General features: G+C 45.7%; 204 protein-coding genes, 4 pseudogenes and 1 CRISPR repeat array (1 of these 209 cut by a window edge). Of the genes and pseudogenes, 158 read left to right on the top strand and 50 right to left on the bottom strand.

What is annotated here, in order from left to right:
- On the bottom strand, positions 1-696 hold the 5' portion of the coding sequence (locus CIL02_RS05115; RefSeq protein ID WP_094399594.1) for a hypothetical protein. The gene continues 519 nt to the left of window position 1, outside the view; only the first 696 of its 1,215 coding nucleotides appear in the window; it begins with the start codon at positions 694-696; its stop codon lies beyond the left edge, outside the window.
- Positions 697-922: 226 nt separating this feature from the next.
- Between CIL02_RS05115 and CIL02_RS05110 the strand changes: the two genes are divergently transcribed.
- Entirely contained in the window at positions 923-2,152 is a 1,230-nt protein-coding gene (locus CIL02_RS05110; RefSeq protein WP_094399592.1) for an ISAzo13 family transposase, read from the top strand.
- 72 nt (positions 2,153-2,224) lie between these two features.
- Here the strand turns inward: CIL02_RS05110 and rhaD are convergent, their stop codons facing one another.
- Positions 2,225-3,034: a rhamnulose-1-phosphate aldolase gene (gene rhaD, locus CIL02_RS05105; protein ID WP_094399590.1), complete on the bottom strand. Its 810-nt coding sequence runs from the start codon at positions 3,032-3,034 to the stop codon at positions 2,225-2,227.
- Between the two features lie 189 nt (positions 3,035-3,223).
- On the opposite strand from rhaD, the gene CIL02_RS05100 reads away from it, so the two are divergent.
- From CIL02_RS05100 to CIL02_RS04680, 88 genes are all read left to right on the top strand, one after another.
- Positions 3,224-3,838 carry a DUF6621 family protein gene (locus CIL02_RS05100; protein ID WP_094399588.1) on the top strand — a complete coding sequence of 205 codons (615 nt, stop codon included), beginning with the start codon at positions 3,224-3,226 and terminating at the stop codon, positions 3,836-3,838.
- Between the two features lie 33 nt (positions 3,839-3,871).
- Positions 3,872-5,110 carry a saccharopine dehydrogenase family protein gene (locus CIL02_RS05095; protein ID WP_094399586.1) on the top strand — a complete coding sequence of 413 codons (1,239 nt, stop codon included), beginning with the start codon at positions 3,872-3,874 and terminating at the stop codon, positions 5,108-5,110.
- 27 nt (positions 5,111-5,137) lie between these two features.
- A complete protein-coding gene (gene recA / locus CIL02_RS05090; protein ID WP_094399584.1) occupies positions 5,138-6,166 on the top strand; it encodes a recombinase RecA in 1,029 nt (342 codons plus the stop codon).
- 291 nt (positions 6,167-6,457) lie between these two features.
- Positions 6,458-8,380, top strand: a complete 1,923-nt coding sequence (gene dnaK, locus CIL02_RS05085) for a molecular chaperone DnaK (RefSeq protein WP_094399639.1) — start codon at positions 6,458-6,460, stop codon at positions 8,378-8,380.
- A gap of 214 nt (positions 8,381-8,594) precedes the next feature.
- On the top strand, positions 8,595-9,161 hold the full coding sequence (locus CIL02_RS05080) for a helix-turn-helix domain-containing protein (protein ID WP_094399582.1): 567 nt from the start codon (positions 8,595-8,597) through the stop codon (positions 9,159-9,161).
- Positions 9,158-10,405, top strand: coding sequence for a site-specific integrase (locus CIL02_RS05075; RefSeq protein ID WP_094399580.1), 1,248 nt, complete (start codon positions 9,158-9,160; stop codon positions 10,403-10,405). The genes CIL02_RS05080 and CIL02_RS05075 overlap by 4 nt, the downstream gene beginning before the upstream one ends.
- A 239-nt stretch (positions 10,406-10,644) precedes the next feature.
- Positions 10,645-11,373, top strand: coding sequence for a hypothetical protein (locus tag CIL02_RS05070; protein ID WP_094399578.1), 729 nt, complete (start codon positions 10,645-10,647; stop codon positions 11,371-11,373).
- 135 nt (positions 11,374-11,508) lie between these two features.
- Entirely contained in the window at positions 11,509-11,877 is a 369-nt protein-coding gene (locus CIL02_RS05065; RefSeq protein WP_094399577.1) for a helix-turn-helix domain-containing protein, read from the top strand.
- Between the two features lie 46 nt (positions 11,878-11,923).
- Positions 11,924-12,265, top strand: a complete 342-nt coding sequence (locus CIL02_RS05060) for an AlpA family transcriptional regulator (protein ID WP_094399575.1) — start codon at positions 11,924-11,926, stop codon at positions 12,263-12,265.
- A 2-nt stretch (positions 12,266-12,267) separates the two neighbouring features.
- Positions 12,268-13,374, top strand: a complete 1,107-nt coding sequence (locus CIL02_RS05055) for an AAA family ATPase (RefSeq protein WP_170935018.1) — start codon at positions 12,268-12,270, stop codon at positions 13,372-13,374.
- Positions 13,375-13,573: 199 nt separating this feature from the next.
- Positions 13,574-14,506 carry a toprim domain-containing protein gene (locus tag CIL02_RS05050; protein ID WP_094399571.1) on the top strand — a complete coding sequence of 311 codons (933 nt, stop codon included), beginning with the start codon at positions 13,574-13,576 and terminating at the stop codon, positions 14,504-14,506.
- A 120-nt stretch (positions 14,507-14,626) separates the two neighbouring features.
- Positions 14,627-14,950, top strand: coding sequence for a hypothetical protein (locus tag CIL02_RS05045; RefSeq protein ID WP_094399569.1), 324 nt, complete (start codon positions 14,627-14,629; stop codon positions 14,948-14,950).
- Entirely contained in the window at positions 14,934-16,031 is a 1,098-nt protein-coding gene (locus tag CIL02_RS05040; RefSeq protein WP_158215501.1) for an ImmA/IrrE family metallo-endopeptidase, read from the top strand. The genes CIL02_RS05045 and CIL02_RS05040 overlap by 17 nt, the downstream gene beginning before the upstream one ends.
- A 297-nt stretch (positions 16,032-16,328) precedes the next feature.
- Positions 16,329-17,333 carry a hypothetical protein gene (locus CIL02_RS05035; protein ID WP_094399565.1) on the top strand — a complete coding sequence of 335 codons (1,005 nt, stop codon included), beginning with the start codon at positions 16,329-16,331 and terminating at the stop codon, positions 17,331-17,333.
- A 228-nt stretch (positions 17,334-17,561) separates the two neighbouring features.
- Complete coding sequence (locus tag CIL02_RS05030; protein ID WP_094399563.1) at positions 17,562-18,014, top strand: hypothetical protein; 453 nt, start codon at positions 17,562-17,564, stop codon at positions 18,012-18,014.
- Positions 18,011-18,343 carry a DUF4134 domain-containing protein gene (locus CIL02_RS05025; RefSeq protein WP_005812854.1) on the top strand — a complete coding sequence of 111 codons (333 nt, stop codon included), beginning with the start codon at positions 18,011-18,013 and terminating at the stop codon, positions 18,341-18,343. Before CIL02_RS05030 ends, CIL02_RS05025 begins: the two co-directional genes overlap by 4 nt.
- A 58-nt stretch (positions 18,344-18,401) precedes the next feature.
- Positions 18,402-18,767, top strand: a complete 366-nt coding sequence (locus CIL02_RS05020; RefSeq protein ID WP_007837354.1) for a DUF4134 domain-containing protein — start codon at positions 18,402-18,404, stop codon at positions 18,765-18,767.
- Between the two features lie 48 nt (positions 18,768-18,815).
- Positions 18,816-19,115, top strand: coding sequence for a DUF4133 domain-containing protein (locus tag CIL02_RS05015; protein ID WP_094399561.1), 300 nt, complete (start codon positions 18,816-18,818; stop codon positions 19,113-19,115).
- Between the two features lie 167 nt (positions 19,116-19,282).
- Positions 19,283-21,988 carry a TraG family conjugative transposon ATPase gene (locus tag CIL02_RS05010; protein WP_094399559.1) on the top strand — a complete coding sequence of 902 codons (2,706 nt, stop codon included), beginning with the start codon at positions 19,283-19,285 and terminating at the stop codon, positions 21,986-21,988.
- A gap of 20 nt (positions 21,989-22,008) precedes the next feature.
- Positions 22,009-22,164, top strand: a complete 156-nt coding sequence (locus CIL02_RS16270) for a hypothetical protein (RefSeq protein WP_158215499.1) — start codon at positions 22,009-22,011, stop codon at positions 22,162-22,164.
- 95 nt (positions 22,165-22,259) lie between these two features.
- Positions 22,260-24,797, top strand: coding sequence for a hypothetical protein (locus CIL02_RS05005; protein ID WP_170935017.1), 2,538 nt, complete (start codon positions 22,260-22,262; stop codon positions 24,795-24,797).
- A 14-nt stretch (positions 24,798-24,811) separates the two neighbouring features.
- A complete protein-coding gene (locus CIL02_RS05000; RefSeq protein ID WP_094399555.1) occupies positions 24,812-25,537 on the top strand; it encodes a hypothetical protein in 726 nt (241 codons plus the stop codon).
- Positions 25,538-25,564: 27 nt separating this feature from the next.
- Positions 25,565-26,329, top strand: coding sequence for a DUF5045 domain-containing protein (locus CIL02_RS04995; protein ID WP_094399553.1), 765 nt, complete (start codon positions 25,565-25,567; stop codon positions 26,327-26,329).
- 15 nt (positions 26,330-26,344) lie between these two features.
- Entirely contained in the window at positions 26,345-27,475 is a 1,131-nt protein-coding gene (locus CIL02_RS04990) for a hypothetical protein (protein ID WP_094399551.1), read from the top strand.
- Between the two features lie 21 nt (positions 27,476-27,496).
- A complete protein-coding gene (gene traK, locus CIL02_RS04985; RefSeq protein WP_025830775.1) occupies positions 27,497-28,111 on the top strand; it encodes a conjugative transposon protein TraK in 615 nt (204 codons plus the stop codon).
- A 12-nt stretch (positions 28,112-28,123) separates the two neighbouring features.
- A complete protein-coding gene (locus CIL02_RS04980) occupies positions 28,124-28,543 on the top strand; it encodes a hypothetical protein (RefSeq protein WP_094399549.1) in 420 nt (139 codons plus the stop codon).
- The gene (gene traM, locus CIL02_RS04975; protein ID WP_094399547.1) at positions 28,527-29,669 is read left to right on the top strand and encodes a conjugative transposon protein TraM; all 1,143 of its coding nucleotides are present in this window, start codon (positions 28,527-28,529) and stop codon (positions 29,667-29,669) included. The genes CIL02_RS04980 and traM overlap by 17 nt, the downstream gene beginning before the upstream one ends.
- A gap of 69 nt (positions 29,670-29,738) precedes the next feature.
- Entirely contained in the window at positions 29,739-30,584 is an 846-nt protein-coding gene (gene traN / locus CIL02_RS04970) for a conjugative transposon protein TraN (RefSeq protein WP_094399545.1), read from the top strand.
- A gap of 104 nt (positions 30,585-30,688) precedes the next feature.
- The gene (locus tag CIL02_RS04965; protein ID WP_240513529.1) at positions 30,689-31,162 is read left to right on the top strand and encodes a hypothetical protein; all 474 of its coding nucleotides are present in this window, start codon (positions 30,689-30,691) and stop codon (positions 31,160-31,162) included.
- Positions 31,163-31,170: 8 nt separating this feature from the next.
- Positions 31,171-31,824 carry a DUF1566 domain-containing protein gene (locus tag CIL02_RS04960; protein WP_170935016.1) on the top strand — a complete coding sequence of 218 codons (654 nt, stop codon included), beginning with the start codon at positions 31,171-31,173 and terminating at the stop codon, positions 31,822-31,824.
- A gap of 66 nt (positions 31,825-31,890) precedes the next feature.
- Positions 31,891-32,799, top strand: a complete 909-nt coding sequence (locus CIL02_RS04955; protein ID WP_094399541.1) for a fimbrillin family protein — start codon at positions 31,891-31,893, stop codon at positions 32,797-32,799.
- Between the two features lie 82 nt (positions 32,800-32,881).
- The gene (locus CIL02_RS04950) at positions 32,882-35,071 is read left to right on the top strand and encodes a type IV secretory system conjugative DNA transfer family protein (RefSeq protein ID WP_094399539.1); all 2,190 of its coding nucleotides are present in this window, start codon (positions 32,882-32,884) and stop codon (positions 35,069-35,071) included.
- A 96-nt stretch (positions 35,072-35,167) separates the two neighbouring features.
- A complete protein-coding gene (locus CIL02_RS04945) occupies positions 35,168-35,584 on the top strand; it encodes a glycoside hydrolase family protein (protein ID WP_094399635.1) in 417 nt (138 codons plus the stop codon).
- A 141-nt stretch (positions 35,585-35,725) separates the two neighbouring features.
- Positions 35,726-35,980, top strand: a complete 255-nt coding sequence (locus tag CIL02_RS04940; RefSeq protein ID WP_094399633.1) for a helix-turn-helix transcriptional regulator — start codon at positions 35,726-35,728, stop codon at positions 35,978-35,980.
- A gap of 25 nt (positions 35,981-36,005) precedes the next feature.
- A complete protein-coding gene (locus CIL02_RS04935) occupies positions 36,006-38,309 on the top strand; it encodes an N-6 DNA methylase (protein WP_094399537.1) in 2,304 nt (767 codons plus the stop codon).
- A gap of 169 nt (positions 38,310-38,478) precedes the next feature.
- Positions 38,479-39,477 (top strand): virulence RhuM family protein, encoded by a 999-nt coding sequence (locus CIL02_RS04930; RefSeq protein ID WP_094399535.1) that lies wholly within the window; start codon positions 38,479-38,481, stop codon positions 39,475-39,477.
- Between the two features lie 28 nt (positions 39,478-39,505).
- The gene (locus CIL02_RS04925; RefSeq protein ID WP_094399533.1) at positions 39,506-43,348 is read left to right on the top strand and encodes a type I restriction endonuclease subunit R; all 3,843 of its coding nucleotides are present in this window, start codon (positions 39,506-39,508) and stop codon (positions 43,346-43,348) included.
- A 3-nt stretch (positions 43,349-43,351) separates the two neighbouring features.
- A complete protein-coding gene (locus CIL02_RS04920) occupies positions 43,352-46,108 on the top strand; it encodes an AAA domain-containing protein (RefSeq protein ID WP_094399531.1) in 2,757 nt (918 codons plus the stop codon).
- Positions 46,109-46,122: 14 nt separating this feature from the next.
- Complete coding sequence (locus CIL02_RS04915) at positions 46,123-47,115, top strand: DUF445 domain-containing protein (RefSeq protein WP_158215498.1); 993 nt, start codon at positions 46,123-46,125, stop codon at positions 47,113-47,115.
- Between the two features lie 713 nt (positions 47,116-47,828).
- Positions 47,829-48,545, top strand: coding sequence for a UpxY family transcription antiterminator (locus CIL02_RS04910; RefSeq protein WP_094399527.1), 717 nt, complete (start codon positions 47,829-47,831; stop codon positions 48,543-48,545).
- Between the two features lie 56 nt (positions 48,546-48,601).
- On the top strand, positions 48,602-49,429 hold the full coding sequence (locus CIL02_RS04905; RefSeq protein ID WP_094399525.1) for a M48 family metallopeptidase: 828 nt from the start codon (positions 48,602-48,604) through the stop codon (positions 49,427-49,429).
- 3 nt (positions 49,430-49,432) lie between these two features.
- Entirely contained in the window at positions 49,433-50,347 is a 915-nt protein-coding gene (locus tag CIL02_RS04900) for a M48 family metallopeptidase (protein WP_094399523.1), read from the top strand.
- A gap of 13 nt (positions 50,348-50,360) precedes the next feature.
- Positions 50,361-50,537, top strand: coding sequence for a hypothetical protein (locus tag CIL02_RS16265; RefSeq protein ID WP_170935015.1), 177 nt, complete (start codon positions 50,361-50,363; stop codon positions 50,535-50,537).
- Positions 50,538-50,543: 6 nt separating this feature from the next.
- Positions 50,544-52,286: a GNAT family N-acetyltransferase gene (locus tag CIL02_RS04895; protein ID WP_094399521.1), complete on the top strand. Its 1,743-nt coding sequence runs from the start codon at positions 50,544-50,546 to the stop codon at positions 52,284-52,286.
- Positions 52,287-52,387: 101 nt separating this feature from the next.
- Positions 52,388-53,938 (top strand): ribosomal protein L7/L12, encoded by a 1,551-nt coding sequence (locus CIL02_RS04890; protein ID WP_094399519.1) that lies wholly within the window; start codon positions 52,388-52,390, stop codon positions 53,936-53,938.
- Between the two features lie 31 nt (positions 53,939-53,969).
- On the top strand, positions 53,970-56,594 hold the full coding sequence (locus CIL02_RS04885; RefSeq protein WP_094399517.1) for a hypothetical protein: 2,625 nt from the start codon (positions 53,970-53,972) through the stop codon (positions 56,592-56,594).
- A 6-nt stretch (positions 56,595-56,600) separates the two neighbouring features.
- Complete coding sequence (locus CIL02_RS04880; RefSeq protein WP_094399515.1) at positions 56,601-59,645, top strand: DUF4407 domain-containing protein; 3,045 nt, start codon at positions 56,601-56,603, stop codon at positions 59,643-59,645.
- Positions 59,642-60,196, top strand: coding sequence for a hypothetical protein (locus tag CIL02_RS04875; RefSeq protein WP_094399513.1), 555 nt, complete (start codon positions 59,642-59,644; stop codon positions 60,194-60,196). Before CIL02_RS04880 ends, CIL02_RS04875 begins: the two co-directional genes overlap by 4 nt.
- A 5-nt stretch (positions 60,197-60,201) precedes the next feature.
- The gene (locus CIL02_RS04870) at positions 60,202-60,870 is read left to right on the top strand and encodes a hypothetical protein (protein ID WP_094399511.1); all 669 of its coding nucleotides are present in this window, start codon (positions 60,202-60,204) and stop codon (positions 60,868-60,870) included.
- Positions 60,867-62,711, top strand: coding sequence for an AAA family ATPase (locus tag CIL02_RS04865; protein ID WP_094399509.1), 1,845 nt, complete (start codon positions 60,867-60,869; stop codon positions 62,709-62,711). Before CIL02_RS04870 ends, CIL02_RS04865 begins: the two co-directional genes overlap by 4 nt.
- Entirely contained in the window at positions 62,708-63,394 is a 687-nt protein-coding gene (locus CIL02_RS04860) for a hypothetical protein (protein ID WP_094399507.1), read from the top strand. Before CIL02_RS04865 ends, CIL02_RS04860 begins: the two co-directional genes overlap by 4 nt.
- A gap of 2 nt (positions 63,395-63,396) precedes the next feature.
- Positions 63,397-64,350: a hypothetical protein gene (locus CIL02_RS04855; protein ID WP_094399505.1), complete on the top strand. Its 954-nt coding sequence runs from the start codon at positions 63,397-63,399 to the stop codon at positions 64,348-64,350.
- A gap of 5 nt (positions 64,351-64,355) precedes the next feature.
- A complete protein-coding gene (locus CIL02_RS04850; protein WP_094399503.1) occupies positions 64,356-65,903 on the top strand; it encodes an Hsp70 family protein in 1,548 nt (515 codons plus the stop codon).
- Positions 65,904-65,909: 6 nt separating this feature from the next.
- Entirely contained in the window at positions 65,910-66,677 is a 768-nt protein-coding gene (locus CIL02_RS04845) for a YtxH domain-containing protein (protein WP_094399501.1), read from the top strand.
- 1 nt (position 66,678) lies between these two features.
- Complete coding sequence (locus CIL02_RS04840) at positions 66,679-67,317, top strand: hypothetical protein (RefSeq protein WP_094399499.1); 639 nt, start codon at positions 66,679-66,681, stop codon at positions 67,315-67,317.
- Between the two features lie 232 nt (positions 67,318-67,549).
- On the top strand, positions 67,550-68,818 hold the full coding sequence (locus tag CIL02_RS04835; protein WP_094399497.1) for a M48 family metallopeptidase: 1,269 nt from the start codon (positions 67,550-67,552) through the stop codon (positions 68,816-68,818).
- 6 nt (positions 68,819-68,824) lie between these two features.
- On the top strand, positions 68,825-69,364 hold the full coding sequence (locus CIL02_RS04830; protein ID WP_094399495.1) for a GNAT family N-acetyltransferase: 540 nt from the start codon (positions 68,825-68,827) through the stop codon (positions 69,362-69,364).
- On the top strand, positions 69,354-73,379 hold the full coding sequence (locus CIL02_RS04825) for a formylglycine-generating enzyme family protein (RefSeq protein ID WP_094399493.1): 4,026 nt from the start codon (positions 69,354-69,356) through the stop codon (positions 73,377-73,379). Before CIL02_RS04830 ends, CIL02_RS04825 begins: the two co-directional genes overlap by 11 nt.
- Complete coding sequence (locus CIL02_RS04820) at positions 73,376-73,699, top strand: multidrug efflux SMR transporter (protein ID WP_042517689.1); 324 nt, start codon at positions 73,376-73,378, stop codon at positions 73,697-73,699. Before CIL02_RS04825 ends, CIL02_RS04820 begins: the two co-directional genes overlap by 4 nt.
- A 3-nt stretch (positions 73,700-73,702) precedes the next feature.
- On the top strand, positions 73,703-75,076 hold the full coding sequence (locus CIL02_RS04815) for a hypothetical protein (protein WP_094399491.1): 1,374 nt from the start codon (positions 73,703-73,705) through the stop codon (positions 75,074-75,076).
- A 65-nt stretch (positions 75,077-75,141) separates the two neighbouring features.
- Positions 75,142-77,922, top strand: a complete 2,781-nt coding sequence (locus CIL02_RS04810) for a calcium-translocating P-type ATPase, PMCA-type (RefSeq protein ID WP_094399489.1) — start codon at positions 75,142-75,144, stop codon at positions 77,920-77,922.
- 5 nt (positions 77,923-77,927) lie between these two features.
- On the top strand, positions 77,928-79,385 hold the full coding sequence (locus CIL02_RS04805; protein ID WP_094447055.1) for a hypothetical protein: 1,458 nt from the start codon (positions 77,928-77,930) through the stop codon (positions 79,383-79,385).
- Between the two features lie 174 nt (positions 79,386-79,559).
- Complete coding sequence (locus CIL02_RS04800; RefSeq protein ID WP_094399485.1) at positions 79,560-79,979, top strand: hypothetical protein; 420 nt, start codon at positions 79,560-79,562, stop codon at positions 79,977-79,979.
- A gap of 4 nt (positions 79,980-79,983) precedes the next feature.
- Positions 79,984-80,109 carry a hypothetical protein gene (locus CIL02_RS16860; protein ID WP_256387361.1) on the top strand — a complete coding sequence of 42 codons (126 nt, stop codon included), beginning with the start codon at positions 79,984-79,986 and terminating at the stop codon, positions 80,107-80,109.
- 294 nt (positions 80,110-80,403) lie between these two features.
- Positions 80,404-80,787, top strand: a complete 384-nt coding sequence (locus CIL02_RS04790; RefSeq protein ID WP_094447054.1) for a hypothetical protein — start codon at positions 80,404-80,406, stop codon at positions 80,785-80,787.
- A gap of 152 nt (positions 80,788-80,939) precedes the next feature.
- Positions 80,940-81,098, top strand: coding sequence for a hypothetical protein (locus tag CIL02_RS16650; protein ID WP_240513522.1), 159 nt, complete (start codon positions 80,940-80,942; stop codon positions 81,096-81,098).
- Between the two features lie 12 nt (positions 81,099-81,110).
- Positions 81,111-82,151, top strand: a complete 1,041-nt coding sequence (locus CIL02_RS04780) for an AAA family ATPase (RefSeq protein WP_158215497.1) — start codon at positions 81,111-81,113, stop codon at positions 82,149-82,151.
- An 11-nt stretch (positions 82,152-82,162) separates the two neighbouring features.
- A complete protein-coding gene (locus CIL02_RS04775) occupies positions 82,163-82,687 on the top strand; it encodes a YkvA family protein (RefSeq protein WP_094399475.1) in 525 nt (174 codons plus the stop codon).
- Positions 82,688-82,719: 32 nt separating this feature from the next.
- Positions 82,720-83,760 carry a hypothetical protein gene (locus CIL02_RS04770; protein WP_094399473.1) on the top strand — a complete coding sequence of 347 codons (1,041 nt, stop codon included), beginning with the start codon at positions 82,720-82,722 and terminating at the stop codon, positions 83,758-83,760.
- Between the two features lie 119 nt (positions 83,761-83,879).
- The gene (locus tag CIL02_RS04765) at positions 83,880-85,655 is read left to right on the top strand and encodes a hypothetical protein (protein ID WP_141210132.1); all 1,776 of its coding nucleotides are present in this window, start codon (positions 83,880-83,882) and stop codon (positions 85,653-85,655) included.
- 4 nt (positions 85,656-85,659) lie between these two features.
- Positions 85,660-86,679 (top strand): hypothetical protein, encoded by a 1,020-nt coding sequence (locus tag CIL02_RS04760; RefSeq protein ID WP_094399469.1) that lies wholly within the window; start codon positions 85,660-85,662, stop codon positions 86,677-86,679.
- Between the two features lie 24 nt (positions 86,680-86,703).
- Positions 86,704-87,375, top strand: a complete 672-nt coding sequence (locus CIL02_RS04755; RefSeq protein ID WP_094399467.1) for a hypothetical protein — start codon at positions 86,704-86,706, stop codon at positions 87,373-87,375.
- Positions 87,376-87,387: 12 nt separating this feature from the next.
- On the top strand, positions 87,388-89,058 hold the full coding sequence (locus CIL02_RS04750) for a hypothetical protein (protein WP_094399466.1): 1,671 nt from the start codon (positions 87,388-87,390) through the stop codon (positions 89,056-89,058).
- Positions 89,059-89,067: 9 nt separating this feature from the next.
- Positions 89,068-89,841, top strand: a complete 774-nt coding sequence (locus CIL02_RS04745) for a hypothetical protein (protein WP_094399464.1) — start codon at positions 89,068-89,070, stop codon at positions 89,839-89,841.
- Positions 89,828-91,120, top strand: coding sequence for a hypothetical protein (locus CIL02_RS04740; protein ID WP_141210131.1), 1,293 nt, complete (start codon positions 89,828-89,830; stop codon positions 91,118-91,120). Before CIL02_RS04745 ends, CIL02_RS04740 begins: the two co-directional genes overlap by 14 nt.
- Before the next feature lie 175 nt (positions 91,121-91,295).
- Positions 91,296-92,522: a hypothetical protein gene (locus CIL02_RS04735; RefSeq protein WP_141210130.1), complete on the top strand. Its 1,227-nt coding sequence runs from the start codon at positions 91,296-91,298 to the stop codon at positions 92,520-92,522.
- Between the two features lie 76 nt (positions 92,523-92,598).
- Positions 92,599-93,054: a hypothetical protein gene (locus CIL02_RS04730; protein ID WP_094399458.1), complete on the top strand. Its 456-nt coding sequence runs from the start codon at positions 92,599-92,601 to the stop codon at positions 93,052-93,054.
- Between the two features lie 74 nt (positions 93,055-93,128).
- Entirely contained in the window at positions 93,129-93,533 is a 405-nt protein-coding gene (locus tag CIL02_RS04725; protein ID WP_094399456.1) for a hypothetical protein, read from the top strand.
- Positions 93,534-93,545: 12 nt separating this feature from the next.
- The gene (locus CIL02_RS04720; RefSeq protein WP_094399454.1) at positions 93,546-93,947 is read left to right on the top strand and encodes a hypothetical protein; all 402 of its coding nucleotides are present in this window, start codon (positions 93,546-93,548) and stop codon (positions 93,945-93,947) included.
- 11 nt (positions 93,948-93,958) lie between these two features.
- The gene (locus CIL02_RS16260; RefSeq protein ID WP_158215496.1) at positions 93,959-94,375 is read left to right on the top strand and encodes a hypothetical protein; all 417 of its coding nucleotides are present in this window, start codon (positions 93,959-93,961) and stop codon (positions 94,373-94,375) included.
- A 16-nt stretch (positions 94,376-94,391) separates the two neighbouring features.
- Entirely contained in the window at positions 94,392-96,521 is a 2,130-nt protein-coding gene (locus CIL02_RS04715; protein WP_158215495.1) for a dynamin family protein, read from the top strand.
- Positions 96,522-96,530: 9 nt separating this feature from the next.
- Positions 96,531-97,055, top strand: coding sequence for a hypothetical protein (locus CIL02_RS04710; RefSeq protein WP_094399450.1), 525 nt, complete (start codon positions 96,531-96,533; stop codon positions 97,053-97,055).
- 78 nt (positions 97,056-97,133) lie between these two features.
- Positions 97,134-97,703, top strand: a complete 570-nt coding sequence (locus CIL02_RS04705) for a hypothetical protein (protein WP_094399448.1) — start codon at positions 97,134-97,136, stop codon at positions 97,701-97,703.
- A gap of 4 nt (positions 97,704-97,707) precedes the next feature.
- Entirely contained in the window at positions 97,708-99,582 is a 1,875-nt protein-coding gene (locus tag CIL02_RS04700; RefSeq protein ID WP_094399446.1) for a bifunctional (p)ppGpp synthetase/guanosine-3',5'-bis(diphosphate) 3'-pyrophosphohydrolase, read from the top strand.
- 20 nt (positions 99,583-99,602) lie between these two features.
- Positions 99,603-99,980: a hypothetical protein gene (locus tag CIL02_RS04695; protein ID WP_094399444.1), complete on the top strand. Its 378-nt coding sequence runs from the start codon at positions 99,603-99,605 to the stop codon at positions 99,978-99,980.
- Between the two features lie 42 nt (positions 99,981-100,022).
- Complete coding sequence (locus CIL02_RS04690; protein ID WP_094399442.1) at positions 100,023-100,709, top strand: PP2C family serine/threonine-protein phosphatase; 687 nt, start codon at positions 100,023-100,025, stop codon at positions 100,707-100,709.
- A 15-nt stretch (positions 100,710-100,724) separates the two neighbouring features.
- Positions 100,725-101,906: a hypothetical protein gene (locus tag CIL02_RS04685; protein WP_094399440.1), complete on the top strand. Its 1,182-nt coding sequence runs from the start codon at positions 100,725-100,727 to the stop codon at positions 101,904-101,906.
- 15 nt (positions 101,907-101,921) lie between these two features.
- The gene (locus CIL02_RS04680) at positions 101,922-103,172 is read left to right on the top strand and encodes a hypothetical protein (protein WP_141210129.1); all 1,251 of its coding nucleotides are present in this window, start codon (positions 101,922-101,924) and stop codon (positions 103,170-103,172) included.
- Between the two features lie 301 nt (positions 103,173-103,473).
- On the opposite strand, the gene CIL02_RS15990 is transcribed toward CIL02_RS04680, so the two are convergent.
- A complete protein-coding gene (locus CIL02_RS15990; protein ID WP_141210128.1) occupies positions 103,474-103,764 on the bottom strand; it encodes a hypothetical protein in 291 nt (96 codons plus the stop codon).
- Between the two features lie 34 nt (positions 103,765-103,798).
- Here CIL02_RS15990 and CIL02_RS15985 point away from each other — a divergent pair, with 34 nt between their 5' ends.
- The 16 genes and pseudogenes from CIL02_RS15985 (at position 103,799) to CIL02_RS04600 (ending at position 115,987) form a co-directional block, all read left to right on the top strand.
- Positions 103,799-104,674, top strand: coding sequence for a hypothetical protein (locus CIL02_RS15985; RefSeq protein ID WP_141210127.1), 876 nt, complete (start codon positions 103,799-103,801; stop codon positions 104,672-104,674).
- Between the two features lie 19 nt (positions 104,675-104,693).
- On the top strand, positions 104,694-105,086 hold the full coding sequence (locus CIL02_RS04670) for a hypothetical protein (protein ID WP_094399434.1): 393 nt from the start codon (positions 104,694-104,696) through the stop codon (positions 105,084-105,086).
- Positions 105,087-105,230: 144 nt separating this feature from the next.
- Positions 105,231-105,944 carry an NUDIX domain-containing protein gene (locus CIL02_RS04665; protein ID WP_170935014.1) on the top strand — a complete coding sequence of 238 codons (714 nt, stop codon included), beginning with the start codon at positions 105,231-105,233 and terminating at the stop codon, positions 105,942-105,944.
- Between the two features lie 16 nt (positions 105,945-105,960).
- Positions 105,961-106,332, top strand: a pseudogene (locus CIL02_RS04660) (hypothetical protein); the annotation flags it as partial.
- Positions 106,324-106,770, top strand: coding sequence for a DUF1810 domain-containing protein (locus CIL02_RS04655; protein ID WP_094399629.1), 447 nt, complete (start codon positions 106,324-106,326; stop codon positions 106,768-106,770). The pseudogene CIL02_RS04660 and the gene CIL02_RS04655, both read left to right, overlap by 9 nt.
- 57 nt (positions 106,771-106,827) lie before the next feature.
- Positions 106,828-107,964 (top strand): YqiA/YcfP family alpha/beta fold hydrolase, encoded by a 1,137-nt coding sequence (locus CIL02_RS04650; RefSeq protein ID WP_094399432.1) that lies wholly within the window; start codon positions 106,828-106,830, stop codon positions 107,962-107,964.
- A complete protein-coding gene (locus CIL02_RS04645; protein ID WP_158215493.1) occupies positions 107,961-108,590 on the top strand; it encodes a matrixin family metalloprotease in 630 nt (209 codons plus the stop codon). The genes CIL02_RS04650 and CIL02_RS04645 overlap by 4 nt, the downstream gene beginning before the upstream one ends.
- A 34-nt stretch (positions 108,591-108,624) precedes the next feature.
- Positions 108,625-109,173: a hypothetical protein gene (locus CIL02_RS04640; protein ID WP_094399428.1), complete on the top strand. Its 549-nt coding sequence runs from the start codon at positions 108,625-108,627 to the stop codon at positions 109,171-109,173.
- Complete coding sequence (locus CIL02_RS04635) at positions 109,170-110,099, top strand: hypothetical protein (RefSeq protein WP_094399426.1); 930 nt, start codon at positions 109,170-109,172, stop codon at positions 110,097-110,099. Before CIL02_RS04640 ends, CIL02_RS04635 begins: the two co-directional genes overlap by 4 nt.
- A gap of 2 nt (positions 110,100-110,101) precedes the next feature.
- Complete coding sequence (locus CIL02_RS04630) at positions 110,102-110,578, top strand: hypothetical protein (protein ID WP_094399627.1); 477 nt, start codon at positions 110,102-110,104, stop codon at positions 110,576-110,578.
- 167 nt (positions 110,579-110,745) lie between these two features.
- Entirely contained in the window at positions 110,746-111,723 is a 978-nt protein-coding gene (locus CIL02_RS04625) for a 26S protease regulatory subunit (protein ID WP_094399424.1), read from the top strand.
- A gap of 101 nt (positions 111,724-111,824) precedes the next feature.
- On the top strand, positions 111,825-112,298 hold the full coding sequence (locus CIL02_RS04620; protein WP_094399422.1) for a hypothetical protein: 474 nt from the start codon (positions 111,825-111,827) through the stop codon (positions 112,296-112,298).
- 16 nt (positions 112,299-112,314) lie between these two features.
- On the top strand, positions 112,315-112,707 hold the full coding sequence (locus tag CIL02_RS04615; protein ID WP_141210126.1) for a hypothetical protein: 393 nt from the start codon (positions 112,315-112,317) through the stop codon (positions 112,705-112,707).
- 140 nt (positions 112,708-112,847) lie between these two features.
- Positions 112,848-114,020 carry a DUF4153 domain-containing protein gene (locus tag CIL02_RS04610; RefSeq protein WP_158215492.1) on the top strand — a complete coding sequence of 391 codons (1,173 nt, stop codon included), beginning with the start codon at positions 112,848-112,850 and terminating at the stop codon, positions 114,018-114,020.
- Positions 114,021-114,059: 39 nt separating this feature from the next.
- Positions 114,060-114,785, top strand: a complete 726-nt coding sequence (locus CIL02_RS04605) for a hypothetical protein (protein WP_094399416.1) — start codon at positions 114,060-114,062, stop codon at positions 114,783-114,785.
- On the top strand, positions 114,782-115,987 hold the full coding sequence (locus tag CIL02_RS04600; protein WP_240513520.1) for a WG repeat-containing protein: 1,206 nt from the start codon (positions 114,782-114,784) through the stop codon (positions 115,985-115,987). Before CIL02_RS04605 ends, CIL02_RS04600 begins: the two co-directional genes overlap by 4 nt.
- On the opposite strand, the gene CIL02_RS04595 is transcribed toward CIL02_RS04600, so the two are convergent.
- Positions 115,984-116,649 (bottom strand): M23 family metallopeptidase, encoded by a 666-nt coding sequence (locus CIL02_RS04595; protein ID WP_094399414.1) that lies wholly within the window; start codon positions 116,647-116,649, stop codon positions 115,984-115,986. The genes CIL02_RS04600 and CIL02_RS04595 overlap by 4 nt on opposite strands.
- A 220-nt stretch (positions 116,650-116,869) precedes the next feature.
- On the opposite strand from CIL02_RS04595, the gene CIL02_RS04590 reads away from it, so the two are divergent.
- The 16 genes from CIL02_RS04590 to CIL02_RS04515 all read left to right on the top strand — a co-directional run bounded on the left by CIL02_RS04590 (position 116,870) and on the right by CIL02_RS04515 (position 133,264).
- The gene (locus tag CIL02_RS04590; protein WP_094399412.1) at positions 116,870-117,631 is read left to right on the top strand and encodes a DUF4099 domain-containing protein; all 762 of its coding nucleotides are present in this window, start codon (positions 116,870-116,872) and stop codon (positions 117,629-117,631) included.
- Between the two features lie 23 nt (positions 117,632-117,654).
- Positions 117,655-117,879 carry a hypothetical protein gene (locus tag CIL02_RS04585; protein ID WP_094399410.1) on the top strand — a complete coding sequence of 75 codons (225 nt, stop codon included), beginning with the start codon at positions 117,655-117,657 and terminating at the stop codon, positions 117,877-117,879.
- A gap of 23 nt (positions 117,880-117,902) precedes the next feature.
- Positions 117,903-119,495: a hypothetical protein gene (locus CIL02_RS04580; protein WP_094399408.1), complete on the top strand. Its 1,593-nt coding sequence runs from the start codon at positions 117,903-117,905 to the stop codon at positions 119,493-119,495.
- Between the two features lie 153 nt (positions 119,496-119,648).
- Positions 119,649-120,806, top strand: a complete 1,158-nt coding sequence (locus CIL02_RS04575) for a toprim domain-containing protein (protein WP_094399406.1) — start codon at positions 119,649-119,651, stop codon at positions 120,804-120,806.
- The gene (locus CIL02_RS04570; RefSeq protein ID WP_005816244.1) at positions 120,803-121,288 is read left to right on the top strand and encodes a PH domain-containing protein; all 486 of its coding nucleotides are present in this window, start codon (positions 120,803-120,805) and stop codon (positions 121,286-121,288) included. The genes CIL02_RS04575 and CIL02_RS04570 overlap by 4 nt, the downstream gene beginning before the upstream one ends.
- The gene (locus tag CIL02_RS04565; protein WP_005816246.1) at positions 121,269-121,970 is read left to right on the top strand and encodes a hypothetical protein; all 702 of its coding nucleotides are present in this window, start codon (positions 121,269-121,271) and stop codon (positions 121,968-121,970) included. The genes CIL02_RS04570 and CIL02_RS04565 overlap by 20 nt, the downstream gene beginning before the upstream one ends.
- Positions 121,971-121,987: 17 nt before the next feature.
- Complete coding sequence (locus tag CIL02_RS04560; protein ID WP_005816248.1) at positions 121,988-122,671, top strand: hypothetical protein; 684 nt, start codon at positions 121,988-121,990, stop codon at positions 122,669-122,671.
- Positions 122,672-122,764: 93 nt separating this feature from the next.
- Positions 122,765-123,427, top strand: a complete 663-nt coding sequence (locus CIL02_RS04555; protein WP_005816251.1) for a hypothetical protein — start codon at positions 122,765-122,767, stop codon at positions 123,425-123,427.
- 15 nt (positions 123,428-123,442) lie between these two features.
- Positions 123,443-124,264, top strand: a complete 822-nt coding sequence (locus CIL02_RS04550; RefSeq protein ID WP_005816253.1) for a M23 family metallopeptidase — start codon at positions 123,443-123,445, stop codon at positions 124,262-124,264.
- A gap of 32 nt (positions 124,265-124,296) precedes the next feature.
- Positions 124,297-124,569, top strand: coding sequence for a hypothetical protein (locus CIL02_RS04545; protein ID WP_007897422.1), 273 nt, complete (start codon positions 124,297-124,299; stop codon positions 124,567-124,569).
- Positions 124,570-124,578: 9 nt separating this feature from the next.
- Positions 124,579-126,378: a hypothetical protein gene (locus tag CIL02_RS04540; protein ID WP_005816255.1), complete on the top strand. Its 1,800-nt coding sequence runs from the start codon at positions 124,579-124,581 to the stop codon at positions 126,376-126,378.
- An 82-nt stretch (positions 126,379-126,460) separates the two neighbouring features.
- Positions 126,461-128,917 (top strand): zincin-like metallopeptidase domain-containing protein, encoded by a 2,457-nt coding sequence (locus CIL02_RS04535; protein ID WP_005816257.1) that lies wholly within the window; start codon positions 126,461-126,463, stop codon positions 128,915-128,917.
- Between the two features lie 4 nt (positions 128,918-128,921).
- Positions 128,922-130,478: a glucosaminidase domain-containing protein gene (locus tag CIL02_RS04530; protein ID WP_005816260.1), complete on the top strand. Its 1,557-nt coding sequence runs from the start codon at positions 128,922-128,924 to the stop codon at positions 130,476-130,478.
- A complete protein-coding gene (locus CIL02_RS04525) occupies positions 130,475-130,657 on the top strand; it encodes a hypothetical protein (protein WP_005816263.1) in 183 nt (60 codons plus the stop codon). The genes CIL02_RS04530 and CIL02_RS04525 overlap by 4 nt, the downstream gene beginning before the upstream one ends.
- 72 nt (positions 130,658-130,729) lie before the next feature.
- Positions 130,730-131,335, top strand: coding sequence for a hypothetical protein (locus CIL02_RS04520; protein ID WP_005816265.1), 606 nt, complete (start codon positions 130,730-130,732; stop codon positions 131,333-131,335).
- Positions 131,336-131,341: 6 nt separating this feature from the next.
- Entirely contained in the window at positions 131,342-133,264 is a 1,923-nt protein-coding gene (locus CIL02_RS04515; protein WP_005816267.1) for a zincin-like metallopeptidase domain-containing protein, read from the top strand.
- 106 nt (positions 133,265-133,370) lie between these two features.
- Here CIL02_RS04515 and CIL02_RS04510 read toward each other — a convergent pair whose 3' ends face one another.
- On the bottom strand, positions 133,371-133,736 hold the full coding sequence (locus CIL02_RS04510; protein WP_005816269.1) for a DUF2958 domain-containing protein: 366 nt from the start codon (positions 133,734-133,736) through the stop codon (positions 133,371-133,373).
- Positions 133,737-133,738: 2 nt separating this feature from the next.
- Positions 133,739-134,032, bottom strand: a complete 294-nt coding sequence (locus CIL02_RS04505) for a hypothetical protein (RefSeq protein WP_005816271.1) — start codon at positions 134,030-134,032, stop codon at positions 133,739-133,741.
- 394 nt (positions 134,033-134,426) lie between these two features.
- Here CIL02_RS04505 and CIL02_RS04500 point away from each other — a divergent pair, with 394 nt between their 5' ends.
- Positions 134,427-135,689: an ATP-binding protein gene (locus CIL02_RS04500; protein ID WP_005816273.1), complete on the top strand. Its 1,263-nt coding sequence runs from the start codon at positions 134,427-134,429 to the stop codon at positions 135,687-135,689.
- 140 nt (positions 135,690-135,829) lie between these two features.
- Here CIL02_RS04500 and CIL02_RS04495 read toward each other — a convergent pair whose 3' ends face one another.
- The 7 genes from CIL02_RS04495 to CIL02_RS04465 all read right to left on the bottom strand — a co-directional run bounded on the left by CIL02_RS04495 (position 135,830) and on the right by CIL02_RS04465 (position 142,474).
- A complete protein-coding gene (locus CIL02_RS04495; RefSeq protein WP_094399404.1) occupies positions 135,830-137,236 on the bottom strand; it encodes an OmpA family protein in 1,407 nt (468 codons plus the stop codon).
- Positions 137,237-137,290: 54 nt separating this feature from the next.
- Positions 137,291-138,742 (bottom strand): MobV family relaxase, encoded by a 1,452-nt coding sequence (gene mobV / locus CIL02_RS04490; RefSeq protein WP_005816278.1) that lies wholly within the window; start codon positions 138,740-138,742, stop codon positions 137,291-137,293.
- Between the two features lie 208 nt (positions 138,743-138,950).
- Entirely contained in the window at positions 138,951-139,835 is an 885-nt protein-coding gene (locus tag CIL02_RS04485) for a hypothetical protein (RefSeq protein ID WP_005816280.1), read from the bottom strand.
- Positions 139,836-139,914: 79 nt separating this feature from the next.
- Positions 139,915-140,409: a hypothetical protein gene (locus CIL02_RS04480; protein WP_005816282.1), complete on the bottom strand. Its 495-nt coding sequence runs from the start codon at positions 140,407-140,409 to the stop codon at positions 139,915-139,917.
- Positions 140,399-140,836, bottom strand: a complete 438-nt coding sequence (locus CIL02_RS04475) for a hypothetical protein (RefSeq protein WP_224204808.1) — start codon at positions 140,834-140,836, stop codon at positions 140,399-140,401. Before CIL02_RS04475 ends, CIL02_RS04480 begins: the two co-directional genes overlap by 11 nt.
- Positions 140,837-140,890: 54 nt before the next feature.
- The gene (locus tag CIL02_RS04470; RefSeq protein ID WP_004319947.1) at positions 140,891-141,337 is read right to left on the bottom strand and encodes a hypothetical protein; all 447 of its coding nucleotides are present in this window, start codon (positions 141,335-141,337) and stop codon (positions 140,891-140,893) included.
- A 24-nt stretch (positions 141,338-141,361) separates the two neighbouring features.
- Positions 141,362-142,474 carry a hypothetical protein gene (locus CIL02_RS04465; RefSeq protein ID WP_005816286.1) on the bottom strand — a complete coding sequence of 371 codons (1,113 nt, stop codon included), beginning with the start codon at positions 142,472-142,474 and terminating at the stop codon, positions 141,362-141,364.
- 254 nt (positions 142,475-142,728) lie between these two features.
- On the opposite strand from CIL02_RS04465, the gene CIL02_RS04460 reads away from it, so the two are divergent.
- The 10 genes from CIL02_RS04460 (at position 142,729) to CIL02_RS04415 (ending at position 147,206) form a co-directional block, all read left to right on the top strand.
- A complete protein-coding gene (locus CIL02_RS04460) occupies positions 142,729-143,352 on the top strand; it encodes a recombinase family protein (protein ID WP_005816288.1) in 624 nt (207 codons plus the stop codon).
- Between the two features lie 16 nt (positions 143,353-143,368).
- Positions 143,369-144,052 carry a DUF3800 domain-containing protein gene (locus CIL02_RS04455; protein WP_005816290.1) on the top strand — a complete coding sequence of 228 codons (684 nt, stop codon included), beginning with the start codon at positions 143,369-143,371 and terminating at the stop codon, positions 144,050-144,052.
- 3 nt (positions 144,053-144,055) lie between these two features.
- On the top strand, positions 144,056-144,592 hold the full coding sequence (locus CIL02_RS04450) for a hypothetical protein (RefSeq protein ID WP_005816292.1): 537 nt from the start codon (positions 144,056-144,058) through the stop codon (positions 144,590-144,592).
- Positions 144,593-144,786: 194 nt separating this feature from the next.
- A complete protein-coding gene (gene trxA / locus CIL02_RS04445; protein ID WP_005816294.1) occupies positions 144,787-145,086 on the top strand; it encodes a thioredoxin in 300 nt (99 codons plus the stop codon).
- 10 nt (positions 145,087-145,096) lie between these two features.
- Positions 145,097-145,672: a DUF6155 family protein gene (locus CIL02_RS04440; RefSeq protein WP_007837469.1), complete on the top strand. Its 576-nt coding sequence runs from the start codon at positions 145,097-145,099 to the stop codon at positions 145,670-145,672.
- 14 nt (positions 145,673-145,686) lie between these two features.
- Positions 145,687-145,932, top strand: a complete 246-nt coding sequence (locus tag CIL02_RS04435) for a hypothetical protein (protein WP_005816298.1) — start codon at positions 145,687-145,689, stop codon at positions 145,930-145,932.
- A 183-nt stretch (positions 145,933-146,115) separates the two neighbouring features.
- Entirely contained in the window at positions 146,116-146,553 is a 438-nt protein-coding gene (locus CIL02_RS04430; protein ID WP_005816300.1) for a DUF4186 domain-containing protein, read from the top strand.
- Positions 146,550-146,756, top strand: a complete 207-nt coding sequence (locus CIL02_RS04425) for a hypothetical protein (protein ID WP_005816302.1) — start codon at positions 146,550-146,552, stop codon at positions 146,754-146,756. The genes CIL02_RS04430 and CIL02_RS04425 overlap by 4 nt, the downstream gene beginning before the upstream one ends.
- Before the next feature lie 9 nt (positions 146,757-146,765).
- A complete protein-coding gene (locus tag CIL02_RS04420; protein ID WP_005816304.1) occupies positions 146,766-147,002 on the top strand; it encodes a hypothetical protein in 237 nt (78 codons plus the stop codon).
- A gap of 24 nt (positions 147,003-147,026) precedes the next feature.
- Positions 147,027-147,206, top strand: coding sequence for a transcriptional regulator (locus tag CIL02_RS04415; RefSeq protein WP_005816310.1), 180 nt, complete (start codon positions 147,027-147,029; stop codon positions 147,204-147,206).
- A 300-nt stretch (positions 147,207-147,506) separates the two neighbouring features.
- Here CIL02_RS04415 and CIL02_RS04410 read toward each other — a convergent pair whose 3' ends face one another.
- Together CIL02_RS04410 and CIL02_RS04405 are read right to left on the bottom strand one after the other, a co-directional pair.
- Entirely contained in the window at positions 147,507-147,998 is a 492-nt protein-coding gene (locus CIL02_RS04410; protein WP_005816313.1) for an SLOG family protein, read from the bottom strand.
- A gap of 3 nt (positions 147,999-148,001) precedes the next feature.
- Entirely contained in the window at positions 148,002-148,568 is a 567-nt protein-coding gene (locus tag CIL02_RS04405; RefSeq protein ID WP_005816315.1) for a hypothetical protein, read from the bottom strand.
- On the opposite strand from CIL02_RS04405, the gene CIL02_RS04400 reads away from it, so the two are divergent.
- Positions 148,562-148,813 carry a hypothetical protein gene (locus CIL02_RS04400; protein ID WP_225494525.1) on the top strand — a complete coding sequence of 84 codons (252 nt, stop codon included), beginning with the start codon at positions 148,562-148,564 and terminating at the stop codon, positions 148,811-148,813. The genes CIL02_RS04405 and CIL02_RS04400 overlap by 7 nt on opposite strands.
- Positions 148,814-149,119: 306 nt before the next feature.
- Here CIL02_RS04400 and CIL02_RS04395 read toward each other — a convergent pair whose 3' ends face one another.
- The 6 genes from CIL02_RS04395 to CIL02_RS04370 form a co-directional block, all read right to left on the bottom strand.
- On the bottom strand, positions 149,120-149,398 hold the full coding sequence (locus CIL02_RS04395) for a plasmid partition protein ParG (RefSeq protein WP_005816317.1): 279 nt from the start codon (positions 149,396-149,398) through the stop codon (positions 149,120-149,122).
- Between the two features lie 7 nt (positions 149,399-149,405).
- The gene (locus CIL02_RS04390; RefSeq protein ID WP_005816319.1) at positions 149,406-150,161 is read right to left on the bottom strand and encodes a ParA family protein; all 756 of its coding nucleotides are present in this window, start codon (positions 150,159-150,161) and stop codon (positions 149,406-149,408) included.
- A gap of 119 nt (positions 150,162-150,280) precedes the next feature.
- On the bottom strand, positions 150,281-150,706 hold the full coding sequence (locus CIL02_RS04385) for a single-stranded DNA-binding protein (RefSeq protein ID WP_005816321.1): 426 nt from the start codon (positions 150,704-150,706) through the stop codon (positions 150,281-150,283).
- A 53-nt stretch (positions 150,707-150,759) separates the two neighbouring features.
- Entirely contained in the window at positions 150,760-151,116 is a 357-nt protein-coding gene (locus CIL02_RS04380) for a helix-turn-helix domain-containing protein (RefSeq protein ID WP_007837478.1), read from the bottom strand.
- Between the two features lie 47 nt (positions 151,117-151,163).
- Complete coding sequence (locus CIL02_RS04375) at positions 151,164-151,415, bottom strand: hypothetical protein (RefSeq protein WP_007837480.1); 252 nt, start codon at positions 151,413-151,415, stop codon at positions 151,164-151,166.
- Positions 151,403-151,957, bottom strand: coding sequence for a hypothetical protein (locus CIL02_RS04370; protein WP_005816324.1), 555 nt, complete (start codon positions 151,955-151,957; stop codon positions 151,403-151,405). The genes CIL02_RS04375 and CIL02_RS04370 overlap by 13 nt, the downstream gene beginning before the upstream one ends.
- Positions 151,958-152,866: 909 nt before the next feature.
- On the opposite strand from CIL02_RS04370, the gene CIL02_RS04365 reads away from it, so the two are divergent.
- The gene (locus CIL02_RS04365; protein WP_227224266.1) at positions 152,867-153,154 is read left to right on the top strand and encodes a hypothetical protein; all 288 of its coding nucleotides are present in this window, start codon (positions 152,867-152,869) and stop codon (positions 153,152-153,154) included.
- Between the two features lie 355 nt (positions 153,155-153,509).
- On the opposite strand, the gene CIL02_RS04360 is transcribed toward CIL02_RS04365, so the two are convergent.
- Complete coding sequence (locus CIL02_RS04360; protein ID WP_004319910.1) at positions 153,510-153,896, bottom strand: single-stranded DNA-binding protein; 387 nt, start codon at positions 153,894-153,896, stop codon at positions 153,510-153,512.
- Between the two features lie 418 nt (positions 153,897-154,314).
- Here CIL02_RS04360 and CIL02_RS16255 point away from each other — a divergent pair, with 418 nt between their 5' ends.
- Complete coding sequence (locus CIL02_RS16255; RefSeq protein WP_007837486.1) at positions 154,315-154,461, top strand: hypothetical protein; 147 nt, start codon at positions 154,315-154,317, stop codon at positions 154,459-154,461.
- 263 nt (positions 154,462-154,724) lie between these two features.
- On the opposite strand, the gene CIL02_RS04345 is transcribed toward CIL02_RS16255, so the two are convergent.
- A complete protein-coding gene (locus CIL02_RS04345; RefSeq protein ID WP_004319908.1) occupies positions 154,725-154,907 on the bottom strand; it encodes a hypothetical protein in 183 nt (60 codons plus the stop codon).
- A 15-nt stretch (positions 154,908-154,922) separates the two neighbouring features.
- The gene (locus tag CIL02_RS04340) at positions 154,923-155,507 is read right to left on the bottom strand and encodes a hypothetical protein (RefSeq protein ID WP_005816332.1); all 585 of its coding nucleotides are present in this window, start codon (positions 155,505-155,507) and stop codon (positions 154,923-154,925) included.
- A gap of 65 nt (positions 155,508-155,572) precedes the next feature.
- Here CIL02_RS04340 and CIL02_RS04335 point away from each other — a divergent pair, with 65 nt between their 5' ends.
- Positions 155,573-155,785 carry a hypothetical protein gene (locus tag CIL02_RS04335; protein ID WP_007837487.1) on the top strand — a complete coding sequence of 71 codons (213 nt, stop codon included), beginning with the start codon at positions 155,573-155,575 and terminating at the stop codon, positions 155,783-155,785.
- 1,193 nt (positions 155,786-156,978) lie between these two features.
- On the opposite strand, the gene CIL02_RS16935 is transcribed toward CIL02_RS04335, so the two are convergent.
- From CIL02_RS16935 to CIL02_RS04305, 5 genes are all read right to left on the bottom strand, one after another.
- A complete protein-coding gene (locus CIL02_RS16935) occupies positions 156,979-157,203 on the bottom strand; it encodes a Fic family protein (protein WP_371588938.1) in 225 nt (74 codons plus the stop codon).
- Between the two features lie 3 nt (positions 157,204-157,206).
- A complete protein-coding gene (locus tag CIL02_RS04325; protein WP_240513519.1) occupies positions 157,207-158,115 on the bottom strand; it encodes a Fic family protein in 909 nt (302 codons plus the stop codon).
- Between the two features lie 104 nt (positions 158,116-158,219).
- Entirely contained in the window at positions 158,220-159,314 is a 1,095-nt protein-coding gene (locus tag CIL02_RS04320) for a PD-(D/E)XK nuclease family protein (RefSeq protein ID WP_256387550.1), read from the bottom strand.
- A 190-nt stretch (positions 159,315-159,504) separates the two neighbouring features.
- On the bottom strand, positions 159,505-164,229 hold the full coding sequence (locus tag CIL02_RS04310) for a RecQ family ATP-dependent DNA helicase (protein ID WP_094399396.1): 4,725 nt from the start codon (positions 164,227-164,229) through the stop codon (positions 159,505-159,507).
- 684 nt (positions 164,230-164,913) lie between these two features.
- Entirely contained in the window at positions 164,914-165,129 is a 216-nt protein-coding gene (locus CIL02_RS04305; protein WP_094399623.1) for a helix-turn-helix transcriptional regulator, read from the bottom strand.
- Between the two features lie 724 nt (positions 165,130-165,853).
- Here CIL02_RS04305 and CIL02_RS04295 point away from each other — a divergent pair.
- Positions 165,854-166,084 (top strand): annotated as a pseudogene (locus tag CIL02_RS04295) (hypothetical protein); the annotation flags it as partial.
- A gap of 225 nt (positions 166,085-166,309) precedes the next feature.
- Here CIL02_RS04295 and CIL02_RS04290 read toward each other — a convergent pair.
- From CIL02_RS04290 to CIL02_RS04250, 8 genes are all read right to left on the bottom strand, one after another.
- A complete protein-coding gene (locus tag CIL02_RS04290; RefSeq protein WP_094399392.1) occupies positions 166,310-168,472 on the bottom strand; it encodes an outer membrane beta-barrel family protein in 2,163 nt (720 codons plus the stop codon).
- A gap of 74 nt (positions 168,473-168,546) precedes the next feature.
- Positions 168,547-169,368, bottom strand: coding sequence for a helix-turn-helix domain-containing protein (locus CIL02_RS04285; RefSeq protein WP_141210125.1), 822 nt, complete (start codon positions 169,366-169,368; stop codon positions 168,547-168,549).
- Between the two features lie 98 nt (positions 169,369-169,466).
- Positions 169,467-169,940, bottom strand: coding sequence for a nucleoside-diphosphate kinase (ndk, locus tag CIL02_RS04280; protein ID WP_094399388.1), 474 nt, complete (start codon positions 169,938-169,940; stop codon positions 169,467-169,469).
- An 809-nt stretch (positions 169,941-170,749) separates the two neighbouring features.
- Entirely contained in the window at positions 170,750-171,883 is a 1,134-nt protein-coding gene (locus CIL02_RS04275) for an AraC family transcriptional regulator (protein WP_094399386.1), read from the bottom strand.
- Positions 171,884-172,167: 284 nt separating this feature from the next.
- A complete protein-coding gene (locus CIL02_RS04270; protein WP_094399384.1) occupies positions 172,168-172,908 on the bottom strand; it encodes a hypothetical protein in 741 nt (246 codons plus the stop codon).
- 166 nt (positions 172,909-173,074) lie between these two features.
- Positions 173,075-182,833: a LamG-like jellyroll fold domain-containing protein gene (locus tag CIL02_RS04265; protein ID WP_141210124.1), complete on the bottom strand. Its 9,759-nt coding sequence runs from the start codon at positions 182,831-182,833 to the stop codon at positions 173,075-173,077.
- A 214-nt stretch (positions 182,834-183,047) separates the two neighbouring features.
- Positions 183,048-184,193, bottom strand: coding sequence for an AraC family transcriptional regulator (locus CIL02_RS04260; RefSeq protein ID WP_094399380.1), 1,146 nt, complete (start codon positions 184,191-184,193; stop codon positions 183,048-183,050).
- 439 nt (positions 184,194-184,632) lie between these two features.
- On the bottom strand, positions 184,633-194,448 hold the full coding sequence (locus tag CIL02_RS04250; protein WP_094399376.1) for a LamG-like jellyroll fold domain-containing protein: 9,816 nt from the start codon (positions 194,446-194,448) through the stop codon (positions 184,633-184,635).
- A gap of 799 nt (positions 194,449-195,247) precedes the next feature.
- Here CIL02_RS04250 and CIL02_RS04245 point away from each other — a divergent pair.
- The 12 genes from CIL02_RS04245 (at position 195,248) to CIL02_RS04190 (ending at position 206,392) form a co-directional block, all read left to right on the top strand.
- Positions 195,248-196,177, top strand: a complete 930-nt coding sequence (locus CIL02_RS04245) for a nucleoside recognition domain-containing protein (protein ID WP_170935013.1) — start codon at positions 195,248-195,250, stop codon at positions 196,175-196,177.
- The gene (locus CIL02_RS04240; protein WP_141210123.1) at positions 196,153-196,827 is read left to right on the top strand and encodes a cytochrome c biogenesis protein ResB; all 675 of its coding nucleotides are present in this window, start codon (positions 196,153-196,155) and stop codon (positions 196,825-196,827) included. The genes CIL02_RS04245 and CIL02_RS04240 overlap by 25 nt, the downstream gene beginning before the upstream one ends.
- The gene (gene ccsA / locus CIL02_RS04235; protein WP_094399370.1) at positions 196,824-197,606 is read left to right on the top strand and encodes a cytochrome c biogenesis protein CcsA; all 783 of its coding nucleotides are present in this window, start codon (positions 196,824-196,826) and stop codon (positions 197,604-197,606) included. Before CIL02_RS04240 ends, ccsA begins: the two co-directional genes overlap by 4 nt.
- A 284-nt stretch (positions 197,607-197,890) precedes the next feature.
- Entirely contained in the window at positions 197,891-198,379 is a 489-nt protein-coding gene (locus CIL02_RS04230; RefSeq protein ID WP_094399368.1) for a DUF3836 domain-containing protein, read from the top strand.
- A 43-nt stretch (positions 198,380-198,422) separates the two neighbouring features.
- Positions 198,423-199,247 (top strand): ATP-binding cassette domain-containing protein, encoded by an 825-nt coding sequence (locus CIL02_RS04225; RefSeq protein ID WP_094399366.1) that lies wholly within the window; start codon positions 198,423-198,425, stop codon positions 199,245-199,247.
- 34 nt (positions 199,248-199,281) lie between these two features.
- Positions 199,282-200,118 carry a hypothetical protein gene (locus CIL02_RS04220; protein WP_094399364.1) on the top strand — a complete coding sequence of 279 codons (837 nt, stop codon included), beginning with the start codon at positions 199,282-199,284 and terminating at the stop codon, positions 200,116-200,118.
- Positions 200,115-200,474 (top strand): GntR family transcriptional regulator, encoded by a 360-nt coding sequence (locus tag CIL02_RS04215; protein WP_094399362.1) that lies wholly within the window; start codon positions 200,115-200,117, stop codon positions 200,472-200,474. Before CIL02_RS04220 ends, CIL02_RS04215 begins: the two co-directional genes overlap by 4 nt.
- Before the next feature lie 129 nt (positions 200,475-200,603).
- A complete protein-coding gene (locus CIL02_RS04210) occupies positions 200,604-201,308 on the top strand; it encodes an ABC transporter ATP-binding protein (protein ID WP_094399360.1) in 705 nt (234 codons plus the stop codon).
- Between the two features lie 36 nt (positions 201,309-201,344).
- Positions 201,345-202,604 carry an ABC transporter permease gene (locus CIL02_RS04205; protein ID WP_094399358.1) on the top strand — a complete coding sequence of 420 codons (1,260 nt, stop codon included), beginning with the start codon at positions 201,345-201,347 and terminating at the stop codon, positions 202,602-202,604.
- A gap of 60 nt (positions 202,605-202,664) precedes the next feature.
- Positions 202,665-203,912, top strand: coding sequence for an ABC transporter permease (locus CIL02_RS04200; RefSeq protein WP_094399356.1), 1,248 nt, complete (start codon positions 202,665-202,667; stop codon positions 203,910-203,912).
- Positions 203,913-203,933: 21 nt separating this feature from the next.
- Positions 203,934-205,046, top strand: a complete 1,113-nt coding sequence (locus tag CIL02_RS04195; protein ID WP_094399354.1) for an efflux RND transporter periplasmic adaptor subunit — start codon at positions 203,934-203,936, stop codon at positions 205,044-205,046.
- 8 nt (positions 205,047-205,054) lie between these two features.
- Positions 205,055-206,392 carry a TolC family protein gene (locus CIL02_RS04190; RefSeq protein WP_094399352.1) on the top strand — a complete coding sequence of 446 codons (1,338 nt, stop codon included), beginning with the start codon at positions 205,055-205,057 and terminating at the stop codon, positions 206,390-206,392.
- A 34-nt stretch (positions 206,393-206,426) separates the two neighbouring features.
- Here the strand turns inward: CIL02_RS04190 and CIL02_RS04185 are convergent, their stop codons facing one another.
- The 6 genes from CIL02_RS04185 to CIL02_RS04160 all read right to left on the bottom strand — a co-directional run bounded on the left by CIL02_RS04185 (position 206,427) and on the right by CIL02_RS04160 (position 212,980).
- Positions 206,427-206,966, bottom strand: a complete 540-nt coding sequence (locus CIL02_RS04185) for a sugar O-acetyltransferase (protein ID WP_141210135.1) — start codon at positions 206,964-206,966, stop codon at positions 206,427-206,429.
- Positions 206,967-207,267: 301 nt separating this feature from the next.
- Positions 207,268-207,777 carry a DUF4251 domain-containing protein gene (locus CIL02_RS04180; RefSeq protein WP_094399350.1) on the bottom strand — a complete coding sequence of 170 codons (510 nt, stop codon included), beginning with the start codon at positions 207,775-207,777 and terminating at the stop codon, positions 207,268-207,270.
- 21 nt (positions 207,778-207,798) lie between these two features.
- Entirely contained in the window at positions 207,799-208,974 is a 1,176-nt protein-coding gene (locus CIL02_RS04175) for a mechanosensitive ion channel domain-containing protein (RefSeq protein ID WP_094399348.1), read from the bottom strand.
- 179 nt (positions 208,975-209,153) lie between these two features.
- Positions 209,154-210,803: a phosphoethanolamine transferase gene (locus tag CIL02_RS04170; RefSeq protein WP_170935012.1), complete on the bottom strand. Its 1,650-nt coding sequence runs from the start codon at positions 210,801-210,803 to the stop codon at positions 209,154-209,156.
- 53 nt (positions 210,804-210,856) lie between these two features.
- Positions 210,857-211,999: a BamA/TamA family outer membrane protein gene (locus tag CIL02_RS04165; RefSeq protein ID WP_094399344.1), complete on the bottom strand. Its 1,143-nt coding sequence runs from the start codon at positions 211,997-211,999 to the stop codon at positions 210,857-210,859.
- 21 nt (positions 212,000-212,020) lie between these two features.
- Positions 212,021-212,980 carry a PCMD domain-containing protein gene (locus CIL02_RS04160; protein WP_094399342.1) on the bottom strand — a complete coding sequence of 320 codons (960 nt, stop codon included), beginning with the start codon at positions 212,978-212,980 and terminating at the stop codon, positions 212,021-212,023.
- A gap of 341 nt (positions 212,981-213,321) precedes the next feature.
- Here CIL02_RS04160 and CIL02_RS04155 point away from each other — a divergent pair, with 341 nt between their 5' ends.
- The 3 genes from CIL02_RS04155 (at position 213,322) to CIL02_RS04145 (ending at position 215,631) form a co-directional block, all read left to right on the top strand.
- Positions 213,322-213,561 carry a DUF4932 domain-containing protein gene (locus CIL02_RS04155; protein ID WP_094399340.1) on the top strand — a complete coding sequence of 80 codons (240 nt, stop codon included), beginning with the start codon at positions 213,322-213,324 and terminating at the stop codon, positions 213,559-213,561.
- Between the two features lie 470 nt (positions 213,562-214,031).
- Positions 214,032-214,748 (top strand): 16S rRNA (cytidine(1402)-2'-O)-methyltransferase, encoded by a 717-nt coding sequence (gene rsmI, locus CIL02_RS04150; RefSeq protein WP_094399337.1) that lies wholly within the window; start codon positions 214,032-214,034, stop codon positions 214,746-214,748.
- Between the two features lie 31 nt (positions 214,749-214,779).
- Positions 214,780-215,631, top strand: a complete 852-nt coding sequence (locus CIL02_RS04145) for a hypothetical protein (protein WP_094399336.1) — start codon at positions 214,780-214,782, stop codon at positions 215,629-215,631.
- 188 nt (positions 215,632-215,819) lie between these two features.
- On the opposite strand, the gene CIL02_RS04140 is transcribed toward CIL02_RS04145, so the two are convergent.
- Entirely contained in the window at positions 215,820-217,238 is a 1,419-nt protein-coding gene (locus CIL02_RS04140) for an ATP-binding protein (protein WP_094399335.1), read from the bottom strand.
- Between the two features lie 472 nt (positions 217,239-217,710).
- Here CIL02_RS04140 and CIL02_RS16855 point away from each other — a divergent pair, with 472 nt between their 5' ends.
- Both CIL02_RS16855 and CIL02_RS04135 read left to right on the top strand, forming a co-directional pair.
- Complete coding sequence (locus CIL02_RS16855; RefSeq protein WP_256387549.1) at positions 217,711-217,836, top strand: hypothetical protein; 126 nt, start codon at positions 217,711-217,713, stop codon at positions 217,834-217,836.
- A gap of 349 nt (positions 217,837-218,185) precedes the next feature.
- Positions 218,186-218,612, top strand: a pseudogene (locus CIL02_RS04135) (phage integrase SAM-like domain-containing protein); the annotation flags it as partial.
- A 73-nt stretch (positions 218,613-218,685) separates the two neighbouring features.
- Here the strand turns inward: CIL02_RS04135 and CIL02_RS04130 are convergent.
- The 4 genes from CIL02_RS04130 to CIL02_RS04115 form a co-directional block, all read right to left on the bottom strand.
- Positions 218,686-218,937 (bottom strand): glycoside hydrolase family protein, encoded by a 252-nt coding sequence (locus CIL02_RS04130; protein WP_094399333.1) that lies wholly within the window; start codon positions 218,935-218,937, stop codon positions 218,686-218,688.
- Positions 218,938-218,950: 13 nt separating this feature from the next.
- Complete coding sequence (locus tag CIL02_RS04125; RefSeq protein WP_094399331.1) at positions 218,951-220,003, bottom strand: DUF4238 domain-containing protein; 1,053 nt, start codon at positions 220,001-220,003, stop codon at positions 218,951-218,953.
- Positions 220,004-220,076: 73 nt separating this feature from the next.
- Complete coding sequence (locus CIL02_RS04120; RefSeq protein ID WP_094399329.1) at positions 220,077-221,762, bottom strand: GIY-YIG nuclease family protein; 1,686 nt, start codon at positions 221,760-221,762, stop codon at positions 220,077-220,079.
- A 254-nt stretch (positions 221,763-222,016) separates the two neighbouring features.
- A complete protein-coding gene (locus CIL02_RS04115; RefSeq protein WP_094399327.1) occupies positions 222,017-223,126 on the bottom strand; it encodes a leucine-rich repeat domain-containing protein in 1,110 nt (369 codons plus the stop codon).
- 689 nt (positions 223,127-223,815) lie between these two features.
- Between CIL02_RS04115 and CIL02_RS04105 the strand changes: the two are divergent.
- Positions 223,816-224,198: pseudogene (locus CIL02_RS04105) on the top strand (phage integrase SAM-like domain-containing protein); the annotation flags it as partial.
- Between the two features lie 30 nt (positions 224,199-224,228).
- Here the strand turns inward: CIL02_RS04105 and CIL02_RS04100 are convergent.
- Positions 224,229-225,161: an AbiH family protein gene (locus CIL02_RS04100; protein ID WP_094399323.1), complete on the bottom strand. Its 933-nt coding sequence runs from the start codon at positions 225,159-225,161 to the stop codon at positions 224,229-224,231.
- A 237-nt stretch (positions 225,162-225,398) separates the two neighbouring features.
- On the opposite strand from CIL02_RS04100, the gene cas9 (CIL02_RS04095) reads away from it, so the two are divergent.
- Together cas9 (CIL02_RS04095) and cas9 (CIL02_RS04090) are read left to right on the top strand one after the other, a co-directional pair.
- Positions 225,399-226,532: a type II CRISPR RNA-guided endonuclease Cas9 gene (cas9, locus tag CIL02_RS04095; protein ID WP_094399321.1), complete on the top strand. Its 1,134-nt coding sequence runs from the start codon at positions 225,399-225,401 to the stop codon at positions 226,530-226,532.
- A gap of 69 nt (positions 226,533-226,601) precedes the next feature.
- Positions 226,602-228,995, top strand: coding sequence for a type II CRISPR RNA-guided endonuclease Cas9 (cas9, locus tag CIL02_RS04090; RefSeq protein WP_094399319.1), 2,394 nt, complete (start codon positions 226,602-226,604; stop codon positions 228,993-228,995).
- A 50-nt stretch (positions 228,996-229,045) separates the two neighbouring features.
- Positions 229,046-229,345: a CRISPR direct-repeat array (repeat unit 36 nt; unit sequence GTTGTAAATGATGCTAATTTGTTTGCTAATCACAAC).
- 390 nt (positions 229,346-229,735) lie between these two features.
- On the opposite strand, the gene greA is transcribed toward cas9 (CIL02_RS04090), so the two are convergent.
- Complete coding sequence (gene greA, locus CIL02_RS04085) at positions 229,736-230,197, bottom strand: transcription elongation factor GreA (protein ID WP_094399080.1); 462 nt, start codon at positions 230,195-230,197, stop codon at positions 229,736-229,738.
- Between the two features lie 134 nt (positions 230,198-230,331).
- Here greA and CIL02_RS04080 point away from each other — a divergent pair, with 134 nt between their 5' ends.
- Positions 230,332-230,550, top strand: a complete 219-nt coding sequence (locus CIL02_RS04080; RefSeq protein ID WP_094399317.1) for a hypothetical protein — start codon at positions 230,332-230,334, stop codon at positions 230,548-230,550.
- Positions 230,551-230,686 lie beyond the last annotated feature (136 nt).

Raw genomic sequence — 230,686 nt, 5'->3', positions numbered from 1 at the left:
AATGGCAGAAACGCCTATGGTGTTGGCGAGAATCGACTCTTGCAGCGGTCGGAGTTGTTTGTCGGGCGCCAAATCCTCGGTGCGCATAGAGGAACCGAGGCCTATGGGCATATCTATAGTGAGATTGGTGCGCACTTGGTCGAAATAGCCGGCGCGCTGAAGCACGCAGCGATAGTTGCCGTCGCCGTTATGGGTGAGCGACTGCATGCGCAGTGCCGGACCATCTACGGTATTTGGGCGTGATTTAAGAAATTCGTCGAAATTATCTTGAGTGAGAGCTGTGTAGTGTTCGCCGAGGTCGAAACGGCTGTCGATGCGTCCGCCCGCTATTTGGGTGGTTGTGTCGGGGTGCTTAATGTAGTCGATTATCTCCTTATAGGGCAGTCGGAGTTCGGAAACCGATTTGCCTATCTTCACGCGCACTGTTGCCACATCGTGCGAGTAGTAATCCTTTTCGAGAGCCGATGAATAGTCGATAAACTGGCTGTCGCCGAGGGGTTTTGACACATTGTGGCGAAGAATATGTTTTGCAAACGACAGTGGATAGAAAAAACTGTGGCGAGTGTATTCGTTAAGATACTTGCCGTTGCGGCGCCAGATGTGGTGCGCATATCGCTTTGCCACAAACAAGCCGCCAAAAATGGCAAACAGACTTGCCACTGCTCCTATTATCTCTATTATGCTTCTGTAATCCATAATGTAGCTAAGTAATTGTTCAAAAATAAACTGCTTCATTTTGGAGGCTCACCTATGCGGCCATTTGCGAGTGTAACATACCGTTGAGAACGGTTGAAAAACCACCTTGAAAAAGGCCTCCGAAAAAGCGATGAAAATTTGATTTAATATGTTGATTGTTAATGATATAGTATAGGAAATCTGGAGAATCTTTCGTAACTTTATACAACGACCAAGAAGTATAAAGATGCTTACGAAAGCCCCTCCTGAAATCCTCTCGCCAGAAGATTTGGCGTATATGTCCACGCTGAACGAAAGAGACAGAAGATGGTTCCTGGCCACCAAGGCCACCAAGGCCTCCGACCTCAAGGCTCAAGGGCTCAGCTACCGCAAAGTTAGTAAAATTATGGGAACAAGCACACATACTCTTCAAAATGGAAGACAGGAACTTCTCTCCGGAGAGGGGCCTGGTGACGGCCGTATTCGCAGAGCGGGTGCTGGCCGTAAGAGCGTGCTTCCCCAGCATCCCGAGTGGACACAAGCCGTCGTGCAAATCATCGAACCGCATACAGCAGGGCTTCCCCAGGATGAGAATGTGGTGTGGATATCCTTGAGAGTTACTCAAATCATGAGCGAACTCTCTGCTATCGGGTACGATATCTCCCGCCACTTCGTCCGTCAAATCCTTGACTCCCTTGGTCTTAGGGAACGTTCCTTCTATAAGGACCTTCCCATGAAGGAGGTCAAGAGCCGAGATGAACAGTTCCAGCGTATCTCTTCCATCCGCGAAGAAGCCAAGGCGGTTGGACTTCCCATCATCAGCATTGACACCAAGAAGAAGGAGATGCTCGGGAACTTCAAACGGGAGGGAAAGGCACTGTGCAACGGACCACTCAAGTCCCTTGACCATGACTTCTCCACGTTCTCTGACGGCCAGATTGTTCCGCACGGCATCTACGATGTGACCAGAAATGTGGGTTATATGACGCTGGGCATTAGCCATGACACGTCCAAGTTCGTCTGTGACAACATCGCGAGAGTCTGGAGAGAACATCTCAAGGAGCAATACCCAAATGCTTGTACCCTCGTTATCCTGTGTGATGGCGTAGGATCCAACTCCTCCTCGCACAGAATCGTCAAGCAAGATCTTATGGACCTTGCCAACAAACTGGGTATCAGACTTCTTATGGTTCATTATCCTCCGTATTGTTCCAAGTTCAATCCCATCGAGCACCGGATTTTCTCGCAAATCACCCGCAGTTGGAACGGCGCGCCACTGCTGAACTTGCAGAATGCTGCCAACCGGGCCGCGATGACCACCACGAAGAAGGGATTGAAGGTGCATGTTCACATTAACTCGAAAAACTATGACATCAAGCGACCGATTGATGAATCGTACCAGAAGAGGCTTGCCAGGCAGGTTGTCTTCGCTCCGGAACTCGGTAAGTGGAACTACCTCGTCAAACCGGACAACTGATGCAACTTATTTTTTACACATTACTTAACCTTATCACTGGTGTAGCCGTATTTGTGGACTATGACAGATGTTTTATCTTGGCAAGTTGAATGCCACTGTCATCTCGTGCATCTGCTCCTGTGTCATGCCGTCGGGCTCGAAGCCCATGCATTTGGCATTGATGTATATCTTCGCACTCTTGGAGAGCACGTCAATCTGGTCGAAGGCATCCATGGCGTCGAGTCCCTTAGCGAACACTCCGTGCTTCTCCCACATCACCACATCGTAGTTCTCCAATTCTGCCATCGTGGCATCGGCAAGCTTCACGCTGCCTGGCAGCTCGTAGGGTACGATGCCCAGTCCTAATGGACAGAAAGCCTTGGTCTCGGGTATCATGCTCCACAGGATGTTGGTCAGCACATCCTTGCCCATAAACTTCTTGGTGTGGCTCATGGCAATAAGCTCTATAGGGTGGGTGTGTACCGTGGCGCGGTAGTTAGAGCCTTTCTCTATCATGCGGTTGTGGACAGACAGGTGGCTTGGCAGCTCGCTTGTGGGGTTTACAACATTGTCTGCGATGATGACATAGCTGGCGCAGTCGTCAAGGATGCGGATGACGGAACCGTTCTCCATAGGCTTGCGTGCAAGGTCGCGCATGCGCTTGCCGGTACCCTTGCAGTAGAAGTAGCATCCTTTCAGGTAGGGTAGGGTGACTCCAATCTGCTTGACCTCGCTGATGGCGGGCATGGCTTTCACTTCGTCATCGACAAGGTCGGTGATGTTTACCGTGATGTTGCCGCCGTTACGCTCTGCCCATCCGTTCTGCCATAGATAACCTGCCACTTCGGCTGTCTTCTCCACCTCGGCTCTCAGGGCCGGGCGGCCTTCCAAAATACTTTTCATATTGTTTCTTTGTTTTGTAAGTTTAGTAGTTGTAAGCTTGTGCAAAGATAATGATTTGTTTGCATATGGCAACTATAATATTTGATATTGTTTCCAACTTTTTTGCAATATTTCAATTTTAATGTTATCTTTGCACCTGTTATGTTGAATGTTTAATGTTCAATGTGAAAGATTAATGTTGATAGTTTAATGTTGGAAGAAAATATTAATACATCTGAGGTGAAGTGGAGTGAGAATGTCATCATAGCCGATGCTGACTATGTGGGCAATGTCGCTTTCGACCTTATCGTAAACTTTGAGAGGATGATAGGCAGGCGCATTCCCCCGGCAGACCTCAGCCAATGGGCTGTGTGCATGGCTCTTGACGGAGGGCTAAGGCCTGGCGACAACGAGACGCAGCTGATATTGGCTCACGACAAGAACAGCAGTGAGATGGCGAATTTCAAGCCTTGCCATTATGACAGGGAACTGTCCTCTACGGCGTTCAAGGACGAGCAGCTGGGAGAGTTTGTCATTACTCCTCTGCCTGTTGAGGAACCGCTGGTGAGCAAGGGCGACTTCATACTCGACCTTGTGAGGGCCGTACTGGCACAGGAGCCTGTCAAAAGAGTCATGGTGGTTCCGAATGCTGACAGTCCGGAACTGTATGACGCCTTGCGCAATGAGCTGAGGAAGGTTGATGATGAAAAGAAACGGGTCACTCTCTTCGCCATGCAGCCAATGCAAGGAGGAAACTTCAGACAGGAAATTCTCGGCTACTCACTAATGAGCGCGCTCGGAATAAGGGCCGACGAGATAAAGTGAAGAAAACAATAAGAATAAATAATTTTGAAACAAATGAGCAAAGTATTAATGATTGGTGCCGGTGGCGTGGCCACAGTAGCGGCATTCAAGATTGTCCAGAATGCGGACGTCTTCACAGAGTTCATGATTGCCAGCCGCAGGAAGCAGAAATGTGATGAGCTGGTAGAGGCCATCAAGGCAAAGGGATATAAGGCTGACATCAAGACGGCACAGGTTGATGCTGACGATGTTGAGCAGCTCAAGGCTCTGTTCAACGACTACAAGCCCGAACTGGTCATAAACCTCGCATTGCCTTATCAGGACCTTACCATCATGGATGCCTGCCTGGCTTGCGGATGCAACTATCTTGATACGGCCAACTACGAGCCCAAGGATGAGGCTCACTTCGAGTACTCGTGGCAGTGGGCATACAAGGACAGATTTGAGCAGGCTGGACTGACTGCCATCCTGGGCTGCGGCTTCGACCCGGGAGTAAGCGGAGTATATACGGCATGGGCTGCCAAGCACCACTTCGACGAGATTGAGTATCTCGACATCGTCGACTGCAACGCCGGCAACCACCACAAGGCTTTCGCAACCAACTTCAATCCGGAGATAAACATACGTGAGATTACACAGAAGGGACTCTACTACAAGGACGGAGAGTGGATAGAGACTGAGCCGCTCGAAATACACAAGGCTCTGACTTATCCTAACATCGGCCCGCGCGAGAGCTATCTCATGCACCATGAGGAGCTGGAGAGTCTGGTAAAGAACTATCCCACCATTAGGCAGGCACGCTTCTGGATGACCTTCGGACAACAGTATCTCACCTATCTCGATGTGATACAGAACCTCGGCATGAGCCGCATTGATGAAATAGAGTATGAGGCACCGCTGGCCGATGGCTCGGGCAAGACTGCCAAGGTAAGGATTGTGCCGTTGCAGTTCCTCAAGGCTGTGTTGCCTAACCCGCAGGACCTCGGTGAGAATTATGAGGGCGAGACATCTATCGGATGCCGCATCAGAGGAAAGAAAGACGGCAAGGAACGCACATATTATATATATAACAACTGCTCACACCAGGAGGCATACAAGGAGACGGGCATGCAGGGAGTAAGCTATACGACGGGTGTCCCGGCAATGATTGGTGCCATGATGTTCCTCAAGGGATTATGGAGGAAGCCTGGCGTATGGAATGTAGAGGACTTCGACCCAGACCCATTCATGGAGCAGCTCAACAAGCAGGGACTGCCATGGCACGAGGTGTTCGACGGTGACCTGGAACTGTAATTTCCAACCTTATAAGACTACACAACAATGGCTAAAGAAACTGACGACACACAGAAAGCAATACAGGAGGGTAAGCTGAAGGCCCTGCAGGCAGCAATGTCTAAAATAGAGAAAGACTTCGGCAAGGGTTCCATCATGCGCATGGGAGACGAGCAGGTAGAGGATGTTGAGGTGATACCTACTGGCAGCCTCGGACTGGATGTGGCGCTCGGAGTGGGCGGATATCCCAAAGGCAGGATTATAGAAATCTACGGCCCAGAGTCTTCCGGTAAGACTACCCTAGCCATTCATGCCATCGCTGAGGCTCAGAAGGCTGGAGGCATAGCGGCATTCATAGATGCCGAGCACGCCTTCGACCGCTTCTATGCAGCCAAGCTTGGAGTGGATGTCGAGAACCTGTGGATATCGCAGCCTGACAATGGCGAGCAGGCTCTTGAGATTGCCGACCAGCTGATACGGTCGAGCGCAATCGACATAATAGTTATCGACTCGGTGGCTGCCCTAACACCAAAGAAGGAGATTGAGGGAGATATGGGCGACTCGGCTGTGGGACTGCAGGCCAGGCTCATGAGTCAGGCTCTGCGAAAGCTTACCTCGACAATATCAAAGACCAATACCACGTGCATCTTCATAAACCAGCTGCGTGAGAAAATTGGCGTGATGTTCGGCAATCCGGAGACAACAACCGGCGGCAATGCACTGAAGTTCTATGCCAGCGTCCGACTTGACATCCGCAAGGTTACGGCCATCAAGGATGGAGACCAGGTTATAGGCAATCAAGTGCGTGTGAAGGTCATAAAGAACAAGGTGGCCCCTCCTTTCCGCAAGGCTGAGTTCGAGATAATGTTCGGCGAGGGTATTTCCAAGATTGGAGAGATACTCGACCTTGGCGTGGAGTATGGCATCATACAGAAGTCTGGCTCATGGTTCAGCTACAACGGAACAAAGCTGGCGCAAGGAAGAGACGGCACAAAGCAGATGCTTAGGGATAACCCGGAACTGTGCGAGGAACTGGAAGCTCTTATCAAGGAGGCCATTGCCAAAAAGGCTGAGTGAGGAGAAATGAGTGAAGAGTGAAGAGGGAAGTGTGAAGAGTCCATTGGCAAAGTTGCAGCAAACGCAAACTATAAAACTATAGGATTCTTCACTCTTCCCTCTTCTTTTTTTTGTCTGTTTGTCATATAGATATATGGCTCAAAACTGACAGTCGTGACATTTTGTCACCATGAGCATGCCTTTGACGCTTCCCTTCGCCCTTTGGCACATCCTTTGTACAATAATCGGCGTGCATGTGTAGTGCGTGCAGTATATTTAATAATGTATATAACAAATAAAAAGAATATAACTATGGGAAAGATTATTGGAATTGACTTAGGTACTACAAACAGCTGTGTTGCCGTTTTCGAGGGCAACGAGCCAGTGGTAATCGCCAACAGCGAAGGCAAGCGTACAACTCCTTCGGTTGTGGGCTTCGTAAAAGACGGAGAAAGGAAAATTGGTGACCCCGCAAAGCGTCAGGCCATCACAAACCCGAAAAATACAGTTTACTCTATCAAGCGTTTCATGGGCGAGACCTATGCGCAGAGCCAGAAAGAGGCTGAGCGCGTGCCGTTCAGCGTCATCAACGACAACGGCTATCCGAAGGTTCAGATTGACGGCTCTGCTCATCCTTACACTCCTCAGGAAATTTCTGCAATGATTCTCCAGAAGATGAAGAAGACCGCCGAGGACTACCTTGGACAGGAGGTTACCGATGCTGTTATCACGGTACCTGCATACTTCTCTGACTCTCAGCGTCAGGCTACCAAGGAGGCTGGACAGATTGCAGGTCTGAATGTACAGCGTATCGTAAACGAGCCTACAGCCGCAGCTCTTGCCTATGGTGTGGACAAGGCTCATAAGGACATGAAGATTGCCGTGTTCGACCTTGGTGGAGGTACCTTCGATATCTCTATCCTTGAGTTCGGCGGTGGTGTGTTCGAGGTTCTTGCAACAAATGGTGATACCCACCTTGGTGGTGACGATTTCGACCAGGTGATAATAGACTGGCTCGTAAACGGCTTCAAGGCCGATGAGGGTATAGACCTCACAAAGGACCCAATGGCCATGCAGCGTCTGAAGGAGGCTGCCGAGAAGGCAAAGATCGAACTTTCTTCTTCTACCTCTACTGAAATCAATCTCCCTTACATCAGCGCAGAGGGTGGTATGCCAAAGCACTTGGTAAAGACTCTTACACGCTCGCAGTTCGAGCAGCTTGCCCACGGACTTATCCAGGCATGTCTCGTTCCTTGCCAGAACGCTATGCGCGATGCCAAGTTGCAGACATCCGAGATTGATGAGGTTATCCTCGTTGGTGGATCAAGCCGTATACCAGCCGTGCAGACTCTCGTGAAGAACTACTTCGGCAAGGAGCCTTCAAAGGGAGTAAATCCTGACGAGGTGGTTGCTGTAGGTGCCTGCATCCAGGGTGCCATCCTCAACAAGGAGGGTGGAGTAGGCGACATCGTGCTCCTTGACGTAACCCCTCTTACACTCGGTATCGAGACCATGGGCGGTGTAATGACAAAGCTCATCGAGGCTAACACCACAATCCCATGCAAGAAGAGCGAGACGTTCTCTACTGCTGTCGATAATCAGACTGCCGTTACTATCCACGTGCTTCAGGGCGAGCGTCCTATGGCTGCACAGAACAAGAGCATCGGACAGTTCAACCTTGAGGGTATAGCACCAGCACGCCGTGGCGTTCCACAGATTGAGGTGACATTCGATATCGATGCCAACGGTATCCTCAACGTGAGCGCAAAGGACAAGGCTACAGGCAAGGAGCAGAAGATACGCATCGAGGCATCAAGTGGTCTGAGCCAGGAGGAGATTGACCGCATGAAGGCTGAGGCTGAGGCTAATGCCGCTGCCGACAAGGCTGAGCGCGAGCGTGTTGACAAGATGAACCAGGCTGACAGCATGATATTCACTACAGAGAATTTCCTGAAGGACAATGGTGACAAGATTCCAGCAGACCAGAAGCCAGCCATAGAGTCAGCACTCCAGCAGCTCAAGGATGCCCACAAGGCTGCCGACATCACCGCCATCGACAATGCCATCAACAACCTCAACCAGGTTATGCAGGCAGCAAGCGCACAGATGTACGGACAGGCTGGCGGAGCACAGCCAGGTGCCGGCGCAGGCTTCAACGACGGACAGCAGGCTGGTGGTCAGCAGACCAACAACTCTGACAATATCCAGGACGCAGACTTCGAGGAGGTGAAATAAGCACATAGAGAAATAAGAATACAATATCAAATGGAAAGCGTGTAGCTCAATGAGTTACACGCTTTTCTTGTTTTTGGCCGTACACAATAATATTGCTATCTTTGCGTTATTATTATAAACATCTGTACCTCATTTGTATCTCGAAACTATAGTAGATAATGTGCGAAACTATGGGGCTCAAGATAATTAGTAACAATAACATAGAGATATTAGTATGCCTGGATCAAAGTATAAGATAGTGCGGAAGTGTCCTATATGCGGAGAAGAATTCTTCGCACGGACTTTGGAGTCTTGGTATTGCTCGCCAAAATGTTCCAAAGTAGCTTGGAAACGCAAGCATGATGAGGAACAGCGTCAGTTGGAATTAGACAGCATAGCCAAGAGTATTCCCAATTATAGGGATTATATCACAATAACAGAAGCGTATGCTTTGTTTGGTATAAGCCGAGATTCCATTTATCGGCTAATAAAACTGAACCGAATCTCATCTATTAAGCGTAAAGGAGCCAAAATCAAGGTCAGCAAAACGGAATTGATGAAGTTATACCCACTTCGCCAATCTCCGCTTGACACCAACCCAAGGAAACCTGTCATCATGTACCGCATGGAACCAGAGGATTGTTATACAATAGGTGAGATATCCAAGAAATTTCATCTGGATGATAGCACCGTGTACGCACATATACGCAAATACTCAATACCGACCCGGCAAATCGGTAATTACGTGTATGCTCATAAGGAATCAATAGACAAACTTTATAAAGATATAAAACCATTATGAAAAGATTAGATTATACAAAAGTCTCCGTCAAATTAAAGAAAAGTGAGTGGAGAGATGAGTGGTTCATCTATCTTGAAGCTTATCCTGTTTATGAGACGGGAAGTGACAAACCCAAACGAGTGCGTGAATATCTCAGGAGGTCTATTACTACTCCGATATGGGATAAAAGACGTAGCGAGCGAGCTGTTGCTGGTAGAATAAAGTATAAGCCCAAGCGAGATGACAACGGTGTTATTCAGTGTAAATCCAAGCAGGATATGGAAACTTGCCTTTATGCGGATGGCGTTCGAGTCCTGCGTCAAAAAGAGTACGACAACATGGCTCTCTTTACTGACCAGCAATTGGAAATGGCGGAACAAAGCGAACGCTCAAAATGCAATGTCTTGGAGTATATTGAGAAGCTAATCAAAGAAAGAGAGGAAACAGCGTCAGAATCGATAGTTATCAACTGGCGCAGACTGCACACACTGTTGTCGATGTTTGCCAAGAGCGACTACATACAGTTCTCGCAGATTGACATGAAGTATATCGAGGCATTCCGCTCCTTCTTGATAAAGGCTCCACAGGGTGGTTCTAAGAAAGGGACTATTTCAAGGAATACGGCATCGACGTACTTCTCCATTTTCAAGGCAGCACTCAAACAAGCCTTTGTGGATGGCTATCTGAATTGTGATATTGCCGCCAAGGCTAAGAATATCATGTTTCAGAGTGCTCGGAGAGAGTATCTGTCACTGGAAGAACTTAATATTTTGGCAAAGACTCCGTGTGATGATATACTAAAACGGGCAGCCTTGTTCTCTGCACTGACGGGAATGCGACATAGCGATATACAAAAGCTTAAATGGTCTGAGGTGGAAGAATACAATGGTGGGTACCGTCTTAATTTCACTCAGCAGAAGACCAAGGGCGTTGAGTACATGCCTATATCGGCACAGGCATACAAGCTTTGTGGAGAGCGCAAGAAAGACGGAGAACTGTTGGTGTTTGCTGGGCTTCCAGATCCCTCATGGATTTCGAAGCCTTTGGAGCGATGGGTAAAAGCATCAGGGATTACCAAGCACATCACCTTTCATTGCTTCCGCCACACCTATGCAACGTTACAACTGGCTAATGGCACGGACATATATACCGTAAGCAAAATGTTGGGACATACCAATGTAAAGACTACGCAAATCTACGCAAAAGTAATAGATAAGAAGAAAGACGAAGCTACTGAAGCATTTAAGTTGGACATAGATGAATAGTGATTATCATTTGTAAACACTTAGTATAGAAGACCACTTGTATCAATAAGTTCTTTATTGTACAGGTGGTTTTTAGTGCCTTTCATTTTCGTCATTCGATACAATGACGCTATTGTTTTGGCACTTTAACCTTTTGTGGAAACCAAACATTTATAGCAATAAACAAGTAGTAAAAATGAAAATGGACAGCCTTTATTGGCTTCTCTCTTTTTGAAGAGAGCAAGCGTGTCCACAGACATGTGGAGTGTGTTGATGACTTCTACAGGGAACTGTATGAGTTGTTTGTAATCGCAAGAAGCTGGTATCTTCAAGCCGAAAAGAATCATTTGAAGACAGAGTGCTTCATGGAACTATTTGAGCGTGGTCACAATTATGTAGACTGTGATTTTGCTCGTTGTAAGAACTCGCGACAGATGATGCTTGGCATTATTGGCACATTATTTAGGGACAAGAAATGTGTGGCGATAATCAAGGAAAAGGATGATTTCACCCAGCAAGAAATCATCGAACTATATCTGCGCCATGCGGGTGCTGGTATGTGGGTTGTTCCAGACAAGAAGTCTTCCACCCTCACGTTAGGATGCCAATTGTCAGACAGTCAGATGGATTTGCTGGTAGAGCTTGTGCAGAGTCACGATATCTTCGATCTTGCAGACGAGAGTGACGTGCGTAGCGTGTTATGTAGTCTCCTTAAATGCAACGTAGGTGTATCTGTCCGCGTCAAAAACGTACGCAATGTCGCCATACTGTTTGATGCCATGGCTCAATATCACATGATAAACAATAATTGGCAATATGTCATGGGAGGAGGTCGCTTCTTGAACAGGATTCAAAAGGATGGAACAGAGAAGTACATTACATCAAGCTGTCTTTCCTCTTCTCTTTCAAGGGTAAGAAGGAACAGCACTATGACAGCAAGTCAATATGCCATCTGCAGATCAGTCGAACAGATGTTGAGAGCGGAATAAACCGTCATAATCCGGCTATATGAAAGTAAAAACGTGATAGTTTGGTTGATACTGCCTTACTATCACGTTACTTTTTCTATTTAGTGACAGTCTCCACATAACTTTGCATCAAAAAAATCATAAAAAACAAACAGCATGGAAGAAAAAAGTATAAGATTTGAGGATATTCCCAATGCTATAACGGGGGTACTGAAAAAGCTGTCATCATTAGAAGACAAGATTGATGGTATATATGAACTTGTTCAATCAGAGAAAGAAGAAACATGGTTTACAGTTGCTGAATTATGTGCTTATCTCCCAACACACCCAGTAGAGCATACCATATATTGCTGGACAAGCAGTCGGGAAATTCCGTTTCACAAGAGAGGCAAACGTATTATGTTTCTCAAATCTGAGATAGACGAATGGCTTCAAGGAGTAAAAGGCAAATCGAAGAATGAGATTCAAAGAGAAGCAGAGGAATACGTTTCATCTGTACAAAGAAAGAATAGACGGCTATTATAACCATCTCCTATCCGTAAACTATTATATAAATTAAGGTATGTGTCTTATGAACGAAAAGTACTATAGACTCTATGAGCGAATAGTCGCCATAGAAGATAGTTTGGAGGCTTTGGGACCTGTTGACAAACTAATAGAGCGAATTGAGGAATTGGAGAAGATGGTCAAGCAGACCAAAACCGTGTTGGGGTTTGACGAAGCATGTAAGTATATTGGTGTTTCTGAAAGCCTGCTATACAAACTTACAGCAGCAAAAGAAGTCCCCCACTATAAGCCAAGGGGAAAAATGCTGTATTTTAATAGAGAAGAAATCGACAAGTGGCTGCTCCAAAACAAACAAGAGGTCATTGGAATGGTAACGAAAATAGAAATGGATAATCCGAAAGAATGAAAATGGAAGAAAATAATAAACATGCACAGCCTAACTCAAAAGAGGAAGGAGTGCAGCGTCTCAATCGTATATTGAGCGAATCGTTGATAAAGGCAACAGATACTTATAAAACGCCTCCTCAGATTATATGGGTGGATAATTCCAGCATAGCCACATTGGGCAACTTCAGTGCATCCACTGGCAAGGCAAAGGCGAAAAAGACCTTCAACGTGTCTGCCTTGGTGGCTGCATCACTCGCCAACGGCAAGGTACTGAACTATCGCGCCAGTCTGCCAGAGGGAAAGCGCAAGATACTGTATGTAGATACCGAGCAGAGCCGTTATCACTGTCACAACGTGCTGGAGCGCATCCTAAAACTCGCCGGCCTGCCTACAAGCATCGACAATGAGAACCTTGACTTTATCTGTCTGAGGGAGTACACGCCCTCCGTCAGGATAGAGGTCATAGACTATGCCCTTGCCCAAGACCAAAGCTATGGCCTGGTCATCATCGACGGAATAAGGGATTTGCTTCTTGACATCAACAATGCGGGAGAATCGGTCGAGGTCATCAACAAGATGATGGAATGGTCATCAAAGTATGACCTGCATATCCATTGCGTATTGCATCAGAACAAGGGTGACAACAACGTGCGCGGGCATATCGGTACAGAGATGAACAACAAGGCAGAGACGGTGCTTGTCATCACCAAGAGCACCACTAATCCCGATATCAGTGAGGTGAAGGCTATGCACATCCGTGAGAAGGAGTTCAAGCCCTTTGCCTTTACCGTCAATGAGGAAGGGTTGCCAGAGATTGTCGAGCACACGCCTGAGAAGGAAAACGTTGACAAGCAACCGTCAAGGTTTACTTACCAAGACTTGACATCTGAACAGCATAACGAGGCGCTGACGGCTGCATTCAAGGAGAAACCTATCAAAGGATTCGATCGCATGGTGGAGGAATTAACGCAAGCCTATGCAGACATCGGCTTTAAGCGTGGCAGAAGCGTCATCATCAAAATGCTGAAATACCTGATGAACGAGAAAAAACTCATCGTGAAGCGGGATAATTACTACTATTTCGGATATACTCCTGCGGAGATTGACCTTTTCCATGAAGAGGAATAAAAACAGTTCAGAAAGCAGTTTAGTTTACGTCCGTGCCTATATATAAGAAATAAGGCCAAAGTAAACCGAAACCGGAGGTTGAATTGCAAAGCGGAAAAGTAGTTTAGCAAAAGGTTTAGTTTACGGGTGTGCCTATATAGAAGAAAGGGTAAAGTAAACTGTTTCCATGGACAAAGTGAAACCGAACAAATGAAATACAATGAATATTGAACAATCGAAGAAACTGAGCATTATAGACTTCCTGGACAAGGAGAATGTAACGCTGAAAAAGAAGAAGGGTAATGCCTACTGGTATCTGTCACCCTTCAGGAACGAGAAGACAGCCTCGTTCAAGGTTAGCAAGAAGGAGAACCTGTGGTACGACTATGCCATACAGGAAGGAGGTGACCTCGTGGAGCTGGTAAAGCGCATGTATAACAAACACTCCGTTTCCGATGCCCTCGCATTCCTTGCGTCCAAGGATATTGCCACAGTGGATAAGGCGATAGAGACCGCCATCGCAGCAAAGGAATTCACCACAACCAAGATGAATGACGTACAGCTGCTTCCGCTGCAAAATCATTCATTGCTGTCATATTTCAGTAGCCGAAAGATTGATATCACCATCGGTAAGATGTATTGCAGGGAAATTCACTACAAGGTCGAACAGAAACATTATTATGGTATCGCCTTTGGCAACCTGAGTGAAGGATACGAGGTGCGCAATCCTTATTTCAAGGGCTGCATCGGGCATAAAAACATCACCCTGCTTGCCCATATTTTCAAAGAGTGGCAGAATGGGTGTCTGGTCTTTGAGGGATTCATGGATTTCCTTGCGTATATGACCCTCGTCAAACAGCAAGATAGATGGTTTATCATTGAAAACCCATGTGACTATATGATACTGAACTCAGTGGCCAACCTCAAACGAGCGTTGCAATACCTTGACCGTTACACCCACATCCACTGCTTCCTCGACAACGACCAGGCAGGACGCAAGACAGCTGAGAGCATCACCAATATGTTCGAGTACCGGGTGACGGACGAGTCCTTCAGATATGCCGACTACAAGGATGTCAACGACTACTTGATGAGGAAGAAACGAATAATCAATGAAGAAAAAAAGTTGGATTATGACTCAAATAAGTCATGAAAACCATTTTAATGCGTTAATTTATCAAAAATATATGCGCATTTGAAGAGAAATATCAAGAAAGTTCCCGTTTAATGGGAATTATTTATTAACTTTGCACCAAAAATAGATGCAGAATGCATGATTAAAGTTGAAATATTGGACGATGACCTGCGTGAACTCATATTGTATGGAGTGAATACAGGAAAATATAAAAGAATCGCTCGTGACAAGAAATTTGTGAAGAAGCTGACTGATATATACAACCTGATGAAATCAGTGGAGCATGTCTCCAAATTGAGGGATTACAGTTTTCTTCACTACGAGCAACTGAGACATATATCCTTAAGCTCTGTCAGGATATTCAACAATAGAGTTGAGCGGCTGCTGTTCCGAGAAACAGAGACAGGATTGGAAATAACGTTAATAGAATTAAATGATGACCACTATGGCAACAAGAAATGAAAGCAAGACCCCTTGGACGGCAACCCATCCGGGTACCATTCTGAGGTATGAATTGGAAGACAGAGAAATCTCCCAAAAGGACTTTGCAGTCATGATTGGTATGCAAAAGTCACATCTGAATGAGCTGATAAAAGGCAAGAGGCCTATTACAAAGCCCATAGCAGACAAGATAGAAGGCGTTCTCGGCATCTCAGCCGTATCGTTGGTAAACATGCAAACCCAATATGAATATGACATAAAGGTGATAGAGCAGAGAGGCGTTGAAGAGTTTGAAGCGCAAAATGCCCTCAGTCTGTATAACGAAATCTTTGATGTCAAGACCTTGTTCAAGCGCATCGGAAAAGAACTGACTACAGCGGTCCAACAGATGCAGTATATCGCCGAGACCCTTTGTCTGCCCCAGCCTGCCGAGTTGAGACTGGAGACATCCGGCATGTTCAGGAAGTCGGCAAAGACTGGTCAAGACCCTCGTATGCTGATGACATGGAAACTCTTGGCTGAATTGAAAGCCAAAGAACAAAAGGTTGAGCAACCATTCAGTCCGGAAAGAAGAAATGAAGTGACAGGTGCATTGGCAAGAGCCTTGCATGACAATCGCTCCACGGTGCATACTGTAAAAGAGCTATTGGCTGCTGAGGGAATAGCCTTCTGTATCGAAGAAAAGGTGGACAAGGCTTCCGTTGATGGATATTCCTTCATAGAAGACGGTACACCGCATATCATATTGACGAGGAGATACGACCGCATAGACAATTTCGCTTTCGCACTGATGCACGAGGTCGGACATATCTATCTGCATTATCTTGATGGCAGCCGAAGCGACTGTAAGCTCAGCATCCCGGATTATGACTACGAGAGTGCAGAGGAAAAAGAAGCCAATGCCTTTGCTGCCAATGCCCTCATTCCAAACGAAGAATGGAAGAACGCCCCGAGGGTAAGGGTAAATCCTGCGATGATACAGCGCAAATATACCCAATGGGCTATAGAGAAAGGCCTGAACAAGTGGATTGTATTAGGCAGGATTTCATACGAGACAGGAATGTACAAGTTCCGCTCTGACGAAAGCAGAAGAATCGGTTAGCATAACGAACATAGGAATATAGGCATCAGCCTAACCAATAGCATAAGCTCTTCCTTATTGGAAGGGCTTTTTTGTGCCCTTAGAGTTTGGTTTATGAGAATTGGCTATCTGATGAGGAAGAAACAAACAGCAGTGGAATGGCAAGAAACAGATGAAAACACCATCATTTGGTGCAAAAACGGCTCAAATGCATTGATATTACATATCAAATATGCACTTTTTCGCTAAAACATGACTGATTCTCAATTATTATCCTTATTTTTGCATCGTTTTAATGTATTGTTAAAATGTAGCAGAATGGAATTGAAAAAAGAAATAAGGATATTGGGCAGACGCTTTGAGGTGGAACCTCGTGCCAAGGAAAGCCTGAAAGGCATCACGGTTGGCGAGAAACTCTCATACCGTTTCTATGACGGCACATACCAAGGCACGCCCCTGCTGTTCGTTGAGCCCAAGAAAGGCAATCCCTCTCCACGGACTTGCGCCATCACGGGCAAGCGGTTGACCGAAGCCCTGGGAATGCCTGCGGTGTTCATCCTTGCGCCCGGCCCCACCTATGAGCGACACAGACTGGCGGACAAGGGGGTATTCTTTGTCATGTCCGAGGAATATGCCCACTTGCCAGGCATCATAGCATTGGAGAAGACAAGCAACAGGAAGATTGCCGAGGTATTGACCCCTGTGGCGCAATACCTCCTGCTCTATCACCTGCAGGTCGGCAGTCTCGAAGGAATGTCGCCAAGAGACATTGCGCCTTTGCTTCCATACTCCTACGAAAGCGTCACGTTGGGTGTCACCTGTCTTGAAGATGTAGGACTGTGTCAAAAGATTCAGAACGGACAGCGCAGCAAGGTAGTACACTTCGAGCTGAAGGGCAAGGAACTGTGGGACAAGGCTCAGAACGTCTTGCTGTCACCTGTGGAGAACCGCATCTTTTGCGATGACATACGCTTGGATGCGGAATACCCCGTATGCGGCATCAATGCCCTGGCACATTATTCCATGCTCAATCCCGACCGGGAACAGATGATGATGATGACGAGCAAGGAATACCGTGCCGTCAAGTCGGCTGATATCATGGAGAATCCCAACATCTATGACGGCAACTATATCATAGAGGTATGGAAATACCCTGTTGTCAGCAAAATGGGCGACAAAAGCCAATGGGTTGACCGCCTTTCCCTTGTCCTTTCGTTGAGAGAGGATGATGATCCGAGAGTGGAAAAAGAAGTAGAACGAATAATCAGTGAACAAAAATGGATGGGAATGAGCATCAAGGCTTCTCGCATGGGAAGCATCTGACCATATAGCCATCCACATTTTCTCATCCACCCTCTTTACAAGCTCTTCTTTATCGGAAGGGCTTTTTTTGTGCCCTTCGAGTTTGATTTTTGAGTATGATTGCAATTGTAATCAAAATTAGAGTTAAGATTTGGCTCTACAGAAAGACATTTCGGTTTAATATTGAAGAAAAGGTAGTTCCTTTGCACTGGCAATAAGCCAAATCATAGTAAAATCAAACTTGAAGATATGAAGTCATTTGTAATATTCGCCATTGTAGTGACCGTAATCTATGTCATCTACTATACGGTCATCATCGTGCAGGATCTGTATGGAAAGCCCAAGGACGAGAAGTCACAGGGCGAGTCGTTTGATGTCAGTGACATGACCGAGGAGGAAGAGTCGATAGCGGTCTGCGAGAGCGACGGCGGCTTCAGCGTAGGCGACAACCAGTATGAGACAGCCTACGAGGAGAAGCAGTTGGCAGAGCCTACAGAGGAGGCAGCCGCCACTGCGGAAGAAAGCAAGCCTCATGTGCTTGAAAAGATACAAAGCGCAATCGAAAAGAAGATGGAGGAAGTGAATACCACCTATTCCGACCCCATGTATTCGGAAGAATTGAACAACACCATCATCGCCCGCGGACTTCGACACAACGGACGTGACATGGTCAAGGTGGAATCACTCAATAATGAGATATGATGTCAAAAACAAGAAGTGCATTTCTATCATTATATGCCGCTTTAACCCCAGCTCTGGCCAGTGCTAAGTGTGGCAACGTGGACTACAGCTGGGGAGCGGACGCACTTGCGAGTGCCCATGACTATGCCGTGACGATGATGCTCTATATCGTTTATCTGTGCTATGCAGTGGCGGGCATCGTGGTCATAGTCAGCGCCTTGCAGATATATATAAAGATGAATACGGGCGAAGAAGGAGTGAAGAAGAACATCATGATGCTGGTGGGAGCCTGCCTGTTCCTCATAGGAGCGACCATCGTCTTCCCCGCTTTCTTCGGTTATCAGATTTGAGATACAGGTGATACGAGATAAGATAACTCAAAGTGTAACAAATTAAAAGGTAAAAAGAATGTTTGAAAGGATTAACAAGAAGGTGAAGGGATTCTTCTCTTCACAGCGCATGAAAACGCTCGCCCTGATGCTGCTTGTCGGCACCACCGCAGCAATGGCACAGAACGCAGCCGGCGACTACTCGGCAGGAACGACCGCGCTTACCACAGTGACGGAGGAAATTGCCAAGTATGTGCCTATCGTAGTGAAGCTCTGCTATGCCATTGCAGGTGTGGTTGCCATCGTCGGTGCGATCTCAGTTTACATCGCCATGAACAACGAGGAACAGGATGTCAAGAAGAAGATCATGATGGTCGTCGGCGCATGTATTTTCCTCATTGCAGCAGCCCAGGCACTGCCTCTGTTCTTCGGTATTGGAGGTTAAGCGCAGCGTGAGATTGCGAGTATGTAGAACGTTAAAACACTGACAGTTATGGCTGATACAAAGCAAGAACGGTTTCCGGACTATCCCATTTTCAAGGGACTGCAACGTCCATTGGAGTTCTTCGGGTTGCAGGGACGCTACATCTACTGGGCGGCTGCCACAGCGGGAGGATCCGTTGCGGGCTTCATCCTCGGCTACTGTATCTTCGGTTTCGTGGCAGGACTCGTGTTGCTTGTCCTCGCCGTGGCTGTCGGTGGCGTTCTCATCGTCATGAAGCAGCGCAAGGGCTTGCACAGCAAGAAGAGTGACAACGGCATATTCATCTATGCCTATTCCAAGAAAGTTTAAGGAAGAAGCCTATTGGGGCTGATTCCGAAAGAAAAGACTGTAAAACAAAAAAGAATCCATTATGTCCAAGTGGAATGTAATCTGTAATTTCAATTGAATGAAGGTGGGGGCATCACGTATGAGGGTGCGCCCGCCTTTTTGCGATTATTATTCAAAGTAAAAGAACAATGACCCTATACATCATACTCATATTCTCAGCCATCTGCGTGGGCATGGCCATCAGTGTCAAGGCATTCGGCACGGGAGGCAAACGCAAGCGCATCTTCCAGGACATCTACTTCTCCATTGAGGAAGTGGATGGCATCGGTGTGCTCTATACCAAGACGGGCGAATACTCTGCTGTGCTGAAGATGGAGAACCCCGTGCAGAAATACTCTGCCAATATCGAGGCCTACTATGAGTTCACCCACCTCTTCGCCGCCCTTGCCCAGACCTTGGGCGAAGGTTATGCGTTGCATAAGCAGGACGTGTTTGTGAGGAAGGCGTTCAAGGAAGAGAATGGAGGGAACCATGAGTTTCTGAGCCAGAGCTACTTCCGCTATTTCAACGGCAGACCGTTTACCGACAGCGTCTGCTACCTGACCATCACACAGGAGAACAAGAAGAGCCGCCTGATGTCGTTCGACAACAAGAAATGGCGTGATTTCTTGGTGAAGATACGTAAGGTGCAAGACCAGTTGAGGGATGCTGGCGTGAAGTCCCGCTTCCTCGGCAAGGCGGAAGCCAGCGAGTATGTTGACCGATTCTTCTCCATGAACTTCCGTGACAAGGTGGTGTCGATGACCAACTTCAATGTGGATGACGAGACCATCGGCATGGGTGACCGCCGCTGCAAGGTGTATAGCCTGGTGGATGTGGATTGCGCCAACCTGCCGTCGGTCATCCGTCCCTACGCCAATATAGAGGTGAACAACACCAGTATGCCTGTTGACCTCGTGAGCATCGTCGATAGCGTGCCCGGTGCCGACTGTGTGGTGTTCAACCAGATGGTGTTCGTGCCCAACCAGAAACGTGAGCTTGCCCTGCTCGACAAGAAGAAAAACCGCCATGCCTCCATGCCCAACCCCAGCAACCTGATGGCTGTGGAGGACATCAAGCGAGTGCAGGAGGTGATAGCCCGTGAGAGCAAGCAGCTCGTATATACCCACTACAACCTTGTGGTGGCAGTTAGCGGTGACACCGACATACAGAAATGCACCAACCATCTGGAAAACTCCTTCTCGCGCATGGGCATCCACATCAGCAAGCGAGCCTACAACCAGTTGGAGCTCTTTGTCAACTCCTTCCCCGGCAACTGCTATGGCATGAATGCCGACTACGACCGATTCCTCACCCTCGGCGATGCCGCCACCTGCCTGATGTACAAGGAGCGCATCGTGCATAATGAGGACACCCCACTGAAAATCTACTATACCGACCGCCAGGGCGTGCCCGTAGCCATCGACATCACAGGAAAGGAGGGAAAGGAGAAACTGACCGACAACTCCAACTTCTTCTGCCTTGGTCCATCGGGCAGCGGCAAGTCGTTCCACATGAACAGCGTGGTGCGCCAGTTGTGGGAGCAGAACACCGACATCGTCATGGTAGATACGGGTAACTCGTATGAGGGACTCTGCGAGTATGTGGGCGGCAAGTACATCGCCTATACGGAGGACAAGCCCATTACCATGAACCCCTTCAACATCAGCAAGAGAGAGCTGAACATCGAGAAGATAGACTTCCTGAAGAACCTGATACTGCTGATATGGAAAGGTTCGGAGGTGCAGATACCCGAACTGGAGTTCCGTGTGGTGGAGCAGTTGGTGACGGAGTACTATGACTTCTATTTCAACGGTGTGCAACCCTATCCATCCTCGCAGAAGGAGACACTGAGAAAGAACCTCTCGACGATGGAGAAGCGACGCGGCACAGAACTGACACAGATACACGACAAGGTAGAGAAACTCATCAAGGGACTGGAGGAGCGGCGCATGGCATTGGCAGTGAAGACCCTGTCGTTTGACTCGTTCTATGAGTTTGCCTGTGAGCGTCTCGACCATATATGCATCGAGAACAACATCACCACCATCGACTGCGACAACTTCGCCTATATGCTGCAGAACTTCTACCGTGGTGGCAAGTACGACAAGATTCTCAACGAGAACGTGGATAGCACCCTGTTCGACGAGACCTTCATCGTCTTCGAGGTGGATGCCATCAAGGAGAACAAGCAGCTGTTCCCCATCGTGACGCTCATCATCATGGACGTGTTCCTGCAGAAGATGCGACTGAAGAAGAACCGCAAGTGCTTAGTCATCGAGGAGGCATGGAAAGCCATCGCCTCGCCGCTGATGGCAGAGTACATCAAGTACCTCTACAAGACAGCGAGAAAGTTCTGGGCGAGCGTGGGCGTGGTGACACAGGAGATACAGGACATCATCGGCAGTCCCATCGTGAAGGAGGCCATCATCAACAACTCCGATGTGGTGATGCTGCTCGACCAGAGCAAGTTCCGTGAGCGATTCGACGAGATCAAGGCGATATTAGGCTTGACGGATGTGGATTGCAAGAAGATATTCACGGTCAACCGCTTGGAGAACAAGGAAGGAAGAAGTTTCTTTCGTGAGGTGTTTATCCGACGGGGATCCACGAGCGGAGTGTATGGTGTGGAGGAACCGCATGAGTGCTACATGACCTATACCACTGAGCGAGCCGAGAAGGAGGCGTTAAAACTCTATAAGCGAGAACTGAAATGCAGCCATCAGGAGGCTATTGAGCGGTATTGCAGGGACTGGGATGCCAGTGGTATCGGGAAGTCGCTGGCATTTGCGCAGAAGGTGAATGAGGCGGGACATGTGCTAAATCTGACGGACGATGGAGCCACTATCCGTTGACGCGCCGAGCACGGGGGCTGATGGACGGAAACGGAAAGCCCGGAATAGACGGAAAGCCCAAATGCCCGAAAGCAAAACTTTCGGGAACGGACGGAGCAGTGAACGGAGAGACCAAGACTTGCTTGGGCTATCCCGAGTCGCGTCGGACGGAGGCAAAGCCAACGGTGGCTGAGTAGTAGATGCTATCTGTAGTGAATACTACCAATAGTAAATACTACAAGTAGTAAAGTAGTGGAATAGTAAAGTAGTAGAAACGTAAAGTAGTGAAGCAATGAGACGTTTACACCTTATTATAATATATATGTGTCTTACGCTTGTCGTGGGAAAGGTTCATGCGCAGTATTACAGCGTGAACTATGACAAGCAGACCGTTGCCGCCATGGCTGCCGCATTCGGTGCTGGAGCTATGGCAGAGAGCTATTATAACGAGCAGGTGGGCGAAATCTTGAAGCACTACAATGCCGCTGAGGTTGCCACTGCCGGTATATTCGCCGCCAAGTTCTTGGAGCGCAAGGCCTTCACAGACCTTGGCATCTGGAGCAGCAGCACAGAGAATTACTATTACCGCCGTATCCACAATATGGTGGCGAACAAGATTATGCCCAAGATATGGACGGTGGCAGGCATGATGCTGAAAAGTCCGCAGACCGCCCTCTACTGGGGCAGTTATCTGATGAAGATTTGTGCCGACACCAAGTCGCTGTGCATGCAGTTTGAGAGTGTGGTGACCAACAGCAGCCTGACCTTTGCCGACATCCAGTTCTTGGAAATCAACCAGGAGATAGCCGCCATCCTCAAACTCTCGGAGATTGGCAACGTGGATTGGCAGCAGCTGTTGGACGACATTGCCAGTGTGCCTGGCAACTTCACCGTAGAGAATCTAGCCGCCGACATCGAGACACTTTACAACATGGGGGCATCGTTGGCTACGGCAGGCATCAACTCCGCGGATTCCCTCTTGCAGAAAAGTGCCTTCAACGACCTTTTCAATGGCAAGGTGAGCAAAATCATCGACATCTATGACAACTACCATGACCTCTATGAACAGGCAGAGAACGGCATTGGCAGTACCCTTATCAGTCTGGTGGGAGGCCATGACAGCATCGCCAACCTCTTTGCCCTCTCCAACTACAACATCACTTCGTGGATGACTGACTATCTGAGCGAGACGCAGGGCAACTACTATACGCAGCGTTGGTACATCGCCCGACGAGACCAGGGCAGTGTGAGCCTCTGTGACTACTATCCGCCGACCGATGACAACAACATACTGAACGGTGACCATTGGTATCGTATCAATACCACCGACCCCAACTTCTACCCCAGCAGCACACAGCGAGAGCAGATATTGGTCAACTCGGAAAACCATGCAGGATGGAGTCGCAGCCGTGTGCAGCAACTCAACGCCCAGAACGAGGGCTTCACCTATACGATGAACTATTGGATGTCGTCGTACATCATCAGCCGTGGCGGCAAGCAGACCAAGAAAGCATACGCATACGAGATACACGTTACCAAGAGTTGGAACAACGTAGAAGAGGTGTATGAGGATGTCTTCGACTCCTACAGCATGGATCTGAATACCTTCAAGCGTCAGTTGCAGGCACGCCTCTCGGAATATAACGACAACAAAGAAGGCTATGTCTATTACATCGGCAGTGACGCACGCCGTTACTACCAAGCCACCGATGCCGCCAAGCTGAAGGGCGTGGAGAGCGTTACCATCAGCGTCACCTGTTCGGACGGTGTCACCCTCGGACAGGGCAGCACGCAGTACAAGTGCCGTGAGTGCGGCGGTTCGCTCAATGCCCACAGCAAGGAATGCGCCATGAGGACAACCGTATCAGAAAATAATCTCGACCTATCGGAACTGGACGAGAAGGAACGTGAAGCAAGCAGCAAGATAGCCCTGTTGGAGGCGCAGATAAACCAGTTGGAGACAGAGAACAAAAACCTGCTCACGCAGATTGCCAATGCCTCCGTGGAGGAAGCCCCAGCCTTGCGGCAGCAGTACAATGCCAACAAGACCAAGATAGACAACCTGAAGAAGGAGTTGGCTTCATGGCAGCAGCAGTTGGCAGACATACAGGATGCCAAGAGTGAGGCGGCTAATGACAATGCCACCGCCACCGATGACTACTACCGCATCCCTGCCATCATGCAGGATGTGAAGTCTGCCTACAACCTCACGTGGCAAGGAGCCGGTTCGTGGAACGGCTATACCTACGTGCGTACTGCTACCATGCCCAACATCAACGGCATTATCACCTTCAAGGCGACACTCTCCATTGCAAGGAAGCCCAAGTACTTCCTTGGCATCAAAATACACCGTGCGATACTGCAAATATCATGGGAGCTGACCTCGGAATACACCGACACGCAGGTGGTGGATGTGCTCACCCTCGACCCGAATGCCTCTGACGAGGAGAAGACGAGGCAGGTGAATAACCGTATCTCGGAGATAGCCCGGGAGTTCCCATCGTGCAGCATCACCACGGAGTATGCCAAGAGCGAGGCGACACAGACCGCAGACAATGACGATGTGATACATCTGCTCTGGTCGAGTGACCGCCTGGAGATAGCCCGTGAGGTGGACAGCCGTATCACCAAGATATATGCCGACTTGGTATCATTGGAGAAGATGATGCACTACAAGCGCAGCATCATTGATGTGCTGATGGACATTCTTCCTTCAATCGACGCAGAGCAAGGTCGCAGAAGGACACTCATTGAAGAGTGCTACGAGCGATGGCGTGAGAATGCAGACCCTAACAGAGGGGATAGTGAAGATAACGAGAACGAAAACTGAGGGAGGAACAAAGAATGAGACATACCATCATTATATCTCTCTTGCTGATTACCCTCTTCCCCAAGACAGCCTTGGCGCAGTGGGGATTCGATGCGGTATCGGTGGAAGCATACATCAACGACCACAAGAAGCAGCGAAGCCTCTTGCTGGCACGCAGCACACTGGAGTACAGCAACCAACTGCTGCATGAATACAGCAGTGAAGAGGTGGGAAAGTACAAGGAACTGAATGTGGATTTGGACAAATACACCCGTGCCTTTGACATCATCGACGTGATGTACCAGTCGTTGCGCACAGTGCTGAATGTGAAGAGCACCTACCAGACGGTGAGCGACCGCATCAGTGACTACAAGAATCTGTTGGAGGACTTCACTGATAAGGTCATAAAGCGGAAACACATCGAACTGGCGGACACGATGCTCATCAGCATCAACAAGAAAGCCATCGACAACATATACAACGAGGGAAACCAACTCTATCATAGCGTCAACGACCTCGTGTTGTATGCTACAGGAGCGGCAGCCTGTTCCACCTCCGACCTGCTGATGGTGTTGGACAACATCAACAACTCGTTGGACCTGATAGAAAAACACCTGAACCAAGCCTACTTCCAGACATGGAGGTATGTGCAGTTGCGCATGGGCTACTGGAAGGAGAAGGTGTATCGCACCCGGACGAAGGAAGAGATACTCGAAGATGCCTTCAGCCGATGGAAGGTGGCAGGAAAACTTGACTATTGACGGATTGCAAACAAAAGAAGAATAGATATGAAGAAGACAATGATACTCATTATGGCGGCAGTAGCCACCACCTCAGCCACAGCCCAAAGCGTAACCTATAACCACGACTCATCGAAGCAGAACCAGATAACGGTGATGGAGACAGGTGGCGGTTCTCTCACCCCTGAGTTCTATTATTGGCTGTTGCACAACAGCTACAAGAAGACGGCGGCAGAGAAGAACAAGTTGGGCTTCCGTACCCTTGCCGGCATCAACCTATACAACCAAGTGGATGATGCGGAGAAGATAGACTCGGCCCTGACCAAGCGTGCAGAGGTGGAAGCCCTAAACGTAGCCGACCGACAGATAGACCTCGCCTGGCTTGCCGAGAGCAGCAAGATTAACGGTCAGTTGGACAAGATGAAGGCGAACATTGACCATATCATCCCCACAGGAGGCACCATCAATGACAAGCGTCGGTGGGAGGAACTATACAATATGTACCAGTGTGCAGTGAAATCCACCAAGGATGCCTATATGCCCAATGCGCAGAGGAAACGACAATATCTGAGCATCTATGCCGACCTGACGGCACAGAACGAGACACTACTGAAATACCTCGTTCAGCTCAACACCCAAAACCAGACCACCGCTCTCCTGGCAGCCACCAACGACCGTGTGGTGCATAAAGGCAGCATCATCAGCGATGCGAAGAGCCGTTGGCAGGAGAACATAAAGGGTGTGAGGAGCTCGACAGAGTCTGACAGCGATGATGCCAACGATGGTGACGGTGAAGAAAGCGTAAACAGATAAAAAACAATAATTATTATGGCAGACAACATACTCAGCGATTTCGGCATCAACATCCTCGAAGAGGAGATTGATGATGTGATATTCCAGACCAACGAGTTCCTGACCGATGCCACCTTCACAGGCTCACAGGGGCCATTCTGGTGGATTCTCCAAATGTGTATGGCATTGGCGGCACTGTTCTCTATCATCGTGGCGGCAAGCATGGCTTACAAGATGATGGTGAAGAACGAGCCTTTGGACGTGATGAAACTGTTCAAGCCCTTGGTGGTGAGCATCATCCTTTGTTGGTGGTACCCACCTGCTGACACAGGCATGACCAACAGCGGCAGCAGCTGGTGCGTATTGGACTTCCTATCCTATATCCCCAACTGCATCGGCAGTTACACCCACGACCTCTACGAGGCAGAGGCAACACAAATCTCCGACAAGTTTGAGGAGGTGCAGCAGTTGGTTTATGTCAGAGACTCGATGTACACCGACCTTCAGGCACAAGCCGACGTGGCGCACAAAGGCACCTCAGACCCCAACCTGATAGAGGCGACGATGGAGCAGACGGGCGTGGATGAAGTGACCAATATGGAGAAGGATGCCAGCAAGCTATGGTTCACCTCACTGACGGCAGGGGCTGTGGTGGGCATCGACAAGATTGTTATGCTGATAGCCCTGATTGTGTTCCGCATCGGTTGGTGGGCGACGATATACTGCCAGCAGATATTGCTCGGCATGCTCACGATATTCGGTCCGATACAATGGGCGTTCTCCCTCTTGCCAAAATGGGAGTCATCATGGGCAAAGTGGCTAACCCGTTATCTGACAGTACATTTCTACGGAGCCATGCTCTACTTCGTCGGTTTTTACGTCCTGTTGCTCTTTGACATCGTGCTCTGCATACAGGTAGAGAACCTAACTGCGATAACTGCCAGTGAGCAGACGATGGCAGCCTATCTGCAAAACTCGTTCTTCTCGGCAGGCTATCTGATGGCGGCAAGCATCGTGGCGTTGAAGTGTCTGAACCTCGTGCCCGACCTTGCGGCATGGATGATACCAGAGGGCGACACCGCCTTCTCAACCCGAAACTTCGGCGAGGGTGTGGCGCAACAGGCAAAGATGACGGCTACGGGAGCCATGGCGACAGTGATGAGATAACAACAAATAAATATATGTATTATGGTAATCAAGAACTTAGAAAACAAAATCAAACTGGTTGGCATCATCTGCTCTGCCTTTCTCGTGGGCTGCATCATCATCTCGGTGTCGAGCATCTGGACGGCACGCTGCATGGTGACGGATGCGCAGCAGAAGGTGTATGTGCTAGACGGCAATGTGCCCATACTGGTGAACCGCACCACGATGGAGGAAACGCTGGATGTGGAGGCAAAGAGCCATATCGAGATGTTCCACCACTACTTCTTTACGCTTGCTCCCGATGACAAGTACATCCGTTATTCGATGGAGAAGGCGATGTATCTGGTGGACGAGACGGGCTTGGCACAGTACAACACGCTGAAAGAAAAGGGATTCTACAACAACATCATGGGTACGAGTGCCGTGTTCAGCATCTTCTGCGACAGCATCAAGTTCAACAAGGAGAAGATGGAGTTCACCTACTACGGTAGGCAACGCATCGAGCGAAGGAGCAATATCCTGATGCGTGAACTGGTGACGGCGGGACAGGTGAAGCGAGTGCCAAGGACGGAGAACAATCCTCACGGATTGCTTATCACCAACTGGAGAACCTTGCTCAACAAGGACATTGAGCAGAAGTCGAAGTCAAACTTCTAATATCGCAGCGGTATGAGTGTAAAAGGAATCAGACGGATGCTTGTGGGCGAGGATATGCCCGACAAGAACGACCCCAAGTACAGGGAGCGGTATGAGAAGGAGGTGGCGGCAGGGCGCAAGTTTGCCAAGACCACGAGGATAGACCGTGCGGCGGCTAAGGTGCAAGGCTTCGCCAACGCCCACAAGACGCTGTTTCTCGTCATCGTGTTCGGCTTTGTCGCCACGTGTTTCGGCATCAACATCTACAGGATGGCGAGGTACTACGGTCATCGGACGGAGGCGGCAAGTGCCATCGAGCGGCAGGAAGGGCGCATGAAACAATTGATGGATGCCGCCCACTGCACGGTTCCTCCCGTGACGCATCGGGAGGACAAGGAGGAGCAAGACAAGTCAGTAACATCAAAATCAGACAGCGATGAGAATAACAGATAAGATAAACTTCCGTCAGCCGAAGTACATGCTGCCAGCCATCGTGTACATCCCGTTGCTTGCCACAGGCTATTTTGTCTTTGACATGTTCAATACGGAGGTGGCGGAAACGCAGGACAAGAACCTGCAGACCACCGAGTTTCTGAACCCAAACCTGCCCGGAGCGCAGATCAAGAACGGTGACGGCATCGGCGGAAAATATGAGAACATGGCGAAGTCGTATGGTCGCATAGATGACTATTCGGCGGTGGATAACATTGAGCGTGACAACGAAGAAGAGAAAGAAACGTATGAATCCAAGTACACAGAAGAAGACCTTGCGGAACTCGTCCGTCAGGCAGAAGAGAAGGACGATGCAGCCGAAGTGGCCGATGCCAAGGCGCGAGAAGCGGAAGCACTCGAAGCACTCAACAAGGCACTCGCCGAAGCGAGGCTGAGAGGTCAGTCAACAGTTGCTCCCGTTGCCCAGGACACCACACAGGCTGAACAGCCCAAGGAGCAGATTGAGGTGAAAGGTCAGATTGCCGAGGACAGCAAGGCAGTGAAGGCATTGGACGAGGAGGACAAGGCACAGGAGGTGGTGAAGAAGGTGAAGGTGACTTCCGACTATTTCAACACCCTGACTCAGAACGAGCATGAGCCGAAGCTCATCAAGGCCATCATTGACGAGGACGTGAAAGCCACGGACGGGTCGAGGGTGCGGTTAAGACTGCTTGATGACATCGAGATTGGTGAGACCGTGGTGAAGAAAGGGTCGTACCTCTATGCCACCATGAGCGGTTTCGGTTCGCAGCGAGTGAAGGGCAGTATCAACTCCATCTTGGTGGATGATGAGCTGATAAAGGTTTCGCTCTCGCTCTATGACACAGACGGACTAGAGGGATTGTATGTCCCCGGCAGCCAGTTCAGAGAGACAACTAAGGACGTGGCGAGCGGTGCGATGCAGAACAACATGAACATCGACCAGACGGGAGCGAACAACAGTTTCTCGCAATGGGGCATGCAAGCCGTAACCAATGCCTACCAGAAGACGAGCAACGCCATCAGTAAGGCTATCAAGAAGAATAAGGTGAAGCTGAAGTATGGGACGTTTGTGTATCTGGTTAATGGGAAAGAGAAAAGGAAATAGACACTGCCCGAAAGCAAAACTTTCGGGAACGGTGGCTCATAGAGTATAAACATCAAAAAATCAAGGATTATGAATATTATTCAGAAAATCAACATCTGTGCGTTGCTGTGGCTGAGCGTGTTGTCAGCCAAGGCGCAGACCACCTATGAAGAGATGGAGCAGCTGACGGTCAACGACCAAGTGACCACCGTCATCACCGCCTCCGAACCCATCCGCTTTGTCGATATATCCACCGACAAGGTGGTGGGCGACCAACCCATCAACAACACCATCCGCCTGAAGCCCAAGGACAACGTGTATGCCGACGGCGAGGTATTAGCGATAGTGACCATCGTGACGGAACGCTACCGCACACAGTATGCCTTGCTATACACCACGAGGATGCAGGAGGCGGTGACCGACAAGGAGATAGAATGTTCGGAGCGCAATGCCTACAACAACCCGGCTGTGAGCCTGTCCACTGCCGATATGACCAAGTATGCGCGTCAGATATGGTCATCAGCTGCCAAGTTTCGCAATGTGGCGACGAAGAAGCACCGCATGGTGATGCGCCTGAACAACATCTACAGCGTGGGCGAATATTTCTTCATCGACTTCTCCGTGGAGAACAAGACCAACATCCGCTTCGACATCGACGAGATGAGAGTGAAGCTGTCGGACAAAAAGCAGAGCAAGGCTACCAATGCGCAGATAGTTGAACTGACCCCAGCCCTTGTGTTGGACGATGCAAAGGCCTTCAAGTATGGCTACCGCAACGTGATTGTGGTGAAGAAGATGACTTTCCCCAACGACAAGGTGCTGACCATCGAGCTGTCGGAGAAGCAGATAAGCGGACGCACCATCTCGCTCAGCATCGACTATGAGGATGTGCTGTCTGCCGATTCGTTTAACCATATACTGTTGGAGGAAGAATGATGAAAATGAAGAGTGAAGAAACAACGTTCGGCGGCCAAAGGGAAAGCCAATGTAGAATGAAAAAAAGGCTTGCGCATACCTTGTTGCTGATAGTTATCTGTTTTATGGCAAGCATGACTCCAGCAATAGCGCAGCAGAATAGCGACCGCATATCCTTGGGCTTCGGATGCCTGTATGAGCGAGGACTGGAAGTGACGCTATCCTATGAGCATGAGACCAAGTATCACAATGCGTGGGAGTATTTTGCCAACGGATATATCAAGTGGGACGAGTGCGCCTCGTGCGGTCATGTGTGTCCTGAGAGTTTCTGGAGCAACTACCGCAGTTATGGCTTCGGCTTCGCCTACAAGCCCTGTGTGGCGAGGGGACGCAACCACCATGGCAACATGCGCATCGGAGCATCTGCAGGCAGTGATACCGACAGGTTCTTGGGCGGCATCCACCTCGGCTATGAACATAACTACACCTTGCGCCACGGCTGGAAACTGTTTTGGCAGGTGAAGACCGACGTGATGATTAAGGGCGAAGACCTGTTTAGAACGGGTATTGTCTTGGGTGTGAAACTTCCTGTAAAATGACTATGCGTATGAAGAAGCTATTATCAATTCTTGCAGTTGCGGCAACGGTGTTGCTGACTGCCTGTGACGAGCATCAGGACTTTCCCGACACCGCTATGAAGGTCACTCATATATTGACCACTGACGGCAAGGTAATGCCCTACGAAACCTACGAGCAATCGGGCAAGCAAGCCATTGCCGTGGTGTTCAACATCAACCAGAGGGAAGAGATGGAGGGGAACGGATATGCCGTCTATCTGTGGGACATCGCTCCCGAATCCTTTGCCGACAGCATCGGTGTAGAGCAGGACACCTCCTGTGACCTCACCGCCTATGACGGCAACGCCAACACCTTTGCCCTCTATGGTACGACCGATGTGAAGTCGCCTTTGGCTGAGCGTGTCTTCGACCTGTGGCGTTATGGTCAGAGTGCCTATATCCCCAGTGTGGCGCAGATGCGTCTGCTCTATCATGCCAAGGACATCATCAACCCCTACATCCTGAAATGCGGCGGCACGCCCATCCCCGATGAGGATGATGACTGTTGGTATTGGACTTCAACGGAAGTAGAAGGACAAGCGACCGCCAAGGCATGGCTCTACTCCCTTGGCAGCGGTGCTATACAGGAGACTCCCAAATGGCAGCCGCATAAGTCGAGAGCCATCATCACGATAATGGATTAGCCCATATACAGACATCAAGTATCACCCGTATCATCATCAAAGTACAACAATTAAAAAAGAAAAAGCATGAAAAAGAATTTGTTTCTAATGTTGGGACTTGGAGCCGTGCTCCTCACGTCCTGTGACCAAGACATCGTCAATGAGATTTACCTGCCCGGTGGCAGCGGTTCGGTGGTAGTGACCGACAGCACATCGACCAAGCAGCTGCAGGTGTTCACAAATCTGGAGATGCTGCAACCTGCCGTCTCCACACGAGCCGTGGACAATCAGTGGGAACTCAATGACATGATTGGCATCTCTTCCACAGGGATGATCAACAACATGAAGTTCACCCGAAACGGCAGCACGAATCAATTTGTGTCAGCCAGCAAGGTATTTTTCACGGACACTGACACTCACACATTCAATGCCTACTATCCTTACATGGCAAGTCCTACTAACGATATCATAGAGTTCCAAGTGCCGGAAGCAGCAGTACAGAGTGAGCAGAAGGTCAATGATTTCCTGTTTGCCAATGGAACGGCATCATACGCCAGTCCGAGCCTTACATTGAACTTCACCCATCAGATGGTGCGTGTCATCATCAAGGTCTATACCTCACCCGAATACGGTTTCACCACCAACGATTTTGCAGGAAGCCTACTCACGTTCATCGGTTATTTTGACAGCGGTACTTTCAATATCAAGACCGGAAAGGTGGAATGCAGTGACGAGTCTGTGACGACCTATTATTTCGGCGACCCTCAAAGTGACCACATGGAATATACGCTTTATGTTCCTGCACAGGTTATGCCGGACATGACATTGCAACTGAGTAATGGGGAGAACTTTGTATTCCTCACAAACGACACGTGGAAAGCAGGTCATTCCTACAGCTATTCATTGAAGCCTGTGCGTAACACCCTGGAGGTTATATCAGCAACTATCTCTCCGTGGACAGTAGAGTCTGAGAAGACCATCAACGGCTACGAATAAAACTTAAAAGAGGATTGGAGGGTGTCCACCGTGGCATCCTTCATCCTTTTGTACTCAATCATAAAGCATCATCGAAAAGTAAATGGAAGAAAGCAAAGAGTTACAGGGTTTTTACAAGATATTCAGGGCGGTGATATATGTCTCCATACTGATGGAGTTCTTCGCCTACGCATTAGAGCCCCAGCAGTTGGACTTCCTGGGCGGCGTGGTGACGGACATCCATGGGCGCATCAAGCGGTGGATGATATACCATGACGGCAACCTCGTGTATAGCAAGGTGGCCACGTTCCTGCTGATATGTATCACCTGTGTGGGGACGAGAAACAAAAAACATCTGGAGTTTGACGCTCGTAGGCAGGTGCTTTACCCGTTGGTGTCGGGCGTACTGCTGATTGTGTTGTCGGTATGGCTGTTCGGCTATTCCATCATGCCCCGTCTCTATACCCTTAGATTAAACACTTGGCTCTACATGCTCACTTCCATCATCGGTGTGGTGCTGGTGCATATCGCCCTCGACAATATCTCCAAGTTCCTGAAGGAAGGACTGCTGAAAGACCGCTTCAACTTCGAGAATGAGAGCTTCGAGCAATGCAGGGAGTTGCAGGAGAACAAGTACAGCGTGAACATCCCCATGAGGTACTACTACAAGGGCAAGTTCCGCAAGGGCTGGGTGAACATCGTCAATCCGTTCCGTGGCACATGGGTTGTGGGTACTCCTGGTTCGGGTAAGACCTTCTCCATTATTGAGCCGTTCATCAGGCAACATAGCGAGAAGGGCTTTGCGATGGTGGTGTATGACTACAAGTTTCCCACCCTCGCCACCAAACTCTACTATCACTATCTGAAGAACAAGAACGCCAAGGACAGCAAGATGCCCAACGGCATGAAGTTCAACATCATCAACTTTGTGGATGTGGAGTATTCGCGAAGGGTGAACCCTATCCAGTTGAAGTATATCAACAACCTTGCCGCTGCGAGCGAGACCGCCGAGACCCTGTTGGAATCCCTGCAAAAGGGAAAGAAGGAAGGTGGCGGTGGCAGCGACCAGTTCTTCCAGACCTCTGCCGTCAACTTCCTTGCCGCCTGCATCTATTTCTTCTGCAACTATGGCAAAGAGCCCTACGACAAGGACGGAAAGATGCTGATAGCCGAGCGGCGTGAAGACCCGAAGACGAAGCGGCTAATAGCCACAGGACGTGTGTTCGACCATTCGGGCATGGAGGTGCAGCCCGCCTATTGGTTGGGCAAGTACAGCGACATGCCTCATATTCTGTCGTTCCTCAATGAGAGTTATCAGACCATCTTCGAGGTGTTGCAGACCGACAATGAGGTCGCCCCCTTGCTGGGTCCGTTCCAGACCGCCTTTGCCAACAAGGCGATGGAGCAGTTGGAGGGAATGATAGGCACCTTACGTGTCTATACCTCCCGTCTTGCTACTAAGGAGAGTTATTGGATATTCCACAAGGATGGTGATGACTTCGACCTGAAGGTCAGTGACCCGAAGAATCCGAGCTATCTGCTGATTGCCAACGACCCAGAGATGGAAAGCATCATCGGTGCGCTCAATGCATTGATTCTCAACCGCCTCGTGACGAGAGTGAATACAGGTCAAGGCAAGAATGTGCCTGTCAGCATCATCGTCGATGAGTTGCCGACCCTATACTTCCATAAAATCGACCGACTGATTGGCACTGCCCGAAGCAACAAGGTGAGCGTGGCTTTGGGCTTCCAGGAGCTACCGCAGTTGGAAGCCGACTACGGCAAGGTGGGTATGCAGAAAATCATCACCACCGTGGGTAATGTTGTGAGCGGTTCGGCTCGTGCCAAGGAAACCCTCGAATGGCTGTCGAGTGACATCTTCGGTAAAGTAGTGCAACTCAAAAAGGGTGTGACCATCGACCGTGACAAGACCTCCATCAACCTCAATGAGAACATGGACAGCCTTGTGCCTGCAAGCAAAATCTCCGACATGCCCACAGGTTGGATATGTGGACAGACCGCCCGTGACTTCGTAGTCACCAAGACCGGCATGAACGGAAGCATGAATATTCAGGAGAGCGAGGAGTTCAAGACCTCCAAGTTCTACTGCAAGACCGACTTCGACATGACGGAAATCAAGAAGGAGGAATCGGAGTATGTTCCACTCCCTAAGTTCTATAAGTTCAAGAGCAAGGAAGAGCGAGAGCGCATCCTCTACAAGAACTTCGTTCAGGTTGGGGAGGACGTGAAAGCCATGATCAAGGAGATACAGCAGTTTCGTACACTCACCTAAAAGTAATCATCAAAAGCAGTGAGAATCATTATAACCATCATCACATTCGTCCTCACCATTGCCGTGGCTCCCGCACAGAGTCACGGCATTTATAAAATGCCCCCATTCGAGCGGGCAGTCTGTTGCATCAAGTTCTTTGAGGGACTACACCAAGCCAAGGATTATCCCTATATCGGATATGGCCACCGCATCCAGCCCGGTGAACATTTCCGTCTTCCACTTACCCGAAAACAAGCCGATGCCCTGCTCCGCCGTGACCTCCGCAAGCTCTGCAAAATGTTCCGCTCATACTGCAAGGACAGCCTTCTCCTTGCCACCCTTGCCTATAATGTCGGTTATGGTACCCTCATGGGGCACGCCAACCACCCGAAAAGCCGTCTCGTTCAAAAGATAGAAAGCGGCGACCGAAATATTCACAACGACTACATCCGCTTCTGCCGCTATAAGGGGAAAGTAGTTCCATCTATCAGAAAGCGTAGAAAGGTAGAATTGCTATTGTTGTATCAGAAATAGTAAAACAGTGCCCAATTTTCCATTATATTGCCTAAAACGCAAAAAAAATGCAGGAAAAGCGAGTTAAAACCACTTAAACATTCTTTTTTTTACCTGAATTTTATTACTTTTGCATCGTTAAACAGTAAAACTGAGAACATAATGGCAAAAGACATCAACAGGCTAAAGGTAGTTTTGGCAGAGAAGAAGAAGACAAACAAGTGGCTTGCAGAACAGTTGGGGAAAGACCCCGCCACTGTTTCAAAATGGTGTACCAACGCTTCCCAACCCTCTATTGAAACGCTTCTTGAAATAGCAAGGGTGCTTCAAGTGGATGTTAAGGACTTGCTCCAATCCACTGCCCAAGATCCTAATATGGTCTATGTGAAAATACCCAAAGGTGGTGTGTTAGTGTAATTACATCGTACAATCAAGGACAATAATGGCAAAGAAACAAAATAAGGCAGAGGCAAATGCCTCCAAAACCGAAGAAAAGAAGCCCAAGGCTAGGAAGACTGCCAAGAAGGCTGAGAAACAGCAGAATCTGGAAGACATTCTTTTTGAATGTCGGAACAAGTTGCGCGGCAATGCCAACATGACCACCAAGCGCGACATGCTGCTGACGCTGGTCTTCCTGCGTCTCATCTGCTCACGGTTCAACGAACAGAAAGAGAAAATCAAGAGCGATGTGCTGACTAATTTGGGCAAGGCAGAGGATGCGCTGTCGGCAGAGGAGCGTGACTTCGTGACTATGATGCAGGAAAACAAGTCATCATTTGAACAGGATGGTGTTTTCTATTTACAGGACGGCTACAACTGGGAGCAGCTTGTCACGTTGCCAGCCAGTGAACGAGCCATTGCCCTTGATAACGGCATCACCCAACTGATGGAAGCGGAGAAGAACCTGAAGAATGCCCTTCCTGCCAACCTCTTTGTCAATGCCCGTCTGGAACCGTCAGTGCTGAAGGGTGTCATGGATGACATCAACAAAATAGACCCACGCAACTTTAAGGACATCGACCTCATAGGTCGTGTGTATGAGTATTTCCTCCAGCAGTTTGCCGTCAATGCCACCAAGGAGGACGGAGAGTTTTATACGCCCCAGAGCATCGTGGAGCTGATAGCCCACCTTATCGAGCCATACGACGGCACCATCTACGACCCCTGCTGCGGCAGTGGCGGCATGTTCGTTCAGAGTGTGCGTCTCATCGAGGCGCATGGCGGCAATAAGCGCAATGTCAGTGTCTATGGCCAGGAGAGCGACCCTGATACCTACCGTCTGGCAAAGATGAACCTCGCCGCACGTGGCATCAGCTATCATTTGGGCGACAGCAATGCATCGTCATTCACCAACGACAAGCATCCCGACCTCCGTGCCAACTACATCATGGCCAATCCGCCTTTCAACCTCAAAGCATGGCGCACTGAGGAGCAGCTGACAAAGGACATCCGCTGGAGCGGTTATGGCTTACCCCCTGTGAGCAATGCCAACTATGCCTGGATTCTGCACATGCTCTATCACCTCGATACGGCGAACGGCATTGCAGGTTTCCTGCTGAGCAACGGTGCGTTAGAAGATGAAGACACACTGGCCATACGCGAGCAGCTGATACGTAACGATAAGGTGGAGGCTATCTTCATCCTGCCGCGTGAGATGTTCTATTCCACAGATACGAGCGTAACCCTTTGGATTCTGAATCAGAACAAGAAGGGTGGCATACGCAATGGCAGGCAGCTGCGCAACCGTGAGAACGAGGTGCTCTTTGTGGATTTGCGCACATGGAACCAAAACAACAGCACCATCAAGACCGACAAGTCGAAGAAGACATTCGTGGTGTTCAACGAGGAGCAAATTAAGACCATATGCAACATCTACCACGGTTGGCAGACCTATACCGAAATGGAGGCATACGACAAGCCCGAACTGTATCATGCTGCCTATATCGACGAGATCGAGGCGAATGGATGGAGCCTCACGCCAAGTAGGTATATCAAATTTGAGGATAAGTCTGTAATATTGCATAAGAAGAATATTATCAATAATACAATTTCTATTATAGATGATGTCCACAACAAAATGAGCGACCTTAATTATAAGTTCGAAACTATAAAGTCTGAGGTTTCAATTCTTGACGCCATTTCGAGCTATCCTCTGCATATTATTGGTGATTTTATTGAATTAGTAGATGAAAGAAATACTGGCAACAAACAAATTGAAGTCTGTGGAATAAATAAGACAAAGGCTTTTATGCCCACAGTTGCAGATTTAACCGGTGTGGATATTAGCAAATATAAAGTCGTCAAGAAAGGTTATTTTGCGTTTAGTGGTATGCAGACAGGACGTGATATATGTATTAGAATTGCGTTGTATAATGACATCAACCCGATACTGATTTCTCCTGCTTATACTACATTTAAGTTGAATACTAACAAAATATTACCTGAGTTCTTCCTGTTATTTTTCAAGAGGGACGAGATGGATAGATATGGATGGTTTATCAGCGATTCAAGTGTGCGAGCAAATTTGGATTGGCCTCGTTTCTTGGCAATTAGAATCCCCCTTCCCCCGATAGACGTTCAGCGAGCCATTGTCAACATCTACCACTGTGCTGAGGAGGCAAAGCGCATAGCGGAAGAGGCAGACCGGTTGAGCCGTGAAATCTGCCCTGCACTGATGCAACACATCATACATGAGGCGGACGATTGTGAACGCACGCGTTCACAATCTGCACGTGAGTCCGAGTAACGAAAAGATAAAACAATAACGAGCAATGAATAATAACATCCATAATAATATCGAATGCCCGGTTTGTCCAGCGTGCGGTTCCCGTAATATCCAGACGGAGGGCTTGCTTCATGTATGCCTGGATTGCGGAAATAAATGGGAAGATGCCCCCGATGGTGATTTGGGCGAAATGGTCATCTATCAGTCGGATGAGGGAGTAAGGCTTGATGTGCGACTTGAAAGCAACACAGTCTGGCTGAATCAAGACCAAATAGTCTCTTTGTTTAATAAGAGCAAATCAACAATCAGTGAGCATATTTCCAATATTTTCAAAGAAGGAGAATTGGACGAGCAAGTGGTTGTTCGGAAATTCCGAACAACCACTCAACATGGTGCCATAGAAGGGAAAACGCAGTCTAAGGAGGTGAAGTATTACAACCTTGATGTCATTATCTCTGTTGGTTATCGTGTCAAATCAATTCAAGGCACGCGCTTCAGGCAATGGGCCACACAACGGCTGCATGAGTATATCGTAAAAGGATTCACCATGGATGACGAACGGCTGAAAAACCTTGGCGGCGGCAGTTATTGGAAGGAACTGCTCGACCGCATCAGGGATATCCGTTCGTCGGAAAAGGTGCTTTATCGCCAGGTGCTTGATGTCTATGCCACCAGCGTTGACTATGACCCTCGGACGGAAGCCTCCCGCTTGTTTTTCAAGATTGTCCAGAACAAATTGCATTATGCAGCCCATGGCCATACCGCTGCCGAGGTCATTTACGAACGTGCCGATGCCGAGAAACCGTTTATGGGACTGATGTCCTTCAAGGGAGAACTGCCATGTTTGAATGACATAAAGATAGCCAAGAACTATTTGGATGAAAAAGAGATAAAGGTTCTCAACAACATCGTCTCCGGATATTTTGACTTTGCGGAAATCATGGCGTTGGAGCATAAGCCGGTCTATATGATGGACTATGTGAAGCAGCTTGATTCCATCCTGATGTCCACGGGTCGTCCTTTGCTTCAGGGGACAGGAAGCGTCAGCCATGAGGATGCTATGGAGAAGGCACTTGCCGAGTATCGAAAGTATCAAGTGAAGACGCTTTCGCCAGTAGAGCAGGCATATTTAGACAGTATCAAGATGCTTGGCAAGAAGGGGAAGAGAAACACGGGGAATAAGAAGTGAGAATCTGACAGTTAAAAACAGAATCATCATGGTCAACGTAAGGTATCACGAAAGCGAATACGAGGAGGTTTTCATACAGCGGCTCACCGAAGTGGGCTGGTCGTATATTCCTGGTTGCGAGTTGGCAGACAGGAGGATTACGGATGCCATCTATGAGCCAGACCTCATGGCGTATCTTCAGGCAAAGTATGGTGACAGAGGTCTGACGACACTGGACTACCAGCAGATGATTGCCAACCTGCGCAACACATCGGGAGTCAACGACTACCTCACGGCACGCGCCGTTCACAAGCTCGTATGCCATGATGGCTACGACTATCAGCCGTTGGACGGCAGCGAGGCGTTTAAGGTGAGGTATATCGACTTCGACGCTGACGACGTGGGGACTGCCCACATCTTCCGCTGCATCAACCAGTTTGAGATGGTGGAGGGTGAGGAGAACCGCCGTCCTGACATCGTGCTTATGGTGAACGGCATACCCTTGGCTGTCGTGGAACTGAAGAATCCCGCTGACCCCGAAGCCACCATCAGCACGGCTTGGGAACAGATTTGCGTGAGATACCGCCGCGACATACCCTCCATGATGAAATATGCTGCACTGACTATCATCAGTGACGGAGCCAATACCCGCATGGGCAGCCAGTTTACGCCCGAGGAATATTACTACGCATGGAAGAAGGTGGAGAACGAAGACCCCAACGGACGGGTGGGCATCGACGAGATGGAGATGCTCATCAAGGGAGCGTTGTCACCGGAAAGAATGCTGGAGATACTCCGCGACTATGTCTATTTTGCCGATGAGGCAGAGGCAAGCAAGGAGATAGAGATAGTATGCCGCTATCCCCAGTTCTTTGCCACCAGAATGCTCCGCGACCACATCTTCCGTTCGCTCCATTCACGGGGAGGCAACGGAAAGGGAGGTACCTACTTCGGTGCGACGGGATGCGGCAAGACGCATACGATGCTCTTCCTTGCCCGTCAACTGAAATGCCGCTACTCCACAGAGATGGACAACCCGACGATTATTGTCATCGTTGACCGCACAGACTTGGAAGACCAGAGCAGCAGATTGTTCTGCAATGCCAAGACCTACTTGGAAGATGAGAACGTGAAGGTGTTCGACAGTCGTGAGGATTTGCGCAAGGAACTGAAGGCGAACCTCGGCGGTGGTCTGTATGTGACCACCATACACAAATTTGCTGATGGCGAAGGCAGGCTCTCCGACCGCTCCAACATCATCTGTCTGAGCGACGAGGCACACCGCACGCAGGTGAGTCTTGGCAGCAACATGAGCATCCGCACCAAGGACGACAAGGTCAAGGATAGAAAAACATTGGCACCATCGGCAGAGCAGAAAGAGAAAGTCGGTGCCTTCTTTACGGAAACCTTTGCCCAGCAGTTGCACCGTGCCCTGCCTCATGCCACTTTCGTGGGATTTACCGGCACGCCCATTGAGGAGACCATACAGGTGTTCGGCAAGGAGGTGGACCGCTACACCATGGAGGAGGCGAAGAACGACAAGATTACCGTTCCCATTACCTACAACGCTCGACTGGCGCGTGTGTTCCTCAACAGCGAACAGGCGAAGAAGGTGGAGGAATATTACCGAAAGTGCGAGGCGGAAGGAGCTGCCGCCCAGGATGTGGACAAGAGTAAGGAAGACATGACACAGATGAACATCATCCTTGCCAATGAAGAACGACTGGAGCGTATGGCCAAAGACATCGTGGAGCACTATGAACAGCTCTGCGAACTCGCTCCCGAACTGGTGCAGAAAGCCATGGTGGTGAGCAACGACCGTCACATTGCCTTCAACCTCTACAAGAAAATGCTTGCCTTACGTCCTGAATGGGGCGAGAAGCGGAAAGCCATGGACGAAAGCCAGTTTACGGCAGAAGAACTGGACAACATGGACGCTGTGCAGCTGCTGAATGTGGTATGTACGCGCGACAAAAACAAGGACAGCAAGGAGGAATGGGACACCTTTGGCACGGATGCCCACAGAAAGACGCTGGAAGGCTGCTTCAAGGATGATAAGTCCAACTTCCAGATTGCCATCGTGGTGGACATGTGGATCACAGGCTTTGACGTGCCATGTCTGAAAGTGCTGTATAACGATAAACCGCTGTCGAAGCATACCCTCATACAGACCATCAGCCGTGTAAACCGACGGTACAAGACAAAGGACTGCGGACTGGTGGTGGATTACCTCGGTATCAGGGAGAACATGAAGCAGGCCATCAAAACTTATAACGGCGACTCCATAGACTTGTCGGATGAAGCCTCGGCATACGCCATATTCCAGAATGAACTGGACATACTCAAAGGACTGGTGCAGGGACTGGACTTCAATACTTTCTTCTCTGACAATGCCATGCAGCGACTTCAGTTCCTGCATAATGCAGCAGAATACATACTGAGCCATTCTGCAAAGGGAACAGCCAAGAATCCCTCCCTGAAGACAAAGTATCTGGGGCATGTCAAGAGAATGCGCAGTGCCTACAACATCGTCAAGAACGCACTGGACGCAAAGGGGCATCCACTGATACAGGACGAAGAGGCAAAGTGGGCACAGTGCATGATGGGAATAGCGGGCTTCCTCGGCAAGATGACCGACACGCAGCATAGCGTGCAGTCAATGAATCGCCATGTGGAACAGATGGTGAAGGAAGCCATCGGATGCAGCAGCGTGGAAATCGTATTGGAAAGAAACGGCGGCACGGAAGACATCTACAGCGAGGAATTCAAGGAGGAATTGGAGAAAGTGACCCTCCCCAACACCCGTTTTGAAATGCTTGTCAAACTGCTGAGGAGGAGTATCAAGGAATACGGCAAGACCAACCGCACCCGTGCTGAGGTGTATGACAAGTTGCTGCAACAGGTGATAGACCAATACAACAACCGTGAATACGCCAACGAGGTAGCCACATCTACCATCAGCCGCATCAGCGAGATGGTGGATGAGCGTGTCAATGCCCTCAGCGACCAGCTGATTGACATCATGCGGGAACTGGACGATGACAAGAAGAGCTTTGAGCGGCTCGGCATCTCCTTTGAGGAAAAGGCATTTTATGACATACTCGTCAAGATGCGCGACGAGAAAGGCTTTGAGTATTCCGACGAACGATGCAAGGAACTGGCGAAGAAAATCAAGCAACAGGTGGATGGTTCCACCGTATATGCCGACTTCCTGAACAACGTCAATCTGAAGAGCAAGTTGGACAATGACCTGAAAATACTCTTGTTCAAGAACGGTTATCCTCCGCAGTGGAACAACGAGACTGTCAACGGCGTGATGGAACAGGTGGTAAACTACAAGAGCAACCAAACTCCTGCAAGGCCCGGCAAGCCTTCTGCTCCAAAATATGTTCTGCCACAGGAAGAGAGAAATGTGGCAATGGTGGCCGAAGACATTCTTATCTACGGCAGTTTGGAGGTGCGCCTGAGAAACACCAAGAAATGTGACCTGCTTGCAGGTACTCTCGACCTTGTGCTGATGTATGCCATATCGCCGGCAGCGAGAGAGAAGACAGAGAAGGCAGGGCGCATAGCACTCGGCATCAAGGAGGCGAACCTTTCGGAGGAAGCCGTCAAGGCATATCAGAGCGTCAGATACATCATGTTCCATTATTGGAAGAACAGCGAGGCAAAGCCTTTTGCCCTCACTGCCCCGACACAGTTGGTAAGTCGTGCTGATGTTCCCGAAGGTTTCATGCTCAGACAGGAAAAAGAAGCCAAGCAGTTCCTGCTGATAGAATACGATCCGTCCGCAATGTCCGACATCGGAGCGTATGACATTCTGAAGGCTCAGCGTAGAGGCAGCAACCGCTACTTGCCTTTCGTGTGCAAGGTGGAGAACATTCAGGAATAGACCATGCAAGACCTCACCAAATCGCTTATTCTCCTGAACGGAGAGTTGAAGACATTGCAGATAGCATCCATCAGTAAGTTGGGTGCCAATGCTTTTCGTGTCTCTTTCAAGAACAATCCGAAGTCCTATACATATAGTGCAGACAAGGTGGTATGGCTCACCAATCCCCAATGGCTTGTACCAGAACTGTGCAAGGTGTATCGAGGTGGTCGCCTACAAACGGATGTCACGGAGATATGGCAGTTTGAAGCTGGACAGAATAATTATTGGCGAATCAAATACCGCAGCGGATATGAGGGAGAGTATGCTGAAGGACAGCTCAACGTAGTCAAGACCTGTTTGGACGAAGAAACATCAATGAACACCTATGCCTACCTCAAACAGGTGGCAGCCATCAATCCGCTTCGGAAAGAAGAGGACAAGGAGGGCATACTGTCGCAGATATACGAGAAGGTGGATTTCATTGATGACAAGACCGCAGCGGCTTGCTACATCAATCCCGACAAGCACAAGGTGAGGAAACTCAGCCACAAGGATTTGATATACCCGTTTGGCTGCAATGCCAGTCAGAAGAAAGCCGTGGCAGCAGCCTTCGAGCATCAGGTGAGCGTGGTGCAAGGTCCTCCGGGAACAGGAAAGACCCAGACCATCCTCAATGTCATTGCCAATATCGTGAGGAAAGGGGAAACGGTGCTTGTAGTGTCAAACAACAACTCTGCCATAACGAATGTGCAGGAGAAGTTGGAGAAATACGGTCTCGCATTCATCGTGGCACCGCTTGGCAGCAAGGAGAACAAGGAACTCTTCATCAGCCAACAGACATTGGTTCCTACGGAGGTCTCATCGTGGTCTTGTCCCATGCAGGATGGGATGAGAATGAAAAGTACGTTGCATGATACGCTCAGAAGTCTTGATAAGGTGTATGCGCTATTGAACGAGGATGCCATGCTGCGCCAGGAACAGCAAAGCGTTGATTTGGAATGGCGGCACTTTTGTATGGATAATGGCATTGATGAACATACACCGTTGGAGAGAAGGGTGCAGTCATCCCTTATCATAAGGCTATGGCTTCACTACCAGTCCAAGGCAGACGGAACACTCATTGCCCCCGATGGACTTTGGTCAAGGATAACGGAGGGATTGAAATCGCTTTGGATGCGTATGATATGCCGATACAGGCTGAGGCTGCCAGGCAAGTTTGAACAGTCAGACATGAAGCCGTTGGTCATAGAACTTCAGACTCTTTATTATCTCAACCGACGCATAGAGATAGAAGAACGCTTAGAGACTATCAGGCAGGAACTATCCACCTACGATGCTGACCTGCTGACGAAGACCTTGACAGATACTTCCATGACACTGTTCAAAGCCTCTCTCCATGGCAGATATGCCAAAAAGGAAAGCGTCCTCTTCAAGGACACCAAGGACATGAAAGCTCACGGCGAGGATTTCCTGAAACGCTACCCCGTAGTGCTGAGCACCACCTTCTCTGCCCGTTCGTGCGTCTTTGGTGACAAGCCATACGACTACATCATCATGGACGAAGCTTCACAGGTGTCGATAGAGACTGGTGCCTTGGCTCTTACTTGTGCAAACAATGCCGTGATAGTCGGCGATGCGCTCCAACTGCCTAATGTGGTGACGGATGAAGACCGGACCAAACTGACTGCCATCATGGAGCAATACCATATCCCAGAGGGGTATGACTGTGCCAAGAACAGTTTCTTGGAGTCCGTCCGTACTGTCATCAGGAATGTGCCCGAGACCATGCTCCGTGAACACTACCGATGCCATCCTCGCATCATCAATTTCTGCAATCAGAAGTTCTATGGAGGCAATTTGCTCATCATGACCCACGACCATGGTGAGGAGGATGTGCTTTGTGCCTTTCTTACCCGAAAGGGCAACCATGCCACGGCACAGTATAACCAGCGTGAGATAGATGTAGTGCGTGAGGAAGTACTTCCCTCACTGAGGGAGTATGACGACATAGGCATAGTAACGCCATACAACAATCAGGTCAAACAAATCCACAGTCAGATGCCAGAATTGGATGCCGCCACTGTACACAAGTTTCAAGGTCGGGAAAAGGATGCCATCATCATGAGTGTGGTAGATAACCAGATTACTCCATTTGCCGATGATGCCAACATTCTGAATGTGGCTGTCTCGCGTGCCAAGAAGAAGTTCTGCCTTGTGATGACAGGCAACGAACAGGAGAACCACGGCAACATCATGGACTTGCTTGACTACATCCATTACAACAACTGCACCGTCACCGACAGCAAGATAGCCTCCATCTTCGACTATCTCTATGAGCAATATACGGCAGAGCGAATGACCATGCTCGAACGTTTGCCGCAAATCTCGGAGTATGCCTCAGAGAACATGACCTATCATCTAATCAACGACATACTCACCTCTGACAGCCGTTTCTCCAGCCTGAAAGTGCTTTGCCACATACCGCTCCGACAGATTATCAAGGACACATCCCTTATGTCGCAGGAGGAACTGGCATACGCAGGCAACTACAACACCCATGTCGATTTCCTCGTCATCAACAGCATCAGCAAAAAGCCTGTGCTTGCCATTGAGACAGACGGCTATTCCTTCCACAACGATGCGACGGAACAGCATCAACGTGACAAAATGAAAGACCACATCTTTGCCCTCTATTCCCTTCCATTGCTACGGCTGTCAACAAAAGGGAGCGGTGAAGGGGAGAGAATCATTGAACAACTAACTAATTGTGTTTATTAAAAATAATAATGTATATGGATATACAGATGTCATACATAGTTGCTCCTTGTCTCGGAGGACTCATAGGTTACATAACGAATGATATTGCCATACGCATGCTGTTCCATCCGCACAAGGCGAAATATATCATGGGATGGCACGTGCCGTTTACTCCGGGCATCATCCCCAAGGAGAAGGGACGCATAGCGGAGGCTATTGGTGGGGTGATAAGCGAAAACCTTATGAATAAGGAGGTGCTGGAGAAATACCTATTGTCTGAAGATATGATAGGGAAGCTCCGTGACGCAGTGATGGATTTTATCGACACGCAAAAACGGAATAGAGAGACAGTCCGTGAATTCTTGCGACATTATCTGTCAGAAGAAGAGATTGCCGCTATATCCAACAGTATCAATGAGAGTATCACGAAACAGACTTATAGCAAACTGTCAGACTCTTCCGTGGGAGATAAGGTGGCACATATTGCCATCGACCATTTGGCTAACAAGTTCAGCATCGATGGTGCTCAGGAACTGCTTTCGGGTATCAGTGGAGCTATAGGTGGCATAAAAGGCATGGCGGCAGGATTGTTTGGTGGCAGCATCGTTGCCAAGTTCTTGGGACTTTTGCGGGAGCCTGCAGAGCATTTCCTTGCCAAGCATATCAATGACATGCTGAAAAACAACGGAGCAGAAATCGTGTCCAATATGATAGACGGAGAGGTGGACAGTTTCTTGACTACCCCTGTCTGTAAATTACTCAAAGGTCACGATGAGCAACTGAACCAAGCCGTGAATACCACAGAGTCCATCTACCGCACTGTTATCAGCGAACACCTTCCACGAATTCTTGAATCCATCGACATCAGCAAGATCGTTCGTGAGCGCATCAACGAGATGGATGTCAAGGAAACAGAGAAACTCATATTTCAGGTGATGGACAAGGAGCTGAAAGCCATCGTGTGGTTGGGAGCCTTGCTTGGTCTGATTATGGGAAGCCTGAACACCCTCTTTCAAGTCCTCCAATAAAGTATGTGCAGATACTTGGCCAAAGATGTGCACATACTTTGCCATTTATCTGTACATACCTGCCCATGGTATTACTAACTTTCCATATCAGTATATCTTCTCTGCGGGATGAAGTATATCTTCTCTGAAAAACGAGTTTTTAAGTGTGCGGCTTTCGGGCTATTGACAACCGTCGAGTAAATGGCGTGTTTTATGACTATTTAGTGCTATACAGTGATTATCGAGCCGATATTTGGTATTATCTGGCGCATTTACATACACAAAAAATCGGTATTTTGGTAATTTTCTTGGTTAATTTCCGTTAATTTTAAGATTTTTGAAGATTTTCTTTTCAGTTGTTATCACGTAATTGGGAAATAATTACTACCTTTGCATTTGAACAAACTATGCTTTTGCGACTAGTTGTAGTAGTAAACCTTTGCTTTCTGCATCAAGGAGCAGCATATTAAAATTGTTGTGACAGATTGAAGGATGATAACAACATACTGTGTTTGCGACCCATAAAAACGATAAACAGGGTCAATAGCATGGGACTGATATATAACGATGGCGAGATGCCACCTTGACGCGATGAGAAAATATGCACGGAGACAACTTTCGGGTATGTCTTTTTCGTACATATAATCGACGTTCATTTGTTGGAGTCAGTTTCAGCAGCAGATGGAGTTTTAGACCTTCCTGTCGGTATTGATTATTTAAAACGATACGTAAAGATGGACACATTGCCTAATGTGAACACCCGACGAGGCGGGAATAAAACCTCTCACGCTGGACTTACCTCCAACGTCTCCCCCAAAGTTCAAAGCCCAGAGGCAGAGAACTCCCATACAGGGGTCACCTCGGACTTTGTGTCTAAGGAAAATCACGAGTGGTTTGTACTTCGTATCTTGTACGGACACACCAAGGATGTTGTTGATGCTTTCAAGAAGGCAGATATACTGTACTATATCCCCAAGCGTTATCAGAAAGTAGAAATAGCTGGGAAGAAGAGGCTGCGTAAGGAGTCTCTCCTTCCCGGTCTTGTTTTTGCCTATATGACCCGTGAGCGGACTCACGACTTTGTCAAGCAGCCAGCCAAGACAGCAGGTTTCTTGAAATACTATACCGACAAGACAAAGCCCATTGAGCCAGACACCCAGCTCAATCCACCTATAACTATCCCTGATGACAGGATGAAGTCATTCATAAACGTTGTGGAAACAAAGAATGAACATATCTTGGCCACATCGAAAGACCGTTGCCATTTCAAGAGCGGTGATTATTTCAAAGTTGTGTGTGGCGACTTCAAGGGCGTTGTCGGTCAGGTTGTGAGAGCTGCAGGTCAGCAACGCATCGCTGTAGAGTTGAACGGCATCGGATATGTGCTTACAGCCTATATTCCCAGTGATTTTATGGAGAAAATTGAAGATGACTTGATAGAACAGGGATAGTTGCCCACTCCTCTACAGTGTTGAAGGAATAATATTCATACGAAAAAGACAGCATTATGATACACAACAAACAGATACTCACAGGTCTCGACCATAGTCAGTACGAGCACCCATTAGACAGAGCCGCCTTGGAGAAACTGGAAAGCATCCCGTTCCTTACCACGGCTTGCAAATGGGTGACATCCAACTTCATCGAGCGAGTGTATAACATTCAATATACGGGTAGTAACCTGAAGGTCACGAAGGACAACTATCCCAAGATATACGAGTATCTTGTGGAAGCATGTCGCATTCTCGACCTGCAGCAAGTTCCTGAACTGTATATCACTTGGGGCTATGACATCAACGCCTGTACCATTGGAGCTGAGAATCCTATAATAGTTCTCAACTCTGGTTTGATAGATCTTTGTGATGATGACGAGATACTCTTCATTATAGGCCACGAGGTCGGACACATCAAGTCGCAGCACATGTTGTATCACCTTATGGCACAAGTAATTAACTGGGGAATAGATACAATCCCCGGTGGAAGTCTGGTTGCCAGCGGCTTGCAGTTCGCCCTCTACTATTGGAGCCGAATGTCGGAGTTCACAGCCGACCGTGCCGGTCTGATGTGCTGTCAGGACACCGATGCCATGACACGAGCCTTCATTAAGATGGCAGGTCTCCCCATCAAGGAGTTCAACAACATCCGTCCAGAGACCTTCATCCAACAGGCACGCGACTTCAAGATGCTCGATTATGAGGGAATGAATAAAGTAGTCAAGTTTCTCTCAATCGCCGACGAGACCCATCCTTGGACAGTGATGCGCTCGGCCGAGCTGTTGAAGTGGATTGACAGCGGAGAATATGGACGTTTCGTAACACGCCGTTATATCAGATAGCCCATGAGAAAGAGATTGCACAATATCGACTTCTCTTCTGTCATGCATCCCGATGACAAGAAGAAGGTGGAATGGCTAAACAGTCTGAAGGTGCCCTACCTGTCAAAGTGGGACTTCATATGTGAGATAGCCAAGCACCCGCTTGACCATGACCTGAAGACGTGGTACGAGATATTCAAGGCAGATGTGGAGTACTATACCTTCAAGGATTTCCTCGCTGCCACCACCAGCAAATATCAGGAGGCATACAACGAGGTAGAAAACCAAGGTGAAGGTATAAACATTACAGCCGAAAGCCTGCCGCAGATGTATGCACAGCTCACCGAAGCCTGTGCTATACTTGGCATTGAAGATATTCCTGCCTACTCCACCGATTGGTATTACGGACCTTACCATTTCTCCAATGGCGAGAAGCACCGCCGTATCGTCATGATGTCGGGCAGTGCCGACCTTTTCACCGAGGGGGAAATGATGTTCACACTTGGACATGAACTGGGTCATTTTGCTGCGGGTCACAAACCGTACCATATGCTCATCATGTCGTTCTACTTGCCTTTCATGTCAGATCCGACTTTCAAGGCATGGGCTTCGCTTGTCAAACTCCCTCTGTTTGAATGGTATCGCAAGTCCGACTATACAGCCGACCGCATTGGTCTGCTCTGCTGTCAGGACATCAATGTAGCACTCAGTACGATGATTAAGAAAGCCGGACTTCCGAGGAAGTATTACGACCAGATAAACATTGACGGCTTCATCCAACAGGCGCGAGACTTTAATGAGAACTACACTGACACGCTCAATGTCATAGTAAAGAACCTAACAATCCGTTCCGCTGAGTTCCCTTGGTTGGTTGACCGTGCCGCCAAGCTCCTCGACTGGTACGAGCATGGGAATTATAATCAGATAGTAAACAGTTAAAATATAGCATTGTATGAATACACAGACCTTTGCACTTCCTGCAAACGATAATATCCTTGCCGTTCTCAACTTCAACAAGATTGCTAATGACCTGAAGAGAGAAGCCGTCAAGGCTATGGGCATGGCAGCCTGTCAAGCCCGTTGCCTCAGTTGCGGACATTGCTCAGCTCAACGATGCGGTAACAGATAAGCAAAGATGAACATCACGACGCTCCATAATAACAGCTATTCTTATCTACGGCAGACCAACGAAATCGTTCAGGGTGTCGTAGATGACAGCCGTTATGCCTGGACGTTTACGCCTCCGAGTGAATTTTCCTCGATGCCAGAGGTCTATATGTTCATCATTGCCACGACAGAGCAATGCAATCTCCGCTGCACCTATTGCTGTTACTCAGGCGAGTATAAGGGCAACCATAGCCACAACAGCCGGACACTATGTGAGGGCGACATTCAAGCCATCTACGACTTCATCGACAAGACGGCAAACACAAAGCCTATACGCATTTCGTTCTATGGAGGCGAGCCTCTCGTTAACTATCCTCTAGTTCAGTATGCCATACAAGCAGGACAGCAACGATGGGAAGACGATGTGACCTTCTCTGTTTCCACCAATGGCACGCTGTTGACAGAAGAACGCATTGATTGGTTGGTAAACAATGGTGTGGAACTTGCCATCTCCATTGACGGCACACAGCCATTCCACGATGCACACAGAGTGGATGCCAAAGGCAATGGCTCATACACCAAGGTACGGAATGCTTTGGCGTATCTGCATAGCAACACATTCAATCAGTACCCTAAGGTCGTATTGATGATGACATTGCCATCAGTTTCAATGCTGATACCCATTGCGCAAGCATGGCATGAAGACGAGGTGTTGCAGCATTATGCACCCACCCACATCAGCGGATTGACCCCAAACTTCTTACAAGGAGTAGCAAAAGAAGATTGGGAAACGCTGAAGACACAATACATCCAGCTTCTCGATGCTTACGAGCAGCATCCCGAATGGTCGGTACTTCAGACATTCTTTGATGAGATTGTCGCTTATTGGAAGAACAGACCAGTGTTTGAAGTCTCGGAAAGCACACCTCTCTCCACCTGTATGCCCGTCAACACCAAACTGTACATTGATGCCAATCTCCAGTTGGCGGTATGTGAGAAGTTCAACGACCGCTTCCGCATTGGTAGCATCAACGTTGGCATTGACTGGCAGAAAGCCAATGAGATGATCAAGGAGTATTACCGCAAGCGTGAGAACCGATGTACCTATTGTCCGGCAGTCAGAATGTGCAATATGTGCCTGACCTCTATCGAATACACAGATGACCTATGGGACTTCCTTTGCCACAACGAAAGGCTCTACCATCAGTTACACATGTTCCTGTTCTGCGAAATGGCAGAGCGCGGTATGCTCACAAAGCCATCCGTCCCCACATTGCAGTCTGATCATATCACGCTGAATGAAATAGGAGAAAACGACATCTCTGCACTGAGAATCATATTCTCAGATGCAGATACCCAACGATACCTGCCTGATCTCTGTGACATTGCCCAAACAGACGACGACATCAAACAGATACTGATGTCCTTCCATACTTATCTGTCAAAGAACGAAGGCATCCTTTGGGGAATCAGGAAGCACGACACCCTTATCGGTTTCGTTGCCACAATAGACTTGTCAACCAATCCCACCATCTTCTTCGCCATGCACCCCAAGTACAGAAATCAAGGTTACATGCAAGAAAGCGTGAGATTGGCCACTCAATATATATGTGACACAAAGCTCACCAACGAACTTCATACCGAAGTGGATTTGAATAACATTGCTTCTCAAAAGGTGTTGGAACGTTGTGGGTATAAAGTCAAGGAAGAACAGACGCTCAGCTTCTTGTACTTCTATCAGAACAATAACACTGAGTTACAAACTTCCTGAATACAGATGTGAAGATGACAGTGTAAATAAGTGTGCATAATTGTAATACAAATCAAAAACGCTTAATTTTGCATCAGAAATAAGAAAAATCAAGATAATATATGAGTACATTTATTTTTCATGCACATGACATAAGAGGCGCAAGCGGTTCTATGTTGGTTAGAGGACGGTTGTTGTCTGGTTTTATTAAGCCAAGGCAATCGGTTAGACTATTAGGGAAAAATGGTGGTGATAATATTGCGTCTGTAATAAGTTTCAATAAATCTCAAAACGGATTTGATGTCCTAGTACTGGATGCATTTTATAATGATAATCCTTATTATTGTAATGGATTATGGGTTGTTGGCATTAATTCTGGAGAATTTACCTTTATCGTTAACGATATTTTTGAAATAGCTGGACGGGGTACTGTTGTAACAGGTGAGGTGTCGTCAGGAAATGTCAAAGTTGGTGACACACTCTCTTTGTTGACTCATAACGGTAGAAATACACCTGTCGTGGTTTCTGGTATTGAGTTTTTTAGACAGTTAGTTGACGAAGCTAAAAAAGGAGATAATGTGGGGATTCTTTTAAGAGGTATCAAGAAGACTGATATCAATATCAGCGATATGTTATGTACACCTCAAACTGTCATCACACCCATATATGTTGATAATGTGCAAAATGTGACGAATTCAGCTTCTTTAGGGAAGAAGAAAGCATTATTAATTGGAAATTGCGATTATAAGCCCACAAAATTGAAAAATTGCATAAATGATGCTAATGCTCTTGGAGAGAAACTGAAGGCAATGGGGTTTGATATCAAAATAATACGTAACGCGACAAAGAGAGAAATTGACGAAGGTCTGAATGATTTTTGTCGTATGTCACACAATGCAGAAGTGGGCTATGTGTTTTATTCGGGTCACGGATTACAATACAATGGTGAAAACTATCTAGTACCTATTGATGCCGACTTAAATTCGCCTTCAGATATTGACTACAATTGTAACAAAGCATCGTATATTCTATCAAAACTTGAAGACGCTAATTGTAATCTGAAAGTCTTGGTTTTAGATGCTTGTAGAGTCAATCCTTTTACACGTAGTTGGTATAAAGGTGATTCTTATAAAGGTCTTGGGGTAATGAATGGACCTAAGGGTACAATTATTGCTTACGCAACCAGTCCAAACGAGGTCGCTTATGACAGAACTGACAGTATCGCATCTAATAGTCCTTATACTATTGGACTTTTGAAGATGTTGGAAATAAAGGATATCGATATAGTTTCCTATTTCAATAAGGTTTCTTCGTATGTTTATGAAATAACAAAAATGCAGCAAAATCCATGGTTCGCGTGTAGTGCTTTGACAGGTGAATTCCGTTTTTCACAAAAATCTTTTGCAGAAACAGATTGCAATAAACAAAGTGAAACCAATCGTGTCAATATGACTTCAAAATATGACATGTATTTGATAGACTGTGGTCCAGCAAAATTACTTGTCGCTAAAGTTCTTATGGAAAAACTTGGGTTAAATATTCCAGAAGCAAAACGCCTTGTTGACAACACCCCAGTATTAATCGCAAGCAAAATTGATAGATATTCTACGGAAATATTAAAAGATTCACTTGAAGAGTATCAAGCTGTGATTGAAATCAGAGAATCTATATAAAAGAAATTGTTAAATAAAATAATTATATATTATGCCTATAGCAGATACAATATCATCAATAGTTGCCAACAGACAAAATGAAATTGCTCATAAATACAATTCATGCTGGCAAGGTGTAGAGAAAATTATCACATTTGCAGAGAAGCTAAATACAGTAATTAAAAGTGATAATTGGAAGATCCTACTGAGGAATTACCCTGAGTTTAAAGCAGAATGGGAAGAAATCAAGGATGATGTCATAGAGTATATTAAGTCGGTTCGTCAAAATGTTGGTGTACTCAATGACAAGACCTATGAGCCTAAAGGTTATTTTGAAGCCATAGCAAATAAGATAGCAAAGGATGAAATTGAAGTATGTATAACTGGACCTGTAAGTACCGGGAAAAGTGTATTTCTAAGAGCCCTTACAGGAGCTCCTGAGACTGTCATACCTTCTGGTAAAGGTAAAACAACTGCTGCTAGAACCATCTTTTGTAATTCCAACGATAAAAGTGCTATTATAAAATTCTTATCTACTGAAGAATTTAATAAGATTATTAATGAATATGTTCTGCAACTCAACAAAGAGCTTCAAAGGCAAAATAAGTCACAATTTCCTTTGTGGGATTTCTCAAAATGCACTTTGAGGGAGTTCTGTACAAAGATAAAAGCTCACTCATCATACAACTCTCATAATTTTGGAAAGTCAACAATTAGCGGAGTTGATACGATTGTGACTGCAGATAAATATTTTGAGACTTTTACATTCTATATTGACAATTGTTCTCATTATGCATCTTATCTTGACCATGTAGATGAGCCGTTAACCGAATCCCAAATCAATGAAGGTAAATTAGTTCCTTATGTAAGTTACAAGAAAAGTACAGATTACACGGGGGAACCCTATTGTCGTGCCTTAGCAGTACGTGAAGCAATTGTAAACTGGCCTCTTAGAACAGTGAATGATGAGGATTTAGGCTCAATTAGGTTAGTTGATACAATGGGGATTGGCGAGGCAAAGTTTTGTGTCGAGGAAGATTTGCTTAAAATAGTCAGAGAGCATGCTGACCTCGCTGTTGCATTATGTCGTATTTTGTCTGATAATGACAATGCCGAGAATATTAATAATTCTTGTTTTATTAAAGTCTTGTCGAAAATCAGAGATCGCAAAATGGAAGACTGGGTTTACTACCTATGTAATAAGGAAGACAATGCTCACATTACAGATGATACAGTTGAGTCTTTCCAAAAACAGATTTGGAAGGAAATGCAAGGCAATGCAGATCATTTTATATTAAATGAGGATTACTGGGATTCTATTAATTTCATTGAAAAAGGACGTGAGAATTCTACAGCAATAGTAGATTATTTTGTCAATGTAGTTTTGGGCAATTTGGAAAACAACATTTCTAACGTTGACAATTATTTCTTAGTGAAACTTCAAGAAGAATATGAAAATTGCATCAATGGACAAAACAAAATCCTAAAGAGCTTGAAATCATGTCTTAATGTATTACCTTCATTCTCAGATATAGACAAAACAAAGAAAATTGACGAACAGGTTGATACTATTATTACAGAATTGAATCAAAGACTGAAGGATTTTAGAGCAGAACTCTTTGAAAAAGATGCCATTCTCTGTAAACAGATAATAAATTCTGTTAGACCGATTCTAAAAGACCCTGAAGTTTTCAGTGTATATGGTATTAAGGATGTTCAGTATCATGTTAAAGCAGCGTTCGACAATCTGTTCAAGAATGCATTATTGGCCATTAATGAGCTTATCATTTCGTCAGAATCACTTGACATCAAATGGATTGATATCAAAAAAGAGGTCATTAATAAAGCTGTTGTAAATTCCAATTTGGATAAATCCACTGCAGAGAAAAGAATAGAACAAGCAGGAAGTTTTTTTGAAGATTACTTAAATAAGAGTTGTCAAGCAATTGCTACAAATATCAAACGCATTAAGACTAACCTTAATGTTGATGACCCGAAACACTCATGCAACTATACAGGAAGAGAACTTGAGTTTTTTATTCATACTAGAGAACAACTATACGAGGCTATATGGGATAAAATGTCCTTGGCATCTGAGCAAGTTGGAATAACAGACAAAGATGTTACAGATGTTAAAGAGTCTTTGTGTGTAGTTGTAAGGGATATAATGAAAAAGCATAATATTTTTGTTACATCAGAAGAAAAACCAATTACGTGGATGCAGGACTTTACAAATCAGATTCAATCAGACGCATTTGGTTCAGCCATTCAGGATTTTTTAGATTCTGTTATAGACCTTCCATCAATCGTTGATGACCAAACAGGCAAGGAACTAAGGAGGAATCTTCTTAACGTCTCACTAATATATACAGACGAGTTTACTGCAGCAAAGAGTATATGGAATTCTCTTTGTATGTTAGATATTATTCTTCGCAATGATCTCTTACACAAATATGAGAAAACATTCCAAGAATACAATGTTTATGTTAATCTAGTTACTCCATTATTTGACAATGTTTTCTGTACAGACCAAAATGATTATGGCAAATTTATGTCTGAACCGTACAAAGAATTCAAGGCTTATATCAAGAATGTTGTAACAGAGAACTATGAGAAAGAAGATACTGCGAAATGCGCAGATGTAGCACATTTATTCAGAGAACTTTGTAAACAATAAGTTATTATGGAACAAGATATTTTTGAGGAATGGGGAGAAGAAGCAAACACCTCTTCTACAACAGCGAATAACACAAATAACAGTTCGCAATCGAACCCCAATAATAGTAATAACAATGGTGATAGAAAAAACAGGGATATGCCACCTCATCAAGACTCCGATCTTGGTGAGGCTCCTGACTATCCTGCTATCTATTTTGTCTATAACTATGAAACGCAAAAACTCGAAGTACGTGACAGACGCGGAAAGATAAAGCAGGAAATACCTATTTTGACAATTAACGGTACTAACGGTGAAAGTGCATATACTTTATGGCTAAAAGACCATCAAGGTTCTATCGTTGATTTCATGGAGTCTCTAAAAGGGGCTAATGGGAAGAATGGGAAAAATGCCTATGAGGAATGGAAGGAATGGCAAGGACCTGATGCGGATGTTTCTCTTGAGGCATATTGGAATTATTTTAAAGGCGAAAACGGGAAAAGTGCTTTCGAATTATGGAAAGAAGTACATGGGGAGAAAGTTGGTTCTACTCCTGATGACTTCTTTGAATACCTCAAAGGACAGAATGGAAAGGATGCCTTTGAAGTATGGCAGGATCTTGGTTACAAAAATAGCACTCGCGAAGATTTCTTTAAGTGGATTGCCAGCCTTGTGAAGACCCAAAAAGGTGAGGATGGTAAGGTATTCTATCCCCACTTTGATGGGTTTACCATATATTTCACAGAGGACTTAGAAGGCAAAGGTACTCACATAGCCGAAAAGGATATTCGTGGCAAAGATGGTCGTACATTTGAACCTGTATTTAATGGTACAGAGTTGCATTTTGATGATAAAGAAGGGCATAAAACTGATCCTGTTGATTTGAGAGGTAAGGATGCTTTTGAATTATGGAAGGAGTATCATCATAAGCCAGATGCTAAGTACGAAGAGTTTGAGGAATACTTCAAAGGACAAAATGTCACTGCAAAACATTCCTATCTAAATATCAAAGATTTCACATGTCCTGTCCAGACTATTGATACAGATCTTATTGCCAATGTCCTTGACTCTGGAACAAGTCCTGATAAACTAGTCCAGTTAAGGCAAGAAGACATTGATAAACTTCGTAATGAAGGGAATAAGCGAAGAGAAATTATAATTAAAGGAGTTAAAGTACCCTATTTTTTCTTGAACGGTTCTTATATATATGAGAACTGGGCTGGATGGTTTAAGGAATTCTCTTGGTGGTGTGCAGGTGCTGACCGAGGTTTGCTCCGAATGTGCCCTGGAGACCATTCTAAATATACCGGTATTGGTACAGTTATTCTTTTTACTGCACTAATGGCCTGGTTCTCTAGTTTCATTGCAATGCTTTTAGTGTTAGGGGTTAGAGATGAGTATCTACTTTCGCTTGATATTGAAAAAACATCTGCGGCAGCAGGCTTTGCAACTTTTTGGGGGCTGATGATTTTCTTTCTTGATAGGTTTATTACCAATACTATGTATTCAGATGGAAAGGTTTCTATCAGTAAAGATGAATTTTTCGGAGGCTTACCTCGTATCCTTATTGCAATCTTTTTGGGCATAGTAATTTCTGCCCCTCTAGAGTTACGAATCTTTAAAACTTCTATTGAACAACAAATTGTTGTAGATAGACAGAAAGAAACAGAAGTGTTTGAGATAGATTGTAGAAGAAAGGCATATTTGAGCCTTAGTAATCATATTCATAATTTAAAAAATACTATTGACAGGGATTCTGTTTCCATCGAAAAGTTTGAAACAGAATTATCAAAACTAAAAGATGACTATCCAAAGCAGAGTGATTATAAAACAAACAGGAACAATTACAATGGTGATGGTAATGGCAATTGGGTTTTTGCAGGACAGACAGAGGTTAATGATGTTAAAGCTTACAATGAAGCTATTAAAATCTGGAATGAAAAACATCCGGAATACAATAATACGAACAAACTAAAAATAGCACTACGAGATAAAAGAGAAAAAGACAAGCTAAAACTTGACTCTTTAACTAAGAATTTAAATGATACAATCACAAAAATCGTAAAACACGAATCTGAAAAATTTGTCTGCAAACAAGATACGGGTTTGTTAAGACGATTATCTACATTGCATAGTTTAGCGATGAATGGTTATGTACCATTGTTCTCTTCCGAACAGACAAATATTGATTCCACTACAGTGAATGTTTATACAGATTCTTTATCCACCACTTCTGCGGCTCTTAACATATTTAAACAATCGAACTATGAATTATTTGACTGGGGACTGAAAATATCATTGTCCTTAATCTGTTTTGTAATACTATTTTTTGTATTCGGCGCTAGATTGTCTATGGAGAAAAAAAATTTGTTTATAATATCAGCAGCTTTTATAGTAGGTATTTTTGTAGGATGTAACTATGAGTTAATACATAGTCTGCTATATTACTTATCTACACCTATAGGTTTAATCATGTTACTTTTTATTCTCATAGATATTTCTCCTGTACTATATAAGATGATGCTAGCAGATGGCGTATATGACAATTATCTACATCAAGAGAAACTCCTTGCTCAGGATAAAATACGATTGAGTCTTGCAAGGATGTTGAGAAACATCGAGAAGGGAGAACTTAAATCACTCTCACCATTCATTATGGGAAAAATGTATCGAAAACTTATGAAATTCTCAACTTCTAAAGATGGTTTGTATAATGGTCAAGACAAAGACTACAAACAACATATTCAGTGGGAAAATGCTGGTGGGCTTAATGATGACATTAAGAAAACAAATAAAGAAGTGTTTGATGTTGTTTTGGATTACAAGAAACGCATTATACTCGCTTCTTATGCAGCATGGTATAGAGATATGAGAGATGCCATGATTGGTAAGAAAGATGACGAGGAAGGAAGTAAGATTACTCCTAATGCGCAGCTACACGAGAAAGATACTCAACAAGAGCATACAGATAATAATGAAGAGGCAAAAAACGATAGTGAAACTCAGCAAAATGATGGAACAAACAATGGTTCTGAGTCATCCTCTCAAGAAAATTCATCTGACGAGAAATGAAGATTGAAAAAAAACATATAATAGAAGGTGCTACAGCAATTAGCATTTGGATATTTCCATGGTTAATTGTCTTGATAATTATCTCCTTTTATCAAGAGCAGATATATTTGGAGCCATTCATGAAGAATGGTTCCAAATACCTGATACTATTTTTATGTACATTTTATATTATTTCTTCAATATTCTCATTTATGGGTTTTGTCCTACCGATATTTAAAGGCAAAGATTTGTCTGCATTGTTTTTTATTGACAGGCCTCAATATAAAGAGCATTTTTCATCTAATGGTCGAAGATTGCTGGATAAGGCAAAAGATGACAAGATACTACTTTCTGCATCAATAATTACTATTAGGGATTTCCTAAATCAATATTATGAAATGTCAATGAGGTATCTTTTAGTCAAATATATTCCGTCTTTGGGACAGTTGCGGAAATATCCTTATGAATCACTTTGTATGATGCTAAACGCACAAAAGGAGATTCAAGGGTTAGACACTGATAAGTACTATAACTTCGATTTGATTATTAAAACGTGTCTTAAAGAGGAATAAATAATATGGAAATATCAGAGCCTGTGTTCGATAGATTATCTTTTGAACACTACATCAGATTGGAAGATTCTTATAAATACAATATTTTATTGTTATGTAGGATTGAAGGAAACACGGTCAGATATGGGTATTGGGCAAATATCATGAATAGAGTTCGTTACATATTTTTAAATGGGATGAATGAAAGGAATAACATATTACAGCATTGGACAAATATGCTTTTATGTCTATCTCGTTATATGTCCCAAAACCAAACTCTACTAAAAGTATTTGCTGTGATATTGGTACTTATTATTGTAGCTTTTTGCAGTCATCCCATCACTATTCTGGGCTGGATATCTTTCTTTGTGTTGATTTGGTATATAGTTTTTCTTCTACTACAGATTGAGGTTGATAATCATGAAGTGCTAGTATTTGAATTTGTGAATGAGAACAACAAGGTAGCAGGAGACAAATGTTTTAGATTCTTCTCAAAATATGACCGTGCGTCTAAGTTGGATTTTCTCATCGAACTTACAAAACGAACTTCGATTAATAGCGTTGAAGATCCTCATCGTTTCAACGATATTTTAAAAAAAATAAGAGATTGCACGGAATCAAATTTACCATTCTTCAAGGTCGTAATGACTTTTACCGTAGAAGATAATAACAGCATTAAATTAATACAACTATGATAGAACAATTTAAGGACAATTTGATAGCAGGTATTCAAACAGCTCCGGTACTATTTATACCTCATTATCATTTTACATATATAGATGAAATTATAGAATCAATACTATCTCCTAAAGAGAAAAAGTATTTTAATCTAAATATGGATTCTATATTAGAGTATAGCCTTGCCAATGGTCCAATAAATTTCAAGACAAAGAAAGCTATATCAGATTCGTTCAGTGATGGGTTATCTGGTTATATTAAGGAAATCATAACTCCTAAACCTGCTCCCGAAGACGCGACTGTAAAAGACAGAAGGATAGTAAAAGACGTACACCAAATCTTCTTGTTTAAAAACATACATAGTGAACTAACTGATGCAAAGACCCAGTACTTATTGCAGTCATTCGTTGAAAAATATGAGAGAGGAGAAGTAAACAATTTAAGAACCATTATAATAGTATCAAATTGTTTTGTTTCAGAACTACCCAAGGAGATTTCACGACTCTTCACGGTGGTGCATGTGCCTACTCCAGACCAAAACGACATAGAGGAAGAACTTGGCATTTCTGATTCAAAGATTCCCGAAAACTTGTGGTGCAGAAAAAGCAAATATGAAGTCAATGGATATATATTTGGCAAAAGTTTCTTTGCTGACGAGAAGGCTTTTAAGCATAACAGGAAGCAATTGGTAAGTGCTTTACATGGTATGCAATTGTATGATATTAGAAAAGTACTAACTACCATTCAGAAATTAGAGGATGAAATAAATCCAAGATATGAACATTCTCACTGTTCTTTAGCTGAACATATCTTAAGAGAGAAACGTCAGTTGGTTAACAATTCAAGTCTGTTAGACGTAATAGACCTTCAACCTGATCAAAAAGACAGAATTGGCAATATTGACAGTCTAAAACAGTTTATTTATAAGCAAGCTCAGGTCATTGATAATATATCAAACTATCCTCAAAATTTGCCTAAGCCTAAGGGAGTTTTGTTAGTAGGACCTCCTGGTTGTGGTAAATCAGAAACAGTCAAATCAATTGCGGCAATCTTTGATAAAACGTTGCTTAGATTAGATTTGGGCAAACTGATGGGGAAGTATGTGGGTGAAAGTGAACATAATTTGATAGAAGCCATAAGAACGGCAGAGGCTGCGCAGCCTTGTGTCTTGTGGATTGACGAGATAGAAAAAGCATTTGCGGGTTTTGGGAATAGTGATCAGAACAATGATATAACCATCACACGAATGGTGGGGTATTTCCTAACATGGATGCAAGAAAGAAAAAGCCTTGTTTATCTTGTTGCTACAGCGAATGACTTGTCCTGTCTTAGACCTGAACTTTTGAGAAAGGGACGATGGGATGAAATATTCTATCTGTCCTATCCTGACGCAAAAGGAGCAAATGAGATATTCCGAAAATGCTTGAAAAAATACGGTCTTTATCTAATGGATGGTAAAGATGAAGTCATTACCATTTCTGGTCAAATTAAAAATGAGAGTAAAATAAATGTTCTATGCGAAAAAATGTCGAGTTCGAATTTTAGTGGAGCAGAAATCGACAGTTTAATAGTTCAAGCATTTAATGAGGATTGGAATTTGTCAGACAACAAGACAGTGAAGTATTTAACAGTTTTGAAGTTAATAGATAAGGTTGCTGACAACAAGTCCAAATCCGAGGAAGAGAGTCTAAAAAAGACGATAGATGATATAGTTCTCGATTACAAGATTGCATCTTGTCAAAAGAATCTACCAAAAGAATCAGACATGAGAGAACTTTTGTCAAGAAAGTATAAGAAGAAAACTTCTGAACAGCTAATATCGGATTATAAATCAAAAGGTTACATATCTGCATCATGAAATATAATGAATTTACAAAGATAGAGGATATAATTTCTTTAATCAATAGCGATTGGGATTCTTTTAAACAAGATTTGGTTAATCAGAAAATCAAATCATGGGTTTCTGAACATAAAAGTAGAAATGATATATCTATGGCTATTGAAGAACAACTTCACGAGGATTGGGGGACGCTATATCCCTTTCTCTCAACATTGAGGATTTTTGAAGAATTCAAACAAATGGATAGAGATATTTCCGATAGGTTTCTTCATGAATTCAGGGAAAAACACTATTCGGATATTGAAGAAGAATATCGTATGTTTAGGTTAAGAAACAACAACGTTGACAAAATGTTTGGGAGTAAAGGGTCGTCTTCAAAACCGATTGTAGGGTTTCTTTTGGCCTCAGATGATGATATTGAGCCAAGTGTTTATGTTTTATACGATGGTATAAATACTTTTGGTTCTGGTAGCCATCCAGAAGATTCTACATTCCAACAAATTGTCACAAAGGAAAGATTGCTAAGAAACAAACATTTTACGATAGAAGTCTCAAAGCTGATGGAACCCAAGTTACATGTAATCGAAGGTGATGCTTTTAGGTTTGAGTCTAATGGTCACTTTAGATCTGGTGTTGTGGATTACAGGTCACATTTAGTTTTGGGAAGTCTTCATTTAAGGATTTTAGAAAATTTCAATTAATTATGATTAGTATATTTATCAATGAATTCACCAATCTGGTTCATGTTTACGATGGAACAGAATTAAGAAAAACTTTTGAGTATCAAGACGATTCTTTTCTCAAAGAGTGGAATACCTTTCAAATAGTGTATATATCAAAGAGAGATTCTTCTACTGATATTTTTGATAATCATTATAAGAAGGATTGGGTTAGCAGATTTGAAAAGTCGATTAAAGTTGAGGGGAAACTGTATCTGTGGTTTATGTCTAATGACATGTGTTTTGTACCTCTAAATAATATTGATGAAGCAAAGACAAGTTATCAGTTGAAGCAAGATACACATGTTTTTGTAGGAGGAACTGTAGATGGTAATTACAAACATTATACCTATAATGATTTTTATCAAGTTCTTATTCAGTTGTATTGCCATAATAACGAGGAAAAAGAGTGCACAGATATTAGAGACTGTCTATTGGGTATCACAGAACAGATAAACGCATTATCAAACAAAGTGACTTCTATTATAGAAGAGTTGAATAATAGTAATGATAAAGCCGAGGTTGAATCCTTAAAAGACGAATTGTCAAAGTATAGAAATGACTTCTATTTTAAATCAGTACAACGCCAAGGTCTTGATGCCATGATTGAAATATTGGAAAGCATGTGCACATTATTATACAACTCCCGTTCTAAAGGTACTGAGGTGACATGTGCTATTGAACATGGAGTAGAGTTAATTAAACGTGCATTACAAAAAAACTTCAAGATAAAATTTGTTACTTCTTCTGATGGCGACATATATAATGAAGAAAGGATGGTGGCCTATCCTACCGAATCAATACAAACCAATGATGACCAGTTAAGTGGCCATGTTGCAAAGTCTGTGTCACCAGCCATTTATTGGACTCTTCCTCGCATCAATTCTTCAGATGTGGATTTCTTATACAAAGAGGAGACAGTAATTCTATACATGTAAGAAATATGAGTGTTTTAGGAATAGATCTTGGTACGACTTATTCGTGTGTAGCATCGTGTGATTCAAAAGGGCATGTCGAAATGCTTACTTTTGAAAGAGAAAAATCTCCTACAATCCCATCAGTTGTAGCATTTCAAGATGATGGTACTCCATTTGTAGGCCAAAAAGCTAAAAACGGATTGATGATTAATGCGGAGAAAGCAATAGATACTGTTAAAAGAGAAATGAACAGCGAATATTGCACGAAAGACATTAAAATTAATGGGATATTCCGAAAAGTATCTCCAATAGAACCATCTTCTTGTATTCTCCGTCATTTATTTTACAATGCGAATAAAACTATTCGTGAGATATTTAATGATAAAGAAGCCTCAAAGGCGGTTGTTACAATACCTGCAGCATTCAATGACAATCAAAGAGAAAAGACAAAATTAGCTGCAGAACTTGCTGGTATAGAAGTGCTTGGATTACTTCAAGAACCAACAGCTGCGGCAATTGCATATAATATCAAACCGGAAGAAACTATCTTGGTTTTTGATTTAGGAGGAGGCACACTTGATGTAAGTATTGTAAAATATGAAAAGGATAAAAGTAATTCTTATTCGGTTTTAGGCACTCCTGCTGGTGATGTACATCTTGGTGGCAAGGACTGGGATGAAGCTTTAGTTCTTCATGTTCTCAGAAAAGCAAATATAGACCCGGAGACAATAGATAAGCACGGGCGATATTGGGCTCTTTTGATGCACGAAGCAGAAAATCGAAAGATTGAATTAACAGATAACCTTGAAACCAAGTTTTCTATTACGCTGCCAGATGTCAATAAAATAATATCTGTAAGGAGATCAGAGTTTGAGACAATTACAGCGTCATTGGTAAGAAGAGCTGTTGAGATAGTTGATAAAGCAATTTCTAATGCCAATAATGCAATCATTGATAGATTTGTGCTCGTTGGCGGCTCTTCTAGAATGCCTATGATAATTAAAACTCTTGAAAAAGAATTCCTTAGTAAAATCTCCAATAATCGTTTGCTAAAGGATTGGATATCTTTGGAAGATCCTGATTATGCGATAGCAAAAGGTGCTGCCAAATACGCAGGATTACTGATAAAAAAGAGCAAGAATGACATTAACGTAAATGATAAGACCACAAGGTCATATGGCTTTAAAGCTATGCGACAGGCAAAAGAAATAGTATTGAATATCATCTACGCAGATGATGACTGCGTTGTTGATAATAGATCCTTTTCTTTGACAACAAGGCGAGATAATCAAGAAAAGCTGGATATAATAATTGTTGAAAACGATAGCAATAAAGATGAAATCGATTATGATTGTTATAATCCTCTAGTGAAAAAAAGTCTTCGTTTGCCTCCAAACACACCTAAAGGAACTGATGTTGACTTTATTGTGAGTAGGGACAAAGATGGAATCGTTCACGTTGAAGCTGGGTGTGGGAAAAACATTCTTTCTTTTCAGGCAAAAGAGATAGCTGAAGAAATAATAATTCAACAAACAAAAGAGACAATAAATAAAATGATTAACAAAGAAAAGTAGTTTATTATGGGATGGTTTTCTTCATTAGTTGACGGTGCAAAGAAACTGGGCAACAAAATCAAAGAAACTTATCATGAGGTCAAGGAAAAAGCAAGAGACCTATGTGATAGAGTTAGTACTCGACTAGAAGAATGGAAAGACAAGGCCAAACAGAAGTACGAGGAAGTTAAAGTAAAGGTAAAAGATAAAATTCGCGAATTCGAAGTTCGATGGAAACATCCAGGTTATGTGCCTTCAGCTCCAGATCAAAAAGCCGCCAGAAGGTCAAAAGAGTATCTTGATACTCGATTTAGAAATGGTGTAAAGGAAACTTTGAGAAATCAAAGTCCTACAGAACGAGTAGATACAATGCAAGAGGTTGTAAGGGAGGCTTCAGAAATCTTAGACGTAAAAGTAAGTAGAGTAGAATATTATGAGCCAGACAAAGAGCACTGTGGAACATGTGGCTTTTTTGACAGGACAGACAATTCGCTGCACCTCAATGCTTATATGGTTACAAGTGATCATGCCGAGTTAGCAGCAGAGCAGGTATATACAATATTTCATGAGTTAATACATGCAAGACAATGGGCTGCCGTTACAGGTAAAAAGGATTATGGTTATTCTGCTGAAACCCTTTTAGAATGGGCTAACAATTTTAAGCACTATATCCCTCCTACAGAAAGTGATAGAGATTATCGTAGGCAACCCCTTGAAAGAGATGCGTTCGGCTTTGAGGCGATTATAAAGGGAGAAATTTCAATTGAAGAATTTAATAAATATAACAATAAGTAATATGAAAGCTATACAATATATCAAATTGTTCAACTATCTTAGGGATATTGAAGAATTGGAGGGCATCCAGATTTTTCGAACAATCAATAGAGTAAGGAAATTGCCGAAAGAGTTTTTGATTGAAATAGATAAAATTCTTGAAGGGAAAGAACCTAACCTTGCTGTCGAAGGAGTATCTTACGAACAGCTACGAGAGAAAGATGGAATGCGTCCTATTCGTGCCATTCTATTTCTTGATTGGGTACGTACAGAACCTGAAGCAGCTTTTTCTTATATGGCAGAAAGTGCGCATAGACGTGCTCCTATTCAACCCCTAAACAAGGACGAAAAAGAGGAATTGGATGCAGCAATAGAACGTCTAAAGAAACAGGTCAAAGAAGTACCTCAGCCAGAACCGGAGATTGACAAATCAGAGGATGATATCGTTATAAATGATCCTATTGATAATGAAAAAGAAGTGTCTCAACCAGAACCAAATAATGACAAGTATAAGGAGAATGTCGTTATAGATGATTCTCATAATAATGCAAAAGAAACGCCACAACAAGAACCTGAAATAGACAAGGCTAATGATTGTGTCGTAAAAGAAGATTCTGCTGAGAAAGAAACAGGAACTCCCACAGACAAACAGGAGGTATAAGAAATCTAAATGAAGCATTCTTCTGGCCAAACTCATTTGAGTATAGGCTGAAGAATGCTATTGTTTTTGCACTATTAGTTAATATAATCTTATACAAGTTTCTCCTGGTCGATTTAAAGAAATCCCGTATTTATTTTGGAACTAATCATACTAACATACTTCATATGCAACTTGGGTATCTAAGGAAAAACGAAGTAAGAAGTTAAAGTTTATAAGTACAAGTATAAAAGACATGGCACTTACAAATAATATTTGGAATTGGTTCAAGTCCTCCAAGGACGAGACAATAGACACCTGCCACCCTCTCTCCATAGAGTTAGAGCGTCAGATTGGCGAGCAGATATACAATGCCTTGCAGGGCAACATTGTAGAGGAAGTTCTGCGTGAGATAAAGACCTCATCAAGTAGCGATGCCTATTGGCGAAGCAATATGGAAGGACACAGTCTGAAGGTGGAAAAAGAGCTGCTCCCTGACTTCTATCAGCTGTGCCATGAGGTGAAAGAGAAGTTGGGGGTAAAAGATAAAGTGGACTTCTACATCACGGGTGATTCATCAGTGAATGCGTTTTCTGTTGCTGCAGAAAGCGAAGGAGAGCCACATATTGTAAACATCAACTCGGCTCTCTTCGATTTGATGACGACCGATGAACTGCGGTTTGTTGTCGGGCACGAGCTTGGACACCTTCTTAATAAAGATACAGCATTGGCGCGTCTGATTCAGTTTGTGTTTCCACCAAATGCGGAAGTGCCAGTAACCTTGCAATACAAAATAAGGTTGCATGAGCAGTTGGCAGAATTGGTGGCTGACCGCTATGGCTATATGGCAGTGGAGAACCTCGATGTGTGCGTGATCGCATTCTTCAAGATGGCTTCCGGTCTTGACTTGGTAAAGATGAATGTGAGCATTGAAGCATTGCTTGCAGACAATAACCGCAGGTTGGAGTACTTCCTGAAAGACAAAGGTATGAGTAGAGCTTCACATCCCGTCAATCCAATCCGTGTACAAGCCCTCAATCTGTTTGCCAAGTCGAAATCGAAAGAGGATTTGGATAAGGGTATGGAAGAACTGATAGCCATCTTACTGAAAGTGGGCGACTGCGAACAGGACGAATATACGGCAAAGTTCATTGCGTCCGCCGGTCTTATTGTTGCGAATGCTGATGACAACATTGCGAAAGATGAGATAGACCTCATTATCTCTCAGTTGGCATCGTTGAAGATTTTCCCACGACAGTTCTTGGACGAGATAGCAAAGGGCGACGTGATGGAGACATTCAATGATGCGGTGACAAACCTGCTTCGCATCAATCCGGGTATGAGGGACGGAATGCTTCGCTATATGATAGCTATTGTCATGTCAGACAAGATTATAGCCAAGGACGAAGTAGAACTGCTATATAATTTTGGTGAGAGCATTGGGCTGAGCAAAATCGAGGTTGCCAATGCTATTGCGGAATCCATCCAGCAAAGCTATGTGCCGAGCTTGGATGCAATTTGTTGATTTGTAATGAACATAGAAATAAGAGACGCTAAGATAGAGGATGTCGAGATAGTAGCATGGACTGTCTTGACAGCATTGGACATGGAGACGGATGAAATGAAGAAGTTCATCGACTCCTGTTCGGATGAAAGTACCATGTACTCTTGGAAAAACTCCATTGTTGCCCTTGTAGATGGTGTGGCTGTCGGAAGCCTTATAGCTTACGACGGACGGAGTTACCTGCAACTGAGGCATCGTACATGGGATAGTCTTTGGGACGATATGGACAAAGACTATTTGAGTAAGGTGGAAGCAGAAGCACGTGATGGCGAATTCTATCTTGACTCAATGGCCATCCGTCCAGAATATAGAGGTATGGGTATCGGCAGGATGCTGATAGAATATGCCATCGAGAAGGGCAAGAGATTAGGCTGCGCCTATTCATCCCTCTTAGTGGACAAGGATAAGCCCAAGCTGGAGGCATACTACCAAGCCATGGGCTTTGAACGATTTGGTGAAATGGAATTTTTTGGTCACGATTATTATAGAATGAGATATGCTAAGTAATATAGATCTTGATTGGTCTTGGATAATAGAATCATTTGGTATTATTGGTTTATTATTCTTTGCCTATATATGGATTTTCAAGCCTGTTGAGAAAGACAGATGGATGTATGGTAATAAACCATTGGTGATGGTTGCAATCATTTCTGCATTTGTTTGCTGTTTTGCATTATCATTATGCCTTGTAGGAGAGTTTTTTAACAGTGACAAAATCGTACATTGGCGTGATGATGATGGTCCGGAAAAAGAAGCTATAGAACATTGGTGGGCGGTAATCAGTCAATTTACAGACCCTGGTAATTTACCCTCCGCATATGGAAAGGGGCGAGTAATCGCATTTATAAGTGCAGTCTCTGGCATCGCATGTTTGTCAGGTCTGTTGGTTTCTTCTATCGTTAATTATCTGTCTCGTCGTTCTCTAAAATGGAAACAAGGCATGATACATTACAACCGTTGTTTTAAGGATTATGTGGTTATCATCGGATGCAATGAACAGACGGCAAATATTGTCAAACTCTCGCTTAAACGAAAAGATGTCAAATATATATTGATACAAACAAGGCAGGATGTTGAGAAAATGCGAATGAGGCTTGACCTTGACCTTGATAAGAATGAAGAAGATAGACTTGTATTTTATTTTGCAGAGCGAACATCTCGCGAAGACATAGAGGCTCTGCATTTAGAGAAAGCAAAAGAAATCTATATCTTGGGTGAAGATGTACATGCTGACAATGAAGAAGATCACGATGTATTCAATATCAGCTGTTTGGAGAACATTTCCGAATACTTTAAGCATGTCATATTAAAAGACAAGAAGAAGGTTCATGTAAGCCTTGAATATCAAAGTACATTTACGGCTTTCAAGTCAACACATATATACAAAAGTTTAGACAAGAATGTCGAATTCCTCCCATTCAATATACATGCAATTTGGGCGAAGAAAATTCTTGTTGATAACTTTGCTATAGTTCCTGTTGGCAAAAAAGGCGAGGTTAAGGTTCAGAATTACATACCAATCGATTCCTACGATGGAATAAAAGCCGATGATGACAAAACGATACATCTCGTAATAGTCGGAATGAACCAAATGGGTACTGCTCTTGGAGTCCAAACGGCTTTGCTTGCACATTTCCCCAATGCTCATAGAGACAAGAATCTAAGAACAACAATTACCTTCATTGACGATCAGGCAAAGAAAGAAGGTGAATACTTTAGAGGAAGATTTGCCACAATGTTTGATTTGTGTCGTTATAGAGTGGTTGAGATAGGTAAAGATATTTGTGGCAAGAAAGAATGGTATGACCCTTTGAGTCAAGATGGCGACGGCAGATATAAACATCTTGGTGAAAATGGGAACTTCATGGACATTGAGTGGGAGTTTATTCAAGGCAATGTGGCTTCTGATGAAATCAGGAAGTATTTGGTAGATGTTGCACAGGACAAAAACAAGATTACGACAGTTGCAATATGCTTCAATCACCCACAGCGTTCAATAGCTGCTGCATTATATCTGCCTGAGATGGTATATCGCAGGGCATTGCAGATATTGGTTTATCAACAGAACAGTTTTGACTTGGCCAACAAAGTGGCTGATGGAGAAAAAGTATGGAAGCGTTATGAAAAGCTTCGCCCATTCGGCATGATAGAAGGAAGCTATACAGAAGATGCATTCGATAATTCTATGGCCAAAATCCTTCACTTCCTTTATGCTAATAACAAGATTGGGATTAGGAATCATGGTGATAATCAGCAGGTAACATATCAATACCAGGAAATAGAAGATATAAGCTCATACGAAGAAATAGATTTTGATTTCGCACGAAAAATTAACAATCTGTGGAACCAGCAGGGCATTGTCGATAAACTTTCCAATATAGATATGGTGGATAGTATTCCCATGAAGTTACGTTCATTGGGAACAACTATAGATGACATTAGTGACTTTACATCCGAGTTGAAAAAAGGGAACAATCTGGAACTAATGGCAAAGGCTGAACATACCCGATGGCTAACTGAAAGAGTTACCATGAATTTTAGGCCATTGGATAATGTTGAAGCTGAATGGTTGCTATTTACGAATAAGGACTTGGATGAAAAAAAACGCAAGAAGGAAAAGAAGTTCAGAAAAGAGAAAAGCCGTGCTCATCTTGATATTTGCTCAAACACTACATTGAATGAGATAGATCCAGGTGTACACTATAATGACATTGATGTAGTTTGCTATATACCACAGCTATTGAAATACAGAGAGTGGATAAATGTTATGAGACTGGCTGATGAAAAGTCCCGCCACTCCATAGCTGGCAAGTTGCTTGGCGATTTTGTCATTTCCAAAGGTGATGGCGGCAACCATTTCGCATTCAAACTAATCGAAAACGGCGACAAGAAATTTTGGATGATGGAAACTGCTGTCTCTCAGCAACAATGGGAAAGCATCATGGGCAATAATCCTGCACAGGATAATGGAACTGACAAAGGACAGGATGACGAAAGTCTAAAAGAGAAGAAATATGTTGGTAGCAATCTACCTGTTATCAATGTTTCTAAAAATGACATTGAAGATTTCCTGAAGGTTCTCAGAAAGATGACAGGACTCCGTTTTGATTTGCCTACTAAAGAAGAATGGGAATATGTGGCGAGATGCACAGCGGAAGAAATAACTGAGAAAACACGCATTGAGGATGCTTTCCGAATAAACAAAGGGAAAGAAGGGAAAAAAGACAGAAAAGGACCATGGCTGGTTGACGACAACAAAGATTTGCAGAGAAACAGCTTGGGTGTATATAATATGATGGGTAATGTTTGGGAATGGACAAAAGAGTCCCCTGAGGATAATCCCAGTTGCTATTTCTTCTGCGGTGGTAGTTGGCGTTTCCGTAAGCTACATAGCGACATAAAAGGCAACTATTGGTATTCGTTCTGGAAGCCAATTCTAAAATCTGATGATATTGGTTTCAGAATGGTATGGCGATTTGACATGCGTAATATTGAAGCTGACAAAGAGCGAGAGGTTGTAGATTTATTAGATAAGGTGGCAACCAATCCAATTGATGAACAAAAGACGATGTCTGCAAATGATATTGTTAAGCTCACTGGTATGATACCTGTGGAAACTGGTTATTTCCTTATGGGAACTGAGAACAATGATACAATTGGCAAGTACAAGAACCCGCTTTTCCCGGAAAATTGGATAGACGAGAATGCAGATGAAGAAGAAACTCCCCATCATTTCGTAAAAATCAATAAGTTCTATATCTCAGCGACACCTGTAACTCAAAAATTATGGAATGCCGTAATGGGTATTGAGGCAAAAATGAACCCAAGTGATAACTTAGGAGACAATAAGCCACAAACCAATATCAGTTGGGATATGATAAAATACCAATTCCTGCCTAAGCTGGAAGAACTGACAAAGTTGAAATTCAGGCTTCCGACAGAAGCTGAATGGGAATACGTTGCCAAAGGTGGACATAAAACTAAAATATGTAAGGAGTTATCAAAGATATTCGATAACGAAAGCATGACAGTTGATGAGAAACAATTAGCTGCATATAAATATTTAGCAGAAGAAGGTCATAAGTATTCCATGTACAGCGGTACGGATGATGCAATGGATTTAGATTTATATATTCATTCAGCTACCGCAGGAGTAAAAGACAGGATGCCTAATGAACTTGGCGTTTATGACATGTCTGGCAATATCTGGGAATGGTGTGAGGACTATTATCAGACCGATTTCTATAATGATTGCATTGAAGGTAAGGGAGATATTGCACAACAAGGCAAACAGGATGAGTATAGGACTAAAGGTTACATAACTGACCCTGTATGCAAGGATGAATCTTACGCAGCTCACACATTTAGAGGCGGTAGCTTCAGATTTGATGCCAAAAGTTGTAGAAATACGAGCGTAAATTTCTGGATTGATACAGATACAGACGATGACTTAGGTTTCCGTTTGGCATTAGACAGCAGTTATGAAAGCTCTTTGAATGGGTTAATAAAGGGGAAAGAATGAATTGGTTGATACTTATATTGGCTGCATTCTTCGAGATTGGATGGCCTGTAGGCTTCAAAATGTCGAGCCTGCATCCTGAGAAATTCGGGTTGTATATCGCTCTTGGCTCATTGAGCATGTTGTTGAGCGGCGTCCTATTTTACTTTGCACAAAAGACCATACCAATTGGTACCGCCTATATCGTATGGACAGGGCTTGGTGCCATAGGGACTTTTGTGATAGGGATATGGCTCTTCGGAGATACATTCTCCGCATTGAAGATGTTCTTTGCCCTTCTGATACTCGTTGGTATTGTGGGTATGGAGGTTTGTAGCAGATAACAGATGTTGGAAAGAGTACAAAGAATCGCCTTGGCTCGCATATTGTCAGACCTCATTGAGGCTGACTTTATCGTAGAAGAAAAAGAGATGGACTTCTTTGAGGAGACTATCTCTAAGGATGGTTTCAACATCAGTGAATCCATGCTTGTAGAAGCCAAGAGGATGGATTTTGCGAAAGCCATGTCTATTCTCAAAGAACTGGATGGAGAGACAAGAGAAGAACTTGTAAAGACCTTGAAACGCCTCTCTTTGTCAGATGGAACGTGTGTGCCGTTGGAAGCAGTCTTAATATATTGCGTTATCATGGCTTTGACAGAAAATGCTAATGTCTTTTCTGTGCCGTCTGAGGGTATCAACATGGAGAACATGACCGCCGTATATGTAGAAAACACAGAAGGAACAGATATAGATGCTGCCATTCTCAACCAACTGAAACAGATTGAGGAAGAGTTTGCCAATGCAGGCTTTGACTTCATCTATATCCCCAGTGTTGTTGATGATTTTAGAGCGTTGGGTAAGAAATATCTGCATAAGGTGGTGAAATACATGATACCATCTGCTTCTACTCTTCGCATAGATGAGATTTGCTATAGTCTGTGTAATCTGAGTACCTCACGCTTTTGCAGAGACTTGTTATACAAGAAGATTGGTGTAAATCTTATTGATTCCAATCCCTCACTACTCATAAAAATCAACGAGTCGGACATTATCGATTCCTTTGGCGATGATGATGCAGAACGGACGAGATTCAGCAATTTCCTCCAGATTGAGTTGACCGATGATGTGATGAACACCATACATCGGTTGGTGAACACCTATAGAGAAATGATCAATGCCGATATTGTGGCAAAGACACGGTCGAGAAGCAACAAGTTCCTATATTTTGGCTTTCATCGTTCGCTCTTTGACTTGATTGCATACGGCAAAGAGAAAAAAGATTGCCGGCTTGTATTTGATTTCTCAACGCATACGGCAAAGGTATATTTTGAGTCTATGGATTGTGATGAGAGATTCATACTAAAACTCAATCCCCAAGAGGCCGCCTTATATATGATGATAGTTCGGAAATCGTTGGAAGGTAACGGACTCGACTGGCGTGAGCATATTCCAAAGGCAGAAAAGAAAAAGTTGTTAGGTGAATACAATAATATTTACAGCTATATAGGGAAAGGCAATATCGTGAATGAATATAAAGACAGAACACAAACCCATCATATCAAGACAAGAATCAAGGTGATGTCGGGATTGGCAAATGCGGAAATGTTCATTCCTGAGCACGTAAAATGTGGTTTGATGTCTTTCTATAGGATAAAAGCCCCAAAAGAGTATGTTACTTTCATTCTTCCCAAAGGGGAATCCTCGTTTCCAACGTTGTAATTTTCGTCTATTATGACAAGAGTATTGTAATTTTGCATTCAAAGAAATAGAAAATTGAAAATAGAATGCGAAAAAGAAGATCATTTTTACATCAGTGTCTTTATGACAATTCTGAACAAGTAACTAATGGGAAAGGTAAGAATCTGATACCGCCCCCAGAGAGAGAATCCTTATGGAAAGCCTATCTGGAAAAATTTAAGGACCCACTGATAATTGTATTATTGGTGGTATTCTTTTTTTCAGTGATAGTCTCCCTGTATGAAGTCTTCTATATGGGGCAAGGCAAGAACATCTTATTCGAGCCTATCGGTATATTGTCTGCCTTGCTGTTGGCTACAGGAGTAGGATTCATCTTTGAAGTAAAGGCAGAAAGGGAGTTTGAAGTTCTGAATACTGTAAAGGACAGAAGGCCTATCAAGGTGTTCCGTCGCTTTATGGAAAACGGGAAAGAGAAAATTAGGATAAGGGAAGTCAAGAAACATGATGTCTGCATAGGAGATTATGTATATTTGGAGAACGGTGACGAGATACCTGCCGACGGATATTTGGACGAGACTAATTCCTTCATCGTTGATGAGTCGAACTTCACAGGAGAACCATACGCACGAAAATCAGCCTACGAGGAGGAGTTTGAAAAAGAAACGACCTTCCCCACCAATATGGTACTTCGAGGTTCTACCGTTATTGGTGGTACCGCCATATTCCATGTGGATAAAATAGGTATGGACACTATCGAGGGAAAGGGCGTAGCCAAAACCCAAGAAGGAAGAGAAGTGGAGACACCGCTCAACCAACAGTTGGACAAACTGGGCAGCATGATTTCCAAGCTCAGTTTCATTATTGCCATCCTGATTGTCATCGGAAGAATGGTCTATTTCTTCTTCTTTGACGGAAATGCAGCAAACAACCATTCATGGTTAGAGATAGCCGAGTTTGCTCTCGGTTCAATCATGCTTGCCGTTACCTTGATTGTGGTAGCCGTTCCTGAAGGATTGCCCATGAGTGTTACTGTCAGTCTTGCCCTCAGCATGAGAAGGATGCTGAAAGAGAACAACCTTGTCAGAAAGCTCCACGCGTGTGAGACGATGGGAGCAACGACTGTTATCTGTACCGACAAGACAGGCACTTTGACCCAAAACAAGATGACAGTTGTAGATTATGATTTCTATGGAGAGGATGCTGAGAAAAGGATTCAAAGGAACATTGCCATTAACTCAACGGCAGAAATATCGCTTGATGACAATGGAAAGGAAAAGCCATTGGGCAATCCGACAGAAGGCGCATTGTTGGCTTGGCAGAAGACAAAAGGCATCAACTATGAAGAACAGCGTCACCTATATGAGATTGGTCATGGTGAGCCATTCTCGACAGAGAAGAAATATATGAAGATGGAGTTTGAAGCCAAGACTGGTGTAGAACTTGCCAAAGAAGAGCGTCATGTCAGATATGTGAAAGGTGCGCCAGAGATTGTTCTGGAAATGTGTGATGTAATTGCCGGTAATACAGACAAGAATCATGTCCTCGAAAAATTGTCAGAATATCAGGACAAAGCAATGCGTACATTGGCTTTTGCTTCACAATATGAGAGCGATGGAAAATGGAGTCCCTTGACATTTGACGGCATTGTAGGCATAGCCGACCCTGTGCGTGACGAGGTGAAGGATGCCATAACAGAATGTACGCAGAAGGCTGGGGTCAGAGTGATTATTGTGACAGGTGACACCCTAGGCACTGCTAATGAGATAGGCAGGCAGATTGGACTTTTGGAGAGAAACGAGAAACAGCAAACGGTGACTGGTGATGTCTTCGAGAAGATGTCGGATGAGGAAGCAATGAAATTGATAGCCAATCCGGACTTTAAGATTATTTCACGTGCCCGTCCTGATGACAAAGCCAGATTGGTGACTTTGCTTCAGAAACAGAACCAAGTTGTTGCTGTTACGGGTGACGGAACAAATGATGCTCCGGCTCTCAGCAAAGCACAGGTTGGTCTCTCTATGGGCGATGGTACATCAAGAGCCAAGGAGGCAAGCGATATTACAATTTTGGACAACTCCTTCAGTAGTATCGTAAGGGCCATTATTTGGGGACGCTCTTTGTATCTGAATATACAAAGGTTCATTCTCTTCCAAATGACTATCAACATCTGTGCATGTCTTATTGTGCTGATAGGCGCATTTACAGGCCTTGACTCACCTCTGAATGTGACACAGATGCTTTGGGTGAACCTTATCATGGACACATTTGCCGCAATGGCTCTATCTTCATTGCCTGCAAACAAACGAGTGTTGAATGACAAGCCTCGTGACCCCAACAGCCATATAATAAATAAAGGTATGGGGACACAGATTGTCGGAGTCGGAATATTGTTCTTTGTAATCTTAGTCGGCATGTGGCAGTTGTTATGGCATTGTGACATACATGAGGTTTCTGAATTGTTTAAAAGCGAAAAGTTAACCCTGTTTGCCACAGGCATTTTCGACCTCAGCAAGACAAAGCAACATCTAAGTCCGTATGAGTTGAGTGTGTTCTTCACCTTCTTTGTACTCCTGCAATTCTGGAATCTGTTTAATGCGAAGTATTTCAAGACCTCTCGCAGTTTGATACAGGATATATGTGGAGTGTTCAAGAAGGACGAGGAAGTGAAGACATCTTTTAGCCCAAGTTTTATATATATTGCATTGGTGATTTTGGTGGGACAAATAATTATTGTCACTTTTGGGAGAGAAATGTTTAGTGTGTCTCCTCTTTCTTTAAGAGACTGGGGATGGCTACTGCTAATCACATCGCCTGTGCTTATCATTGCTGATATAAAACGATTTATAATAAACAGAATTAAAACATAGAAGATATGGACAGTCGCATTAAAGATTTGGGGAAAGACCAGCGAATAGCTTTGGCTCGCATAGTCTATGACCTTATTATGGCAGACAAGATTATCGACGATGAAGAAGTGGTCAAGTTTGCCAAACTGTTTGGTGAGGAGAACAACCGTATTCTCTTCCACCAGGCACAAGAACTGACGTTTGCAAAGGCAATCAAATTGTTGACGCAACCCTCGGATGACAACAACGACAATGAAGTCATCAGAAAAGTTCATGCCGACCAACGGCGAAGACAAGCAGAAAAGGCAGCAAACATTGTCAGTGAGACTGCAAGCAGTGATGGCTTCTGTGCTCCAGCGGAGGCTATCTTGCTGTTGGCAATAGACTATTTCCTCAAAAAGAACAATGCGACATACACCAAATATGATATTCAGTCATTCAAACTTACTGACATCTTCATAGGTAAACGCTTTGTGTTGTATGTTGACAACAATGCAAGCAGCAAAAGCCTTGAAGTAGAGCAAAACTATGACTTGATTGTCAATCTGCTCGCAAGCATCGGCTTCCAGTTTATCTATATCCCTAAGATTGTAGAACAATATAAGAAAAAGGGATTGGAGATGTTCAAAGCTATGTCTATGTATATCTTCCCCGATATACCAGAAGACAAGGTGGAGGATGTCTATAACAACATCATGCAGATGGACACCAAGAGTTTCGTTAAAGACTACTTGAATGAAAAGCTGGGCTTTGACATCATTTGTGCCCGTCCCTCTTTGATGGTGATGCTTGGCCGTTCGAGTGTCATTGGCAAGAATATATCTGATAAGGGTCTCGTCTATGAGACAAATGCCAACTTCTTAAAAATCAATATTGGAGAGGAAAAGGTGGTCAACGTAGTGGGAGATTTGATACATGACTTCAATAAGTTTGTAACCTTTAACTTCCACATTGATTTTAATCCTGCGAAGGATAAGTTGTTGTACCATGGCATTCATAAAGCCTTCTTTAGGATGGTGGCGTTGGCAAAAAACAATCCACAACAGTACAACATCAATATAAGCACGAATCTACGTGCTGTGTTTATCAATGACTACAAGTTGCCACTGGCTATTGGCAAGACGGCCATCTATATTATGATATTGTGCAGATCTTTCTTTGGTGACAAGAAAGGATTGCCTATGAAAAAGGTCTTCAACACTCTGAATGCTGAAGAACAAGATAGGCTTCAAGAACAATATGAATGGATTTGCTCACATCTGTCCAATTGTCAAACGATAACACATCGCAGTCCCCTCTATCCTAACGTAGTGAATAGAATATCTGAAATAAGGAATGCTATTGAGGATGTCGTTGGCAGCAGACTGATTGGAGAAATCCAGATTGGTACTGGTGATTACATTACTACCATTGTCTCACCTGACAGAGTATCAGTCAATGGAGTACCCATAAAAGAACATCCCGATTGGGGAACTTTCATGTAAGTTCATCCAAGAAATAGTCAAAATCAGGGAGTGAGTACATTAAGTTACACACTTCCTGATTTTGCATTTAACAAATGTCGTGTAAGTGAATGTGCACCTATTGTCTGTAGCAGAAAATCATGTAATTTTGCAGTACAGAAAACAAAAAGAATAACAATTTAAAACGAAAGTATTATGAGACCTCCAAGACCCGGTAGCTTAGGCTACAACGCAATCGTAGGAACCGCAGGTGCAACTGTAGGCGCAAGTTCAGGTGCTGCTTTGTCAGCAATTGGTGCTAACTCTATTGGCAGTTCGATCTCCAATGCAAGCAATAACGCAGTCAATGCATTCACTAACTCTATCAATTCGACTGCCTCTGGTATAGGAAGTGCAGCATCCGCAATTGGCCTGGGCAGTGTTGGAGCTGCTGTAACATCAGCAGGCTCAACGGTAGCCTCTGGTATTGGAGCTGTTGCTTCTGGAGCCAGTGCCGTGGGAACAGCAGTAGGTGGATTGGTGGTTGCTGCCGCCCCCATTGTAGGTGCAATTGCTGTTGGCGGAGCTATCGGTGCAGGGATTGGTTGGTGCATAGGTAAATTACTTGATGATTAGTATTATGGGAACAGTATTGGCAATAATGGGAGGATATTATCTCCTTAGCGGGCAGGCTTTCAAAGCCGCTGGCGAAGCAGCAAAATGGATTGATGAAAAGGTGAATCAGTCCAAGGACAAGAAAATGTAACGTTGCAATTGCAGTAGAGTTACACTTCTTTACACAATAAATTTGTGAGACAAAATGAATTGGATGTAAGGGAGTATAACTCTACTACATGCAATAAGAATTGTTACTATCTTTACATGCGAAAACAGGAATTTTTAATCAAATAGTGAAAGTTATGGGACTGATTGGATCTCTTTATCATACAGCCAAGGGCATATATGCAATGGCTAATCACGACTCAGAAAAAGCTAACGAAGAACTGGACAAGGCAGTGGACAGTCTTCATAGAACAATGATAATTTAATTCTATAGACAATGAAAACAGAAAGAGTAAATAGCCTTTTGGCTGAAATCGTAAGTAGTCAGGGATTCATTAACATTGACCAAAACGATGTTGATAGTTTCAAGGCTAATGTCGGCGATATTGACGCAGAAAAGGTTTCTGGGAAGATCGAAGAGATTGGCGTTATGCTCGATAACGCCATCTCCTCAATTATTGAGAGAAACGACAGCAAACAGGTAAAAGGATTGCTATTCGTCATTCGACTTCCACAAGATAATTGTTTCATGGAGAATATAAATGACATCCATGAGGTAATAGACAAACTGGGCGAAGAATTGGAATGCAAATGGGGAATATCTACAATGGACAATTTGCAAAATGACCAATTTGAGCTTATAGTGGTAATAGGATTTTAATACGGAATGTTATGGGATGGTATGACCTAACTTCGAGACAACAAGAGTTGGATCGTAAAATAGAAAACAGTGGCATTAAGTTGGATTCTTCCAATAGTTGCCTAAAGAAAGTAATGCGAGCCATTGGGGCATCAAGCAGCGAAGAAAATTATGTGAAAAGCCGAATCGCTCTCCGATTGAAGACCCAAGCACTGCTTGATGATACGGATGACTTCATCAACAGTACAGAAAAGATGTTGGATGACTTCAAGAAAGATGATGAGAAATGGGAACGAGAAGGTCGAAAACTCGGCTTTAAGTTTTGGGACTAAAATATGTTTATTATGACACAGGAAGCATTTAATCAGATTATAGAAGCAGCTCGTCATGGTGACGTGTTTGCCCAAACCGCACTAGGAATCATGCTGTGTGAGGGCAAGATAGTACAACCAAACCGGGAACATGGTTTGGGTTGGCTGAAGAATGCAGCCCAATGCAACTGCCTTTGGGCAAGGGACGCTTATGCTGAATACTCTCAGCCGCAAAATCAACCATCACAGTCCTCTGCTTCCAATGGAATTGCAGACAACACTGATTACGAGCAGGAGTTGAATAATCTGATTGGGCTGGAACGTGTCAAAACAGACATAGACTCTCTTCGAAACCTGCTCCGTATTCAGAAAATGAGGGAACAGAGTGGGCTACCAACCACTTCTGTGTCCTACCACTGCGTTTTCACAGGCAATCCCGGTACAGGCAAAACAACCGTAGCCAGAATAGTGGCAGGTATTTACAAAGAACTGGGTGTGCTGCAGAAAGGACATCTTGTAGAGGTTGACCGCAGTAAGTTAGTTGCAGAGTATGTGGGACAGACAGCAGTTAAAACAAACAAGGTCATTGATGATGCGCTGGATGGAGTGCTGTTCATCGACGAGGCATATACACTTGTAGGTGGAGAAAATGACTTTGGGGCGGAAGCCATTGCAACGTTGCTGAAACGTATGGAAGATGACAGAGACAGACTTGTGGTTATCCTTGCTGGATATACGGACGAGATAAAAGGATTCATCGAGTCAAATCCCGGCCTCCAATCGCGATTCAACAGATATATCCAGTTTGATGACTACTCTGTTGAGGAATTAGTGAAGATATTCAAGTTCAACCTAAGAAAGTCTCATTATAAGATTAAGCGGGATGCACTTGAAGTACTGCAAGCGAGAATCGAGCAAGCTGTGCGTCATAAGGACAAGCATTTCGGCAATGCAAGATATTGCAGGAACATCTTTGAGAAGATAATCCAGAACCAAGCCAATAGACTGGCTAAGATGGACACAATAGACAACGAGCAACTCGTGATAATAACAAAAGAAGACATTAACATATAAAGAAAGGGGATATGGACAAGATACTAAGATTATTTGGAGGAAGCGAACAATTGTGGCAGTACATACAAAAGTATGCAAAAACCGCTGGCATTGAAGGAACACGTACCGTCTTAGAGTTGTATTACGTGTTGAAGTCACCTGACACTCCAGGATTGGACAAGACTATCATAGTGGCAGCCCTTGCCTATCAACTTCTTCCAGAAGACTTGATAAGCACAGAGAACTTTGGCATTCTTGGCTTTATTGACAATGGTGCCGCACTTGCATTGGCATATAATAGGGTGAAATCGCGTGTCACCCCGCAAATCGATGCACAGGTAAATGCCATCCTCAATCAGTGGTTTGGTGGTATGCAACCTGCCATAGCAAGCGATGCACCTTCTAACAACAACTGGAATAACCCTACTTCATACAATGACGGATGGCGTGAGCAGCCTGTGCAGACTCCTCCCCAGTTCAACACTCAGGGACCAGTAAACAAGCCACGTAAGCCAACCACACCAATGTGGGATGACGATGATGTGGTGATAGATTGATAATATATATATTCACATAAAGAAATACGAAGATGACACCATACGAGCAATTAGGATTTACATTGCCTTCAGCGGCAGGTATTGGTCAAGCAGTAGAAGCCATGCCTGCTGGTGAGAGGGTAATTTCGGGATATTTCGCCGGTCAAATGGCAGGAATGGTATATGCTGGCTGGAAATCCCGCAGAACTGCTGCTGAGCATAATGCCAGAGCTATCAGTTTCCAAGAGGAACTAAACCAGATTCGCAATGAGTTTGGTGACAGGAAAATGCAGGCTGAAATTGAATTCCTCCATGAGTGTCATGACCTTGGTATGAAAAACCAAAGAGAGGCAGCCCTTCAGTCGTGCCGTGACCGTCAACAGGAAGAAGAGTTCAGACGTTTCTGTGAGAAGTCTTGGAACACGCATTTTCGTCCGCAAATCAACGCTGTATTAGAAGAGATGCTACATCCTTCCACGGATAACATCGGCGTTCCAAGGCTAAAATTGATGGTTGCACGTACACCGTTGACAGCAAAGAGCATGGACAAGAAGGGCGCATACGCAGACTTCTGTGATGAGTTTAAAGAGGATTTCTTGTTGCATTATAATCTTGGTTTGGATTCCATCTGGATGAGAGGCTGGGAATGTGACTGCGTAAGTGCCATGGCAGACACCATGAACTTGCATTACATCATGCAAGGTCTGCCAACAGTTATCATCTATCCTGTTCAGCGAGGTGACATTCTCTCAATAGAAACCGCGACATGGGGTTATCAGTTAGGACAGAGTCACATGATTATGGACAAGACATTTAGGGTGCCGATGTCCAAAATAGCAGAGAACCCTGAAAGAATGAGAACCCTGATGATTGCTGCTGCAGCATACATTGATGACTGTTATCGACTGATGCTTCATCATTCACCAGCAGACTCTCTTTATAAGATAAAAGGTTTGCTGCAAGAGGATGAACTTGTCTGGAATATGTTGACCACAAAATATCGTGGACTCATCATCCAAAGCCAGAGCAATATCGATACCATGATTATCGATGAAGAAGAAATTAAGAAACTTGATAAGACGATTGAATCATGATTATAGCAGGTGCAACAATAGGAGCAGTATCGTTTGGCATACAAGCATACAATGCCTGGAGGAACGAAAAGAACGCCAAGACCATCCAAGAGAAGCAAGAGGCATATCAGCGTGCCGTTATGGAGAAGAATTTTGAGGTGGCCATGGAACAGTTTCATGCCATGGCAGATGCGAGAAGGCAGATTATAGAAGAGGAACGCATAGAAAGAAAGAACGTCATGCAGGAGATGCACAAGCAGAACCTGCAAACAATTGCCGAACTGGCATCCTTGGAAAAATGGCCTTTAGCAGTCATGCCTTTGGTAATGAGAGACGACAACCTTTTCGGTTACGAAACTGACGATGTGGAAAGCATTGTTCCCATCAACGTGATTATGGGTCCATGCAGAGACCGTAACTTCCAGAATAAGATTTGGAAGGTCGTTGAAGACGAACTGTCCATCAGATTCGCCAAGTCATGGAACAAAGCCAGCAGTCACCCTGTCCTTTTCTATCAGGACGCATGGAAAGATGACAAAGACCCTGCGGACAGTGCTCAATGTGCCAATATTCATGCTTCAACGCAAAATGTGCCAACGATAATCTTTTCACCTGTACTGACAAAAAGAGGTCTCCAGATAGAGATGACCCATTGGTGCGTTACCGGAATGGATGCAAGCAATAGCTACTGCCGTGAAATCAGATTGTCATTAGAGGGGACGCATTACCAATACCATCAGAATGACGATTATGTGAATGTAGATATCGAACAGCTTGTATCGGAACTCGTTGATATGCTGGAGGGTATCATCGGTTATATGGATGACCAATATATGTGGTGCAGATATAGTGTGATACCATTGCTCCCACAATTACTGTCTATGCGTTATGACGTTGACCACGCAACCGTACAGAATATGTATGAGCAATATGTAGCCATGTTGAAGAGCAGCCTCAGTAATAGTCAAGTCCAGTTGATATTGGACTTTGATGCCGTGCTGTCGTATTGCGCTGTCATTGACCGATTTGGGAAAAGTGATGACGCATTCAAGGTGGTATGTTGTCAGTTCCTTGGTGAGAATGCACTTGTGGATCAAAAGATTGGGCTTCCATCCTACGAACTGGACAAATTGGTGACTTTCCTCAAATATGTAATGAATCACAAAAAAGAGATGAGCGTATCAGAAGGATTCATCAGCGGGCTTCATTACTGCATATCCCTTGAAAGTCTGTATCGGAACAGTGTTGAGAGCCTAAATACGGACAACAGAACCAACTCCTGTGATGAAGCTCATACATTCATTATGGCAGAGCCTATCACAGATAAAGCGAAACATTCGCTATCAACCGAGTGTCTTGACATCTGCGACAACCTTATAGAACGGTGTCGCCAAGAGACGGACGAGACTACCGACAGAAGGAATTGGGTTCGTCCAATGTTCAAAGAACAGGTTTTTGGGATCTTTGACCAAAAGGCAACAGATATATTAGGAGTTATTGATAATAAAGGCAATCAATATAGAGAAGAGACTATTGCAAGTGTATTAAACAAGACCTTATCTGCCCATCAGGAAAACGATTTGCTTCGTTTTGACAGTGAGGAGAAAGCACATGCCTTTGATGAATGTTATATGCGTCTGAAAGATTATGTCAAGTCAAAAGCAAACGATGTCAAAGTGGATTTCTGGAAGGACTCCTATATCAAGGACAGTGTGGAAAAAAGAATACTTGAATATTGTAATGCTTCCCTTGTCAAATGGATTGATTACATCTTTTTTAAAGAAGACATCATACATGACTCTATCTCTGATGAAGACAAGCAATTCATTGAGAGCAAAATGGTGAATCTCACCCAAATGCTTGACAAGATTGCCGACGATTATATAATAATAAGTTTTTCACCTCAAACAAAGTAATATAATGGACGCACATTTTGATACTACCGTTTACCACCCGACGTTTGATTTCAATCATGCGGTATATACTGATGCCCTTGGGCATTTCCACAATTTGGCTCACGAGTACAACCTGCCAGATGATGTAATACAGAATGCTGTACACGATGCGTGCGGCTTTATGCAGATGAATGACCTTGAAGTCAGAATGGATCAAAGTACAGGAGTTTACACGCATGACCCCACAACCCTGAATGATGATGTTCTCGGTTTCAGTCGTGAACAGATGTTGAATTTGGGTATTCATGATGAGCAATCGCTATCACTGATTTGCACACATGAAGTGGCTCATTGCATGTTGCAATACCTGAGCAATACGCATCAACTTAGTAATTGGCAGGAGGAACTCTCCTGTGATGCATTTATGGGTGTTCGGGCTGCGATAGAGGGTATTGACACAACAGCTGTTGAGGAATCATTAGGGCGCGAAACGCCCAGCCCGACGCATCCTAATGGTGAACTTCGTTTGAAGTATATAGAGATTGGCAAGGAGATAGGTGAAGACCTAAAATCTCACGGAATACCTGTGACAGCAGAGAATATTCTTGCAAGATTGAATGACCACGTTCAGGAAGATGCAAGCGAGATTTTCAAGCAGGAAGCCATCGTGAATGAGATTGCCCTGCAACAGGTACAAACCAATGCATACCATGGTACAAGTGGAGAAACTACTGGTAGCGTAGGAATTGTATCACAATCGGGTGATAGCGATACTACGGATGGTTCTGCATTCCATGGAATAACATATACGGCATCTGAGATTGCGGAACGTCGGCACCGAGTGGAGGACTGTGAAGACAGAGTGCGCAGGTTGAAGCACGAGTTAGAACTGCTGGAATACAAGGAAAGAGCTTTGAGAGGCAGAGAAAATAGTGTTGATGAATACCGGGCAACATGTAACAAGATACATGATACGCAGAGCAAGATTCACAGCGCGAATATCGACCTCAAAAATGCCAAACAGGCATTGAATCTTGCGCTATAGTATGAATTTTCATTGAATACCATTATGGCAAACATATTCGATAATCCTGCATTCCAGTTTCTTCAGAGACCTTCAATGGAAGACTTCTTGAAGCGATGCCAGCAACGTTTCAACCGATTTGGGTTGAGTGATGCTGACATCAACGATGCTATCAAGTCGGCTTGTGATTTCTTCAACATTCCGATGCCGAGGATGATACAAGACCTCACAAATGCCCAAAACGGGCAGACCATGTTTATGAATTGGGACAGGGGGAGTTATTACGATGACGTGCTGTGTTTCAATATGCAGCAGCTTATCAATATGAATGTCACCAACAAGGAGGCCTTCTCACTGGTAATGACTCATGAATGCGGCCACCGTGTCCTTCAAAACACCCAATTCCCTGGTGTGGCTAACGGACAATGGGAGTCGGAACTATGTCCTGACTTCTTTATGGGATGCAGAGCAGGATTATGGAATATGTCTTCTATAGAGAAAGTGGCTATGGGATTGCTGCTGACCAACGGCAGCCCAAGCCATCCTGAAGGGACTCTCAGAGCCATGTTTATCAGACATGGTCGTTATGTTGCTCCAGAAATGCATCGTCGCGGAATACCATTGACCATCCAAAATTTGGTTAATGAGTTTATGGCATTCAGAAACCAGAATCTCTATGAAATACAGAATCTGCAGCGAAAGTATTATAGGTTTTAAGATGTTTTGCATATGATATTAATAATTAGCTCAATAGTAGTAATAGCAATAGGAGTTGGTTTGGCTTGTCTTCGTTCAAAAAGGAAATTCGAGGATAAAGTCAACACTATTATGGATGCAGATGACTCAATCGATGTGATTGATACATCAAATTTAGAGGATGAATTTGACCGTATTGATGAATTACAGGAGAATATCGAAGAGATTCGCAATAATATTGAACAGCTCGATATTCCAACTCCTGAATATGTTTCTTCTTGTGATGACTCTGAGTCATCCCTGAATAAACTATCTAAGTTCTTTGAAGAACATTCTTTAGCTACAGTTGGCACAGAACAGTTTATACTATCTGTTATACCTTCATCGCAAATAGGTCAGTCTCTACATTCCATTGCAGAAGTATTGCCTCCGAATTTAGGTCATGCTGTGTTTGGTGATGCCATTTCTGCAATCAAGGATAATGCATCCTCTTTTTTTTCAGCCGATGGTCTTCAAAGGTTTTGTTATGGGATGCAACACTTAGGAAAGATGCAGATGGCATCAATGATGCATGAAGTATCGCACCACAATATTGCTAGTGCAGCTTTAACTCCGTTAAAATCGGGTGCCATGGAAGCATTAGGAGTAAATGACGCAACACGTGAATTGGCTCATTCCATCACTTCTATGGGAAACGATATGAATACAGCATTGGAAGCAAGTCAATGTATTGATGATTTTACGAATGCTTCTGATTTTGACATTACAGGTCACATACCTGTTGTTACAATAGCCATCTCTTCATTTAGAGAATATCAATTGCTTACAGAAGATAAAACGGACTATATTACTTCATTGAAAAATATAGCGTTGGATGCCGCCGGAGCAGGTGTTGGTGCAATTGCAGGAGCTAAGGGTGGCGCTCTTGCAGGAGGATGTTTTTTGGGACCATTAGGAGCAGGTATAGGCGCATTATTGGGGGGCATTGGAGGTGCTTTAGCTGGACGATTCGCAACCAATAAGATTAAACAGATACCACTTAATAATGCTATAGAAGCTTATGAGAAGGAATACTATATCATGAAGGAAGAGACTGATAAAAAAAGTAGGGAAACCCTGTCTGCTATACGAAACTTTGCAGATGAGAAAAAAGAAGAGTTTCATAGTGCTGAGATTATTGAGAATGTTCCTGTTACAGATACGTCTTCTGTGGCTGAGCAGATTGCGATATCTATTTATAGTTTCATCCTTAATGAAGTGGCAGAAATGAAACTTGGTGTCAACAACTTAAAGAAATCAATATGGTATTCAGCCAACAAATATGATGATATAATAAAAGAATATGAGGCTCAAATTGAGGATATTGAAAGCCAATTGCCAGACATAGACCTTGTCAAGGAAGATCCACGATTGGTGATAGACACCTTAGTTAATATAAAGATGCCCAATAGAAGAAGCAACTTGAAAATTCAAACAAAGTTAGAGGAATGTAGCAATGAGTTGAAGGCTGTCAACGACAAGAACAACTCTTCCATACTGGTTTGGTCATACATGATAAATAATCTATATCAGAAGACTCTCAATGACATAGCAGATTTTTCCAATGAGAAAATGCAGAGTTTGAATCTCTTATTTACTACATGGAAAGAAAAGATGAAAGATCTGCAAAATACAGTGGAAAAAGAACGTGCAAAATTGGGATAAATACGAAATATGGTAACACAAGAGGTCTATGAACACATGGCTGAATGGTGGAAATTCCAACGTCGCCATGAATGCAATCTGTTTGAAGCCCTTTTCAAGGACAGAGAGGATGTCACTGAAGAGGATATAGTTGCTATTGTGACTAACGTAGCAGAGTTCTTCAATATGCCGACACCAGAGATAAGCAGTAAGTGCGAGACGTTTGCCGAGGTGCTGTTGGGTGACAATGCCGACAAATGCGAATTGTCTTATAATATGGAAATGCTGAAAAAGACAGGTATCAACAACAATGATGCCTTCACCTTGTGTTTCGTTCATGAGATGGCACACCAAATGCTCTTTCATTACCGCTTTTCTCTGTTCTGCAGCGAACGATGGATTCAGGAACTTGCAGCGGACATGACAGCCGGATTATATGCGGCAAGACATCTATTGACAACAGGCAAATTCAAATACGCATTGTCAAGACAGAAATACAGCCTTACACATCCCGATGGCAAGTTGAGGAAGGAAATTGTAGAATGTGGCCGTCAAAATCTGGAACGGATGAGAGTGGATGGCAACACGATTATGGACATCGTGATAAGATACATGCCGTTTTTCGTTTATACCCACTACGACACGTTAGAAAGCGATTATCGAAAGATGGCATACGAACTTGAATTACCTTCACCTCCCCCACCGCAGCCTGTCAGGATTGAAGACCTGCCAGATAGCAACTTGATTAAGCAAGTAGTAATGAAACATAGAAAACAAAAAGATAAAGACAATGAGAATAATTGATAAATCCCCCATGGATGAGCCTTGTATTGGCAAGCTCATCAAAGAAAACTGTTCGGTCGGACAGTTCCTCGATAATTGTATATACCTGATAGCAGACGAGGAATCCTCATTTGCGAAAAAGGCTGTGTCGTTGATGGAAGAGTATAATGCCAAAATACAGGAACAGAACAAGGTATATTTCAACGACTATGACTTGGAGGTAATACAGCATGTAGAACTGAAGAACCATCCCAAGATCAAGGAGCGCATTGAGCAGTATGGCGATAATTTCGTGATACAATTAAAAAATCATGCGGATAGTGGGAAGAATTTCATCGTTGCCAAGACAAGCGAAGATAATCTGCTTAGTGACCTTCTCATGATGATGTATGCTGCAGAACGCATCACCAAACATGACATTGGAGAAGCCATAAAGGCTTTTGCGAAAGACAATACGGACGAGTTCATAGAACTTGCTAAGAATGCCATTAATGACGAGGCATTCCAATACAAGTATCTTGCAGGATTGGCTGACAATGCGATGCAACCATCCTTTGGTATGGCAGCATCAACTGCCGCTCTGAAGGAACGGTTGGAGGTTAAAGGTGTTATTACCCACCAACAAAGGATGGAGATGTATTCCCGTTTCTTGGACAACCTTAAGATATACCACAAGACCCATGACCCTAAGGTTGCGGCAGAGCTTGACTTCGTCATCAGTATCATTGACCCTGTCACTTTGCGTATGCTCTTCCTCAAACAATCACCCAAGTTGCAGGAGAAGATTAACAACTACATCAACCCGCGACGAATGGCAGAGGTATCTACCATGGATTTAGAAGTACGAAAAGTAAAAAAAATAGACGTAAACAGAAAGAACGATGGATATTATCGTCTCTTTCTTGTTAGAGATGAAGAGGCGTTGCAAGTTCACTTCAGCAGAAAGAACGGTTGCATCCTCTACCTGATATATCTGTTGGACAGAAAAAAGAATGGCGACAAGGTTGACACGCTGAATCTGATACAATATAAAGAGTTGTTTGGCAAACTGTACAATATCGTATATGGAATAAATGGTGAGCAATTCTTTATTGACATGATGAAGAACTATAACGCCAATAACGAAGTGCAGCAAAAGGGGTTATATACCGTGCTGAAAAGCATCCGTGACGACATAGGAGGCACCTGCGAGAGGATGCAAGAACCTGCAGAACCATTCCTTCTCCGTGATATAGCATCGCATCTTGCAGTCTTGCCAGACCATATCAAACTGCCCGATGAGATAATGACAATGATTTAGTGTTAAATTCGATTAACATATTACGATAACAACCTGATTTTCAGTGGGGAATAATTTGATATAAGAGGCACATTACAAAGCACCTTCATTCTGTCAAAATCTGCCGACCTTTGCAATGAAATTTAACATTGCAGAGGTCGGTTTTCGTATGCATAAACTTAAAGATTTGACAGATATGAAGAAGAATGAAACAACAGGTAGCGCAACCCTCAAAGGCGCAACAAGCAACGGAGTAAAGACTCCTGGTATCGGACAAGCTGTCAAGGACTTTATCATGGGTCTGCTTGTCGTTGTCCGTATGGAGATTGAAGACCGTAAGAAGTCACTCGATGTGACAGATGAGCAACTTGCGGAGCTGGTTCTTGCTCGTATAGAGGAAGATAAGCTGACTTTCTCTGATGAAAAAGAGGAACGTAAGTACTATGGTGTTGTAACACGCGAAGTGGTATGGAACTATGCTAATGCGACGGAGGCAGAACGTATTATCAACCGTTTGAAGTCTGGAGACCAACTGTTCGCCCAGAAGTTTTTCTATGGTAAGAATAACAACGAATGCAACATCAGCCGTTTCCGTTCCAAGATTATCGCACAGATCAAGCAGACATATCACTATGAGGTGAGTGTCGAGGAGTTTGGTAATATTGTCTATACCCATTTATGGGATAATGGAACATGGAGCGTATTGGATAACTATGCAAAAAAGAGCAGCTTCTTCTGCTGGCTTGAACAAGTTTCACGCCATGAAGTCATGAGAGTACTGGAAGACATGAAGGTCATCAATGTGAGCCGTGAGCGCACTTCGGGTAATACTCGCTTGCTCGGCACCTCCATCTCGCCTGATGTGTGGGAACTCATCATTACAGACCTTATGCCTGAGGGAATGTATAAGAATCTCCTGATGGCATCCTACGTTGAACGCAAGAACGAAAAGAAGATGGCAAAGGACTTTAAACTGGAAGCAGAATCATTACGCTCAGAAATCAAGAAGGCAGAAATGGCTTTGAAAGACAAACTGATCCGCGGTGACAGCTATTATGAGGAGTTGGTATTGAGGGACAAGACTCCGCGCAATGTCGAGGTATCGGAAGAGTTTATCAAGGAGTTTGTGAAATGGCAGGAAGGAAAGAGTGATGCCAGTCCTTTGGCAGATGTCTTCGGTGTCAATCTTGACAAGGAAGAAATCAATGACAAGGTCGTGGACTTCCTTTACCGCTTCTCTGAAAAACTGCAATGGTCTGACGAGGACAAACTTATATGGCGTTTGCGCTTCATTGAAAACACAGCACCCGTTGAAGTGGCAGAACGTTGCGGAAGAGCACGTGCGTGGTTGGACACCCGCTATTCACGCCTGAACAAGAAGTTCAATGCCGCTATCCGTGAATGGTGGAAAAACAACGCATGACAGAAAGGTGCTTGGCGTTCTACATTGATAGAACGCCAGCACTTTCCACATCTTTATTATAAGTAAAATAAACAATATGGATAAAGAAATTATTTCAACTAACAGGGTTAAGGCTTTTCTCACAGATAACATCGAGAAATTTGCCGGTTTCGTCAATCAAGTGATTCATGACGAGGAGTTTTTAAAGTGTGTAAGGGAACTGCTTCCATTTGACGGAGTGGCATACGCTTCGATGAACGTTCTGCCAGAGAAACAGGTCGTAAAGAAAATGGGAATAATTATCATGCGGATGGATATGGAACCTTCCCTGTTCTCCTTAGCTGTCACAATAACGATAGACAGAGGAAACAATGAGAAGCCACATGATATTTCTGTTTTCCTAATCGCTTGCAAGACTATCGAGGAGTTGCAGGAATATGTCAATGGAGACAAATTCAGGGAAGAAGTGATTGAACAATGCGGCAACAAGACAATCTGTGATGATGAACTTTTACAGAAGATTGCATCATTAGACATAGAAGGAGAAGAATAAAGCTATGTAAATCAATGATTTTGAGACTTACGGGTTACAAATAGTATTAATTTTGCATTCAAAACAGAATAATTATGGTTCAAGTAATAACACGAGAATGGGAAATAGCAAAGACCTATATATATGAGGTAGCTTTGAGAGACGGGATGATAAGGCTCGACTGGAACGATTTTGAGATGAAAGCGTGGAAAAGCAAGCCTGCTGTAGCAGTAAAAGTGGATGAACCGCTCGGCATATCAGAAATGTCGGTCAAGGCCATTGATGAGATAAAGAAGAATATCAATAATACGCTTTCAAGCGTGATAATCATCATATCCTACAAAAAAGACCAGCCTCTGATGATGGATGAGCTGGGAGGAATGAACGAATGTCTATCACGTCTTGCTGAAGAGGATGTTGAAATTAACTGGGGTGTTCAAGAAGCGGATGAGATTACAAACTCCCGGAGCATGACAGTATTTGCGTTTGAAAAACTATAAAACGATGAATTTATGAACATAAAAGTGCATTATGAAGAAGTGGCGAACTATGTGGAAAAGCACTATATGATTCGTCCACAGTTGAAACGCATCGATGACAAGACACTCGAAGTATCTTGCCAATTGGGTCGTTTCATTCCACCTATGGTGCTTCAAATCCACATTGAAGCTATGCGCAAGGATGTTGTGTGCTTGTCATACGAATGTGGGACAGGCATGGCAATGTTGATTGCCGGTGCTGTGGAACACCTTGACAACAAACTGCCACACGGAATAGAAATCAAGCCCGAAGACAAAAGAATCAATCTTTTCCCTGATCATGTTAAAGAGATTCGGCAAATTATGGAATATGCACAACTTGACGGCATACAAATCCATGAAGACGGCTTGGAGATATTGGTTAGTCTAAGATAATCATAATCGTTATGGGTAAAACGACAGTTCGATATAAACTGAAGAAGGCTTTTTCTGAGCTTGGAGCAGAGATGAAGAAAGACTCTTGTGGTCTTTACATCGTCAAATACAACTCGATGGAATATTTCCTCGATATGGATGAAAAGGAAGGTGCTTTTTGCATCTTGCAAACCGTCATGGGACTTCAAGGGGAATTGTCACAAAGCGAATTTGACATAATGTTGGATGTCGTAAGAAGTTTCCACAAGGAATATAATGGCGATTGGAACGATGGGCTGTCGTATGTGTATTCACCATGGTATAATATCAATGAGTCAAATGAATTCAACAGTAAGAGTCTGGAAAGAATCATCAAAGATTTCTTCGAAGCTTGGTCGTTTGCTTGCGCAAATGCTTGCCTTATTACGGACACCTCAATCTGGAAATAAACAAAATACGACTAATATGAATAAGAAGAATACAAGATTGGTATCAGCTCTCAACCATGCGGCAGCATTGGTTGGCGAGCGACAGAGTCTGAACGGCATGGAAACGGGACTTGGGTTGACCTTGCAACGTGACCGCTGTTTGGAGGAAGTACGGACTATTACCGATGGTCTGTTCCGTGTGGTCATCATGGGTACATTCACTTCGGGCAAGAGTACCCTTGTAAATGCCTTGTTAGGAAGCCGCATCTTGCCTGAGTCGGCTCTGCCAAGCACAGCCATTCTCACCTTCATCCAGTATGGCTGCGATGAGGATGACGTGGAGATTCATTTCAAGGACACTGTAAATGCAGACGGCAGTGTAACGGCAGGACGTGTGGAACATGTCAGCAAACAGGAATTTGTCGCTACATATCAATATACGAATGCCGACAATGAGGAATTTGCGCAGACGGGCAGCGTGGCACGCTTCAAGGATGTGGCATATTCCATTGTCCGCTGCTCGTTGCCACTGATGGCAGATGGTGTGAACATAGTCGATAGTCCGGGATTGGAGGACAAGGCTGTGGCGACAGAGCTTGCCCTCGACATAGCCGCCAAGGCACAGGCTATTGTCTATCTGTGTGGCGAGCGTGGTTTTGCGGAGGCTGACCGCGAATACTTTCAGGAACATTTCAAGGGTAATCCAGGCAACGTGTTCTTCGTGCTCAACAAGATAGACAACATAGCATCTGATGTGCAGCGTGAGCAGGCGATGGAGCGGGTTCGCAATGACGTGAAAGCCTGTTTCACCAAGGCAGACGGAAGCATTGACGAGGTGTTGATGAAGAAGCGTGTGTTCGGACTGTCTGCCTTATTGGCTCTTGATGCCCGCAGGGGAATGACTTTCGACGAGGACTTGCAGCGAGACGTGGCGATAGACAAACAGAAGGCGGAGCTGAAGATGCAACGCAGCCAGTTCCTGCCATTTGAGCAAGCCCTGCAGGAATTTCTGACTACCGATGAGCGTTGCACTGCACAATACAGGAAGGTGTTCCGCACGATGCTCGACACTTATAACGATGCTGTGGAAAAGGTTCGTGAGGACAGAGCCATCTATGAGCGTAACGGTCAGCTCAGTGCCGAAAAGCAGGATGAATGTCTGCGTATTATCGGTGAGATAGAAACGGGTCTGAGCGCAACAGAGACCTCATTTGACAACTGCACCTTGAAACTGCAAAACACTTTGGCGATGCTAATTCGCAATGCCGTGGATAGTGTCGATAGTACATGGGAGGTGGATCTGGAGACACTGCATGAGAAAATACGCTTTGGCATGAGGGACTATCTCTCATTGGCGTTGAGCAATATCAATGTGTTCAAGTCGAAGGAAGCCAGAGAAGAAGACATCAAGCGACTGTTGCAGCCTTTCTCTGAAATCATCGCCGACCATATAGCCGGCAAGATTGACCAGTTTATGGATAACAACCGTGCAGTGCTCGACAATGCTATCAGAGAGGCTGAGCAGTCGGTGAACATCAATCTCAACAACGTGTCGGGGCTGTTCTCACAGCTTGGCAATGTGCTGACAGAAATGCCACAGATGGGCAAAGGCAAGGACCAGGACTGGCTGCAAGCCATCATTTCCTATTGTGTGGGAGATGCCAGTGCCATCATTAAGAACTGTGCCGGTGGACGCACGGCATGGATGGAGTTCATCCGTAAGGCTGTGTTCAACGGAGTATGGCAGTGGTTGGTCATTCAGATTGTGACTGGCGGTTGGGGCATCGTGATATGCGCCCTCATCGAATGGATGCAGATAAAGAACGGCAAGAACGAGATGGTGGACCGTATGCTCACGGAAAGCAAGAATGTTGCCCTGAAGGAAATCCACAACAAGTTGGACGACCGTCTGCACGACATGAATGTGAACATTGCCATCAAGGTGAACGAGGTGAAGGATGCCAAATGCGGCGATGCCCGTCAGAGACTGGCAGACGAGCGGAACCGACTTGCTGAAATAGAGCGGAACATGCGTGACAATGCTTTCAATGCAGGACAAGAGAAGGAACGTACTGACCACATCATCGAGGCATTGGCGCAGGAAATCAGAGCCTGTCATGAAGATGTGTTTGGAACTCCTTACACGGAGGCATTGGCAACTATATAATATTAAGGTATGGATACGGAATTGCTTATACTGTTTAACGCCCAGTGGCACGGCATAAGGGATGTCGTGCTATCTGAGGCTAAAAGACAGATGGCGGCAGGAGGAAAGGTAGATGCCCTGCAGCTTACCGCCAAGCTACACGAAGAGACTGCCAAATGGCAACGGGGCGTGTTGGCACGTGGCGTATGGTTCAAGGCTTTTAAGGAGACCAGGCCGGAAGAAGCCGCAAGGTTTTCTATAAAAACGGACACCATGTCTATCCTTGAACCCATCAAGAACAAGAAGCCATCAAATGGTTGGGTGTATTTCCTTTTCGTGGCATTGACTTCTTTGCTTGGCTATGTGCTGCATATAGAAACGGAAATGAGTGTTGTCGAGCAGGTGTTCTATCCCATTCTGTCATTCGTCATCATGCAGACACTGTATGTCCCTGTAAGAAACAGGCGCAAGGCATCTTTTGAACGCAGGGTGTTAGAAGACATAGACCATCAGTTGGATGATATGCGTCAAGAATTGGAACTATATGTGAAGTAAGAAGATAGAACATCCATGATTTCCCCTTCCCTTATGTTAAAAGGTTATTTCTGATTGTAGAACTTAAAAAACGAAGATATGGGATTGAATAGATTACTGAAGAAGCTTGCCCCTGGTGAGACCTTGGAGGAAGCATTATACAAGAAACTGACAGAAAAGAAACTGTCTGAAAACCTTTATAAAACGGGAGAACTGGGTGAAGGAATGGGTGTTGTCTATCAGCTCATCAATGGTTGGTGGAAGCCACGTTACATTCTGAACCATAACATAAAGACCGCCTTTGAGTTCATGAGTCACAGTCAGTATCTGCTGACCGTGGAAGAAGAGGATATTGAATGGAGCACCTTGAAAAAGCTGTCTGAGGACATTCAGGAGAACGCAAGAGTGCAGTTTGCCATGTACCCTACCTTCGTCGAGGGCTTCCGCAATGGTGTTGCACGAGTGAGATGGCAAATCAATCCTGATGGCCGTTATTGGATGGACGACGATGGATTTGGCATGACGAGTGACATTGAAGTGGAAATCTACGGCTATATCAATAAAGAAGGCAAAGTAGTGGGGAAGTTTCGTCTTCCAAGCGAGAAAGACAAGAATGTTGATTATCGCAAACTGGCTGAAGAAAAGGAATTGTCTAACAAAAAAGAGTAGAATTATGCAGAGAAATGACCGTAACACGATGGAGGCTGGTGTTGAGAGCATCTTCAAGATGTTGGCTCAACGAGTGGATGACAAGCAGATGCAGCTTGTCCGTAACGCATACGAACTGGCTGCCGAGGCACACAAGGAGCAGAAACGCAAGACGGGTGAACCTTATATCATTCATCCGATTGCCGTGGCACGTATTGTAGCTGAGGAACTGGAACTTGGTGCCAATCCCGTGATGGCGGCATTCCTGCATGACGTGGTGGAAGATACCAAATATACCATCGAGGACATCCAAGACCGTTTCGGGGAGGACGTGGCCTTCCTCGTGGGTGTCGTGACCAAGCAGAAAAAGGAGAAGTATGACAATTCGAAGCAAGTGGATAACTACCGCCAGATCCTGGCATCGGTACAGTATGATGTGCGTGCTATCTTGGTGAAGCTTGCCGATCGTCTGCATAATATGCGCACATTGGCAAGTATGCGTCCTGACAAGCAGATGAAAATCGCAGGTGAAACAGACTATTTCTATGCTCCGCTTGCCAACCGTCTTGGGCTGTATCATGTGAAGACCGAGTTGGAAAACCTGTCATTCCATTATCGCTGCCCTCGTGAGTATGAGCAGATAGAAGGGATGGTGGAAGAGCTGAAATTGGCAGACGAGAAGAATCTTGAAGGATTCATTTCAAAGGTGAGTGAACTGCTGGAAGACAATGGCATCAAGGCAAGGATAGAGCTGCGCTATCGTATGCCCTATAGCATCTGGCGCAAGATGCGTTCTAAGGGGTGTGACTTCCACCATGTAGATGGCAAACACTATATCCGCATCATCTATGACGCGAAGGATCTGCAAGAGGAGAAGAAACAGAGCCTGTATATCTATGCCGTTCTGTCTGACTATTTCAAGGAGCGTCCTGGCAGTGTGGCCAACTATATCAATGCTCCCAAGGAGAACGGTTATCAGAGCTTCCATGTGAAGCTGCTCAACGACCAAGGCGGTTGGGAGGAGATTCATATCTCGTCTGAGCGTATGGTCAGAAACTCTCGTCTTGGTTGTACGGCTGAGAGAACGGAGGATAATGTGAAGGCTTGGCTTAAGAAGTTCAAGGACGTGCTGAAGGATGTGGCGTATCACAGCCACGAGATGGACTATATGGACGGAGTGACGGCATCGTTCTACAATGATGACATCATGGTGTTCACGCCTCATGGCAAAGGTGTCATCCTGCCAAAGGATGCTACTGCACTGGACTTTGCCTTTGAGATTCACAGCGAGGTGGGACTACATGCTGAGTATGCCCGCATCAATGGTAGACTCTGTTCGGTGAAGACCGTGCTGCGTCGAGGTGACTGCGTAGAGATAGGGACAGACGAAAATGCCCTGCCCGAAGAAGGATGGCTGAAACATGTATTGACCTACAAGGCAAAGCGAACTCTCCGCAGTCATTTTGCTAACAAGGAAAAGATGCCATACGTCCGTTGCTCATGTTGCCATCCGTTGCCAGGCGACGAGGTGATAGGATTTAAGGGTGCTGACGGAGTTGTCACGCTGCACAAACGCAACTGCCCAAATGCCATCCGAATGGCTTCGGAACAAGGCGACTCCATCGTTGCCGTCAACTTAGAGGAACAGGAGGGGTTCCTATTCCCCGTCCGTATCTGCATCCGTGGCATTGACCGCTATCACCTGTTGAGCGATGTGGTGGCATGTATCACCGAGAAGCAGAACCTCTCTATTTCACGGCTCAATACTGTGACCGTTGACCGCATCGTTGAGACTTCTGTTGATTTCGCAGTCCATTCGGTAAGAGAGTTGGAGATGGCTATGGAGTCCATTTCGGCAATCAGAAACGTGGATGAGGTTTCGAGAATTGACATTGAATAACAATATAAAATAGCAACATTATGGAAAAAGAATTAACTGAGGCTTTGGGAAAGTGGCTTGAAGCCGTGACACCTTTGGTGGTAGAAACATTAACAGAGATTCTTACACCCGAAAACCTTTCAGAAATGGGGAATGAGGAAGGTGTCCATGGTCCCTTGGAGATTAACATGGAACAATTTCGTGCCCCGATAACAGGGGTGAACTTTTATGTCATGGTTGTTGAAGATACCATGATGCTTGCGACTACTATCAGAACAAAAGAAGAAGAATCGCTTGGAGATATTTGCTTTGACATGGTATTTACCACGTCAGCATTCCCTGAGGATATAAAGAAAGAAGAGAATGTGAAAACGATTAAAGATAGAATCCTGGAGCTGTATGAACAGAACTATGAATAAGGATAGATGAGTGTAATTGACATTGGATAAGAATGCAATAACATGAAGATACATTACGCAACAATAAGTGAAACGGGAAAGCGTCGCAACAATGAGGATGCTTTCCGTATCGTAAATAGTGAAAACAGCAACCATTGGCTGGCAGTGGTCTGCGATGGCATGGGAGGTCACGCCATGGGAGAAGTGGCAAGCGAGACCGTTTCAGACGCTATCGTGGATTACTGGAAAAAACATACGGACGAGCCTGACAATGAGAAAATGGTGAAGAAGGCCTGTGCCCATGCCATGAGGGCACTTGACAAGAAAGCCAACTCGTTAAACCATTGCCAAATGGGAACGACGATGGTGATGGCAAGCATTGATGGCGACACCGTGACCATTGTCCATGTAGGTGACAGCAGATGCTATTTGCAGCGTCTTGATGAGGGGCTGCTCTACCAGACGAAAGACCATGTGCGTTTGGATTATGGCTGGGAGGTTATTGACCGTTGCTTCTTCTCCTATCATCATGAGGCAGATGTCCCTGATATCGCGCAGTTCAAACTAAAAGCAGGTGACAGGATCTTGCTTTGCTCCGACGGCTTATACAAAAGCATGGCACCCGACATTCTGTTGGCAAGGATGATGGATGAAAAGCCGCTTGCCGACATCCTTGATATCTATGATTTCATGTGCGAAAAGCAGGGCGATGACAACTATACGGCAGTATTGATTGAGGTAAAAGAATAAAATAGGACAGATAGTATGAAATGGTTTGGTATTATTGCCATGATATTGTTGATGACAATGAGTGGCTGCAAGAAAGAAATGGGAACCCTGTATCGTGGATGCTTTGAGAATGATGATGCCGTCAGTCTCAAAGACATAATCAAGATTTATGACAAATACGCAAGTGCGAAGGAAGACAGCACGGACTTTGACCTCTTTGCTGCCTTCTATGGACAGGATGCGGCAGACAATGTTCTCGAATACGAGATTGTGAATGATACGGCATTCGCCCTGCAATTGCCAGAATATGCCATAAGCAATCATCCGTTTCTTTCCAATGCAGAGGTGTTCTACAACTCTTGCCTATTGGCTTTCAATGTATGGAGCAATCATGAGCTGTGGCTGCGAGGATGCGATGGTTTTGAACTCGCTGAAGAAAAAGACGTTGTTGATGGCATCAAAGCTATTAGCGAGGATTGCATTAGGGACAAGGAACTCTGCCAGGCTGCCAAGACCTACAAGGACAGCATAGTCATTATGATGAAGCGTACTCCAGAAGAATGGGGAGAAGAAGAACATTCGATGGATCTGTTGGTCACTTTTGGCAACAAGATTGAAGCCAAGTCGTATAAGTATTTTACGGACGAGGAGAAGTTTGTTGATTCCTTGAACGCGATGACCAAGGAACTGGCAGATGCGACAAAGCCTACACTGGAACTTTACAGGAAGGTTGAAGCGGACAAGAGAGTGGAAATGATGCTGCACAGTCTGAATGACTGCTCCACTTTTGACGAACAATGCTCGTTGTTCCTGAATTGGGCAGACAGTCCAGAAGCAGAACTTGAAAACGAGTGGATTGTGGCTGTGGCAGAGAAGCTAATGAACAGTGGCAAATACAATCCTTGTCTTAACAATATCTGGATTATCTGGCGATGTCTGTATCAATATTGCTATGGCGGAATATCCCGTGATTCCTCCATACCCAACAGCATCTACAACGATATGCGCAAGAAATGCTATCTGACCTGTCTGAAGAGGATTGAGAAAAATCCTAATGATGTTTTTGCCATGAACTGTGCAGCAGCAGTTGGTGGCAGGGTGAACATCAACCGCTTCGGACAGAATATGTTTGGCAATGAAGCAATGATAGAGAAGCACACCTACTTATCCGGTCGTGACGATAAGGAGGATAAAGAAAGTGAAGAAGCTGAAGATTAAAGAAAGATAATGATTATGAGATTGGGTAAAAGAATGACAATGGTTTTGGCATTGCTCCTCTCGGTGATTGGAGCGGATGTCTGTGCACAGGAGGTGGTGGATTCGGTCTGGGTTGATTCCGTCGAAGTGGATTCCGTGGCACTTGCCGAAGAGTTTAAATCGGATTATGATTCTGAAGAAGACAAGGCTAGGATGGACAGTTTGATCCAGGCACGTTACGTCATCGTCTCCATGAATGGGAAGTATGGTATCTATGACCGTGAGAAGAACGACAGTGTCACTGCTGTGGATATGGACTATATCGAGTATTCCCATTATTTCCAACCAGAAAACGGTATGTGCTTCTGCTACTTCTACTATGAGAAAGGGCTGCAATGTGGAAAAATCGGCATCAATATGAATGACAATACGAAAATGGAAGCGTTTGCCGACAATCCAAGACTCGTGGGTAAACATGAGGAATTCCCTGCCATAGACTCATTGATTTTGGTGCGGAGCTATGACGTGCTGAGTGATTGCATGGCGGCTATTGATGGAATCCAAGGACAGGTGGCGGTCATTGACGCAAGGACATCTGATGTATTGGCATGGGGAGCGTTGGAAAATGTAGAGGGTGACATCGTGTATGCACCTCTTCTCAAAAGGTTGTGCAGTTCGGAAACATATATGCCATTTGTGGCGGCGGATTGCCTCGCCCAATCAAAAACATCTTTGGAGGACAGCGTCGATACAGGACATGGTATTCTTGTATTGAACGACAGCGTGCAAATAAGAGACCATAATTGGCGCAAAGGTGGTTACGAGGTGTTGACATACCGACAGGCTCTGCTCAACAAGTCGAGAATTGGGATGTATCATGCCATGATGACCCTACCTGACGGTATGGATTATTGGAAGTATGCCACTGACCAGACGAAGAACACCAATGCGATGGAACTGGCTATGGTATTCAACAATATCTTCCATTTGGATTCCGTGAACGTCTCTGCGGAAAGACGTGGCAATATCCGTGCAATTGCCATCGGGATGTTCAAGAAAGGGGGCATACAACATAAGCGTGCACCGAAGGATGTGGAACTGGCAGGAGTGTATAACGTGGCTGATGACGGAACGGAGCAGACCTTCACGTTTGTAGGCTGTTTCCCTGCCGACAAGCCAAAGTATGCTGTCAGCATGGTCGTGCAGAGAAAGCATAAGCTGCCGGCATCGCCAGCAATGGTGTCAGATAAGGTGAACGAACTGATTGAGTGGTTAAATAAAAAGTAAATCTGATAAATAATATGAGACAAAAGATATTTTGGCTTGATTTGGCCGTCTGTTCCTTATGGTTATTCATTGCATTGGCAAACTGTAGTTGGTGGTCATTGCCAGCTCATTTTCTTATGGTTGTCACAGTCGTGATGAGAATCATTCTCTCCTTCTCCCTTTACCGAAGAGAGAAACGAAGCTGGATGTCATTGACTATTTTCTCGGCTTTATTCGCTTTGCTGTCTTTTGTGGGGCAAGTAATGATTACGACCGGTGATTTCGCAGATTTGCCGTTTGTCGTCATGTGCATAAACAATGATCATTTGACGCATACCATTATTAAATGCTTACTGTTGGCATGGCTGTTCTTGGGGCCTTTGGCTGTGTATATTGTCGGGCTCTGCAGAAAGACATTGACTGTATCCACCTTGACATGGAAGGATGCCTTGGGAGCAATCATGTGGAAGGACAAGGGAGCTATGAAATATTGCCAGCTGATGCTGATTGCCGTCTGTGCGTTATATGCAGGACTTGCCATGGATATGAGGGTGTGCCGTTTTGCCTGCATCGTCTTGCCGCCTCTTAGCTTATATCTGATAAATAGACACATAACCTCTTGCATAGGTACATCTGATAAGAATCTTATGGTTGGCAAACTATGGATGACGGTAGCTGCCATGGTAGTATTCTTCTATGCCCAACGCTATGCGGGGATGTGGCGCGTGTGGATGCTCGTTGTCAGTATAGCAATGGTTGCTTACGTTTGTTGGCGCACTTTTGGCAAGCAAGGATTGGTACAAATAAGCATATTGGCTACCATCTATCTGGGAATTTTTCTCCCAACTTTGGCAATTGGTTATAATCAATACGCCTGTATAGAATATGGCCGCCGAGGGTTATATACGTTGGAGCCATTGAGAGGTGTTTTCTATATCAAGGACACTAATACGGACAAGGTCGGCTTGCGGGACAGATACGGCATACTTATCGAGCCTATATATGACAACATCATTCATAATTCACGCAATCGTCCATTGGGAATCTATGAGCTAAGAAACAACGGATGCTATACTTTGTATAATGTATATCAAAACAAAATGATGACATCAAATGTCAGCGACCTGAATCTACAGGACAGTATCTGTCAAATACTTGATAAGTATTGTGACAGGAATGCTTATGGTCACAGAGACAGGTTGGAAATACGTGTTACCAATAAGTTCAAGGCAGAGATTCCTCTTTCTCACGTCAAGATGACGAGAAACGGAATTACCTCATACTATGATTACTCAGATCATCCGTATATTTCGGAAGACTCGGTGACTCTTCATTCGGGAGAGTTTGCAACCGACTCTATTGTGCGCTATGGTGACACCTTTCATGTACTCCATTACTCCTATGACGTGAAGCGTGACAGCACGGTATTATACAATATTGACCTGAAGACCGCAAGACAAAGTACACCACAACATGAGGAGTTGGATGAGTTGGCAAAGAGAATAGAAACATTATTGAAATAATAGGTTAATTCGAAGCAAGATGAAGAAACTGATAATGCTTTTCATTGCTTTCATCAGCCTTATAGGTTGTGGTGACAGAAACCAGCAGGAAGAGAAAACTTCTGAATGGGGTGACAGTATAGCCACGATAAACAACACGGCTTACTATTGGCTGCAATTAGCAGATGACTCTGCACGGATTTCAGCAGTCAGGGACAATATGTTGGTTACTGAATGTATTGTGAGAGGACCTGTATATGGTGCAAGGCAATATGATGACGGAGAAATATATATTCTCTGCGGTCAAAACCAAATCTCTTGGTTTGATGTCAGAAACATCCCAAGCGAAATAGATTTGATGACCGATGAGGAATGGGATAACTATGATCCGTCGCAAGAAAATGCGGATGCAATAATCGATATTGGCATGTGAAATAAGGGAAAAGATGATGAAAAAACAGTGAATAGTGGTAGTTTCGATAGAAAAATGTCTGTTCTGTGTAAATTTTACGCAAAACGTTTTGTTGTTCAAAATAAACACATTACCTTTGTGGCGTAAATTTAACGCAATAGGTATATGGATAAGATAAACAAGACAGACGAAGAGTTGAAATACTGCTATAAGTACCCTCATCCGAGTGTAACGACCGACTGTGTCATCTTCGGATTTGACCGTACAAAGTTGAAGGTCCTTTTAGTGCAGCGAGGCGTCGAACCTTACAAGGGGCGATGGGCCTTCCCCGGTGGATTTATGAAGATGGACGAGAGTGCCGAGGAGGGTGCGTTGCGTGAATTGCAGGAAGAGACAGGATTGGAGGGTGCATACATCCGTCAGTTCCATACCTTCACTGCTCCACTGCGTGACCCTCGTGAGCGTGTAATCACCATTGCCTACTATGCTTTGGTGAGGATGCAGGAAGTGAAGGGTGGCGATGATGCTGCTGATGCACGATGGTTTGCTTTGGACGAAGTTCCGAAGTTGGCTTTCGACCACGACCAGATACTCCGAAAAGCTGAACAGGCATTGCGTCAGCAGATACACTTTGAACCAATTGGCTTTGAACTGTTACCCGAAGAGTTTACCATCAAGGAATTGCAGAACCTTTACGAGGCCATACTGGACGTGCGATTCGACCGCCGTAACTTCTACAACAAGATGAAGCGGCTGGAAATGCTGGAACAGACGGACGAAACTGTAAATCCGTCGCAGAAGAAAGAAGCCTTTCTCTTCCGCTTCAACAGGGCGAAATATGAGGAGCTGAAGCAGAAGGGATTTAGATTGGAGTTTTAAATTATAATAGGAATTTATGTACAACAGAGCATACACCTCCGATAGGATTTCGGAATTGAAAGAGAATGAAATATTTGTGTTTGGCAGCAATCTGGCAGGCGCACATGGAGGCGGAGCTGCACGGTTTGCTTACGAACGGTTTGGTGTCGTATGGGGCGAAGGTGTTGGTCTTCATGGTCAGACATACGCCATACCTACCATGCAAGGTGGTGTTGATACCATCAAACCCTACGTAGATGCATTCATCCGTTTTGCCAAGGAGCACCCAGAACGCATGTTTCTGGTTACGCGGATAGGTTGCGGTATAGCAGGATTTCGCGATGAGGAGATTGCTCCACTCTTTGCAGATTCCATTGATGTGGAAAATATCATCCTTCCGATGGAGTTTGTGGAAAATATTTCACCAGAGGGCAAACGTAATTACTATCTTGAACGATTTTTGACTGCGCATAAATACAACTACGAGAATGCTCTGCGGGAAATTACAGACGGACGCAAACGTACTCACTGGATATGGTTCATCTTTCCGCAGTTGGCTGTATTGGGGCATAGCGCTAATGCCAAGTATTACGGCATCAGCGGGTACGACGAGGCGAAGGCTTACTATGAACATCCCATACTGGGCACAAGGCTGAGGGAGATTACCATGGCACTGCTACAACACCGTGGAGTGTCGGCGGTAGATATTCTTGGCGATATAGATGCTGTAAAGGTTCGCTCCTGTATGACACTCTTCGATGCTGTCTCACCAGATGACATATTCCAAGAAGTGTTGGATGCATTTTATGGCGGCTCATCAGATAAGAAGACATTGGACTATATGTGACAGATGTAAGGTTACTACCTACTCTCATATTACATAAAGAAGTAAATTGGCTGAAAAATGGAAGATAATTATATGGCAACCACACGGAATGGGCACGAACTGAAGGATATGTATAATCCAGAGACAAACACGCTGGATATACGTTCTAATGGTTTGTACCCCTCCAATGTGCTCAGCAATTTGTGCAGTAACGGTTTCCGTCTTGACGGAATGGTATGCGGCAGTATGGAGGGCTTCCTGCAATCTCTGAAGAGGAAGGAACTTGACAAGCAGCGGCAAATATGCAGCATGAGGGGCGGCAATGCTCGGAAGATGAGCGTCACTTCTTGGCAGACTGACCAGATCGTATGGTGGAAGGGGCAGGCAATAGACCGCCAAAGTGAAGAGTATCAGAAACTCATTCGCCGAGCCTATCAAGCAATGTTTGAACAGAGCGAACGATTCCGTGCCGCACTGATGCAGACTCGTGGAATCACACTCGTTCACACAAGCGGTGAGCCGAGTTCATACAAGACAATACTCACGCCTTCAGAGTTCTGCGGCATCCTGATGGATTTGCGCGATAGTTATGATCTTCGGGATAAGACAAAGGAACTGGAGGAGAAGTCTATCCGAAGGAAGAAACTCATGTATCTTCATGGCTTCGGCTCATCAGCGGCAAGCGGAACGGTAAAGACTCTACGAGAGTTGTTGCCAGACTTTGATGTCGTTGCTCCTGACATACCCGTTGACCCTGTAGAGGCTCTGCCCTTCTTGCGAGGACTGTGTATGAACGAAGTGCCAGATGTTGTTGTCGGCACCAGCATGGGAGGCATGTATGCGCAGCAGATGCGTGGCTATAACCGAATCTGTGTGAATCCCGCTTTCGAGATGTCGAAGAAGAGCAAGATGCTCACGGTTGGCACACATGAATACTTCAAGCCGAGAAAGGATGGCACCGCCCATTTCGAGATTACTTCAGAAATCATCTGCCACCATGCGGAGATGGAAAAGCATCAGTTTGATGGGATTACCGAGGCCGACCGCAAGCGGGTATGGGGAATGTTTGCCGACAACGACCAGCAGGTGAATGGAGAATCTTTGTTCCTGCAATACTATAATCAAGTAATCCATTTCAGTGGCGAGCACCGTATGGATGACAGGGTAATAGAAGACGTTCTTGTACCGCTTATTTATAGATGTGTCGCAAAATGAACAACAGAATATTTGAATCTATATTGCTGTGCGCGCTATTCCTGCTAATGGGAAGCTGCAAGAAGAGCACCCCTGTATCTACGACAACAGAACAGAAATCTGCTGTGCCTGTTGTCTGTGTATATACGTTGGGCGCAGTCAATGAAAATTTACAGCGTGCCATGATGGATTCTCTAAGAGTTCATTATCCCAAATGCAGGATGGTCGGTAATATCCACTTGCCCGACTCTGCCCTTACTACTGAAAGGAATGACCACAAACGATATAGGGCTGATGTACTGAACAAGGTGCTATGTCATTATAAGTCTGATTCAACTATTGTCGTTGGACTTACGCAGGCGGATATCGGACTTGATAATTTCAGAGGTCGTGCCCATAGTGGAATTATGGGACTTGCCAGCGGTATAGGGACAGGTGTGGCGGTATTCTCGTCCTATCGTCCTCATGGCAACGGGCAGTTGTTTAGCGTAATGCTCCACGAATTAGGTCATGCCCAAGGCTTGCGGCATTGTCCTGATATAAAATGTATGATGCAGAATGCCAAAGGTGGTAATCCTTTCCGCAAAACAAACGTATTCTGCGACAAATGTAAGAAATATATGGAATCCAAGCACTGGAAGCTATAATGGCTTTTACAGGAGAAATAATAAGTAAAAAAACATGTTAGTGATACATCCAAAAGACAAAACCACGGCGATGCTTTCATCCCTATATGACGGGCTGGAAGCACAAGTGGTTGCCGACTGCCGTTCAACAAAAGAGATGGGGCATCTGTTGCATTATGTCTCTACGCAGGAGCGTATCATGTTTCTGGGACATGGCTCAGACAAAGGTCTATTTTTCCGCAAAGATGACAGCAAGGAGGGATTTGATAAGATAATTGTGGGGCATCCCCACGCATATCATCTTCGGAGGCATGGATGCAACATAGTAGCTGTATGGTGCAATGCCGACCAGTTTGCCCGTGCAGAAGGCTTGCATGGTTTGTTTTCGGGGATGATAGTTTCTGAACTAAGTGAGGCTCTATTATGTCAGGTAGAGACAACACAGGAGGAACTTGACCGTGAGAATGTGAAATTGGCCCGTAGGCTGAGGACATTACTTGATGAAAGAATCCCCCTGAGCGAGATACCTAAACGGATGTTGGCAATGGATGATGTCCACTCACCCTTGACCACATTCAATTACAAGAATTTTTACTATATATGAGGATTAATGAGATGAGGATCAAGAATCTGTTTTTATCCATATATGACCAGTTGACTCGCAAAGGTGCTTGGAGAAACATCTTCGTGACGCACAACGCCTTCGGCATTTTTAGCAGATACAGCCATATAGCACGCGGAAGCGGTAAGCCTAAGATGTCTTACCCCACGAAAGCTGTTGCAATGAAGGCAGCCAAGGCAATGAGCGAAAAGCATGGTGTACATTTCTCTGTCTATAAGTGCGCATGGTGCGATGGATGGCATGTGGGAAAGAATGCCCAAAACAAGGTTGTCCAAGAGAACCAATATGATGTGAACAAACTTTCATTGGTCAATAAGCCCAATGCTTTGTATGAGGCATTGAAGCGGTACCCTATTGTTGACCTTGCCCCTGTGTATGACAAAGGAGTGAGAGGCAGAACAATGTCGGGACGTGGCAGCAACTGGCTGTTGGCAAAGGTGCGTGATGCCGGTGTAAAGGTCATCATCGACCTCCGCACAGCAGACCACACCGATCGCTACGACCGCAATGTAGCAGATGCAGGACTTGAATACCACAGTCTGCCCATCGACAGCAGGAATACGGACGTTCACCAGATTATCAGCTCACTTCCGCTGCTGTTCGAACTGATGGACAAGGGTAGCTTCTATATTGCCTGTGCCATGGGCAGACACCGCACAGACATTGCAATCGCACTTTACTATGTGATGCACCCTTCCGTGCCGTTCGAAGAGGTGCCGGAGATGAGAGGGCATCGCTATGTGGAGAAAAAGGAGTTCCGCTGCAATGACATTGCCGCAAGGCTCAACAGCATTATCAAGGCTATCACTCCCAACGAGCTTGCCATGCTGGGGCTGCCAGCTGACTATGAGGCAGAGTTTCTCAGACGTAAAAAGCATTTGTTTGATGTAAACCGTAATTTCGAATGAACATGAACTATAAGATTTGCTTTGTATGTACAGGCAATGCCTGTAGGTCACCATTCGCAGAAAGTGTGACGAAGAAACTCTTGGCAGATGCCGGAATGAATGGCATCGAAGTATTTTCATTGGGCACATTGGACTGGGGCGAGAATCCTCGTGATGCTGCGATGGTGGATGTGGCGAAGGAATTGGGCTATGATTTATGCGGTACTACCACGGTTATGACACGTGAAAAACTAATGACTGCTGATGCAATCATTGTGTTTGACGAGCGTCACCATGATGCCATAACACGAGTATTGGACTATAGCCATTGGAACCGAATAGTTCTGTTCAATAAGATGGCATTGGATGAAGATGGTAATGTGGAAGACCCTCATTATCAGACTGCAGCTGTATATCGTCGTGTGGCTAAACACATTGAAAAAGGTTGTAAACGATTGGTAGAGCAGTGGAAACTACAGCCACCAAAGCCTGAAGATTGAAGATTGCATGAATGCAATGATAATATCCCTTTGGCTAATGTGGCAAACAGGCACAATAGACCAAAGGGATATTTTTTTCGGTAGAAAGTAGTGTTAGATGATAGACAATGGTTACAAATGCCACTCTCTTATCATAGAAGTAAAACAAAACAGTGGAGGATTGAAAAATGCAGACATCAGAAGCCGAGAAAGACTGGTTACGCCGCATATGCGGAGGACAGCCGGTAACAGAACAGAAGACAGCCCCCGCAAAAGAGGCTGAGCACAAGCCTGTGGCAGAGAAGAAAGTCAAAGGGCATGGGTTTGGAGACATTGCGGGCATGAATGAGCTGAAGGAGTTCGTGACAGAAGGTTTCATCAACGTTCTGAAGAACCGCAAGTGCGCCGAGGTGTATGGCATCAAGCCACCCTCCATGCTCTTTTATGGTCCTGCTGGTTGCGGCAAGACGTTCTTCGCCGAGAAGATGGCCGAGGAGATAGGCATCAACTTCATGAAGATCGTGCCTGACGACCTCGCCTGTACTTGGGTACACGGAACACAGCAGAAGATAGGCGAAGTATTCAAAGACGCAGAGAAAAAAGCTCCCACACTGCTGTTCTTCGATGAGTTTGATGCCATGGTGCCGAAACGTTCCGGGGACGAGGCAAACCAACACTATGACAGTGAGGTCAACGAGTTTCTCTGTATGCTTAACAATGCCTCCGAACGTGGTGTCTATGTCCTTGCTGCCACCAACCATCCCGAACGCATCGACAAGGCTGTGCTACGGACAGGACGTATCGACGAGATGGTATATATAGACATGCCCGACAAGGAAGCCCGCAAGAGTCTGTTCTCGTTGGCACTCTCTAAACTTCCCTCGGATGGGGGGATTGACATCAACCGACTGGCAGAGCTGACAGAGGGCTATAACTGCAGCGACATCAGTTACATAGTGAGGTCGGCGGCAAGAAAGATGTTCAATGCCACTATCAAGGGCTGCACAGACGAGTACCAGCTTATCAGCCAGACTCTGCTCGAAGAAGTCATTTCCAAGAAGCGTCCTTCTGTCAGTGGCAGAGACCTGCGGGAATACGAGCGAGTGAGGAGTGAGTTCTCTCCAAAGGATGAGGGCTGTCGCCACGCCACTATAGGTTTTAGATGAATAATAATCAAAATAAGAAAGATATGAACTGTAGTGCAAGCCGAGAGCAGAAAGCTTGCTTTATGCCGAGGCGAAGCCTACAGTCTATAAATTGAGAATTTATGAAAGAGAAGATTTTGGAAACATTCAGAGACTTGGGTTTCAAGTTAGAAGAAGAGGAAGACATGGGTTACTGTTTCAACTACGAGGGATTGAACCTGCTGTACATGTACAATGAGAACGATGAAGAGTTTCTCAACATTGCACTTCCTGGCATTATTGAGGTGGAGGAAGACAGGATGTTGCAGATTTGCGCCTTGTTGGAGAAGATCAACTCCACGTTGAAGTATGTCAAGACCTATATGCTTGGGAACAGCGTCTGGTTGTTCTATGAGCGTGAACTGTTTGGCGAGGAAGACCTGATGACGGTAATCTCACGCATGATACTTCACTTGGAGGCAGGACTTGTCTTTGCTCGCAAGGCGATGGCAGAGATTGAGGAAACGATGGCAAACGATTCCTCCGCTGATGACACTATTGAAAGTGCTGAGGAGATTGTTACAGAGGAAATTGCAGATGATGAAGATATCGAATAAACAGGAGGGAAAGACTATGACAAAGAAAGAAATGATATTAGAGGCTATCGAGGGCCTCGGTTACAAGCCTCATGTGGATGATGACGGTGACATTTGCGTCCGCTTCCAGATGAAAAGCATCTTCTTTTTGACGGGTCAGGAGGAAGAGCAGTATATTTCGGCTATTCTGCCCCAGTTCTCCGAAGTGAACGAAGGAGAGGAAACCCTCACACTGGCTGTCTGCAACAAGGTGAGTCGTGAAGTAAAGCTTGCCAAGGTGTATATTGACCAGACATTGAAAAGCGTGTCAGCCAGCTGCGAGTTCTTCTATACCGACATGGAGAGCCTGAAGAGCAACGTGGAGCATGTACTGGGCATCCTCGGCATGGTGCGTTCTACATATTACAAGGCAAAAGCTGAATTAATGTAAATCTTATCAGATATGAAATTATGACACGAATATTCTCATCTACAAAGTTTTGGAAGGTCTTGATCCTTGCAAAACCATGCAAGCGTTTCCCTCTTTCCGTGGTATATGTATTGCTGTTCGCTTTGTGCTGGTTTGCCAGTATGCTGAAAACCGAATACCACTGGAACATCTCAATATCTACGTTCGAGATTACCATGGTGTTCCTTGCATCTGCAATGTTTGCTTCAACAGGCATGACGAAACTTGCCTCTATAGTTGAGGATAAACGGAAAGCAAAGATGTGGAATATAGCAACGCAGGTATTTCTCGTATCAGAGTGGGCGTATATATACTGGCAGGACAGTATTCACATTCTCCATGTATCAACCCCGTATGCTCTGGTACTGACCTCAATAGCCTCCGTAGCCCTGTTTCCTGTGATAGGCAAATGCAAAGACCAGATTCTGTGGAACAATACCAAGAAGTTGTTCCTTGATCTCCTTATAGCTGTATGTAGTGCTGCAGGAGTGTCTATGTGTTTGGTGATAGCATTCTGTCTGTTGTACGTACCGCTCAGTCTTATGACAGATTTAAAATGCCCAACTCTCCTATTAAAGGTTATTGGACTTATACTTCCCTTCGTGTTCTGCATGTTTGATTTCCTGCGTCGGGAACCTACAGGCAAGAAGCTTACATCAATCAAAGAAAAAGTATCTGAATTTCAGGACTATCACAAGTGTCTGTTAGGATTATTCGCCTATGCGATTCTCGTAATGTATCTTTATATGCTGATTATCCTATTCTCCTTCGAGCTGCCTCGTGGATATATCTCGCTGATATGCTGTACTCTTACGGGATTTGGATTACTATGCTATATCATTGTTGCCAATACAAAGGTCAATGAGACTGGCAAGACATGGAAAAGCATTCATTCGCATATTCCGTTGTTGCTTCTGCCTTTGCAGCTGTTGATTACGATAGCCATCGGGCGACGAATCATTGACTATGGAGTAACGATTCAACGTTGCTATATCGTGCTCCTTAACCTATGGTCTTATGCGGTGTGTATTTACCTTATAGTGCGTAAAGGTAACAACCTGCGTTGGATTCCAATCTCATTCATCGTAACATACTTCATATTCACTGCGACTCCACTCAGCTGTTCAAACTATGTGCTTTGGCAGTTGAAGACAGACATCAGAGCGTTTCTGAATCATAAGAAAAACATATTTAGCAGAGGAATTCCGGTAGACAAGTATGACTATCTCGTACAAGAATATGGCTCTGCCGCAGTCAATGAGTTCAAAGACATCGAAGAATACAGAAGTGAGTAACAAACAAAAGAACGAATCAAAACCAATTCAATAATAATTATGGAACAGAAAGAAATGAATATCACAAAGACTAAAGTCTTCAATGTGATTATCCTCGACCGTAGCGGTTCGATGGAATGTATTCGTCAGGCTGCCGTGGAAGGTTTCAACGAGACCTTGGCAGGTATCAAGAAGGCTCAGGAGAAGTTTGAAGAGACACAAGACCATTTTGTGACATTGGTCACATTCTGTAGCTGTGAGACGAAGCACGTGTTTGACAAAACGCCTGTGGCGGATGCCCATCCGCTGAAGATGGAGGATTTCCAGCCCTGCTGCACCACACCGTTGTATGATGCCATGGGCATTACGCTCACCGCTATGCGCAAGCATGTCAAGGAGATTGAGGACAGCGTGGTGGTTGTGACCATCATCACCGACGGCATGGAGAATGCCTCGCACGAGTACAACGGCAAGACCATCAAGGAACTTGTGGAGCGTCTGCGTGGTGAGGGATGGACATTCACCTATATGGGTGCAAACCAGGATTCCGTGGAGGTGGCGATGAACCTCTCCATACGCAACTCACGCAACTTTGCCTATAGCCACGAGGGCACACGTGCCTCGATGGACAAGGACACCAGTACGCGCATGAATTTCTACTCACGTCTCTCGTGCATGAAGATGCAGGAGGCTGACGGATGCGCTGCACCCATGTCGGCAGAGGAGCGGCACAATCTATATACCAGTATGGCAGACGAAGCTTTTGATGAGGAGGAAGGAAAATGAGAACAAAGATAACATCAATGAAAAGAGCTTTCGTCCTGTTCTGGCATGGGTTAACCGCTCTCCTTGCCGGCATCGCCAACTGGTTTACGGTAATATTGGGCATGAGGGATGACTCCAAGTATGGCAAGATTCTCCGTCGCACGGTAGGTAGCTGTTTTGCCTTTCTGATGCTGTTGCTTGCCATAGCCGCAGGTTGGGATTTCTGTCGTACTGCATGCTATCGGTTGGAGGTAAACAAGCATTTTGATGACTCGTATTACGACACGCAGTACATCTCCCGCAATGTCACCTATTACACCTACTACGATGAAGACGGTTTCCTGAAGACTGCTGACGGCAAGAAGACCATTACGGGAATCAGGTGGATAGCAAAGCCACTGGGCATGGACTCACTTATTTGCTATAGTGACGGCAAGAAGCGCGGATATTTCAATATGTTCACCGGCAAATCTGTCATTGAGCCGAAGTACGATCATGCCTGGATATTTTCCGACGGACTGGCTTCGGTGGATGACGGAGGGTGGATCAAGTTTATTGATGCATCGGGTAAGGTGGTGATAGACCCACAGATTCCTTATATACCGGGAGCAGAGGGTTATGTGTTCCACAACAACCGCTGTATTGTACACAATGAACGCCGTGACCGTTTCGGACTGCTGGACAAGCAGGGCAAGTGGGTGTTGAAGCCTGATTATTTCTCCATCGAATCTTCCAAAAGCTTCTGGATTATTGATAACGGAGAAGGCAAGAGCGTATTGGACAGCACGCTGAATACGGTCATTCCGTTCACGAAAGGTCAAATTTGGGTAAGCAGCGAATATATCAGTGTTACTCTCAGCAACCACATCATTCAACGTTATGACCATAGCGGTAAGATAATAAATGACTTCTATATCAATGACGTAAGTTATATGACCTACGAATCTGATGAGTTACGCTACTCCACCTCTAAGAATTACAATGAGGAAGGCACACTCACCAGTGAGACGGAGAACATAGAGCCGTTGCCGGTTGAAAAGATGGCAAGATGCCGACGCTATGAGGCAGAGAGCGGATGGTATGGACTGATGAGCGCAGACGGCAAGGTCATCACACCTCCTTCATACTGTAGCATCCAGGCAATAGGTTATGACATATACCTTTGTAAGGACAATGGCGAAGATGGTGTGATACTGAATGGTAAAGGTCAAAGGATTGATTAGGTTTCAGGATTGGCAGTGTTCTCGGCAAACATATTGCTCATAGATGTTTGCTTAATGAGATTAAGCAGGATGGCAGGATTGATGTTTTTGCCATCCTTTTTTAGTGTCAAATGAAGATGTGGGCCAGTGCTACGTCCACTGTTTCCTGTCAGGGCGATGATGGTGCCGGGACGGACATGGGAGCCTTGGGTAACGAGGGCCTGAGAGAGGTGGCAATAGCTGACGGTGAAGTCGCCGTGACGGAGGGTGACATAGAGGCCTGAACGTTTGTCCTTGCCTACCTTGATGACTTCGCCGTGCATCATGGCGTATGCAGGTTCGTAGTTTGCCTTCAAATCAAGTCCGTTGTGTGTGGTTTTTCTTTTAATGAATGGGTCTCTGCGATAGCCGAAAGGGCTGGTGACAGATATGTGACGGAGTGGACTGACAAGTGCCAGGAGGCGGTCGGTCTGCTCCGTTTGGGTTTGTATTTGGGTAAAGGTAAGAGAGTCTCTCCGCTGATGCGTCGAGCACGGGGGCTGTTGCTCGGGTGTTGTGGACTGCGTCGTTTTTGGCATAGCCTTGCGGTGTGCGTTGGTCTGCGTGACGGTGTTGAACTGGGCGAATACTGTCGCTGATGAACAGAATATTGCTGCTATTGTGATGAGTAGAAATCGTTTCATGGTGCAAAGTTAACAAGCAATTATTGGACTGGCATAATGAACAAAGGGAAGACAAGAAGATTGTAACATAATATAGCAATCGAGTTTGATTTTTGAGCAGAAATCAAACTCAAATAATAATAATCGTCAAAAATAGCACGCATTATCTTATGTAATTCTGCTTGTCTCTGAATAGGTATATAACTTTGCATGAGTTTAATTTTAAATTCAAAGATAAAGTATGAAGCAAGTACGATTTGAAGAGAGCGAGGTGCCTTATCAGACACTGGCTCGTTTTGGTCTCACACAGGAAAAGATTGAAGACCTGCCCTTGTGGGCATTGGAAGATATTGGTCAGGGACGACGTTCGCCGTTGCTGCCCATTCAGGTGACTAATGATGAGGGCGAGACGTTGAAGAGCCGCACCCGATTTGCGTTAGTCCGTATGGAGGACGGCAAGGTGGATGTGGTGTTCTATCCGCAGTTGGAGAAGTCACCGTTGGAGGCTTTTACTCAGGAACAGCAGGAGGACTTGCAGGCTGGAAAGGCTATCCTTGCCGACGTGAAGGATGCGGAAGGCAGAAGCAGCAAGGCTTTTGTGCAGATTGACACGGAGACCAATCAGGTGATGTCCGTGCCTACGCCTGTCATCGGGCGCAACTTGGAAGTGCTGAAGGATGAGCTGAACCTGAGTTCGGCAGAACTGACAGTTATGCAGAAGGGTGAGCCGCTCACGCTCATCATGGAGGATGAACAGGTGACGGTGGGTATTGACCTGAACGACAAGACCGGAATAAGGATTAATCAAGGCGACAGTCAGAAGTGGAAGGAGAACACCAAGCGAGAGTGGGACAAGTACACCTTTGGGTGTTACGGCTGTTGGGTCATGGACAATGACGGAAATCTTGACTATGTGCCTGAAGAGGAATATACAGAAGAATTATGGAATGAACAGAAGAAGAATGGAGAACGCAACCGCGCCTCTTTTTCCATGCACAAATAATCTACACATAATATAATAAGTATATGGCAGCAAACAAATATTATCCAGAGGATGTGCTCGTAGAGAAGATGCAAAGCGGCGAGTACGGTTGGTTGGAGTATGTCAACCATCATTCTGCTGAATGGCAGGAAGAATACGAAAGCTATTGTCTGAAGAACGGACTCTGCATTTGTGAAGAGAGTGCGGAGCAGTTTGTACATCACAAGGATGAGGAACTGGAAAAGGCGATAGAGAACGGAGAAGCTTGATAAATGAAGAGTGAAGAATAAGTATGGCGATAAGAAAGAATACGAATCCCCAACAGATGGACCTGCAACCAGAGATGCGTGACCTGCTCATGCGCAATGGTATGCAGGCACATGTGGTGAGCAATGGCAGCGGCTATCAGCTTGTGGTGCAAGGTCACGACAGTCCGCTGCTCACCTATAACATCACCGAGAAGCAGATGTTGGCTCTGACCGACTGGGGTACGAATCATGCCAACAAGTTAGCCTACAATACCTTCACGAGTATTGTGGGCAACGACTTCTATATGCCCAAGAACTTCGTCCATGCACGTAATGCCAACGGACGTGTGGCTATGGGGCTGCACGGCTATCGTGTTGGTATCGGCGAGTATGGACGGATGGGGCGCATCGGAATGCCACCACCCTTCTTAGGTTGGACACCACGCAGTCAGGAAGGATTTCATCTTCGCAGAGTTGGAGGACGACTTTTCTTTCCTGAAGCACCGATTGTTCCTGAACGTTGGGACGGCAGGATGAAGCCGGGCGAGTTACAGAGCGGCGGTTACGGGTTCTACTATAAGGGGCAGCAACAGAGTTATAGCCCACAGCAACAGGATGTGCTGAAGGATTTAGAGGCTGTAATCACACCCTCGATCAGCCGTCCGAGAAGCACGGAACCAGCCAAGCCATATAAGGAATTGATAACCTCGCCTGTCTATTTTACCAATGAGAAGTGGCAGGAATGCTTAACTTCGCATGGCATCATCATTAATGAGAATGCGAAGACGCTGACCATCCAATCGAACAGTGTAAACGCCGACATGGTGTATGACCTGACGGAAGAGGAACTGAAGAAACTTACCTCCAACTCCATCAAGGAAGTACCAGTGGTTCAACGCTTGGAGCTGCTGAATGGCATCATCAAGGACGACTTTGCCGACAGAATCCTGATGGACACACTGAATAGCAAGGAGCGCATCGACCTGCATCTGCATCCTGAAGTGGAGCAAGACTTACTGCAGCGACAACAACAAGACGAGGAACGGCTGCTTCCATTGGAAGAGGAAGAAACTGTCAGACGGGACGTATTGCAAGGCGATGCCATGGTGAGAGGTGAAGACCTTGCCTTGCTTAATGAGAACAAAGGCTGGTATCGTGAGGGAGCGCACGGGCGTGAAGTAGAAATCGGCGACATCGCGGTGGAGAAAGTTCCTCCAACAGAGGGAGATAAGAAAGGCGAAGACAAGTATCGCATGACCGCCATCATCAACGGTGAAGCCATCACGCATGAAATCAAGCAGAAGGACTATGACAAGTTCTTGGCGGTGGATGACTACCATCGCATGAAACTATTCTCGAAGGTGTTCAATGAGGTGGATATGAAGACACGTCCCGAAGCCAATACCGGACTGGGTACGAAGATACTGGCGGCATTGACGGCAGGAGCAGTCGTTACAGCTGAGGTGGCGCATGACATGAACCATCATCACCATCCTGCCCCGGAGCTTTATGCGGAGCATCATAGCGGTCCACGTCCTTACTTCAAGCCTGGTGTGGATTCGCCACAGGAGATTGCTGCAAGATACTTTGAGGCAGAAGCCAATCATGTTGCCACGGAGATTAGACGAGGATATTAGCCCGAAAGCAAAACTTTCGGGAACCGACGGAGCAGCGAGAGCAGAAGCCAGCTCGCTTGGATTCTGCCGAGTCGTGACGTAGGAAGGCGAAGCCAACGGTGGATCTTTCTACGACAACATTGACAATGAAGGACAACAAAACAGGAAGATAATATGGCGGAAAAAGGGAAAACGAACGAGTTGACATACGATGACTTTCTGGATAGGTTGAGCATACAGGAAGTGCTGGTGGACGCAGGGTATCATCTGAATAAGAGGGATGGCTTGCGTTATCCTTCATATGTGCGTACTGACAGTGAAGGCAGACGGGTGCGTGGTGATAAGTTCATTGTCACGCAGAACGGAAAGTGCTGCTTCCAACCGCCGCAGCAGAAGGTGTATAACGTTATTTCGTTCATCAAAGAGCACCCCGAAATGTTTTCTGAGAACAAGGCAGGTATGTCACCAGACCGACTTGTCAACCTCGTCTGTAACCGACTGCTCAACCAACCCATTGAGGACAGACCATCAAAGATTGCTGAGCCCAAGAAGAACATCAAACCATTCAACCTGAATGATTACGACTTCCATAAGTTCAATCCACAAGACAGGGAGACGCAGAAGAAGTATTATCCCTATTTCAAGTATCGTGGCATCGACCTCTATACTCAGTACGCCTTCCATCGGCATTTCTGTTTGGCAACCAAGCATCGTACGGATGGGTTCACCTTTGCCAATCTTGCTTTTCCGCTTGTCCTGCCCCAAGAGCCCGACAAGACCGTGGGCTTTGAGGAACGAGGACGACCGAAGATGGACGGTAGCGGCGGTTACAAGGGCAAGGCAGAAGGAAGCAACAGCAGTGAAGGACTGTGGATTGCCAACCTCACGGGCGAGCCGTTGGATAAAGCAAGCGAAATTGTATGGTTTGAGAGTGCCTACGATGCCATGGCAGAGTATCAGATAAATCCTGTAAAGATGGTGTATGTATCTACGGGCGGCACACCCACCGAGGGACAGATGCGAGGACTTCTGTCCGTTACTCCCAACGCACGGCACTATTTGGGTTTTGACAAGGACGATGCAGGGCGGCAGTTTGTTGCAAACTTCAGGAAGGTGGCAGCAGAGATGGGCTTCCGTCACGAGCATGTGCAAGCCTATCATCCATTGGGTTGCTACAAGGACTGGAACGATGCGCTGCTCAACAAGAAATCAGCAGAACTGATTGCCAAGGGCGAACCAGATACCTTCGACTATGCCGAGTTTATCGCAGCCGGCAAGGCAGAGAAACAAAGGGAAAAAGAAGAAAAGAACACATATCATAGAAGCGTATGAGACAAGAAGATAATAGCATCATCACCTTGTGCCCCAGCATCGGACAGTTTTTCATCAACGAACTGCCTCTGTTGCTGTTGTGCGTGGCAATGCTCCTAATCGGAGGATTGCCCGGTTGTGCATATAGTACCCTGTTGCTTGTCTTCAGCCTCCTGTTCTCCCTCTGTTTACTCTACCGATTCATCTATCTGAGGAGTATCCGCTACCATATCGGGAGCGAGCAACTCATCTGTGAGCACGGAGTGTTTCAGCGGAGCGTGAACTACATGGAGTTGTACCGAGTGGTGGACTTTGCCGAGCATCAGACATTGATACAACAGTTATGCGGACTGAAAAGCGTGACCGTGTTGTCGATGGATAGAACGACACCGAAACTGGAAATGACCGGCATCAGCAACAGCTATGACGTGGTGAGTGTGATACGAACAAGAGTAGAAACGAACAAACGAAGAAAGGGCGTATATGAGATTACGAATAGATAAGATTTGGTTCATTGTCGTGGCATTGGTACTGAGCGTGCCGTCAGCCCATGCACAGATTGTGACTGCCAACCCTTTGGAATGGATGGCATTAGCAGAGGGCAACGAAGCCATCAACGGTGAGATAGAGAAGGAAATCAAAGGTCAGACCAAGACTGCCCTGTTGCAGAATACCATCGCCGCAGAGTTCACCAAGATACACGAATGGGAGAAGAAGTACAACAGTTATCTGAAAACCGCCAGTGGTTATGCCTCTTCCCTCAAAGCCTGTACCTATCTGTACGACGATGGAGTGAAGATATTCATCACCTTGTGTAAGATGCGCAAGGCCATCAACAATAATCCGCAAGGCATCGTTGCCACCCTCTCGATGAACAACCTGTATATGGAGACCGCCACGGAATTGGTGTCCGTCTTCACACTGCTGAAAGATGCAGTCGCCAAAGGAGGCAAAGAGAACATGCTGACTGGTGCGGAAAGGAGCAAGACGCTGTGGGCACTGAACGACAAGCTGAGTGCCTTCAGCAAGAAGCTGCATCGTCTTTATCTGTCTATACGATATTACACCATGACCGATGTGTGGAACGGCGTGACGGCAGGGATGATAGACCGAAGCAATGGAGAGATAGCCACCCAAGCCCTTAGCAGATGGCGCAGAGCAGGACGTATGACCATCAGTGATTAACGATAAAGGAATCAGTCATGAAGTATTTCATATCAATTGCCATTTTTATGTTTATATCATCTTTTGCAGGAGTGCGGGCGCAGAACGACCCGACTCTTGCGGGGATGATTCTGATGTACACCAACAAGGCGGAGAAAGAACTGAAGAATCAGGAGAAAGTGATGCTGCTACAATCCACCGGCCATATCTGGACCAAGGAGGAAGTGGAAGCCACTACCGACCTGCAGCGGGAGTTCAACAACTATCTGGACTCCTTCCGTTCCATCGTCAGCTATGCCGCACAGATATATGGTTTCTATCACGAGATAGGTCAGTTGGTGGACAATATGGGTGGATTGGTGGCGCAGTTGGATGCCCATCCTGCCAACGGACTTGCCGTAGCCCTGTCAGCCAAGCGCAACAAGATATACCGCGAGCTGATTATGAACAGCATCGAGATAGTTAATGACATACGCACGGTATGCCTGTCGGGCAACAAGATGACCGAGAAGGAGCGTGTGGAGATAGTCTTCGGCATCCGACCCAAACTGAAGAAGATGAACAAGCAGTTGAAGCGACTGACGAGGGCGGTGAAATACACCACCATGGGCGATGTTTGGATGGAGATAGACGAAGGGGCAAGACCCACCAAAGCGAACAAAGCCGAGATAGCAGCGGCTGCCAAGAGGCGGTGGAAGCAGGTGGGCAAGAACGTAAACTGATGGAGCAGCGAGAGCAGAGCCGAACTTGTTCGAGCTATGCCGAGTCGTGACAGAAGAAGACGAAGTCAAACCGTGATTAAAAAACGATAAGATATGGGATTTTGGAGTTCATTATTGAAATATGGTGGCAAGGCGGCACGAGGTACTGGCCATGTCATCGGAGTAACTGGAAAGACCTTAGGCAGTGCGGCACTCCACCCGCAACGCACCCTTATGGGAGCCGGCAAGGCTATGCAGACGGCCGCAGTGGGTAGTGCCGCAGGCTATGTGACATGGGAGAAGCTGACCACAGACAAGAGCGTGGCACGCATCGTAGGTGATGCTGTCATCGGCGAGAATGCCACGGAAGCGGTGGCACAAACCGCCAACGATGTGCAACGTCTGACGGGCAAGGCTGGTGAAGCCGTTGATGCGGTGAACACTGTAGCCGGAAAGATGGACACCCAGTTCAGCGGCATCAGTGATTTCTTTAGGAATATGTTCGGAGGCGTAGGATGCGACATGATAGGCAATCTCTTTGGCAATATCGGCAAGGGCAACGTGTCGGGTATGAGCATCGTCGGACTGGTGGCTGCCGCCTTCATGGTATTCGGACGCTTTGGTTGGATGAGCAAGATTGCGGGTGCCCTGCTTGGAGCGATGATCATCGGGAACAATTCTAAGGTGGCGCAAACTCTGCCTAACAGAGGCGGTACGTCTTCACATGGGCAGAACATGAAAGAAGCAGAGACCCAAAGCAGAGGGATGAAACGATAACCAATATACAGTGATATGAGATATACAGAAGAAATGATACTGCGCTCATCGAGCGGCTACTGTATGCCGTTTGAGGAGCCTATAAAGCAGGACGTGCAGATGTCCTTGGGTTACGGAGAGCAGAAAAATCCCGTGACGGGAGAAACATTCTTCCATCACGGCATAGACTTCTCAGTGAACCATTACCTGCTGTCGGCGGTGGCAACGGGAACCGTCTCTGCCATTGGGTCGGACGCGGAGCATGGCATCTACCAGACCATCCGCTACGGCAAATACGAAGTGACTTACAGGCATCTCTCCAATGTCTTCGCCAACTTCTCCCAAAGCGTCAAGGCCGGTCAGACCATCGCCATCAGTGGCGACCTGCTGCACATGGAGGTGAGGTTTGACGGAGAGGAAATCAATCCGTTGGAGTTCCTCACCATGCTCTACGGCAATATCAAGGCATTGGAGCACAATTCCCAAATGGGCATCAATGAACTGGACATGAACATCCCTTCACCCTACGACACCGACCGTCAGGAGATAGAGGCATTGATGCTCCGCTTCCTTCCCTCCTACTTCGAGGACCTTCAACAAGGAGCATACTCTCTGCCCGAACATACGGAGCAGTCGTTGAGAAACATCTTCTCGTTGGGAGCGAGCAAGCATTATTTCTACGAGACCATGCCGAGCATGGCTAATCCCTTGGGCATCGGCAACCGCTGTATGCCTTTGGCGACTAAGGTGCAGAACCTGCTCATTGCCGACTTTCTCAACTATCTTGCCATGCGACATCAGGTATATCTCTCCACGATGGACGAGGTGTTAAAAAAAAACTCCAAGAGCAAGCCCTGACGCATGACGGCATCATCGACCCTCTTGCCGACTTGGACGTGGATATCCAGAGCTTCGACATTCCGAGGATAGTGAGCGTCTATCCCGACCGGGCTGGCGTGAGATGGTGGACAAAGGCATGGTTCAATGGTAAGGAAGAGGGGGAACCCTCCGTGGAGATTGAGGAACGTATGGCCGTGCAGTTCATCCACTGCCAAGTGGACAAGGACGCATGGTTGGAGGAACACTATCCTAAGCAGATGGAGATATATCACAATGCCATCGAGCAGACAAAGGAACAGATATTACAGCAGTATAATATATAAACAAGGTATATGGCAGTTAAGAACAGTCAGCGATTCGCAGAGATAGAGCGTCTGATGGGCGACTACTTCGGGTGTCACCTTGCCCCCGTGATGGGCAGGGTGCAACGGGACTTGTCCAACAGACAGGCAGACGAGATGCGAGCCTACTCCAACAGTACGGCTGGCATCCTACGCTCATTGGCCACTGCCAATATGCCTGGTGATGACCCATACGCCACGCTGAAGATTACAGGCAAGTGGAACAGCAAGACCACCGAAGACTATCTGGCGATGTGCAAGGAGGCTATTGTCGGCAACAAGGATATGCAGCGTGACCTTGCCGTGATGGCTGAGGAATGGCGCAAGGCGGTGGTGACGGAGATAGGACGAGAGCGGTACGATGCACTCTCTAAACAACTCGGTTGTGATTTGGCATACGCCTATATCGATCACCGCATGGAGCAGCTGATGATAGAAAAAATGGTGAAAGACCGTATGCCAACATCTTCTGCCGACTATATCATCCGCAAGGCGGCACAAAGCAGTCTGTTCGGTCTGCCCTACGAACTGAACAAGTCACCCCTTGCCGCAGAGATAGAAGCCAAAGGAGAGGCAGCCTATAAGCCCTCTCGAACAGAGAAGGCAGCGGGATGGGCAGCCGGAGCGGGTGCCGATGTCGTGGCCATGGGAGGGATTGGCTCATGGGCAACCTTCGCCAAGTTTGTCGGTATCGATATGGTGATGAATGTCGGCATGGAGCACCTAAGCAAGAAAGGTAGCAGCCAAGAGGTCTGTGTCGAGGAGTGTATCAGCAAGGGAGTTTTCGGTACGGGCACCAACGTCTTCGCCTCATTCCGCAAACAGGCAAAAGTCATCAAGAACCACGAGAACAGCTATATCAAGGCTACCAACAGCCATTTCAAGAACAAGATTCCCACGAGCAATATCACTTTTATGGATTGGACGAAACAAACCGAGCAGACCTCTTTTCCTTGGAACAAAGGTACGTTCCTTGACCCTCAGAGAAACGAAGCAACCAAACGTACAGGCAAGTACAAGGATGTGCCCTTGATAGTTGCGCCTGGACAGGAAGACGAGTATCTGGAGGTTAAGGCGAGACTGGATGCAGAGGCTGAGAAGGAGAAGAAGGCAGAACCGAAAGAAACTCCTGATTCATCGACTGAAGAGGCAACACCATCTGTAGTCCAGCAGGAGGAAACAGCCTTACAAACAAACGAAAATGGATGGGACGGGCTGTTGCAGAGTTTTGGACTGAACGGCTTTTCAGACATCGGCAAGAACCTTGGTTATGTGTTGGCGATGCTGCCCGATGTACTGGTGGGACTGTTCACTGGCAAGACAAAATCGCTGAATATGGACAATAGCCTCCTTCCTTTGGCCTCTATCGTGGCTGGAATGTTCGTGAAGAATCCTATACTGAAGATGCTGTTGATGGGTATGGGAGGTGCCAATCTGCTCAACAAAGCGGGACATGAGGTGCTGGGCAGGAAACAGCAGGAAGGCATTGCACCTACAGTTAGTCCTGCTGCATCTCGCATTCAGTACCGCCAATATCCTGATGAACCACTCAATCCTCGTATCAGCAACCCGATGCTGCAAGGGCGGTGTCTCGTTGCCAACATTGACCATGTGCCTTGTACCATTCAACTGCCTGACAGTGTGATTGGGGCGCATCAGTCGGGGGCATTGCCGCTGAATACATTGGCTAACGCCATACTTGCCAAGAACGACCAGATGCGACAGATGGCAGCAATGCAGTACGAAGAGCAGGCACGGGAGAGCGTGGTGCGACCGAGGGGAATACAGTGAAGCCCGACAACAAAATTGTCGGGAACGGTGGCTTGGTAAGCCAATTATAGAATGTGATTGAGATAAACAAAAAGATAAAAGCATGAAAGAGAAATCAGAATTTGAGAAGCGGACGGCGGAGAAGCAGGTGTCGCTGCTCACTGAGGCACTGACGAGTGCGGTGGATGCCAAGGGACATTGGTTGAATGCAAGCGGCAAACTCTATCCGAAGCTCTATCCCAAGGGCTTTTCGGTCAGTCCGTTCAATGCCCTTGTCCTTGCCCTTGACTCCGATGCCAAGGGTTGCAAGAGCAATCTGTTTACGCAGTTCTCCGAAGCGAAGGCACGGGGTGAGAGCGTGAGGGAGCATGAGAAAGGTGTGCCGTTCCTGTATTACAATTGGAATAAGTACGTCAACCGCAACAATCCCGACGATGTCATCACCAAGGAGGCATACGCAGAACTGTCGGAACAGGACAAACAGCAGTACAAGGGAGTGAAAAACCGTGAGATCCGTGTGCTGTTCAATATCGACCAGACGCTACTGCCTATGGCTAACGAAACAGCCTACACTACGGCATTGAAGAAGGATGGCACGGTGGAGGATAGAGGTTATGGCGACAAGGAGGACAAGCAGCTGCATGGGTGCGTCAACGGATTCCTTCAGAAGATGAAGGACAACCTCGTGAATGTACGTCAGGACGGCACGGGTGTGGCGCACTACGACACCGAGAAGGATGTCATCTACCTGCCACGGCAGCGTGACTTCGAGCACTACAATGACTATGTACAGGAGATGATGCGTCAGTTGGTGTCTGCCACCGGTCATCAGCAGCGGTTGGCACGTGAGGGCATGGTCATGAAGAACGGCAAAGCCCCGTCGGAGGATGCCGTGAAGAAGGAACGACTCATCACTGAGATAGCTTCGGGCGTGAAGATGCTCGAACTGGGACTGCCTGCCCGTCTGTCAAAGGACAGCCTTAGCATGGTGGACTATTGGACGAGGGAACTGAAGGAAGACCCTTGTCTGATTGATGCCATCGAGAGTGAGGTGAACGGTGCGCTGAAGGTGTTGAAGAAAGCCGAACTGGGTGAAAAGGTGGAGTATGCCACCGACCAGCATCAGCGAGAGACGGCGCAGATACAGGTGCAGTTGCCCAACCACTACTTCGTAGCAGACGAAATCAAGCAGCATCCCAACGAGGAGCAGCGTACTGTGGTCATCGTGCGTGATGATGCCAGCAAGACCGCCGATGTGGTGCTGCCACAGGGTGCATCGTTGGAGGTGAACAACGAGATCAAGGGCATGAACAAGCAACGCTTCACCAATGCCTTGCAGAAAGAGGGTTATGACAACGTGCGTTTCTACAATCCCGACGGAGCCTTGGGCTTCCGTCCCGACGACAGTTATTTCGCCGACAAGAAAATCACGGTATCAAGACTGCGCAACTGGTCTATCGAAGACCTATCCTCGTTGGATGCTTCTGAGGCCGTAACCCACAGCCGTGACATCGGTTTCGACAATGTGCAGTTGGTAAAGGATGACAAGGAGCGGTGGGCATTGTACATCAAGCCCGAAGGTAAGGAGGGCTTTGCCGTCTATCCCGACAAAGGAGACCTCAATCATTTCTTCACCACCTTGAAGCAGTCGATGGACAACATCGAGCGTGTGCGTGAGGAACTGGCACAGAAGTATTATGCTATGGCAGAGGCGAAACCCGACCTGAAGGTGGACATCTTCGGAGGTAATGAGCAGGAGGTTGATTTGAACCGCATCCAGCGTGTGGCAGTATTCCGTGCCAAATCGGGCGAATGCCTGTGTGCAGCCACTATTGACGGCAAGAAGTTGCAGCCGAGAAGTGTCAGTCCGTCACAATGGCAACGATTGTGGGTGGCTCCTGACAGGGATTCCTACAAGCAGAACCTTGCCGCCTCGCTGTTTGCTGATGTATTGCAGAAAGACAACAATGTCGAGCAAAGTACACAAGAGAAGCAGGAAGAAGCGACGGAGGTGAAGCAAGCGGAGACGGCAATTGTCGATAAGCATGATGAACAGAAGGAAGTGGTACTTAAGGAAGATAAAAGCTCTGAACAAAGGGAAGAGAAGAAACAAGAGGAAAAGAAAGAAGAAAAGAAGGATGAAAAGGCTGTCAAGGCTGCTGTCTCTCCCCTTGTCCAACAATATCTTGACTTGAAGAAGAAGCATCCTGATGCCATTCTTTTGTTTCGCTGCGGTGACTTCTATGAGACCTACAAGGATGATGCGGTGAAGGCATCCAAAATATTGGGTATTACGCTGACAAAGAGCAATGGGCGCAAGGATGATGAAGGCAAGCCGTTGGCAATGGCAGGATTCCCATATCATGCCCTCGACACCTATCTGCCGAAGCTCATTCGTGCTGGTGAACGGGTGGCCATCTGTGACCAGTTGGAAATGCCGAAGCAGACAACATCATCGAAGCGTGGAATTACGGAGATGGTGTCACCTGGAAAAGAGACAGGAAAGCAGATGGCACAGGAAAGTCAAGAAACAGAACAACACACCAGTCTAAGGAGATAGGCTTATGGGAAAGAACGCAGCGTATGCCGCACAATATGCGGAGGAAGCCAAAGAACAGATGCGGATGTATGGGATTCCTGCCTCCGTCATCTTGGCGCAAGCCATACTGGAGAGCAGCAACGGACAGAGCCAACTGTCGCGCGAATGCAACAACCACTTTGGCATCAAGGCTACGGCATCGTGGTTGAAGAATGGCGGAGAGTATGGAGTCTATACGGATGATAGGCCCAACGAGAAATTCTGTAAGTACAAAAGCGTGGGTGACAGTTATGAGCATCACTCGCAGTTCCTGAAGCAGAACAAGCGTTATGCGCAGTGCTTCACGCTGTCGCCTGACGACTACAAGGGATGGACGAAGGGCATTGAGCGTGCCGGCTATGCCACGGGCGGCGGTTATGCTGCAAGTCTGCAGCGCATCATTGAAGCCAACGGACTGGACAAGTATGACAGTGAGGTGATGGCTGAGATGCGGGCAGAAGGTCGGTCGTTCGGGGTGGAGAATAATCCTCGTAGAGAAATGCCTGCTGCCCATGTACCGCAGTCTGCCGGGTATTCCTTTCCTGTGGAGCGAGAGGAGTTTCTCTTCATCACCTCGCCTTTCGGCAATCGCCAGGATCCGATGGATGCCACCAAGCAGCAGATGCACAAGGGCATTGACATCAAGACGAACCATGAGGCGGTGTTGGCCACGGAGAACGGCGGCAAGGTGGTGGCGGTGAACCATAATGCGAACACGGCAGGAGGGAAATCCGTCACCGTGGAATACAGCCGTGAGGATGGCAGCAAGGTGCAATGCTCCTACCTGCATCTGTCTGACATAGCAGTAAAGGTAGGTGACGTGGTTAATGCCAGTCAGAAGTTGGGGGTGTCGGGAAATACCGGCACCAGAACCACTGGCGAGCATCTGCATTTCGGAGTGAAGAGTGTATCGGCTGACGGCTCAAAAAGGGATATGGATCCAGCCGCTTATCTGGCAGAAATCGGACAGAAAGGCAACATCAAGCTACAGGCCCTGCATAACGGCAATGACCTGTTGGCAAAATACAAGAGCAATGCGCCACAGGAGCAGAAGGTTTCGTCGGAGGACTGGATGAAGAAAATCCTTTCCTCGGAGGACAGCGGCGTGGGCATTTCGGGAACGAATGACCCTATACTCGACATGGCGATGACCACCTTCATGTCGCTGATGATGTTGGCAGCGCAGATTGACAGCAATGATGAGGAACGACAAAAAGGACTTATCTCTGCCATGGCAGCCAACCGGCTCGTAGATTTGACCTCGCTTGTTCCAGGCATGAGGCAATGCACCATTACTGTGGGTGAGAACGGCAAGACTGTGCTTCATGCAGAGAGCGGTACGGTGAAGATTGACCGTGAACTGACCTCCTCGGAGATGAACCGCCTGTCGCTCATTTTGGGCAATGCCAATCTGTCGGAAGAAAGCAAACGGACGAAGATTGCGGGAATGGTGACAGGCATCGTGGCGACACAGCAGGCTTCGCAGAACTTCGAGCAAGGGATGGAGGCTGAGAGTCAACAACAAAATCTGCAAAGGAAATGAAAAGGATAGCAAGTCATCTGTGTACATTGCTGGTGGGTATGGTAGCTGTGGCAGGACACTTCATGCTTACCCAATGGCTTTTCGGTCAGACCGTGGCCATCATCTATCTCGGCTTCCAACTTATCATAGCAGCGTGGATAGTCTATGAACTGATACGTGCGCTAGTATATGATGATTGAAAAGAGATTATTGTCATTGCTAAGACATTTCACTTGGACGATGGATATGTATAATTCAAATAGTATCGAGCAATGATCAAATGTAATGTAACAGTGTGCGGAACGGTCAGCAAGGCTGCGACCTGCCGCACGAACAAGGAGGGCAAGGCATTCGTGAGCTTTGCCATGAACGTAGTCATTCCAGCGAAGAGCGGGATTAACAAGACCATCGAGGTGTCGGTCATCAAAGATGGGACACTGACGGAGGTGGGCAGCTGCAACATCGGCGAACGCATTGAGGTAGCCGGTGTATTGGTACCAAGAAAATGGGGCGATGTCCTTTATTTCAACCTGTCGGCAAGCAGCATCAGCCACCAGCCTGACGAGGCAGAGGACTGCATCAAGGGCGTGATGGAGTTCCGCGGCAAGGTGGGCAAGAGCATTGAGGACAAGACGGACAAGAATGGTGTGCCGTACTGCCAGTTCTCCGCTTTCAGCGCAGAGAAAGTACAGGACGGATTTGAATACATCTGGGTAAGTTTCTTCCTATTCGATGGCAAATGCGAGGCATGGCTGCAACCAGGCGTGAAAGCGAACATCAAAGGGGCATTGTCTGTCAGTGTCTTCAATGACAAACTGGACTTCTCCTGCCGAGTGTCTGAAATGAGCGAATATGTTCCGCAGCCCTATAATGGTTAATTGACTATGGGAAAGCCTTATGCTAAGGAAGGTCCGAGTGCCGAAGACAAGGCACTCGACCTGTTTGCCGATATGATGATTGAGCGTATTCAGTCGCTGTCGGGCAAAGACGGATGGAAAAAGCCCTGGTTTACTGAAGGTGCGTTGCAATGGCCGAAAAACCTGAACGGACGAGAATATAATGGCATGAACGCTATGATGTTGCTCCTGCATTGCGAGAAGGAGGGTTACAAGATTCCTCGCTTCTGTACCTTCGACCGCATACAGCAGTTTAACAAAACTGGCAAGAAAGACGAGGAACAGAAGCCCCGTGTGTCAGTACTGAAAGGTGAGCATTCTTTCCCCGTGATGCTCACCACGTTTACGGTGGTCAATAAGGAAACAAAGGAACACATCAAGTGGGAGGACTACAAACTGCTCTCTCAGGAAGAGCGCGAAAAGTACAATGTATATCCAAAGCTTCAGACTTACCATGTCTTCAATGTGGCGCAGACCAACCTGAAGGAGGTCAGACCAGAGTTTTGGGAGAAACTGGAACAGGAATACTCGATGCCCAAGGTAGAGAAGGACGAGCAGTTTGCCTTTGAACCCGTGGATAGGATGATAGCGGACAACCGTTGGATATGTCCCATCAAACCGATGTTCGGTGATTCCGCCTATTTCTCCATCAGCAAGAATGAGATTGTGATGCCTGAGAAAAGGCAGTTCAAGGATGGGGAGTCTTTCTACTCGAACCTTTTCCACGAGATGGGACACTCCACGGGTGCGGAGGGACAGTTAGACCGCATCAAGCCCGCTACCTTCGGCTCGGCAGAGTATGCACGCGAGGAACTGGTGGCAGAACTGACGGCTGCGCTGACCGCTCAGCGGTATGGCATGACAAAGCATCTGAAAGGAGATTCGGCTGCCTATTTGAAGTCTTGGCTGGATTCGCTGAAGGAGTCGCCGCAGTTCATCAAGACCACGCTACTCGATGTGAAAAAAGCTACCTCAATGCTCACGCAGCATATCGACAAGATTGCTATGGAGATAGACCAGGAGAAAAAGGCTGAGCAGGAAAACGGGCAAGGGAAAAGTTATCTATCCATAGATGACGGCGACCATGCAGTCTTGGCATATAATGGTTCTGCTGTATATATCCAGCATCATGAGAAGGAGGACTCTGTAAAGATTGCTGTGCCGACGAGTAACGGTCTGGAAGTGAAACTCTCTGTTCCTTACGACCACGGCAAAGACCTTGACACCAATTATCAGGAGGCTTTTGCCCAGTACAAAAGCCTGACAGAGCCTTCACAATCGAAAGAAAACGTCTATTATGCCTCCATCGCCTATCTCCAATCAACGGATGACACATCGGAACTGGATAAGCTAAAGGAGAAAGGTGACTATCAAGGACTGCTGACGCTTGCCAAGGAATACTATGACGGGAACGGCATGGACGAGGAGCAGACCTACAGGAAGCCGTGCCAGAACAGAGGCGATGACCTGCTAATAGAGGACAAGGACTTTGCAGTGGTCTATAACGGGAGTGTCGGCGGTACGTATGAGGTGTTCCTGAAGCATACGGAGCAAGAAGTGCGTGACCATATCACTCGCTATGGCATAGGACGTGCCAGTGAGGACGTGAAGGCTGTGGCGAGGGAGATGACCGCCGAAGAGTTTTCGGAATTGGCGCAGCGAAAAATGCCGATATTCCAAATGCCGAATGGTGGTTTGCTGAACCTGCAATATAACAAGGATAAGGATAGCCTGGATGTGGGGACTGTGACCAATGCAGGACTCTCTGTGAAGCATACCTTCCCTTTCAGCCACAACCATTCTATGGACGCAAACATCAGCTCTGCGTATGAGCAACTGCTTGACATGGAGGAGTACCAGAAGGAAGAGGTACAAGAGGAGCACGTTGCCAAGTCCGCTTTCCGAAGATGAGAGTAGTATCGTAGTATATACTAATCGTAGGCTTTACTACTCATAGTAGGTACTAACAATAGTCAGCCGCAAGGAGTAATGTCCCTGCGGCTGATTTAATTTGGGGTCATTCCATATTATGAAGGAATGCTTGTAAATCCTCGTCTGGAATGCTCTTCAGTTTCACCGGCTTGAAGCCGTCCAACTGCTCCACTTGAAATATCTCGTCCACTCCATATTTGGAGCCATCCACCTTTACGCTCTCCATTTCATTGACGGAGGTATAGCCATACTCCGTTTCATGCAGACCGCATACGATGGTGAACAACGTGGTGTCGTTACCTTCCGGCTGTCCTTCAAGTACGAACCAACGGACGTGTCCGATGAAGAATATTGCCACACAAACGGCATCCTTGCCTTTGCCGTCCTGTGAATACAGAGGATAGGATTTCAGTATCTCCTCCAATACGGGTGTAATCAATCTGCTTGCCATAGTCAATCGTTGTTAAGTGTTCTGTAATACATTCTGTTCTCTACAAGGTGTTCGATGGCCTCTGCTGCCAATCGGCACACCCACTCGTCACGCTGGTCATAACGACCTTTTTGATAGTCGTTGGCAAGGCGTTCCAAGAAGGCAAACACCACCTTGCCCTTTTCGTTGATAAGATAGCGATGGTCATCTGCAAGGGCATTGCCTACCTTGGCGGCTGACCCCATCTGACCGTTTACGAACCGTGAGAAGCACTCGACAAATGCCTGCTCGTTTTCTGATAATCTGTGTAATTCCATACGCAAAGAAATTATTTGTTCAACTTGTTTTTCTTCCCTCCTTTTGAAGCCTTTCGGCTCCTCTTGTCGGGAACTGATTTTTCGTGCATCAAAAGACTGCGGAATGAGGGCGATAAGGCAAGAAAACAGACGGAGGAGTTAATGAAATACCCAAATCTTTGATTTGCGGAAAGCTGTCGTTCAGTCCTCTGCCTGTTAGCATGGCGGTACTTGACCATTCGCCCGGGCAGTAACTTTGCAAAGAAAAATGGGCATCGGCAAGTGGAATAGACACTACAAAACAGGAAAATCATTGATTTTTAGTGCATTTTTCTTTATTTCTTTCTTTGATTTAGGATAAAATATATAACTTTGCCTCCGAAAAAGTGTCACAAGTGACAGTTTTTCGTAAAATATGATAGTAAACAGATATAGATACATAGAACAGTTGAGCCGTTCAAAGAACAACGGGCTCATAAAGATAATCACAGGATTGCGACGTTCAGGCAAGTCGTTCCTTCTGAAGAAACTCTTTCATCAGCATCTATTGGATGAGGGCGTGAGAGAAGACCATATTCTCGTCATCGACATGGAGAGTAGGAAGAACAGAGAGTTCAAGAACCCGGACTACCTGTTGGACTGGGTGGAAAAGATGATGATTGACTATGAGACTTATTATATCATCATCGACGAGGTGCAGGAGGTGGAAGACTTTGTAGAGGTGCTCTCTTCCTTGTCAGTTACCGAAGGGGCGGATGTGTATGTCACAGGCTCCAACTCGCGTTTCCTGTCCTCTGACCTGGTGACGGAATTCCGAGGCAGAGGTGACGAGATACATGTGTGGCCACTATCCTTCAAGGAGTTCATGACGGTGTATGATGGTTCGAAAGAAGACGGTTGGGCTGAATACAGACTGTACGGAGGTTTGCCGCAACTACTTACACAGGTTGGGGATGAGAAGAAGGCTGATTTCCTGCGTCGCCTTTATCGCACGGTATATCTACGTGACATCTACGAGCGGAACAACATAGAACTGAGACCTGAATTTGAAGAATTGTCGAAGACCGTAGCATCCAGTATAGGAGCACCTGTCAATGCACTGAATATAGCCAATACGTTCAAGTCCGTAAGCAATGTGCAGAGCATAACCGACAAGACAGTGTCGGCTTATCTGGAATATATGCAGGATGCTTTCCTTATCGAAAAATCCGAAAGGTTCGACATCAAAGGACGGAAATACATAGGTTCGTTGTCCAAGTATTATTATCAGGACGTAGGTCTGAGGAATGCTATTCTGTCGTTCCGTCAGAGCGAGCCGACACATATCATGGAGAACGTCATCTACAATGAGATGCGTATGCGAGGATGGCTCGTGGATGTGGGTAACGTCTATCATCGAGTGAGGAATACGGAAGGAAAGCAGCAGAGGGTGACATTGGAAGTGGATTTTGTCTGCAACAAAGGGAGCGAGCGGATCTACATCCAGTCGGCGTGGCGTATGCCCGATGCAGAAAAGATGGAACAGGAGAAACGGTCGTTGCGTCTTGTAGATGACTCTTTCCGCAAACTGCTGATCGTGGGAGAACATACCAAGCAGTGGAGCGACGAAAACGGCATACAGATAATGAGTATATATGACTTCCTGCTTGACTGGTCAAGTACTGAGAAACACGGATAAAAAAAAGATATGCGCATAGAATATGCGTTAATACATATATGATTAAGGGAGGGCCTATCCATCACGGACAAGCCCTCCCTTTCTAAAATTTATCAATGAAAAAAAAGTTTTAGTGCTCTTGTTCGGAGCTGTATGTCTGGCTATAGATACAGCAGGATTCTGGTATGGCGGTTCGCCTCATTGGGCGAGGAATCGTCAATGCCGCCATCGAAAATCTGAGAGATGGTGCCATTTTCCATACCACGTTTCATCAGTTCCTCTGCAATGAATCTGGCACGGGAACGGCTGAGGTTATCATTGATGGCTTCACTGCCTGTGGCACTGTCGGCAGCGCCGATGACCTTAACTTTCAAGCCATATTTCTTGGCGATGCGTGCTACTTCGTCGAGATTGACGAGCTGTGACCTGTTGAGCAACCTGTCAGTGCCAAGTTCAAAGAAGAAATAGATGGGCGCACCTATGCAAGCCTTTCCTGAGTGGATGAGCGATAGGTAATCGTCTTCCGGCTCACCTTCAGCATTGCCATATTCTTCTGTACAAGAGGCGGACTCCATGACCTTTGTCTTTTGACCATTACCATACTTGTCTCTCATTCTTGCACGCAGCGAGTTGAGACCGCTGTAGTCGTTTCGAGGATAGCCATTTGTGACGGAAGAAGCGGCATCGTCAGAAAAGAGGTGGCCGTACTTGTCCAGAAGTCCCTCGATGGCAAGAATCTTGCGCAGCTGCTCCAGAGTCTGACAATCTCGATCGTGCTGGGCGTGATAGCGGCTGTTGCTGTCAGAAAGGGATGAGGCGTATGCCGAAAGCCATTCGTTCTGTGCGATGTACGGGCGAGCGTCTATCACTCGCTTCCAGCCAGTCTTGCCGATGCGGACAGAGAGGCCGAGGGATGCGGACAGCAGATGGTCGCCAAGGCGGTGTGCCTTGCCATAGCCGTCAAAATCCTGCATGGTGGTCATGTTGCCTATCTCTGCCGTAACAGCAATGCGTGGGGAGAGATGATACTGCCCCTGTATGCCGTAGGAAATGGCAAAGGGCTTGTGGGCATTCACCTTGTTGTGCAGCATACCCACGCCCACGTATGGAATGACACTCCATCTGGCAAGAGTGTGTACATCGTCCTTGTAGAGGTTGCCGAGGACATTCCACATGAAATCAGCACGCAGGTACTGGTAGTCCTGCGAGGAGTTGTTGCAGTCGTTGAACTGCATACCGCCATAGTTCAGACGACCGCCGACGGAAGGTGTGAACCATTTGCCGATCGACACGGAGAATGCCGGTTTCATGCGACCGAATAGGTCGTTGCATCCGAGCGGTTTGCCGAGGAAGACCGTAGTTCCTCCTGCCGCTTGGACAAACCAGTTGTCCGTCCATGGCGAAGCTACCAATGCCCCTTTCATGTAGGAAGGTTTAAGCGGACGAAGCATACCGTCTGCCGAAAGTCTGCATACAACGGTGGTGGTGTCCGCCGTGCGGTGATAGTCTTTGGCTTGCGCACCCAATGAAAGGGCGAAGCCAAGGGATAGAATAAGTATTTTTCTCATGTTGTTCAATTTAATCTGGTGAATACTATAACAGGTGATACGTGACAGTGCCGCTTATCGTTTCTTCCTTTTGCCGGAAGAGGGGCGCATCATGCGTGCAGCTTTCATCATGCAACGGCGTGCCCAAGCGCGTTCATCCTCGTCATCGTCACGTCCCCATTTGAGGTCGGACGAACTGCCGCCACCGCCATGACCTTCGGCAAAGGTGGTGGCATCATCGACGTAGCCGAGGAATAGAAGCGTGGCACAGTACATCACCTCCGTTCCATTCTCCGCAAAGGCCTGAAGCAGGGAACCGTCAAACACGTCCTTGCCCTCATTGGAAAGCCGTGCCACACGTTCGGAGAACTCGCTGACCATGTTTTCGAGAAGGGCATTTCTGAGAACGGTGTCCGCACCTTGTCGGATAGTATCGGAATATCTGTGTGCCTCCTGCCGCAACTCCTCCGTGCGCTCCTTCATGGCGGTCATCTCCTCACGCAGGGCATCGAGCTTGCGGTCAGCCTCTGAGAGCTTCTCCTGCTTGTCGTCCAGTTTCGACTGGATAGCGGACAGTTCCTGCTCCAGCTCTTGGACTTGCTGACGGAGAGCATCAGGATTGTCGTGACCTGCAAGAATCTGCCGATGCAATTCAGCAAGTGCCGCCTCCTTCTCAGCCTTCTCCTGCAAGAGGTTGTTGACCATTGAGGTGAGTCCTTTTACTCTCCGCTCTGCCAGACGGATGTCCGATTGGAGCGAGGCGAGTGTCCGCTGATGGGTGGCGACGGACTGCTCAATGGTGGTGCACTGTTCTGACAGCTGGCGGCGGTATTCTTCGGTGGTGCGGTGGCGTGCTCCCGTCTCTGAGACGGAAGTTCCGCGCTCCATGCCCCAACGCTTGTTGACATCGGCAAATTCGCTGTGCAGGGCTTTCATCCTGGCAGAAAACTCGTACTTGTCCTTTCCGGCGAATATCTGTTTGTATGCAAACTTGCCGTCCTTGATTGGCAAGAGGGTGCAGTGAACGTGCGGATTGGTTTCGTCCAAGTGTAAGATGAAAGCGACGATGTTCTCCTCACCGTATTTGTCCGCAACAAAGCGGTAAACATCCTTTGCCCATTCCTCAATGTCCTTGCATCGGGTTAGATGCGAATTGTCCGCTCCGTGAGTGAGATTCACCTTCTGGTCACCGAATGCCAATTCTGTCATACGTTCTCGTGAGCCTCCGAAGATGAAATTGACCACTGTGCGGAAGCGTGGCTCTGCCAGTCCCTCGTTGGGGTCTTTGATTCCACGGCTCCGCAGGATGTCTGCCATGCGCTCCGGGATGCTTCGGCTCTTGTCTATAGGACAAACCTTGCCGCCCCGAACCTCGAAGTTGAGCCGCTCACGGCTGCGGTCGTAGTTGCCTGTTGATTCAGCGGATCCCCAACCCTTTTCCGTCCAACGGCGTTGGTGCTCGTTGCTCTGTGCTGTGGTGATTCCCTTAGATGGTCGGAAATCCATAACCTGTTTTGGTGTTGCCATAACCTATTTCCTTTTATGTGTGTACAACTCTCCTGTCTCCAGCTTGCTGCTTGTAAGGACAGCCTCCCGATGGTCGGAGACCAAGAGGGGTATTAGGCTACCCAAATTCCCTCATTTCCGACCAACGGGCAAGCCCGATTATTTTACAGCAATGGCAGACGTGTAAACACTGTGCCAGTAGAAAAGAAGAAGCGTTGTACGGTGATTATTAGAGGTTAATACAGCCTTTTGATGGACAGGAGCCCTCTTGGTTGGCTACAATGGCAAGGAACGGTCGGCAGAGTGACTGAAACTGTGACTTGATGGCTGCGCTTTCCTGATGCAAGGCTGGTGAGCTGCCATCCAATGCCAATTCTGATATTGCCTTTGCCGCCTCGATGAATGAGAGCCAGTCTCCTCCCAGGTCTTTGTAAAAGAAGGGAAGAAGGGAGGTAACGAGGGCGTTATCTGTTTCCTGCGAAAGCACCTGATGGAAGGTGGCTTCGCAGACAGCTGTGAGTGCAGTCATACAAAAGGCGTGTCCTACAGATTCGGGAATGTTTCTTCCGCATGGCACCTTGCCAATTGAATTGCCATTGTCGGCTTTCTGCAAGATAATGGCTACTTCCTCTGTTGCATCTTCGTAGAGTTGTTCACATTCCGAGGCGCAAGCCGATGCGGACATCTTGCCGCTTCGCCATTCGTCCAATGCGGTACACATCTTCTGGCGGAACACATCCAAGGCTGCGTCAATCGGAGAAACGGCAGGTGTCTCAGCCAACATCGGGATGGTGATGATTTGGCTCTTCGTGAGACGGGTGACGGAAATCTGGTTCATCTTCTCCAACTGCTCGATGAAGGTGCGGACAGTGGCGCGGTGCCAATGCCAGCATCCTGCCAGTTCGGTAATGGTGATTACAAACTGCCCGTTGGACAGGCTGAACTCCTGCTTGCACAGATCCTTGGGGATGTACTGTACAGAAGCCTTGTCTACAAGGTCAAGGTAGGCTTCGAGCTTCGACAGCCTTATCCCGGACCTCTCTTTCAAGAACTCCAACAGGGACATCCGTTCAGACATCTTGCCGGAACTCGTTCTATGTTTCTGTTTCTTCATTTCAATAATCTGTTTGGTGAATACTGTTGTTTGTCGCCAGCTCCATTATACAAAAGGAACGGCATGATACAGGTGATACTTAATAGTAGTATATGATGAGCATTTCTGTGTCTTCGAGGAGCATCTTGCGGTCAGCCTTGTTCTTCCACAGCGATATGACTATGCGCGAGGGATAGAACAGTGATGCCAGAAGGACAAAGGAGATGGTGACAGCAAGCGTGAACAGATGAGGAGTGAAGACAAACACCACTGCCGCCAACGCGGCGATGCAGAAGGGTGTCCGCTCCTCGTGCAGACGCTGTAGCCACCTCTCCACATCCATAAAGACAAAGAATATGGCAAACGCTATGGTGGAAGCCACTACGCCTATGTCGTTATAGTGTACACAGAGGTAGAGGAAGTGGAACACGTACAGCAGGATGAGCAGCATCAACCGGTAGAGCTTCCTTGCTGTCACAAGCGCGGTCATGCGCAGATAGAACCGTGTCATAAACTGTCTGCGGCTTCTGTGCAGAATCATCGTCACAAAGAAGAACGCTGACATCAGGATGAGAAACAGTATCTTACTTGTCATAATATGTATAGCATGTGAATAATGGAAGTGGACTCAGGTCGGGCTGGACGACACCGTGTGTGGCAGTGGATATGATACGCTCCACATCCTCCAGTGTCAGTTCTCCCTTGATTATTCTCTGACGGAAAGCTCCGTCGGTTGTCCGAAGGCTCTTGATAGCCTGTTCCAAGTCGTACTCGGCTATCTGCCACACTTGCCCTCTCGTGTAGGGGAAATGATGGTGGATGGCCTTGACCACAAGCACACGGCTGAGGATGTCGGTCATTCTGCCGTTCCTGACTATCGTGTGGTTGCGGACAGTGGCGATGCTCTCAATCTCCAGCCATGTGCGGTGACGGTCGAGAAGATGGATAATCTTCATGTAAAGCGTTTCCTTCATCAGATGGTCGGGAGCTTGTGGCATGACTTTGGCCTTTGTTGTGGACAACAGAATGGAGCGTTGTTGCGGTAGAACAGGACTGTCATCTGGCAAATGTAACTTTCAAATGAAGTCGAGCAGGACTTCCTCCTTGGGCTTCATGTATTTGAAGAACCCGTTCTTGCAATGCAGACTGAGGTCGAGGCATACATCTGCCGACATGTGCTCCAGCGAGTCATAGATGGTCACTTTTATCTGGCTGACCATGCCACGCTCATCTGTGGAGCCGTTGACCTTGAACATCCGTCCGAAAGAAGGGTTGGAATAGGCACAGCAGCTGTGTCCGAACTCCGTATGACGGCTTGGAATGTGGTGATAGAGGATTATCATTTCCATCTCGTCTTCGAGCATATCCATCACCTCCTCTATCGTGAAAGGGGTGTTCAACTGGAAAGTAAGAAGCACGTAATCGTCATACTTGACAGGCTTCTCCATCTTGCGCTTGTCCAGCAGTTCTGGCAACTGCAAAGGCACGACGGCAAGGAAATCATCGCAAAACTGTTCTAACATAATCGTATTCTCTGTTTGGGGTGTTTATAATCTTGTGACATAAATCTTCATCATGAGCATGGGCATATCCGACAGGCGTTGCTTGTCGAGGTGCAGTTTCTTGGCCAGACCGTCCATCTCCTTGGGGAGCGCATCGGCTATTTTGTAGAGGTCTGCCTTGTCCTTGTCGGAGAGCACGCTCACGGAAAGGTCATCCATCGTCATGAACGGCTGCATCATCATCAGGAGGTAGGCGTGCATGGTGTGCTCGTCCTTTACCCTGCCACTATTCAGATCCTCGATAGCCGCTTGTGCGTTGCGCAGCAGACGGTGGTTGGTGCGCATGGAGAGGTATATCATTGCATCCTTGTGGGACAAATCCTTGCGGTCGGCGGCACGGAGTATCTCCCGACAGCAGTGTTCGGTGTTTCGTCTGATGTCACCGATGTCATCGTCAGCAAAATCCGGCAGGTATTGCAGGAAGGATTTGAAATACAAATGCTCTTCCTTGATGAAAGCGAGCAGGTCTTCCTTGCCGTGAATGCCTTGCTTGGCGGATTTTTGCAGGAACAGCAGGTAACGCTTCAGTACCGCCTGTTTACCACCTTTATTATATATAGGCAGGCTATCCAAGGAAGCGAAGAATGGCTGTGCTTCCTTCACGGCTTGCTGTAGTTCCTCATCACCAACATGGGAAGAGGTCTGTTCTCTGAGATAGAGCAGGTCGTGAAAGGTGCGTTGCTTAGACATCGCCATACGGCACAGCTCGATGTGGATGGAGTCGTTCAACTCATGATATACCGTGAACGGGTATGAGTGGGCTTTCCTGACAGTGTCACGTGAGATGCACGATGTCACGGAATCGTCCAACACGCGCCATTCGTTGACAATCTTAACTAATGTCTGAATTGAGACCTTGCCGTTCTGTCGAAGAGTGGTCAGAAAGCCATGATACTCTCTGATGGCTTCATCGCTCGAATGGAACGACTTCGTGCCGTTTCCGTCTGAACATGCTGTCAGCATGACTACGGCAAACGCAGTGGCAATACAAATGGCAAGTCTGATACAGCCATGCGAGTTTGATTTTGCATTATGCAATATTTGCTTCATGCAATGGAGGTTGGTTTGTCCTCCGAAAAGTTGGGTTTCATATTTCATTGTTGTCATTATTTTGAGTCTGATTTTGAAATTGACGGTGCAAAGTTAATGCGTTTCAGCGATATATTTGCAAGAATGACAGTAAGTTTAATCTTATTTGTGTATCATACTTGCGAGTATGATTTTCAATGAAATCAAGTGAAAAGAAAATGGCAAATTATCGTGTTTAAGTATGATTTTTCGTTCAAGTATGATTGTTTCTCGGAAAAATAGTGTACCTTTGCACTTGATTTCATTTAATAGCGTACAACAGTATGGCAAAAGTAGGTTACATCTTTATCGCCACCAATGGCGAAGAGTATGCAGAAGACAAGGCTTGGATGCAGCAATACGGCTGTGTTCAGGTGATAGAGGAACTGTCCGAACACGAGAGGCTGCGCCCGATGTGGAAGCAGCTCATATCGAGTCTGGAGCGCGGCGACGAGCTGGTGGTGTCGAGGTTCAGTAACGCACTGCGTGGCACCCGTGAACTGGCTACATTCATAGAATACTGCCGTGTGAAGGTGGTTCGCATCATCTCCATCCAAGACCGCATCGATACGTTTGACGAACTTTTCCCCGACACCAAGCCCTCACAGGTCATCCGTATGTTCGGGTCACTCTCTGAGGAGTGTGCCGTGCTGCGCAAGGCATCGGCACACATCATCCATCTGCAACAGAATATCCGGCCGCCCAAGAAGTCTGAAAGGGCACTGTCGAAACTGGAGCGTGAGAAGAATATCGTGAACATGTACAACGAGGGGCACAGCATAGATGACATCTTTGCCATCAGCGGCTTCACAAGCCGAAGTTCCGTGTTCCGCATACTCAACAAGCATGGTGTGACGCTGAACCGTGGACCTCATAGTGGACCGCTGAAGAAAAGGAATAAAGAATAAACAAAAAACAGATACAATGAATAAGACATTCAACATCTACTGTGATGAAAGCACCCACATGGTGCATGACGGTCATCCCTACATGCTTTTGGGATGTACAAGTATAGCATACACACAAATCCGCATGGCAAAAGATGCCATAAAAGATATTAAGAAGAAGCACGGCTATAGTGATGAGCTGAAATGGACAAATGTCCACGAGGCCACGTATAAAGTCTATGCAGAGCTTATAGACTGGTTCTTTATGAATGACATGGAATTTAGGGCTGTGGTTGTTGACAAGAGTCAGATTGACGAGAAACGAGAAGACTATACGTTTAATGATTTCTACTTTCGCATGTACTACCAATTGCTGCATCACAAGATGGACATGGATTATACATATAACATATATATGGATATCAAGGACACATGCAGTAGCGATAAGCTGGAGAGGCTCAGAAAAATAATGGAATACAACTCTTCCATTGGCAGGTTTCAGTTTATACGTTCACACGAAAGTGTCTTCATCCAATTGGCAGATGTTCTAATGGGAGCCATCAACTACAACCTTAGATATGAAAAGGGAGAAGTTGAAGGAAGGGTGAGAGCCAAAATGAAGCTGATTGAAAAGATAAAAAAACACAGTAATATCAGTCTCAACACCACAACTCCCAAATTTAGAAAGAAGTTTAATTTGTTTTTTATCGCACTGAAATAGCCAATGAGCAGTTTGAATATTATCAAGAAATACCCTGAGCTGCTGGAACTGGCATATCTCAGTGAACGAGAAAGAGAGCATGATCTTCATGCAATATTCAAGCGTGATATAGAAGATAACTGTCAATTCTCATTCAGAGGGTGGCGCATCTATCCTATAAAGACAGATGGCGAGATTGACATGGCAAGATTGTTCAAGCATCTTACCTGTGAAGAAATCATGGTTGAGAACGAAGACGGTACGACTTATCCAAAGCGAGTATTCGAGATGGCTCGTTCACAAAGGCTTCATTGGATAAATCACCATGTGAGAGAATTGACACCAGACAATCTGGATGTATTTACCATAGAAGAGAGGGACGGCAAAAAGCGTAAGGTCAAGAAAACATACATCTATGATAAAGTGGAAAAGTATGTTATTGTCTTGGAACAACAACGTAGCAACGGATTCTATCTGTTGACAGCATACCATCTTAACAAAGAGTATGGACTAAAGGCTTTGGAAAAGAAGATGAAAAAGAGATTGCAGACACCACTATAAAACGCAAGACCCGAATTGCATCAAAGGCAACCGGGTCTCGAAACTCCTTCTATCTATAGATGAGCGCTGCAAAGGTACGAATATTCTTTGAAATAACGAAGGTTTTTCATTGAATTCTTCTCGATTTTAACATTTGCAGGGCAGTATTGTAAGATAACAGGAAAGAAAATAGCATAATTTTACAGAAAATCGTAATGGAAACATTCAAAGACGTTATATCAAGTGACCAACTTGTCTTGGTCGATTTCTTCGCCACCTGGTGCCAGCCATGCAAGATGATGCACCCCATCCTTGAGCAGGTGAAGGAAGTGTTGGGTGACAGAATCCGCATCATCAAGGTAGATGTGGACAAGTATGGGGTGACTGCAAGTCAGTATGGCATACAGTCTGTGCCCACATTGATGCTGTTCAGACGCGGCGAAGTGTTGTGGAGGACGAGCGGTGTGATGCAGAAATCAGAGTTGCTGGCAACGATTGACCCGTTTTTAAGATAAAAGAGCAGAAATGTCAAAATCTAAATTAAAGTCTGTCCTCATGTCCATGGACAAGAGTGAAATAATAAAAATGGTATTGGAACTTTATTCTGCACGGAAAGAGGCAAAGGAATATCTTGACTTCTATGCAGAGCCGAATGAGGGCCAGAAGCTGGAAGAGTATAAGCACATCATACGGGAAGAGTTCTATCCGAGCAGAAACAGAGAGCCAAAGACACGCTTCTCAGTGTGCCGCAAGGCATTGTCCGACTTCAAGAAACTGAAGCCTTCGGAAGATTCAGTCGCAGAATTGATGGTGTTCTATATGGAGAATGCCTGTCAGTTCACTTATGACTATGGAGACATGTGGGAGCAATTCTATGATTCTGTTGAGAGTAATTTCGACAAGACATTGCGCCACATCGTGCTTTATGACCTTTGGGACAAGTATGATTCCCGAATCAAGCAATGCCTTCGTTGGGCAAGCCCTTGTGGATGGGGATTTCCTGACGCACTGAATGATATGTATGAGGAAATGAAGGCGCAAAATGAGGAACTCCGAAAGAAATACAGGAATTTCAAGATGCCCATCAACGCTGATTATTAAACGAATATACTCAAATGGGGAAACCAAAGAAAAAACATAAGAAAGCGAAACAACTGCCCTTAAGCAAAGAAGAGCAGATTTTTCAAGCGGCAAGAGACCTTGCAGCTGAAATTGGCATATCCTATTCTGAGGCATTAGGGTTTACTTTGGGCATAAAGGACGTAACGTATGGTTGGGAAGAAGACTATACGGAAGAAGAGTTTCAGGCACTGATTGACCACGCTGTGGGAGACACTGATTATGAGCACACCCTCTATTGAATCATCTACACGAGAGGAACGTTTGGATTACGTTCTGAATGAATGGAGATGTCTGCACAACTGTGAGCTGTGCGGTAAGTGCCATATTCTGAAAGGCAGAAGCGAAGAAATACTCTATGCAGACTATATAGACGGCAAGCGGTCATATATGGATATAACATTAGAAATCAGAAGCAACAGATAATGATGTCACAGAAATACATATATCCATCGTTGTTCCAAGAGGAAGAGCCGCAAGAAAGCGTTCCTGGTGATAAGAAAGAGTATGACCTGACGAATCTCTTTGAGAGATTGGCAAAGTCTGATTTTCGCAGCCGGTTCCATCTGTCCAAGCAAGACAGGGAGTATGTAATGGAAAAGGGATTGCCGACGATACGAAAACACGCAGAGGACTTTGTGGCAAAAAGACTTGCTCCGGCTGTCATACCGAACGACGGCAAGCAGACTCCCATGCGTGGGCATCCTGTTTTCCTGGCTCAACATGCCACTGGCTGTTGTTGCCGGGGATGCTTCTTCAAGTGGCATCACATCTCAGCAGGCAGGGCACTGACCAAGGAAGAACAGGAATATGCTGTTGCCGTATTGATGGCATGGATTGAAAAACAGATGAATAAAGGATGAAGATAGAAGAAGCCATAGTATATGTGATGGTAAAGCGAAATGGCGGCATGACAACCGACCAGATTGCCGATGCCATCAATCGTCATAGGCTGCACCTGAGAAAGGACGGTCAGCCTGTGACAAGCAAGCAGGTGTATGCAACAATCTGCCGTTTCCCTGAAATGTTCACAAAAGAAGCTGGCAGAATCATGTTAATGATATGACGTAACGATATGACAATAGATACAACCAACATGTGCTCACACCTTCAGAAGAAGTTGTTTGAACCAGAAGGTGTGTATTATCCTATATGGCAAGCCATGCAGGATGATGAGACCTTGACAGCAGTGGTACGAAGCAGACAGCTGCACATCTACAGAAACGGGAAGAAAATTCTCGTTCTGGCAGGTAAGGCACAACCGAAGATTATAAGGGAAGACAAAATACAAGAGTTAATAACAAGATTATAAACAAAACATCAAATCATCAAAACAATGGACGCAAAAGAAAAAGTATTGGCAACAATGAAAGAGGCTGGTCAGCCTCTCAACGCAGGTAAAATCGCAGAACTCAGCGGTCTCGACCGCAAAGAGGTAGATGCAGCCATGAAGCAGCTGAAAGCAGAGGGTGCAATCGTCTCTCCTGTGCGTTGCAAATGGGCACCTGCAGAGTAAGGTTTATACTGCTGTCTTGAAATATAGGCAGCAGTATCTTTATTTTTATCAAAATGTTAAGGTGAGGAATCTGAATATCCTTGCCTACGGACACAATTATCCGCTGCATCTTTTTGGGGTAAGGTGCAGACGTATGGCTGTCAGCGTATCTTGGTTTAAAGACGCTTAGCGGTCACGGCGGAAGTCGTTTCGTCTCTCTCCGCCGAACAAAGCTCTGAGCACATTGCCCAAAGCTCCGAACACGAAGTAGCAAACGATGATTGCAACAATATCGTCCATAAGCATTTTCTGTTTTATGGGTTATACACTATTATGAAGATTCACTATGTCCAATCCCTGCCTCTTGGCTTCTCTGACGGTGTAGAACGTGCCGCCCTTGGGATTGCCATCGAAGTAGGCTATGAGACGTGAACTGCGGTTGACCATATAGTCGTTGCGCCTCAGAAGGCAGCCATTGTAGTATTGCTCGCTCAATACGACCACGTCATCCACGATGCGCAGGATGGCATCATACTTGGCTTGCTCTTCCTTGCTCCACCGGTCAGACTGACCACGGAACGGCACAACGGCTATCACCTGCAAGTCCTTCAACTCGCATTGCAACGAAAGGGCGGCTTCTGCCGCCAGCAGGTCAAATCCCATTGCCATGCCACAATAGAAATACCGGTAGCCGTCGGCATACGCCTTGGCTATCTCCGATTTGAGACATTGCTTCAACTCCCTCCGCTTGGCGAAAGGTACGCTGCGGTGTCCGCTGAAGCATACGGACACTGCCTTGTCGTACTTTGTCATACTTTACCTTACTTTATAATGTGTGCGTGCGAGGAACATACCGCCAATAACACATGCCCCGAGCCTTTCGAGTTGGTTGGCATACTTGGCATAGCTGAGACCCTTGGTTATCACATCGTCAAAGACCAACACCATTTTGTTGTCGAAGAACGGCTCATCAAACTCAACGACATTCGCCTTGCGGACTTCATCCTCGTTCTTGCGGTTATCGTGGATGGTCTTACGCTCTCCGCATACCCTCACGTGCTCGTAGCCGTTTTCCGCTCCTGTCAATTCACACACCCTGTGGCAGAAAGCCTTGTAGCGGAGTTCGTTGCTCTCGCTTGTGGATGCTGGAACGGGGGCGAAGACGATGTTCACGCAACCCTTGCCGTAGAGTGTCAGCATATTCTCTGCGGTGCGCTGCGCCACTTCCTCGTAGGCTCTTCCGTCCTTGAAGTCAAACACTAATTGTCTGTCGGCAATCTCCTTCTCACCCACATTGCGGATGCGTGCGGGATAGTATTTGCAGAACCAAGTCTGAGGCTTGTCTAACTGCTTTTGGATTTGATAGTCATTCTTGTGTGCCATTGCTCTTATGTTTTTTCTTCCCTTATTTCGGAGGCTTTTCCTGCCTGCCCAAGGGATATTTTTTGCTTTCCAAGAGTGATGGCGATCAAAAAGCCAAATCGGGAGCGAAAAATACGCTCTGCACGCAGAGGAAGATTTTTCGGTCAAATGCAATGGACGATTTGGTGTTTGAACAATCGCCAGCATTACCTTTGCAAAACAATATCCGCAGCGGCAAGGCAGGCGAAAAGAAATCTGTTATGTAAAAGAGGAAACGGGCGGGATGGCGTGGGGCGAAGCTGTATATGGGGAAGGACGATAGTTGATATGAGGGAAAAAGAGAAAATCTTGTAATAGGGAACGACATTGCCTTTTATCAGCATGGAGACAGTCCTACAAGCAGAGAAAACTATTGCCCTAAAAATGAGTTGGATAGTATTTTCTAAAAGTAGTATCGACTACGAATAGTATAATAGTCGAATAGTTTTTACTACCATACTACGGATAGTAAAGTCTGTTTATAGAAGAGATAGCGGTATCATCGTCTGTTCGGCGATGATACCGCGCGGCACTCATGTGTCATGCCGCTTTAGGTATTCTGTCATTGCCTCATTGACAATATCACGCAAGGACATCCCTTTCTTGATGGCGAGGTACTTCATCCTCGTGTGGATGCTCTTGTTGATAAGGAAATTGCAATGCACCGGCACTTCGGTAGTCTCAGAAACAGACACAGGTGGTGCTGGTGTAGTTTCTGTGACTATCTGCTCCTTACTCGGCTTCTTTGTGGAAGAAAGGAGTCCGTTGAGACCGCCTTTCATTCCCTCTTTCAACATACTGCTCTTGCTCATGGCTATGCTATTTTAAGTTTAACACTTCTTTTGCCAAAGACATATAATCACTGGCACCATTGGATTTGGGATTATACTCAAAGATAGTCTTGCCGTTGATGGGTGCTTCTGCCAAAGCCACATTATCACGGATGACGGTCTTGAAAACCTTCTCGTGAAAACTGTCATTGACGATTTCCCTCACGCTTCGGTTCAACGTCTTGCGGCGATCGAACTGGGTGATGACGATGCCGCCCACTTTAAGGTTGGAGTTGAGCCGCTCCTGAACGATGCGGATGATGTCCATCAACTTTGCCATACCTCTCATGGCAAGGTATTGCGCTTGAACAGGGATGATGATGTAGTCGGCTGCGGTGAGGGCATTCAAGGTCAGCAAGCCCAATGACGGTGGACAGTCGATGATGATGTAGTCGAAATGCTCTTTGGCGATGGCTTTGGTGATAAGTCCCTTCAAGATAAGCTCCCGTCCCGGCTCGCTGATAAGCTCTAACTCAGCCGCAGACAGGTCAAGGCATGAGGGTGAGACGGTGATGCCGTTGTGCAACTTGACCAACGGCAAGGTGTACTGTCCACACATTGCGCCATAGACTGTCTGTTCTTCCTCGATGGACAATCCCAAGGCTTCCGTGAGGTTGGCTTGTCCATCCATGTCAATAGCCAAGACGTTCTTCTTACTCAGTTGCAGAGCTGCCGCAAGGCTTACTGCGGTCGTACTTTTCCCTACACCACCCTTGTGATTTAATACTGCAATTATCTGTGTCATAACATGATACTACTATTAGTGAATACTACTTTACTATTCTACTACTGATAGTACATACTAACCATAGTAAAAGCGGATTTACTACGATTAGTACGTACTACTCTCAGTTGATACTACCCTCAGAAGGGAAGGTCTTCGCTCTTGTCCTGCGGTGCATCGGCTGGCGGTACGGGAGCCTCGCCCTCTGCCTTGGCTGCCTTGCGTGCCTTTGTTGCAGGTGTGTCGGTTGCATCCTTCTTCCCTGCATTGACAAAGGCGATGGAGTCAGCTATGATGCTATGCTGTATGTGGTTCTCTCCGTTGCGGTCTGTCCAAATGGAAGAAGTCAGTGTGCCTTCCACAAGCACCATACGACCCTTGGTGAGGTATTCAGCCAAACGGATATGGTTCTCCTTGCTGCTCTTCACCCTTACCCAAGTGGTGATTTGCTTGCCCTTACTGTAGTCGTCCACTGCGATGTCAACAGCCATGAATGTTCCGTGTGTACCTGTGATGACGCGGCAATCCTTTGCTCCGATGCGTCCGATAGTGTGAGTGTAAATCATAATGTGAAAATGTTATAGTGGCAAGTTGGTTAGACTTGCCGTTACCTTGTTATTTAAATGACTTTTCTTGTTGATTGAACATAAGCTATTGCTTCATTCATAATTTCTGCTCGTGACCTACTCTTGTTATCTTGCATCCACTCATCAATTTCAGATTTGAGGAACATGATACGTTTCCCCTTCTTATGGAATGGTATTTGTTTATTGCTTGTCCAACAATAGATTGTGTGTTCAACTGGATGGGTAGGGAGATACTCACTCAATTCGGAAACACTAAGCCATTCCAATCCCTTATCGGGCTGAATTTGAGTCATTAGTGTGGAAAACTTTTCTTCTAAAATCTCCAGCTTGTTTATTACTAATGACAATGCTGATGGCAAGTCATTAAAACTCAATATTTGCTTTTCCATATCAATATATGTGTGGCAAGTTGGTTAGGCTTGCCGTTACCTTGTTATTAATATCCTTTCTTCGTCTGCCTTGTATTGGCGACAAAAGACTTGTTGCTGCCTGTGAGACTGATAGAGCCGCAATTAACAAACTCTCCGTCGGAATAGACTCTGTACTTCTGTCCGCTTACCTCATGCTTCTGTTTGATGCGCTCTCGCATCCACTTCTTGGCTGCGGTCAATGAGCAAAAGGTCTCGCTCTCCTTGGTCGTCTCGTCATATACGATGCACTGGGTCATACATGCTCCTACTTCATCCATGCACCTATACTCGACGTGACATAGTCCAACTGACCGCCAAATATGTCGCTTGGCTCTATGTCGTATTGTCCATCCCTCACTTCCTTGTCCTCTCCAAGAAGCGACAAGTTTCCGTCGGCATCCAAACGTGCTGCGTCTATGACGATGTCACGAGGCTCGTCAAAGAGATAACCTGCCACGATGGGCTGCTCTCCCTCGAAATGCACCTCAAAGCCTCCGTCCACCTCCGTGCCGTACTTGCGAAGAGCCGCTTTCAGCTCGTCCTGCTCCCGGTGCTGCAATGCCTGGAGTTGTCCGTGGATAGTGAGGTCTTGCAGTTCTGCCTCTCGTTTGGTGTGGGTTGCCTCGCCGGTCTTGCAGTCGATGTCATACTTGTGGTAAACCACTGGGATATGGTCTGCCGATGTGACAAGCCATGTGATGTTGTTCACTGAGAAGCCCTGTCTGGTGAGGAACTCCTCGATGTCTGAGCCGAGAAGGTGGTCGGCTACGTCAAGATACTCGATGCGTGCGTCAGCATCATGCAGGATGATAATCTTCATTGCCTTTCTATTTTTAGTGATACAAATAAGTTTGTCGCCCATGTCGCTGGACTTGTTTAACTACGTTGAAGAAACTTACGCTCAGCATAGTGAATAAATTCCCTCTGCGTTCGCTTAACCGTTTCTTTCTCTTCCCTCCTTTCGAGACCTTTCAGCCTGTGGAGGGATATTTTCTGCTCCCACAAGCCGCAAGAAAAGACATAAAGACAAATTATGTGTGAAGAATACTCTTTTCCGAGGAAAAGGAAGATTGTTCACAGTCACAAGACCTCAAGCAGAATTTGACGATTGTCTCAGACGCGGCTAACTTTGCAGGAAATATGCCTACCACTGCGCTGATTGGAAGAAGATTATTGATATTGGCTGCAAGAGGAATGATGTGTTATATATAAAGAGGTAAGAAGAAAGATTGAAACAGTAAGGGTGGGCAGTGAAGTGTTTGCAGGTCTGCTGTACCGACATAAAGCGAGTGTGTTGGCTGACCGGGATGCAAGTCATCAAAGCTTCAGCCTTGATAGCTTGTAGCACGGACAGACAATTCTCTCGCGTCGGTACTTCGGCATACTGTCAGCTTTGGCTAATAGCAACGTGTTGCCATCAGCCAAGGATGTCTGTATGACGACAGACCATGTAACGCTTCGCAAAGGCGTGGGGCAAAGCAGTATAATTTAGAAGTAGATAGTAACGTATATCAGGCAAGAAGAGACAGTTGCGCAACGGACAAATCGGGCACTCCTGTCAGCATGACAAATGTGCCTTGTCCTTGCCGCAGGACACTGAGGCAGATTGGACGTAGCAGACATGTCTGCCACATTCAATATGCCTGAGTGGACAAGAACTGCCTCTTGTATAGCAGAAGAGAAATTGTAAAACAGTTGATTAGTGGTAAAGGTGGTATGGGTGGGCAGAATGGCATTACACGGACATTGCCGAAGCCCGATAATGGGACAGCCAGACAGCAATAAAGGCAGTTATCAGAAGTGTCAGTTTCTGATAGTGACATTGTTGGCTGCCTGTCACATGGGATTCGTGCGGTGTCCGTACAGTAATGCCGTTCTGAAGGTGTGGGGCGAAGCGATACAACGCACTTGGACGAAACCACCGCTTATAACAGAAAATATTTTGCAGTCAAAGAGAAGAAGAATAGTAAAGCAGGTGTGGGTGGGTAGTGAAGCTGTCGCAAGATTGACGGTCTGAATATCAAGGCGAGTGGATAGCCAGTAAAGGACACAATTATCAGAAGCCTCGGCTTCGGCATCTTGTGGCATAGATGGCAGTCCTCTCGCGTTCAGACCTTGGCATACTGTCTTTCTTGGCTAATAGCGACTTTGTCGCCATCAGCCGGGAATATCTGTATGCCAACCATCTTGGTGACGTTTCGCAAATGGTGAGGGACGAAGTGGTTAGAATAAAGGAAGACGGCGTTGCCGTTATGGTTAATAAATGCACATGGTTGTTATTAGAGAAGATTATCACACGCTATAACAGCAGATTGATGTCCCTGAGCAAAACAAAAGCGACCCGAAGGTCGCCTTGTTATGGAGAGGAAAGGCTATTTCTTGCCTTTCTTGGTTGCTGGCTTGGCCGGCTCTTCCGCAGGAGTCTCCTCCTTGTCGGGACACTCGTAGAACTTGGTTGCAACCATGATGATTCTGGAGTGCTTCACGCCATCCTTGTCTGTCCACTCCTCTGGCTTGAAGAAACCCTCGACGGTGAGCAACGTGCCCTTGGTGAGCTTGTCGAATGATTCGGTGTGCTCGTTCTTGCGCCATGCCTCCATATTCATGAAAGCCGATACGCGGTTGGTTTCCTCGCCGTTCTTCTCCTGACGGCCTACTGCCAATGAGAAGCGTGCTACGCTGGCGTTTGCGAACTGACGGATTTCTGCATCCTTACCTACGAAACCTGAAACTGTGAAGTTGTTCTCGATCTTTTTCATTTTGAATTGAATTTAAAAGTGAAACTTAATTTTTACATGCATTCAAAAGCAGGGATGTGGCACCATGTGGGAAGCACCATGAAAATCGTTCGCAATACTCTTTTTGTCGTTGGCGGTAAGGGAGAAAAAGGAAGATTACGCACTATTTTATTGGTCACAGCGATAGCGGCCACACAAGAAGGAGGAAGTCCTTCGCAGCATCACGCTACCTTTGCATGGTAAAAATAAGTGGCTTTCAAATAGCTCAATTCAGAAAAAGACGGGGCCAAACAATGGAACAAAGGTTGTAAGCAAGGAGGCAATCCGTATGCAACAGACAGGGGCACTGCTATGGCTGTATGCCTGGAGAAACGAAGCGGGAAATCCGACCTTACAGCTGTATCATCAGAAGAGTGAGGAGCATGAACACTGATGCACGATGAACGACAAGCCTAAGGGTCAGCTTAGCAATAGAGGCATCAAGCCAAAAGAGGACAGACATCAGAGGATTGGCGATAGCACTGTCATCATGCTAAGACCAAGTTCTGTGTCCGACAAGGAAGAGTCGCAAAAGACAGACGAGTAAAACCAAAAGGCGAAATGACCATTCCTATAACAAGGTGACGGGTTGCTTAAAATGGCGAAGGGACTTTGGCGACGTGTCGCGCTTAGGTGTCGATGCATAGCTTCTATAACAGGACTGGAGCAAGTGAGCAAACCGCACAACTTGCTCCCAAGGTATTTCAGTTACAACAGCCATAACCTCATTGGAGGATTGTCCTAAAAGAGTTTTTGCAGTCAAAGGAAGAAAGAGTCTGCAAGCCACATAGCCAACAGACTCTCTCCTGATTATTCACAGATGACAACATCATCCTTGTACTCCGTCACTTCCTTGCCGTTGATGAGCTGGACAATGACCTCACAACCCAAGTCCTCGACAATCGTTCCCTCTGTCTGACCTCTTCGGGGATAAAGCAAGGTGCAGAAACACCCTACAACGCCGTCCAACTGCTCCATGTCTATCGTTGCCATATCCGTTCCTCCTTGTTAGCCGAATGTGATTGGATTGATGCAGAAATTCGTGTCCTCTGCCTCATACTCGTATTCATTGATGAAGTCAATCATCTTCTGTTCGCTTCTTCCGTCCTGTGAGACACCAGTCTTCTCACACCACAACTTGATAGCATCACCAAAGGTGGAGTAAGCACCCTCACAATCCTCAAAGAGTTCTCCGTATGCAGTGACGTAGCACTCTTCGGGGAAGAAGTCGTTCTCATCGTGCGTATAGAAGATGTCGCAACCTGGCTCAACCTCTCGCCAACTGATTGAAAGTTCATCGCCAAGTGCCTTGTTCACCTCCTCAAAGAACAAGTCGCATGAAGACCAAGCACTTTCGGTGTCAAAGGACAAGAGGGCATAATCGTCTTCCACGTTCTCCTCATACTCTGCCCAATAGATGTGTCCTCTCACCGAGATGCCTTTCTTCTCGTAGTCAATGCCATAGTGTTCTGCCAAGAGATACAGATACACATTATTACTGTTCACCTCCAACTCTTGGAGTGTGTTCCAAAGGTCTGCCACGGCTTTGCGTGAGCCTGTCACCTTGTACTGAGTGTCGCAAATGTTAGCCATAAGATAAAATTTTTATTTTCTTCCCTTATGTAGAACCAACTACCATCGGGATTGATTAAAGAATTATGTTGCCCCAAAAGGTGTTATGGCTCATCAATGCAAGGTTTTGCCGTCAAATACTACCTCTGCCACAATCAGAGCGTGGAGATTTCACGGACAAACCACAGGCACCGACCTTGCAGGATGAACGCCATGACAGGTACCTTTGCAACACAATTCTTATCAAAGCCCGATGGGGTGGTACATGGCAGACTGCATGGTACAGCAGTGTGAAGTGACGTTATAGGTGGAGATAAGGCTATAAGAGGTTTTTGCAGTCAAAGGAGAAAAGAGTCCACAAAGTGCAGTATCTACAGGACAAAAACACTTTAGTTTACCTTGGTTAGCTCTTATATATATGCTAACCTAAAGTAAACTGTATATATGTCCGTCTAAAACCCGAAAACCGTACGGGTCAGCTTACGTCAGAAACAGAAGTATAGAACCATAGAAGTGGTTCAAGAAGTCTTTCTTCCTTTGACTGCAAAATATTATCTTTGCACGAATCATAATTGCCCTGTAGGATTTAATATAATTTAACACTCTTTGTTGAATGCAAGGAAGAACAGCTTCAATATGCTGAATATCAGTAGTATAACATTGTGTTAACCCTTAATCTGTAGAAAAGGATGTTATCATACAAAGTAATGTCCATTTGTACTTTTTCTATATGGTTTTATACTTACATTTGCATATCATTTGTATCTTGATAACAGTAACTAACTGATTATCAATATACTTTATATTTGAGGAGGTCAAATGAGACCAATAGGTAAAGACATAACAAAACACTATCAAATAGCGTGTAGCTCTGGTGAGTTACACGCTATTTGCATTTTGTAGGCTCATGTTTGTTATGTGCTTATTATTCCTTTTTTACGGCTTTTTTGCTACATATGTGGTACAGGACCAAATGGTAGATAAGGTTGAACATATACATACTTAAACATACATATAAGATTCTGTTGAACTTAAAAGTAGAAAACATGCCAAATTTAGGAATTGAAATCAAAAGAAAGTGCGAGATCTTCGGAAATGTCTTTGTTATCAAGACATTAGACAGCATTTACTGCTTGCCAAAGTGTAGTAAGATCGCTTGTAAGCGTAAGAAGGACAAAGAGAAGAAATAGGTTTAAACGGTCGCTGAGCAAATAGTCCTCGCGCGCATACGTATTATAATAATGAGCAGGTATTTCCAAATTGGAAACACCTGCTTTTGATTGGCCATTTGTCCGAGGATATTCAAATTTTTCTAATAGTATCGGACAGAAGGTATACTTCATATCATTCTCATCATATTAAGATGTTCGGAAATTCCGAACAAGTTCAGTATTGGTGTCAAGTCAATGAATACTGTTATTAAGACCATTTGTCCGAGACTTACCAAATTCTTTGGATAGTATCGGACAAATGCTTTTGATTTATTGAGTACTTAACTATTATTTCCGTCCAACAACATCAATCCTTTTATCGTCAGCAAATAACGTTGACGGGGATGATGGGGATTGGCAGGATACTTCATACACACAAATCCTTCTCTTATTGCTGGTGTGAGAGAATAATCCATAAAGTTCGGACGGTTCTTCAAACCTACAGCCTCCATCATGCTCTTCACACTCATTTCTTCTTTGCCGATGGCCAATACCAAACGCGTCACATTCTAAGAAGAAGGTTGTATGTCGATTGAACTGACATGGGTACTTGCATGGGTACTTGTATGGGTGTCGTTCTCGTCATCCTTATGCCCAATCAGCATATATCGATTCTTCTGTTCGTTGTTTTCACCGAGCAGCAAATTACGGAAAAACTTTACGAGGAAGGACTTGTCTGGTTCTATGCCTTTCTGGGGATTACTATAATTGGCACGGACTAGGGAATTACGGAAGTACCAGGAATTATCAGCGAACAATTCATTGTTTACCTTGTAGCCACAGGAACGGAGATATTTGATAATGAAAACAGCAGTTGTTCGCGTGTTTCCTTCACGGAACGGATGGTTCTGCCATAATAAAGTCACAAAGTCCACAACATGTGAGATAATCTCATCTTTAGTCAAGCCTTTATAACTGAAATTTCGTTCAGTCTGTATGTCATATTTTAATGCTTCATGAATGTCTGCTGCACGACCATATACAACTGTATCGCCTTGCAATACCCATTCCTTTTTACTGATGTCATAGGGACGAATCTCACCTGCATGCTTAAAGATTCCATCAAATAGATGACGATGGATGTTCAAAAACTCTAAAGGAGTCAATGAAAAAGACTTTTCATTCAGCAATTTCGTGATGTTTGCCGCCACGCGGTCAGCCTCTTCCTTTTCAGCATCGTCAGCATCATGCGTAGTCTTATTCACATAATAAGACTGTAGCTGTTCTCTCACCTCATCGATGGTGATGTCACCCTCAATGTGCTTTACCGCTATTTCCTTCAGATAGTCAGACACACGAAGCCCATCTACGTCTTGAAGTCCTATTGCAGTACGCCAAGCCGAAACCCGCTCACGTTTATGTGGCTCTGCCACACGCTCGTAAGCCTCAAAGTCAATATATTTCTGCTTTTCGCTCATATCTCGTCTAACTTTATTTCTATAACGTTTTTTATTCCGTTCATTATTATCACATTAGCCATCTTCAGCGGATCAAAGAACCGTCCCGTGATTCTTCTGTTTCATTATTTATTATTATCCGCTGCTTTTAAGCAATCCTCAACATCTTTAGTGAATTTGGAAATGTCATCAATGATTACAGAAGTAATTCGCTGACGAAAACTATCATCGATAAGATGGAAGGTGGCATCATTATAAATATCCCAGGAATCTATATTTTCGTCCTTTGGAATTGATGGATATTTCCATATATACCAATTCTCATCATCTTCGTAATCCTCATTATTTGCCACAAGTGTTTCAAACGCCTTGACATATTGTTTGGGTAGCTTCTGACCATTCCTTACGCCAAAGTACAACAATTCATCAGAATATTCTTCCAATTGAATATTAAAGGGTAACGACGTTTTGATTTCAATCGAAAGACTTGCATTATTCCTCTTTCTACTGCTTCCATGAGCGATGTCTGAAAAGTCCTCTTCCGTTGGCTTCTGCAACACCTCATAGCCATTCTTTTCTAAAACAACTACCAAGCCATTCCAGAAATCAGCTATAGTATGCCAATGTAAATGTTTGACGTTGTCAATAAGGAGCTTTGCGCTTTCTAAATTGCTCTTTGACTCGCCAATCAATTTCTTTATTTCAACTCTCTCTTCTATATCAACATTATTTGTCATATCATCAATCAATTTAATGTATTGTATAATTGTTTCTCGTTGAAAGGGTTTGTCATAAACAAACGGCATACATCCTTGCAACCATCTGACGATTTCATTGGGATAAGAGATGCACTGGACCTTCTCGCACAACTTTGGATACTTGTTGTTTGTGGAAACACTTTCCGTAGAAGGCTCATGCCCGTCAAGAGAAAGATAATACACTTCGATGTTGTCTTCAGGTATCTTTTCCTTTTCAATGATAATCCTGTAGTACTTCTCTAATTGCCCTTCTTTCTCATGATTACTGTCGGAAGCATAGATCTTATTCTCAATAATGACAGCTCGCTTCGTTGACTTGTCCAGCAGCAAGATATCAATATCATGTAACTCCTTATGAATTTCCAACGAATTCAAGTCGTATTCGAAAGAGCTATCAACACATTTCAGAAAGGCATTTAGATAGCGATACTCATTGCCTGTTTTGAAATTGAGAAGATAAATTGAGAATGTAAATTCACCTCGTCTGATTCATCAAACATTGCTGTGAAGATATTGAACTGGTCTTTCCGAACCTCTATATCCTCATATCGTTTCCTGATAACATCAAGTTTCTCAAGAAAATTCCTTAGATGGACTATTTTCCCATTCACCATTTTTTCTGTAACTAATATCTTAGCAGATTATTAATCTTTTATAGGGCTGTATTATTGAGACTTATTTCTTCTGTGGAATTTCCATTTTTAGATATAACCACATTCGCCAAACAAACGGCATATTCCACATCAGAGTCTTGAGGTTTCCATGCCAAAGTATAGCTCACTTTTGCACTCGTAACTTCATAGCCCTTATCAGTCCATGCCTTTAGTTTGTCTTTTCCAGACGCAGATAGCGCAATGATGTTGATACTTTGCTCATTCAGCAAATATCCGTCCTTGTATTGCAGGTTATCACCACTTCTTAAACGAAGCACAATGTCCTTTCTTCCCTTGAAGAAATTAAGGATAACATCATGCATGTTTAATGCAATTGATATAGAAGAATACTCTGTGGGAGGATTGGTTACCAGATACAGGTTCCGTTTTGCCCGAGTGAGACCTACATAATAGGATCGCATATCATCAACATTTCTTCTATTCGGAATAGCAGACATGAGGTAGACATTATCGAATTCTCGACCTTTGGCCTTGTGAATAGTGCTCACGAACACGGACTTATCATCATTTGCAATGAAATCCTCAATATTCGACTCGAAGATGTATTCACGCAAGTCGCTGCGATAATAGAATTGATGAGTTATCTCAAAGTCTGAAAAGAAATGCTGCATAATACTGAGACAAGTGCTTGAAGCGTATGTTTCGAGTGTACGTTGTTTCGCTTTTAACCACTTTTCTTTTGATATGGATATTTCGTTCCTGCCAAGTTGTTTTAGGAAATAACGGACTTCCGCAAGATTCCCAAAACGGAAGCCTCCCATTGATTGCGCAATTGTGGCATGTAAACCTCGCTGCTCCAACTCGTAAGCCACTTGCATTGTTTCTTCATTGGTTCGAGTCAAAATAGCTGTATTTCCCTCTACTTTTATTTCTGCGTTCAAAAACGATTTCAAGGTCAGCACCTTGCCTTCTTCACCTGTTGCAGACATGATGGAAGTCTGCTTCAGACGACCGGGAATCCGCTGTACATAGCGATTGGCACAATCAACTACAGCTTTCGCAGACCTATAGTTATCTGTCATCTCGTACAACTTTGCACCTTCTTGCTCCACTATCGATTGCATATATCGTGAGTCAGAACCACGGAAACCATAGATATTTTGGTCATCATCACCCACTGCAATGACTCGCATTTCTTCATTCTGCCGCATCAGAGCCTGAACCAAACGGAAATCATCCTGTCCCATATCTTGAGCCTCATCAATGACTAGAACGCTCTTAGCTATTTTCGATGCTTCCACCTCACCATTTTCTATCATCTCTGCAGCACGCCTTACCACATCTTTTGCCTCATCCAGATTTCCTTGTTTACCGATAAGGTCAAAACTATAAGAGTGGAAGGTCTTAATCTCCACATAGTGTGCAGCGTTGCCAACTAAATCAATAAGTCGTTTTTTGAATTCGGTAGCAGCTGCTCTTGAGAAAGTAAGCATCAATAACTGCTCATGCTTCACGTCTTCTAACAGCAAGAGAGAGGCAAGTTTGTGAACCAAGACTCTCGTTTTACCACTACCAGGCCCTGCTGCCACCACGATATATTTCGACTCTTTGTCATCGATAATCTCACATTGGCGGTTGGAGAGTTCACCGAAGAGTTTGTTGTATTTGGCAGGAGTGATATTCTGATCTATCTGCGCCCGACGTTCTTCTTTGAAATACTGATTGATGAACTTGCGGAAATCAAGTGTAAAGTAGTCGTTCACGAATCGAAGTGCTGCATCATAGTCACGAACCATCAAGTTAGCATATTCACCCACAATATGAATCTGGCGTATACGTTGTTTGTAGAATTCATCCAATAAGCGATACTGCTCCTTACCATATCTGGTACGACGGTCGGCAATACGCCCGATCTGCATGGTGTTATAGATAACGATGAACCCACCTTCAATCTTCATCAGTTCCGTTTTGGTGAGATAAAGCAGCGCTTCCTCAATATCAGCAATTGTAGGTTTCTCTTGGTCGGCAAACATTGATTCCTGCCGACTGGAAATATATTGTTGAAGCAACTCTACAATAGAGAAGTTCACAAGCGCCATTTCTTTATTGGGGTCTCGACTGACATTGAGCGTATCCGTAATAAAGCGGCATATATCCATACGCCGTTCGAATCGAGCCTTCGTAACTTCTTGCGAAGCTTGCAGACGTACACTCACGCTATCGCTAAAACTATGTTCCTGTTTATGAATATAACCCTTCAATGACAGAAAATGGAGCAACATCCTCAAGCGCTTGACATTTGAATATGTAAGACCGCTCTTTTGGGCTTCCTCATTCAGTTCTTTATAATTGATTCTTTGTGCTTCTCCACCAAATCGTTGCAGAAGGAATAGTTCTAGTTTTAAGATGATGTCAAGATTGCGTTGAGAAGTACTCTTGGATATCCAGGCTTGCATATCTCGAGTATCTGCCAACAAACCATCTTGCCGCATCAGGTTAATATTCCTGATAACTGTTGCCTTGCTCATTCCAAGGATATCAGCTAAATAGTCAACACGACTCTCAGCTTTTGCCCCTCGACCTTCAGCTGTTGCACGTGCACTGATAAGTGACTTGATGATACGGGCAGCTTCTTCACGTGATTGCTCATCAAATAGTGGAGAGATAGTCAACTTTCGACGTGCCTCATCCATATTCTTCACAGCAATGCCGGTAGCAAAGACGTGAGGGGAGTTACTGCCTCGTTGTATAAATTCTGCATCCTCAAGTGCAGCGATGGCAGCCTTTACACGAGTCTCGATGTCTTCTACATCTTCACCCCATCCAGCCTGACGTGCTATATCCAATGGCGAACAGCTTACCTTATGTCGCTTAGCCGTAAGATCCTTAATGGCTTTCCAAACCTGCTGAATTTCACTGATACTGAGCTTCGTCTGATTGAGAAGTATAAAGTGTTTATCAAGGTCGCTGTCAGCATATAGTACAAAGCATTCTGCCTGCATTTGTGGATCACGTCCTGCACGGCCAGCTTCCTGTATATAGTTCTCCAACGAGTCGCTGATGTTGTAGTGTACTACCAATCCCACATCTTTCTTGTCAACTCCCATACCAAAAGCAGAAGTGGCTACAATCACTTGAGCCTCACCACTCATAAAAGCATTCTGGTTTTTCACCTTCTCGGCAGCCTCCATTTTTCCATTGAATGGCAAAGCTCGAATGCCATCATTGACTAAATGCTGTGCCAATTCGCGAGTTCTTCGGGTTCGTGATACATATACTATCGAAGAGCATTTGTGCCCAAGAATCAATGAGCGAAGTAGGTTATATTTCTCATCAGCAGTATCAGCATGAAGCACAGAATAACGCAAGTTCTTACGCTCTGAATTGGCAGCAAACACTTTCAGTTCCAAGCCCAACTTTGCTCTGAAGTAGTCGCAGATGTCACTGATTACTTTTTGTTTGGCTGTCGCTGTAAAACAAGATACCGGAATGGACTGTTCCGATTGTTTCTTTTCCTGCAACTGGCGAATGAAATCACCTATGTACAGATAATCCACACGGAAATCGTGGCCCCAAGCAGAAAAGCAGTGTGCCTCATCTATCACAAAACGAACAACATGGCGCCCCATCAACAATCGCTCGATGGTTTTACTGCGCAACATTTCTGGCGCGATGTATAGCAGATTGGCGGTTCCATCTGCCACCTGTTCTATAGCTGTAGCACGTTCGATAGGATCTAACAGTCCATTGATGGTCACCGCATCACTAATACCACGAGCAGCAAGATTATCCACCTGGTCCTTCATCAACGACTGCAAAGGCGAAATGACTACAGTTAGCCCATGCGTATTCCGTCCAGCCATCAAAGCTGGCAGTTGGAATGTGAGACTCTTACCACCACCCGTAGGAAATATCGTTAGCAAAGATTCACCTCGAATAGCAGATTCCACAGCCTGCTGTTGCATAGGAACACCATCGAAGATACGGAACTCATCATAGCCAAAGAACTCTTTTAGCCCGTAATGAGCATCTAAACGCTGATGACAATACTCACAATCACCACAAGATGTGTTGCACATCATATTCATCACATTCACCACCTGTGGATAGTTCCGTATCACCCAGGCAGGAGTGATAGAAAAGATATCGTCAGCACCGATTACTGCCAAGCAATATGCCAACTCAACAGGATACTGTTTGACCAAAGTCTTAAAGTCAGCATGACTGCACACCTTCCCCTCATACTCCTTTAGAATCAATTGCTTCCAATCAAGTTGGGATGAAAAAAATGATGATATCCAATTGACATTTGGCGAATATCCAATATACTTGAAGAACCCTCCGAACTCCTGTGTTTCATTCAATAGATAATAGTAGATTTCCTTTCTGTTATCCGTCAACTGATTCCAAGCCGCCATCTCGTCATTCAGTAAATCGCGAGCCTTCATCGAATCATTCACAGGATTATTCAGTTCATCCACCTGTAACTTATCATCTTTTACCAGATGATGATACGGTCGTTTAGGGAAAAGTAGAGGCGATAGAAACAGCGTATCAACAATAGTCGGGTTACCCCTCAATGAAGTATATTTCAAGTCGAAGTTGATAATGTTATGTCCACACAACGTATCGCATTTTGACACAAAGGCATCGAAGTCAGCCTTGGAATGAGAGTGCAACACGGAACCATCCTCCCTAACTGCTCCGTAATCCGCCACCTTCTTCGTCTGCGGATTTACCTCTGTATCAATAAATGCAATCATATCTTCATTTTTGTTTTTATTCTTTTGTTTACTTCTTACTGTCTTCTTTCCCTATCGAGAGACTATCGAACGCCTATTCTACGTCCTTGCTACGACCTTCGAACGACGGCGGAACGATCTTGCTACGATACGCCTTGGACACGCCTCCAATGCGCCAGTCTGTCTGACCTGTATATGTTCCGTTCGTCATCTTGTATCTTTATGTTTTCTTTTATGTTAAAACTTAACTCGTTTTTATTATCATGTTAAAGAATCTGTGTTTTTTAACTCGTACTTCTTTACGTGTTATCATTTCACAATTTCATTAACATGAACAGATTCTATCACCTCTGCTGGTTCAGTTGCTTAATACTGGCCAAACTCAATTAATAGATTCATGAGCCGGATTTGTCATGTCTTGATTGCTCATATTATGTATCTATTTTTACTTCTATTCGTCTTCTTACAATCTATTCATCAACTGGGGACAAACTGGGGACAAACTGGGGACAAGACTTGTGACAAAACTTGTGACGTCATCTTCTGAAGAGAACATACGCAGCAGTTCTTGTATTTCGTCTTTTGTTATCATTTGACTTCGTCTTCTTCCTTCTTGCAAGGCATAGCCAAAACAAGCCTTGACTCTGCTCTTAACCCCCTTCGTTTCCCCCGTTTCCCGGGGGACAGAAACGTTCGTCAGTTGACTTATTTCTCTTGATTGAATTCTTCCTGTCTCACCAACTCCTGCACAGGCACTTCAAGTGCATTGGCTATTGCAATGAGGGCTTCAAGGCTGGGCTGGGTGGTATTGGTGACCCACTTGGAAATAGTTGCCTGATCCTTTCCTAGTTTATCTGCCAACCACTTGTTGTTCAGGTCGTGTTCAGCTAGAACGATTCTTATCCGATTTAATTTTGCCATGATAATTTTCTCTTGTTCAAGGGCAAAGATACAAAATAATAATTCATAATTAAGCATAATATACTTAATTTTTATTGTTTGTAGTGAAAATTTGATGATATTGTCAAGTATTTGGCGTCATTACTTGCACAAACAAGTCATTTGACAACACGAGTCCACGCTGCATAAAAATGCTTCGTCATGCGGATAGCCGTACTAAACTGGGCAAGGAGGAAGAGCAAACAAAGTTGTTTATCAATGGTAGTCCGTTCCCGACCAATATAAAAAGCATATACGCTCTTTACGTGTATCGCAAAGATCTCTTTTTGCAATACCAAAGCGAGCAGTTAGCCCGTAATATGAGGAACATCAAATACCTTGTTTCTTTCATTGGAGAAGAAAAAAGACTGCAAGATTCGTTGGAGTGTATAAAATAAATGGTAAAAGGGATAATCCAAAAGTAAAGGACGAAGTGATTTTAGATTTGGAGCAAATAAAGGCTTTTGAGCACTTGGAAAAAAGAATTGTAATAGACTGGGCAACTCCTACCAATTCTTGGCATCAGTATTATGATAGAAAAAAGCAAGCACGGATAGAACAATATATACAGGAGCAAGACAATGTCCCATTGTTTGAATCATATCTGCGCACAAATCTAAATCATGCTCAATTGAAACTCGTCGTTCAGCACCCTGATTGGGGGTTAGAAGATTTGGCTATTGCAATAACTGATAATTCAATTTTAATGTACAACAGAACATACACCCCCGAAAGGATTTCGGAATTGGGAGAGAACGAGATATTTGTCTTTGGCAGCAATCTGGCAGGTGCACATGGTGGCGGTGCTGCACGGTTGGCATACAATAGGTTTGGCGCTGTATGGGGCGAAGGCGTGGGTCTGCATGGTAAGACATACGCCATTCCTACCATGCAGGGTGGTGTTGAAACCATCAAGCCATATGTAGATGAGTTCATCCTTCCGAAGGAGTTCGTTGAAAAACTATAGATCAATTCAATGCTTGAGCAGAATGAATGTTTACTCACGGCTCACATGGAGACATGTGGTAAGATGTTGTATCATAGCGTACCAATCGAGGTTGAAACAGAATGACTCCCAAAGTATAGCATACATGCAGCTCCTGGCATTATAGAGTTGCTGACGCAATATAATTGGTTCATCTGTCAGTATCCGCTGTCGAGTCTACTTTGCTGTTGCTCCGATACGGTTTCGTGCATCTTGTCCTGCACCTGTGCCCTTGTATTTGCTGCGTGCCGGGTTGAAACTATAGCGCAGGGTGAGGATAAGGCGGTTGTAGTCCATTGTATTGGTTTGCCGTATATTGTAGCTTCCGTAGTCGATGAAGACGTCGTTGTTTCCTTTCTGGAATATGTCTTGCCATGAGAGTCGCAGTGTCAGTGCGTTGTTTTTGAGCAATGACTTCTGTACGGCGGCTTCGAGTGCCCAGTAGTTGTTGGTCAGCTCCACATTGCTGTAGTTAGCCTTGCTGTGGAATTCGGAGTTGAGTTCAATCTGCCATTCTTTCTTGAGTCTGAAGGCGTTGTTGGCATTGAATACCCACATGGGTTTGTTGAACGTACGTTTCCCGTTGTCGAGGTCAAGTGTGAGCCATTGTTTAACGAAGGCTGCTGTCCATTGTGGCGTGTAGCATCCCCAAGTCTTGTTGGCTGTAGCGAAGATGTTTATCTGCTGTTGCGGCTTGTCGATATTCTTGTACGACACTCTAATCATACCTTCGTCATTCATCTGTTCGCTCCAGTTGCTTATCAGGTCAGAGTAGTGTGAGTAGCTTGCTCCTACTGTGAACATGCTGAACATGGTTGTAAGTGACACGTTGTTCTCAATTGACGGCTTTAGCTTTGGGTTGCCCTGTTGGACTACGAAGCGGTTGTGATACATCATGGAGTTGTTGAGTTGCCCCAGCGACGGGCGTTGTGTTCTGCTGGAGTAGGCGAGAGCTATCCTTGTCTTACCTATCAGTGTAGATATTGATGCCGAAGGGAAGATGTTGTCGTAAGAGCGTTCCATATTGTCGGCAGGGTTGAGCATGTCCTTGTAGTCGAAGTAGGCATGTTCGTAGCGCAGTCCGAGGCTTGCCTGTGTCTTGGCATTCAGTGCTACACCATATTGTATGAATGCGGCATAAGTCTTGTCGTTGACTTTAGATGTTGAGTTGGGCAGTCCGGTGCCTTGGCTGTTGTTGGTATTGTCGCGTTCGATGAATGTCTCTTCCGTACCGATGTTGAGCATGCCTTTCCATATAGGATATGCGAGAACGAGCTTTGTGGCTGTCATGTTGTTCTTGGATGTTGTCACAGATTCTATGTCACGGTCGGTTGTGTTGGCTGTTTCCTTCATCAGCTGATGAGTGTTGTCGTTGGTGAAGAAAAGGTCGGCATTGAAGTCGATGGTCAGTTTCCCTATACTTCCGTTATAGTATGCGTTGACGAGTGTGTTGTTGGGTTTGTCGCTCCAGTTGTGTCCGTCGCTGCAAACAGATTCTATTAGTGTGCCTCGTTCGTATTTGTTCATTGCGAGACGTTCTTTTGTGTCTACCTTAGTCGATATGGCATAGTCAACCTTTGCTCCTACAGAGTGTTTGTCGTTTATCTGCCAGTTGAAACCGCCTGTAAGGTGTGTGCCTATTCCTCGCCACTGGTGCTTCAATACGCCTTCGTATCTGAATATTTCTGTCCCTGTACTGATGTCGGTAGTAGTCTGTCCGAGGTCGCTCCATTGGTTTGTGCGATATTGCCATTCCTTTGCTGAAGCGAAGACGTCGAGTCCTTTGTGTCGGTAGTTTACATTTACTTGTGCTTCCGGGTCGTTGAGTCCTGTGCGCAGACTCTGTTCGGTCTTTGCGAAGGTATTGAAGCTGAAGCCGTCGCCCTGCCTTCTGACAGTCTTTATTCTAACAACGGCAGTTACCGTAGCATCGTATATGGCACCAGGGTTGGTGATGACCTCAACACTTGCAATCTCGTCGCTCAGCAGTCGTTTCAGCTCATCGTTGTCGTAGACTTTTCGTCCGTTGATGTAATAGACAGGCTTGCCACGGCCAACGACCTCAAGGTCTTCGCCTTTCTTTATTATGCCGGGGACCTTCCTCAGCACGTCCTGTGCCGTACCTGCCTTTTCGAGTGTAGAGCCAGTGATGCGTGTTACCATGGCGTCGCCTTTCAGACGTGTATATGGCAGCTGTCCCTTGATGACAACCTCCTGCAGTTGGTGAATATTGAGGGTGTCAAGTTTTAGCGAGTCGGATGCGCCTGCTGTTGCAGCCTGTGCATTAGCGGCAATTGCGGATATGGCAAGAGCCTGAATGACAATAAATCTTCTCATCATGTCTGTACAAATTAAAAACAGGATGCAAAGTTATGGATAAAAAACAAACTGCGTTTGTAAAAAACGGACATTGTTCACTTATGGTAGGCGCGGTAGCCTCTGAGGAAGTTTTCCTGCTGTATGTGTCGGATGTGCTCCATGTATTCTGACGGCGACATTCCGGCAAACGCCTTGAACTCCTTATTCAGGTGTGAATGGTCAGTAAAGCCAAGACGGTAGACAATATCCTTGAAGTCGGTTATTTGCAGGCTTTGTATGGAACGGCACGCCTGTAGGCAACGTTTGGTGCGTATCATCATCTTTGGTGTCATGCCAACATATTCCTCGAAGAACCTGCGGAACTGCCGCTCTCCCAAGCAGGCCCGGTCGGCAAGCGTGTCAATAGACGAGCTGGGATGATGATCAATCTCGCTGCAAACGGCCATCATCCTCTTGATAGTCTCGAAGTCGTTGTTTAGTGCCAACCGTTGTGTTATGAAGTTCTCGATGATGGCAATGGCGCCATCATCAGTTTTTGCGTCGAGTACCATTCTCTTGAGCAGCTTGAATTCAGGAATGCCGAGGTAGTCCATGTCGACGTTGGTGCTTGAAAACATGTTGCATGGCATGCCCATGATGATTTTCAGGGCATAGGGGTGAAAGAATACAAACAGGAGGTCAGCATGCTCGAATGTGGACACGTTGGCTGCCGCGTGGTATTGCCCGCATACGGAGGCAACGTTGCTGGCCTCGTATATGCCGTTTACGGCAAAGGGCTTTTCACGATGGAACATCCACTTCATGCAACCGGTAGGCATGATGGTCATTTCTATCGGGTGCCCGTCGAAGCGCATCACCCAGTAGTGATGTACAAAAGGCGACAGGTGCTTGGAAGGGAGAATTATACGTGACAGCAAGTTCGCAGGCTGTTGTGTGGATGTTGTCTTGTGGAAAAACGGTAGGGATGCCCGCAATGCAGTGTCTTTGTGAGGGCATCCCTGTCAGTTAGCTTTTATTAGAACTCATCGTTTGCATAGAATACCTCGAAGAGCTCGCGTGGGAAATCGAATATCTCCTCGTCCTTGAAGAACCTCTTCAGCTCTACGGCTGCTGTCTCGGGCGAGTCGCTGGCATGAACGATGTTTTCCTGATAACTCATGCAGTACATGCCGCGGATAGTTCCCGGCACACAGTTGGTACGTCCGTTGGTGGGTCCTGTTATTACGCGTACAACCTCTATGGCACTTACGCCCTCAAGACACATGGCAACAACGGGTGTAGCCATCATGGAGTCCTTAACCCTCTGGAAGAAAGGTTTCTCTGCCAGATGTGAGTAGTGCTCTGACAGCACCTCGTCGGTAAGCTGCATCATCTTCAGTCCTACAACTCTCAGTCCCTTCTTCTCAAAGATAGAGATGATTTCACCGATAAGGTTGCGCTTGATGGTACATGGCTTGAGCAGTACCAGTGTTCTTTCTGTCTGTTTCATAAATTTTATTTGTTTAAGGTGGATTTCTATTTTTGTTTGGTATCCTTGCAGACATGCCGCAGCTTTTTCTAATAGTATGTGTTTTCCCAATCGCATACCCAATATGATGCAAAGATAGTGAAAACATACGTAACGGCAAAGAAATAAATCGATATTTTTCCTTTGGTCGCTGCTGTTGCATGCAAACTGAAATGCGTGAACAGATTATATATGTATCGTGCCTTTCCCCAAAAACGTTTGCATTGACGGATGCAAAGCTTTGCGTTGGCAAATGCAAAGCTTTGCGTGGACGATTGCAAAGCTTTGCGTTGGCAGATGCAATGCTTTGCGTCTGAGATGGCCAAAAACTGGGTGATTTGTTTAATACATGTCAATATACAAATAAACGGTGGTACAGACATCGCTCTACACGGTTCTGATAGTATGTCGGTAACTATCCGTGAGTCAATGTTCGGTACCACCGTTACCCAGGAGCGTGACCTTCTGTCTCCAAAGACAGTCCATTATGTAGTTGTGGATACTGTCACCTCGCCTGGTTGTATAAGTATGAGTTGCGTGCCCGCTGTCAGAGCCTGTTGCGTATTTTTGTCAGTTTTTTGGACTTTTGTTTTCTCTGCTTCTTAGTCCGTAGCACATGACAGGCGACAGCTTTATTTCTGCTTTAGATATAAAAAAGCAGATTGGCTGTAAATACGTCAACAAAGTTAGGCGATTTCCCACAATATACAAATAGGGAAGTAGTTTTAGTTGTCTCTTTCCCTGTTTATAGTTGTCTCTTTCCTCTGTTTGCGGTCGTCTCTTTCCCTATTTTAGTTGTCGCTTTCCTTGTCTTTCAAGCTTAATTTCCATTCACCAGGCGTCATGCCGGTCTTCTGCTTGAATATTCTGTACAGATGTGCACGTGAGGAAAAGCCGCATTCCATCGATATGGCATCATTGTTGTATTCGGGATACTTCTTGAGCATCCGCTGTACTTCGTGAAAACGAATGTCGCTAAGCCATACTCGGAAGGTGAGCTTGATATGTTTCTCGAAATAGTAGGTAAGGTCGCTGCGCATGATGTGCAATTGCTGCGACAGAGTGCCCAAAGTTACGGTTGGATCTTTGAAACCACCTGATGCCGCCCATGTTTCCAAAGTTTTCTCTATCTGTGCCATCAGTTCGTCTGATTGATGGTCATTGATGTCTTGCTCTGGCAGATTTTCTGTATCCCCATCCAGGCACTTCTGTGTTGTGATGTCGTCAATATAATTCTCGCTGGGCACGATGTTGAAGCCCAAGGCAACGAAGCTCAGAACGAAGATGAACAGCAACAGAAGTGCCAATGTGCCGAATATTTGTAACAGGCTGCTGGAAAGTATGCTGAACAGAATCAGCAAGCCGCATGGTATCAGCAGTAATCCTCCTGCGTAGATATAGCGCGTGTATGGCAACAAGTCGCCAGCCGTCTCTGTCTCAATAATTCGTCTGCGATAACGTATCTCTTTGTAGCTTGTCAATATGAATAGCAGCATACAGATAATGTAGAGAATGTATAGCAAGTGTAACATTTTGCCGAAGTGTATGCTTTTGCTGAACATATACCAGATGCCTGCTGTAGAAAGAACTGCGATGCATCCGGCCATGCCTCCCCGTAGCCATCTCCTCGTGCTGCAACGGGAACATTCAAGGTTGATGATGGACGAGGTGACAAGATATGCTGTTGGGGTATAGAAGATGATGTTTGCCAGTATGCCTACGTCTTCTCCCATGGCACGCAGTCCGAAGCGCATCTGGAAGTAATAGTGTACAGCCAGGCAAATCATTGATAACCCAAGGAGTTTGCGCGACTTTTCATACCTCTTGTTTACCCATTTTACATAATATCGTGATAAGAAAATCAGCAAGGCAAGACAGATGGTTACTATCATGCAGCAGAATTGAAGAAGATATAGATTATTCATGTCCGGTGTTTGATGCTAACAAATTTGTCTGCAAATGTACAAATTTTTATTCAGAGTAAAGCAAGTATTATCCAGTATTTTCCTTTTCTGCTGTTTTTAATGAGATGAATTAGGATTATTCAGTCATATACAGCATATATCTGTCATAGTCCACACATATATCCGAAAGCGCCAATGCATATATCTTTATGTGAATATCCGCAATAGAAAATCCCCAGCCTTCTCACATCCGAGAGGGCTGGGGATGAGTTTCCCTGCCTTTAAGGGAGGGTGGGGAGGACCATTTACCTCACTACCACCTTCCTGCTCTTGTCACCCTTTCGGATGATGTTCACACCCTTCTTTGGAGCATCGAGGCGTGTGCCGTTGATGCTGTAAACGGTGGTGCTGCCATTGGCATCTATGGTCCTTATTCCATTGGGAATGTCCGAGGAGCCAATATGCAGTACTACTGGAGCCCAGGTGTCTGGCCTTCCGTCGCCATCCTCGTCGGTGAGTCCCGTGATGCCGTTAGGTACGAAGGCGTGCGTTTCCTCTGCCCATTGCTCCACCAGTGGGTCATCGTCAGTTCCCGTGCCTGTCACAACCTTGAACTTTATCTCCTCATCTGGCATGCTGCCGAAGATTGCCATGATGGCGGTGTTGTCGGCATTCTGCGCCTTCAGCGGCTTAGGTTCTGGACACTGGTTGCCCACGATGAGTCCTTCGCTGTTGACAGCAACAATCTCGCAGTCATCGAGCACCTTGTTGCCGCTCATCACCTGGCAGTAGAAGAATGAGTTTATGTTGTACGCTCTGTGGTCAGTCTCATATTTGTCGAGATACAGTATAGGGCGCCAAGCGACCTCCTTCTCCCATCCTATCTGACCATACTGTACGTATCCGTCAGACTTCCTGTAGTTGTATGAGTCTGTGACCTCACAAGCCTCCGCCTTCGACCCGTACTGGTCGCGGATGCCCTGTGCAGGCAGCTGGGCAGCCGTGCAGAGCAATGATAGTGCTATGAATAATTGTTTCTTTCTCATGTTTTTTAGTTAACGAGTTGACATGTATACAAATAGTTTACTTGAAGGTTTTGAAGTCTTTATGTTTCAAGTTATGAGGTTTCAGGTTTTAACCTTATAACCTCATAACCTTTAATCTTAGTCCTTAGTCCTTTGACCTTCGACCTTAGTCCTCAAAACCTATCTGCTATTTTCTAACCACAACTTTCTTGTTGCCCCTGATAACCACCTGTCGGCGCATAGTGTTGTCGATGCGTTGTCCTGCGAGGTTATAGGTGTTCTCATCTCCGTCGTTGTCAGCAGCGATGTTGCCGATGCCCGTTGGCGAGCTGAGGTCTATGACGAGCGGCTCGTTGTAGGTACCGATGATTGCATCGTCGTTGTAGAACATCACTCCGGGAACTATGTAGTCCATACCGTCGATGTTGACGATGAATCTCAGGGCAGCACCATGCTCCTCACCAGCGATGGTGATGAAGTGGCGGTCAGCGACAGCCTCACGGCTTATTGCGCGCAGGTTGTTGTCTGCGTCGATGACGCGTACCTCAACATTGTTGCGAGCCATGCCGTTGAAGTCGAGCACGGTAGCTATGACAGTCATGTTGCCACTGTGTGCTGCCGCGATGTCGTTCTGAGCCTGTGCGTATGCCTTAGCCTCAGCACTTGTCATGGCCTTGGCATTAGCTGTGCCGTCCGACAGCAATGACGGGTAGCAGAACTGCTTAGCGTTGTCGCGGGAAGAGAAGTACTGGTAACCCTCGCCTGCTGCCATGGTGGTCAGCGTACCTACCCACTCGTTCTGGTTCCATGTAGCAAACGACTTGTGTCCCTTAATCACGTCACCATCCTGGGGATCAAGGTCGGCGAATGCCTCTCCGAGCGAGATATAGCCAGGAGCCATGTAGCCAATCCAGTTCCACTGTGGCTTGATGGTCAGCGGAGTTGACGCCACATCCACTGGCAGACCGGAAACGGTGAGAGTAGCTGGAGCAGAGAGCTGTGCCTTGTACATCTCTCCTACATTGATGCTTGAGAGCGTGCTGCTAATCGGAGTCCACAGAGCATACTCTGAAACCAGAGAGCTGAGGTTGTCCTGTATGCCTGCAAGAACCTCGTCGGCATCGTTGTCGCTTGGGTTGACGTACATGCTTATCCACTGCCATCCCTTGACGAGGTTGATGTCCTGTCCAATCTCGTTGGTAGCAGTCCAGATGTTAGGATTGTTCATCGTACCGATTACAACGTCAGGAACGAATGTCGTTACATTCTTTATGCTTGCCTTTACAACCGGGTGAATGTTTCCTGTGCTGGCATCGAATACCTTGTATGTAAGTGGCTGGTTGAAGTCCTCGTTGTTGCCGTAGACATTCATCAGTACATAGTAAGCATCGTAACGCTCGAAGTAGGTTGGGCTTGCCACACCTACGCAGCGGTCGCCACGGAATGCTGCAATGATGTCGTTGCCGTCCTGTGACATGCGGTCAGCAATTACCAGCTGTCCGTTGATGTTCATCGTGTACTCGTAGTCGGCAGGGTTAACGCTCCAGTCAGGTGTCTGGCTTGTGCTGCTAACCTTCACTACCAACGGCTCGCTGATGCCGAGTGAACCTGTGAGGTAAACCACGGCCTCGTAGTTGCCGATACTGAGCGATGGGTCAACAGTGAATTTCAGAGTACGCTCGGAGATAGCAGGAAGTGTACCAGTGCCCGAACTTACAGAAAGCCATGATGGCAGGTTACTGATAGTCCAGTTCTCGGCAGAACCGCTGTTGTTGGTAATGCCAACCTCGAAGCCTACGCTTTCGGCACCATGCTTAACGATGCTCATTTCTGATTCCTGCCAGATGAGCTGGTTCTGACGCACATAAACATCCCATGTGATGCTGTTGCACGGGTTGTTGTGAGTGTCGCGTACGCCACGCACGGTAATATTCACGGTGCAGTTCTCAAGACGTTGCGGGCTATCTGTAAGCTTGATGAGAATCTTGCGGTCGCTGCCTGTGAAGCTGAAACCAACGTTCTGACGGACAGGAGCGGTCTTGAGCGGAGCCGTATTCTGTGACAGGTACTCTACATTGCCCAAGCCTTCTATCTTCATGATGTTGCCAGCAGCTTTAGTACTCTGGTCACATGCTGTAGTGTCTGTGTACATCTGGTTGCCTGCATCGAGCGTAGCCTTTTCGAATGGATAGTAGGCCACGAGCCCCTCTGCATCGTTGCTTACTCGCGCGTACATATTATTATTGATAACATCTGCTGTGCGGTGACCGTGCCATACACGTACTTCATCAATAGCACCCTTGAACGGTTGGTCGAATGTCTCACCATTAAGGTGTCCACCAAGAATCAGCTTGCTTGTCTGCAGGGCAGGAGCTTCTGTTGCACTGAACTGCTTGCCTGCGATGCCGTCCACATAGAGTGTGGCAGAGCCGGAAGTGCTCTTCAGTACGTTGAAGGCCAGGTGGTGCCACTGGTTGTCGCGGTAGTCCTTGCTTGATACCGCATAGTCCTTGGCATTGGCAGTCATGCGGAGCTGTCCGCTCTCAGAGAGATAGATGTCAAGCTTGTTGTTGCTGTTGTAGCCAACGATGCTGGCCTTACCCTTCTGGCTGTTGTCTGCACGGAACCACATCTCTATGGTATAGCTGTCGCTGTTGTCGCCAGCGATAGCAGCAGCGTTGATAGCCATTATGGCATCTCCGTCAAGGTTGAGGGCATAGTTGGTTCCTGCCAAATACCATGCTGTAGCTGACGGCAGGGTGAGTGTGCGGCTGCGCGCATAGTCTGTGGCGGCAGTGCCATGACCCTCGTCGAGTCGCCAGTAGCCCATCAGTCCCTCGCTGTAGCGTGTCTTCTTCTCGTACATCTCGCCCTGAGCCTCGCTCCATGGACGTGCGTTGTTCCACAGCGATACATCATGCATCTGTCCTGTCAGTCCCTTACCCAAGGTGATGGTTCCCACACCTGTATATTCGCCAACAGGCTTCTCGTTGAAGAGTGTCACGTCGTATGCGTCGTATGCGTAGTTGGCTGTGATGGTCTTGTTGTCGGCATTATAGCTGAAGCTCAGATACTGCCATGTGTCCTTCTGTAGGGCATTTTCGCTGACGATGTTGCTGCCAGCCATGTTTATGGTCAGCTTGCCCTCGTCATTGACAGCCACCTTCATGTTGTTGTCAGCAGTGCCGTGTGCGAATATCTCGCCTGGCTTGCTGTAGCGCATCCACATGTTGACAGCGAACGAGCGTTTGTCAAGGTTCATGCTGGCGCTGGTCTTCGCACCCTCGCCACCGGTGAGGCTCATTGCCACATCGTGAGCAATTGTCGCATCGTTCAGTTCACCTGTTACAACGAAGTTGTCGATTGTTGTCAGGGCACCATAGCGTATGTCCTCGTTGAATGTCACGGCAATCTCGTCATCTGCTGTGAGTACTCCGTTGGCTGGGCTTGGGGTAGTGATAAGCTGTGGACGTATCATATCCTTGCTCAGCATGATTACATCAGAAGAGTTCGTTACCTCGTTACCTCCGAAGTTGCTTACGGTGATGGCGCGTATGTTCCACTGTCCGTCAGGGAAGACATTGGCATCACTCATGTCAAGCACATGCCCGAATGTACCTTCTGCCGGCAATACCTCTTTGTTAACATCGTTGGCAGCCTCTGTCTCGTCAACAACCCATTCCTTCAGGGTTGTCCATTGCGGGTTGCCTTCCTGCTTGGCCTGGAGGCGCAGTGACTTCAGACCGCGTGAGTTCTTGTCATAGTCAGATATGGTCAGATGGAGCAGGTGTCCTGTCTCTATGTTCAGAGAGTTCTCCTCTGCCTTCAGTGCTACGCTGCTTCCTGTCTGCTGGAAGTGTGCGCTAAGGACTACAGTATCAGCAATCTCCGGGAATACTCCGTTGTTGTCCGACTGGCACACGCTCGATATGCGCAACTGTATGCCCTCGTAGTCATAAACATCAGAATTGGTCTGCGAAATCTGTATGGTCTTGGTAAGCGTCTCACCAGCTTTCAGAAGAACTGTGGTACCGCCAGAGAGATTCTTTCCGTCCATGGTTACAGCCGCACCGTCAGGATTTGACTGGTCAACAACATTGAGGTTGAACCAGCAGTCCTCGCCAATCTCGCTGGTATTCTGCATGTAGACGGTGTATGTGGCAGGCTTGCCGCTTGGTACGCCAGTCATGGTTGTCTCCTTGGCAGATATTCTTGGTTGCTCAATCTGCATGGTCTTTTCCTGAATGACGAAGCCCGGACGGTAATACTTGGTCTCCACGGCATCCTCGTATGGACAGCTGGTCTGACCGGCACGGGTGTAGAAGATTGGACCGAAGCCGTCGGGAGCGTTGAGCACGTCAACAGTAAGAGCGTCATCATCACCACTCTCAGCAAGGGTGAAACCAACTTCCATGGAGCTTTCTTCTGTAGAACCGTCGGAAGTCATAACCGAGCCTCCTGTTTCTGTCGAAGCCTCCACCTCTATACCTGTACTATTTACTTGGAACCCTGTCGCACCTCCAACTACAGCAAGTATTGAAGTGTTGCTGGTAACGGTGAAGTCCTTGGATGATGTGGTCGTGGTTGATGAGGTCAGGCTGCTTCCTGCATCAAACGAGTAGTTGTCGCGCAGGTAGTCGGAGCGGTTCTCAATTGCCTTAACCTTTGCCTTTTCATTGTTGGCAAGCACCTGTTTCCAAGCACTTATCTGAGAGTTGAACCAAGTAATGGTATCGCTGGCAAGGTAGTCGTCGCGAAGTGTACCGCCTTTATAAGCCGAGGCAGGCAGTACCATCTTGTAGGAAGGTCCTTCCAATGCGCCCTTCACTGAAGCATTATCGCCCCATACGCTCTTGTCGCTGTTGTTTGAGCCGTAGCCCTTGTCGCCAGGATTGAGTTTGGTGATATAAATAGGCTTGTCAGTATTATTGACATATCCGTCATAACTGTCCACATGTACAAGGCATGAGTTGCGCAGCTTCTCGAAGTTGGGCAGCAAGGAGCTCTCCACGTAGTTCTGGGTGTAAAGGAACTCAGTGCTGAAGCTTGTACCTACTGTCATCACGTTCTTCAAGTCGAGTGCTGGCACCGACTCGGCATCTGCCAAATTGATGCCTATCTGACGGGCGTTGCCGAAGACATAGTTGGTTGAGCTTCCGATGAATACATCGCCAACGGCACCAACATACTCGGTCTCGTCGCTTGTCGAGATACGCTTCGTTGTGGTGATGGTACGTGTGTTGGTGGTACCCATCTGCACTTCCTCGTTAATCTTCAGACCGGCTTTCATCTCGAACTTACTTTCTACATCAATTGATGTGGCAACTAAGACACCAACTGCAATACCACCGCTGATGGTTGTAGTCTTCAATCCGAACTTGGTGTTTGTCATCACCTCGTTGTTGCTGATAATCTGTCCTCCGCGCATCACGGTGGTAGTAGTGCTCTGACCCTCCTCTATGTATGCGCTTGAGCCTGAACCTGCTGGATCACGGAGTATCATAGCTACTTCGTCGGGACCAGCGGTTACGAAGTTGTTGCCAGAGGTCAGCTCACCAAGGATGATGCCCTGGAAGCCGCTGCCATCCCAGCTGAGAGTTGTTCCCTCAATGCTGTATGTGGCGGTCATTGTGCGGGTGTAAGGAGCGATGATGTTGGGAAGGGCAGCACGCCATGAGTATGAGCCTTTACCATTCTCGTCAAGCTCTATCTCTGTTGTTGCTGACTCGTAAACCTTGCCGTCATCCTCTCCGCTGACGATTACTGATGTGCCCACACCCATCTGGTTGCTGAACGTTACGGTAGTTCCGCTGAGTGGAACGATGGTTTTGCGCAGGCTCTCGTCTGCAAAAGAGTCGTGGTTCTCATATTGCTCATATAGGCTCAGGTCGAACTCGTACTCTGCATTCTGCAGGAATACCGGGTAGCCGAAGGTGTAGCCTGTGTTCTCCTCTGTAGGCAAGCTGTAAGTCTTGTTGGTGTCGTAGAGCTGCACCTTGACTTTGTCGCCATTGGCTGCTGTAACTTCCGTCATCTGCTCGCCGAAGGCTCCATCGGCTGCCGCATCTTTCTGAACAACGTTCAGCACGGGTGTGCTGCGGTAGCTCTTCTTGAGCGATGCAACATACGTGAACTTCTCGATGTTGCCCTTCACCTCTGCTGAGTCGGTATATTCCTGTAGCGGATTGCTGGCATCGAGAATGTCGGCCTCTGTCCAGAAGATATCATCGTTGCTGTCGATGCTTACCTTTGCCACCGTATAGTTCAGTGGTGGTACCATTGCTGCAAACTCACCCGTCAGGGAGTCGGTGGTGATGATAAGGCTTCCGGCCTTGTCGTCAGAGCCGTAGCCTACGTATGCCTTTGATGAGCATGTAGCATCTTCCGGCACATCGAAGTAGCGGTTTTCCGTTGCATCCTCAATTGAGGATGTTGCGCCATCCTTCTTGTATGCTATGTTGAGTTTCTTCTCGCCATACTTCAGGGTGAGGGTAGCACGTCCGATGTTGTTGACAGACTGTCCCAAGCCAAGAGGCTTGTCATTCTCTATGGCACCACCTGTCACGCGGCCTGCTATAGGCACGAGGGTGTTGTCGTAGAAGGTCAGACCTGTCAGTTCCTGTACAAAATCCTTGGTGCCTATTACTATCTCCTTGCCGTTTGTTGCGACACCTGGGTAATAAGCCTTGTTGTTGTACGACTCCTCGTTGGCATTGATAAGTGAGTGACCGTCCTTGCTTGCGCTGATGTAGTGGCTGCCTATGGGCACGCTGATGGTGAACTCACCGTCGCTGTTGGTGGTTATGAACTCACCGTCCTTGGTGCATGGACTGCCGTCAACGCTGAACTGCACGCCCTCTACAGGAATGTTCGTACCATAATAATATACTGTACCGCTAACGGGGAATGAACTTACGTCCTCGAAGTCTACACCATTATGTACCAGCGACTGTGCGCTGACGAAGCGTGTCTCCTTGGTGGGCGAGAATTCGTGAATGCCCTTCGACGGACGGATGGTATATGATGTACCGTCGCCAGAGAAGGGGATTCCGCTGATGGAGTAGCTTCCGTTCTCATCGGTGATGCCGCAGATGGCAAGCTGGTTCTCGCTAGGCACATCATCGGTGACATTCATGTTGTAGATGATACCATGGTTGCCGTTAGATACACCTGCCTTCTTTGAATAGTCATAGGCAATGGTCTGACTGGATATTCCCTCGTCGAACTTATAATACAGATAAAGTCCGTCCTCCGAGCCTGATAATATACGGTTGTAGTTGTTGAGCACCATGGCGTCGGTCAGTTCCTTCGTCCAGAAACGGCACTCGTCTATCACTCCTGTAAAGGCGGCTGAATAATTAGAGCCAAATTCGAAGTAACATTCGTTTGATGAAAAATGATTATCGGTGTAGCCCAAGTATATGAGCTCACTACCCCAAAGAGTTGCATCGTTTTTCTTCATATTACCGCTCTCGTCTATTAGACGCAAGGTATACAACTTGTCACCGTCATAGGAGAGTGAAATGCTATAGAACTTTCCGGTTTCGAGTTGCCAACACTTGCGAAGCAATGAGGTTGCTTGGCCATTATTTGTTTTTGGTGCTATGACACCAATCCAACCGTTGTTGTCAATAACAACACGGGTATATTGTGTTTTAAACAAAGTGCTATTGCTTGCGAAATTGTCAACTTTGAAATACATCTGCATTGTCCAAGGCTCCTTAAGCATCTCTTTTATGTCTCCTGGAGTCTGGTTTGACCTAACGTATGAGTAGCCAGAGTTCTTTCTCAGAGCATGTAGTGTCAGTGGAATGTTATCGTCTTTTGAACTTGGCTCAAGACTAACCTTCACTCCATCAACAGCGGTACCTGTGCCATAGGTGACGCGACCGCTGATAACGCCGGTTGCCAGTGCAAAGCCATCGGTCTGCTGCGAGGCTCCATAGGTGAGCACAGGCTCGGAGGTAGAGGTCTCACGGCACTTGCGGTAACATTGCACGCGGTACTCATAGTAGGAGCCTGGCTGGGCAGAGTTGTCCTCGTAACTGTATGTCTCAGCCACACCCGATGTGGTATAGATGGTCTGGAAGTCGCCTTCCTTGGTACTGCCAAGCAGTCGGCGCTGGACGTTGAAGTAAGTAAGGTCGGTACCAATCTGGTTTACCTCCCAGGTGATGCGCACCGTACCGCTATATGCTCCGCGGCTTGCCACAACGCTCTTCACACCGCTGGCTCCATCGATACAGCCTTCTACAGTGCCGTCGGCACCATATTCAAACACCATCTCCTGTGCCTCAACACTTACCTTGTACTGATAGGTCACGCAGGCATTTGACACATCCTCATCGGTAAAGGTGAAGCTGGTCTCGCTGTTGGAGTTGATAGTATGGCTCTTATATACTTCGCCCCAGTCGGTAGTGCCTTTCTTGCGCCTGTAAAGGTTCAGGGTGTATTTTGTGGATGTTGATGCGTTCTCGAAACTCTTGTACGAGCAGGTGATGTTAATCTTCGCATCAAGATTGTTCGTCGCCGTGAGTTTCTCAAGCGGATTGACAGTTGTCACCTTGCCATAAACGTAGCAGGACAGGCTGGATGCATCAGATGGTTGGGAGAGGGTTTTCCCCCACTCGGTAGGCTGGAAAGCTACGGTATATACATATTCCTTGCCGTACTCCTTGTCTGTCTTGTCAACAAACTCGGTCTTGCCCGATGAGTAAGAGACGGTGCCAAGAGATGTGTAGTCTCCTGACTCACCTCTCACCTTGCGGAATACAACCCATTTTCCATCGGTGTTTACGTGCGATGCATCGTATATCTGTGGGTACCAGCTGATGGTGATGTCCTTAGTCCAAGGATTGGCCGACGTACGCATAGCGTTGGCTGCCGTGCTTGAGCCGTTGCCGTAGCCAGAGGGATTAGGACGCGGATAACCATACACCCAGTGTGGTTTGTAGTTACGGTTGATGTATACCGATTGGGTCAATGCTGTGCTTCCACCGTTGGGATAGCACTGGTAGTTGGGTGCAAAGCGAGTTATAAAGGGATATACGCAGAACGACTTGTAGTTGTCAAGCTCCAGAGTGGCGTGGACTTGGGTAATACCCGAATTACAGTCCTTAAGGCTTGAATTAACCGTTACAGGAGTAATGTTTATGTTGTCCCAATACTTCTTGATGGTGTACGTATTGCTTGGCCAAGCAACATCGGTATTGTTAATGCTTGAGAAGCGTAAGGCATATCGCCAGTTTCCCGGGTTGTTCTTGCTGCCGAAGTTGGGATAGGTTTCCACCTTGAGGTCTGTGCTGTAGAACTCAACCTCATTGTTGGCAGTACGCTTGACTTTAAGATGTGCCCAGTCGACGGTTGGGAAGGAGAATGTCTTACTTCCGGATTTGGTGCCTTGAGAGATGCCTTTCGAAATCCATTCGCCTTCAGCTGTCACTTTGTAGCTCTTGTTATATATCAGCTCCTCCAGTATGATGTCTACAGTTACGGATGACCATTTGTCGCTCTCGGCATTGAGCCTGGCGACAGAGACACGTCCTTTATAGCCATTGGCGTTGAAAGAACCTTGTCCAAGAACTCCTCCGTCGGACTTGTCCTTAACGGCATCCTCATTCTGGTCAAGATTGGAGATGTTGGAATAAAGGCTGTTGAGTTTAATGACTTTCTGGTCATTAATCTTAAGCCACACGTCTCCTTTGAACCAGCTGTTTTTCCCATCGTAGTTATAGAAGTACATACGGAAGCTAACATGAGCCTTGCTTGGGAAATTGAAATCGCTCCAATCATAAAATGATGGATTCGAAGTCTCTACGGCTTGCGCCGTCTGGCTAAATGGCAATAATGCCAAAAGGAACAGGACCATCGCCCATCCCCGTCTGAAATACCCACCGCCCGACTTTGGAGGCGAAGAGGGTATTCGCTGATGAAACAGATTGTACATAATCAATTAGAATTTATTTGATATTGATTTTAAGCATAATTTGCAACAAATTTAGCAAATAAATTCTAAAGTTTCTGTCCCTTGCTGGTAGTTAGGTGTCTCTTTCCTTAGTGTTTAGGTGTCTCTTTCTTTATTGTACAGGTTTTATGGCTGACTGTACAAACATTGTAAAAGATGTTGCATATTGGACGTAATACATTAAAAAAGCCCCATTTCATCGTGTGTCTGTATCTCCTAATGCCTGATAACTCCCGCTTGCTTTCCATTCTCCTGGTGTCATTCCTGTTTTTTGTTTGAATATTCTGTACAGGTGTGCACGTGAGGAGAAACCGCATTCCGAAGATATTGCATCATTATTGTAGTCGGGGTATTGAATCATCATCCGTTGCACCTCCTGGAAACGAATGTCGCTCAGCCATACGCGGAACGTGCGCTGAAGGTGTTGCTCGAAATAGTATGTAAGGTCGCTGCGCAAAATGTGCAACTGGTGGGATAGGGAGGCCAGGGTTACGCCAGGGTCACGGAAACCACCGGAAGAGGCCCACTCCTGCAACGCTTTTTCTATGTGCTCAATGCGCTTCTCAGATGGATCGGTAAGGTTTCCCTGTTCTGTTAGTTCTGCCTGAGTCTTGTCTGGAGCCATCTCTGGAGTGCAGTCATCCAGAACGTCCTCAATGGGCAAGATGTTGAATCCCAAGGCCACGAAGCTCAGTACGAAGATGAACAGCAGAAGTAGAGCCACAAGACCGAATATCATCAACAGCTTGCTTGACAGTATGGTGAACAGTATAAGGAATGCACAGGCGAATAGCAACATGCCGCCAGTGTAGGTGTAGCGCATGTAAGGGAGCATGTCACCGGCAGTCTCGGTCTCCAGTATGCGTCTGCGATAGCGAATCTCTCTATGGCTGCTGAACATAAACAGAATAATGCACGCAATGAACAGGGCGTAGAGAATGTAGAGCATTATGCCGAAGTGGATTGACCTGTTGCAGATATACCATATCCCAGCGGCAACATAGATGATGCAGCAGCCAACAAAGCCTCCTAACATACATCGCCTCGTGCTGCGGCGTGAGCATTCGAGGTTGACAATGGCGCAGGTTACGAGAAATGCCGTAGGAGTATAGAAGATGATGTTTGCCAACATGCCCACATCGTCACCCGACGCACGCAGACCATATCGCATCTGAAAGAAATAGTGTACAGAAAGGCATATCATGGATAACACGAGGAGTTTGCGTGACTTCTCATAACGCTTGTTCACCCACTTAACGTAGAAGCGGGAAAGGGCAACAAGCAATGCAAGACTGATGGTCACTATCATGCAGCAGAATTGGAGTAGAAATAAACTGTTCATATCCTCGTGTGATTCTGATTAAATATCGCTGCAAATGTACAAAAAAATATTCATAGAAAACCAAATGTTATCCTTTAATTTTCTGTTCACTCTTTTTTCCTTTTTCAGCAAGATGAATTCTGTATAAATCACGCATATATCCGACATTGTCCACCCAGATATCTGAAAACACCAACGCAGATAGCTGAAAACGCCAACGCAGATAGCTGAAAACGCCAACGCAGATATATGAAGCCTCACCACCATCCCAGTTGCTTCGGCGAAGTTCCTAACACTCGGCAATAGGGAAACATTTTTCCCATTGCTCTCGCTTAACTGGAATTTTCCCCAAGAGAGAGGGGAGTGGATAGTTTGAAGGATGCGAATGTCCCCTATAAACAAATCCCCAGCCTTCTCGCATTGGAGAGGACTGGGGAATTTTGTTTATTAGAGGCTTTTTTTACTTCACTACGACTTTCCTAATCTCGCTTCCCTTGCGGAAGATGTTTACACCCTTCTGGGGAGCATTGATACGGATGCCGTTGACGTTGTACCAATTCTCATTGCTGCTGGAGTCGCTCAGACCTGCTATGCTGGTTACGATAGAATCTTCATTGAAGTCAATAGCATAGGGGGTGTTGGGACTTCCGATGATACCGTCATCCTCGTATGATATAGTGGCGGTTGACTTGAGCATAACACCATCATAAGGAATGATGAACGAGAGTTCCTCTCCGCCATTTCCTGGTATGGTGAGGAAGACAATGCCATTGTCATTGGTAAATTCTGCCGAACGGCATTCGTCTCCATTGAACACTCCTATCTCGCTGTTGGCAAGAGGCTGACCGTCATAGGTTACGCGTGCCACTACAGTCATGTTTCCAGGGAACTGGCTGTTGTCGGTGGGTACGAATACACCATTCAGGCTACGCTCTGCCGCAATACGGCGAGTATTGAGATAAATGGAGACAGGATAACGGAAGGTTCTTGTCTCGCTGGACTGGCTCATGTACATGTAACCCTGACCTGGTGTGAGAGCCTGCAGTGAACCATTCCACTCGTATCCGTCATAGATGGAGAAACCCTGCTTGCTCTTTACCAAGTCGCCATCCTCGGGACTGAGTCCGGCAAAGGCATCGTCAACACTCTGGATAGAGGTACTGTTGAAAGCTATCCAGTTCCAACCTGGAACGACGCTGATGGTTCGTTCTGTATCATCAGGACGTGAACCTGTGATGGTGAGTGGAACAGCTGATGTCATGAGTATCTTGTACATATCACGGACATTGAGGCTGGTGAGGGTACCCTCCCAGATACCATCATACGTCATGGAAGAGGCAGTCTTGCTCTTCATCAGAACACTTTCTCCTGTAACGCCACTCATCACGGCACCCACGCTCATGTCCTCTGCATTCACAGCCAGAGAGGTCCAGTTCCAGCCTGTACCCAAAGCGATGGTCTGCTCTATCTTGTCAAGGGCATTGAGTTTAACGGGAGCATTAAACGAACCATAGATGGCTCCAGCAGTCAGTTTTACATCTGGAGTGCTCTCTACCACTGGCCATACCATGCCTGTGCTGGCATCATAGATGCGGAATTCTACGTCCTTGTCTTTCTCTGATGACTGGCATGCCACATCGAGCATCACGAAGTACTCGTCATAACGCTTGCTGTATGTGGGCTTAGCCACACCACGGCATTCGTCATCAACAAAGATTCCAAGTATATCGTCGACATCTGTAGAGGGAACACCATTGACTGAGAGTGTGCCCACAAGGTTCATGGAGCTGCTGTACTTGCTTGCGTCCACTGCCCAATTAGGAACATCTCCTGTGACGGTAACATTCAAGGCCAGAGGCAGAGCCAGGTCGTCACCATTTACCAGATAGATTGTCTCGGCATACTTGCCTATGGGGCATGACTTGCTCACAGTGAACTCAAGATCAACAGATGACAGCGGGTCGATATATCCGTTCTCGGTATTTACCTTCAGCCATGACGGCATGCCGCTCAGGTACCATTCCTGCTGAGTACCACCCTTGTTTGAGATTGTAGCCCCGAACGAGGTTTCCTCTCCACCCTTCTGGGTGACGCTGACCTTATCCTCAGCCCAAGCCAGACTGTTGCGGTTCACATAAGCTGTCCAGCTGATGGGATCACAGGAATTACCATTGTTGTCCTTTACGCGCTTTACCTTGAAGTTGATGGTGCAACCCTCAATGGCTGCTGGTTCTTCATTGATGTTGATGACCACCTTGTTGGCACTTGCTGTGTAAGAGAATGCCACATTGGTAAGCGTAGGCTTGGCCATCAGAGCAGGTGCCTGGTCGGTATACGCAAGGGAATTCTTACCATACATTGCCACACGTTTCACTCCGTCAGCAACGATGCTGAGGCTGGTGGTATCTGTCACGACCTGTTCAGCTTGGTCAAGTGTCTTAATCTCAAACGGGAAGTAAGCTACCAGACCAGTTTCTTTGCCTGTGAGTCTCAGCTTGCGGTTGTTGCTGAGCGAGGAAGCATCCAGAGTGGCGTTCCACAACCTTACCTCATCAACAAGACCTGTGAGATGACGGTCAGAAGATACGATATGGCTGTGTGTAGAATCAAGTTCACAACGTGCTCCTATCGCCAGAACATCATCATTGAATGTGGCGATATTGCGTGAGGATGTGCTGAGGGCGCGTTGTCCGTCCACATATACTGAGGTGTTTCCAGAACGCAGTACATTGATTGCGATATGATGCCACTCGTTGTCGGCCAGCACGCTGGTGCCTGCATCGTAAGTGTTGTCGTCAGAAGTGAACTTGAGCAATCCGTCTGCATCCATCCAGAGGCCATTCTTTCCCATATCCAGGAGCTGGGCCTCGCCCTGTTGCTTATCGGCCTTAATCCAGAACTCTACCGCCTGATTGTCCTCTGCATCTACAGCAAGATCTCCAATCGAGAAGTTCAGGTAGGAAGAGCCGTCCAGCACGACAGCCTTGTTCTCATTATTTATATACCATGTCTCGCCGGTGGAAACCAGATGACGATTTCGTGCATAGTCGGTAATCTTGTTACCCTCGCCCTCGTTCATCTTCCAGTAGCCCATGAGGTTGGCCGTAGATGGAGACTTGGTCTTCTGACGCTCCAACTGTGCCTTGGCATTGTCATGAGCCACATCCCACAAGGTGAGTTCGTGGATGGCGCCCTTCATTCTCTCTCCGATGCTGAGCGCACCCACTCCATTGTAAGCTGCTGTTTGGCAGTCACGGAAGAGTCTGTTGGTATTTGCTGACTCGGAAACAGTTGCATTGAGGATTCCCATTCCATCGGCTGCCTCATAACTTACTGTGAGGTAGCACCAGGTATCCTTTGGCATGACACCCTCGGAAACATAGGTGTCCTTACCCACGTTTATCACGAGATGCTGATTCTTGTCAACAGACAGGGTAAACTTCTCGGTTCCGCTTCCATGTGAGAGAATGGTTCCATCACTTTCAGCATACAACCACATGTCCGTAGAGAAGCTTCTGCCTGCCAGCGAGATGGAAGCCTCGGTGGATGCCGTACGCTCCTCTCCCTGTAGGGACAGTGCTGTGTTGTGCTCTATCTGCGAGCCGTTCATCACGGCTGTAATCTCGAAGTTGTCATCGCTGGTAAGCGCACCGCTGACAACATCTTCATTGAAGGTGACGCTGATGTCATCACCCACGCCCAGGATACCGTTCGAGGGCTGAGGCACTCCAAGTGGCTTGGGCTTCAGCATATCCTTGTAAATGGATATCTCGTTGCTGGAACGTGTAATCTCGCGACCACCGTAAGAGCTTACGGAGAGCACCCTGAAGCGGTAGAGACCATCGCTCTTGCCATGCATGTTGTAAATGTAGTCCACACTGGCCTCTTTTGGCAACAACAGTTTCCCATTCGTCAACTTGTTGGGATCAAGCACGTATTCCTGCAGGTTGGTCCAATCGGTGGAACCTGGAGCAAAGCTCTGGATGCGGAAACATTTCAGGTTGGCATAGTTGCGATCAAACTGGTCGAACGTGATGCACAAGGTGTCATTGGTGATGGTGTTCATGACATCCTTGTCAAGAGCCAAGTGTACTGAAGAGGATGAAGGCACGAACTGTGCTGACACATAGATGGTGTCGGCAATAGGTGCCCAGTCGCTGGCAGGATCATACTGTACCAGAGAACACAAAGTGATACTGATGCTGTCATACTGGAGTATGCTCTGATTGGTCTGCTCCAGCAGCAGAGTCTTGGTTACGGTCTCCGTGGCAGGAATCCTGATAACCCTACCTTCTCCTGTGAGAGGCAGCCCGTCGATGGTGAGCTTGGCACCTGTGGTGTTAGTCTCATCGTTGACAAGTAGCCTGTAGTACATGTCATCCTTCGTCTCGGAATTATTGTAGAGACTAAGCGTATAGCTGGCAGCACCACCAGTGGGCACATTGCTGACCATTGACCACTTGAGGCTGTCAACAGTAAGCTGTGGTTTCTCTATCTGCATGGTACCCTCCATGATAATCTTCTCGTCGGGCATATAATAAGAGGTACGCACCTCTCCCTCGTAAGGAGCGGAAGTCTGTCCGCCTCTTGTGCGGAAGATGGGAGACCATCCGTCACGATAGTCGAAGACGTCCACAGAGAGTGCATCGCCAGGGTTATCCTCCAAAGTATAGCTGAAGCTGGTGGACTCTGTGGTGGAAGACTCCGACATCTCATGTGAACCACCTCCCGTAATAGTTGAGAACGATGCAGAAAAGCCGAAACCATCAACGGTAACTCCTGTGGAAAGATTCAAGTTGAAAAGTCCCATATCGGTTTCATCGTGGCTACTTGTCTTGGTGGTATCTGTAGTCTGGGTCATGGTGACAGAAGATCCTCCATCAAATGACAAGTTGTTGACTAAATACTCCTTTTGCTTCTCATAAGCTGTTACTTTCTGTTTCTCATTGTTCTCCAGATGCTTAAGCCAGTTCTTGATGGAGCTGTTGAAATACATCACTGAATCGACTGCCACGAAATCTTTGGGAACCGACACAGGCAGTACCATCCTGTAGGATTTACCCACAGAAGATGGACGTTCTGTCGCAGCATCTCCCCATACGTCAGAATCATCATTGTCGGAGCCAAAGCGAGGGTCATCGGGATCGAGTGAAGTTACATATACCACATGATCCTTATCGTTGACATACTCATCTGTATTGGGTACCGTCACCAGGAATTTATTTCTCAGCATTTCCAGGTTGGGCAGAAGGTAATTCTCAATATGAGATAGCGAATGCTGGAATTCTGTGCCATAGCTTAATCCCGTGGTGGTTACTTCCTTCACGTCCAATTTTGCCGCAGTTTCCCCTCCCGTATTTCTGAAGAGTCCTACCTCGTTAGCCTTGCCGAAGACAATATTTGTGGATGAGCCGATGAAGATATCTCCGTTGGCACCCACATACTCAGGGTCAGCGGATGTGGAGATGCTCCTCTCTACACTGACGGTTCTTGTCCACGAATTTGCATTTTCCCCAGTTGAAGTAAAGGTCACACCTATTTCTTCGTCATTCTCTGCCTCTGTTGCGTGTGATGTCGTAAAGCCTATAGAGCCAATCTGAAATTCAACTATAAGACCATTCTTCTTCGTTACGGCAGCCCTATCTTCAGAAGACCACACCTTTGCATAGGAAGAGAAATGGCTGCTGACGGTTCCCTTGGTCCAGCTGGCACTTGAATATGATCCTGGAGGATCACGCAACACCATGTCAATTAGGTCGGGACCCTGAGTTACAAAGTTGCTTCCAGTGGGCAACGAACCCAGGATGACTGCCTTGAGTCCGCCATCCCTCCATTCCTTCATTTCTCCGTCGATGTTATAATAGAACTGAATACCTCTGACGAAAGGAGATGTGATATTTGGTAGTCCGGCCATCCATGTATAAGAGAATTGTCCCAGACTGTCAAGCTCAATGCTGTTTGTCTTCAACTCGTGTACCTCACCTGGTGTGCCATTTTCTGAATTACCTTGCATATATACAGTCTGGTCACTGGAGAGGGCGTTGCTGATGGTCACAGGGAGTCCGCTCAAGGGCACCACATCCATTGGATACTCGTTGTTCTCGGTGGAACGCATGTCATAGTTGACATACTGCTCATACGCCTTGATGTTGAAGGTGTACTTGTCCTGTGACACGAAGAGGGGATAGCCATAGTTGTAGACAACGGAATTCTGATTGCTGCTGCCTATGATGCGCTTGCGCACTTCTACCGGGAAATCGCCTAGCTCGTCACTTACCACACAACTGTCAATACCGAACTCGTCCGCTATACAGTCCTGCTGAGTAACCTCGAAGAAAGCATCCGTACGCCAGGCAAGCTTATAGGCTGTATGGTAGTCATACGTATATATATCGCCATTTTCCATCACCGTAGTGTCAGTCACCAGAGTCAATGGGTCACTCAAGTCAACATCCACATTATTCTTCAACAGGTTCTTTCCTGCATTTGGATTGTCCTTGTTGTTGTTGACGAATTTTATCTCCTGCAGCTCGTATCTCAACGGGGGAAGAAGAGCCGAGAACTCGCCTGTAAGGCTGTCGGTTGTGATGAATACATATTGCGACAAGTTGTCAGCTCCGCGATAAGCATGGCTCAGGATGTTATCGGTTTGAGAAACAACCTCTACTGTTGATGTGTTGGGGCTGTAAGCGATTGAGGCGTCATTCACCACCTTCATGGCATTGAAAACTCCGCTGTCGGTATACATCAACTTGAGCGTTGCCCGGCCAACGTTGTTTTTACTCTGCTTGCATCCTAAGGTCTTCTCTCCCTGGACGGTTCCACCCACTACGCGTCCTGTGTAGTTGACCAAAGTGGTATCCCAGAATGCGATATTACGCTTCTCCTCATTGAACAATATAGTGGTTCCCACTCCGTTCACGTCCGCAGGATAGCGTCCATTGCTGACAAAGGTATGCCCGTCCTTCTTGACCTCAATATAATGATTACCGATGGGTACACTTACCAGGAATTCACCTTTCTCATCGGTCTGTACCAGATTGCCATTCATGCTGGCAGCCTGTCCGTCCACATATACCGTACAGCCCTCCACAGGAATGGTGGTACCTGAATAGCGCACTATACCACTTGCCTTGAAGGAAGACTCATCGGTGAAGTCCACTCCGCTATATACCAGGGACGAGCCGCTCACAAAGCGACTTGATTTAGACGGAGAGAAGGAATGAACACCCTTTGACGGAATGATGGAATAGGTAGTACCATCACCTGAGAATGGGATGCCGCTGATGGTATAGTTACCATTCGAATCGGTCAAACCGCAGGCAGAGAGCTGGTCCTTGTTAGGTACGATATCGGAATCATCCATGCTCACGACTGTAGCATGGTTGCCGTTTGACACGCCGCCAGTCTTCGAGTAGTCGTAGGCTATGGACGGTTTCTCGATGCCCTCATCAAACTTGTAATATACCCAGAGCCCATCCTCGGAACCGGAAAGTACGCGGTTGTAGTTGCGCATCAACTCGGCATCGGTGAGAACCTTACGCCAGATGCGGCACTCGTCGATATTGGCAACGCAATAGGTATTTAGGCCATTACCTGTATTACCAAAACATATATTCCTTCTGGTCCATGTTTTTGTGCTACCTATGTTCCTATTATAGTATGTGGCTAAAGCCTCATCATTATACACCTTTTTCTGCATGTTTCCATCCTCGTCTATTACACGTAAGATAAACATGCTGTCTGGGCTGGCATTGTTGTATGAGAAAGAGATGTTATAGAACTTGCCTTTTTTAATCTTAATACCTGAAGAGTACCATCTATCCCACATTTCCACTACCCCTCTTGTGTTTAAGAAATAATCTTTAGCGAGATAACTAATTTCTCCATCACTGGCACATAGTCCTACGACACCTGCATCGAAGAACGTGTTTCGACTGTTCCTAATTGAGTCTGACCTGTAATACAACTGAGCAGTCCAAGAGTTGGAAAAGACGGAAAAATACTCAGTGGTGTCTTTCTGTGCAGTCTTGTCAAGGTAGACATATGACTTTGTACCTTCGATGCGCAAAGAATGGAAGGGGTTCAGAGTCTCGCCATCAGAGGAGTTCGCCTCAAGGCTAACCTTTACGCTGTCTACGGCTGTGCCTGTGCCAAAAGATACACGACCGCTGATGATACCTGTGGCCAAAGCAAAGCCGTCGGTCTTTTGAGAACCTCCATCGGAATATTCCGTTTTTCCATCATTATTACATTCACGGTAACATTGCACGCGATACTCATAGTAGGTGCCAGGCTGGGCTGTGTTGTCCTCGTAACTGTAGGACGTTGCGACTCCAGATGTAGTATATATAGTTAGGAAGTCATTCTCGTCCTGGCTGCCGAGCAGTCGGCGCTGTACATTGAAATAGGTGATGGATGTACCAACTTGGGTAACATTCCACGTTAGGCGTACTGTTCCGGAGAATGTTCCGCGGCTTGCCACTACGCTGGTTACCTCAGTAGAACCGGATATACTTCCTGTTGTTGAACTAATTAAGCTGAATGTCTTCTCCAATGCCGTAACTTCCACTTTGTACTTGTAAGTTTCGCATGGGCTTACATCTTTGTCTGTGAATACAACGGTAGTAGTGGTGCTGTCATTAATAGTATATGTGGCTATTGGTTCAGGACACCAGCTTGTCGATGGTGTGCAACGGTACAGCTTAAGAGTGTATTCTTTCTGTCCCTTGTTAGCATCCGTACCGGCATTATAGAAAGTGTTTAAATTACAGGTTATTTCTACCTTATCTTTAAAATTGGTACTTGGATTCAATGAATGCAAAGGTGAAGTCCTTGTTATTGTTTTCAGTACATAGCTGGAAAGCTCTGGAGCGTCAGAAGGACTGGTCAGTGCTTGATTCCACTCATTGGGTTGGAAGACTACGGTGTAACGATATTCCGTGTCGTACAGCAAGTCTTTGTCGTTATCTATAAATGTGTTTTGGTATTTACCATATTTGCTGTAGGCTACTTCACCAATCTTCTTGTGATCATCTGACGTTCCCTCTCTCTTACGGAAAACAATCCATTTTCCGTTTGTGTTTACATTATTGGCATCAGCGAACTGCGGATACCAGGTCAGGGTGACAGTCTTGCTCCATTGGTCGTGAGTCGCCTTCATTGCATACTTCTCGCCACTGCTTGCGTTACCCTTACCTACTGGGTTTGGACGAGGATATCCATACACCACAACAGAAGTGTATTTGTTGAGACTTATTCCCTTGGTAGCTGCTTTGTCTCCATTATTATTGTATGGAAATATGGTATATTCACTTGCAAATCTTGTCACAAGCGGATAAATGGTAGTCGGCGCATAGAGGCTTGGCACGTTCATTGTAACGGCCACACTGGTTGCGTCTGTACCGGCATCATAGTCTGTAGCGTTTCTGTTCTGAAGCGTCCCGCTATTCTTTGCAGCCTGTATAATGGTGTAGCGGTCTGACGTGAGTGGCCAGAAATCAGTTTTGTTGATCTTCTTCGCAAAGTGGAATTTGTAGCCCCATGTTCCAGCCTTCCCCTTCGTGATTGCATTTGGATAAGTATGCTTGGTGAGACTTGAAGAAAGCTTTGCCATGCCTTTTGATGGGCGAGACACCGTGAATGTTGGCAAATTTGTAACAGTGGGCGCTTTGATTGTTCTAGTAAGTACTCGGGTTGCTTGTCCTGAAGACTTATCTGTGTCAGATGCTTGTGTCCATTTCCAAGTTCCAGATACTTTTAATACTATGTTGTTGTCATCAAGTATTCGGTCGAGGATGATGTCAACATGACAGGCATACCATTTGTTGTTTCCCTCTCTCAGATTGGATATGGTAACTGTACCGCCTTTCTTGGTGGTTGAGAAAGACTGCGGATTCATCCACATGTTCGCAATGTAGTGCCTTACATTTTTCTCGGAACCAAGTTGGTCGGATATCGAGTCCCAAACCTTTCTAAGGTCAATGGCAAGCTCGTTATCAACATACAAGTTAACAGGACCTACATAGCCACAGTTTCCCTCATGATAATTGAAGAAAACAAGCTCAAATCCAATGTGCATGGTCTCTGGATATTTGAAACTTGTCCAACCATAAGCCGCTGGCGCGGTGTAATCTTGATCTGCCTTTGCCGTCTGGCTTAAAGGCAATAATGTCAAGAGGAACAGGACAATCATCCAGCCTCGACGGAACTTCTCTCCTACAAGCCATCGTTGGCGAGGAAAGAATCCTTTCTCTAAATGTTGCTTTTCAATCATAATTAACTGTTATATTTATGTTAGTATTGTAATTTGCCTGTACAAATATAATTGTTTTTTTTAACAGTAACAATTGAAATCGTTGCAGAATTGTTAAAATTCGATAAACTGGCTAATTTTTGTTGAATTAGCAAATGAAATTGTTGTTTTGACAAGTTTTTTTTGAATATGCATGTTTGCCATTTTCGTGATAGACTATATACTTATAAAATACATCCCGAATACACCGATTAGTATGCGAAATCGGCATGTTCCTTCATAAAACATCCCTTGAGTTAGTAAAAAAAGCCTCATCTGTTTGTTCAAAACGCTATTTTTTGGACCACAAGCATCCCCTTCTCACCTTATATACATCTTGTTTATGCTTCTGAGTTCAAAACCTTATATATATGCATGAATCCCGATGGAATGGCTCATTTCTGTATTTCAAGTCCCCCTATTACTTTCCTGTATTCCCATAATTATCTCTTTATTTCCACTCTTTTTTCCCTTTTTTCTCTCATATACTACCAAATCTTCGATGAAATGGCCTAAAATAAAGCCTCTACCCTTATTAAAGTGATAAGAACTTTACATTTAGGGAATGCATCATCCTTGTTATGGAAGGGTTGAAGAAGACCTTTAGCTGCCTGCTAATCTAAGCCCTGCTCTTTCGGTATATATATTGGTCTTATGGTGTGTTTTCAAATATACAATTATTTTGAGATTATGGGCTTTGTTTCTTGAATTTTTCCTATCTTTGCAGCAATTAATAGAAATGTACGGTCAGCTGTTGGGAGGAGGATATGTAAGCAAAGACATGAAAACGGGTATGTATACACTTAGGCATGTGATTTCTACTTTCGGACAATGTTTGCGGCAGGCGGTTCCTAAGGCTGCCGCAAGTGCTCTATGGCTTCTAAAGCTGATGCTTCCCATATCCCTTGTAGTTACTTTGGCTCACCATTATGGTGTGCTTGACATTATTGCCCGTTGGCTCAATCCTTTGTTTGCTCTGCTTGGTCTTCCAGGCTCTTCTTCTGTGGCCTTTGTGTCAGGCGCAACGGCAGGAACCTATGCCGGTATAGCCGCCATGATGTCGATGCCTCTAACCATGAGGGAAGCCACCATACTTGCGCTAATGATAGCTTTGTGTCATGCGTTGCCAATGGAGTGTGCCGTAAACAAAAAGACAGGCTCGTCATTCTGGAAGATGGGTGTTTTAAGAGTGATTATGGCCATTTTGTGTGCACTCTTACTAAACTTAGTCTTGCCACCCATGGAAGAGAAATATATGTTTCTTGGAGCTGACAGATCAGGCGGTCTGAGTGAGGTTATGACGTTGTGGGCATGGTCGCAACTGAAGATGTCGGTTGTGGTATTCCTTATTATTTATGCACTCATGGCTGTGCAGAGACTTTTGGAGGCGTATTCATTGTTGCGTCCACTATCGTTGCGCCTTTCTCCTCTGATGCATTTCTTCGGACTTCCAGAAGGTGCCGCGTATATGTGGCTTGTCGGTAATGTGCTGGGTATCAGCTATGGCGCGGCGGTGATGGTGGACCTTGAGGAAAGAGGTATCATCAGTCGCAAGGAGGCCAATGAAGTAAACTATCACCTGATAATGAACCACTCAATGCTTGAGGATACCTTAGTGTTCGCTGCTACAGGTATCTCGGCTTTACTGCTGATATCGGTGCGCGTGGCCTTTGCCATGGTGCTGGTATGGGGGAGGAAATGCCGATGGTAGGGTGGTTCCGTTCAGCAACCATGGCCACCTGTCTGCTTGGTCTGACAGCATTGGCGTGTGTGGTGGGCGGTTGTATGCCACGGCGCATGGCCTTCTTTTCCTCTTGGCCCTTCGTGTTGTTGCTGGTTACTTTGGCTGCCCATCTGCTGGTAGTTCTGGCTCATAGGATAATCCATGGAGGCATACGCCGGAACGTCGCCTTTGTACTGACTCACGGCGGATTGCTGCTTGCGCTGATTAGCGGCATGGTTGGGGCTGGCGATATGTCGGACATGAGATTGAGGGTGGGCTACGACAATCCTGTTTCTCAGGCTGTATGTACCGATGGCAGGGTTATGATGCTCGGCTATACGTTGCGGCTTGCCAGGTTCAATATCGTTGATGGTGCGGCTGGTGGTGCCATGCAGTATGAGGCAGAGGTGATGGTTGACGACAAGCCTGTGGTGCTTAGGGTTAACAGTCCACATTCTGTACGCTTCGGCGAGGATATCTATCTGCAAGGGTATGACAGCATGCAACCAGTAGGACATGAACGGTATGTTATGTTGCAGGTGGTGCGCCAGCCATGGAAATACCCCATGTGCGCAGGCTTGCTGCTGATGTTGGCAGGAACAGTAATGATGGTTTATGGTTTAAGACGACAGATATGATTACGTGGGATTTGTTTCCGTTGATGTCGCTCGTCAGCGTCATCCTATGGCTTTCCGGAGCCGTTATGGCACTTGTACCCAAGCACTGCCGGGGTAGGAGTGATGTGTGGCTGATGGTTTCGGGATTCATGGTCTATGCCTGTTTCGTTGCCGGGCTATGGCTGTCGTTGGGCCGTCCGCCCCTTCGTACTCTTGGTGAGACCCGCCTGTGGTACTCGCTCTTCATGATGTTATCTGGCGTTGCAGTCTATGCCCGCTGGCACTATCGCTGGCTACCGTTGTTCTCGTTAGTCGTGGTGATGGTGTTCACGGCAATTAATATATTGTGTCCTGACATTCACGACAGAACGCTCATGCCTGCCTTGCAGAGCGCATGGTTCGTACCTCATGTCACGGTATACATGTTCTCCTATAGTCTTTTCGGCTGTGCGTTCCTGCTGGCTCTTGCCGGGTTGTGGCGGCGTACGTCCGCATTCCTGCCAGCCACAGATCGTCTTGTGGCCATAGGCATTGCCTTCCTCACGTTCGGAATGGTGAGCGGCTGCCTGTGGGCAAAGCAGGCCTGGGGCGCATATTGGAGCTGGGACCCTAAGGAGACATGGGCGGCTGCAACATGGTGTACATATCTGTGCTACCTGCATTTCAGGATGTGCAGTGGCAGGAAGAGTGCCGTGTGGGGGTATCTGTTGCTGATTGTTGGATTTGTGCTGTTGCAGATGTGCTGGTATGGAGTGGACTTCCTGCCTTCGGCGGCAGATAGCATGCATGTGTATAGATGAGATAGAGTGGATAGATGAGATAGAGTGTATAGAGGAGATAGAGCGGATAGAGGAGATAGAGTGGATTGAGGAGATAGGCTGGATAGCTCTGCCATTTAGTTATGTGTTATATAATTATGCGTTATATAATAATGTGTATTTGTTAATGATTTGTTAAAGCTGCAAAATAATTGGCGAAAAGCTTGGAGGATAATTGTTCTTGTCTTACTTTTGCAGTGTTCTATTAAAGTAGTACACTATAACAGAGGTAAACATTGAGTATAAACAATTAAAACAATAGAGCTATGAATACAATCATCACAGTATCGACAATAATGTCGATGTACATGAATCTCGTAACCGACGTTACAAACACCAATTATTGCTATAACGCCGAAATAGACAACGGCAGGGTAATGGCAATGACAGTATACAACAATCATGGAGAGTCTCTGGAAGCCAAGGTAAAACACGAATACCTCTATGACTCAGAGGACCGTCTGGTGCGCAAGGAGACTCTGAAGTGGAACTCGCTTACTGCAAGCTGGGAGAAATACAGTTGTCTTGACTACAGCTACGTTGACGGCAGCTATACTGTTGAGAAGATGATGTGGGACAATACCCGCAATGAGTATGCAGAGGCAGGCGAGTATAGTCACTACACTGTTCTGCTTGACAATGTGCTGGCTGTAAACTCTTTCAAAATGGATTCCCGTACTGGAGAGTATGTCGAGGCAGAGAGAATTCTGGTTATGAACATCCATGGCGACAACCTCATTGCCGACACCATGTAATGTAGTCAAGCATAAGTACCACCAACAGTAAAACAGAAACGATATGATACAAGTAAGCAACATCTCTTTCAAGTACCCAGGTACCAAGAGAAATATCTTCGACAATTTCAGTCTCGATATTGAGGAGAACAAAATCTACGGTCTGCTTGGCAAGAACGGAACGGGCAAGTCTACGCTGCTCTATCTCATCTGCGGACTGCTCAGAGCACGTAAGGGCAATGTCAGCATTGACGGAGTGGACGCTAAAGAGCGCAGGCCTGAGATACTACGCGATATATTCATTGTGCCAGAGGAATTCGATCTGCCCAACGTGTCCCTTGACACATACGTGAAAATCAATCAGCCCTTCTATCCCAACTTCTCCAACGAGGTGCTGCGGAAATGTCTGGAGGATTTCTCTCTGCCACACTTTAACAAACTTAATGAACTGTCGATGGGTCAGAAGAAGAAGGTGTACATGAGCTTCGCCCTGGCCTCTGGCACTCGCATCCTTTTGATGGACGAGCCTACCAACGGACTCGACATACCATCGAAGACACAGTTCAGGAAGGTAGTGGCAAATAATATGACAGACGACCGCATTCTCGTCATCTCCACCCATCAGGTTCACGACGTGGAGTCGCTGCTCGACCATATACTCATCCTCAGCGAGAGCCGCATGCTGCTCAACGCATCGACAGCAGAAATCTGCGATAAGTATGCCTTTGAATACCGCAGTCCGCAGGAAATGGACGACGACGTGGTCTATTCGGAGCCGGCCATGCAGGGCAGCGCCGTCATAGCCACCCGCAAGGAAGGCATGGACGAGACACAGCTAAACTTGGAGCTGCTCTTCAACGCCGTGGTGGAAGGTAAAGTGAGCATATAAATTGGTATCAAACAACAGTTAAATAATTACGACAATGAAAACGACATTCGATATAAACCGTTTCTACAATCTGATGAGATATGAGGTGTTGTCAGAGTCAAGGAATTTCCTGCTCGGATTGCTGGGCCTAACCATGGGCATGACATTCTATTTTTGCTTCAGATTTTATTCTATTAAGGATTGCGCTTGGTCTGATAGGTTTGACAGTATCTACTTGCAGTGCGAGAATGCTGCGCATTTCATGTTTTTCTTGGTCATGTTCATGGCCGGATGCATGATTTTCAAGAACATGCTTACCAAGCAGCAACGTATATCGTTTCTGGCTTTGCCCGCTTCGAATTTGGAGAAGTTCCTCGCGCGCTTCCTTTGGACAAATGTTGGCTATCTGCTGATACTCGTATTCGCCACCATCTTTGCCGACATGCTGCTAGCCCTATTCTCTCTCTGCCTTGGCGAGGGGGTACATGGCTCCGTGACAATCGCAATCTGTGAGAGACTGTTTAGTGGCAATGGCTGTTTGAGAATAGCCAGCAAGCGCTTGCCCGACTTCTATTTCTATCTCTGGATGACAACAGTAGCCCTCTTCCTTCAGTCATCATGGACATTTATAGGTACACTCTTCCGCAAGAACGCATGGCTTTGGGCTATATGCCTGGAAGTTCTGTTCGGCAGTATGTTTGTCGTTCTGATGGACAATATGCCTATGTTTATATCGTCGTTCTACTCTCTGTTGTACGATGTCATCGATGTGAGATGGATGATATTGGTGCATTGCGTCTTGGGCATTGCCGCTTCTGCCCTGTTGTACTGGGGCAGCTACAAGCTCTTCGTCCGTATGCAGGTGATTAACAATAAATGGGTAAATATATGATTTTCAGTAACGATAAGGCAATATATGTGCAGATGGCCGATCGTCTGTGCGACGAGATACTTGCCGGCACCTACAAGGATGACGACCGTATACCGAGTGTCAGGGAGTATGCCGTGATGTTGCAGGTCAACACCAATACCGCCGTTAAGGCATACGACCAGCTGGCGCGCGACGGCATCATCTACAACAAGCGCGGACTGGGTTATTTCGTCACTCCGGGAGCATGCCGCGAGATAAGGAAAGGACGTAAGAAGGAGTTTATGAAGCAGAAGTTGCCAGAGCTGTTCCGGCAGATGAGGCTGCTCGACATCAATATCGACGATATCGTGAAATCGTGGGAGAACAGTAAGGATTAACATACTTTAAACTCCCAGAGTGAAGATTAATAGCGTCATCCTACGTCTAAACTATAACGTGTAATGAACAATCGCCCGGCAACGGTTTGCCATAATGCCGTTGCCGGGAATGAAATTGGGTAAAAACAAATGATACATCTCAAAGACATCAACAAGACTTATCAGGGAGCGCAGCCGCTGCATGTGCTGAAAGGTATTGACCTTGACATCGCCCGGGGAGAATTCGTCTCCATAATGGGGTCGTCGGGGTCGGGTAAATCTACTCTGCTCAACATCATCGGCATCCTCGACAACTATGACACTGGCGAGTATCTGCTCAATGGCGTGCCCATAGTCAATCTCAGCGAGACACGGGCTGCCGAATACCGCAACAGGATGATAGGCTTCATCTTCCAGTCGTTCAATCTCATACCATTCAAGACGGCCGTTGAGAATGTTGAGTTGCCCCTGTTCTATCAGGGAGTAGGAAGACGCCAGAGGCATAGGTTGGCGATGGACTATCTCGACCGCCTCGGGTTGGCCCAATGGGCAGGCCATTATCCCAACGAGATGTCGGGCGGACAGAAACAGCGTGTGGCCATAGCGCGTGCACTGATTACCAAGCCGCAGATAATCCTTGCCGACGAGCCTACAGGAGCGCTCGACTCGAAGACGAGCGTTGAGGTGATGAGTCTGCTCAAGGAACTCAACTCCACTGAGAATATGACCATCCTCGTGGTGACTCATGAGGCTGGAGTGGCAAACGAGACCAACAAGATAGTGCATATCAAGGACGGGCTGATAGGCGAGATAGAGGAAAACCTCGACCATCACGCCAACAGAGGATTTAAGTGATTTTATTTGTCTATACGTCAGATATCCAAAACACTAATGATAGAACTCTTCAAGGAAATATGGAGCACAGCCCGGCGCAACAAACTGCGTACGTCGCTAACTGGATTTGCCGTGGCATGGGGAATATTCATGCTGATATTCCTGCTCGGGGCAGGCAATGGGCTGATAAACGCTCAGCTCCAACAACAAAACAGGTTTCTTGCCAACTCCATAATGGTATGGGGCGGCAGCACCTCGAAACCATACAAGGGACTGCGCGAGGGTAGGGCGGTGCAACTTACCGACCATGATGTGGAGGTTACGGGCACCACCTTTGCCGACAACATCGATGAGGTTGGCTCCGTGCTGACACAAAATGGAGTGAACATCTCTTTTGCCGACAATTATGTCTCTGCCCAAAACCTAAAGGGCGTATATCCCAACGATCTGCGCATCAACAAGCGCGAGATTGTTGCCGGACGGTATGTCAACGACATAGACATGCGTGAGAGACGGAAGGTCATTGTGCTGTCAATGACCCAGGCCAAGGAATTGGCCAATGACCCTCTGGCACTTACTGGAAAGAATGTTAAGGTGGGTGAGCTTGCGTTCCAGGTGGTGGGCATAGTAAAAGACGACCAGCAGATGCAAAACAACGAGTCCTATACGGCATATACCACTTTGAAGACTATCTATGGACGTGGAGACAAGGCGGGAGACATGCAGTTCTCTATCAAGAATCTCGTAACGGAGGAGGAGAACGAGGAATTCAACAAAAACTACAGGGCAAAAATCAACATGATGCACGATGCCGCCCCGGATGACGAAGGGTCGATATGGCTGTGGAACCGCTATCTCGACAATATCCAGATGACAAAAGGTATAGGCATCATCAGGACGGCGTTGTGGGTGATAGGCCTGTTCACGCTGCTCAGTGGCATAGTTGGAGTGTCAAATATAATGCTAATTACCGTAAAGGAGCGCACGAGGGAGTTCGGCATACGCAAGGCCATAGGTGCCAAGCCTTGGCAGATACTGCGGCTCATCATTATCGAGAGTATCGCCACAACGGCAATCTTCGGATATATAGGCATGCTCTGCGGAGTGGTTGCCAATGAGTATATGGATGCCACGCTGGGGCATAACGTCATTGACACGGGCCTCTTCCAAGCCACAATGTTCGTAGATCCTACAGTTGGACTCGATGTCTGCATACAGGCCACACTTGTGATAATACTTGCTGGGACAGTAGCCGGTCTGATTCCTGCCGTCAAGGCGGCCAGAGTGAGGCCGATAGAGGCTCTGAGGGCAGAGTAGGACGTTAACTCAGCTTTGTGGGTATTGAAAGGGAAATGAATATATTAGGAGATATAAAATATGAAATTCGACATAGACGCCTGCCGTGAGATAATAGATACGATTACCCGCAACAAGAGCCGCAGCATCCTGACGGGCTTCGGGGTATTTTGGGGCATCTTCATGCTCATCGTACTTATTGGAGGTGGGCAGGGGCTGAAGGAGCTGCTGCAACAGAATTTCGCAGGCTTTGCCACAAATACGGCCGTGATATGGTCGCAGCCTACTACCAAACCGTATAAAGGGTTTCGCAAGGGACGCATGTGGCAGATGGATCTCAAGGACATTGACCGTCTCCACCATCAGGTGCCGGAGCTTGATGTCGTTACACCTCTTGTTTTCTCAGGTCGCCGTTCGGTTGTGGCAGGCGACAAGAGCTACCAGGCTTCCGTGCAGGGAGTAAGACCAGACTATGCGAGGGTGAGTGCGCCGCAGATGTTCTACGGACGTTATATAAACGATGTTGACGACCGTGACAGCCGCAAGGTGTGCGTCATCGGAAAGCAGGTCTACAAGACGCTGTTCCCGCAGGGGGGAGACCCGTGCGGACAGATGGTGAGAATAGACTCCACCTACTATACCGTAGTGGGAGTTGACTACAAGGGCGGCAATGGTGTCAACTTCGGTGGAAGAGCCGACGAGACCATAACCCTTCCACAGTCGGTATTGAGAAAGGTATACAACCGTGGACAGCAGGTGGACATCATCGCTACAACAGGACATAAGGGAGTGGTGATGAGCCGCATCGCTGACCGTATGAGGGCAACGGTGGCAAGGTCGCACCTCGTTGACCCTGCTGATGAGAAAGGAGTTATGGTATTCAATACCGAGGTTCTGTTTGCCATGCTTGACAACCTCTTCAATGGTGTCAACTTCCTCGTATGGCTCGTGGGTATAGGAACCTTGCTTGCCGGTGCCATCGGAGTATCGAACATCATGATGGTAACCGTGCGTGAGCGGACGGTAGAGATAGGCATCAGGCGTGCCATCGGTGCCACTCCTATGGTCATATTGTCGCAGATAATGTCCGAAAGCATCTTGCTTACGGCTGTGGCAGGCATGAGCGGCATACTCTTTGGCGTCTGCATATTGCAGATGACAGAACTTGCCAATACATCTGACGGCATAGTGGCTGCGCATTTCCAGGTAGACTTTTGGACAGCCACAGGGGCTGCCGTGCTGCTGTGTGTGTTGGGTGGCATGGCCGGATTGGCTCCAGCATGGCGGGCCATGAGCATAAAGCCTGTTGACGCTATGAGAGATGAGTAGATTATAAAAACAGTATAATATATGAAGAAGTATTCTAAACTGATTATGGCGGCACTCATAGCCGTTGTATTCATCGGAACATTCGTGTTCCTCTATCAGAAATCACAACCGAAGCCTGTGGTGTATAGTGAGTTTACTCCAAAGGTTACCGACATCAGCAAGGTGACGGTCATAACGGGAAAGATAGAACCGCGTGACGAGGTAAGCGTGAAGCCGCAGATTAGCGGTATCATTACCCATCTGTACAAGCAGGCGGGTGACATGGTAAGCGCCGGAGAGGTGATTGCCAAAGTGAAGGTCATTCCTGACATGGGGCAGCTCAGCTCCGCCGAGGCACGCGTAAGGCTTGCAGGCATCAATCTCAAGCAGGCGCAGGTGGACTTCGACCGCGAGGAGAGCCTCTACCGCCAGCGGCTGGTGTCGGAAGAGGAGTATGACAAGCAGAAGCAGGCGCTGAGTCAGGCACGCGAGGAAATGGCGGCTGCACAGGATGCACTTGAGGTTGTACGCGACGGAGTGTCGAAGAGCAACGCCAATGCCAGCTCGACGCTCATACGCTCAACTATCTCGGGACTCATACTTGACGTGCCCGTAAAAGTCGGAAACACAGTGGTGCTGAGCAACACCTTCAACGATGGTACAACCATTGCGACGGTAGCCAATATGAACGACCTGATATTCCGCGGAAATATTGACGAGACCGAGGTGGGAAGACTCGTAGAGGGCATGCCGATGAAGATTACCGTCGGTGCGCTGCAGGACCTGAGGTTCGATGCCGTCCTTGAGTATGTCTCTCCCAAGGCTGTAGAGAACAATGGTGCTAACCAGTTTGAGGTAAAGGCCGCCGTGACAGCTGTCCGTGACGGAAAGATTCGCTCTGGCTATAGCGCCAATGCCGAGATAGTGCTTGCAAAGGCGGAGGGTGTCCTCTCTGTTCCCGAGAGCGCCATTGAGTTCAGTGGAGACTCCACCTTTGTATACGTTGTCGGGGGCACTGGGGAACAGAAAACATATCGCCGCACGCAGGTTGTGACAGGATTGAGCGATGGTGTGAACATAGAGATAAAGAGTGGCATCACCACCAAGGACAAGGTACGTGGCCCGCAGGTGATAGCTGATACTAATGATAAATAACCGTCTATATGAAGAATCTCATTATTATACTCTGCACCTGCGCACAGCTTATGGCAGCCAATGCACAGACGTCTACGGACACACCATGGACGCTGGAGAAGTGCATAAGCTATGCCTTGGAACATAATATAACCGTCAGGCAACAGCAGAATACTGTCCGTCAGCAGCAGATACAGCTGGACGACAACCGCGGCAACCACCTGCCTGTTGTTGATGCCTCGGTTGGGCAGAACTTCTCGTTCGGGCGAGGTCTGACGGCTCAGAACACCTATGAGAACACCAATACCTCAAGCACCTCTTTCTCCATAGGAGCCTCTGTGCCCATATTCTCCGGCAACAAGATAGTCAACTCCGTAAAGCTGGCGCAACTGAACCTTGACGCATCTCTTGCCGACCTCGACAAGGCGCGTGAGGACATTAGTATGCAGGTGGCCAAGGCTTATGTGCAGATACTCTACGACATGGAGGTTGCCGACGTGGCGCGACGGCAGATAGCCATCGACTCCATGCAGACAGCAAGGCTTCAGGCTATGATGAGGAGCGGAAAGGCCAGCCAGGCAGAGGTGTCACAGCAGAACGCACAACTGGCACAGAGCAGGCTCACGGCTACAGAGGCCGACAATAATTGCAGACTGTCGTTGCTTGCACTCTCACAGCTGCTTGAACTTCCTACGCCCGAAGGCTTCAGCATACAACGTCCAGACGTGGCTTCACACACTCTCTCTTCGTCTCTTCCGCCATTGCCGGATGTTGTATATGCCGAGGCCTTGGGCTTGAAGCCTCAGATCAAGGCTGAGCAGCTGAGGTTGTCAGCCTCGGAGTACAGTATACGTATTGCCCGTGGCGACTATATGCCTACCCTGTCGCTCAACGGAGGACTTGGCACCAATTATTATAAGACATCAGGCTTTGATGCCGATGCATTCGGTACGCAGTTGAAGAACAATTTCAGCCAATACCTTGGTGTTAGCCTCTCGATACCAGTCTTCAACCATTTCGCCACACGCAACAAGATAAGGATGGCAAAGCTCGACCGTGACAACCAGACACTCAGGTTGGAGGACACACGCAAGACACTCTATAAGGAGATACAGCAGGTGTACTATGCGGCCATCGCAGCCCATGCGCGACTGTGCAGCTGCTCTGAGGCTCTGAGGAGCGGTGAGGATGCCTTCGAGCTTACGAAGTCAAAATACGAGAACGGCAAGGCTACCATCACGGAATTTAATGAGCAGAAGAACAATATGCTCAAGGCACAGAGCGATATGATACAGGCCAAGTATGAGTATCTGTATCAGACGAGCCTCCTCGACTTCTACCGGGGGCGTAAACTTGACTTGAGGTAAGGCCCCTTCTTGTTTTTTTCATCATTTTATGTGGTTACTCCGATGCTGCCTTTCTGATGACCTTGCAAGGATTGCCTGCGGCAATGCAGTCAGAGGGAATGTCGTGAGTAACCACACTTCCTGCCCCGATGACCGTTCTGTCACCTATTGTTACGCCAGGACATACGGTAACGTTGCCACCGAGCCAGCAGTCCTCACCAATGGTTATTGGGTATGCCGTCTCTAATGTCTTTCGCCGCAACTTGTAGTCAAGTGGGTGCTGCGGAGTGTAAAGCGAGCAGTTTGGGCCAATAATCGTTCTTGCGCCTATGGTGATGTCTCCAGCATCGAGCATCATGGCGTTATAGTTGACAAATACTCCCTCGCCCAGGTGAATCCCGTTGCCATGGTCGCAATGGAATGGCGGCAGTATCGTTACGGAGTCGGCAACGCCAGGTATCATGTCGGCGAGCAGAGTGCGGTAGTTCTCATGGTCTATGCCCGACTTGTTGAATTTCTCGCATGCCAGGCGCGACCGTTTCAGACTCTTGTCTATGACGGGATCCGACCAATCGTACATCTGTCCGCTTCTCATCTTATTCCATTCGCCAAGTCCATTGTCTGTTGGGTGCTCCTGTTCAATCTCGTCGAGCAGCTTTCTTGCTACAGGGTGTCCCATTTCTGCTGCTTTGGTGAGCATGGCCTTTGCCTTCTGTAGGTCTTTTCCCACGCAGTCGCCAGTAAGAAATCTCCGCCCCACGGAGAATAGAGTCTCGCTGTCGTTGCCATAGAAATTGTCTGTGCAGTACATCTTGTTTTAGTTTAATATTGAACGTTTAATGTTGGTTGTTCATAACTTACACACCATCAAACTATTATGTTCTGTTCCATTTTGGTTATCGGTTGGGATAAGGGTTTCTCAAAACCATTTCTCCAGTGAAGTTTATTCGGTCGCGGTCTGCAGAGTACACATCGAGGGACACATCTCCGTCGTCCATGACGTCGAAGATGTATTCCAGCCGTTCCAACTTGTTCCTTGTGAAGAGTTTCACCCTTGTTATGCCTTCCTTTGGGTATGATATGGTGTAGTTGTCTATGTGCCCGTCGAAGTCGAGCGGTCCCTCGCGCTCGAACGATGCCTTGTATGCTACTCCATAGTATGGCAGGTTGCTCATTATGCTGTCGCCTGATATTCTCACCGTGTAGGTGGATGTGAGGAAACGCGACTCCATACGTCTCGGCACCACATATTCCACCTCTACAGTGAAAGTCCTGTTTGCCGTTGAGTCTGCTATCATTGCCTTGATGGCCATGGCTTTCGCCTGTTTCTCAGCCTCTGTTTTTCTTGTAGAGGCGCATGATGCAAGTATGACCGCAAGCAACATTGTTATGATGATGTTTCTCATAATCTCATATCCCTTATTAGATTAGTCCTGTGTTTTGTCTATGCCCATCTGGTATATCTTCAGTCCGAAATCGGCAGCTATGACAAGTGCCCATTCCATGATGTCTGCCATTTGGTGTTCGTAAGACCTCCATTCCTTGTCGCGCAGGAAGAAGTAGAACTCCACGGGCATGCCGTATGGTGTAGGCTCCATTTGTCTGACCATGAATGTCATGTTGCTGTTCACCTCCTTGCGCGAGGCTACGAAGTGTTCCATGTATTTGCGGTAAAGGTGCATGTTGATGCATGGCTGTGCAAGCACCTCGGCTGTTGCATATCCTTTGGCGATGAGCCTTTGTGCCAGACCTTTGTCAACAATGCTTATAGTGTGCTGGTCGAAGAGAAGCCGCCTTGCCACCCGTCGACCATCCGACTGCTCCATACCCTTCCAGTTGCAGAAAGCCTCGTCAACGAGCACCTTCGGCGATATGGTGACAATGGTGTTGTCGAAGTTTCGTATCTTCACCGTTGTCAGCGACATGCCTATCACCGTACCATTGGCGTTTGCCGACGGCACTGTTATCCAGTCGCCGATATGCATCATGTCGTTGCTCGTAAGCCTGATGCCGGCCACCAGGCCCTCTATGGTGTCCTTGAATACGAGCATGAGTATTGCCGACGTTGCTCCCAGTCCGGCAATAAGGGTCATTGGACTTTTGTCGATTATGATTGCGACTATTACGATGGCGGCCATCAGGTAGATGACAATCCTCATCACGGCGCAGAATGTATGGAAGTACTGTTGTGCTGACGACCGGCGGTCGGAGTCCATGCGTGCCACGCCGTCAATCATACATTGTGTTGTGCGCAGAGCCATTACTGTAATGTATATTGCCGTCAGCCTTGCGAGTACCTCCTGACATGTGGGGAAACCGCTGAATACCAGCGGCAGCAGCCACCATATGACTATGGCTGGAACGATGTGGCAGGCCGACCGAAGCACCTTCTCGCTAAAGATGAGGTCGTCCCATATGGCGTTCGTATGGCGTGTGAGCCGTACGGTGAGCGGGACGGCTATTCTTATGCAGAGCCAGTCAGATAGTATGGCGACAAGAGCCGCCAAGGCCACCATTATGGCATGGGTGGCTATTTGCAGCAGTGAGCCTGTGGCTCCGCTTGCATGCAACCATTGTTCAACGAGTGTTTTTATAGTTTCCATATAATGCTGATATCGGATGTTGGTGATGATAGTGTGAGGACATTCCTATAGCTGGGCTTCGCCTACCAGTGTGCTAAGATAATGTTTTTTGCCGACAATCGGCCTTCTATGGCGTGAATAGATATATGTTTTTCCTTACTTTTATGCTTGTTTTACCATTTTTTGCAGAATGGAATGTGTTAATTATTGCACTTTGTGTTGAAAGGTGCGTCTGTTTGGGTGTTATGGTCGGTGAGATAGCTGCGTGGTTTCTCCCTGTACATTGGTGATGCCAGGTTTGCACTCATGTCGCTGGCTTCCATACTGATACCTGCCATTCCCGTCATGGTGTGGAATACCGAGCGGCTTGTCTCCACTTCCTTCTTGCTGTTGTCGGCAAGAGCTTTGGCTTGAGCGACATGGCGGACGGAGTAGGCTTCCGAGAGCCATACCACAAGCGGTACGTGCAGCTCGTACCACGATGGCCGTGGCGAGGCATGAAGAAAGAGGTTGCGGTCGTCGTCGAAGATGTTCTCGCCATGGTCGCTGGTGTACATCATGGCCGCTGTGCGACCGCTCTGTTGCAGCATGTCGGCAATCTCGCCCAGTATGTAGTCGGTATAGAGGATGGTATTGTCGTAGGCGTTTATCAGATCCTCGCGGTTCTCGGCCTTGGCCTCGTCGCGGATGTCGGGCTTGAAGAAGGCAAATTCCCGAGGGTATCGCTCTCGGTAGCAGAAGTGGGAACCATAGGTGTGGAGCACGATGAATAGCCTTCCACGGCAGGTGTCAAGGGCACGGCGCACATGTGGCAGCAATATGTTGTCGTAGTCCATTCCTTTTTGATGGTTCTCACTTTCGGCATACCAGCAGCTGTCGGCCTGCGATGCCAGAAAGTCTATGTATGAGTGGTTACGCCGTTGGTTTGATAGGAAGAGGGTGGTGAAGCCTGCCTCACGGAAAGCCTGCATTATACCCTTCTGACTGTCGAGCAGGCTGTAGTCGGCAGCCGATGCCGCTGACAGCAACATCGGAACGCTCTTGTGTGTGGTGTTCGACTGCGTTGTGGCACGTCCGAAGGCTACTATGCCGCTCATCGATGACATGCGTGGGGTTGTAGGACGGTTGTAGCCGTAGATGGCGAAGTTGCTTGCGCGTGCCGTCTCGCCTATGACCATTATGTATACCTCCGTGCTGTCGTCGCCGTGGCTTGTGCGTGCGCCAAATGTGAAGTCTGCAACCCGCTCATTGTATGTTGCAGAGTTGTGCGCTCTGACTACGGCTAATCCAAGGTTGTAGAGCACGTTCGCAGGATATAGGTGATCTGTGGGCGAGTATGTAGGAACCGTAGCCCATGTCCACGCCAATGCTCCCACTCCAAAGGGGAGCATAATGGCAGTAGCCTTATGTGCCATTAGCAGGAAGCTTGTGTGCAGCTGCAGCTTACGGCGGATGGCGATGGCCGCAATGATGAGTAGCGGAATGTATATGGCCAGTACTCCTATCACGGCAGGCAACAGCCTGTCAAGCAGTTCGGCCATTTCGCCAGGATTGGATGTCACGACGTTCAGGAACATATCCACCGAAATGATGCCCTGCCCAAAGAGGTAGAGTAGTACCATCTGGAAGGCCGCCAGAAAGATTAGTGGAAACATGAACCATACGCTCTTGCCTGTATTCACGGATAGTGACAGCAACCATATATATATAGGTAGCGGCAACATAACGTTTGCCACACAGGCGGCTATGGGCATGCCCTCGGTAAGGCATAGCGTAATGTTTGGCAGCATAAAAGCCGTCAAGGCATAGAAGAATATCAGTCGGGGTGATATGAGTATGTGTCCTTTCATTAGTCTTTTTCTTGTGTTATGTTTTGAAATGTGTCGCCTCATGGCTTATCGGTTCAGAATGCCTCGTTGATATTGAATATAAATCCGCTTTGTCCGCCTTTGCCGAAGCCATAGTCGAGCCTCACGTTGACATCTTTCTTGAACTCCCATCTGTAGCCTATTCCCGCATTTGGCAACAGTCTGTAGGCGCGCAATTGGCTGAACTTGCTGAAGACGGTGCCCAGTCCTGCCCATACCACTATTCCGTTGCGCCGCCACACGTGCTGCCGCAGCTCTATCTGCGCCTCGGCCTTGTGTTTGTCGCGGTAACGCCCCTCGTAGTAGCCTCTCATGGAGTATGAGTTGCCGAGCAGAGCCATCATGGCCCATGACGGGTTGCCGAAGTTCAGGGTAGTCCTGAAGTCGGCGGCCAGAGTAGCGCCTTTCCATGTCGGCCAATATCCGTCGGCCTGTATGTCGGTAGTGGCAAAGGCATAGTCGTTGCCCATGAACTTTGGCCGTACGCTTTGGGAGATGTCCAGATAGTAACCCTTATGAGGATTAGTGAGTACGTCGCGTGAGTCGTAGACGACCGACAGTCCTAGGCCGATGTTCCACGTCTCACTGTCCATTCCGTCGAGCAGCTCGGGTCGCTCAATCCTGCTGCCCCTCACATAGTCGAATGTTGCCGACGGACCGGCATACAGGTTGTCGCCGAGCTTGCGCAACAGGGTTACCTTGGCCTTGGCCTGCCATCGCTTCATCTCGCTCTTGTTGCCGTCGTCGTTGCCGTTGTCAAATCCTATTCCCCAGAAGTCTGAAGGGAAAGAATAGAAGAATGTGGTGTACGACAGACGGTATCTGTCGTGTGGAAAGATGTTTGTGCCGCGCACTCCTAACATATAGAAGCCAACCGTTGATACGTCGCCGAAGATGGAGACGTTCGATGGTGGCAGCAGGGAGTCGGTATCGTGGTTGCGGTAGAGTCCTGCGGCTACAAGGCCGAGTCCAAGCTCGGTATCTGTGCTGTAGTGCGGACCACCGATGATGCTGAAGTCGAACTTCTTGTTATTCTTGTTTTTGTTGGCATCGTTGAAGTAGTCCAGAAAACTCTTTACCCACGACTTGCGTGGAGTGGCGGCTGTAGTGTCGGCAGGCTCGCCCCATGCCGACACTGCATAAATGATGGTTAGCAGGATGGTAGTTGCTGTCTTCATAGTGTATCTTTTCCGTATTTGTCAGTAAACCAGTCCAACGTTGTCCACCCAGAAAGTATTGCCTGGGCTTCCGATATATGCTCCTCCATGACTTGACGAGAACTGCAGCACCAGGTGCGTGGGCTTCTCGCCTGCCGTAGCGAAGCCTGTCTCCTTTACTGGCACGCTCTTGCCGTGGCTGTTGCGCGCATAGTCAGTAGATCGCAGCCCCATCAGCTCTGCGTTGTAGTCCTTCCGTCTTCTGATGTCGCCATACCATATCTCGTATGTCGCTCCGTTTTTCCATTCCTGTGTCGACTTGTCGTATGTTATGACCAGCGTGCCCACGCGCTTAGCCGTTATGTTGCCCTTTGCATCTTCGTGCCTCTTCTGCAACAGCAGTACCGTCACAGCAAGGTCCTTCCCCTTGATGGTGGACTTGCCGCTGAAGCCTGTGAGACGTATGCGGTCCGGCGAGTTGGCTATGGCGACCTTGTAGTCGTAGCGCAGGGCCTTCGGACGTCCCGTGAATGGAATACCCCAGTTCAGAGCTTGTGGCCCTTCCTTCGTGCCGGTTATAGGTTCCTTCATGTCGCCAAGGTAGAGCGAGCCTGCTGCAAGCACATTTATGTTGATGAGCCCCAGCACTTTCACCTTCTCGATATGTGTCACCAGCTTGGCACAGTAGCCCGCATCCCGTTTTTCGCGAAATACGCTGACGTTGGTCTTTGTTATTCCCGACACCTTCGCCATGACGTTCGAGGTGCCCCAAGGCGAGCCTCCCTTGTTGGTATATGGCTCATTTCCCGATATGCTTTGTGTCGGGCCAACCTCGTATAGCGTCTTCGTGTCGCCACCTATGATGCCCGACTCTTTAACGTGACGGGTTACCCAGCTGTTGAAGTCGCCGTACTTGAAAGGAACAAACCTTTCCTGTCCGTAGCCATTTATGGACATGAGCAGCATGTAGGCAAATAGAAAGAAATTTTGAGTTTTGAACATATAATATTGGTTGGTTTGTTATGCAAATTTAGTAAACTGTTCGCACCTAAATAGTTTTTTAACAATGGTTATGCATGTTTTTGAGAGTTATTAAACATTGCGTCATTCCTTTTAATTTATGTTATCATTTATTCCACCAGCTGTAACTATTCAGCGATTAGATTTACGGGCTCTCAATAATCCCGCGCTTACAGCGCATGATGCCTACGTGATTCGCTGAATAGTTACCACCAGCCTGCTTTGGGTAATTATTTTTAACTTACGAATGACGGGATTATCGTTATTTTTATTATCTTTGCCATTCCTTCATACAACCTTCGGCGAAATACAGGAAAGCAGGTATGCGCCTGCTCAACGAGCACCGGAAAAAGATGAATTCCATGGGCTATGGCACATGGAAGAACATAGTAGAGGAAAGCCTCGTCAGGGTGTCGGTAATCAGATATCTCATTGACCATGGATACAGAGATGAGGACATACGAAAGGAAATAGAAATTGAGCACAAATACTATGGATTCGTGTGGCTTCCAACAGACATAGAATGGTACAAAGGCAGTCCTTTGTCTTTGTTTGAGGACTAAGGTTGAAGGACTAAGGACTAAGGTCTATGAGGTAATTATCGCCCTGTAAGGGGCAAAAGAACATAGCCCAGGGTAGAGCGAAGCGGCACCCTGGGTTATTGCATGTAGATGATGGTCGCCCTGCTAAGGGCAAAAGCGTAGATTATGGCAGGACAGATAACGCTTTTGCGCTTACAGCGCGCATTGATTATAATCCCTTATACCCAGGGCGCCGCTTCGCTCTACCCTGGGCTATGCGCTTCTGCGCTTACAGCGCGTGCTGGACAATGTCACAGAAATAAGGTTGAATGTCAAAGGTCTTAGGTTGAAGGACTTTGCTTACTGAATGTTGGGGACGCATTTTGGCGTCCATATATTGTATTGTGGATGATTAGTATGTTTCCGTCATTCCAATACAAAGCTAATTTATTGCAAATAGATGTGAATTAATTTTGTGTTGTCTCGAAATTGCACTAAATTTGCCCAATGATATGGGAATATTATATATAGTACCTACTCCGGTAGGCAATATGGAGGATATGACGCTGCGCGCCATCCGCATCCTGAAGGAAGCGGACGTGGTGCTTGCAGAAGATACCCGAACAACAGGAATACTGCTCAAGCACTTCGATATACACAACCATCTGATGTCGCATCACAAGTTCAACGAGCATGGCACATCGGCGGCCGTCGTGGAGAGGCTGAAGGCCGGGCAGACAGTTGCATTGGTGAGCGACGCAGGCACACCGGGCATTAGCGACCCGGGTTTTTTCCTGGTGCGCGAGGCTGCCAAGGCCGGCATAACTGTACAGACGTTGCCAGGGGCTACGGCCTGTATCCCGGCAATAGTCAACTCTGGCCTTCCGTGTGACAGGTTCTGCTTCGAGGGGTTCCTGCCACAGAAGAAGGGACGTAAGACAAGGCTTGAGAGCCTGGCCGAGGAAACGAGGACAATGGTTTTCTACGAGTCACCATATCGTTTAGTGAAGACACTTGTGCAGCTGGCTGAGGCCTTTGGCGGGGATAGGCAAGCATGTGTGTGCCGTGAGATTTCGAAGATGTTCGAGGAGAGCGTCCGTGGAACTCTCAGTGAGCTTGCCGACCATTTCGCACAGACAGCCCCGAAGGGCGAGATAGTAGTGGTAGTGGCAGGAAGAAGTGGCAAAGACGTATCTGCACCTGCACGAGGACAGGCAGAGAACAAATAAAGGAAGAAACAAAATAATAAAGAAAGCGAATATGAGAAAGCTATTTTTTTTGGTCATGGCAGGCGCATTGGTCCTGACAGGCTGCAACGACAAGAAGAGCACCCAGTCATTGGAGTCTCTGGCACAGGCTGATAGCCTGAGGAAAATCATTGAACAGCGTGACAACGAGATCAATGACATGATGGGCACCCTCAACGAGATACAGGAGGGACTAAGGGAAATAACCGAGGCTGAGAATAGGGTGAGCATAGTCAAGGATGGCGAGGGCTCGAACAAAGCCCAGCAGATTAAGGAGAACGTCAGCTTCATCTCAAACAGGATGAAGCAGAACAGGGAATTGATAAAGAAACTGCAGAAACAGCTCAGGGAAAGCTCATACAAGGGTGACGAGCTGAAGAAGACAGTGGAGAACCTCATCCAACAGCTGGATGAGAAAGACCAGCAGCTTCAGCAGCTTCGTGCGGAACTTGACGCAAAGGACATTCATATCACTGAACTTGACGAGACGGTGAACAATCTTAACACGTCTGTGTCCAACCTCAAGAGCGAGAGCGCATCGAAGTCGCAGACCATCAGCGACCAGGATAAACAGCTCAATACGGCGTGGTTCGTATTCGGTACCAAGAAGGAACTGAAGAACCAGCACATCCTGGAGGACGGCAAGGTTTTGCAGGCTAATTTCAACAAGAGCTACTTTACGAAGATTGACATAAGGGTAGACAAGGAGATAAAACTCTACTCCAAGTCCGCTAAGATATTGACCACACATCCGTCGAGCAGCTACACCCTTGCACAGGATGCCAAGAAACAGTATGTGCTGAGGATTACCAATCCGCAAATCTTCTGGAGTACAAGTAAGTATCTTGTGGTACTTGTTAAGTAGACAGTCTCAAAAACAAAGATACCTTCGTGAGCTCACGAAGGTATCTTCATTATAAAGGTTTTTTTGTGCCTTTTCCAGCAAACGTTTGCAAGTATGGTTGCAAAGCTTTGCATGGGCGATTGCAAAGCTTTGCGTTGGCAGATGCAAAGCTTTGCGTCTGGGATGGTCAAAAACTCCTGATTGTGTTGCTATTTGTCAAACAGCTCCTCCATCGTGATAGGTATCGGTGATATTTCTGAATACATATTCTCATGGAGTCCGTACGTTGTAACAAGGCTTACTTGCACACCACCTTTATGCCCTGTCTCCTTCTGGAAGGTTTCCATTCGACGGACAATGTTTCTATACTCTTTCTCATCAAGAGTATAATCGTCCTTGGAGTATTTCATTTCACAGATAGTCACAATACTGTCAGCACGATCTATAACCAGGTCAATCTGAACGGCAGGTTGACTGTTCTGACTGCGCCATGCATAGTATTCATGTCTTATGGCATCAAGACGTAAACCATGTATAATCTGCCTTACATGCCATAGGCACACACGTTCAAAAGTTAGTCCATACCAATTGTTTTGCTCTGGAGTACCGAGTGTGTTGCGCCAAAAATGTTCATCTGTCACTCTGCGAGTGCCAAATCGATAGTGGAATAGAGAAAAGAAATCGACCAGCTGATAGATGCCATTTTTTTGTAATGTGCCGTTATTATATCTGCGTACAAAGTCACAATGCTCCAGGTCATCCAACATATCACTAAGATGACCATTATCTGGAATCTTCAATTCATTTACTATTTCTGTTCGAGTGTATCCGTCACGATGTGTACTGAGCAAGCGAACAATTTCCATGTAAGACTCAGCATTCTTAAACAAAGAGTTGAAGAGCCTTTGATATTCATTTTCCAATTCTGGCTCAGCGGAAAAGAAAAGCGTATCTATGTTGTCTGGAACATTCTTCTTTGGGTCAAGCAAACTCAAATAATAAGGAACACCACCAAGGACCATGTACGCCTGTAACACTGCAATTCTTGGCCAGCGGAATTTTCTGCTTTTGAGATATTCTTCTGTTTGCCCAAGAGAGAACGGACGGAGATGCATAGTGTGAGTAGCACGTTTATGGAGTCCTGCTTTATTATTAACAATATTACGCATCATCCATGATGTAGCAGAGCCGCATACAACAAAATATATGTTGTCAATCCATGACGCACGGCTATTCCAGAACAAGTCTAATGCTTGTAGAAATCCTGAGCGATGAGTGTCAAAACACGGCAGTTCGTCTATGAACACAACCAACCGACGTTTGCGATTCCTGTTCTTGCGTTCTAACAACTCTGCAAGTTGAGTAAAAGCCTCAATCCACGAAGTTGCCTTATTTCCTTTGTGACCATATCGCACCAACGCATTGTGGAAAGCCTCCATTTCCGTTTCCCGCGAACCGTCAATGACCCCTGTAGCATAAAAGTCAAACTGATCCTTAAAGAAACTCCGAATTAGGAAGGTCTTGCCAACACGACGTCGACCATACAATGCAATAAATTCACTCTTCCCCGACTCCATATAGTCAGCGAGTTTACCAAATTCCGCTTCTCTTCCAATAATCTTTTCCATCTGCTTCAACTCAAGTTGTTATATCCAGGCAGGAATGATAGAATAATCCACATCATGCCTAATTTGCTGTTTCAAAGATACAAATAATAATTGGAATCAAAAATATTTCGGGCGGAAACTTGAGATTTTTTAATGTTTCCGCCCGAAATAAGACCTCAAAAGTAGCATTTATATTGCTTCCATCATCTTATATACCTTTGAATTTCAAGTAATAATTCAAAGGTCACGTACTTATGACTTATTATTAGCTTTTGAAAATAATCAATAGCATAGAGATTTAATTATTGAATACGGGCGGAAACTGCGATTATTTGCATATTCCCGCCCAAGATATGACAGAATAGCCAAGCAATGACAAGGAGAGCACCCAGTCATTGGAGTCTCTGGCACAGGCTGATAGCCTGAGGAAAATCATTGAACAGCGTGACAACGAGATCAATGACATGATGGGCACTCCAAGTCCGCTAAGATATTGACCACACATCCGTCGAGCAGCTACACCCTTGCACAGGATGCCAAGAAACAGTATGTGCTGAGGATTACCAATCCGCAAATCTTCTGGAGTACAAGTAAGTATCTTGTGGTACTTGTAAAGTAGACAGTCTCAAAAACAAAGATACCTTCGTGAGCTCACGAAGGTATCTTCATTACAAAGGTTTTTTTGTGCCTTTTCCAGCAAACGTTTGCAAGTATGGTTGCAAAGCTTTGCGTGGGCGGTTGCAAAGCTTTGCGTGGGCGGTTGCAAAGCTTTGCGTGGGCGGTTGCAAAGCTTTGCGTTGGCAGATGCAAAGCTTTGCGTCTGGGATGGTCAAAAACTGCTCACCCTCCGGGGCACTGTAGCCCATAGGAAATTTCCTGTATTTAGAGCCTTATAACTAACCATAACTTACTATGACCAACTAAACATAAAGCCTTGATTTTCGATACTATTTGATTTTTAACACTTTCTGAAAGGCGAGTTCCTTGCTTACTTCAAGAATGTGGCAGACAAGAAGAACTCTAAGTGGCAACACGTCTATATGCACTTTCATACCTTCACGCAAGGCAAGTGTACCTTTGGGGAGATAAACGTGGACTTGTGCAACAGATTTCGTGAGTATCTGCTGACAGCACCACAGGGACTGCATAAGAACAGAAAGCTACATATAAACTCAGTAGCCAACTACTGGTCACCCGACGACAAACCGAACGCAATCAAACTTGCTTGAATTGCCGAGGTGCGAAGGAGGAAACCGAAAGGTAACTTTCCGTGCTTTGTTACATACAGCCTATCGTGACCATAAGATAAAGGAGAACCCGAACGGTTTCTTGGAACGTATCGAGACAATCCCGACTGACAAGGAGCATCTTTCACAGGACGAGGTTATCCGCTTGGTTCTAATTATTTTCAGGAAACAATACTACCCCGACTCTCATCTTCGTTCCGCAATGTAAACAAGAGCAGATACTACATTTTTCTTCTTCGCTCGATGGATGGCACAATCTTTCCGTTCCACCTTTTGAAGTCCACATAATCACGATAGATGTTTCTGTTACCATTTCGCATCTTGGCATACATCCAGCTTTTCATCACCTTACCACACCCGACATTGTAGGCAAGCGCAGCCAAAAACAAGGAATCACGACCAAATCCACGGAACATGGCGCATAGCTTTCTGAGGTCAGAGCGCAGCAAGGCATCGGCTTGCCGCTCCGTCATTCTTGAATGATAATTAAATTTTGGGTCGAATACTTTTATAAAATTCTTTTTTTTCTTTAGCTGATGCAGTTCCAAATTTGTTTAGAACTTCTTTGTAAAGTTCAGGATGTCTATAGAGAGTTAATGGCCATCTCCTATACATATTATCAATATTCCACATTGAAAATGATCTATGTGTAGGATTTGCCTTATCAAGAAAACGCATAAAGGAGAATTTTATGCCTTTCTTGTCAGTTGTTAGGCTATGGTTCTTATCTGAGACTTTACGAATAATCTCCGTATTAAAATATTTTAAATCTTTGAAGATCAAAATTTCATTTGCATTATTGATAATAATTCTATTCAATAAAGATACGTCTTCTTTGTTTATGTAAATATTCCATGATTTTCTATTACCTATTTTATAGACTTCGCTGTCATAGAACATTATTGCATGATTGGGAGAAAATGGCATAAATATACATATCCCTTTGTTTTCTAATGTCATTTTGTTTCTTGAACCACATATTTCAAAGAATGGATTCATAATACAAACAGGATTGTCCGATGTTATAAAACTAATTGGAAGATTGTCTTGGATATTTAATATCTTACATCTAAGATCCATACAAGCAGGCAACATTGTCAAAGACATAGCCAACGAAACTGGTGCTGGGTAATCAAAACGAAAACATAAATGCTCGTATGTACCGTGTGTCTTATTGAATAAGTCTAAGCAAGAATTATTAATCTCAGATTGAAGTTCATTTGCTTTTGATAAAGTTCTTCCTCTTTGTGTTAAAGTGAAAATTAAAGCATTAAGATGATGTATAATACTCATCTGCTTTTCACTTCCATTAATGAACGATCTAAATGCTTCTATGCCAAACTTTTCTATCTCACTAATCTGCTTCTCTATTTCTATGTCTTTTGAGTAAAAATAGTTTTGACTAGCCGTATTACGTATAGGTGAAGATGCTATAATTTTTTTTCTTTTTATATTATAGATAGAAACATTCTTTCCGTCTTCAGAAAAGAACTTCATATAAGATTGTGGTATGTAATGATGATTTTTGTTTGCTGGCATTTTTCTATAGCTTAATCTGTGTTAGAATTTTAAGCAAATTTTAATGCTAAACTTAATTCAAATATTCTACGATTTATTGCACTATCGGACTTTTTTTATTTTGAGGAAATGCGATATTAAGTAATAGATGATTTCGCAGATAATTATAAACAGAGTTATTACCTTTGAAAAGTGCAGTTCTACCATTATAACATTTTGCAATGTCTAAAGCTTGCTCCTTTGTATAACTATGTCTCTTTCTTTCCATGTGCCCAAGACAAAGAATTTGAAATTCCTTTCCTCTTTTACATATTGCAGCATATAAATTTGGATGTTCTGTTTTAAAGTCCTTTAGCACATCATAATTCTTGCTCATCTCTATACAGAATGCATCACTTATTCTTTTGTGATTTTCTGGACGTCTCATATGTTTCGTCGCTTCAGCAAATAATCCTCTCTTTCGGGCTGCATTATATGCACCAGGATCGCTTTGTCTCCAAGCTATAATTGACGGATGCTTACTTGCACTTTCAAGAATTTCTTGGTTTGTCCGTTTAGGACGGCAGGCATATTTCATATGTGCAAAACACTTTTCTGCCCAACCTTCCTTACTTATGATTATTGCATACGCACCAGCATGGGCTTTTTTAAACTGTCCTCTTGTATCGTAATCGGAGGCTAATTTTATATATTCTTCTAATGATTTTCCTTTGGGAGGATTGGGTAATAAAGAATTTTTTAGTTCTTCATAAATTCCTAATCGTATAGCAGCGTTCATCATTGCCCTGTTTCTTTCTGCAAACTCTTGTTGATATTTTAGAGTATTAACAAAATCTCTAATTTCTTGCTCAGTATATGGTTTACTTACCCCTCTTGTAAGATTTAGACAAAGTTCCTCGTATATTCCCATAGCTTTTGCTGCGTTGATGGCAGAAGGACATTTCTTGTAAACTTCATGTATTGTTTTGCATTCTTCAAAACAGGTTCTAATATGTTCTTCAGACCATGTTGTCCTTTCCTTAGGCAATATTAGCTCAATTTCCTTATTCCATTTCCTCTTTAATGCAAAAGCATATGCTCCAGGAAACTTCTCACGAAATTCTAAATAAGAAGAACATACATTTACACATTCAAATATAGCCTTCTTTGTCCATTTGTATGAACATGTACCTAATTCTCCTCCTTTGGAACTATTGAGCATTATCCAATTTTGAGAATATTCCTTTATATATCTTTTTTCTTCTATTTTTGCTTCAGCTTCTGGAACGTAATCTGTCAATTGAACAAAATTAGGCTGCAAATTAGAAGCGACAGAATGTAGATAAATGGGAGAAGGCTTTTCCGCTCTTTTATTCATATGGCGTTGCCATCTGTCTGCTGTATTCCAAGTAAGACCAACATAAGCATATCCGTCATCAAATGTGGCTACATAAACACATCTTTTCTTTAGATTTCCTTTATGTTGCATTTTACTACAAACTTCGTCAAGAACTCCATGTTTATACGCCCATTGGTAAGCCCAGTTTGATTTTGTTTGAAAATCAGACCTATATTTATATTTACTTGCTTCTTTCTGTACCTCATCGAAAGTCCTTTTAGGGTTTAAACTTGTAATATGACGCATTGCAATATCCTGTATTTTTCTATGCCGTATGGCACTGTATAGCCATCTTGGGATATCTTTACTGTATTGATAATGCTTGCACAACTTAATCAAGTCTTTATCAGAGTACAGTTTGAGATTATGTCTATCATTCTTTGACTCTAAGGATTGTGTCATTGTTTTACTTTTACGATTGTTACAAATTTAAGAATTGTAATAACTTTTTTACAAAGATACAAAATAATCCAGACTTTATATATCGATATTAAAAAAATATTTTCATTTGCAACAAATAAACTTGAGTCGGATCTTAAATACATGGAACCTGAACTTTGTCATATTTACAAGAAACCTATAATAAAATAGGAAAGATAGATATTTGTAGAAAAAAAGTTCCCTATTCAGATTTGAATAAGGAACGTATTAACTATTTATCGAAGTAAGACTTTTGTTGTGCAACCATCAACTTTCACTATTACAAAATTCTCATTAGTACTAAAAGTCGCCACTCCACCATTTATTTTACCTTTGTCTATTAATATGCCTAAAGCATTAAACAAAAGAACCTTACTATGTTCTGTACCTTTTACCCAAACTGTATTTCCATTAGTCATTACAGAAAAAGGAGCTTTCACTATAGTTTTATTGATTCCTGTTATGTCATCCATTTCGGATATATCCCAAAAATTTTTCCAAGGCTCTACACTTTTATAAATGGAAAGAGTTCCCTTTGGTACGAGTACTTTAATATCCATATATCCACTATAAGAATATGATGGAGCCTTGGGTGGGTTGGTACAATACAGAGTTATGCTATCCAATCCTCCATTGATAACAGGAATTTGTGTTACATTTGGACCAACAGACAATTTTGTTATACCCCAGAAGACTTTTTGAGTAGATGTACCACTGTAATCAAAAGCTTCAATATTTCTACCTAAATGTAATGAAATATTATCAACAACTTGGCTAAATACTCCAGTATGCATTTTTAGAATATTTTCCCCATCCTCGATTTCTATATGCTCTATGCCGCATTTGTAAAAAGCACTCTTATCTACAGACATTATATTAGAAGGTATTGTTACATTTTTCAGAGAACTGCAACCCATACAAGCGTCTCTTGGTATTTCTTTGATATTTTCGGACCATTTAATATACTTTAATTTTGTGCAGTCCATAAACAGACTTGGCGCTATCTCTTCTACAGAGTTAGGCATTATTATTTCTTCTAAACTACAACCTTCAAACGCATCCTTTATGATAGTTATGCTTGATGGAATCGTTACAGAATTTAAATCTGCACAACGATAAAAAGTAGCATCTCCAATAGCTACGACTTTAAATGTACGCCCTTTGTATTCTACAGTTTCAGGAATTACAACGTCTCCAGAATAATTGTTAAGCATTCCTGTCGTTTCAACTATCATTTTTTCTAATGATAATACATTGTAATATATATTATCAACCTTAAAATCATAAGCAGATGCATTAAATGAAAAAAATAATAGTAATAAGATAATTGGAAGTTTGTACTTCATAAGTCAAAAAAATTAAGTTAAAAATCAAAGCGTGAGACTCTACACTTGTCCGTCACTTATTCTTGGTCGTAGGAAACCATTGCTTGATGACGAACAGATAGAATCTCACGCTGAAAGTTATACGTACCCCTTAAAAGTGTGCCGATGAGGTTAATCCTCCTTGGCACACTACGAGGGTTGATTATACAACCTACCCGTGACATCTTCTCTGCTAAGCCATTGACAAGCATTTTGAATTTCCTACGTTCAGAATAATCAATGAACAAAGCGTTGATGACGCCTAATGTATGTTTGCAAACGCATTTATTGCGAATGCGCAGCAAAGTTACAAAAAAATAATAAGAATAAAGACATTATTTGTTATCGATTTCGTAAAAACTGAAATTTTAGTCCAATTATGCCATTATAATGACCAAACCATCAGCCAATATGTCAAATCCATAGTGCATGATACAAGAAACCGTGTCAACGATGGCATGAAATGTGTCGGTAAGGGTTTGTGGCATAAAAATTGTATAATTCATTATCGGAAGAAGGCAGAAACAGCGTTTCTTGCATTACTCTGCAGTTGCTGGTATATCTTCTTTTGTTAGATGGAAGGGATTATTTTTTTTCTTCCCATCTCTTGAAATTCATACAGTGGCAATAGTTGTTCCTTCTCTTATAAATAACAGTGGCATTTCATTTGAATGAAGGGTGACTTCCTTGCCTACTTCAAGAAGAAGGCAGAAGAGAAGAACACCAAGTGGGAGAACGTGTACAAGTACTTTGAGAGGTTCGTGGAAGGAAAGTGCACCTTCGGAGAGATCACCGTGGACTTCTGTGTCAAGTTCATGGAGTATCTGCAGACAACACCGCAGATACACCGCACTGTAAAGAAGCTGCACACCAATACTGCTGCAGGTTATTGGTCAACCGACGCCAAACCGAGTGCAATCAAACTCGTTTGAATTGCCGAGGTGCGAAGGAGGAAGAGTGAAACTCAACCTTCCGTGCCGTACTTCACACCGCCTATCGTGACCGCAAGATAAAGGAGAATCCGAATGGTTTCCTTGACAGAATTAATACGATATCTTTGGAGGTATTGTTGTTAAAGCATTAATCAGTGATTGACGCGCCTTCCAGTTGGCATGCATGCACAAAATGCAGGTTCACTCATAGATATATCAAATTTGTTCATCATTTCAAATACAGCTTGAATATTATCTTTTGTTTTAAAAACAAACAAATCAACGCATTCGCGGATTTCTGCTAACGTATGTTCTGATAAAAGTACTATATTTTTGTAGAGTTCTTTTTCTGCATCGCTATCAAGTACGACAAAGTCTATACGTTTTATATTTGATTCCCTTCGACAGATATTCTTGAATAGGCTTGTGAAATAGTCCATGTCAGACAAACACATTGAATGTCCATAGAATAAAATTCTCTCGGATTTATTCAATGTTTCTATCAATTCTTTAGACATGTAATTTGTATGATGAGACTTTTTGAAAAAACTTAATTCTTGCCTTATCTTGCAGTCTTGAATACCTAATATTGCATTTTTTTCTGTTAGTGTTCCATGTATGTGTTTTATTCTTGAGTTAGGAAGAGGAGTTCCTGGAAGTTTTGCTATATCTGTATAGTTAAAGGAGAAAATATTAACATGAGGATATTTACGCAAAATGCCCAACAAATGCCATGCACATGAAGTAAAAATGATGTTGTTATAATCTACTTTTTTAAGAAACTCCGCAATAGCATCTTCTAAATGCCGAAATTCTTGTTCTATCATCTCATAGTCAAAACGGTCTATGGCTTTTGTGTATTCTGCGAAATCATATATAGACGCTTCCACACCTCCCCATGTATCGATGAGACGTTGCTTGAATATGTAATCGAACAGATTCGTCTCATCAGGAGTATCTATATATTCTTTCATCCAGAATTCGAAGTCTTTACTATCTATAAAACTTTTATAGCTAGTGTTTAATCCTAAATCAAGGTCGAAACCGTTGCCAAGTATTATTGTAGTTTGTGAGAACATTGCCATTTTTTACTATTAGTTAACAAACACACTTATTGTAAATGAAAAGCACGACTTACGCCGTGCTTAAATTTCTCCGAATTAAGGGACGAAGAACCCAATGCGATTTCACAACGGGAAAAACCCTTTTTGTGATTAGCTTTCAAATTAGCAGTGCAAAGTTACATTTTTATTTTCAATTACACAAATAATCCAAATAAGAATTGTAATTTTGCAGAAATTTCAAATTAGCAAGATTATTATATGTTCATAAATAGAAAATTAGTATTGGGCCTTGACCTTGGTGTTGGTTCTATTGGATGGTGCTTGGTAAGCAAAGACTTGCAAGATAATCCACTGGAGATTGTTGCTATAGGTAGTAGAGTTGTGCCATTGAGTACAACAGAAGTCAATGATTTCAAAGTAGACAAATCGAAATCTCCTTCTCAGCAGAAAAGACTTGTAAAATCTTTTCGACGTAACATAGACCGTTATCAAATGAGGAGATATAAGTTGGTTTCCATTCTTAAGTATCTCAATATGATGCCTAACGTGGAATTGATGAAAGCTCCTTTGATTGAATTGTGGAGTTTAAGAAGTCGTGCTGCTACTGTTGGCGAAAAACTATCTTTGGAAGAATTAGGCAGAGTTCTTTTTCATATAAACCAAAAGCGTGGTCCACAATTCCGTATTGATGATAAGTCAACAGACACTGTATACAAGGAGGCTGTAAATCATCGTCATAAGGTAATTCGTGAATCAAAGCAAACTGTAGGCCAATACTTTTATTGTAAACTACAGAACTCACGCATAACAAATCCAAAAGGCAAGTCGTTTTACACATATAGAATTAAGGACAATGTATTACCTCGTGAAGCCTACGAGGAAGAATTCATGCAAATCATGGATGTCCAAATGAAATTCTATCCCGAAGTTCTGACACCTTCTATCATTTCTCGCTTATTCGATACTATTTTCTTTCAGCGAGAATTGAAGTCATGCAAGAAACTTGTTTCTGTTTGTGATATAGAAAAACGAGAATACCCTATACCTGACAAGGAGGGTCAATATAGGATAGTTGGACCTAAAGTTGCTCCCAAATCATCACCTCTATTCCAAGTGTTCAAAATATGGCAAAGCATAAGTAACATATCTTTTACTGATATTGATGGACAACGACTTTACATTAAAAAGGACGTTCGTAATAAACTATTCAATCATATACTTACAAAAGGCAAATTGAATGCGAGAGACTGTTACAATATAGTTAGTGTGTCAGATAAAGAGTTTTCTCTTGACAAACTAACCTTAGATGGAATAAAAGGAAATTTGACTCTAAACCAGATTTCTAAAGCCCTGTCTTTGTTGCCAGTTACAAAGAGAAACGAACTGCTATAGTTTGACTTAAAAGTAGAAGAACAAGTTGATACTGTAACAGGAGAGATTCATAATGTTATTTCAAACGACATGCTAAGTGAGCCTCTTTATAAACTTTGGCACACACTGTATTCTTTGAATAAAGCAGATGAAAGAAGGAAATGTCTTCAAAACAATTTTGGAATATCAGACGAACAGACGATAGATGAGTTGTGCAAGTTGAATTTCAAGAAAGATGGATACTGCAAACTATCTTCTAAAGCAATTCGTCGAATACTCCCATATTTGCAAGAAGGATACGATTATGCTCAATCATGTTTGTTAGCAGGATTCAGACATTCTGATTACGTAACTACAGAGGAAAATGAGGGCAGACCTTTGCAGACACATCTGCCTATATTGAAGAAGAATGAACTTCACCAGCCTGTGGTTGAAAAAGTCCTCAATCAAATGATTGGTATTGTCAATCGTCTAATTGAAAAATACGGTGAAATAGACGAAACACGAATAGAACTTGCGCGTGAACTTCAACGCAGTAAAAAAGAACGTGAAGACATGGACAAGCAAAATCGTGAGAATCTTAAAAGAAACGAGGAGATTGCCGAAAAGTTGAAAAAAGAAAATGGTATAAATAAGCCTACTCATAGAATGCTTATGAAATACCGTCAGTTTGAAGAAACAGGCGGCAAATGTATGTATTGTGGCGGGGATATAGATTTAAAGACATTCATGTATGGTATTGATACAGAATGGGAACATATTATACCAAAAGCATTGTTGTTTGATAATAGCTTCTCTAATTCTATCTGCGCTTGCCAGAAATGTAACAAAACAAAGAATGATAGAACAGCTTACGACTATATGCGTTCCTTGGGTACCCAAAGATTCAATGACTATAAGGAGCGTGTAAAGAAAATGTATGATGAAAAATCTATCTCACGAACAAAATATAAGAATCTTTTAGCTTCATTCGAAGACTACCAAGAACGTAAGCGAAATGGCTGCGCTACAGAAGAAGACAAGGAACTATGGGAAAATTATATTGACCGTCAAATAAGGCAGACACAATACATTTCAAGAGCAGCATTAAAGAAGTTGAAAAATGTATGCCGTAATGTATATGCTTCCAGCGGTACAGTTACAAGTTTCTTGCGTCATGGATGGGGATATGATAACATACTACATGATCTAAACCTTCCTGTATATGATGCTGCGGGAATTGGACTTACCGAAGATGTTGTTGTCAAACAAGATGGCAAAGACATTCAAGTCCATAGAATCAAAGGATGGAATAAGCGTATGGATAATAGACATCATGCCATTGATGCTCTTGTCGTTGCGTGTACAAAACAATCCATTGTACAGAGACTCAATGAATTCAATTCGTCCCGTACTGAGTTTGAAGAAGAAGTAAAGTCGGGCAAGAAGAAAAGATTCAAAAACAAGAAATCTATGTTGGAGAAATGGGTGGAAATAAATACACCTTTCTCCAAGAAAGAAGTTGCAGAGAAGGTTAGTGGTATTATGGTATCATACCGTACATCTAATAAGGTAGCTTCTTCTTCAACCAATAGATACTTATCGAACGGAAAGACCATTGTTGAAAAAGGTATAATTTCCCCGAGATTACCGTTACACGAAAGTCATTTGTATGGAAAGATAAATGGTAAAAACGTATATCGATATTCTTTATCGGAACTTTTTCTGAGAAAGAAGGATGTAAATATTGAGGATGTCTTGAAATCTATCGTTGATAAAGGTATAGTTGCTATTTTGGAAAACAGAATCAATGCCGGAATCATCAATAACGATTCAAGCAAGAAACCTTATGATGTTGACCCTGCAAAAGCTAAGGAGAATCTTGCAACTTTAGTTTCAAAACCTCCTATGCACTCTAATGGAACACCAATAAGAAGAGTGAAATGTTATGTATCCAAACCTACAATTCCTGTTCGTACTGATTCGCATGGGACTGTAACGGCTTATGCTGTTAGCGGTAATAACCATCATATTGAGTTCTATAGGAATGACAAGGGTGAATTCAAAGAATCTGTCATTTCTTATTGGCAAGCCTTTCTGCGAATAAAGAACCACCTTCCTTTGTTTGTAAACATTGATAACGCTTCAATCTTACGCAAGGCAAGTGAAGAGGGTTTTGACATAGGAGAAATACATGATTCGTCATGGAATCCTTTTCTGTGTTTAGGAAAGACTGAGCTTGTTGTAATAGGATTGAAGAAGCGGACAATTGAAAATCTCATAAAACGTGGAGATTACTCAAAAATTGCATCTCATGTATATAAAGTTTGTGGAGTTTCCCAAGGTGATTATACGTTTTGCATACATAATGAAATAAAATATGTCCCAAAAGAAAGGAACAAACCTGATGGTAGATTTATTAGAATTCAAAACATCAAATCACTGGCAAATCTTGAACTTGTCAAAGTAAAAATAAATCCTATAGGCGAAATTACTATTCTGTAAAAAGGAATTGGATTGCAACTATCAAAACAACAGAAAGTTGCAATCCAATTGTTGTAAATGATGCTAATTTGTTTGCTAATCACAACAATAATAACAACTTTAATAAACATATAGATGTTGTAAATGATGCTAATTTGTTTGCTAATCACAACTAATTGACGAGAGCCTTCATCAGTTGTGGAGTTGTAAATGATGCTAATTTGTTTGCTAATCACAACAGGTCGATATTCGCAAGTCGGTTTATGATAGTTGTAAATGATGTTAATTTGTTTGCTAATCACAACGAGCAACGGCAAGACCGATAAGACCATCCAGTTGTAAATGATGCTAATTCGTTTGCTAATCACAACATATAGCGGATGCGGAAGAAACGCTTATGATGTTTAATGAAGCCAATCTGCAAACGCTATTTATGCGAATGCGGTGCAAAGGTACTAAAAAAATATGGATTTTCAGCATGTTAAGGGCTTCGGGAGGCGAAAAAATATGAAATTTAAGGTTCATCAGAAATATGGAGTGACGCATTATTGTATATTATTCCTGAAGTAGATTATTAACCGAAGTGGGTGAAATAGTTTGCCATAGGACATGAATACGTTTGCATCCTTGATAAGGTTAATAACGGCTCAGTGGAAATAACATGGGGAAGGGGTCCTAAATGAAGGTGCCTTTTCACGCAAACGTTTGCTGGAATAGTTGCAATGCATTGCGTGGGCAGATGCAATGCATTGCGTCTATCTCTATTCTATATTGTCCACTCTAAGTGTAAGTTTGCCGGCTGGTACCCGTACTTCTACCATGTCACCAACCTTCTTGTTTAACAGAGCTTGGGCGATGGGTGATTTTATGGACAGCTTGCCCTCACGGAGGTTGGCCTCCGATGTGCTTGTAAGCGTGTATGTCATTTGCTTGCCGTTGCCGATATTGGTTATAGTGACCTTGCATAGCAGGCCTACGGTGTCACTATGAATTTTTGACTTGTCAATGACTCTTGCAAATTCCAGTACCCTCTGCTTGTAGCGTATCCTGCCAAGCAAACGTGCCTGCTCACGCTTTGCCGCGCGATACTCATAGTTCTCGCTAAGGTCGCCTTTGTCGCGCGCCTCAGCTATGGCGTCGCGAACGCGTGGCAGCTCTACGCTTTCCATGTAGCGCAGCTCTTCCATGAGCTTGTCGTAGCATTCTTGTGATATATATTCCATATAATCGGTTGGTTCTCTTAATTCCTTGTTGTAAGTTGTAATGGGTGTGGAAAGGTGTTTGCTGTGGTTCCCAAATCCGCTGCAAAGGTAATTATTTTGATTGTATTACGGTCTCGTAATCACAGTTTTTTTTGTTGGCTACCAAGAAGAACAACGGAGAGATTACGACACCGGCTTTTGCTGTTAACGGAAATGCTACGCTGACCTTCAATGCTGCAGCGCAGGAAGGTGATATCGAGACTTTAAGAAACAACAATAAGGTTTACGACTTGCAGGGTAGGGAGGTCAAGGCTCCTGGCAAGGGTATATATATTGTCAACGGAAAGAAGGTTGTTCTCACCAATGCACGCTGATAAAGGAAAATTTGGATTAAGGTCAATATATAAAAAAGGCTGTTCCGGATTGCTGGAACAGCCTTTTTTTGATACTATTAATGATTATGCAATGTCTATCTGACGTTGAATCTTCTTAGCTTCGTCTTTGGTGGCC

The sequence above is a fragment of the Prevotella sp. P3-122 genome, from assembly GCF_002251365.1.
Taxonomy (GTDB): domain Bacteria; phylum Bacteroidota; class Bacteroidia; order Bacteroidales; family Bacteroidaceae; genus Prevotella.
Note: the sequence above shows the minus strand (reverse complement) of the source record. Positions and strands in the feature narration are given on the sequence as shown.

Bases quoted from the DNA above. Each gene is read 5' to 3' on its own strand.
- CIL02_RS05110 (WP_094399592.1), top strand. From the start codon at position 923: ATGCTTACGAAAGCCCCTCCTGAAATCCTCTCGCCAGAAGATTTGGCG.
- rhaD (WP_094399590.1), bottom strand. From the start codon at position 3,034: ATGAAAAGTATTTTGGAAGGCCGCCCGGCCCTGAGAGCCGAGGTGGAG.
- CIL02_RS05100 (WP_094399588.1), top strand. From the start codon at position 3,224: ATGTTGGAAGAAAATATTAATACATCTGAGGTGAAGTGGAGTGAGAAT.
- CIL02_RS05095 (WP_094399586.1), top strand. From the start codon at position 3,872: ATGAGCAAAGTATTAATGATTGGTGCCGGTGGCGTGGCCACAGTAGCG.
- recA (WP_094399584.1), top strand. From the start codon at position 5,138: ATGGCTAAAGAAACTGACGACACACAGAAAGCAATACAGGAGGGTAAG.
- dnaK (WP_094399639.1), top strand. From the start codon at position 6,458: ATGGGAAAGATTATTGGAATTGACTTAGGTACTACAAACAGCTGTGTT.
- CIL02_RS05080 (WP_094399582.1), top strand. From the start codon at position 8,595: ATGCCTGGATCAAAGTATAAGATAGTGCGGAAGTGTCCTATATGCGGA.
- CIL02_RS05075 (WP_094399580.1), top strand. From the start codon at position 9,158: ATGAAAAGATTAGATTATACAAAAGTCTCCGTCAAATTAAAGAAAAGT.
- CIL02_RS05065 (WP_094399577.1), top strand. From the start codon at position 11,509: ATGGAAGAAAAAAGTATAAGATTTGAGGATATTCCCAATGCTATAACG.
- CIL02_RS05060 (WP_094399575.1), top strand. From the start codon at position 11,924: ATGAACGAAAAGTACTATAGACTCTATGAGCGAATAGTCGCCATAGAA.
- CIL02_RS05055 (WP_170935018.1), top strand. From the start codon at position 12,268: ATGGAAGAAAATAATAAACATGCACAGCCTAACTCAAAAGAGGAAGGA.
- CIL02_RS05050 (WP_094399571.1), top strand. From the start codon at position 13,574: ATGAATATTGAACAATCGAAGAAACTGAGCATTATAGACTTCCTGGAC.
- CIL02_RS05045 (WP_094399569.1), top strand. From the start codon at position 14,627: ATGATTAAAGTTGAAATATTGGACGATGACCTGCGTGAACTCATATTG.
- CIL02_RS05040 (WP_158215501.1), top strand. From the start codon at position 14,934: ATGGCAACAAGAAATGAAAGCAAGACCCCTTGGACGGCAACCCATCCG.
- CIL02_RS05035 (WP_094399565.1), top strand. From the start codon at position 16,329: ATGGAATTGAAAAAAGAAATAAGGATATTGGGCAGACGCTTTGAGGTG.
- CIL02_RS05030 (WP_094399563.1), top strand. From the start codon at position 17,562: ATGAAGTCATTTGTAATATTCGCCATTGTAGTGACCGTAATCTATGTC.
- CIL02_RS05025 (WP_005812854.1), top strand. From the start codon at position 18,011: ATGATGTCAAAAACAAGAAGTGCATTTCTATCATTATATGCCGCTTTA.
- CIL02_RS05020 (WP_007837354.1), top strand. From the start codon at position 18,402: ATGTTTGAAAGGATTAACAAGAAGGTGAAGGGATTCTTCTCTTCACAG.
- CIL02_RS05015 (WP_094399561.1), top strand. From the start codon at position 18,816: ATGGCTGATACAAAGCAAGAACGGTTTCCGGACTATCCCATTTTCAAG.
- CIL02_RS05010 (WP_094399559.1), top strand. From the start codon at position 19,283: ATGACCCTATACATCATACTCATATTCTCAGCCATCTGCGTGGGCATG.
- CIL02_RS16270 (WP_158215499.1), top strand. From the start codon at position 22,009: ATGGACGGAAACGGAAAGCCCGGAATAGACGGAAAGCCCAAATGCCCG.
- CIL02_RS05005 (WP_170935017.1), top strand. From the start codon at position 22,260: ATGAGACGTTTACACCTTATTATAATATATATGTGTCTTACGCTTGTC.
- CIL02_RS05000 (WP_094399555.1), top strand. From the start codon at position 24,812: ATGAGACATACCATCATTATATCTCTCTTGCTGATTACCCTCTTCCCC.
- CIL02_RS04995 (WP_094399553.1), top strand. From the start codon at position 25,565: ATGAAGAAGACAATGATACTCATTATGGCGGCAGTAGCCACCACCTCA.
- CIL02_RS04990 (WP_094399551.1), top strand. From the start codon at position 26,345: ATGGCAGACAACATACTCAGCGATTTCGGCATCAACATCCTCGAAGAG.
- traK (WP_025830775.1), top strand. From the start codon at position 27,497: ATGGTAATCAAGAACTTAGAAAACAAAATCAAACTGGTTGGCATCATC.
- CIL02_RS04980 (WP_094399549.1), top strand. From the start codon at position 28,124: ATGAGTGTAAAAGGAATCAGACGGATGCTTGTGGGCGAGGATATGCCC.
- traM (WP_094399547.1), top strand. From the start codon at position 28,527: ATGAGAATAACAGATAAGATAAACTTCCGTCAGCCGAAGTACATGCTG.
- traN (WP_094399545.1), top strand. From the start codon at position 29,739: ATGAATATTATTCAGAAAATCAACATCTGTGCGTTGCTGTGGCTGAGC.
- CIL02_RS04965 (WP_240513529.1), top strand. From the start codon at position 30,689: ATGGCAAGCATGACTCCAGCAATAGCGCAGCAGAATAGCGACCGCATA.
- CIL02_RS04960 (WP_170935016.1), top strand. From the start codon at position 31,171: ATGAAGAAGCTATTATCAATTCTTGCAGTTGCGGCAACGGTGTTGCTG.
- CIL02_RS04955 (WP_094399541.1), top strand. From the start codon at position 31,891: ATGAAAAAGAATTTGTTTCTAATGTTGGGACTTGGAGCCGTGCTCCTC.
- CIL02_RS04950 (WP_094399539.1), top strand. From the start codon at position 32,882: ATGGAAGAAAGCAAAGAGTTACAGGGTTTTTACAAGATATTCAGGGCG.
- CIL02_RS04945 (WP_094399635.1), top strand. From the start codon at position 35,168: ATGCCCCCATTCGAGCGGGCAGTCTGTTGCATCAAGTTCTTTGAGGGA.
- CIL02_RS04940 (WP_094399633.1), top strand. From the start codon at position 35,726: ATGGCAAAAGACATCAACAGGCTAAAGGTAGTTTTGGCAGAGAAGAAG.
- CIL02_RS04935 (WP_094399537.1), top strand. From the start codon at position 36,006: ATGGCAAAGAAACAAAATAAGGCAGAGGCAAATGCCTCCAAAACCGAA.
- CIL02_RS04930 (WP_094399535.1), top strand. From the start codon at position 38,479: ATGGTCATCTATCAGTCGGATGAGGGAGTAAGGCTTGATGTGCGACTT.
- CIL02_RS04925 (WP_094399533.1), top strand. From the start codon at position 39,506: ATGGTCAACGTAAGGTATCACGAAAGCGAATACGAGGAGGTTTTCATA.
- CIL02_RS04920 (WP_094399531.1), top strand. From the start codon at position 43,352: ATGCAAGACCTCACCAAATCGCTTATTCTCCTGAACGGAGAGTTGAAG.
- CIL02_RS04915 (WP_158215498.1), top strand. From the start codon at position 46,123: ATGGATATACAGATGTCATACATAGTTGCTCCTTGTCTCGGAGGACTC.
- CIL02_RS04910 (WP_094399527.1), top strand. From the start codon at position 47,829: ATGGACACATTGCCTAATGTGAACACCCGACGAGGCGGGAATAAAACC.
- CIL02_RS04905 (WP_094399525.1), top strand. From the start codon at position 48,602: ATGATACACAACAAACAGATACTCACAGGTCTCGACCATAGTCAGTAC.
- CIL02_RS04900 (WP_094399523.1), top strand. From the start codon at position 49,433: ATGAGAAAGAGATTGCACAATATCGACTTCTCTTCTGTCATGCATCCC.
- CIL02_RS16265 (WP_170935015.1), top strand. From the start codon at position 50,361: ATGAATACACAGACCTTTGCACTTCCTGCAAACGATAATATCCTTGCC.
- CIL02_RS04895 (WP_094399521.1), top strand. From the start codon at position 50,544: ATGAACATCACGACGCTCCATAATAACAGCTATTCTTATCTACGGCAG.
- CIL02_RS04890 (WP_094399519.1), top strand. From the start codon at position 52,388: ATGAGTACATTTATTTTTCATGCACATGACATAAGAGGCGCAAGCGGT.
- CIL02_RS04885 (WP_094399517.1), top strand. From the start codon at position 53,970: ATGCCTATAGCAGATACAATATCATCAATAGTTGCCAACAGACAAAAT.
- CIL02_RS04880 (WP_094399515.1), top strand. From the start codon at position 56,601: ATGGAACAAGATATTTTTGAGGAATGGGGAGAAGAAGCAAACACCTCT.
- CIL02_RS04875 (WP_094399513.1), top strand. From the start codon at position 59,642: ATGAAGATTGAAAAAAAACATATAATAGAAGGTGCTACAGCAATTAGC.
- CIL02_RS04870 (WP_094399511.1), top strand. From the start codon at position 60,202: ATGGAAATATCAGAGCCTGTGTTCGATAGATTATCTTTTGAACACTAC.
- CIL02_RS04865 (WP_094399509.1), top strand. From the start codon at position 60,867: ATGATAGAACAATTTAAGGACAATTTGATAGCAGGTATTCAAACAGCT.
- CIL02_RS04860 (WP_094399507.1), top strand. From the start codon at position 62,708: ATGAAATATAATGAATTTACAAAGATAGAGGATATAATTTCTTTAATC.
- CIL02_RS04855 (WP_094399505.1), top strand. From the start codon at position 63,397: ATGATTAGTATATTTATCAATGAATTCACCAATCTGGTTCATGTTTAC.
- CIL02_RS04850 (WP_094399503.1), top strand. From the start codon at position 64,356: ATGAGTGTTTTAGGAATAGATCTTGGTACGACTTATTCGTGTGTAGCA.
- CIL02_RS04845 (WP_094399501.1), top strand. From the start codon at position 65,910: ATGGGATGGTTTTCTTCATTAGTTGACGGTGCAAAGAAACTGGGCAAC.
- CIL02_RS04840 (WP_094399499.1), top strand. From the start codon at position 66,679: ATGAAAGCTATACAATATATCAAATTGTTCAACTATCTTAGGGATATT.
- CIL02_RS04835 (WP_094399497.1), top strand. From the start codon at position 67,550: ATGGCACTTACAAATAATATTTGGAATTGGTTCAAGTCCTCCAAGGAC.
- CIL02_RS04830 (WP_094399495.1), top strand. From the start codon at position 68,825: ATGAACATAGAAATAAGAGACGCTAAGATAGAGGATGTCGAGATAGTA.
- CIL02_RS04825 (WP_094399493.1), top strand. From the start codon at position 69,354: ATGCTAAGTAATATAGATCTTGATTGGTCTTGGATAATAGAATCATTT.
- CIL02_RS04820 (WP_042517689.1), top strand. From the start codon at position 73,376: ATGAATTGGTTGATACTTATATTGGCTGCATTCTTCGAGATTGGATGG.
- CIL02_RS04815 (WP_094399491.1), top strand. From the start codon at position 73,703: ATGTTGGAAAGAGTACAAAGAATCGCCTTGGCTCGCATATTGTCAGAC.
- CIL02_RS04810 (WP_094399489.1), top strand. From the start codon at position 75,142: ATGCGAAAAAGAAGATCATTTTTACATCAGTGTCTTTATGACAATTCT.
- CIL02_RS04805 (WP_094447055.1), top strand. From the start codon at position 77,928: ATGGACAGTCGCATTAAAGATTTGGGGAAAGACCAGCGAATAGCTTTG.
- CIL02_RS04800 (WP_094399485.1), top strand. From the start codon at position 79,560: ATGAGACCTCCAAGACCCGGTAGCTTAGGCTACAACGCAATCGTAGGA.
- CIL02_RS16860 (WP_256387361.1), top strand. From the start codon at position 79,984: ATGGGAACAGTATTGGCAATAATGGGAGGATATTATCTCCTTAGCGGG.
- CIL02_RS04790 (WP_094447054.1), top strand. From the start codon at position 80,404: ATGAAAACAGAAAGAGTAAATAGCCTTTTGGCTGAAATCGTAAGTAGT.
- CIL02_RS04780 (WP_158215497.1), top strand. From the start codon at position 81,111: ATGACACAGGAAGCATTTAATCAGATTATAGAAGCAGCTCGTCATGGT.
- CIL02_RS04775 (WP_094399475.1), top strand. From the start codon at position 82,163: ATGGACAAGATACTAAGATTATTTGGAGGAAGCGAACAATTGTGGCAG.
- CIL02_RS04770 (WP_094399473.1), top strand. From the start codon at position 82,720: ATGACACCATACGAGCAATTAGGATTTACATTGCCTTCAGCGGCAGGT.
- CIL02_RS04765 (WP_141210132.1), top strand. From the start codon at position 83,880: ATGGAGAAGAATTTTGAGGTGGCCATGGAACAGTTTCATGCCATGGCA.
- CIL02_RS04760 (WP_094399469.1), top strand. From the start codon at position 85,660: ATGGACGCACATTTTGATACTACCGTTTACCACCCGACGTTTGATTTC.
- CIL02_RS04755 (WP_094399467.1), top strand. From the start codon at position 86,704: ATGGCAAACATATTCGATAATCCTGCATTCCAGTTTCTTCAGAGACCT.
- CIL02_RS04750 (WP_094399466.1), top strand. From the start codon at position 87,388: ATGATATTAATAATTAGCTCAATAGTAGTAATAGCAATAGGAGTTGGT.
- CIL02_RS04745 (WP_094399464.1), top strand. From the start codon at position 89,068: ATGGTAACACAAGAGGTCTATGAACACATGGCTGAATGGTGGAAATTC.
- CIL02_RS04740 (WP_141210131.1), top strand. From the start codon at position 89,828: ATGAGAATAATTGATAAATCCCCCATGGATGAGCCTTGTATTGGCAAG.
- CIL02_RS04735 (WP_141210130.1), top strand. From the start codon at position 91,296: ATGAAGAAGAATGAAACAACAGGTAGCGCAACCCTCAAAGGCGCAACA.
- CIL02_RS04730 (WP_094399458.1), top strand. From the start codon at position 92,599: ATGGATAAAGAAATTATTTCAACTAACAGGGTTAAGGCTTTTCTCACA.
- CIL02_RS04725 (WP_094399456.1), top strand. From the start codon at position 93,129: ATGGTTCAAGTAATAACACGAGAATGGGAAATAGCAAAGACCTATATA.
- CIL02_RS04720 (WP_094399454.1), top strand. From the start codon at position 93,546: ATGAACATAAAAGTGCATTATGAAGAAGTGGCGAACTATGTGGAAAAG.
- CIL02_RS16260 (WP_158215496.1), top strand. From the start codon at position 93,959: ATGGGTAAAACGACAGTTCGATATAAACTGAAGAAGGCTTTTTCTGAG.
- CIL02_RS04715 (WP_158215495.1), top strand. From the start codon at position 94,392: ATGAATAAGAAGAATACAAGATTGGTATCAGCTCTCAACCATGCGGCA.
- CIL02_RS04710 (WP_094399450.1), top strand. From the start codon at position 96,531: ATGGATACGGAATTGCTTATACTGTTTAACGCCCAGTGGCACGGCATA.
- CIL02_RS04705 (WP_094399448.1), top strand. From the start codon at position 97,134: ATGGGATTGAATAGATTACTGAAGAAGCTTGCCCCTGGTGAGACCTTG.
- CIL02_RS04700 (WP_094399446.1), top strand. From the start codon at position 97,708: ATGCAGAGAAATGACCGTAACACGATGGAGGCTGGTGTTGAGAGCATC.
- CIL02_RS04695 (WP_094399444.1), top strand. From the start codon at position 99,603: ATGGAAAAAGAATTAACTGAGGCTTTGGGAAAGTGGCTTGAAGCCGTG.
- CIL02_RS04690 (WP_094399442.1), top strand. From the start codon at position 100,023: ATGAAGATACATTACGCAACAATAAGTGAAACGGGAAAGCGTCGCAAC.
- CIL02_RS04685 (WP_094399440.1), top strand. From the start codon at position 100,725: ATGAAATGGTTTGGTATTATTGCCATGATATTGTTGATGACAATGAGT.
- CIL02_RS04680 (WP_141210129.1), top strand. From the start codon at position 101,922: ATGAGATTGGGTAAAAGAATGACAATGGTTTTGGCATTGCTCCTCTCG.
- CIL02_RS15990 (WP_141210128.1), bottom strand. From the start codon at position 103,764: ATGTGTCTATTTATCAGATATAAGCTAAGAGGCGGCAAGACGATGCAG.
- CIL02_RS15985 (WP_141210127.1), top strand. From the start codon at position 103,799: ATGGTTGGCAAACTATGGATGACGGTAGCTGCCATGGTAGTATTCTTC.
- CIL02_RS04670 (WP_094399434.1), top strand. From the start codon at position 104,694: ATGAAGAAACTGATAATGCTTTTCATTGCTTTCATCAGCCTTATAGGT.
- CIL02_RS04665 (WP_170935014.1), top strand. From the start codon at position 105,231: ATGGATAAGATAAACAAGACAGACGAAGAGTTGAAATACTGCTATAAG.
- CIL02_RS04655 (WP_094399629.1), top strand. From the start codon at position 106,324: ATGGAGTTTGTGGAAAATATTTCACCAGAGGGCAAACGTAATTACTAT.
- CIL02_RS04650 (WP_094399432.1), top strand. From the start codon at position 106,828: ATGGAAGATAATTATATGGCAACCACACGGAATGGGCACGAACTGAAG.
- CIL02_RS04645 (WP_158215493.1), top strand. From the start codon at position 107,961: ATGAACAACAGAATATTTGAATCTATATTGCTGTGCGCGCTATTCCTG.
- CIL02_RS04640 (WP_094399428.1), top strand. From the start codon at position 108,625: ATGTTAGTGATACATCCAAAAGACAAAACCACGGCGATGCTTTCATCC.
- CIL02_RS04635 (WP_094399426.1), top strand. From the start codon at position 109,170: ATGAGGATTAATGAGATGAGGATCAAGAATCTGTTTTTATCCATATAT.
- CIL02_RS04630 (WP_094399627.1), top strand. From the start codon at position 110,102: ATGAACTATAAGATTTGCTTTGTATGTACAGGCAATGCCTGTAGGTCA.
- CIL02_RS04625 (WP_094399424.1), top strand. From the start codon at position 110,746: ATGCAGACATCAGAAGCCGAGAAAGACTGGTTACGCCGCATATGCGGA.
- CIL02_RS04620 (WP_094399422.1), top strand. From the start codon at position 111,825: ATGAAAGAGAAGATTTTGGAAACATTCAGAGACTTGGGTTTCAAGTTA.
- CIL02_RS04615 (WP_141210126.1), top strand. From the start codon at position 112,315: ATGACAAAGAAAGAAATGATATTAGAGGCTATCGAGGGCCTCGGTTAC.
- CIL02_RS04610 (WP_158215492.1), top strand. From the start codon at position 112,848: ATGCTGAAAACCGAATACCACTGGAACATCTCAATATCTACGTTCGAG.
- CIL02_RS04605 (WP_094399416.1), top strand. From the start codon at position 114,060: ATGGAACAGAAAGAAATGAATATCACAAAGACTAAAGTCTTCAATGTG.
- CIL02_RS04600 (WP_240513520.1), top strand. From the start codon at position 114,782: ATGAGAACAAAGATAACATCAATGAAAAGAGCTTTCGTCCTGTTCTGG.
- CIL02_RS04595 (WP_094399414.1), bottom strand. From the start codon at position 116,649: ATGAAACGATTTCTACTCATCACAATAGCAGCAATATTCTGTTCATCA.
- CIL02_RS04590 (WP_094399412.1), top strand. From the start codon at position 116,870: ATGAAGCAAGTACGATTTGAAGAGAGCGAGGTGCCTTATCAGACACTG.
- CIL02_RS04585 (WP_094399410.1), top strand. From the start codon at position 117,655: ATGGCAGCAAACAAATATTATCCAGAGGATGTGCTCGTAGAGAAGATG.
- CIL02_RS04580 (WP_094399408.1), top strand. From the start codon at position 117,903: ATGGCGATAAGAAAGAATACGAATCCCCAACAGATGGACCTGCAACCA.
- CIL02_RS04575 (WP_094399406.1), top strand. From the start codon at position 119,649: ATGGCGGAAAAAGGGAAAACGAACGAGTTGACATACGATGACTTTCTG.
- CIL02_RS04570 (WP_005816244.1), top strand. From the start codon at position 120,803: ATGAGACAAGAAGATAATAGCATCATCACCTTGTGCCCCAGCATCGGA.
- CIL02_RS04565 (WP_005816246.1), top strand. From the start codon at position 121,269: ATGAGATTACGAATAGATAAGATTTGGTTCATTGTCGTGGCATTGGTA.
- CIL02_RS04560 (WP_005816248.1), top strand. From the start codon at position 121,988: ATGAAGTATTTCATATCAATTGCCATTTTTATGTTTATATCATCTTTT.
- CIL02_RS04555 (WP_005816251.1), top strand. From the start codon at position 122,765: ATGGGATTTTGGAGTTCATTATTGAAATATGGTGGCAAGGCGGCACGA.
- CIL02_RS04550 (WP_005816253.1), top strand. From the start codon at position 123,443: ATGAGATATACAGAAGAAATGATACTGCGCTCATCGAGCGGCTACTGT.
- CIL02_RS04540 (WP_005816255.1), top strand. From the start codon at position 124,579: ATGGCAGTTAAGAACAGTCAGCGATTCGCAGAGATAGAGCGTCTGATG.
- CIL02_RS04535 (WP_005816257.1), top strand. From the start codon at position 126,461: ATGAAAGAGAAATCAGAATTTGAGAAGCGGACGGCGGAGAAGCAGGTG.
- CIL02_RS04530 (WP_005816260.1), top strand. From the start codon at position 128,922: ATGGGAAAGAACGCAGCGTATGCCGCACAATATGCGGAGGAAGCCAAA.
- CIL02_RS04525 (WP_005816263.1), top strand. From the start codon at position 130,475: ATGAAAAGGATAGCAAGTCATCTGTGTACATTGCTGGTGGGTATGGTA.
- CIL02_RS04520 (WP_005816265.1), top strand. From the start codon at position 130,730: ATGATCAAATGTAATGTAACAGTGTGCGGAACGGTCAGCAAGGCTGCG.
- CIL02_RS04515 (WP_005816267.1), top strand. From the start codon at position 131,342: ATGGGAAAGCCTTATGCTAAGGAAGGTCCGAGTGCCGAAGACAAGGCA.
- CIL02_RS04510 (WP_005816269.1), bottom strand. From the start codon at position 133,736: ATGGCAAGCAGATTGATTACACCCGTATTGGAGGAGATACTGAAATCC.
- CIL02_RS04505 (WP_005816271.1), bottom strand. From the start codon at position 134,032: ATGGAATTACACAGATTATCAGAAAACGAGCAGGCATTTGTCGAGTGC.
- CIL02_RS04500 (WP_005816273.1), top strand. From the start codon at position 134,427: ATGATAGTAAACAGATATAGATACATAGAACAGTTGAGCCGTTCAAAG.
- CIL02_RS04495 (WP_094399404.1), bottom strand. From the start codon at position 137,236: ATGAGAAAAATACTTATTCTATCCCTTGGCTTCGCCCTTTCATTGGGT.
- mobV (WP_005816278.1), bottom strand. From the start codon at position 138,742: ATGGCAACACCAAAACAGGTTATGGATTTCCGACCATCTAAGGGAATC.
- CIL02_RS04485 (WP_005816280.1), bottom strand. From the start codon at position 139,835: ATGAAGAAACAGAAACATAGAACGAGTTCCGGCAAGATGTCTGAACGG.
- CIL02_RS04480 (WP_005816282.1), bottom strand. From the start codon at position 140,409: ATGACAAGTAAGATACTGTTTCTCATCCTGATGTCAGCGTTCTTCTTT.
- CIL02_RS04470 (WP_004319947.1), bottom strand. From the start codon at position 141,337: ATGTTAGAACAGTTTTGCGATGATTTCCTTGCCGTCGTGCCTTTGCAG.
- CIL02_RS04465 (WP_005816286.1), bottom strand. From the start codon at position 142,474: ATGAAATATGAAACCCAACTTTTCGGAGGACAAACCAACCTCCATTGC.
- CIL02_RS04460 (WP_005816288.1), top strand. From the start codon at position 142,729: ATGGCAAAAGTAGGTTACATCTTTATCGCCACCAATGGCGAAGAGTAT.
- CIL02_RS04455 (WP_005816290.1), top strand. From the start codon at position 143,369: ATGAATAAGACATTCAACATCTACTGTGATGAAAGCACCCACATGGTG.
- CIL02_RS04450 (WP_005816292.1), top strand. From the start codon at position 144,056: ATGAGCAGTTTGAATATTATCAAGAAATACCCTGAGCTGCTGGAACTG.
- trxA (WP_005816294.1), top strand. From the start codon at position 144,787: ATGGAAACATTCAAAGACGTTATATCAAGTGACCAACTTGTCTTGGTC.
- CIL02_RS04440 (WP_007837469.1), top strand. From the start codon at position 145,097: ATGTCAAAATCTAAATTAAAGTCTGTCCTCATGTCCATGGACAAGAGT.
- CIL02_RS04435 (WP_005816298.1), top strand. From the start codon at position 145,687: ATGGGGAAACCAAAGAAAAAACATAAGAAAGCGAAACAACTGCCCTTA.
- CIL02_RS04430 (WP_005816300.1), top strand. From the start codon at position 146,116: ATGATGTCACAGAAATACATATATCCATCGTTGTTCCAAGAGGAAGAG.
- CIL02_RS04425 (WP_005816302.1), top strand. From the start codon at position 146,550: ATGAAGATAGAAGAAGCCATAGTATATGTGATGGTAAAGCGAAATGGC.
- CIL02_RS04420 (WP_005816304.1), top strand. From the start codon at position 146,766: ATGACAATAGATACAACCAACATGTGCTCACACCTTCAGAAGAAGTTG.
- CIL02_RS04415 (WP_005816310.1), top strand. From the start codon at position 147,027: ATGGACGCAAAAGAAAAAGTATTGGCAACAATGAAAGAGGCTGGTCAG.
- CIL02_RS04410 (WP_005816313.1), bottom strand. From the start codon at position 147,998: ATGACAAAGTACGACAAGGCAGTGTCCGTATGCTTCAGCGGACACCGC.
- CIL02_RS04405 (WP_005816315.1), bottom strand. From the start codon at position 148,568: ATGGCACACAAGAATGACTATCAAATCCAAAAGCAGTTAGACAAGCCT.
- CIL02_RS04395 (WP_005816317.1), bottom strand. From the start codon at position 149,398: ATGAGCAAGAGCAGTATGTTGAAAGAGGGAATGAAAGGCGGTCTCAAC.
- CIL02_RS04390 (WP_005816319.1), bottom strand. From the start codon at position 150,161: ATGACACAGATAATTGCAGTATTAAATCACAAGGGTGGTGTAGGGAAA.
- CIL02_RS04385 (WP_005816321.1), bottom strand. From the start codon at position 150,706: ATGATTTACACTCACACTATCGGACGCATCGGAGCAAAGGATTGCCGC.
- CIL02_RS04380 (WP_007837478.1), bottom strand. From the start codon at position 151,116: ATGGAAAAGCAAATATTGAGTTTTAATGACTTGCCATCAGCATTGTCA.
- CIL02_RS04375 (WP_007837480.1), bottom strand. From the start codon at position 151,415: ATGGATGAAGTAGGAGCATGTATGACCCAGTGCATCGTATATGACGAG.
- CIL02_RS04370 (WP_005816324.1), bottom strand. From the start codon at position 151,957: ATGAAGATTATCATCCTGCATGATGCTGACGCACGCATCGAGTATCTT.
- CIL02_RS04365 (WP_227224266.1), top strand. From the start codon at position 152,867: ATGGCATTACACGGACATTGCCGAAGCCCGATAATGGGACAGCCAGAC.
- CIL02_RS04360 (WP_004319910.1), bottom strand. From the start codon at position 153,896: ATGAAAAAGATCGAGAACAACTTCACAGTTTCAGGTTTCGTAGGTAAG.
- CIL02_RS16255 (WP_007837486.1), top strand. From the start codon at position 154,315: ATGAACGACAAGCCTAAGGGTCAGCTTAGCAATAGAGGCATCAAGCCA.
- CIL02_RS04345 (WP_004319908.1), bottom strand. From the start codon at position 154,907: ATGGCAACGATAGACATGGAGCAGTTGGACGGCGTTGTAGGGTGTTTC.
- CIL02_RS04340 (WP_005816332.1), bottom strand. From the start codon at position 155,507: ATGGCTAACATTTGCGACACTCAGTACAAGGTGACAGGCTCACGCAAA.
- CIL02_RS04335 (WP_007837487.1), top strand. From the start codon at position 155,573: ATGTTGCCCCAAAAGGTGTTATGGCTCATCAATGCAAGGTTTTGCCGT.
- CIL02_RS04325 (WP_240513519.1), bottom strand. From the start codon at position 158,115: ATGAGCGAAAAGCAGAAATATATTGACTTTGAGGCTTACGAGCGTGTG.
- CIL02_RS04310 (WP_094399396.1), bottom strand. From the start codon at position 164,229: ATGATTGCATTTATTGATACAGAGGTAAATCCGCAGACGAAGAAGGTG.
- CIL02_RS04305 (WP_094399623.1), bottom strand. From the start codon at position 165,129: ATGGCAAAATTAAATCGGATAAGAATCGTTCTAGCTGAACACGACCTG.
- CIL02_RS04290 (WP_094399392.1), bottom strand. From the start codon at position 168,472: ATGATGAGAAGATTTATTGTCATTCAGGCTCTTGCCATATCCGCAATT.
- ndk (WP_094399388.1), bottom strand. From the start codon at position 169,940: ATGAAACAGACAGAAAGAACACTGGTACTGCTCAAGCCATGTACCATC.
- CIL02_RS04275 (WP_094399386.1), bottom strand. From the start codon at position 171,883: ATGAATAATCTATATCTTCTTCAATTCTGCTGCATGATAGTAACCATC.
- CIL02_RS04270 (WP_094399384.1), bottom strand. From the start codon at position 172,908: ATGAGAAAGAAACAATTATTCATAGCACTATCATTGCTCTGCACGGCT.
- CIL02_RS04265 (WP_141210124.1), bottom strand. From the start codon at position 182,833: ATGTACAATCTGTTTCATCAGCGAATACCCTCTTCGCCTCCAAAGTCG.
- CIL02_RS04260 (WP_094399380.1), bottom strand. From the start codon at position 184,193: ATGAACAGTTTATTTCTACTCCAATTCTGCTGCATGATAGTGACCATC.
- CIL02_RS04250 (WP_094399376.1), bottom strand. From the start codon at position 194,448: ATGATTGAAAAGCAACATTTAGAGAAAGGATTCTTTCCTCGCCAACGA.
- CIL02_RS04245 (WP_170935013.1), top strand. From the start codon at position 195,248: ATGAAAACGGGTATGTATACACTTAGGCATGTGATTTCTACTTTCGGA.
- CIL02_RS04240 (WP_141210123.1), top strand. From the start codon at position 196,153: ATGGGGGAGGAAATGCCGATGGTAGGGTGGTTCCGTTCAGCAACCATG.
- ccsA (WP_094399370.1), top strand. From the start codon at position 196,824: ATGATTACGTGGGATTTGTTTCCGTTGATGTCGCTCGTCAGCGTCATC.
- CIL02_RS04230 (WP_094399368.1), top strand. From the start codon at position 197,891: ATGAATACAATCATCACAGTATCGACAATAATGTCGATGTACATGAAT.
- CIL02_RS04225 (WP_094399366.1), top strand. From the start codon at position 198,423: ATGATACAAGTAAGCAACATCTCTTTCAAGTACCCAGGTACCAAGAGA.
- CIL02_RS04220 (WP_094399364.1), top strand. From the start codon at position 199,282: ATGAAAACGACATTCGATATAAACCGTTTCTACAATCTGATGAGATAT.
- CIL02_RS04215 (WP_094399362.1), top strand. From the start codon at position 200,115: ATGATTTTCAGTAACGATAAGGCAATATATGTGCAGATGGCCGATCGT.
- CIL02_RS04210 (WP_094399360.1), top strand. From the start codon at position 200,604: ATGATACATCTCAAAGACATCAACAAGACTTATCAGGGAGCGCAGCCG.
- CIL02_RS04205 (WP_094399358.1), top strand. From the start codon at position 201,345: ATGATAGAACTCTTCAAGGAAATATGGAGCACAGCCCGGCGCAACAAA.
- CIL02_RS04200 (WP_094399356.1), top strand. From the start codon at position 202,665: ATGAAATTCGACATAGACGCCTGCCGTGAGATAATAGATACGATTACC.
- CIL02_RS04195 (WP_094399354.1), top strand. From the start codon at position 203,934: ATGAAGAAGTATTCTAAACTGATTATGGCGGCACTCATAGCCGTTGTA.
- CIL02_RS04190 (WP_094399352.1), top strand. From the start codon at position 205,055: ATGAAGAATCTCATTATTATACTCTGCACCTGCGCACAGCTTATGGCA.
- CIL02_RS04185 (WP_141210135.1), bottom strand. From the start codon at position 206,966: ATGAGAAGCGGACAGATGTACGATTGGTCGGATCCCGTCATAGACAAG.
- CIL02_RS04180 (WP_094399350.1), bottom strand. From the start codon at position 207,777: ATGAGAAACATCATCATAACAATGTTGCTTGCGGTCATACTTGCATCA.
- CIL02_RS04175 (WP_094399348.1), bottom strand. From the start codon at position 208,974: ATGGAAACTATAAAAACACTCGTTGAACAATGGTTGCATGCAAGCGGA.
- CIL02_RS04170 (WP_170935012.1), bottom strand. From the start codon at position 210,803: ATGAAAGGACACATACTCATATCACCCCGACTGATATTCTTCTATGCC.
- CIL02_RS04165 (WP_094399344.1), bottom strand. From the start codon at position 211,999: ATGAAGACAGCAACTACCATCCTGCTAACCATCATTTATGCAGTGTCG.
- CIL02_RS04160 (WP_094399342.1), bottom strand. From the start codon at position 212,980: ATGTTCAAAACTCAAAATTTCTTTCTATTTGCCTACATGCTGCTCATG.
- CIL02_RS04155 (WP_094399340.1), top strand. From the start codon at position 213,322: ATGCGCCTGCTCAACGAGCACCGGAAAAAGATGAATTCCATGGGCTAT.
- rsmI (WP_094399337.1), top strand. From the start codon at position 214,032: ATGGGAATATTATATATAGTACCTACTCCGGTAGGCAATATGGAGGAT.
- CIL02_RS04145 (WP_094399336.1), top strand. From the start codon at position 214,780: ATGAGAAAGCTATTTTTTTTGGTCATGGCAGGCGCATTGGTCCTGACA.
- CIL02_RS04140 (WP_094399335.1), bottom strand. From the start codon at position 217,238: ATGGAAAAGATTATTGGAAGAGAAGCGGAATTTGGTAAACTCGCTGAC.
- CIL02_RS04130 (WP_094399333.1), bottom strand. From the start codon at position 218,937: ATGACGGAGCGGCAAGCCGATGCCTTGCTGCGCTCTGACCTCAGAAAG.
- CIL02_RS04125 (WP_094399331.1), bottom strand. From the start codon at position 220,003: ATGCCAGCAAACAAAAATCATCATTACATACCACAATCTTATATGAAG.
- CIL02_RS04120 (WP_094399329.1), bottom strand. From the start codon at position 221,762: ATGACACAATCCTTAGAGTCAAAGAATGATAGACATAATCTCAAACTG.
- CIL02_RS04115 (WP_094399327.1), bottom strand. From the start codon at position 223,126: ATGAAGTACAAACTTCCAATTATCTTATTACTATTATTTTTTTCATTT.
- CIL02_RS04100 (WP_094399323.1), bottom strand. From the start codon at position 225,161: ATGGCAATGTTCTCACAAACTACAATAATACTTGGCAACGGTTTCGAC.
- cas9 (WP_094399321.1), top strand. From the start codon at position 225,399: ATGTTCATAAATAGAAAATTAGTATTGGGCCTTGACCTTGGTGTTGGT.
- cas9 (WP_094399319.1), top strand. From the start codon at position 226,602: ATGCTAAGTGAGCCTCTTTATAAACTTTGGCACACACTGTATTCTTTG.
- greA (WP_094399080.1), bottom strand. From the start codon at position 230,197: ATGGAATATATATCACAAGAATGCTACGACAAGCTCATGGAAGAGCTG.